Here is a 163915-nt window from a genome sequence, read left to right as displayed (position 1 = left end):
AAATCAATGCGATTCCAGAGCCGGTGCATGGTACCCTCCTGCGTCCTCGTCTCTGACAATCTGGCCGCCCTCGATCGCCACCACCCGGCGTCGCATGACATCGACGATCTCTCGGTTGTGGGTCGCCATCATGACCGTGGTGCCGCGGGCGTTGATCTGCAGCAGCAGCTGAATAATCTCCCACGAGGTGGCCGGGTCCAGGTTTCCAGTGGGCTCATCGGCGAGAAAGATCCGCGGGTCATGAACGAGGGCCCGGGCAATCGCGACCCGCTGTTGCTCGCCACCCGAAAGCTGGTCCGGGTACTTGTTCTCTTTCCCTTCCAGCCCCACGATGCTGAGGACTTCCTCGACCTTCGGCTTGAGATGACGCAAGGCGCCCTCCGTCACGCGCAACGCGAAGGCAACGTTCTGAAACACGGTCAGGTTGGGCAGCAGCTTGAAATCCTGGAAGACCATGCCGATCTTCCGCCGCAGGTACGGGAGATGGCGCCGCTTGAGGCGGCTTAGATCCTGGCCCTCGATCTGGATGGTGCCGGCGGTGGCCTTCTCCTCGCGAATCAAGAGGCGAACCAGCGTCGACTTGCCGGCGCCGCTGGGACCAACGAGAAAGACGAAGTCCTGCTTAGGAATTTCCAGCGTCACGTCGCGGAGGGCGACAGTGCCGTTGGGATAGGTTTTTTGCACGCCCTGCAGGCTGATCTGCGGGACAGCCGGGGCTACCGAGGCCACGCGTGCCTTCGCTGGCAGCAGCGTCGTCCGTGTCGGCTGGGTCGTGATTGTTGCTGGCACGTGAACAAATCCATTCCGAAAGCCGGGGCCACGGCAGACTGGGCCCTCGCGGGCCGTATGACTCGCGCAGTATAGGGCATCTCGTCGCGCATTGCTGCGTCCCTTCACCCTGCGTCCAAAGCGAATCGGGCTACCCTCTTTATACTCAGCCGAATGCCTAGCCCGGCCGCGCCACTGGTCCGCGTAGAGCGTGGCGGAGTCGAGGAAGGCATCCATCTCGGCCACGTGGCGGTCGTCGATGCCGACGGCCGGATCCATGCCAGCCTCGGCGACCCGCAGCACGTCACGTACTTTCGATCGTGCGCCAAGCCCTTCCAGGGCATCGGTAGCCTCGGGTCCGGGATCGCGGCGCGCTATGAGCTCGGCACCGAGCACGTCGCCATCATGGCCGCCTCGCACAATGGTGAGCCCCGTCATGTCGAGATCGTCCGCGACCTGCTGCGACGCGCGGGGATCGACGAATCGGCCCTGCAATGCGGCGCGCACTGGCCGTACTACGAACCGGCCGCGACCGCGGCGCGGCACGAGATGGACGAGCCGCTGGCGGTTTTCAACAACTGCTCCGGCAAGCACGCGGGGATGCTGGCGGCCGCGCGCGCGCTCGACGCGCCGCTGCAAACCTACCTCGACCCCGCGCATCCCGTCCAGCAGCGCATCCGCGAGGTGATCGAGGCGTTCACCAGATGCCCGGCGGCGAACATCCACTACGGCATCGACGGCTGCAGCGCACCCAACGCCGCCGTGCCGCTCGCCGCCATGGCGCGAAGCTTCGCCAACCTGGTTGCCTCCACCGATGAAATCCCGACGACGGTTGTCGCGGCGATGGTGCAACAACCGTTTCTCATCGGGGGCACCGACCGGTTCGACACCCGGCTGATGGAGGTCACCGGTGGGCGGCTGCTGGCCAAGGGCGGCGCCGCCGGCGCGCACTGCACCGCCGACCGGCGTTCGACGCGGGGCGTGGCGGTGAAGCTCGACAGCGGTGATGGCACCTGGACCGCGGTGGCGGTGGTGGCGGCGCTCGAGCGCCTGGGTTGGCTCGACGAGGGCGAACGCGAGGCGCTGCGCAACTTTGCCCGGCCGACGCTGCGCAACCACAAGCGGCTGGCGGTGGGAACCGTGCGCCCGGTTTTCCGGGAACTTGTGACGGCCGTGTAACGGCACGCGTGACCCGACCGTGTCGGCGTGTTATACGCGCGTGCGTCGATTGCTGGGCTGGCCTGATCCGCGCCAGGTTGCCCTCAGCGCCCTGATCGGGATCCTGCTGGCGTTCTACGCCTGGCGCTTCCTGCTGCCCGTGCTAGGCTCGCACGCGCCCCGCGCCGACGACTTCCAGGATTACCTGTTCGCGGCTCAGCAGATCACGAGCGGAGGTGACCCCTACGCCAATTTCGTCCGCAACCACGTTCCCTGGGATTGGTCGCTGAGCAGCGGCTACCTCTATCCACCGGCCTTCGCCGTGACCCTCATTCCCCTCACCTGGATCTCGAACGACCTCGCCGTCCGGATCTGGTTGTTCCTCATCCAGGCCGCGGTCCTGGCCAGCGTGCTGATCGTCTACCGAATGATCGGACGGCCCCGGCGAGCCGAGCTGTTTGTCATCGTGGCGGTGCTCACGACGTTCTTCCCGCTGGCGAACAGCGTTCTCGCCGGGACCATGAACTCGCTGCTGCTGCTGTTATTGACGGGCGCCTGGGCGTGCTGGCAGCGGCGGCGCGACGTCACCAGCGGCATGATGATCGGGGCCGCTGCGATCTTCAAGCTCTTCCCCGCCGCCCTCTTTCCCTACCTCATCTGGCGCCGGCACTGGAAGCTCCTGGCGGCCGCGGTCCTGACCGTCCTGGGCGGGCTCGCGCTCGGGCTGGCCGTCACCTCGTTGGATCACAACGTCTATTTCTTCCGCGACATGTTGCCGCACCTGGCGGCGGGCACCGGTTATCGAGAAAACCAGTCGCTGGCGGGCGTCGCCACCCGGCTGTGCGATCCCAACACGGCAAACGTCGGAGGCAGCGCCGGCTGGTGCGGCCGGCTGATCGACTGGCCGGCGATCCTTGTGGTGCTCGCCGTCGTGCTGCGCATCACCTCGCGCGCGTCGCGGTCCGGGCTCGAGTTCGCCCCCGCGATCACCGCCCTGCCGTTGATCAGCACCGTCACCTGGAGCTTTCCACTGGTGATCCTCATCCTGCCGATCGTCCTGCTAGTGCGGCAGGCCCTCTCCGGCCTGATGTCACGCGGGCAAATCCGCGCGTTGCTGGTCGCCTGGATCTGCTTCTCGGCGGCGCCCGCCATCCACTACCTGCTGATCGTCTACCCCCTCCCCCACTGGACCGGCCTGCTCGATCTGATCCCGCAGGGCATCACTCGCTTGTTCGGCGAGGCCTATTTCATCGGGACGCTGATCGTCTTCGCCAGCGTCTGCGTCGCCCTACGAAACGAGCATCGAGCCCAGGCAACCGTGCCCGCGCCCGCGATCGCCGCCTGACCCGGGGCTCTTAGGCGGCCTTGCCTTCGCGGCCGGCGTCGAAGCGCAGGAAGGTTTCCATGAAGTTGTCGAGGTCGCCGTCGAGCACCGCCTGGACGTTGCCGGTCTCAAAACCCGTCCGGTGGTCCTTCACCAGCGTGTAGGGGTGCAGGACATAGCTACGGATCTGGCTGCCCCATTCGTTGGACTGGTGCTCGCCCTTCAGCTCCTGGCGCTGCTCCGATCGCTGTTGCTCGCGCAACGCCACCAGCCGCGAGCGCAACACCTTGAGCGCCATGTCGCGGTTCTTCATCTGCGAGCGCTCGTTCTGGCAGGTGACGATGATGCCGGTCGGGAGGTGCGTCATGCGCACCGCCGACGACGTCTTGTTGACGTGCTGGCCGCCCGCGCCGCTCGACCGGTAGACGTCGACCTTCAGGTCCTCCGGACGGATCTCGATGTCGCCGTCATCCTCGATCTCGGGGATCACCTCGACGAGCGCGAAGGACGTATGCCGCCGGTGCGCCTGGTCGAACGGCGAAAGGCGGACCAGCCGGTGCACCCCACGCTCCGCGCGCAACCAGCCAAAGGCGCGTTTGCCGGTGATGCGGACCGTCACGCTCTTGTAGCCGGCCTCTTCACCGGGCGCCTCATCGAGGATCTCGGCGTGCATCTTCCGCCGTTCCGCCCAGCGCAGGTACATGCGCAGCAGCATGTCGGTCCAGTCCTGGGAGTCGGTCCCGCCGGCGCCGGCATGGATGCTGACCAGCGCCGGGTGCTCGGCGTAGGGGTTGGCGAAGAGCAGGTCGACCTCCTGCCGGCTGACGTCCTTGTCGAGGGTCTCCAGGTCCTGCCGCAGCGCGGCTTCGATATGCCCATCGCCCTCGGCGATCGCCATCTCGGCGAGGCCGATCACGTCCCGGGCGCGCACCTCGAGCTTGTGCCAGACGGAAACCTCGTCGCGAAGGCCCTTGGCATCCTGGGCCAGCCGCTGCGCGCGCGGCGGATCCTGCCAGAGGTCGGGGTCGTTTAGGTCTTTCTGAAGCGCCTCGAGACGAGCATCCTTCTCCGCAACGTCAAAGATGCTCCTGGAGCTGGAGAATCTTCTTCAGCAGCTCGTTGGCGTTCTCGAGGATCTCGTCCATGGTTAATGTCCGTGACAGTTCTTGAAGCGCTTGCCGCTGCCGCACGGGCAGATGTCATTCCGTCCCACCCCGGCGAAGTTGAGGCTTTGCGGCCTGCGGAAGGCTGCGCGGGTGGGCGCGGCTGAGCTCGCCGCGCCAGCCTTCGGCGGCTTCGGCGCCTGCGCCACGTCTTCCGATCGCACCGGGTTGGCGACGGTGGCGGCCTTCACGCGGGCGGTTTTGCCCGACGGGGCCTTCTTCTTGGTCATCGCCGGAAATCCTACCCGAATGCGGGAAATCCTGAACCTGACTCGACCGGGCGTATGATTCCACGCGAGAGAACGGGTCGATGATCGACAAATCAAAGCTGCCAGCCGGTCTCTGGGTCCGGACGGTCTGGGCTCCCGAACCGAGCACCGACCCCGATGACCGCCCGATCGCCCTCGTGACCGACCGCAGACGGTTCTGGATTTCCGCGATCCCCATGCTGCTGGCGTTCCTGGTCGGCACGGCCCTTGCTCTTTTCAACGCCCCGCGCCTGCTGCTGTTCCCGGCGCTGCTGGTCTTTGGCCTTTCCTACCAGTACGGGCTCCGGGGGAGGACCGGCTTCTACGAGGTCTCCGAGGACGGCAGCCTGGGTGACTTCCTGGGAAGGCGGGTTCCGCCGGGCCTCACTGCACTGCGCCGATCTAAGCCCTAGCGCTCGCTCGCGCCGGCCCGATCAGCGGCCGTGGCACTTCTTGAATTTCTTGCCGCTGCCACACCAGCAGGGGTCGTTTCGTCCCAGCTTGCCGGCCGGAACCGGGGCGGCGCTCCGGTCTCCACCGTTGGGACTGCCCGCGCTGGCGGTGGCGGTGGCGGTCCCCGCCTGCCGGCCGTGCGCGGTTGCCAACGCGGCGGGCGGCGTGGGCGTGGGCGGCTCTTTGACTAGCTGCACCCGAAACACGGTGGTGGCGATGTCGAACTGGATCCCGTTGAGGAGTTCCTGGAACGCCTGGAAGGCCTCGTTCTTGTACTCGACCAGCGGATCCTTCTGCCCGAAGGCGCGCAGCCCGATCCCTTCCTTGAAATGCTCCATCTCGGTCAGGTAGCTGATCCACTTCGAGTCGATGGTCTTGAGCACGACGAACTGCTCGATCTTCCGCATCATCGGCTCGGTCATCTCCGCTTCCTTCGCCTTGTAGGCGGCGTCGGCATACTCCATCAGGCGCTCGACGGCGGCTTCCTTGGTTTCGCCGAACTCATCGGCGGCCAGCTCGCTGAAGGGCGGTAAGGGAAAGACAGCGCCCAGCTGTGTGATCAATCCCTCGAGGTCCCAGTTGTCCGGGTGGCGTGATTCGCAGTGTTCGTTGACGGCCTCTTCGACCGCCTTGCGGATCCATCCCTGGACCTGCTCCCGGAGATCGGCACCCTCCAGGACTTTGCGGCGTTCGCCGTAGATGATCTCGCGCTGCTTGTTCATGACGTCGTCGTACTCGACCAGGTAACGCCGGGCGTCGAAGTTGTGGCCCTCCACCTTGGTCTGGGCCCCCTCGATCTGTCGCGAGACCAGCCGTGATTCGATCGGTTCGTCGTCCGCGACGCGAAGCATGTTCATCATGCCCTTGATGCGTTCGCCGCCAAAGATCCGCATCAGGTCGTCGTCCAGCGCCAGGAAGAACCGCGACGAACCGGGGTCACCCTGGCGGCCGGAGCGGCCGCGGAGCTGATTGTCGATGCGACGGCTCTCATGCCGCTCGGTGCCGACGATGTGGAGGCCACCACCGTCCGCCACGCCGGGCCCGAGCACGATGTCGGTGCCACGGCCGGCCATGTTGGTTGCAATCGTCACCGCGCCGGGCTGACCAGCGTTGGCGACGATCAGGGCCTCCCGCTCGTGCTGCTTGGCGTTGAGCACCTCGTGCGGCACCCCACGCTTTTCCAGCAGCCGGGCAAGGCGCTCGGACTTTTCGACCGAAACCGTACCCACTAGGACCGGGCGCCCCTTGCTGGCGACGTCCTGAATCTCGTTGGCCACGGCATTGAACTTCGCATCCTCAGTCTTGTAGATGAGGTCGGGATGATCCTCCCGGATCATGGGCTTGTGGGTGGGAATCACGACCACCTGCAACTTGTAGATCTTGTCGAACTCCTCCGCCTCGGTCACGGCGGTACCCGTCATCCCGGCCAGCTTCTTGTAGAGGCGGAAGTAGTTCTGGTAGGTGATGGTGGCCAGCGTCTGGGTCTCCTGCTGGACCTTGACGCCCTCTTTCGCCTCGATCGCCTGGTGCAGGCCGTCCGACCAGCGGCGACCCGGCTGCTGACGGCCGGTGAACTCGTCGACGATGATGACCTCGCCGTCCTTGACCAGGTAGTCGCGGTCGCGGTGGAAGAGCGTGGCGGCCTTGAGCGCCTGGTTGATCTGGTGGGCCTCGTCGACATGTTCGAGCTCGTAGACGTTCTTGATGCCGGTCCAGCGCTCGATCTTCGCGATCCCCTCCTCGGTCAGTGCCGCCGACTTCGTCTTCTCGTCGACCGTGTAGTCGTCCGCTGCGAGACGGGGGATCAGGCGGGCGTATTGGTAGTACTTCTCCGTCGACTCCTGGCCCTGCCCCGAGATGATCAGCGGGGTGCGTGCCTCGTCGATGAGAATGCTGTCGACCTCGTCAACGATGGCGAAGTTCAAGCCGCGCTGCACGCATTGGGTGAGGTCGACCGCCATGTTGTCGCGCAGGAAGTCAAAGCCAAATTCACTGTTGGTCCCGTAGGTGATGTCCGCCTGGTAGGCCTCGCCCCGGGTGATCGGGCGCAGATGCTGCAGCCGGGGGTCAGGGTGCGTTTCGTCGAGGAAGTCGGGATCGTAGAGCAACGACATCTCGTGGCCGATGACCGCCACGCTCATTCCCAGCGCGTGGTAGATGGGTGCATTCCATCCTGCGTCGCGCCGGGCCAGGTAGTCGTTGACGGTGATCAGGTGCGCGCCCTTGCCTTCGAGCGCATTCAGGTACAGCGGCAGCACCGCCACCAGGGTCTTGCCTTCGCCGGTCTTCATCTCGGCGATCTTCCCCTGGTGCAGCACGATGCCGCCGACATGCTGGACGTCGAACGGTCGTAGCCCGATGGTCCGGCGGGCTGCCTCGCGGGCGACGGCAAAGGCCTCGACGTGAACATCGTCGAGGGTTTCGCCTTTCGCCAGGCGCTCGCGGAACTCGGCCGTCTTGGCGTGCAGCTCCTCATCGCTGAGTTTCTGGAGCAGCGGCTCGAGCTCGCTGATGTCGGCAACCCGCTCGAGGTGCCGCTTGACCTCCCGCGCGTTGGGATCGCCTAAGACCTTGGTAAGAACGCTCATGGTGTCACGCTATTCCGCAACCAGTAAGCATACCCGCCCCTCGGAGGCCCAAACGGCGCCTCGAGGTTAGTCCAGATCGGCTTCCAGCAGACCGAGCGACCCATCGTGCCGCCGGTAAAGGAGGTTGAGCTCCTGGCTGTCCTCGTTGAGGAAGAGGAAGAAGGTGTGGCCCAACTCCTCCATTTGCTCGCGCGCCTGCTCCTCGGACATCGGTCGCATCTTGAAGCGCTTGATCTTCGCCACCCCGTTCGACCGCACCGCGCTGCTGGCAACCTCGGACGTCTGACCGGCGGCTGCGGCGGATTTGGACCGGCGATGGTCCTTGAGCTTCTCCTTGTGCTGACGAATCTGCCGGTCCATCTTGTCGACGACGAGATCGACGGCCTCGTTCATATGTTCGGCCGCCTGGACGGCCTTGAGGATGTTGCCCGTGCGACCGGTGACATGCACGGTGAGCTCGGCGACCTTCATGGTCTCGAGGCTCTTCTTCTTCTCGGTGCCCAGCTCCATGCGAGCTTCCAGGATGTGGTCGAAATGCCGCGTCAGTTTCTCGAGCTTGGCCTGTGCATAGGCCTTCATCTGGGGATCGGCCGCGGACTTCTTGGCCTGGATCAAGATCTCCATGGTGGCCTCCTGCGAGATCTCGAGATGCCTTGAGTATAGCGAGCCTGCAGGGCGAGCCGGGCTGCCGCGCGCACGTCCCGAGCGCTATTACTTGGTCGGCCGCTCGTTGGCTCGGCGATCGGGGAAGACCCGCGCCAGCTCCGCCGGAATCGGCACGCCGGCGGCAAACAGCTTATCCATGATGTGCGGACGAATCCCGGTTGGCCGGAAGACGCCGGTCATGACACCATTCTTGTCCGCGCCGTGCGACTCGTAGAGGAAGATCTCCTGCATCGTGATGGTGTCGCCTTCCATCCCGGTGATCTCCGTGATGCTGGTGACCTTGCGCTGACCGTCGCGCATGCGGGAGAGCTGCACGACCAGGTCGATGGCGGAGGCGGTCTGCTGGCGGATGGCTTTGGTCGGCAGGTCGATGCCCGCCATCAGCACCATCGTTTCCAGACGGGACAACGCGTCGCGGGTGGTGTTGGCGTGAAGAGTGGTCAGCGAGCCGTCGTGACCGGTGTTCATCGCCTGGAGCATGTCCAGCGCCTCGCCGGCACGGCACTCACCGACCACGATGCGGTCGGGGCGCATACGAAGGGCGTTGATGACGAGCTCACGGATGCCGACCTTGTTCTCACCGTTGAGGTCGGGTGGACGGGATTCCATGCGGCAGACGTGCTCCTGGTGAAGCTGCAACTCGGCGGCATCCTCGATGGTGACGATGCGCTCGTCGGGAGGGATGAACGAGGAGCAGACGTTGAGGAGCGTCGTCTTCCCGGTGCCGGTTCCACCCGAGATCAGGAGGTTCGCTCGCGCCATGACGCAGGCCTTGAGGAAGCCGACGGCCTCGTTGGTGATCGTGCCGAAGCCGACAAGGTCCTCGGCCTGGAAGGGATCGCGGGAGAACTTTCGGATGGTCAGCATCGGCCCGTCGAGCGCGATCGGCGAGATGACGGCGTTGACGCGCGAGCCGTCGAGCAGCCGGGCGTCGACCATCGGGGTGCGGAAGTCGATGCGGCGACCGACCGCGGAGACGATGAAGTCGATCACCCGCAGCAGGTGGTTCTCGTCGTCGAACTTGCGGTCGGTGAGGAGGATCTTCCCGTTGCGCTCGACGTAGACGTTTTCATGGCCGTTGACCATGACTTCGGTCAGGCTGTCGTCGAGCACCAGGTCCCGGATTGGTCCCAGCGCCTCGTAATAACGGGCGAGCTCGTCCTGCGAAACCTCGGACGCGTTGACCATCTGAGTCACAATCCCCCAAGAAAGAGAATCCGCAGACAGGCAGACTGTCCCGGGCTATGTAACGGCGACCGCCGGCAAAGTTTGCGCGACCGCCAGGACCAGGAAGGCTCCGATCGAGCCCCCCGCTTCCGCCACCGCCTCGGCCGCAGCCGTCAGGGTGGCGCCGGTAGTGCAGACGTCGTCCACCAGCCCCAGGCCGTGCGGGGGCGGCTGGGTGGCGGTCCACTGGAAGGCGCCCGCCAGGTTGGCCCGCCGCTCAGCCTGGCTCAGCCCTACCTGTGCCGGCGTGGCCCGGACGCGTGTCAGCCCGCTCAGCAGCGGGACGCCCAGCACGCGGGAGAGCTCGGCGGCCAGCCGCTCGGCCTGGTTGAAGCCGCGCTCGCGGCGGCGCCGGGGATGCAAGGGCACGAAGGTCACGGCCGGCAGCGACAAGTCGGCCGTGATGATGGCGCGGCGCAGGGGTTGCGCCAGGACGGACGCGAGCTGCGGTCGGGGCCGGTACTTGTAGGCGTGGATCGCGTGTTGCAGCGGACCCTCGAGCCGCCCGGCCGCCAGCAGGGGAATGCCGGCCAAGGTGCTGGCCGAAGCCGGCCGCAGGCCGTCCGCGCAGGCAGGGCACCAGGCCGCCCCATAACGTCCGCAGCCGCCGCAGCGCGGCGGAAACACGAGGTCGAGCAGGCTCACCTCAGGCGACCAGTAACTGGTCGCCGGGCTTGATGACGTGGCGCCGGATGGTGCCGACGGGCAGCTCGGCGACTTTGTCGGCGCGCCAGACGAAGGGCACCATGCCGATCCAGGGCAGCAGGCGCTCGTAGGTCTTGACCACGACGCCTTTCTTGTCGACGAAGACGGCGTCGATCGGGAACCGCATGAACATCATGTGGATCCCATTGCAGCCGTAAATCAGCAGCCCGCCCTTCTCCGGTAGCCTCGCCCGTCCCATTAATCCCAGCCCCGACGAGATGAAATTGCTGGCGATCTCGAGCGGCTCCGCGACGACCGTTCCGTCCTGTTTAGTTAACCGCAAAACTCTTTTCCCGTGTACATTGTACTGTCTTTAGCAGACTCGCGAGGCCGCAGGCCGAGCCGCGCTTAGCGGCCCTCGGGCCGCCGCGCTGAGCGCGCTTCTGCGCGCCTTTAGCGTCGGGCGAGCGGCGACCGCGCGGAAAAGTGCGCAGCGAGCCGTGCCCTCCTGTGGCCGGCGAGCTGCACGCTGAAGCGCACCGGGTCGACGCAATCGCCCGCTAATGATGTTGAAACGTATGGATAATGATGATTACCGCGGGGCCCATCAGGACAATGAACAGGGTCGGGAAGATGCAGCCGATCATCGGGAAGAGCATTTTCAGGGGCGCCTGCGCGGCCTGCTCCTCCGCCCGCTGACGGCGGCGGCGGCGCATCTCTTCCGACTGGATGCGGAGCACTTTCGCGATACCGACGCCGAGCTGTTCCGACTGGATCAGCGCCTGGATGAAGGTATGCAGCTCCTCGACGCCGGAGCGGCGGCCCATGTCGTCGAGCGCTTCCAACCGCGGCCGGCCGAGCCGGATCTCGTTGAGGACCTGCGCGAACTCGTCGGAGAGCGCGTTCTTGAACTTTTCCGTGAGCCGGCCGATGGCGGCGTCGAAACCGAGGCCCGCCTCCACCGAGATGGTCAGCAGGTCGAGCGCGTTGGGGAGCGCCAGGCGCAACTCTTTCTGCCGCCCCTTGATCTTGTTGTTGAGCCAAACGTCGGGCAGGAAGCGCCCAAGGATGAAGCCGATGCCGGCGACGCCGACAGTGAGGAGGAACGTGGTCGGAAACACGAGGCCGCCGATCCAGAAGGCGATCAGCGCCACGACGATGCCGACGATCACCTTGACGACCTCCAGGCCGTTGACGCTCAACCCATAGGGCCGGCCGGCGAGGTTGATCTTGTTCTGCACGACGACCTGGCGGTTCTTCGCCATGCGGGATGTGAGCAAGCTGCCGATCCGCTCCAGCACCGGCTTGATGAAGCGCTCGCTGAAGGGCAGCGAGAGCTCGATTTCGTCGAGGGTCAGGTTGTGGTCGCGGTACTGCGCCAGCCGTTCAGCGATCAGGTCCTGTCGGGGTTTGGCCGTGACGGCCTGCATCGCGATGATGATGCCGGCGAAGGCCAGGAAGGCGAAGACGATAGTGAAAATACTCATTCGCTACACCTGGATGTTCGTGATTTTCGAGATGATGCCGTAGCCGATCGCGATCGAGACCAGGCCCATCCCGATGAGGACATAGCCCAGCCATTCGTGGAAGAGTGGCGTGATATAGGTCGGCGAGATAAAGGTCAGGATCAGCGCCAGCGCGAAGGGCAGGCCGGTGATGATGTAGCCGGAGGCGCGGGCCTGCGCGGTCAGGGTACGGATCTCGCCCTGGATCCGGATACGTTCGCGGATCGTGAAGGCGATGGTGTCCAGAATCTCGGCCAGGTTGCCACCGACCACGCGGTGGATTTGCACGGCGGTGACCATCAGGTCAAAGTCTTCGGATTCGATGCGCTTGACCATGTGTTGCAAGGCGTCATCGACCGAGACACCGAGGTTCATTTCGCGGACTGCCCGACTGAACTCGTCCGCCATGGGCGGTGAGGAGCTCTTGGCGATCGTCGCCATGGCCTGGGCGAACGAGTAGCCGGCCTTGAGCGCGTTGGAGAGCAGGACGACCGTGTCGCCCAGCTGGTTATTGAAGGCCTTGAGCCGGCGGCGTTGCCGGAACTTGAGGAAGAATCCGGGCGCGAAGTACCCGACCGGGATCCCGATGAGCGCCAGGATCGGGCTGTGGAAGCGGAGGAACAGGACGGCGCAGAGGAGGACGATCAGGCCGATGATCACCATCACGTACTCCGAGACGCGGAGCTTGAGGTCAGCCTTGGCCAGCTCGTCGGTGAGGCGCGAGCTGCGCCCACCCTTGTTGCGGGTCAGGCTCTTGTTGAAACTCTCCATGAACCCATCGAAGACGCCACCTTTCTTGGCGCCGGCCTCGGGGTTGTAGCTGTCCATGTGCAGCTCGGACTCTGCGCCGGGCTGCCGGGTGTTGGACATAAGCGCCATGACCACGATCAGCGCCGCGATGGCTGCCATGGCCGCGAAGACCAGCTGGATTGACACTTAGTTGCCTCCTTGTCCGGCAGGATCCGGCGACGGCGTGAAGATGTCCTTCCCCACGCCCTCTCCTGACGACTGCAGGTGGTCGAAATATTTCGGAATGATGCCCGTGGCCGTGAAGTAGCCCTGCACTTTGCCGTCTTCGCTGACGCCTGTCTGCTTGAACACGAAAATGTCCTGCACCTTTACCTGGTCGCCGTGCAGTCCGAGCACCTCGCTGACGGCGATGATCTTCCGCGACCCGTCCCGCAAGCGGCTCTGCTGCACGATGACGTTTATGGCGGACGAGATCTGTTCCCGGATGGCCCGGGAGGGCAGTTCTGCACCCGCCATCAACACCAACGTTTCCAGACGGTTCAAACTGTCACGCGGCGAGTTCGCGTGGATAGTCGTCAACGATCCGTCATGGCCTGTATTCATTGCCTGGAGCATGTCCAAGGCCTCGCCACCGCGACACTCGCCGACCACGATCCGATCGGGGCGCATCCGGAGGGCGTTGACGACCAGGTCGCGAATGGCAATCCGGCCGCGGCCTTCCACGGTCGCCGGTCGTGACTCAAGTGTTACAACGTGCTCCTGGTTGAGCTGCAGCTCGGCGGCGTCCTCGACCGTCACCACCCGCTCCTCCTCCGGGATGAAGCTTGAGAGCACGTTGAGGGTTGTGGTCTTGCCCGAGCCGGTGCCGCCGGAGACCAGCATGTTCAGGCGCGAGCGGACACAGGCCCGCACGAACTGCGCCATCGGATCCGTGATGGTGCCGAACTTGATCAGATCGGTGATCTTGTAGGGGTCTTTGGAGAACTTTCGGATGGTCAGGATGGGCCCGTTCAGGGAGAGCGGCGGGATGATGACGTTGACACGGGACCCGTCCTTGAGGCGGGCATCCACCATCGGGGAGCCCTCGTCGATGCGCCGGCCGATGGTCGAGACGATACGGTCGATCACCCGCCGAAGCTGGTCCTCGCTCTCGAACTGAACGCTGGAGAGCGTCAGCTTGCCCTTATGCTCGACGAAAATCTGGTCAGGTCCGTTGACCATGATCTCGGTGATCGTCGGATCGCTGATCAGCGCCTCGATCGGGCCGAGCCCGAGGAAGTCGTTGAGGACCGAGTCGAGCAGCCGCTGCTTCTCCGGCTTGGTCAGGTTCACGCCCATTTCCGCGATCACCGCGTTCAGGGTCTCGGTGATGTGGGCGGCCCGCTGGTCGCGGTTCTCGTCCCCAGAGTCGTCAGCCGACTCCTCGATCAGCCGCGACTGGAGCCGGTTCTTGATCCGTTCGGCCATCAACTCGGACGGCGTCCGGGTGCGGGTCGCGGCGGCCAGGGTCTGGCGGCTGGGGGCCTGGCCCGCCTGCGGGACGTAGGCGCCGTCGGGGGGCGCGTTCGGATCAGGGGCCTGCTGCTTTTGGACGCGATCCAGGAGCGACATGGCTCAGGCCGTCCTGGCGACACATGGGCGCAACCCGGTCACGGACCGTGGCACGGCAAGATAGGCCGAAGCCCGAGAGGTCATCTCAACCCTTCTAACGGCGGGCGAACAGACCCTTGCGGGGTTTCTTCTCGGAAGTCTCCGGCGCCGCCACCGGCACCGCCGGCAGCAGCTTGGCTACGAGCTCGCGGATGCGCTGGCTGATCTCGGATTCCGGATGGGTGGTGACGAAGGGATTTCCCCGGTTGATCGAGTTGATGACCAGTTTGGGGTCGTTGGGGATCTGGCCCGCGATCGGGAAGCGCAGGTTCGCCTCCACGCTCTCCTTGTTGAATTCCGAGTGGGCGTCGGACTTGTTGAGCAGCAGGACGACGCGCTCCGGGGGGATGGAGAGCGAGTCGAAGATCTTCAAGGCCAGCTTGGTGTTCTTGATCGCCGGGATGCTCAATGAGGTGACCACCACCACCCGGTCGGCGTGGTCGAGCACCTCGAGGTTGATCTCGCCGAGATGGGCGCTGCTGTCGACGATGATGTAGTCGAACATCTTGCGGAGCTCGCTGAAGATTCGCCGGACGTGGTCGACCGTGACCAGGTCGGCGAGCTCCGGGCTGATCGGTGGCAGCAGAACCTTGATCCCGAACGGGCCGTCCACCATGATCTCGCGAATGAAGTCGGGATCCATGTGGTCGATGTTCTCGATCAGATCGGTGATCCCCTGCGAGTGATCCAGGTTGAGGAGCACACCGATGTCGCCGAACTGCAGGTCGAGGTCGACCAGCGCGACCTTGCCCTTGGTTTCGTTCGCCATCGACACGGCGAGGTTGGCGGCGATCAAGGACTTCCCCACGCCGCCCTTGCCTGAGTAGAAGAAGAAGACCTGGCCGTGTTCGCCCCGTGGCCGACTTTCGCCGCCCGGCGGCGCGGCGGGCGCCTTTTCCGTCCCGGCGGTGGTCTTCGCCAGGAACGACTCCTTCTTCTGCTCCAGCTGATAGACACGCCGGATGCTGGCAATGAGCTCGTCCCCGCTGAAGGGCTTGATCAGGAACTCGCGGGCCCCCGACTGCATCGCCCGCCGCAGGTAGTCGCGCTCGCCCTGGACGGACATGATGATGACCGGCGAGCCGGGCACCTCCTGGGCCAGCGTCTCCGTGGCCTGGATGCCATCCATGATCGGCATGTTGACGTCCATCAGGACGATGTCCGGTGCCAGCTTCTGGGCTTGCTGGATGCCTTCCTTGCCGTTCATAGCCGTGCCGACGACCTGGATGTCCGGCTCGAAAGAAAGCAGCTTCTGGAGGTTGTCCAGGGTGCTGGCGATGTCATCCACGATCAGGACCTTGATTGGCTCGCTCATCTGATCATCCCGTTAATGAAGGCACCCCGCGAAATCTTCCGATTTCGCGGGGAGCCTGTCAACGTTTTTTCGTTTTCGGTCCTAGCGGACGCGGTACGTGCTGCTGAAGCTGTCCATCGAGGTCGCGCTGGTGTCGGGGTCGGGCACATCGTAGTCCTTGACGGACTTGAGGACGAACTTGTAGTTGGTGCTGTCCAACGCCCACTTGAGGTCCTCAGCCTGCTTGAGCGTCACGATGACGGTCAGGCTCGAGGTGATTCCACGGGTGTTGGCGCCGCCGGCCGGGCCAACGCGGATCACATGGAGGTTGGTAAAGCTGGTTTTCGTCAGTGGCTGTAGCGCGCCCTTCGGCTGGTAGCTGACGATAACATCGATCCGGTCGTCCGGCTGGATGTAACCGCCTACGCCGACGAGCTCACCGGTCGGAATCTGCATTCCGACCATGCCGGCTGGAATCGGCAGGAACGCCTGCTTCGCCGGCTGGACGCCACTGACATCGCTGACAACGTCATAGTCGATGATCGCGGAACCTGTATGGATCGGGATCGCCGCGAACTTGCCGACGACCAGGTCCTTGGCCCGGAACGCGTAGGGCGGTGCCTGGTCCGACGAGAACTGCTGGACGGTAACCATGTCCGCAGTGATCTGGGTCGATGCCGGGATGTCTTTCGTCGCGACCACAGCCGGCACGTTCTTCGACCCTCCAACCGATACAGAGCCGCCCGAGGTTCTGCCAACGAGCAAGGCCCCTCCAAACGCCACAATGGCAAGGAAAACACCGAAGATCAAGAGGATGCGGTTGCTCTTCGGCTTAACCTCCGTCGCCAATCGACTCACCTCCTGATACTCGGCGTCAGCGCTCCAAGGCGTGACGCTCCTTCGGGTCATGTATCTATCGGTGAGCGCTCTTCCTTGCGCAAGCCGGAAAAAGAAAGAGAGCCCGCTTGCGCAGGCTCTCTCTTGTTGCTCCCAAGAACGAAATGGGCTACTGGCCCAGGCCGCCCGAGATGTTGCAGAAAACGTTCTTGACCTGGTTGCCGAGGATGATCAGGACTACGATCACGACCACCGCGATCAAGACGAGGATAAGGGCGTACTCGACCATACCCTGCCCTTCCTCACGGTTGAGCAGAGCGCGAAGCTTGAGATAAAGGTTGGTCAACATGCAGATTCACCTCCTTGTGGAGCAGTTCGAACAGGACCCAGTTTCACACTGGCTCGCGTTCAAATCAACGAATGCCGGGCGGAGGAACGGCTAAGAACTTTTGACGACTCGGTAACAAGAATCGCGCACCTTACAAACGGGGTTACAACGAGGCCGCAGGCCGAGTCGCGCTTTCGCGCGTAAAGCGCCGGCGCCGAATGCCGGCCTGTACCGCGCACACGAGCACAGTTATTAGCGCGAGTGCGCGATGGGCCGGCTGGACGGCGCACCGGCGCGGTTAAGTCGCCGTGTAACTAGCGCTTGCCGGTTGAAATCTCGACTTTTACTTCGGTCCCGCGACCGGGTTGCGAACGGATCTCGAGGGTTCCCTTCTCCAACTCCGCGCGTTCACGCATGGAGAGCAGCCCCAGGTTCTTGTTCTTGTGCAGGTTGGCCTCGGTGCGGGCCACGTCGAATCCCTGGCCGTCGTCCTTGATCGTGACCGTGACGCGGTTGGGCTGGAGGTTCATCGTCACCTCCGCCATCTTCGCCCGGGCGTGCTTGTGGACGTTGGTCAGCGCCTCCTGGATGATTCGGAAGAGCACTCCCTCGGTGTTGCCCGGCAGCCGGCGCTCCTGGCCGACCACGTTGAAGCGGGTCGCCAGGCCATAGCGGTCGCCATATTCCTTGATGAACTTTCGCAGCGTCGGGACCAGGCCGAGGTCGTCGAGGGTCATCGGCCGCAGGTCGAAGATCAGCTGGCGAGTCTCCTCCAGCGCGTTGCGAACACTGTTCTTGAATTCCGCCAGCTCCGTCACCAGCTGCTTGGGATTGCGGTCGAGCAGCCGCTCCAGGATCTCGGCCTGGAGCACGAGGTTGGCCATCGATTGCGCCGGGCCATCGTGCATGTCGCGCGCGATCCGCATCCGTTCCTCTTCGATGATCTGGAACACCTGGCGTGAGGCGTCGCGGAACTGCTTGTCACCTTCGGCCGCGGTCGGAGGCGCGCCGTTCTCGCCGTACATCCGCTGCAGGTCGGCCAGGATCTGGCTGGCGGACCGGAGGAACTGGCCCTGGTCCTTCAGCTCGGCACGGCGCGCGGTGAGGAACTCGTACTCGAGCTGCACCCGCTCCACGCTGAGCTGCGTCTCCCGGATGTTGGCGAACGTCTCCTGGACCTCGGCCGGGGAGAACTGTTTGAGGTTGTTGAGCAGGTGCTTTTCAACCACCCGCGATTCCTCGGCCTGGTCCCGGACCTGCTCCAGGGACGCCTCCAGCTCCCTCGATTTCGACTCAGCCGTCTCCAGCTCCGCCTCGACGATCTGCAGGCGGGCCGTGACCGACTGGTGAATCAACACGAATGGATCGAAGATCTCATCCGTGGCCTGGATCGCACTCATATAGGACTACTAGGACTACGGAAAACGGTATCGCTTTCTGGCTGGAGCCCCGTTTGGCGGCCCCATGATAGCAGGAAAATCGACGAATTCACGCTGAATCTCCATACCAGATGAATGACAGGGCGTCCTTCATCGTCGGACGGGCGCTACCCATCGGCGTCTTTGGCTTCCTGGTGGCCATTCAAGCGGAGCTGGCCGCTGCGGGCGTCCAGCACGCGTTCCACGGCGACCTGGACCGGACGCAGGCGATGTACCTGCTCAACCGACTCCTCACGTTCGCCTTCTTCGGCTTCCTGGTCGTGATTTATGCAGTGCGCAGCAAGGCCATCGCCCGGGATCACAACCCGGTGGCGGTCGCGGCGGCGCTGGTCGGCAGCTTCGTCCTCTACGGGCTCTTCCTCGTTCCCGGCCAGGCCCGCAGCAGCGACATCTCGGTGCTGGCCGAGAGCGATATCTGCCTCGCGTGCGGCATCACCTGGGCCCTGTACTCGCTGAGCTACCTGGGGAGGCGCTTCAGCATCGTGCCCGAGGCCCGCGGGTTGGTGACCACCGGTCCCTACCGGTTCAGCCGCCATCCCATCTACCTGGGAGAGATCATCGCGGGCTTCGGGTTGGTGTTGCCCACCCTGTTCAGCCTGCACGCGGTCGTGTTCGCCATCTTCCTCGGCGCCCAGGTGGTCCGTACCTATTTCGAGGAACGGATGCTCCGCAGCACCTACCCGCAGTACGAGGCCTACGCCCGGCACACCCGCCGGCTCATCCCCTTCGTCCTGTAGATTGGCAACCCTGGCCCGTTCCCCCGCTCCGTCCCCGTTCCAGCCAGGTCCTGATCGGTGGCTGAGCCGAGCCGTCCGCTGGCTCGACCTCCCACACCTCTTCACGATCGCCATCCTCCTGACGATGCTGATCGCCGCCATCCAGCCGGTCACCGACCCGGACTTCTGGTGGCACGTCACGACCGGCAACTGGATCCTGAGCCACCACGCGGTGCCCCATCGGGATCTCTTCACCTTCACCGTCCCCAGTCACCGCTGGATCACGCACGAATGGCTGAGTGAGGTGCTGCTGTCGGCGCTCTACGCGGCGGGCCACCTGCCGCTGGTGAGCCTCGTGTTGGGGGCCATCACTGCCGCGGGCTTTCTCCTCGTCTACCGGGCGATCGACCGGCGGGTGAACTTCGTGATCGCCGGCTTGACGCTCGCCCTCGGGGTGGCGGCAGCCAATCCCATCTGGGGCCCGCGCATCCAGATGATCACCTTCGCCTTGACCGCCCTGACCTACCTCTGGGTCAAGCGCTATTGCGAAGGCAGCAGCCGTGCCCTGTATTTCCTGCCGGCCGTCATGCTCGTCTGGGTCAACCTCCACGCCGGGTTCGTGCTCGGCTACGCGATCCTCGGCATCGCGCTCTTCGTCGAGGGCGGGCGATACCTCCTCCGCCGTCCGGGGGCCAAGGCGTTTCCCCGCCTGCGGGCGATGGCGGCCGTCCTCGCCGCGTCGATCGCCGTCGCCATCATCAACCCGAACGGCTGGGACATCTATCTGTACCCCTTCCAAACCGGCGGCAGCCCGGAGCAGCAGCGCTTGATCGTCGAGTGGTTCTCACCAAACTTCCAGATGTCGCAAATCTGGGCCTTCGAGGCGATGATCTTCCTGATCATCGGCGGCCTGGCCCTGGCGCGCCGCATCGAACCGCGCCAATTCCTCCTCCTGCTGCTCGGCCTGGGGCTCACCTTGCACTCGGTGCGCAACCTCTCCTTGTTCATGCTGGTCGCCGTCCCGGCGCTGGCGGACTATGCCCAGCAGGCCCGGGAGCGTCTGTCGCTTCGCTGGCCGCGCCGCGTGCCGAAGACGACGCCCCTCACCTTCGCGTTCAACGTCGTCATGATCCTGCTCGTCGCGGCCATCGTGGCCGTTGCCGGCCTGCCGAGCCTGCTGCAGCGCGTCGATGGCAAAGTGGTGGCGCGCGACTTTCCAATCAAGGCCGGGGACTTCCTCCAGCAACACCCGCCGCCCGGACATATGCTCAACGTCTACGGCTGGGGTGGCTACCTGATCTTCCGTCTCGACGCGCAAAGCACCACCCAGCCGGTTTTCATCTTCGGCGACGCGGCCCTCGACGGCGATCAGTTGCTGCGCGATTACGACCATCTGCAGTCGCTCGGCACGGACCAGGCGCAACTCTTCGAGCGCTACCAGATCAACTGGGTCATCTTCCACTCGAGCGATCCGATCATCACCGAACTGCGGCAGATCCACAATGCTCCCGGGTCCACCGGGTGGTTCGAGCTCAAGACCTTCGACAAGGCGACGATCATGATGCGCGACACGCCTGAGAACCGCGCTTACGCCGCCCAGGCCCAGGGATGACTCGGGCGGCGGCCCGCGGCCGATTCCGCCAGCGCCTGCTGGTCCTTTTCCTGCTCGCGATGCTCATTCCCTATGCGCGCCAGGTGGTCTCCTCGCCGACCCTCGGTCAGGACTTCCGCGCTTTCTTCGCCGCCGCGACCGTCGTGGCGCAGCAGGGCGATCCCTACCACTGGCCGACGCTGGGCGCCACGGAGTATCGACTCTACGACGCCTCGGGCGGCATCAAGCCGGGCGACCCAACCTACTACGAATTCCTCGCGTACCCCGAAGGGCCGTGGCTCGCCTTTGCCCTGGTGCCGCTCACCAGTCTGCCCTGGACGGTCGCCTATGCCCTCTTCGCGGTGCTCCTCGGTCTCATCATGCTGGCGGCGGCATTCGGCACCTTCACCCTGCTCGGTTGGCCCCGGCGCCGGGCTACGCTCGGCGCGGGGTGCGCGCTCCTCTCCGCCGTCGGCTTCATCAACCTCTTCATGGGGCAGGTCTCGGTCATCGTCTTTGGCGCCTTTGTCGCCGCCTGGCTGCTCGCCGCTCGCGGGCGACCCTCGCTGGCCGGGGCCGTGCTCGCGCTCGTCTGGATGAAACCGAACATCGGCCTCCCGCTGCCCCTCGTGCTCGCGCTGCTCGAACCGGCCGTGGCCCGCCGGATGATCGGCGGCTTCATGATGGCGTCGGCCGCGTTCTTCGGCGTGGCCTTCGCGGTCCTGGGCACAGGCTTCTTCGAGTGGCCGCTGCAGGTGCCGCGGATGTGGCAGGCGGTCCAGGGTCTGCAGCCCGACATGGCCTCGGTCGAGAGCTTCTTTTATCCCGGGCTCGGCGGCTGGATCAAGACGGCGGCGCTGATGGTCACGCTGGTGGCGGCAACCGGCTACGGCAGTTGGGCGATTCGTCGAGCACCCGACGCGCAGAGCCGCGGAATCACCGTGTTGATCCTCTGGCTCTTCGCCCTCCCCTTCGTGCAGTCCTACGACCTGATCCTGCTGCTCCCGGCCGTCGCACTCCTCCTCGGACCGCGGCTCGAGGGCTGGGATGACCTGACCGTCGAGCTCACCATCTGGGGCTTTGCCGCGATCCCGCTCCTCTATTTCCTGGGCGCACGCGTCGGCTACTTCAACGGCTTCACCGTGATCCCCTTGTCCGTGCTGGTCATTGCCTGGCATCGGCGGATGCTGGCCAGGCCGGCCGTGCCGGCGCAGGCCAGGGCGGCATGAACGTTCGACACTGGTACGGGATCCGGCGACTGTACGAGGCCTCCTTCCGAGACCGCCTGCTGCTGCTGCTGGTGGTCGTCATCGGCGCCTATTACGTCACGTGGTCGGTCGTGCAATGGGTGACCCTGACACCCGCGGCGCTCCAATTCGACTTCGTCAACTACTTCGGTGGCGCTCAGGCCGCGGCGCATGGCACCGATATCTATGCCGACTTCAAGCATTCCTGGGGAAGCGAAGCGTGGGTCGTCGCCTACATCTATCCGCCTTTCTTCGCCCTGGTTCTCGCTCCGCTGACCTCGCTTGGGCTCCTGGCCGCGGCGCGCATCTGGTTGCTGGCCGTGCACGTGGCGTTTTTCGGCTCGCTGGCGCTGATCCTGCGGATTCACCCCGAGCTATCACGCGGCGGCCGTCGCCTGCTGCTGCTCGCCAGCTTCGGGTTCATGCCGGTCTACCTCAACCTGAAGTTCCAGCAGGTGGCGACCGTCTGGTTACTGCTGATGACCGCCGCGTTGTGGGCGGCGCTTCAACGCCGAGCCGGATTGGCCGGCGCCTTCATCGCGGCCGCGGCATCCCTGAAGGTCTCGCCCATCTTCCTGATTCCGCTCTTCGCCCGCGTGGGCCGCTGGCGCATCGTTGTCCTGGCCAGCGTGACGCTGGTCGGTCTCACGGTGGTCACGATGCTGGCCGCGCCCGGCAGCTGGCAATTTTTCACGGTCGTCCTGCCGCGCATCGGGCTGGGGACGGCAAACTGGGACAACGGATCGATCGACGGATTGGTGAGTCGCATCGCGCAGCTGGCGCCGGGCCTTTTTGGTGGCGCAACCCAGACGGTGGCGAAAGTGGTGATCGTGGCCGCCGCCGTCATCGTCATCGGCATCACGCTCTGGCGTGCCGGAAATCGCGGCGAGCAGGTCTGGACGCTCCGGCTCAGCGTCGCGGCCCTCATAACCGCGCTACTGATCGTCAGCAGCGTGACCTGGCAGCACCACCTGGTGACCCTGCTGCTTCCGATGGCAACGGGGATCGCCTGGATCACGGTGCGCCGGCCGGGCGCGCGCTATGGCTGGTGGCTGTTCGCCGCCTACACGATGTGCTGGATGGACCGGCGCGCCTTCCCCCTGCCGGCCGACCTGACGGTGCACTCCTCGACCCAGGCGGCGCTGGTGCTCGCCGGCACATCGGTCAAGCTGGTCGGGTTGCTCCTGCTCTGGGCCTTGCTGCTGCAGATGCTCCGGGTCGAACCACACCTGGCGGCGGTCAGGCGGCCCGACCAATCGGTGGCCGGCGCCGCTGCGCGGCCCGCTGCCTGAACTGCCAGCCGTACCAGGCGACGACCGCGGTCATGACGAGGGGGCCCAGCGGCAGATCGACGCCGCGCAGGTCGACGAGGAGCGCGACATCCACGGCCAGCAATCCGGGTAATGGGTTCGGCAGCGCGCCCTCGCGATAGAGCACGATGGCGAGCCACGCCGGGACCGCCAGGATCAGGAGATCGTGAGGCAGCGCGTGGGGCGAGGCGAGCACCGTGAGCGCCCCCCCGAACAGGGCGAACCCCATCACCGACGCGGGCCGCCGCCAGGCGAGCACGAGGAGCGCGGCGAGCACCCCCAGATAAAGGATGATCGCAACCGCCGTCACGAATCTCGCCGGAAGCGCGGGCCCGATCACGCCGATCCAGGATTCGTTGAGCCGAACCGCGACGACCTGGTTCGCGCTGAGCGCGTTGTGGACCATCGCGATCAGACCCGCGCCGCCGCCAACCAGCGGACTCAGCAAGAGCAGGCCGGCGCCTCCAATAGCGGCCGCGAGTGACCGCCAGCGGCGGGCGGCGAAGAGGATGACGAGGTAGGCCGGCAGGTACTGGGGCTTGACGGCGAGCAGCAGCCCGGCGCCCGCCGCCAGCGCCGGAGAATCCCAGCGAAGCACCGACACCACCATCGCGCCTCCGAGGAAGAGCCAGGCCGTGGGTTGCCCCTCGGTCAAGGTGGCCCATGTCGGGATCGCGGCCAGCAGGCCAACAATCGCCAGGGCCGGCAAGGCGATTTTCCCTCCCCCTCCGGGGGAGGGTAGGGCGGGGGCGGCGCGCTGCAGGAGGAGAACCGCGACCACGATGAGGGCGATGGTGATCAGCTGCCAGAGGCGAAAGGCCAGCTCGATCGGCAGCAGCGAGAGCAGCACGTATGGCACCGCCGCGCCCAGGGGCAAGCTGAAAGGCAGTCGAGCATCGATCGCCCCGCCCGGTGCCACCCGGCGCATCATGTCACCCAGCTCGGCCTGCTGGTAGGGCGCGGCGAAATGGCCCTGACGCACGAGCATCCCGGCGCTGTAGTTGATCGTGAAGTCGGAGCTCAGGCGCGAGGCCGGTGACTGCGTGAGGACAACCATCAGCCCCGCGGCAGCCAGCGCCAGGACCAGCGCGAGCAGGGCACGCGTCAGGCGCCGGCTCATGGCCGCACCCGGAAGAGCGCGGCCGTATCCTCGAGGTCGATCATTTCCAGGGCCGGATCAGGCGCGAGCCGCGCGGCGAAGGCCGGGTCGGTGGTCAGCACATAGTCGATCCCGTCCGCCTGGAGGAAGGCCGCGCGGCGGGATGCGCTCAACGTGGTGAAGAAGGCGAGCGCTTCGTCCGACTTGCGCCGAGCGTCGATCGTCATCTCCGGGTGGCCGTTGAAGGCGCGCGCGCTCGTCTGCGCGGGGACGAAGATCCCATCGAGGTAGGTGGTCAGCACCACGTCGCGCGCGGACACATACGGCGCGAGGCGAGCCAGAACGGCCGCCTCGCCGTGGCTCTCGTACTCGGCACGGGGATCGAGACGGAAGGCCGCGATCCAGTACGGCTGTGCCAGGCTGAAGATGCCGTAAAAGCTCGACGCAACCAGGGTGATGGCGAGCACCCGGCGGCGCCACCGGACGGTGCGCAGCCGGCGAAGCACAACGAGCAGGCCGGGCGCCGCACAAAGACCAAATGGCACCGAGCTGGCCATGAAACTGCGACCGAGCGTGCCGTTGATCCCCGGCGCAAACATGAAGAGCGTCATTCCCGCGATCCAGAATGCTGGGAGCAGCAGATCACCACGCAACCGCCGGCTGAGCAGAGCGATCAGGATCAGTCCGCTCGCCACCAGGTGCGATAGGACGAGGAAGCCAAACAGGTCGCCGACCTCGAGCGACGACCTGATGACGCGCAACGCGTTGGGCGATGTTTGCCAGACCCAGAGCAGGTAGCCAAGGTAGGGCAGCTGGATCAGCGCCGACCCCGCCGTAAACCAGATGGCGCGGCGCTGACGCCGCAGGAGCGACCAGCCGCCGACGGCGGCCAGCATCAGCAGCGCGAGCTGGGGATAGATCAGCTGCAGCCCGAGCACCGCCAGCAGGCCGCTCGCCACCAGCGCGCGACCGCCAGCCCGGCGCAGCCGCAGCGCGACCACCATCGTCCAGCACAGCAAGGCCAACGCCCAGGGCAGGTGTGGCGCCATGGAGATCAGGTCGGCGACGCTGCTGCCCGGAGAGCTCATCTCCGTCGCGTGGCTCGTCAGCGGGCCGATCCGGACGTCGTGCGGTAGCAAGGTGCCGATGCCCCCGCCCAACGCACACAGCACGAAGGCCCAGCGCCGCAGCACCCGCGGCCGGAAGAGCTCCCTGGTGAGCAGGGAAATGGCCATCAGCAACGCCGCCGCGCCCAGCAACCGCGCCAGGTGATAGAGCCAGGGCCCCGCGGCCCAGCCGATCAGATGGGCGGGCCACAGGTACCAGGGATAGAGCAGGATCCCCGGGAGCGACTCGGCGGTGTAGGCCGGATGGAAGAGCCACGCCCCGTGCCATCCGGCGCGCCACATCGATTGGTACACGTAGGCATCACGCGCGATGACCACGTAGCCGGGAAACACGCTGCCCGCGGGCGCCCGAAGCGCGGCGATCAGGATCGGCGGCAGGGTCAGCAGACACATGACCGCGGTGAACACGGCTGGCCAGCGCCACCCGGACGGAACCCGCGTCGGTCGGTCAGCGGGCTCTGCCGCCCACTGGCGGCGCGCCACGGCCATCAGGCGGCGATCCGCCCGGCCTGGGCGGCTCGCGTGGGCGCGAGGCTCAGATCGCCGAGTGGCAGGACACAGAGGAAGAGCGTGACGACGACGGCCGCGTAGTTGTCATTGAAGAAGCGGGCGAAGAAGGTGACGGCGAGCAGGACGCAGGCATAGCCGGACATCCAGCGCGCCAGCGTCGGGCGGCGGAGGAAGGCGCGGGCGGTCAACCAGAGGACCGGCACCGATGCGGCAAGCTCGAAGATCGCAAACGGAAAGCTGTCGGTGCGCCGGGCGATGACGTGAAGCGTGTAGAGCAGGTCCCCGAAGCCGTAGCCGGCGATCGGATAGGCATCGGAAACGCCGCCGCTCGTGTAGAGGACGACGTCGGTCCAGAACGCCCTGGGATTCGCGACGAAAAACGGAAGGATCGTCACGGCCGGCACCACCGCCAGCGCGGCGAGCCCGGCGACGAGGTCGCGGCGCGAATGGTCGGCGCGCCATCGGATGAGGAGCACCAGCAGGAGAAACGGCACCGCCACCCAGGCGAACGGTTTCAAGGCGACGGCCACGCCCAACGCGCCGGCCGCAAGCGTGGGATGGCCGCGCGAGAGCAGGGCGAGCGTCAGCAGCACCAGCGAGAGGAACTGGATGTCGGTGCGGCCCGACCACAAGTAGAGCGTGATCAGCGGGCTCGCATAGACGGCCGTGATGACCAGGAACCGGCGCTCGAGGCTGATGGGGAGCGCGATGATCGCGATCATCCCGAGGACGGCAAAGGCGATGAGGACGGTGCGGTAGTCGAAGGGCAGCCCGAGCGCGCCCGTGACCAGGCGGAACGGGATCCCGACCAGGACCGTGAGCGGGTAATACGCCAGGTGATGAAGCGCTGGATTGGCGCCTGGGGTCAGGTCCCAGCCGATGGCCGCCATCGGGGTGTGGGACCAGTCGGCGCCATAGATTGGCTGCCCGTTGAGGAGGCGGTCGACCGCGGATTCGAGCTGGAGCAGGCCGTCGTGCTCGGTCGTCAAGCCGACGCGCGGGCGCTGCACCGTGCCGATGAGCGTGGGGCCGACAGCGGTCAACGCGCCGAGCAGGCAGACGCCCCAGAGCTTCTCGCGCCACCGGCCCTTCGTTGCGAGCAGTGCCAGCAGCCCAATGAGGACCACGGTCGCGAGCAGGGCGAGCCCGATCCCGTAGCGCTCGTGCAGCACCCAGAGCAGCAAGACCTGCAGCCCGCCGAGGACGCCAAGGTATCCGACGGGGGTGGTCAGCCGGGCGGCGGCACGGGTCAGCGACGCCCGAAGTCCACCGGCCGGCGGGGGGGCGCCAGCCATGACGACGGTGTAACGCCGAGTGTGAGGAACCCCTTCTCCCACTCGTTATAGCTGGGCAGTGTCGACGCCTCCCCTCGCGGCTCCGGCAGGCGCGGCCGCCCGGGCCGTCCGGAAGGTGCGGCCGGCCTTTGTCGCCCAGGCCGCGCTGGTGGGCTCGGCGCTCGCCATCTATGTCCTGGTGCTGATCCAGGGCGCCACGCATCACCAGGACCTGGACGCCTATCTGACGGCGGGCCGCGCGATCTGGCAGGGGCAGCCCCTGTATGCCACGTTTCTCCACCATCCCTTCCCGGACCCGGCCTTGCGCCCGGCCTACATCTATCCACCGGCCTTTGCCCTTTTGGTGGCGCTTCTAGCGGCCCTGCCGGATGCCGCCGCCAACGTGGTCTGGCTCCTGATCGGACAGGCCGCGCTGGCGGCGACCATGGTCCTCATGCTTCGCTGGCTTCGGCCGCCGGCGTTGGCCGTCACCGCGATCCTCTGTGCGACCCTCACCTTCTATCCCCTCTGGATCGATTCGGTCCAGGGTCAGGCCAACCTACTGGTCCTGCTACTCGTCACCGTCGGCGTCGCCGGCATCGTGCAGGGCAAACCGAGGTTCGGCATCACGCTGGGCGCGGCGGTGGCGCTGAAGCTGACTCCCATCATCCTGCTGGTCTGGCTGCTCCTTGACCGGCGTTTTCGTGCGGCCGCCTGGATGATCGGCGCCCTCGCCGCCCTGACGGCGGCGGCTGCGCTCGTTCGATTTGACGACACGCTCGTCTTCTTCCGCCAGGTGCTCCCGGCGCTCTCGAAGGGGACCGCGTTCTACGCGAACCAGTCGCTCGCCGGCGTGGTCTTGCGCTTCTTCAGCGCGAATCCCTACACGACACCGTGGATCGCGCTCTCCTGGGCGCTCCTGCTGCCGGCCATCGGGGGGATCCTGCTGATCGCGTTCTGGTTCTGGCGGGCGGCCGGCCAGCCGGCGCTGGCGCGCGCCGCCGCCTTCCTCCCCTTGCTTCCGCTGCTGTCCTCCGTCACCTGGCCTCATCACCTGGTCATCCTGCTGCCTGTTATCTGGATCGGCGCGATCGCGCTCGCCGAGCGCCACTGGCCACCGGTGCCCACAGCCGGCCTGGCGGGGCTGCTGGTGATCTTCAGCGTGGTCGCCCGTTGGTCAGTGGGTCCCGTCTTCGGTCAGGCCGGCTTCCGTTCCGCGCAGACGGGTGACGCGATGGTCATCGTCGGCGCGAATGTCTTCTTTCTCGCAATGTTGATCCTGTTCCTATTCGGCCCATGGCTGCTGCGCTCCCGCTAAAGCGACTGGCGACCGCGCCTCGGCCGAGGGCACGGCAATGGCCGCGCTTCGCGCTCGTGTTCTCGGCGATCGTGGCGCTCGCGTCTCTCCTCCCCTATCTCCTCGCCTACATCTGGACGCCGCCGGGCCATCACTTCGCCGGCTTCTTTTTCATCGCCGACGATGCCACAACCTACCTCGCGAAGATGCGCCAAGGGGCGGACGGCTCATGGCTCTGGAACGACCCCTATACCAGCGAGCCGCACGGCGGAGTCTTCCTCTTCTCCTTCTACATCCTGTTCGGTCACCTGGCCGCGCTCCTCCATCTGCCGCTGATCGCCGCCTATCACGTCGCCCGCATCTCGGGCGCGGTCGCGTTGATCATCGCCGCCGACCAGCTTTGCCGGCGGTTGCTGCAGCCCGACCTTCGCCGGCTCGGCCTGGTGCTCGTGATCCTCGGCTCCGGGGCGGGGTTTCTGGCGCAGGCGTTGGGCAACCCTTCCGTTTTTGGCAGCCAGCTCGAGGCCCTCGACCTCCACCTTCCGGAGATCAGTGGCTGGTACTCGATCCTCGCGATCCCCCACTTCGCCTGGGCGACCGCGCTGATCATCGCAGCCCTGCTGGGCCTGCTCCGCATCGCCGAGGCGCCCGCCTGGCGCCCGCTGGCGCTGACGTCCGCGGCACTGATCGCCCTCACCGCGATCCATCCGCAGATGATCCCGGTCCTCGGTGTCATCTGGGTCGCCTATCAAGCGGTGCTTAACGCCTGGGGGGCCCGGCCCTCGATGCGCTCGGCCGCGGCGCAGGCGGTCCCGTTCCTGGCGACCATCCCGCTGCTCGGCTACAACGCCTGGATCCTCTTCCGCGATCCGACGATCGCCGAGTGGGCACGCCAGTGGCGACACCAGGCACCCGGCCCTCTCAGCCTCGCGCTCAGCCTGGGCCTGCCGTTGCTGGCCGCCATTCTCGGAATGGTGATCGCCTGGCGGTGCCGCGACCGGGGCCTCGCGCTCCTGTCCGTATGGCCACCGCTGGTGATCGCGCTGCTCTACCTGCCCAACATCGCGAACATCCAGCGCCGGCTGCTCGACGCGCTCTATGTCCCGATCGGGGTGCTGGCCGCGGTCGGCATCAGGACGCTGACCTCGCGCCTGCGGCGCGCCCGCGGCCGCCGGATCGAGGCCATGCTGGTGATGGCCTGCTGCCTCTCATCGGCGCTGGTGCTGGCGATCGCGCTGCGATTCGCGTCGGGCGCCTTCACGGAAGCCTACATCGGCGGCGACGCCTGGCAGGCGATGCAGTGGCTGTCGTCGCATCATCAGCAAAGCGACCGGGCGCTCTCCTCACCGGGGGCCGGCCAGCTGCTCCCCGCCTGGGCCGGCGTCCAGGTGTACGTGGGCCACTACAGCGAGACGCTCGATTACTTCCAGAAAATCCGCAAGGTAGGCGCGGTCTTGAAATCGGGACAGCCCGAGTCGACGGTGCGAGCCTTCCTACACGACAACGGCATCACGCTGCTCTACTGGGGGCCAGATGAGGTGCTGACCGGTTATCAACCAGCAAACCAGCCCTACCTCCAACTTGTGCATCAGGATGGGACAGTGGCGATCTACCGAGTTGAGTTAGCTAAGTAAGCAAGGTCTGTGATGCGTGACGCGGCTTCGTCGGAATTGCTGGAGCGGCTGCGGTCGACTGATACCGCGATCCAAGCGCCGGCGATCGTCGAGGCTGAGAAATCCCGAGTCTATGAGGCAGCGCCGCTCCTCGCCGAGCTGCTGCGCTCGGCCGACTCTGCCATCCGCTCCAGCGCCGCTGAAGCTCTCGGGTACTTGGGCATCAAAGCGCCCAGCCGATACGGCGAGGCGCTTCTCCCTTTGCTTACCGATCGCGAGGCCTTCGTCCGCTCGTGCGCGGCCGAGTCTCTCGGCGCCCTTCGATACGAACCAGCCATAAACAGTCTCGGGCGTCTTCTCACCAGCGACTCGGACGAGCTAGTTCGGATCTGCGCGGCGGAGGCGCTTGCCGCGTTCGACGACAGTCGAGTCCTGTCCTTTGCCCAGCGGGCCATCGATGATTCCGATCCGACGGTGCGCGCCAACGTTGCCCGTGTCATCGCCTTGAGGGGTGATGGAAGGTCGCTGCCGATGCTGAATGAGCGACTCAACAAAGAGACGGCGTTTCAGCCCCGAGCAGCATTGCTCGGTGCAGCGTGGTTGTTGGGCTCGCGGGAAGCGTTACCCCGCTTGCTGGAATTGCTTGAGGCGGCAGACATCGTGCAGTCGACGATTGTGCTCAATGTGGTCTGGGACGTTATCAGCGAAGCCAGCGCTTCATCGATCGTTCGCGACGCGGCTGTTATTCGGGATGCGCTGGCCCGGTGCAAGCAGCGAGATGAACTGGTCGGCCGACATGCCGATGGTGTCCTGGATGAGCTGGCGAAGCGGCTTGGCGCCACCCCAAATTGAGGATTGATTCAGGCTGAAGCGCGCCGCTGGTCGTCTTTGGCCGCCGGGGTCGGATGCTTGCGCACGCGCCCCGGGATCGCGAGCAGCTCGAGAAACATCATGGCCGAGTGCCGGATCGGATGCACCCGGCTCTGCGGTGAGTTGATCCAGCGGGTGGGGACTTCGACGATCTGGTACCCGGCCTGTTTCGCCCGGTAGAGCACCTCGACGTCGAAGCCGAATCCGCGCGTTTGTAGCTGCGGGAAGACGCGGTCCGCCGCCTCAGCCGTGAACGCTTTGAAGCCGCATTGGGTGTCGTTGACGCCACCGAGCACGAAGATCCGCACCAGCCGGTTGAAGATCTTTCCCATCGTCTCCCGATACCACGGCTGATGAAGCTCCACCTGTGATTCCCGCAAGCCGCGCGAGGCGATCGCGACCCCGGCACCCGCGCGGAGCGGTCGCAGCAGCTTCTCCATGTCGTCGATCGGGACACTGAGGTCCGCGTCGCTGAAGATCCGGTAGCGGCCGCGTGCTGCGGCCATCCCGAGGCGGACAGCGCCCCCCTTGCCGCCATTGCGCTCCGCCACGACCACTGAGAGCTGCGGCCAGCGGGCGGCGCGCTCTCGCACGACCTGAACGGTGTTGTCACGGCTGCCATCGTCCACCACGATCACCTCGGCGGGAATGTTGATCGTGCCGAGGTGGCGTTCAACCCGATCGAGCGTCGCCGGTAGCCGGAGCGCCTCGTTGAAGGCAGGGATGACGATCGAGATCTCGGGAGTCATGCCGCGCGCTCCACCTTCCGCATCTCCGCGCGGAAAGCCAACAGCTCGGCAAACGCGCGGAACACGACCCGGATGTTGGCCCCGGTCTGTTTGCCCGCCTTTCTGGGGTAGTGGTGCACCGGGACCTCGACCACCCGCGCATGCAGCTGGCGAGCGAGCACGAGCATCTCGGTATTGATCAGCGCCCCCTCCGAGTGAAGGTCCATGTGGGCGACGAGCTCCTTGCGGGTGAGCCGGAAGGCGCAATTCACGTCGCGCACCAGCCGGCCGAACAGGAAGCGGACCAGCGTGAAGAACGCCCAGGCATTGAGCCGCCGAAGCAGCGGATCGCGCCGGTGCCTGCGGTAGCCGGCCACGATGTCGGCATCCGCGGCGTGGGCGAGCAGCAGCTCGACTTCCGCCGGATCGAACTGGTTGTCGGCATCCATCAAGAAGATCCAGCCGAAGCGCGCCGCATCGAAGCCCGACCGCAGCGCGGCGCCGTAGCCGCGGTTGACCTGGTGGCGGATGACCCGGAGGTTTCTGTGCGCCGCCTTGAGTTGTTCGAGCAGTGCCGCGGTACCGTCCTGGCTGCCGTCGTCAACGACGATGATCTCGAATCCGCGGGCGAAGGTCTGCAGCGCGGTCGCCATCCGCCCCACCGACTGCTCGAGGTTGGCTTCCTCGTTGTAGGCGGGCATCACCGCGCTGATCTCCACCGCCGGTGCGACCGGGCTCATTGAGCGAAGCCTACTCGGATGAACACGGTGGCTACCTCGTCCCGGCTCAACACCCTCCACGCCGGGTCCTGCCCCAGGATGCCGGTCAGTGGATGCGCGGTGGGAAGCACGATCGCGTCCGGGTGTGCCTGCGCGAGCACGTCCTGCCAGCCGGAGGCCAGGTAGCTCACGCGGAGGTACTGGCTGAAGACCTGGGCGCCGTAGACCTCGACGCGACCGTCGATGAAGACCCGGCCGCCGTCTGGATAGAGTCGCCAGACGAGGTATCCGCCGAAGTCGTAGTAGTTGAAGACGCGCAGCGGCCGGCCGGTCCGCTGTAGCGTGTCCGCCCCCTGCACCGGAAGCACGGCCCTGATCGCGGTGGCCTCCGCGGCCGGCCGCAGGTTGGGCACCGCCCGATAGGCGATCATGCCGGCGCCAACCACGATCAGGAGCGCCAGGTTGACCGCGCCCAGCGTCAGGTTGGTGCCTCGAGCGGGCGTGCGGCCGAAGCCTACCTGCGCGACCGCGCGCCGGTCGGCCGGCGGGAACAGGCTTGCGGCGAGGCTCAGCAACGCCTGGGCGCAGCGTCCAATGAGCGGCGCCGCGCCGAGGACGAAGAGCGGCACATGCCGCTGCGAGGAGAGCGCGAGGTAGAGAAGGGCAAATGCCAGCAACCACTCGCTGCTGCGGGCGTTGACGCGTCGAGTGGCGAGGCCGCCGAGCAGCAGGAAGATGATCCCTTCGACGAGCAGCCCGGGCAGTGAGTGGAAGTCCGGGGAGGCCCATTCCTGGATGTTGTTCTGGATCAGCGGCGAGGTCAGCGTGCCGAGCGAAAAGAGGACGGTCTGGATGCCGAACGGGTTGATCACCGATAGCAGGCTGCCCGCCGCGATCGCCGCAGCCAGCGCCGTCAGCCGGCGACGCGGCATGGCGCCCTCCCGCGATCGCCAGGCGTCGATCGCTTCGCCCGCGAGGAAGAGCCCGCTGATGATGACACCCACCAGGAACGCCGAGTGCAGGTTGGCCCAGAGCCAGATGAAGGGCGGCAACATCCACGCGTGCAGCCGGCCCGCTCGGTACTCGATCAGCCCGAGCAGAAGAATGCCGCAGAAGAGGACGTTGAGCAGCTGAGGCCGGGCTCCCCAGGCGGTCGACCCGGCCAGCGCGCCGACCAGCGTCAGGACGGACGCCGCAGAGGCCGGGAGTCCAGTGCGCCGAAGGAGCAGGTAGAGGCAGAGCGCCGATGCCGTCACCACCCCGGCGAAGACACCGACCAGCCACGGCAGGCCGCCGGCCTGATAGAGGAGATACATCCCGAGATCGGCGAGCCATTCGTGCATCACCCATGCGTGGCCGGCCGCGCTGAACGAATAAACGTCGACGTGCGGGATCGAGCTCGTCGCCAGCATCAATCGTCCGTTTGCCAGGTGCCACCAGAGGTCGGGATCGAGGGGAGGCACCGCCGCGAGGCTGAAGATGGCCGTGAACAGGAGTCCGCGGAGCGCGACCGTGCTGGTGACGCGGCGAAGCAGAGCCCCCACGCCACCCTCCCCCACAGGAGTAGGGACCCTGGAGGCTTCTGCCCCCTGCAGCGGGAGGGACATTGGAACCCCCACCCTACCCACCCCCAGAGAGGGAGGGTGATTTGCCCTCGCGCATCACCCGAATGACGAAGCGGGGCAGAGCGATCATGCGGCGCCAGCGCCACGGCTGGCGGCTCAATCGGTGCAGCCACTCCAGCCCCCGCTTCCGCATCCAGAGGGGCGCCCGCCTCGCCCGGCCTGAGATGAAGTCGAAGGCCCCGCCCACGCCCATACCGACGCTGGCGCCGGAAGCGCCCAGGTTCCGGCCGAGCCAGGCCTCCTCGGCGCCGGCGCCGTAGGCCAGCAGCAGCAGCTGGGCGCCGCTCGACCGGACGGCCTCGATCGTCGCGGCGTCACTCGCCGGGTGGGGGGAGCCGGCGTGTGTGCCCGCGAGCATAAAGCCGGGGTACGCTTCCTGCAGGACCCGGCCGGCTTCCTCCGCCACTCCGGGACTCCCGCCGAGGAAGAAGAACCGCCAGCCCTCGGCGGCGCCGCGGGCCGCCAGCGCTTTGAGGAAGTCGACGCCGGCCACCCGCTCGGGCAGCCGATGACCCAAGCGGCGGGCCGCCCACACCACCCCCGCGCCGTCGGCCAGCGCCAGGTCGGCGCCGCGAAGCACGGCCGCGAAGGCCGGGTCCCGCCCCGCGTGCATGATTCGCTCGGGGTTGACACTGATCACCAGCCGGGGACGCCGCTCGATGATGGCGCGGGCGACCCAGTCCACCGCCTCGGCCTCGGTCAGCGGGTCGATGGGCACCCCCAGCAGGGTGAAGCGGGTCACGCCGCGAGCGCCTGTCGGTAGACCTCCGCCGTCTCACGCCCGAGGCGGGTGATGCTGAACGCTTTCGAACGCAACAGTCCGCCCTCGCGCAGCCGCTCCTGCTCGTCGTCGAACCGAAGTAGCCGTTCCATGGCCTGGGTCAGCTCCTCGATGCTGTCCGTCTTCAGCACGACGCCGGCGTCCGCGACGAGCTCGGCCAGCGCCTCGTCTGATGAGACGATCACGGGCGCGCCGCAGGACATCGCTTCCAGCACGGGGAGACCGAAGCCTTCGTAGCGCGAGGGATAGACGAACACCGATGCGCCGGTGTAGATCGCGGGCAGCACATCGCGTGGGACATAGTCGAGCCCGATGATATGCGCACGCGGTCCGGGCTTCCGCAGCTCTTTCGCCAACCGCTCGGCGCCGCGGTTGGTCCGGCCGACGTAGACGAGCGCGGAATCGTCGACAAGGTCGGATGGAAGCAGCTCGTAGGCGGCGCGCAACCGGGCGAGGTCTTTCCGCGGATCGATGGTGCCCACGTAGAGGATGTAGCGGTCGGGCAGCCCGAACTGCCTTCGCACACTCGCAACCTCGTCGGCGGGCCGCGGCGTGAACATCGGATCCGCGCAGAGGGGCACGTAGGCGACGTGCTCCGGCGCGATATGGTACAGGTCGATGAGCTGCCGGCAGATCGCTTGCGAGGAAACCATTACCCGCCGCGCGCGGCGGATACTCTTCGGCCCAAGCGTTCCGAAGTACCAGCGGGCACGCGGGTGCATGTCCGCGGGACGGATGCGATAGGCCAGGTCGGGCACGGTCAGCACGAGAGGAACGCCGCTGAGCATCGGCGCGACGCCGAGCACGGAGTGCAGCAGCGGAAGGGCGCGCGGGAAGGCGCCGAAGCGCCAGGGGACCGACCATTGTTCCCGACCCAAGCGCAGGCCCCGGGGCACTCGCGGAAATGGGACGAGGCGATGCCCCTCGGCCGCATCACCCAGGTCGGGGATCACATCGCTCGGCACCAGCACATCAACCGATGCACCGACGGCGTGCAGGCCTCGAAGGATGTGCAGTGCGTGATGCTCGAGACCAGTAAACGGCCGAGCCGCGAACAGCAAGTCAACCGCGATGCCCTCGGGCAACGCAGTACTGGTGGACATTTCCGCGATGCTAGCGGAACCGCGACGGCGCAGGCCGAGGCCGCGGTGTGCGTGGTGATGACGTGATCGTCGGCATCGATGGCACCCCCGCCGCACGCACGCAGCTCACAGGGACGGAGGTTTACGCCCGGAGCATCATCAGTGCCCTCGCCGCGATACGGGGCGCACGAACCATGCGCGTCTATGCCAATGCGGTCGACGCGCCGCCATGGCTGCCGGCGGGAGTTGAATGGCGCGGCATCCCGTTTCCGCGACTCTGGACGCACTGGCGGCTGCGCCAGGCGCTGCGCCGGGAGCGCCCGGACGTCACCTTCATTCCGAGCCACGTGCTGCCGCTGGCGCTCGGGCTCAAATCGGTGGTCACCATCCACGATGTCGGTCACCGGCACGACCCACGCTCCTACTCGCGCGCCGGGCGCTGGTACCTGGAGGCGACGACCCGCTACGCGGCGCGGCGCGCCAATCGGCTGATCGCCGTCTCGCAGTCGACGGCCGATGATCTCACTCGGTTCTACGGCGTGCCGGGCGGCCGCATCGCCGTCGTGCACTCAGGGATCGACGCGCGGATGCGACCACAGGACCCGTCCAGGGTAGCCGAGCTGCTGCGGCGACTCGAGATCGGCGGCGCGTACTTTCTCTATGTCGGCCGCAACCACCCACGCAAGAACCTGACGATGTTGCGCCGCGCCTTCGACGAAGCGCGCCGGCGCGGCCTCGAGGCGGAGCTGATCCTGGCGGGACCGGGCCATGACGCCCCATCGAGAGGCAGCGCCAGAGTCCTGCCGTACGTGCCCGCCGATGACCTGCCGGCTCTGTACGCCGGCGCCATCGCGCTGACGCTACCCTCGCGCTTCGAGGGCTTCGGCTTTCCCGCCCTGGAGGCGATGGCGTGCGGCACCGCCGTCATTGCGTCGACCGCCGGTGCGCTCCCCGAGATCGTCGGCACGGCCGGCATCCTGCTCAGCCCCGACGACGCCGGGGCCTGGAGCCAGGCGATGCTCGAGCTGGCGAGTGACGGTGCGTTGCAGCGGCGCCTGATCGCGGCCGGGAGCGCGCGCAGCGCCGAATTCAGCTGGAACACCGCGGCCGGCAAGACCTGGCGTGTCCTCGACGCGGTCGCAGGCAAACCGTAGTGCGCAAAGACTCGAGGATTGCCGCGCTGCTCTCCCGCGCCGGGTTCATCGCCGCGGAAGAGGAAGCCGACGAGCTTCTCGCGAGCGCGGCCGGGAATGCCGAGCTCCTCGACTCGTTACTCGCGCGCCGTCTGACGGGCGAGCCGCTCGCGTGGATCACGGGAAGGGTCTCGTTCTGCGGCCTGGAGATCCGCGTCGATCCGGGTGTCTATGTTCCGCGATGGCAAAGTGAACCGCTAGCGCATCGCGCCGCGGCGCGGCTGCCGGGAAACGGAACGGCGATCGATCTCTGCACCGGGTCCGGAGCGATCGCGCGGACCATGATGAGCAAGCAACCTGGAGCGCGCGTCGTCGCGTCCGATCTCGATGAGCGGGCGGTTGCCTGCGCGACGGCGAACGGCGTCGAAGTCTACGCCGGGGACCTGTTCGCGCCGCTTCCCCGCACGCTCGAGGGGCGCGTCGATGTCGTCGTGGGCGTGGTGCCGTACGTGCCGACTCCCGGCCTGCCCCTCCTGCAGCGCGACACCTTCGCGTTCGAATCGACCCTTGCCTACGACGGCGGACCCGACGGTACCGAGATCCTCCGACGCGTGCTCAGCGACGCTCCCCGGTTCCTGCGGCGAGGCGGTGCGCTGCTGCTCGAGCTCGGCGGTGAGCAGGCCGGCGCGCTCCGCGACGAGCTCGCGCGCCTCGGCTATGTCGACGTCAGCGTTCTCGTCGACGAAGAGGGTGACGTCCGCGGCATCGAGGCGACGCTCGGGCCGCCGCGCGAATCGCGATATTGAAGGCTACGGCGAGATGACCGACTGGTAGACCTCGCGATGCGCGGCGGCGCTCGCGGACCAGGTGTAGAGCGCGGCACGCGCGCGTCCGGCGGCGACCTGCCGTTCGCGGAGCTGCGAATCCGTCAGCAATGACAAGATGTTGTCGGCGAGTGTCTGGGCATCCTCGGGCGCACTGAGCAGGGCGGCATCACCCGCGACTTCTGGGATCGCCCCCGCGTTGGAGGCGACCACCGGCGTGCCCGCGGCGAACGCCTCGAGCACGGGCAATCCGAAGCCCTCGTCGAGCGAGGGGAAGAGGACGGTGTGCGCCATCTGGTAAAGCGCGGGCAGATCCGGCATGCCGGCATAGCCGACGAAGCGCACCCAATCCCGCAGGTCGAGCTCGCGAACCGTATCGACCACCGCGTCGTACTTCCATCCAAAGCCGCCAGCGATGATCAGCGGTAGCCGCTGCCTTATCGGGATCCGCGCCAGCGCGCGCAGCGAGGTGACGTAGTTCTTGCGCGGCTGCACCGTACCCAGCTGTAGCAGGTAGCGATCCGGGAGCCCGTACCGGGCTCTGACGTCGGCCTTGAGCGACGGCGACACCGGTAGGGCAAACTCGGTCTCCACGCCGTGGGGGATCACGCGGCAACGCCCGGGCTCGACGCCGAAGAGGCGTACCGCGGCGCGTTTGGTTGCTTCCGATGGGCAGATGATCATGCGGGCGCGTCGGGCCGACTGCGGGACCACGACGCTGGTGGCAAACCACTGGCCGGATGGAAACCATTCCGGGTGGTCGTAGATGGCCAGGTCATGGATCGTGACCACCCCCGGAAGACCAGGGTGGAGTAACGGCAAGGAATTCGCCGGCCCGTGAATGAGCTGGGCGCCGTCGCGGTGCATGCGCAGCGGCAGCTCGAGCTGCGGCCCGAGAATGCGCAGCCCCGCATCCCGGTAGGGCCTGAGGTCCACGCCGTGGCTGTTGTGGAAGGCGGTGATCAGCGCCCCGATGTAGCGGCCCACGCCGGTCGCATCGTCGCTGAGGGCGCGAGCGTCGAGGGCGACACGAAGCGGGCTGGACGTTTCCAGCTCAGGCGTAGCTATCGATCCGGGCTTGCTTCGAGAGTGCCTCGACGACCTGCCGGGCGGGGAATCGGTCGAAGTCGGTGGTCGAGAACGTGACCACCCGGTCGCCCTGCGGGGGGATGTCGGGCCCGCGAAGGACGGCGATCACCAGGGCGCCAGCCGCCGCCGCGACATGGAGCGCATCACCGTCGTGGCCGATCACGCCGAGGCTGAGTTCGCTGAGAACCGCAACCTCGTCGACGGTGATCTGCGCGAGATTGATAACCATCGTCGGCTTGGCGATGCTGCCTTGTGTCTCGCGGATGATCTGCGCGTCACCGGCGCCACTCAGGAGCACGATGCGCTCGGCGATCGATTGGTTCGCCACGACGGCGAAGCGTTCGGCCGGCCAGCGTGGGCCCGAACGACGCGATGACCAGCCGCCGCCACCTGGAATCAAGACCAGTGGTCGCCGGCCACTCCCGATGAACGCCGGCCAGCGCGCCATCGCCTGGGTGCGTACCGCATCCGGCGGTCGCAGGGACGGTGCCTCGCCCGGTGTGAGGACCGGCCGGTTGCTCGCGACGGCCGCCAGGCGCCAATTCGCTTCCGCCGGGTGCATCCCCGTGACCGCTGGAACGCGCTCCGTCGCCGCCCAGCGACTCGGTCCCGCCGCGACGAGCCGGCGCGGCACCCCGGCGAAATACGCCAGCGCGACGTGAAGGAAGCTCGCGGGAAACGGGACGACCACCGTTTCCACCGATCCCGCGCGCAAGCGCCGAAAGACCCGGAGCAATTCGCGGGGCGAATCATCGAAGACGAAGGCGCGGCCGACCGAGGACAGCCCGAGCAAGGTGCCAACCGCGTCGGCCGAGGCGAAGACCGTAGCGCCGTCGCAGGCGCGGAGCACCGGCTGCGCCATCAGCGCCTCGCGCACACCGCCACCGAGAACGATGGCGACGCGGGAGGAGGGTCGCGGCTCGGTACTCACGTGATGTAGTGCTGCCCCCGGCGGATGACCTGCATGTTGTCGAGCGCCATTCCGGTTCCGATCGCCACGCAGCTCTGTGGGTCGGACGCCACCCGGGTTGGAAGTCCAGAACGCAACCCGAGAAACTCCGCGATCCCACGCAGCTGGGCCCCGCCACCGGTCAGGACAACCCCGTTGCGCATGATCGAAGCACGCCGTGCTTCCGGCACCTGAGCCACCACCCGCTGCAGGCTGGCGGCGATCGCCTCGAGCGGCACCTGGAGCGCTGCTTGCACCTCGCTCGCCGACACGCGGAGCGCGGTGCGGATACCCGCCTCATTGACGGCGCTCACCTCGAGATCTGCCTCGACGGCCGGGGCACTCGACGAACCCAGTTCCATTTTCAGGCGCTCGGCCTCGCCGGGCATCAACCGTAAGCCGTGCTGCGTCACGATCGCGGCATCGATAGCCCGGTCGAACGCCTCCCCGCCAATCCGTAGGGACTCCGTTGCCACGATTTCGCCCTGCGCGATCGCCGCCAGCTCGGTCGATCCAGCGCCCAGGTTGATGATGGCGATCCCTTCGGTCGTGGAGACCGAGACGCGGGCGCCGATCGCGGCGGCCATCGGCTTGTCGATCAGGTACGCCGTCTTGGCGCCCGCCTGAATGGTGGCGGCCAGTACCGCGCGGCGCTCCACGCCGGTCACTATCGCCGCCACCGAGAGCATCACGTCCGGGCGGAAGAGCCGCTGCCGGCCGACGATACGGCCGATCAGATGCTGGAGCATCGCACCCGCGACGTCGTAATCGACGCCGTTCCCGTCGCGGACCAGCCGGACGGCGCGGGCTTTCCGGCCGCGACCGACCATCTCGGAGGCGGCACGCCCGACCGCCAGCACGCGAGCGCCCTTTTCGTCCGTCGCCATCACCGCCGGCTCGTTCACGACCACACCCTCGCCCTTGACGTAGACGAGCACGGTTGAGGTGCCCAGGTCGATGCCGATTTTCTTTGAGAGCACGGCCGCCTCAATCCCCGACGACCCTGGAGAGATCCTGGTCGGCCGCCTCGCCGTCGACCCGCGTGATGTGCGCACCGAGGGCCTCGAGTTTGCGCACGATGTCCTGGTAGCCCCGATCCAGGTGATAGATGTTGTCGAGCACCGTGGTCCCCCTGGCACAGAGGGCGGCAACCACGAGCGCCGCACCGGAGCGGATGTCGGGCACCGTGACCGAGCCGCCATGCAGCGCGCTGGGCCCCGAGACGATCGCGCTGCGACCCTCGACATAGATGTCGGCCCCGAGCTTGCGCAGTTCCGGCACGTGCTGGAAGCGGTTTTCGAAGACAGCCTCGGAGATATGGCACCGTCCGTGCGCCTGCGTCATCAAGCTGACAAAGGGAGCCTGCAGGTCGGTTGGGAATCCGGGATGCGGCCAAGTCGTGACGTCGACCGGCTGCAGGTCCCCGTTGCCCTGCACCCAGAGGCTGTGGGTCCGGTCCTCGACCTCGACGCCGGCCGCCCGAAGCTTGAGCATCATGGCGCGAAGATCGGCCGTCTCGACGTCTTCGAGCACTCCCTCACCGCCAGTGGCGGCGATGGCGAATGCATAGGTCCCCGCCTCGATGTTGTCCGGGATCACGCGATGGGTGGCGCCGCTCAACTCCGCAACGCCTTCGATGACCAACACGTCGGTGCCGATCCCGTGGATCCGGGCTCCCATCTTGCCGAGAAACATCGCCAGGTCGACGACGTGCGGCTCACGGGCCGCGTTGTGGATGGTCGTGATGCCGTCGGCCGTCGCGGCGGCCATCATCAGATTCTCGGTCCCGGTCACGGTCGGCATATCGAGATGGATGGTGGCGCCTTTCAGGCGGTCGGCACGCGCCACGTACTCACCGCCCTCGAGCTCGACACTGGCGCCCATCAGGCGCAGTCCGACAAGGTGTTGCTCCACGCGGCGCATCCCGATGTCGTCCCCGCCCGGCTTCGCCACGCGAGCCTCACCGCGGCGCGCCAGCAACGGACCCATCAGGAGGAAGGAGGCACGCATCCGGTTGGCCATCGCCGCCAGCACCTCGCTGCGGGCGAGTCGCTCGGCGTTGATCTGAAGCTGCTGCGGATCCAGCCAGCGGATCTGGACGCCCATACCTTCCAGCAGGCGGATCATGGTCGAGACGTCCTCGATCCGCGGCACGTTCTTGAGGCGGACTTCCTCCTCGGTGAGCAGACAGGCCGCGAGGATAGGAAGGACCGCGTTCTTGGAGCCACTGATCGGGACCCGCCCGACCAAACGAGTTCCCCCCTCGATCAGGAGTTGGGCCACTGACCCCCTAGGGTATCAGCCGAGCGACGCCGTTGGCTCGATTTGGCCTCTCCGTAACTTAGGTTCTGCGGCGGCGGCGCAACTCGGCCAGTCGCAGCCTGGCCTCGGCTCGTGCCAGGGCGACCGAGGCGGCGGCCTGATCCGTGTCGGACAGCTTCTGTTGCAGGAGGTCCGCCGCCCGGCGACGGGCTTCTTCGGCGCGGGATTCGTCGATGTCCTCCGCCCGTTCGGCCGAATCGGCGAGTACCGTCACTTCATCGGGGCGCACTTCCAGGAAGCCGCCGGAGACGAAGAAGAACTGCTCGTCGCCGTCATTGCGCACCTTCACCGTCCCTGGTCTGAGCGGCGTCAACAGCGGGATGTGCTGCGGCAGGATCCCCAGCTCCCCCTCCGATCCCGGTGCCACGACGAAGTCGGCATCGCCCTTGAAGCGCCGGCCTTCGACGGTGACGATGTCGACATGCAGCTTCTTACTGTCGGCCACGATTACTTCGACCGCTTGTCGCTACCGGCCTCGCCGTCCTTGCTGGCTTTTTCTTCGCCCTTCGGCCGCTGATCATCCGCGGCGCCGGCTTTGGGCTTCTCCTCTTTGGGCTTCCCCGCATCGCCAGTGGCAGCTTCGCCCTTCGCCGCCTCGACCGCGGCGCCGGCTTTTGGCTTCTCCTCTTTGGGCTTCCCCTCATCGCCAGTGGCAGCTTCGCCCTTCGCCGCCTCGACCGCCTCGTCGATGGTGCCCACCATGTAGAACGCCTGCTCCGGCAGGTCGTCATGCTTCCCCTCGAGGATCTCGCTGAAGCCGCGGATCGTCTCCTTTAACGGCACGTACTTCCCGGGCCGGTTGGTGAAGATCTCGGCCACGAAGAACGGTTGCGACAGGAAGCGCTCGATCTTACGGGCCCGTGCTACCAGGATCTTGTCATCCTCGGACAGCTCGTCCGGGCCGAGGATGGCGATGATATCCTGCAGCTCCTTGTTGCGCTGCAGCACCTGCTGCACCCCGCGCGCCACGCGATAGTGCTCCTCACCGACGATGTCGGGGGTTAGGAATCGGGAGAAGGAATCGAGCGGGTCCACCGCCGGATAGATGCCGCGCTCGACGATCGCGCGGGAGAGACTGACGGTGGCGCCTAGATGGGCAAACGTCGTCGCGATCGCCGGGTCGGTGTAGTCGTCCGCCGGCACGAAGACCGCCTGCACCGATGTGATCGACCCCTTCTTGGTGGAGGTGATGCGTTCCTCGAGGTCGCCCATCTCGGTGGCGAGCGTGGGCTGGTAGCCGACCGCCGAGGGCAGCCGGCCGAGGAGGGCCGACACTTCGCTACCCGCCAGCATGTAGCGGAAGACGTTGTCGATGAAGAGCAGCACGTCCTGGCCGAACTCGTCGCGGAAATACTCCGCCAGTGTCAGACCGGTCAGGCCGACCCGGGCGCGTGCACCCGGCGGTTCGTTCATCTGCCCGAACACGAGGGCCGTCTTGTCGATGACCCCCGATTCGTTCATCTCGAGCCAGAGCGAGTTGCCCTCGCGGGTGCGCTCGCCGACGCCAGCGAAGACCGAGAACCCCTTGTGCTCGGTGGCGATGTTGCGGATCAGCTCCATGACGATGACCGTCTTGCCGACGCCGGCGCCACCGAACAGGCCGATCTTGCTGCCCTTGGCGAAGGTGGTCACGAGGTCGATGACCTTGATTCCGGTTTCCAGGACCTCGGTGTCCGTCGCCTGCTCGCTGACCGGCGGCGCAGGACGGTGGATCGGGAGGCGGACCTCCGACTCGATCTTGCCCTTGCCGTCGATCGGGTCGCCGATGACGTTCATCATCCGGCCCAGCGTCCCCTTGCCCACCGGCACCGTGATCGGGCCGCCCGTATCCTTGACCTCGGTGCCGCGGACCAGCCCGTCGGTCGAGTCCATTGCGATGGTGCGCACCACGTCGTTCCCGCGATGTTGCTGGACTTCCAGCACGAGGCGGCCCTGCTTGCCGCGATCGATTTCGAGCGCGTGGTAGATCTCCGGCAGGTCTTGCCCCTCGAAGACGACGTCGACGACCGGACCGATGATCTGGTCGACGCGCCCGGTCCGTTCCTTCTTTGGTTTCCCTTGCTTTTTCTCGGCCTTCTCTGCGATTGCCATTGATGCCTCCTAGCCGGCGGTGAGCGCCTCGGCGCCACCCACGATTTCACTCAACTCCTTCGTGATCGTCGCCTGCCGCACCTTGTTGCGCAGCAGGGTCAGGTCGTCGATCAGCTCGCCGGCGTTGTCGGTCGCGTTCCGCATCGCCACCATCTGGGCCGCGTAGAAGCTGGCCAGGTTGTCGAGCACCGCGGCGTAGACCTGGGCCTCGACGTACCGAGGGAGCAACTGCGAGAGCACGTCCTCGGCCTCCGGTTCGTACAGGTAGTCGATGCGGATTCCCTCCTTCCGCTCCGGGACGCGCACCGGAATCAGAACCTTGACCGTGGGCTCCAATCGACTGACCGAGGCAAAGTGGGTGTAGACCAGCGCCACCTCGTCGACGTTACCCTCGAGATACTCGTCGCGAGCGACGGTGATCGCCGGCAGGATGTCCTTTAGCTGGGGACGGTCGCCGATCCCCGATACCTCGGCCAGGATCGGCACGCCGAGTCTCCGGAAGTAGTCCCGTCCCTTGCGGCCAATGGTGTCGAGCACGATGTCGCCCTGCCGAATGTAGCCGAGCGCCACCCGAAAGGCATTGACATTCAGGCCTCCCGCCAGCCCACGGTCGGAGGAGACCAGGATCAGCAAGCGCTTCTTGACCGGCCGCTCGATCAGGAAGGGATGCTGATAGGAGGTCACCCGGCTGGCCACTTCGACAAGGACATCGGCCATCCGGTCGGCATAGGGGCGCGCCGCCTCCGCCCGTGCCTGCACGCGCCGCAGCTTGGAGGCGGCGACCGCCTGCATCGCGCGCGTGATCTGCTGCGTGTTCTTCACGCTGGCGATCCGGCGGCGGATGTCGGCGAGGGTGGCCATCTGGCGCTAGCGCTGCTTCGTGGTCTCGCGCTCGGTCGCGCGGCGGGCCGACTGCAACGGACCCTTTTCCCTGGCCGGCTCCTCAGCTTTTGCGGCAGGCTTCTCTTCCACCTTCTGAACCAGCGGGCTCGACTTCTTGAACTCGTCGATCGCGCCACGCAGAAGCTTTTCCGTGTCCGGCGACAACGCCTTCTCTTTGGCGATCGCCTGCTCGATGCCCGGGTGCGAGCTGCTCAGGAAGCGGAGCAGCTCTTTTTCGAATTGCCCCACCTTGTCGACCGGAACGTCGTCGAGGAGGCCGTTCCCGCCGGCAAAGAGGACGATCACCTGCTGGGCGACGGGCATCGGTTCGAACTGGCCCTGCTTGAGCAGCTCTTCCATGCGCTTGCCACGCTCCAGCTGGTCACGCGTCCGCTTGTCGAGGTCGGAGGCGAACTGGGCGAAGGCCGCGAGGTCGCGATACTGCGAGAGGTCGAGGCGAAGACGGCCGGCGACCTGCCGCATGGCTTTGATCTGGGCGGCGCCTCCGACGCGGGAGACGGAGAGGCCAGTCGAGATCGCGGGCCGGATGCCCGCGTAGAAGAGATCGGCCAACAGGTAGATCTGGCCGTCGGTGATCGAGATGACATTGGTAGGGATATAGGCGGAAATGTCGCCCGCCAGCGTCTCGATGATCGGCAGCGCGGTCAGCGAGCCACCACCGTTCTCCTTGTTCATGCGCGCCGAGCGCTCCAGCAGCCGGGAGTGCAAATAGAAGACATCGCCAGGATAGGCCTCGCGCCCTGGCGGCCGGCGCAGCAGGAGCGAGATCTGCCGGTAGGCCCAGGCGTGCTTGGAGAGGTCGTCGTAGACGACCAGCACATCCTTGCCCTTGTTCATGAAGTACTCGCCCATCGAGGTGGCCGCGTAGGGCGCGATATACCAGAGCGGCGCCGGCTCGCTGGCGGTCGCAGAGACGATGATCGTGTACTCCAAGGCGCCGTGCTCCTCGAGCACGGCAGCCACCTGGGCGACTGTTGCGGCGCGTTGCCCGATCGCGACATAGATGCAGATGACGTCCTGCCCTTTCTGGTTGATGATGGTGTCGAGCCCAATCGCGGTTTTGCCGGTCTGGCGGTCACCGATGATCAGCTCCCGCTGGCCGCGGCCGATGGCAGTCATCGCATCGACCGCCTTCAGCCCGGTCTGCAACGGCGTATCGACGGGTTGGCGTGTGATGACACCGGGGGCGACCTTCTCGACAGGGGCAGTTTCTTTTGTCTGGATGGGTCCTTTTCCGTCGATCGGCTCGCCGAGGGCGTTGACGACGCGGCCGATCAGCGCATCACCAACCGGCACCTGGACTACGCTGCCGGTCGTGCGAACCTCATCGCCCTCGCGGATTTCCTCGTAGGGCCCGAGGACGACAGCGCCGACCGAATCCTCCTCGAGGTTGAGCGCCATGCCTTTGACCCCACCCTTGAACTCGAGCAGCTCGAGGGACTGCGCGTTCCTCAGGCCATAGATCTGTGCGATGCCGTCACCGATCTCGGTGACGATGCCAACGTCCGCCGACAGAACGGGGACGTCAAAATCCTTGATGCGCTGTTTGATCAGATTGCTGATCTCGTCTGACTTGATGCCCAATGCTCTCCCTCGCCCTTTAGCTCAATAATTCCTGCCGGAGCCGCTTGAGTTGCGTCCGCACGGTACCGTCCACCAGGTGATCGCCGATCTGGATCGCCGCTCCACCGACAATTGCTGGATCGCTGAGGAACTTGACGTTGACCTTGCGGCCCAGTTTGCGCGCCAGTTCCTGCTCGTAGTGCCGTCGGTCATCTTCCTCCAACTCCAGCGCCGTCGTCACGGTCGCGTGCACGATACCGGATGCCTCGTCGGCGAGCCGCTCGAACTCTTCCCGGATGCGATGGATCTCGCGCGTCCGATAGTGCTCGACCAGCAAGCGAAGCAGGTTCTCCGTTTCGGGGCGGAGCTCCGGCTTGAGAAGCTGGGCCAGATCCATCCGGCGCCTGACACCCACCGCGGGGTTCTTGAAGGCGGCAACGAGGACGTCGTCCTGGAGCAACTCGTCCAACTTGGCCAGCTCAGCCCGCCAGGTGTCGATCCCGTTCTCCTCCTGGGCCAGCTGAAAGATGCCCGCGGCGTAGCGGCGCGCCACGTTGCTGCTTTCAGGCACGGATCTCCGCCTCCTCGATGGTGCGCTGGATCAGCGCGCGGTGCTTCTTGGCGTCAAGGCTCTCGCCGATGATCCGCTCGGCGGCCATCACGGCCAGGTCTGCCACCTGCTCCCGCAGATCTTCCACCGCTTTGGCGCGCTCCTGCTGGATCTCGGCCCGGGCTTTCGCGACCAAGCCCTCCGCCTGCTCGCGCGCCTTGACTTCCAGTTCCTTGCGCAGGTCCTCCGCCTGCTTGGCGATCCGGTCGAGCATCGCCTGCGCTTCGCGCCGCGTCTCCTCGAGCTTTACTTGACGTTCTCGCTCCGCCTCCTCCAGCTCGCGCTTGGCGCGCTCGGTCGCCTCTACGCCTTGCTGGATCCGCTCCCGGCGCTCGTTCAGGATCCGCAAGAGTGGGTCCCAGGCGAAGCGGTACAGGACGCCCAACATGACCAGAAAGATCAGCAACTCAGCGATCAGCGTGCCATTGAGCGTGAGTAGCCCGGCGTCGAGGCGGGTCATTTCCCGGTGATCTGGCTCAACAGCGGGTTGGCAAAGATCAGAAACAGGCCGAGGCCCAGGCCGATGATCGGCAGCGCCTCGATGAACCCGATGCCGATGATCATCAGGAAGAAGAGCCGGCCCTGTAGCTCGGGCTGGCGCGCCGTCCCTTCGACCGTGCGGCTCGACACCAACCCATCACCGATTCCCGCGCCCAAGGCGCTCAGCCCGAGCAGAAAACCGAAGGCGATGACCGTGGCCCCTAAAACGATTGCGCGTTCCAAAACAGACCCTCCTTAGTGGTGTTATGCATGTGCGGTTTCAACTTCAGTGGCGATCGCGACATACGAGACGGTCAAGACGGTAAAGATAAAGGCCTGCACCGTTCCGATGAAGAGGCTGAAAAGCGTCCACACCGCGCCCGGCAACCAGGAAATCCAGGTCGGAACCAGCGTGATGATCAGTGACAGCAGCAGCTCCCCGACGAAGATGTTGAAGTACAACCGGAAGGACAGCGTGATCGGCTTGGCGAGCTCGTCGATGACGCTCAGCGGAAAGTAAGGCGGGACCACCAGGAGATGTTTGAGGTAGCCGCCGAAGCCGCGGCGGCTGATGCTGAAGAACGTGAACAGCACGAACGTGAGGAGGGCCAGCGCCAGCGTCGTATTCCAGTCATTGGTCGGCGACTTGAATCCGGGGATGAGTCCCAGCCAGTTGGAGACCAGCAGAAAGACGAACAGCGTGATGGCAAGCGGCCCCAGGTTGAGATTTCGACCCTGGAGCGACTCCGCGGTCAACCCTCCGATGTACTCGACGATCAGCTCGACGATGTTCTGCAGCTGTGTCGGTTTTCCGACGCGCAGCTGGCTGCGCAGGACGAAGGCGCCGACGAGCAGGAGGGCGCACACGATCAGGGTGTTACGGATGGTGTCGGCGTTGAAGTCGATCCCGCCAATGTTGATGGTGGGGTGCGTGACGTCCGCCTGAAGCAGCACCAGGAGCCTCATACCGGCAAGCCCGGTCGGGTCCGCATCATCCGCCAGCCCGCGACCGCGCCGGCGATCGGGAAACAGAAGTAACCGATCGCCGCGCCGACCGGATCGACGCGGCTCACGATGAGGACGACGCCCAGCAGGACGGCGATCGTGAGGAACCGGATCGCGGCTGCCAACTGCAGCATTCGCACCGTCGGGGCGTGTCCGAGGAACCGCCGCGCGGTTCCAACCATCCAGACCATGTTGGCGAGGCCGAGCAGCCCACCGGCAATCAGACCGGCGATCGCGCGAGGGTGACCGGTGGCCACCATCGCGGCGCCGACGACGCAGAGGAAGGCGAGCAAAACCACGGACGTCGTCAGCTCGAACCGCCGCAGCTCACCCACTCCGACGTATCTCCTTCATGAGCCTCCGCACGACACTGTAACCGCCCCCCAGAATCCCGAGCAGCAACCCCACCAGGAGGAACCAGGGTGACGTGTGCAGGGCCCGGTCAGCGAGGTAGCCAAGACCCAACCCAACCAACACCGTGACGGCTAGCTGGAGGCCGACGCCCGACGCGAGACTAAAGGCCGCCAGCATGCTGGGGTCCTTGCGCTTATCCGTCGGGGCCATCACTGCCTCCAGAAATTAGGCCTCAACCGTTCCAAGCTTATCAGGGGTGAATTCGCAACGGTATCGGGCGCGGGCCCGAACCGGGCTCAACCTCGTCGGATTCGGCGGAAGCGGCGCACAACGATGATGCCGATCCCGAGCAGCATCAGCAAGATGGCGCCGAGCAGGACTTTCTTGTGTCCGTAAATGGCCAGCCCGACCGCGGCAAAGATGGCGGTTCCGAAGTAGAAGACGAGCGCCGTCTCGCGCGGACTGAGGCCGAAGTCGAGCAGCCGGTGGTGCAGGTGTTCGGTGTCGGGGGTGGCGATCGACCGACCGCGCAGCCGTCGGCGGACGATGGCCCAGATGGTGTCGACGATCGGGATCGCTAGCGCCGCAAGAGGCACAACCAAGGCCAGCACGATCGCACCCTTGGCGACCGAAAGCACCGACAGCGCGGCCAGCGTGAAGCCGAGGAAGTTGCTGCCGCTGTCGCCCATGTGGACACGGGCCGGATGCCAGTTGAAGAAGAGGAACCCGATGCAGGCGCCGATCAGCGCTCCGGCCAGGATGACGATGTCACCCTCGCCGCGATTGATCGCCGCCAGCAACAGGGTCGCGGCGACAATCGCCACCACACCGGCAGCCAACCCATCGACGCCGTCGATCAGATTGATGGTGTTTTGCAGACCGACGAACCAGAGCAGCGTGACCGGGACCGATACCGCGAACGACAAGATGATGAGGTGGCCAGGAAGGCCGATGAACTTGATCGAAATCCCGAAAACGAGGATGGCGAGAAGGGAGGCGGCGACCTGGAAGACCAGTTTGAAGAGGGGTCGAACCCCACCGAGGTCGTCGAAAACCATCAGCGTCGTGATGACTGCCGCTGACAGGAGCAAGCCCAGGGTTGCCGGGTTCGTCGAAAAGAGGGCGGCGGATAGGCCGAATCCCAGGTACATCGCCAGTCCGCCCAGCCGGGCCGTGGGCTCACTGTGGATGCGGCGTTCTCCCGGCTGGGCAACGGCCCCCAGCCGGAAGGCCAGCCATCGCGCCGGAAGGACCGCGATCGTGGTTCCGACCAGCGCCGCGAGAAAAGGCACCACCGCCGGGCCGAAGCGCGCGGGTGAGAAGTCAGACCAGAAGGTCGGGTCGCTGAAGAGGCCCGCGCCCGCTAGTAGGGCAGCGGAAATCGTTCGCACAACGCCCGGCTACGGGCGCGTACCTGTTCATGGACCGTCCGGTCCTCGAGGTTGAAGAGCAACTCGGAAACCATGTCGGCGATCTGCTCCATTTCTTTTGTGCCCATTCCTCGCGTCGTGACCGACGGCGATCCCAACCGGATCCCACTCGGGTTGAACTTGCTCGCGGCATCGAACGGGATCGAGTTGCGGTTCACGGTGATGCCGACGGTATCGAACGTATCCTGGACTTTCTTTCCCGTGAGGTTGAGCGGCCGCAGGTCGATCAGCATCAGGTGGTTGTCTGTTCCCCCACTGACCAGCCGGAGCTTGCGACGGCCGAGCCCCTCGGCGAGCGCATGTGCGTTGTTGACTACCGCCTGCGCGTAGGACCTGAACTCCGGGGTCTTCCACTGGGCCAGCATCACCGCCTTGCCGGCGATCGCGTGGTTGTGGGGGCCGCCCTGGCTGCCGGGAAACACGCTCTTGTCCACCTCGGCGGCGTACTTCGCCTTGCAGAGGATCATCGCGCCCCAGGGACCACGCATCGTCTTGTGGGTGGTGAAGCTGACGAAGTCGGCGTGGGGCACCGGGCTCGGGTGCGCACCACCGGCGACCAGGCCGGCGAAATGCGCCATGTCGACGAAGAAATAGGCATCGACCGCCTTGGCGATCGCCGCCAACCGCTCGAAGTCGAGGGTGCGCGGGTAGGCACTATAGCCGGCGAGCAGCATCCTCGGCCGCACATCTTTCGCCTGCTTCTCGAGCACGTCGTAATCAATGCGCTCCGTCGTAGGATCGACCCCGTACGGCACGAAGTGGTAGAGCTTGCCGGAAAAATTCACGGGGCTCCCGTGGCTCAGGTGGCCGCCTTGGCTGAGATCCATCCCCATGACGGTGTCGCCAACCTTGAGGACGCTCGCGTAGACGGCATAGTTGGCGGTCGTACCGCAATGGGATTGCACGTTGGCGTGCTCAGCGCCAAAGAGCGCCTTGGCGCGCTCGATCGCGAGCGTCTCGATCCGGTCGACGTTTTCGCAGCCGCCGTAGTAGCGCTTGCCCGGGTACCCCTCGGCGTACTTGTTGTTGAGCAGTGAGCCGAGCGCCTGCAGCACCGCCGGACTGGCGATGTTCTCCGATGGAATGAGCTCCAGCGTGTACTGCTGACGCTCGTATTCGTCGCGGATCGCGGCACCGACCTCGGGATCGACGAGGTCGATCCGGCTGGTCAGGTCGGTGCGGGCCTGCAACATCCCGCCCATTATCCCCGAATCAGTTCCGAAGACGGGATCGCCCCCTGGCGCAGGATGCGAGGCGTCGCACCACTCAGGTCAAGAATGGTCGAGGGCTGACCGATTCGGCAGTGCCCTCCGTCGAGCACGAGATCAAGCTCGTCGTCTAGCCCGGCAAGGACCTGGTCGGCATCGACAGGCGGCGGCTGTCCGGCGGCATTGGCGCTGCTGCTCGCGATCGGCTCCCCCAGCGCCCTCAGCAGCGCGAAAGCGACGTCGTGGTCCGGCGCGCGCATTGCGATGGTCGAACGGTCGGTCGGGATACGGGCGGGCAGCACCAGGGTCAGCGGACCCGGCCAGTAGCGGTCCATCAACTCAGTGGCGGTCGCGGAGACGACCGCGAACCGCTCGACCTGCGCCCGGTCGGTGACCAGCCACACCATCGGCTGTCCGGATGGACGGCGCTTTACCTGGTAGAGGCGAGCGACCGCTGCCGGGTCTGCGGCGCGCGCGCCGATGCCATAGAGCGTGTCGGTTGGGAAAGCGATGACGGCGCCAGAGCGAAGCCGCTCGGCCGCCTGCGCGATGTGCGACGGGTCGGCCGGCCACCGCAGGGTCACGTTTGGATCCGGACCACGCGGTCCTGCCCGGCCAGGTCCTTGTGCACGGTCACCAGCGCCGCGGGCCAGTGCCCCTGGGCGAGGCGCACGACGCGGCGGATTTGCGCCGGGTCGCATTCGAAGAGGACGAGGCCGCCCGGTTTCAGTACCGCAGGCGCTTGCGCCAGCGCGACCCGAATCAGCAACAGCCCGTCCTTGCCGCCGTCGAGCGCGAGCGCCGGCTCGTAGTCGAGCTCCTTCGGCCGAATGCGCCGCAGCGCCTCCGGGATGTAGGGAAGGTTGGCGAGGATCAGGTCCGCTGGGGACGCGCGGCGCAGTAAGTCGCCCTTCAACGTGATGATCCGCCGGCGCAGGCGGTAGTGCGCGATATTTTCGTCAGCCACCTTTAACGCGCGAGCGCTGACATCCCGTGCCTCGATGTGAATCTGTGGCACGGCTTTCGCGACGGAAATCGCGACCGCGCCGCTGCCGGTACCCAGGTCGATCATCCGCCGCGCCCGTGGGTGTGCCGTCAACCAATCGATCGCCAGCTCGACGAGCAGCTCGCTCGACGGGCGCGGAATCAGCACGGCAGGGGTAACGCGAAACATGTACCCATAGAACTCGCGCTCGCCGACCAGGTAGGGCAGCGGAACGCGGGCCACTCGGCGACTGGTCAACCGCCGCAGCTGAGCCCGCTGCGCGACGGTTAGCTCGCGCTCGGGGTGGCTGTGGAGCCGCTCGCGCGAACTCTGGAGGACGTGTGCCACCAGGATCTCGGCGTCGAGCCAAGGTAATGGAATGCCGGCCGTGTCCAGGGTGGCCCGTGCCTTGGCGAGCTGCGCCTTGACCCGGCCGCCGTCAGTTGCGCGCGGCGCCATTCGGCGGTTCGCTCAACCGGTTCCCGCGGTCCCAGGCGATCAAACGATCGATCACCGGGTCGAGGTCGCCGGCCTCGACGAACTGGGGCAGCTTGTAGTACTTGAAGTCGATCCGGTGGTCGGTGATCCGGCCTTCCGGATAGTTATAGGTACGGACTTTTTCGCTGCGATCGCCCGAGCCGACGGCTGAACGACGGACCTCGGTCAGGGCCTCCTGCTGCTGCGCCATCTGGCGGTCGAGCAGGCGGGTCATCAGCACCTTTTCCGCCTTGGCCTTGTTCTTGAGCTGAGAGCGCTCGTCCTGGCAGGTGACAACGATAGGCGCACCGCCGTCCTCGGGCGTGTAGGTGAGGCGGACCGCCGAGTCCGTGGTGTTGACGCTCTGCCCGCCGTGCCCGCCGGAGCGGTAGACGTCGACCTTGAGCCGCTCTGGATTGATGACAACATCGACGTCCTCAGCCTCGGGCATCACCACGACGGTGGCTGTCGAGGTGTGGATGCGTCCTTGCGCCTCGGTCTCCGGCACCCGCTGCACGCGGTGCACGCCGTTCTCGAATTTCAGGCGCGAGTAGGCGCCTCGACCGCGAACCTCGAAGACCACCTCTTTGAAGCCGCCGCGCTCGGTCACGTTCTCCGAGAGCAGGTCGACCTTCCAGCGATGCGACTCAGCATAGCGGCTGTACATGCGGAAGAGGTCGGCGGCAAACAATCCCGCCTCATCACCGCCGGTCCCCTGCCGGATCTCGACGATCACGTCCTTGTCGTCGGTGGGATCCTTGGGCACGAGGGCGACGTTGAGCTCGCCTTCGAGGCGGTCGCGTTCCGCCTGCTGCTTCTCCAATTCCTGGCGTGCGTAGGCCTGCATCTCGGGATCTCGCTCCTGTTCGGCCAGTTCGCGGGCTTCGGCCATGCCGCGCTCGGCACGGCGGTAGGCTTCATAGAGGTGCACCAGGTCGCGGAGCTGGGCCTGCTCTTTGCTCAGCCGCTGGAGTTCCTTGAGGTCGGCATGAACCGCGGGGTCCGCCAGCCGCTCGGTGATCGCGTAGTACCGGGCCCGAACGGCTTCGAGCTGTTCGAACATCAGGCCGCGGCCTCTTTCTCCTCTTGCCGGGCTCCCTCGAATGCCGCCAGTGCCACCTCGATCTGACGGTCGTCCGGTTCCCGCGTGGTGAGCTTCTGGGTCAGGAGGAACGGGAGGATCAGCACCTTCACGATCGGGTTGTTCCGATGTCGGCCGGCAAAGCGAATGAACTCATAGGCCAGCATGGCAATCACCGGGATGAGCACGACGCGCGACAGCAGCAAAAGGGGCAGGGCCGGACGGCCGACCAATCCAAAGACAAAGGCGCTGACGACCATCACGGCGAGCAGGAAGCCGGTGCCGCAGCGCGGATGGAGCGTGCTCTGCGTCCGCACGTTGGGCACGTCGAGCGGAAGCCCCGCTTCGTAGGCATTGATCGTCTTGTGCTCGGCACCGTGGTAGGCGAAGAGTCGCGCGATCTCCGCCTTGAAGGAGATGGCATAGAGGTAGAGCAAGAGCAGCGCGATCCGGACCGCCCCGTCGACCACCCCGAAGAAGAGATTGCTGTGACCGCGGCTCAGGAAGCCCGCCGCCAGCAGGGGGACGCCAAGGAAAAAGAGCAACGCGCCGGCCACCGCGATCGCCATCGTCACGCGGATGGTGGTCGCGCTCAGTTCCACCTGCTCGGCGGCGGCCTGGATGTTCGCCGACCACATCAGCGCCTTCATGCCGAGGTGGAGCTGCTCCCAGAGCCCGGCCAGACCGCGGAGCAGCGGCAGCTTCCAGACCGGGTGGGTGTAGATGATGGACCGCAGGCGCTCGCGCAAGACCTGGATCTCGCCGTCGGGCTTGCGGACGGCGACCGCGTAGGTGGTGCGGCCGCGCATCATGACGCCCTCGAGCACGGCCTGGCCGCCGTAGAAGAACTTGTCCTGGCTCACAGCCGCGCTCATCCTAGTCCCTGCGCAACGCCGCTGGCCACAGAGGGCTCAACGGGGTAGCGGCTTATCTCTTCCGCTGCTGGCGCTGCTGGAACCGGTCGACGCGGCCCTGCGTATCGACGATTCGCTGCTGGCCGCTGAAGAAGGGATGGCAGACCGAACAGACCTCGGTCTTGAGCTCTTTCTGAGTCGAGCCGGTGGTGAACTTGTTGCCGCACAGGCAGACGACCACGGCATCGTGGTAGTAGGTCGGATGGATGGTGGCTTTCATGGGGGTCCCAATTCTATCTCAAGATGGCGGACGTCTGAAGCATGCCAACGCCCAGTGCGAAGAGCAGCCCGAGGTAAACGGCTCCGACGATGACCTTCGTCTGGGCGTCAACGGCGTAGTAGGCCGGATTGAGGACCGTCGACCGAAACCGCTGGTAGGTGGAGAAGGCCCCGAAGATCAAGACCAGGAAGAGGACCGGGCTCACCCTCGTTCCGGACTGCAACTCGAAGAGGAGCAGCCCGGCCGCAATCGCCAGCCCAGCGACGTTGAACCACTTGGAGAGCAACGACGTCACGCGGCCACCGTCAAGCGGCGTGAGCGGAATCAGATTGAAGAGGTTGATCAGAAAGCCGAAGTAGGCAAGCGCCCGCAACAGCTGACCGGTGCTCGAGTCGGGCGTGGCGAGGTAGCCGAGGTAGCACAGGCCGGCAGCGATCGACCCCAGCACCGGACCCCCGATCGCCATGATGGATTCCTGGGCGACGGTACGCGGCTGTTGCTTCATGCTGACGAAGGCGCCGAGGAACGGGATCATGACGGGAAGGCTGACCGGCAGGCCGATAATTCGGGCCACCACGACGTGGCCGCTCTCATGGATCAGGATGAGGAGCACGATGCCGACGCCGAAGGCCCAACCGAAGATCTGTGCGTAGATCAAGGCCGTCAGCCCGGTCGAGACGATGGTGAACCACAGCCCTTTGAACTTGAGCAGTAGCAGCCCAACGTAGGAGAGCTTGCCGAAAACGAAGGCGAGGAAGGCGAGAATTCCCGCTGCCAGCCCGCCGTTCCGCCTTCCGCGGTTGTCAGGCTGTGCGGGGATATCGGCCTGGACTGGCCGGTCGGTCCGGTAGCCGTAATCGGCCCCGCCCGCAGTTGGCTCCTGGTTCTGCGAATACAGATCAGCCATCACATTGAGCTTGCCCACGGCCTGGGCCTTTCAATCACTTCAAACGGGCCCCGGGCGTTACGCCGAGATCGGCGCCGGTACGCTCCACGCCCGCGTGAAGTTGCCCAGCTGGAGCCCCGGGCAGCGCGCCCCCAGCTCGCGAACGAACGCCCGCATGCCAATGCCCCGTGTGGGATCCGGGATCCGAGCCAGCAGCCAGAGCGGATCGACGTTCAGGCTGCGCAGCTGCACCTGGTGGACCCGGTGCTCCCGGACGAACGCGACCAACGCATCGAGTTCTGCTGGCGCGTCGCTGATGCCGGGGAAGGTCAACAGGTTGATCGTGACCTGTCCGCCGGCGGCGGCCATCAGCTCCGCGCACTGGGCGACCTGCTCCAGCCCATAACCAATCGGCCGGTAGTAGGCGCGGAACCGCTCATCGTGGAGGCTGAAGATGCTGATACGGATCGAATTCAATCCGGCATCGATCAGCCGGCGGAGGACGTCCGGACGTGAGGCATTGGTGTTGATGTGGATGGTCGCGGCCGGCCAGGCCGACCGGATGCGGCGAGTCGCCTCGACCAGCACGGCACCGCGAGTCAGCGCCTCGCCCTCGCAGCCCTGACCAAAGCTAACGAAGTTCGCCGGGCTGGCGCTCAGGTGCCACGCTGCGAGCTCGGCAATCTCCGCCGCGGTGGGAGCGAAGGCGAGGCGGGTCTGCGGCGAGGCGACGTCGCCCCACTGCTCCGAGATGCAGCCCAGACAGGCCGCGTTGCACGCGGGCGAAACGGGGATCGCGCCTTCGCCGCGGCGGAGGAAGACATTCTGCGCCGTCAGGCATCGGTAGTCGGTGGCACAGGTCTCGAGGTGGCGGAGCAGCCGGCTGTCGGGCATTGGACGTCGCGCCGCGCGGATCCCGCGGTCGATGTGCTGCCGATCGACCGCCTGTGGGTCCCAGGCACTCCAGCGGTCGGTTCGCATCGCGGCCACGTACGGCTCGCCGTCGACGGCGGCCACCGCGGCGTACCCATACAGCGGCAGGACCGGCGCATCGTCGCCGGCCAGGTAGGCTGGCAGCAGGGTCCGTAGGTACCCCGGCGGCAGCACGGCGGCCACGGCGACCGCATCGGGGTCTTCGACTGGGGCGGTGGCGCCACCGGCCGAGCCGAGCTGCACCCGACCGGGGAGATGCATCAGGGTTGTCCCCGGCGGGAGCGGGATCAGCCGATCGGGAGCAATGACATCCCACCCACTTTGTGCCACTGCTTGCAGGGTCGGGTGAACACGCAATTCCCCGCGCCGGCTGGCATAAAGCACGCGTCGCACACTATCTACGTTAGCGGCCTTTATAGCCCGACGGTCGGACCGACGTCAACCTTGGCGGTCGGTTCATCCAGGTCGATTAGGTTCGCACGAGTGACTCAACTGCGAGTCAAATACGTGTCCAGAGCCTTCGAGTCCGGCTTTGCACGTCAAACTGCTTCCAGCATCCAGATCTGCCCGCATCCGCGCTACATCGGATAGATCTTGGCTCCGCGACGATAGACCATCGGGGTCACTCATCTTCTCCGCGCTGGCGAAGGATTTGCCCCGCCTCCATGGCAGCGCTAGATCCCCATAGGGCACAGCCTCCTCTGCGTCGCCCGTCTCATCAAGATATGAGTCAATCGTCCGAAAGGCCTCGGCGTCCACTCGGCGGACGAGATCCTTCAAGGCATCGGATGGAGCGCCGGCAAGTAAGCGCGATCGATCCCTATCGTCGGAGGGAGCGAACTGTCTCACCAGGGGCCAGAGATCTCGCAGCTCTTGTGGAGCGGATGCAGGTGGGTCAACCGGTAGTGCGGTCACAGTTTGCTTCTAGGCGCCAAAGACGCGGAGGGTCCATCTCGGCCACCTTAGCAGGGGCGCTCAACCTCGTAGCCAGCCCCCGACGCGGCGCGTTTCAGCGCTTCAGTAGAGCCCGGGCTTCCTTTCCAAACAGCGGATCGTCCTGCAGTGACGTGAGCACGTCGAGTCCGCGCTTGCCACCGACTCGCTTGATCGGGCGCAGGAAGTGGATGCGGGTGCTGCTGCGACTACTCTCGTCCAGCAGGGCGATCAGCTGGTCAAGGTGATCGGGGGTGGCCGACGCAGCGAGGGCGACGGCCAGGCCCTCCTCCTCCCCGCGCCCTGAGCGGCCAGGTAGAGCTGTCGCAGCGTGTTCCATACGGAAGCTGACGGTCGCACTGCCAGCGCCCGTCCGAGGCTCTCAATGACCCTGTCCGGATATCCGCCACGCTGCAGGTGTCTGAGCAGGATCGGCAGGGCCCTCGGATAGGGATCGGCGGTGTTGACCAGATCCCAGACTGAGCTCACCTCGACCCCGACGTTCCTGAGGTCTTCCACGATGGGTTGCTCTGCGCGGCGGAGCTCCGTCACGCGAGCCTGACGCTCCGCTTCCACGGCCTCCGTTTGGGCTCGGTACACCGGGTCGGTGCGCAATCTCTCCGCCTTGAGCGCCATCAGCTCAGCCGCCGTCATCTTCGACCGGCCAGCGTCCTTAGTACCACTCACGGAATGTACCTAATGTTCAAGGGGTTCAGTGGATCAAGGTCGGCCGCCGTCAGGGGCAGCGTAACCCGACTGACGGCCGATTACGACAACAGGTCGATCGGGTTCTGCGGAGTGCCCTCGAAGCGGATCTCGAAATGCAGGTGAGGCCCGCTGGCGCGACCGGTCGCGCCCATCAGCCCGATTTCCTGGCCCTGCGTGACTACCTGGCCGGTTTTGACCATTACCGCCGACATGTGCCCGTAGATCGTATGGAACCCGTTGCCGTGGTCGATCTCGACGTAAATCCCATACGATCCCCAGCCCGCAAAGACGACATGCCCCCCGTCGGCGGCAACCTCCGGCGTTCCCACGTCGTTGGCGATGTCGATCCCTGGGTGGTACTCGAAGAACGTCTGGGTGATGGTGCCATGAGTTGGCCAGACAAACCGGACCAGATGTTCACGAGTGGCGACGAGCTCGGCGATTGCCGCCGGCGGTGCCAGGTCATCGACCGGCACGGCAGGCGCGCGCTGTGCGCGGATGCGGGTCTCGCCGCCGGGCCCGAGCGGAGCCTCACTCACGCTGCTCCTGGCCGCGACCGTAACGCTCCCGCTGGTGGCGTGGACCTCGGCGATGGGATGCCGGAATGCGAGCGGCCCCGCAGCCAGCACGATCAAAGCCCACGCGAGCGCCCACCCGTGGGCGGCAAGCCTTGGGATTCCCCTCGCCAAAACCCGGGCAGTCTAGACCAGTTTTGGTCCCCGCGTCAAACGACGCACCACCGCTTGCACAATTTGTGCCCCAGGCTAGCGAACTTTCCGGTGCGCGCCTTCGACCGACTTGAGGGCGTAGTGGTGCTTGGTGTTCAGGTGGCGGACCGTCCCGCTCTTGCTGCGGAAGACCATCGATTCGGTCTCCGCCCAGAAGTGGTGATAGATCACGCCGCGCAGGAACTCGCCGTCGGTCACGCCGGTGGCCGCGAACGCGACGTCCTCGCCTCGTACCAGGTCGTCGACCGAGAAAACACCGCGCAAATCCTCGAAGCCGCCGGCGCGTGCCTTCTCCTCGTCGTCACGGGAGCGCAACCAGAGGCGGCATTGTAGGTCGCCGCCCAGGCATTTCAGCGCGCAGGCGGCCAGCACCGCTTCCGGCAAGCCGCCAATGCCGAGCATCACGTCGATGCCAGTTCCCTCGAGGGTGGCCATGATGGCGGCGGCGATGTCGCCGTCGCTGAGCAGCGTGATGCGGGCGCCGACCTGGCGCACCTGGTCCATCAGGGGTTCGTGGCGTGGGCGGTCGAGCATCACCACCGTGAGATCCGAGACCTGGACTTTCTTGGCGAACGCCACCCGCTGCAGGTTGTTCTCGACCGAATCCGTGACGTCGATCGACCCCCGCGCTTCGGGGCCGACCGCGATCTTTTCGGCGTACATACCAACCGGCGCCCGCACCAGCGAACCGCGATCGACGGTGGCCACGACGGAGACCGCGTTCGGGAGACCCTTGGCGACCAGCGTGGAGCCGTCGAGCGGCTTGAGCGCCACGTCGCAGGCGTCGCCGCTTCCGTCGCCCACGAGTTGTCCGAGCCCGAGGGGCGCAGACGCCGACTCTTCGCCGATGACGATCGTGCCGCTCATGTGCACCCCGGTGAGCGCTTCGCGCATGGCGTTGGCCGCCGTCCCCCGAATCCCCTCGCGATCGAGGTTCCCCATCCAGCGCCCGGCCGAGAGCGCGGCGGCTTCGGTCGCGCGCACCAGCTCGAGGCCGAGATTCGGTTGGACCGTCCGCGGCGTGGTCGCACCGCCCGAGGCGGGCGTGGAGACGTCAGACTTCACGCGCTTTGCGCGGTCTTGTCCGGAGAAATCGCGGGCGTCTGCAGCGGCTGGGCGTCGGCCGGAAGAACGCCCGCTCTCACGGCTGCCGCCTTGACGAAGTCGCGGAAGAGCGGATGCGGACGGTTCGGCCGGGAGCGGAATTCCGGGTGGAATTGCGACGCAACGAACCAGGGGTGGTCGCGCAACTCGATGATCTCCACCAACCGGTCATTGGGCGAGGTTCCGCTGAAGATCATGCCCGCCTCCCACATCGCCTCCCGATAGGCGTTGTTGAACTCGAAACGATGCCGGTGCCGCTCATAGACAATCGGCTCGCCGTAGGCCTGGGCCGCGAGCGTGCCCGGCTGGAGTTTGCAGGGATAGAGACCGAGCCGCATGGTGCCGCCCTTGTCGGCGACGTCGCGCTGCTCCGGCAAGAGGTCGATCACCGGATGGCTGGTGAATGCGTTGAACTCGGTGCTGTTGGCGTCGGGCTGACCCAGCAGATCGCGTCCGAACTCGATGACGGCGCATTGCATCCCCAGACAGAGCCCGAGATAAGGGGTGAGCGAGGTCCGGGCGAATCGGGCCGCGGCAATCTTCCCCTCAATGCCGCGATGACCGAATCCGCCCGGGACCACGACGCCGTCGACTTCGTCGAGCGCGCGCAAATCACCCGACTCCAGCGTTTCGGAGGCGATCCACTTGATGTCGACCCGCAGGTTGTGGTGAACGCCGGCGTGTCGGAGCGCTTCCGTCACGCTGATATAGGCATCGGGCGCCGGTAAGTACTTCCCCACCACCCCGATGCGCACACTGCCGGCGGGGTGCTGGATGCGATGGACCAGCTCCTTCCAATCGCTCAGGTCCGGCGCTTGGGCCGGCGCCTCCAACGCCTCGACGATGACGTTGCCCAGGCCGGAGTCTTCCAGCATCAACGGCACTTCGTAGATGGAGGCGGCGTCGGGGACGGAGATCACGGCCCGCCGGTCGACGTCGCAGAACAACGCGATCTTGTCCTTGAGGGCGACGCTGATCGCGCGCTCCGAGCGGCAGACGATGGCATCGGGCTGGATGCCGATGCTGCGCAGCGCGGCGACGCTGTGCTGGGTCGGCTTGCTCTTGAACTCCTCCGAGGCTTCGATGAACGGCACCAGCGTGAGGTGCACGTAAAAGACGTTTTTGCGGCCGAGGTCGTTCTTCAGCTGGCGGATCGCCTCCAGAAAGGGGAGCGATTCGATGTCGCCGACCGTCCCACCGACTTCGACGATCACGACGTCCGGGTTGTCTTCCCAGGTCACCCGGGTGATGCGTTCCTTGATCTCATTGGTCACGTGCGGGATCACCTGCACCGTGCCGCCCAGGTAATCGCCGCGCCGCTCCTTGGCGATGACCTCGGCATAGATCTTTCCGGTGGTCACGTTGCTGGCCTTGCTCAGATTGGCGTCGATGAACCGCTCGTAATGGCCCAGGTCGAGGTCGGTCTCGGCACCGTCGTCGGTGACGAACACCTCCCCATGCTGATAGGGGGACATCGTGCCAGGGTCGATGTTGATATAGGGATCCAGCTTTTGGAGGGAGACGCTCAGGCCGCGGGCCTTCAGGATGGTCCCTATGGACGCCGCCGTGATCCCCTTGCCGATCGAGGAAACCACGCCACCGGTTACGAAGACGTACTTCGGCACCGGGACTCTATTCTACGCGGGTGCGTCGCCCTCCGCGCGTCGAGTTATGAATCCTGCCGCGTTTGAGGGCGTTAGTCCATTGTCAATATGACGTTGTAAGGTCAAGCAGTGTATCCCTACGGACTGATCGGCAATTGCGAAACCGCGGCCCTGGTCTCGACCGGGGGGGCCGTCGACTGGTTCTGCTACCCACGGTTCGACTCGCCCTCCATCTTCGCGGCGATCCTCGACAAGCAACGTGGGGGCAGCTTCCGCATCGCGCCGGTCAACCCGGTGCCCACGGGCGAGCAAGCCTACATCCACGACACCAACATCCTGACCACGACCTTCCACCGGGCAGGAGGGACCCTCGTCGTGACCGACTTCATGCCCTGCTTCAACGAGGGCGAGCGCTTCCTGTCGCTCAAGCGCATCTGCCGCGGCCTCGAGGCCCGGGGTGGCCCGGTTGAGGTCGAGTGCGTGCTCGACCCCGCGCCTGCCTACGGCCGCGCGCGCACCAGCTTCGCCGAGCGCGAGGGCATCGTCATCGCCTCGGGCGGCGCGCAGGAGGTGATCCTTTCCTCGACCGTCCCGCTTCATGGGACGGTGGAGGAAGTCGACGGCCGGCCCCGCTACGTCTTCCGCTTCACGGTCGAGCCCGGGCCGCAGGTCTGGATCACGCTGGGCTTCGGCGAGCGCTACTTCGCCCTCGGCCGAAAGTTCCCCAGCAGCAGCGACGCCACCGAGCTCGCCGAGCGCACGCGGGCCTTCTGGGTCGGCTGGCTCGAGCAGTGTCTTTATCAAGGTCCCTTCCAGGACGCCGTCCGTCGCTCCTCACTGGTGATCAAGCTCCTGACCTACGCGCCGACCGGTGCGCTCTGCGCCGCCCCGACTACGTCCATCCCGGAAGACCCGGGCGGCGATCGCAACTGGGATTACCGCTACTGCTGGCTGCGTGACGCGTCGTACGGCATCGCGGCACTCTTTCGCGCGGGTTTCGAGCAGGAAGCCGTCGACTTCATCAACTGGATCCGCGACCGCGCCTACGACCACGACTTTGCCATGCAGATCCTCTATCGGGTAGACGGCGACCCGCACCTTCCCGAATCGTTCCTCGAGCATCTGGCGGGCTACGAAGGCGCCCGGCCGGTTCGCATCGGCAACCGTGCTGCCGGGCAGCGACAGACCGATGTCTTCGGGGCGGTGATCGACTGCATGGCGGTCTATCAGCGCAAGGGCGGTTTCATCTCGACCAAGCTCTGGCACGTGATCGAGCGCCTCGCCGACGGTGTCTGGGAGCTGAGTCGCGAACCCGACAACGGCATCTGGGAATTCCAGGGCGCGCGCAAGCATCACACCCACAGCAAGCTGTGGTGCTGGGTCGCGTTGGATCGGGCGATCACGCTGGCGAAGGGGACCGGCAACACGTCGCGCCTGGAGGTCTGGGAGCAACAGGCGGCGGCGCTGCGAGCGGAGATCGAACTACGTGCCTGGAATCCCAAGATTGGCGCCTTTACGCAGGCTTACGACGACGAGTGCCTGGATGCCGCGGTGCTGCAGATGCCGGTGCTGGGGTTTCTGCCGGCGACCGATCCCAGGATGCGCGCCACCATCGAGACCCTCAGCCAGCGGCTGCTGAACGGCCCCTATGTTCGCCGCTACGACTGCGCGGATGACCAGGGCTACCTGAGCGCGGCGTTTCTCCTCTGCAGCTTCTGGTACGTGGACGGCCTCATTGGGATGAACCGGCTCGACGCCGCCGAGCGCCAGCTGACCGAGCTGATCGCGCTATCCTCGCCGCTGGGACTCCTCGCGGAAGGCAATGACCCGGTTTCCGGAGCACCGCGTGGCAACTTCCCGCAGGCCTACAGCCACCTGGGCGTGATCGACAGCGCGGTGCGCTTGGAGCGGGCTCGCGCCGCCGAGCGGGCGGCCGCCCAGACTCGCGAGCCCCAGAAAGCCGCGGGCTAGTCCACAGCAGCGGAGGCCGTTGCGCCGCGCGGCTCGAGGATCAGGAGCTTCGTCTCTTCGACGGTGGGCGACACCGAGAGTTGCAGCTTCGGCTGCGGCGTGAGATCGGTCGCGCCCATCTCTTTGGCGAACTTCTCCACGCCTTCCAGGTTCTGCGCCAGCAGCGTCAGGCCCGGGAGCTTGTATGAGATCGGAACCACCAGCTTTGGCTCGATCTGGTTGACGATCTCGGTTGCCTGCGCGGAGTTGATGTGGCTGCCGCCACCGATCGGCACGAACAGCACATCGATCTTGCTCCCGATCCCCTCCAGCTGGTCTTCGCTCAACCCGTGCCCGAGGTGACCAAGATGGCAGATGCGAAGGTCGTCGATTTCCACCGTATAGATGAAGTTCTTTCCCCGCTCCGCGCCCTTCTTGGCGTCGTGGTACGTCTGCGTGCCGGTCATGGCGACCGCCTTGATCTCGAACTCGCCGGCACCGGTCACGACGTGCGGATCCCCCGCCAGTCCCTGCATGCTGAAATGGGTCGGATCTTCGTGGGTGAAGATGACGATCTGCACGTTCAGCCGAACCGGCGCGAGACCGAGCTTCGGCTCGTAGGGATCGATCATCACGGTCGCCTCGCGGCCGCGAAGGCGAACGGCGTTCAGGCCGAAGTACGTTATTTCCATCGGCCCGTAGTCTACATTCGGTCGGGCGCGGCGACGCCCATCAGTCCGAGGGCGTTGGCAATCGTGGTACGGGCCGCGCCGGATAACAGAAGCCGCGCGGCGGTCAGCGGTGCGTCCACGGTGACCACGCGGCAGTTCTTGTAGAAGCGATGGATGGCCGCGGCGAGCTCGTCGGTGAAGAACGCCAGCCGGTGGGGCTCGTGGGCCTCCGCGGCCTCGCGCACGACGTCGGGCCAGCGCAGCATCACCCGCATCAGCTCGAGCTCCCATTCGGAGTCGAGCCGGGCGAGTGCCGGCTCCGCCGTCGCCCTAACTCCGAACGTCAGCACATTGGCCAGCCGAGCGTGCGCGTACTGCGCGTAGTAGACGGGATTCTCGCTGGACTGACGCCGCGCCAGTTGGACATCGAACTCCATCTGCGCATCCGCCGAGCGCTGCAGGAAAAAGTAGCGGACGGCGTCGGGACCAACCTCGTCGATCATCTCCTTCAGGAAGATGCCCACACCGGCGCGTCGTGACATCCGCACGGTTTCTTCTCCGCGTTTCACGGAGACCAACTGGACGAGCAGCACCGCCAGCCGGGCCGGGTCGATCCCGAGAACGCCAAGCGCCTCCTTCACCCGGCCGACCTGTCCCTGGTGATCCGCGCCCCAAACGTCGACGACCCGGGCGAAGCCGCGCTTCTCGAACTTGTCCCGGTGATAGAGGATGTCGGACCAGAAATAGGTGGGGTACCCATCCCGTTTGATGAGAACCTCATCCTTTCCGCTGTCGGACTTGAACCAGGTGGCCCCGTCGTACTCAGCGATCCGCCCCAGCGAGGCCAGGTTCGTCATTGTGTCCCGGTCCCATCCGTCGTACAGACCGCTTTCGAGAAACATCTCGTCATGGCGGATATCCAGCCGGGCCAGGTCCTCCTTGATGCGGGCCTGCACCCACTCGATGCCGAACTCCGACAGGGTCTCGGGCTCTGGAGAGAGGGCCTTCGCCGTGGCTTCCGTGGCGATCTCGGCGATGTAGTCGCCGTTGTATCCACCCTCGGGCACCGGTCGATCGAGGATGCGGGCCTGGATGGATTCGCCAAGGAGCCGAATCTGCCTGCCCTTGTCATTCAGGTAGTACTCGCGCTGGACGTCGAACCCCGAGGCCTCCAGGATTCGCGCCGTCACATCGCCAACGACCGCCCCGCGGGCGTGGCTGAAGAGCAGCGGTCCGGTGGGATTCGCGCTGACGAACTCGACCTGGACGCGTAAGCCGCGCCCGACCCCACTTCTCCCCCACCGTTCGCCGGCATCCGCGATGGATGCAAGCTGTGCCTGCAGCCAGGCGGGCTCGAGGCTGACGTTGATGAATCCCGGCGCCGCGACCGCGGTCCGACCGAACGAGGGCGAAAGGGCCATGGCGGTCGCGAGTTCGTTGGCAATGGTGATCGGCAGCCGGCGAAGGGTCTTGGCGAGCTTGAGCGGCAGCGTCACCGAGTAGTCGCCGTGGGCCGGGTTCTGGGTGCGCTCCACCAGCACCACCGGTAGCTCCGGCGCGTCCGGCGGCCACCCGCCGATGGAGCTGACCGCCTGCCGGACCGACTGGTCGATGATGGACGACGGCGATTTCGGAGGCGCCGCGATCAGGGGTGCGTTCCGAGCGTGACCTGGAGCGTCTGGTTCTTGCCGCTGCGCGAGATGGTGATGCTGACCTTGGTGCCGGGCGCGTACTGGCGCAGCACGTCCGCCAGCGGATGGGAATCATCGATGGACTGGTCGTTCACCTTCGTGATCACGTCGTGGATCTTGATCCCCGCATGGTCCGCAGGCGACCCGGGCGTGATCGCGGTGACCACGGCACCGACCACCAGCCCATTGGCGGCCGCGGTGGTCTCGTCGACCTGGTTGTAGGTCACGCCGAGGAACGGCCGGTTGACGTGCCCGGTCTGGATCAGCTGGTTCGCGATGTCTCGGGCGGCGTTGCCGTCGAGGGCGAAGCCAAGGCCGGGGCCGGCCTGGGCCTGCTCGATCGCAAAGTTCACACCGACAACCTGGCCGGCGGAGTTCAGTAGCGGACCTCCGCTATTGCCCGGGTTGATCTGGGCGTCTGTCTGGATGGCGTTCAGGATGTTTTCCACCTGCCCCGTCGTCGCGTTCGGGATCGAGATGAAGCGGTGGAGAGCGCTGATGACGCCCTTCGTGACGCTGTTTTGCTGGCCGAGTGGGCTGCCGATCGCGATCGCGAGCTGCCCAACCTTGAGCGCGTTGGAGTCGCCCCAGCTCAGCGCCGGCAGGTTCTGGGCGTCCACCTTGATGACCGCGATGTCGTCCTCCGGGCTGGTGCCGATGACCCGCGCATCGAATTTCTTCGCCCCATCACGCAGGATGACCTGGAGCTGTCGGGCGTTTTCGACGACATGGTTATTGGTCACGATGTAGCCGTCGGAGCGGACGATGAAGCCGGAGCCGATCCCATGCCGTTCCGTTTGAACGAAGAGATCCGGCGACGAGATCGTGGTCTTGATCTCCACGACCGCCTTCCCATCCTGGTCGGCGACGTTGATGACCGCCGACTCTTCGGTGAGATTGTTCGTAATGGGGGCCAGTGGCCCGCCAGTGACGACACCGGAGGGCGCCACCTTGATGAACCGCGGGGCTACAAGAATCGTTGCGGCGGAACCCGCAAGGGCACCGACCAGCGCGCTGATCACGACGATCCCGAGGATGCCAACCCGGCGACGTGGCGCGACGGGCTTCTCCACCGGCAGGGGCGACAGGGGTGCCGGTTCGGGTGAGGGTGGGAGGTATTGAGGTTCGCTCGCCATCGAACTCAGCCCAATTCTACGCTCGCCTGTTTCAGCGACCGGGCAGCGGAAGCCACGTAAGGACCAACTGCTCGGTCCGCCGGAATCCTGCCTCCTCGTAGACCCGCACGGCCTGGGGATTGTTCTCGCGCGTCCAGACCGCGGCGAAGGTGACGTTCCGCCGACGAAAGAGTTCCACGGCCTGCTGGAGCAGCTTCCGGCCGACTCCCTGTGACCGGAAGCCGGGATCGACGTAGACTTCGGCGACTTCCGCCTCGAGGCCGGTACCGGGATTGAAGAACACGCACCAGCAAAGACCCACCACCATGCCTGCGGCGCGGGCCGCCAGGATGACGTTCTCGCCGGTGAATCGGGCAGCGGGCGCGTTCGCCACGTCGTGCTCGATCTCCTTCTCAGTCAGCTGCGGATGCTCGTAGTGACGTTGCTCGCCCAGCATTAGCTCGCGTAGCAACGGCCGGACCAGGTCGTGCTCGGCCGGATCGAGCACCGCGATCGAGATCTCGGTCGCGCTGGGTCGCTCTATGACTTTGCGGCCGTTGGTACGGCGTCGAGCACGCTGCGCAGGGCCTGGGCTGCGCCAAGCAAGCCGGCGGTCTCGACCGGCACGACGATCTTGGTGTTCTCGCTCGCGGCGAATTTCGAGAGCGTGTCGAGTTGCAGGATGGAGACCAACGTGGGATCCGGGGCGGCGGACTTGATCGCCTGGTAGACCGTCGCGATCGCCTGCGCCCGGCCCTGCGCCTCCAGGATGGTCGCCTGCCTGAGGCCCTCCGCCCGCAGGATGGCCGACTGCTGGTCGCCTTCCGCGGTCTTGATCTGCGCCTGCTTCTGGCCGTCGGCAATGTTGATCTGGGATTGCTGCTGACCTTCCGATTTGAGGATGAAGGCGCGCTTCTCCTGGTCGGCCGTCTTCTGCAGGGCCAGGGCGTTGAGGATCATCTGCGGCGGTGTGATGTCGACGATCTCGATCCGGTTGATCCGGATCCCCCACTTGTCGGTCACCGACTCCATCTGGGCTTGCAGCTGGGCGTTGATCCGTTCCCGCTGGCTCAGGGCGTCGTCTAGGCTCATGCCGCCGAAGATGGCGCGCAGCGTCGTGCGCGACAGCTGGTCGATGGCGATGAAGTAATTGCTGACGCTGAACAAGGCGAGCTTCGCGTCGACGACCTGACTGAAGATGGTGGCATTGACGCTGACCGTGACGTTGTCGCGCGTGATGACGTCTTGCTTGTCGCCGGTCCGTGGCGTTTCCCGGATGTCGACCAGGACCATCGAATCGACCAGCGGGATGAGGAAGGTCAGACCGGGCTGCCGGATTGAGTGAAACTCGCCGACGCGCTTGACGATGCCGACGTATCCCTGCTGGATGATGTTGACGGTGCGGGCGATGATGACGATGGCGAGGAGCACGATGATGGCTCCGACGATCAAGGATGCAGACATGAACTCCACCTCTTCTCAGACGGTCGCGGTTGATGGGGACGACACTGGGCGAACGATCAGCGTAGTGCTGCGGAGCGCGGTGACCACGACCATGGTGTTGGCCGGCACAGGGCTGCCGTCCTCGGTGAGGGCCGGCCAGAGCTCACCGGCGATCTTGAGGTGGCCCGGCTGCCCAACGCCGAGAATGGGCTCCAGCAGGATGGCCTGCTGACCGACCATGCTATCGGCCCCCGAGCGAAGGGTCGGACGGCCGATGTGGAGCCGCTCGACAAGGAACGGCCGCGCGATCAGGATGCCGGCGACGCCGATCACCCCCAGCACGATGGCCTGAACGAGAAGGTTGAAGTGGAGCAGGGCGGCCACAGCGGCGCCCAACGCGCCGACCGTGATGAAAACGGCGAAGAACGCGACCGTCATAACCTCGACGACCGCGAAGGCAATGGCGACGATCACCCAGAACCAGAACGCCGTCATTCGCGGCCATTCTAAGGCCTAACGGGCGCGCGTGCCGAGTGATCAGGCCGCTTCGGCTTGCAGATGACCTCGTGCGCGTCGCTCAACCGCGATCGGCACGATCCCGGCGCCCTGGATGACCTCGAGTACCTGGCTCAGACCGACTTGCTCGCGCCCGGCCGGGAAGTCGATGCCGATCACCGACATCGAGGCGTCGCAGTCGGGGCAGATCGTGGCGCTGACCGCCTCGGTGGGGTCCCAGGTGCGCTGTGCGCAGGCGCCGCAGCCCCGGCAGATGAGATCGAACATCATCCCCTTCTGGACACGCATAGGCGTGGATTCCCCACCTCGCTCCACATCCCTACAACGGCTGCGGCCAGAGGCACCTTGCTCTGCCGGTCAGGCGCTGAGGGTACGTCGCCAGCGAGACGGTACGTCGCCGTCATAATCGATCGCGCCGGCTCCCAGGAAGGTCGCGAGCCCCGCTATCGCCTCTCGAGCAGCCAGGGCCACCTGCGGATCGCCGCAACCCGCCTCGACGCTGACCCTGCGGATCGAGAGCCGTCTCGTTTCGCGGTTCATGGCGGGGTCGACCCGTGCGACGAGCCGGTCGCCATGGAGGACGGGCATTGCGTAGTACCCGTAGCGCCGCTTTGCCGCGGGGACGTAAATCTCCATCGTGTAGTCGAACCCAAACATCCGGCGCGTCCGCTTGCGGTCGATGATCAGGTTGTCAAATGGGGACAGCAGGGTGGTTCGCGGACTCCACGTGCCGACCTCGATCCGGTCGAGAAGCGCGAGGTCATCCGCGTGCACGTACCAGGTTCCCGGCCACGACGCGTCGCCGTCTCTGACGCTGACGGGCACAATGCGTCCCTGCTTTTCCAAAGAGCCCAGCGCCGCAGGCAGGTTCACATACTTCCACCGGATGAAGTGATCGCGGATATCCGTGGGCGATGCAACACCAAGCGCCCGCAGCGAGATTTCCGCCGCCCAGCGGACGATCGCCGGCTCCCCCAGCCTGGTCTTTGGAGTCCACGGGGGCAGACACCGGTCCGAAAGATCCCACAGTTTTTGACCACCGCGTCGCCCCGCGACCATCAGCTGTCCCATCATCTGCAGGTAGAAGAGCATCATGCCGACGTTGCGGCCGTTGTTCCACCCGCTGCTCCGCCAGGCGCCGCTCGACTGATCCTCGAAGGCGCGCGATGGCAGCGGGCCACGTTCACGAATCTGGCGAAGGATGCTGCGCCGCAGCGAGTCATTTGCCTTCATCCATGCGAGGACGCGCTGCGACTGGCGCTCGCCTGAAGCGGTGAACCCGTGCCAAAAGCCCTTGCCGGTGGCCACTCGGTGCATGATCCAGCGGTAGATCGGATAGTGCTCGGTCAGCACGATCGAGGCGGCATGCGCCCAGGACTCGAACAGGCGCCGTTCTTCCCAGAGTAATTTCTCGAGGTGCTGTGGCTGGTACGGTCCAACGCGGCTGAAGACCACCAGCTGGTGACTCGACGCGACGACGTTGGTCGGGTCGAGTTGAAGGAACCCGAGATCCTTGACGACAGCGAAGATGCCGTCAGCGTTCGGTCTGCTCTTTTTACCGGCCAATCGCTGGCGGGTGATCGCCAGCCGCCGGGCCGTCGCCGCCGAGATGGTCCGCACCGGCGAAGTCTAGTGAAGATGTTGGAGCCGCCTCGGGGATTCGAACCCCGGACCGATGGTTTACGAAACCATTGCTCTACCGCTGAGCTAAGGCGGCTCGCGAACGCTGCGCTATTCTACGGCTCCAACGCCGGGAGCGGTCTTAGCTGGCGGCGACGCCCGCGTGCTCCTTGGCGCCGGCCTTGCGCAGAACGAGCTCGCCCTTCTCGGCATCGACCAGGACGGTGTCGCCCTCGCGGAACTTGGCGTCGAGCACGGCCATGGCCAGCGGGTCCTGGATGCGGCGCTGAATGACTCGCTTGAGCGGGCGCGCGCCGTAGACCGGATCGTAGCCCTCGTTTGCGATCAAGTCGAGAGCGGCGGGCGTCAGCTGCAGCGTGATCCGGCGCTCGGCCAGACGCTGGCGCAGGCGCTCCAGCTGGATGTTGACGATGTGCTTGATCTGCTCGCGGGAGAGCGGCTTGAAGATGATGATTTCGTCCACGCGGTTGAGGAACTCCGGACGGAAATTGTGCCGCACCGCCTCGAGGACCGCCTTCTCCTTGTCCTCCTCGGTCAGGTTCGGATCCTGCAGGATGTGGCTGCCGAGGTTGGACGTCATGATGACCACGGTGTTGCGGAAGTCGACCGTGCGACCCTGGCCGTCGGTGAGACGCCCATCCTCGAGGAGCTGGAGCAGGATGTTGAACACGTCCGGGTGTGCCTTCTCGATCTCGTCGAAGAGGATGACGGCGTAGGGCCGGCGACGCACCGCCTCGGTGAGCTGCCCGCCTTCCTCGTAACCGACGTAGCCAGGCGGGGCGCCGACCAGTCGCGCCACGGTGTGCTTCTCCATGTATTCCGACATGTCGATGCGGGTCATGGCCTGCTCGTTGTCGAAGAGGAATTCCGCCAGGGCGCGAGCCAGCTCCGTCTTCCCTACGCCGGTGGGCCCGAGGAAGATGAACGATCCGATCGGCCGGTTGGGATCGCTGAGTCCGGCGCGGCCGCGACGAACAGCGTTGGCGACCGCCCTGACGGCCTCATCCTGACCGACCACGCGGGCGTGGAGGCGATCCTCCATCTGGACCAGCTTCTGAACCTCGCCCTCGAGCATCTTCTGCACCGGGATCCCGGTCCAGCGGGACACGACCTTGGCGATGTCCTCCTCATCGACCTCCTCCTTCAGCAGGCGGTGCTCCTTCTGGAGCGCGATCAGCTCAGCATTCCTGGCCTCCAGCTCCTGCTGGGCCTTGGGCATCTCGCCGTACTTGAGGCGGGCGGCGGCTTCGAAATCCGCCATCCGCTCGGCGCGTTCGGCTTCGAGGCGCAGCTGCTCCTGGCGCGCCTTGAGCTCGCGGATCTGCTGGATCAGCGCCTTCTCTTGCTGCCACTGCGACCGCATGACCTTGCTCTTTTCCTGTAGGTTGGCCAGCTCCCTCTCGATCGCGTTGAGGCGATCCTTGGAGGCGCGGTCCTGTTCTTTCTTGAGCGCCTGCCGCTCGATCTCGAGCTGCCGGATCTGGCGCTCGATCTCATCGAGCTCCTGGGGCAGACTGTCGATCTCCATGCGCAGGCTGGAGGCGGCTTCATCGATCAGGTCGATCGCCTTATCCGGAAGGAATCGGTCCGTGATATAGCGTTGCGAGAGTACCGCGGCCGCCACGATGGCGGAGTCGGTGATCCGCACGCCATGATGGACCTCGTACTTTTCCTTCAGGCCGCGCAGGATCGAGATCGTGTCCTCGACCGACGGCTCGGCGACGAAGATGGGCTGGAAGCGCCGTTCCAGCGCCGCATCCTTCTCGATGTGCTTGCGGTACTCGTCGAGCGTCGTCGCGCCGACGCAACGGAGCTGGCCGCGGGCGAGCGCAGGCTTCAGCAGGTTGGAGGCGTCCATCGCCCCCTCCGCCGCCCCGGCGCCAACCAGGGTGTGAAGCTCGTCGATGAAAAGGATCACCTTGCCGTTCGAGGACTCGATCTCTTTCAGAAGGGCCTTCAGCCGGTCCTCGAACTCGCCGCGGTACTTGGTGCCGGCGATCAATGAACCGAGATCCAGCGAATGGACACGCTTGTCTTTGAGCGACTCGGGCACGTCACCCTGCGCGATCCGCTGAGCGAGCCCTTCGGCGATGGCCGTCTTGCCTACGCCCGCCTCGCCGATCAAGACCGGGTTGTTCTTCGTCCGGCGCGAGAGGACCTGAATGACGCGGCGAATCTCCTGCTCGCGTCCGATGACCGGGTCGAGCCTGCCCTCGCGTGCCAGGGCGGTGAGATCCCGCGTGTACTTGTCCACCGCCTGGAACTTGGACTCCGGCGTGACGTCGGTCACCCTGGTCGAGCCGCGAACCTGGGTGAGCGCCTGGAGCAGCTTCTCGCGGGTGACGCCGTGCCGTTGGAGAACTTTTGCCCCTTCGCTGTTCGACTCCTCGACGATGGCGAGCAGCAGGTGCTCGGTGGAGAGGTACTCGTCCTTGAGCCGCTCCATTTCCGTGGAGGCCGCATCGAGCAGCCGGCGAAGGCGAGAACCAAGATAGGTTTCCGCCCCGTAGATCTTGGGCAAGCGATCGAGCTGCGACTTGACGTCGGACGCGACCCGAGCCGAATCGACCCCGATCTGCTGCAGGATTGGCGGTACCGTGCCGTCCTGCTGCTGCAGCAGCGCGAGAAGCAGGTGTTCGGGCGTGATCTCCTGGTGCTGGGCTTCCTGAGCAAGCGTCTGCGCTTGCTGGATGGCCTCCTGGGTCTTCTCCGTTAAGCGGTCAGGACGAAACGGCATAGTAGTTGGGCTTGGTTTAGACCTCTTTGAAGTCGGCGTCGACGACGTCGCCATCGCTCGGCTTGCCCGACTTGGGGCCGTCCGTGCCGGTGGCCGACTGGGCCCCCGTGCCGGCGCCCTGCGCCTGCTGGTAGACGGCTTCGCCGATCTTTTGCATCGCGGTCGCCAGCTCCTGGCTGGTGGACCGCATGCGCTCGACGTCGTTGTCTTTGATCGCTTGCTTCACCGGCTCGATCTTGCTTTCGACCTCGGAGCGGACCGACGCGTCGATCTTGGCGGCATTCTCCTGCAGCTGTTTCTCGGCCTGGTAGACAAGGCTGTCCGCCTGGTTGCGAGCCTCGACTTCCTCACGATGCTTGCGATCTTCTTCGGCATGCGCCTCGGCGTCGCGCACCATCTTCGAGACCTCATCCTTGTTCAGGGTTGTGGAGGCGGTGATCGTCACCTTCTGTTCCTTTCCGGTCCCAAGGTCCTTGGCCCGCACGTTGAGGATGCCGTTGGCGTCGATGTCGAAAGTCACCTCCACCTGCGGGACCCCTCGAGGTGCCGGCGCGATGCCGTCGAGGTGGAACTTGCCGAGCGTCTTGTTGGCCGACGCCATCTCGCGCTCGCCTTGCAGGACGTGGATCTCGACCGAGGGCTGGTTATCAGACGCGGTCGAGAACACCTGGCTCTTCGAGGTCGGGATCGTCGTGTTGCGCTCGATCAACTTGGTGTTGACGCCACCGAGGGTCTCCAGGCCAAGCGACAGCGGCGTGACGTCGAGCAGGAGCACATCCTTGACCTCGCCCTTGAGCACGCCCGCCTGGATGGCGGCGCCCACGGCGACGACCTCGTCCGGATTGATGCCACGGTGTGGCTCCTTGCCGTTCGTGAGCTTCTTGACCAGCTCCTGGATGGCCGGCATCCTGGTCGCGCCACCTACGAGGATCACCTCGTTCAGATCGGCCGGGGTCAGCCCGGCATCCTTGAGCGCCGCGTTGAACGGCGCGATCGTCTTTTCCGTGAGGTCCGCTGTCAGCTGCTCGAATTTCGCGCGGGTGATCTTGATCTCGAGGTGCTTGGGGCCGTTCTGGTCGGCGGTGATGAACGGCAGGTTGACCTCGGTTTCCATCCGGCTGGAGAGCTCGATCTTGGCCTTCTCCGCGGCCTCGGTCAGACGCTGCAGGGCCTGCCGGTCCTGGCGCAGGTCGATGCCCTGTTGCTTCTTGAACTCGTCGGCGATGTAGTCCACGAGCCGGCGGTCGTAGTCGTCCCCACCGAGGTGGGTATCGCCGTTGGTCGCCTTGACCTCGAAGACACCCTCGCCGATCTCCAGGACGGACACGTCATAGGTGCCGCCACCGAGGTCGAACACGAGGATCTTTTCGTTTTCCTTCTTGTCAAGGCCGTAGGCGAGCGCGGCCGCGGTCGGCTCGTTGATGATGCGGACGACATTGAGGCCGGCGATCTCGCCGGCGTTCTTGGTGGCCTGCCGCTGCGAGTCGTTGAAGTACGCCGGCACGGTGATGACCGCGTCCGTGACCTTCTCGCCGAGGTAGGCTTCCGCGTCCGTCTTGAGTTTCTGCAGGATCATGGCCGAGATCTGTTCCGGGGTGTAGCGCTGCCCCTGGATCTCGACCTCCACCCGCCCGTCCTTCCCGGCGATAACCTTGTAGGGCACCATCTTGCGTTCGGTCTCGACCTCATCGTATTTGCGGCCCATGAAGCGCTTGATCGAGTAGACGGTGTTCTCCGGATTGACGGCCGCCTGCCGTCGGGCCAGCTGTCCCACGAGACGCTCCCCTGACTTGGTGAAGGCGACGACCGACGGCGTCGTCCGCCCGCCTTCGGCGTTCGGAATGACGACCGGCTCGCCAGCTTCCATGACGGCGATTACCGAGTTCGTGGTCCCAAGATCGATGCCTACCGTCTTTGCCATCTTTCGACTCCTTGAGTATGTGCGGCCCCGGCGCAACGCGCGGGGGCAAGCTGGGCGGTATATACCCTCGCCTATTGGGCACTAAACGATACGATCCCTAGACTATTCTTCAGGCTTACATGCGTACGGTGATCGTGGGCTGCGGGCGGGTTGGCTCCAGCCTGGCCCGGCAGCTGAGTCAAGAGGGTGACGACGTTACTGTCGTGGACTCCAGTGAGGCAGCCTTCAACCGGCTGGGCGAGGATTTTGCCGGCGAGATGGTCTTTGGCTCGGCGGTCGATGAGGACATCCTCCGGCGCGCCGGGACCGACCGGGCCGAAGCGTTCGTGGCCGTTACCAACGCCGATACCACCAACATCATGGCCGCCCAGCTGGCGCAGCACGAGTTCGGTGTCAAGAAGGTGATCTGCCGCATCTACGACCCGGCTCGGGCTGACCTCTACGCCGAGCTGGGGATCGAGACCATCTGCCCGACGACGGTTGGCGCGGAAAAGGTCAAGCGCTTCTTCGAGAAGGGGTGAGCGCCCCGGAGCAGACGCCCGCGGGCGCCATCGGCAGCAGTGAACTTCGCCGCGACGTCAGCGTCTGGGGCTCCTACATGTGGGGCTATGCGGACGTGGGCGCCGACATCTATGTGGCGCTTGGCATCGTCGCCCTCGCGGCGCTCGGCTTCACGCCGCTTGCGTTCCTCGCCGCCGGGCTGGTCTATGCGATGGTCGGCCTCTGTTATGCGGAGCTCGCCTCCGCCTACCCGGTGGCCGGGGGCGGCCAGTACTTCGCGTTGCGCGGACTCGGCGATCTCTGGGGATTCGTGGCGGGGTCGGCCCTTCTGCTCGACTACACGATCGACATCGCCCTCTTCACCGTTATCTCGTTCGGATACTTCAACTATTTTCTGCCCTTCGCCAAGACGCTCGCGATCCAGGTCGGCCCGAGTCACGTCTACTGGTTCTGGCTCCTGGAAACGGTGCTCGGCATCCTGCTGTTGATCTGGATGAACGTACGCGGCATCAAGGTCTCCTCGACGTTCAACAACTTCCTCGGGGTCGTGGCGATCATTGGCCAGGCGATCATCGTCATCGCCGGATTCAGCCTTGTCTGGGACCCGAACCTGGTGGTCGCGAATTTCACCCACTACCCGGCGACGCTCGGCGATTTCGCCCTCGGCTCGTCGCTCGCCATCATCTCCTTCGTCGGGCTCGAGTCCATTTCGCAGGTGGCCCAGGAGACCCGGCGGCCGGCGACCATCATTCCCAGAACCTCGATCGGGCTGATCCTCTCAGTCCTCCTCTTCGCGCTCGCCTTCTCGGTGCTGGCGGCGGGCATGTTGCCGCTCGGACCCGGGCCGCACAACGGCTTCTTCGGCCACAGCGGCGACCCGGTGGCGCTGATCGCCGGCCGCATCCCCGTGATCGGCATCGTCGCCGCCCCGCTGACGGCGCTGATCGGTGGCGTCATCGTCTTCATCTCCGCGAACTCCGGGGTGGTGAGCGCTTCGCGGCTCACCTACTCGATGAGCCTGTTCAAGCTGGTGCCGCGCTGGTTCAACAAGGTCAGCAAGCGCTTCGCGACGCCCACGCGGACCATCGTGGTCTTCAGCGGGGTCGCGATCGTGCAGACGCTGGTCGCGTTCTTTACGCCGGGCGGGTCCGGCGCAACCGATAACGCGGCCATCGAGCTGCTCACCGACCTCTACGCCTTTGGGGCGACCACTGGCTACCTGATCGTCTTCGTTTCCCTGATTACGCTGCGGTTCAAGGATCCCTACACGCCGCGGCCCTACCGGATGCCGCTCAACATCCCCATCAAGGTTCGAGGTCGCGTCGTCTCCTTCCCGGTGCTCGGCGTCCTCGGCATGATCGGCGTGGCCATCACCCTCTTTGAGGTGGTCCTGACCCACCCGCTGGGCCGCATCGCTGGCCCCCTCTGGGTCCTGATCGCCGCATCCCTGTACTTCGCCTACCGCAAGCACCAGGGGTTGCCGGCCTTCGGCAACGTCCAGCGCAACTGGGAAGACGCCCAGAAGCGCGTCCTTCGGGAAGCCGAAGAATTCGAATCCCTGGAGGAGTATGAAGCGGTGCTCGCCGAGCGCGACGCCGCTACGAACGCGAAGTCATGACGCCGTATCGCTTCACTCGGATCGTCGGCTTCATCTCCCTCGTGATCGGCGTGCTCATCCTGGCGCGTGACGTGATCGAGGTGCACTCGGTGCCCTATGGCATCGCCGGCGTCGGCCTGCTGGCCTTCGGTGCCTGGCGCCTGCAAGCGGCCGACCGGCTGCGCCCTTGAACCTCGTCCTCAGCCCGCTCGGGATCACCCTGGCGGTCGCCTTCACGGTCGGGCTGGCCGGGACGCTCGGCTGGATGCTGCGCGTGCCACCGCCGGCCCCCCGAGGCGCAACCAGCAGCGTGCGGTCGGTCGAGGCCATTCGCAAAGTCTTGGTGCCGATCCTCGACCTCGGCGCCTCGGTTCGTGCCGTGGAGCTTGCAGCCCGGCTCAACCAGGGACACAAGGCGGAGATGGTGATCGTCTACGTGCACGAGATCCCGCTCCAGGCGCCGCTGGTCATGCCGGAGAAGGACGCGCGCATTCAGCGTGCCCTCGACGCGGCCGCCTTCATCGCTACGCAGCATGCCATCACGCCCCGCACCAAGGTCAACGTCGCCCGCCAGGCCGGCCACCGAATCGTCGAGATCGCGCGGGAGGAAAGCGCCGACCTGATCGTGATGGGCATCAGCCACCAGAACCGGCCGAATGAGAGCCCGCTCGGACGGATCGCCGAGCACGTCGTCCGCAACGCCCATTGCGAGGTTGTCGTCGACCGGGTCCCGCGTCAGAAGGTTTCCCTGATCCCCACCGAGCTCAACTGACTTAGCGGATCGCCTGGTAATAGACGGCGGCGGTCGCGATCGCGTTGCTCGCGGCGTGCAACAGAATGTTGTTGGTCAGCCAGCCGGTCCTGACGTAGACCACGGCCAGCACGATGCCCATGTACGTGAAGGTTGGCAAGAGGGCGGCACTCACCGCGGGGCTGGCATGCGCGAGGCCGAATGCCATCGCACTGAGGAGCACCGCCGCCCACAGCGGGACTCGGGTCCGCAGCAGCCGAAAGAGCATGCCGCGGAAGAACACCTCCTCGCAGATGGGAGCGGCGACGGCCGTGACCAGCAGCGCGAGGAGCAGCAGCCCGACCCCGCCGGGGCGCTGCACGAAGATCAGTCGGCTGTTGCTGGGTACCACTCGGCCGCCATTGAAGATGAGCGCCGACACGGTGGAAACGAAGATGATGCCCAGGTACCAGGGGATCAGCAGGAAGATCGTCGCGATGACGTCAGGCAGCGTCGGCCAGCGCAACCCGAGGAACGCCAGGGGTGTCGGTAGTCGCCGGAGCGCAACGGCGATCCCCGCGCCGAAGGCAAGATAGATGGCGAGCGTGGCGCTGAGCGAGATCGTCTCCAGGTTGGCGCGGTAGAAAGCACGATTGCTGCGAGCGAGGCCCACCAGCAGGGCGAATACGAGGATGATGCCGAGCAGCGTGAAGGCGATCACCGGAAGGAGGTCCAGCCAGCGCAGCCGGTTCGCCGCGTGAGGTGGTGCGGCCGGGGCCAGCCCTTCCATCGACCTCATTATCGGCAGGCTGTGGAGTTCAGCCGGCGAGGCGGTGGCTGACGCGATCGCCGTAGGGTAGGCCCAACGTGGCACGGATCTCCAGGCTCAGCCGCGAAAGGACGACCTTGGACTTCAGAAAGTAGCGCTGCACATTGGGGGCGGTGTGCCACCAGAGGTTGTCCTCCGGCGTGATGTTGCTCACGATCCAGATCGGGATCGCGCCGGAGACCGAATCATCGGCCCAGCGCTCGATCAGCTCACGGCCGTCGAGGTCCGGCAACGTGAGATCGACCAGGATCAGGGCCGGGACGCGGTTGCGCACGAAGGTATCCGCTTCCTGACCGGTGCGCGCGTGCTCAAGGGGGATGCCATCGCGGCGAAGGTGCTTCAGATAAAGGTCGGCGAGATCCTGATCGTCGTCGATGAGGAGTACCCTTCGCTCCCTCGTCACACCAGCGACGATAGGAGAGCAAGCTTGCGGGGGGCGTTGCGTCAGTTTGCTGAGCGCGTGTTCCCGGGTTGCGACTCAGGCGGCGGGCGCATACGGTTCTTTGCGGTGCGGTAGGCATCGTAGGCGCAGAAGGCCCACAGCCCGAGTCCACCGAGGTCCAGTGGAATCCCTAGCGGGGCGGCCACCACCGTCAGGTCGAGCTCCGTGCCGATCACGATCGGACCGACGATGGCGGCAAAGAAGGCCAGCCCTTTGACCGGTGCCCCCGCGTACCAGTGACCGAGGCCGGGAATGAGCGACAATCGCGCGGCCCGACCTGGGTTCACGGCGCGGTTCTTTTTGAATCGGTCGGTTCCATCGATGATCTCGCCCTGGACCGGCTGAACCTTGAGCTGGGCGCCGCAGTAGGGACAGAACGCCGCCTCGGCGGCCACCGATCGTTCGCAACGCGGACACCTCTGCATGGATCCCAGCGTACTAAGTTTTTTCCCCGGCGGGGGGATTGCCCGCATGTAGCATTACCGACGGTGCCGGCACCCGAGTCGCCATCGGTTCCAGTCAGGGTCGGGGTACAGGATGGAATCGCTCGCATCACCCTGGATCGCCCACCGCTGAATGTGCTGGACATCGACACCCTACGCCAGCTCAATGACGCGCTGCGGCAGTGTGATCGACCCTCGATCCGCGTCGTCCTAATTGCCAGTGCCCTGCCACGAGCGTTTTCCGCCGGGGTCGACGTGGCGGACCACGCCGCGGGCCGCCTGGACGCCATGTTGACGGAGGTGCGGGAGAATGCCCGACTGCTCCTCAACCTCGGGCCGGTCACGCTCGCCGCCATCCACGGATTAACGCTCGGCGGCGGTGCGGAGATCGCGCTGCTCTGCGACCTGGTCATCGCGGCCGACGACACGACGTTCGGCTTTCCCGAAATCACGCTGGCCGCCTTTCCGCCGGTGGCGGCCGCCGCCCTGCCGGAGCGAGGCCCGGGGCCCCGGGCCATGTGCCTGCTCCTCGGCGAATTGGTCGACGCCAACGCGGCCCACGACCTCGGTCTGGTAAGCCAGGTGGTGCCGGCCAACCGGCTGATGGAGACCGCCGATCGGCGAGCCCGTGACGTTGCCGCCTTGAGCACTGTCGCGCTCCGCGCACTCACGGCGGCGACACGGCGGCAGCGAGCTGCAACGGTGCTGCAACGCCTCGATGCCGCGATCGAAATTTATCGGACGGCAGTGGCACCGTCGCAGGACGCCCAAGAAGGTATTCGCGCCTTCATGGAAAAGCGGGCGCCGCTCTGGAGCCACCGCTGAGCGACAAGCGGCGGTCGCTGCGCGAGGCGATCGCCGAGCAGGTGCATGACGGCGACACGATCGCGCTCGGGCTGGCCCTGGAGTCCGGCATCCCGTTCGCCGCGGTGCACGAGATCATCCGCCAGCAGCGCCGTGATCTGACGCTGGTTGGTCCCATTTCCGACATGGCGTTCGACCAGATGATCGGGGCCGGCACGGTGGCGAAGGTGATCGCGGCATGGGTGGGGAACGTCGCCGGGGGGTCCGGATACGGCTTTCGCCGGGCCTACGAACAGGGGCAACCGCGACGCATCGTCATGGAGGATCACTCCAACTTCACCGTCGGATTGGCACTGAAGGCCGCGGCGATGGGTCTCCCCTTCCTGCCGACCTTCAGCGGCCTGGGCGGCGATATCGTGCGGGGCCATCCCCGCATCCGGCCAGTGGACGATCCCTTCGGCGGCCCCAACCTGCTCGCGGTCGGCGCGCTGCGGCCGGACGTCGCAATTATCCACGTCCAGCGCGCGGACCAACAAGGCAACGCCCACCTGTGGGGAAACCTCGGCCTCACCGTTGAAGCGGCGTACGCCGCACACCGCACGATCGTGATCTGCGAGGAGGTCGTGCCGGAATCGGTGATCCGCAGCGATCCCAACCGCACCGTGATCCCTGGCTTTCTCGTGACCGCCCTCGTCGAGGAGCCGGGTGGCGCGCTCCCCTCGTCGGTGCAGGGCTACTGGCGGCGTGACTTCGCGCCGTTTCTCGCCTATCACCAGCTCTCACGGACCCCCGACGGCTTTCAGTCGTGGTTGCGCGAGTGGGTCCTCGACCTCCCCGACCGGCCGGCGTACCTGCGCCACATGGGTGAGGCAGCGGTCGAGCGTCTTCGGGTCACCGATCGGCGGCTTGCGGCCGAGGCGAACTTCGCGCCATGACGTCGCGCTATACCCGGCGGGAGCTGATGGTGGTCGCGGCGGCGCGCGAAATCCGTGACCACGAGCTCGTCTTCGTCGGCATGCGCCTTCCCCTGCTCGGCTTCGGGCTGGCCAAGGCGACGCACGCCCCGAACGCGGTTGGGTTGTTCGAGAACGGCGTGATTCGCGACCGACCCGCGGAGGCGTTCATCTACACCATGGGCGATCCACCCAACATCGTCGGCGCGGTCGCGTGCCTGGGCCTTGTGGACGTCATGAGCCTGCTGCAGCAAGGGCGCGTCGACGTGGGCTTCATCGGTGGGGCGGAAGTCGATCCGCTTGGCAACCTCAATACCACCCGGACCAGCGGCAGCGGCACGCTGGTCCGCCTTCCCGGCAGTGGCGGGGCCGGCGACATCGCATCGCTGGCGGGGCGGACGGTGTTGATCATGGAGCACGAGCCGCGCCGCTTTCGCGAGCGCGTCGACTACATCACGTCCCCGGGCCACTTCCCCGGCCGGCGCCGCGGCGGTCCCGCCACCCTGATCACCACGCTGGGAGTCTTCGATCTCTCGACAGGCCGCGTTCGAGCCGCCAGCTTGCACCCGGGTGTCACGCCGCAGCAGGTGCGCGAAGCCACCGGCTTCCAGATCGAGATCGCCGACCACATACCCGCCACGGCGACGCCCTCCGCCGACGAGCTGGCCTACATCCGTCATGCGGATCCGGAAGGGTTCTGGACGGGGCGATAGCATGAAGACCGCATGAGCGCGGTCGCCCCGGCGTGGTCACCGACCAGGGAGCAGGTGCAGGCGTGCCGGCTCTGGCGCTTCCTGCAGCAGCACCACATCGCGAGCTATCCCGAGCTCTGCGAACGAGCGGCGCGCGATCCTGACTGGTTCTGGGACGCACTCGTCAAGGAGCTGGGCATCGTGTGGTCGGCGCCCTATCACGCGGTGATGGATACCGCCGCCGGCGCTCCCTTCACGCGCTGGTTTCCTGGGGGTCTCCTCAATGCGTATGACTCCGCCGTCGTTCGCCATCGCCGCTCCGATCCGGAGCGCGTCGCGCTCATTGGCGAGACCGAAGCGGGACAGGTCCGGCAGCTGACCTACGCGCAGCTGGAGGACGCGGTCGAGCAGACCGCCGCCGGGCTGCGCGCCATCGGCGTGGGACGCGGCGTGGCGGTCGGCCTCTATCTCCCGCTGGTGATCGAAAACGCGGTGGCCCTGCTGGCCTGCGCCAAGCTGGGCGCCGTGGCCGTGCCCTTGTTCTCGGGCTTTGGCGGGGAAGCGATCCGGCAGCGGCTAGCCGATGCGGACGCGCGAGTGCTGATTACCGCGGACGGCGCGATACGTCGAGGGCGCCCGGTCGCCATGAAGCCCATCGCGGACCAAGCGGCGGCCGGCCTGCCGCAGCTGCAGCGGCTCGTGGTTGTTCGCTGCGCTGGCATGGATGTCCCCATGCAGAATGGTCGCGACCTCGCCTGGGAAGACCTGGCCGGGTCGGCGCCGGTCCCGACCGAGGCGATGCGCCCCGATGAGCCCTTGCTCCTGCTCTATACGTCGGGCACGACCGGACGGCCCAAGGGCACGGTGCATGGCCACGCCGGCTTGCCGATCAAAGCCGCGCAGGATTGGGCGTTCGGTATGGACGTCCGGCCGGCCGAGCGGGTCATGTGGGTGACCGACATGGGCTGGGTGATGGGGCCGCTCCTTGTTTTCGGCAGCCTGATGCTCGGGGGCGCCGCCGTCTTCTACGACGGGGCACCCGACTACCCGGAACCGCGCCGTGTGTGGGCGGTGGCGGAACGCCACGGGGTCACCCACCTTGGAATCTCTCCGACGCTGACCCGGGTGCTGATGGCGTCGGGCGCCCAGGCCCTGCCGGCGCAGCCCCTCACCCGGCTTCGGGTGCTGGCCTCGACCGGCGAACCCTGGACCCCCGAAGCCTGGAACTGGCTCTTCGAGGTCGTCGGCCGCGGCGAGGTGCCGATCATGAACTACTCTGGGGGGACGGAGTGCGGTGGTGGCCTGGTCAGCGGAAACTTCCTGACGCCCGCGAAAGCCGGCAGCTTCGCCGGCCCCATTCCCGGCATCGACGCCGCGGTCTTCAACGAGCAGGGCCAACCCGTACGCGGCGAGGTCGGCGAGCTCGTGATCCGCCAGCCTTACCTCGGGATGACGCTCGGATTGTGGAAGGATCCCCAGCGTTACCTGGAAACGTACTGGTCGCGCTGGCCCAACGTCTGGGTGCATGGTGACTGGGCGATGATCGATGAGGACGGGCTCTGGTACATCCTGGGTCGCTCCGACGACACGATCAAGGTCGCGGGCAAGCGGGTGGGCCCGGCCGAGGTGGAGGCCGCGGCTCTCGACGGCACCAACGCGATCGAGGCGGCCGCCGTCGGGATTCCAGACCCGCTCAAGGGCCAGTCAGTGGTGGTCTTCGTGGTGCCGCGCCCGAATGCCGAACCGGGGCCCATCCCCGCGGCGGTGTCGCGTGGCATCGAACGCTCGTTGGGCAAGCCCTTCAAGCCGGCAGCGGTTCACGTGCTGGCGCGCCTGCCCAAGACCCGCAACGGCAAGATTCTCCGCCGGGTGATCCGCAACGTCTTCCTCGGTGACCCACCGGGGGACCTGTCGGGGATCGACGACATGGCCACGCTTGACCCGATTCGCGCGCTCGGGCGCAAGACCTAGCGGAAGTACTCGCGCAGGGGGACGTTGCTCGACCAACCGGCCGCGCCGAGATGGGCGAGACTGAAGCCATCCTCAATCGTCCGCAGCAGGCTGTAATGATTCTCCGCAATTTTCGAATGGAAGCCGCTGATCGACTTCGGCGAGATGACCAGCGTGGCGACATGTCCGCCCCAGGCATCACCACAGCAACCCGCGTTGCTCGACCCTTCGTCCCAGGTGATGAAGAGGACGCCGCCGTTGCGGAACGCCGCCGATCCGGTGATCGTTGGAACGACGCTGTGCAACCACGCGTCACCGGTGGAGACCGGGCAGTCGTGGGTGTCGTTGCACATGTTGGGCGTGATCCACACGAAGTTCGGGACCTGGCCGCTGCTCATGTCGACGCCGAACTGCGTGAAGGGCACGACGTGCGCGGCGCAGCGCGCCGCGTTGTTGCGGATGTCGGTGTAGTAGACGAACGGATCATGCTTCATCGCGTAGTTGCCGGACGAGGTCCCCAGGTAGCACGGTGTGGGCATATCGTCCATGTACGCCTTCCAGGAGCGACCGCTCGCTTCCACCTGGTCGGCGATGTTGGTCGCGCTCACATAGCAGGTGGTGCAGTCGCTCGCGACCCCAAAGGTGCTGCCGGCGGTAAGAGCAAAGTAATTGGGCAGGCTGGGATGGGAGGCCCCGTAGTAGTTGGTGGCCAGGCCGTACGTGGCAGCCAGGCTGTTGATGTAGGGCGCCTCTGCGCTGCCGATCACGGCACCGTACTCATGGTTCTCCATGACGATGACAAAGACGTGTGAGAAGGCCGGAACCGCGGCCGGCGGGACCGCGGCCGGCGGGACCGCGGCCGTGGTTGGGGCTGGCGTGTTCGGGGCCGCCGCCTGTGTGGCGGTGGGAGTGGGCGTGGGACTAGGGGTGGGTGTGGGCGTGGGCGTCGCCTGGGCGACCGGGCTGGCACTATCGGCGGCATGGTCGTCGCCGGCCCGGCCGGAGCCGGTCGCCGACGGGGAGGTCGCGCTCGTGGATTTGGCCGGCGTGTGCCCCAGCACCATCGCGGTCGGGACGGCGATCACCGCGGCCGCGCCGATGCCGATGAGGGCCGTTCGCGTGCCGAGGAATCTCATGACCCGATTGACGCGATCGGGTTCCCCCTCTTGCGGATTGCACGTTGCGTGACACAACGTGCAGGTGAATCTATTTGCCCACTCCACACGTTGTATACGGGTAGGAGAGCCATGATGAAACCGCTCAATGCCGAACTGGCCGCCCGAGCCTGGGAATTCGCCCAGGGCTTGGACCTCGAGGAATATCGCCGGCTCCAAAATGAGGTTCGCAGCACCTGGCCGGCCACCGCAAAACTCAACGGTCTGGACTTCGACCGGGCCTTCCTCGCGTTCATCGCGGAGCGCTGGCTCGACAAAGCCGCGTAAGTTCGCGCCAGGTACGTCGTTACTCGCGCAGGCCCGGACATGTCCATCAACGATGGCCTGGCGCTCATCCGCCGGCATGACTTCGAAGGCGCGCTGCCGCTACTGGCTGCCGAAGTGCGCAAGCGTCCCGATGACGCCTACGCCGCCTATTACCTCGCCTACGCCTTCGTCGGCGCGCAGGACCCGCAGCCGGCGGTGACCCTGCTCTCGAAGATCATCGAGGTCCATCCGGATTTCACCGACGCCCACACCCTGCTCGGCCTGGCCCGGATCCGGACGTCTGACTTCGCCGGTGCCGCCACGGAGTATGAGGCGGTGCTCGGACGCGAGCCGAAGAATGCCGCCGCCCTACTCGGTCTGGGGATGATCGCCTACTGGAAGCGCGAGACCGCGATGGCGGAGGACTACCTCGATCGGGCGTTGCGCGGTGATCCGGCGGCGCGCGATGCCCTGGTCTTCAAGGCCGACCTGCGTTACGCGGCGGGGGACATCACCGGCGCCGTCATGCTCCTGCGCGACGCGAAACGGCTGCGCAAGCCCTCATTGCCTGAAGTCGCCGATGCCGAGATCGCCGACCGCCTGCTTCGCTACGAAGCGGCGCTACAGCCGCTCCGCAAAGCGCGCGGCGGCCTGCCCGACATGCCGGGCTGGGTGTTGTGCGTGGTCGGCGTCACCCTGGCGCTCACCTTCCTGGCCGCGGCCGGCCTGCCCGGCGCCTGGAACGGGCTGCGCCATTACCAGGACGGCAAGGCGCGGCTGGTGACCCTGGATTATTCGGGCTGCGCCAGCGAGATGGAAATGGCGGTTGAAGCCGCACCGACGTCGCCCAAGGCCTGGGCGTACGAAGCCTACTGCTACATGCTCGACAAGGACACCAAGGCCGGGCTCTCCGCCTGGTACACAGCTCGCAGCTACGATCCCGCGATTACGCTCGATACCAATGCGGACCAGCAGGTACTGCTCAGCAGGATCAAGCAGGCCACCGCGAAGCCAGTGACCCCGAAATGAGCGGCGCCCTCGACCCGATTCAAGAAGACCTGCCGCTGGACCTGACACCATCACCGGCGAAAGTCCCCACGCCACCGCCATCGGCGGGGCCGCCCGCTGGCGAGCTTCCGCCGTCGCTCTTTGAGCAGATCCTCACGCGCGTGCGCGCCTTACCCTGGGCCCGCTGGCGCGCCCAGGCCGCACCAGTCATTCGCACCGGGGCCGAGCAGCTCGGGACGGCCGCGAAAGCCGCCGTGACGCGGAGCAGCACGGTGGCTCGGGTGGCGGTAAAGCGCGGGACACCGTATACCCTCCAGCTCGCCAAAGCGACGGCCCGCATCAGCCTGATCCGCGCCTTCCCGCTGCTGGTCGCCCGCACCATCCACTTGTTCGGCTTCCCGGCAGTCGTGATGCGAACCTCCATCCAGTTCACCATTGCCCACCGCGCTGGCCTGGCGATCGACGAGGTCGTGTACTTTCGCGTCGACGATCCTGCGGGGTACACCGTGTATGAGGCGCCACCGCAACTGGGCACGGCGATCGCGATCACCTATGTGCCGACCCTGGTGCTCGCCATCCTCTCCGTGCTCTGCCTCGCTCCCGCGCTCACCCCCCGGGCAGTCCTTCATTTGCCGATGACGTGGGTCACCTGGGTGCAGCTTTGGCTCGGACTGTCGTTCGCGGCCCACATGCTGCCCTCCTATGAAGAGGCTGGTCCGGTGGCGGAACAGGCGCGGGTCGGTGTTGCCAAGGCCGATCCCATCTCGGTCTTCTGGGTGATTCCCGCCCAGGTCGTCGCCCTCCTGACCCGGCTGGGTGGCATCATGCCCGCGGTCGTCGGTGTGGCCGCCTGCTGGTGGCTGGCCAGCGCGATCTTCCGCTAAACGCGGCGTTCTCGGCCCCAGCCGTTCCTGTACGCTTCCCCGGTGGCCAGCGCCCACTTCCGGGGGGTACTGTTCAGCCTGCTTGCAGCGATCGTCGTCTCGGGATGCAGCGGCGAAGCGAGTTCACCTCCTCCCCTGCAAGCGACCGCGCCGTCTTCGGTTGGCTGCAAGAGCGGCGAGGCCTACCAGCACACCACGCTTGCCTACCACCTCTGCTTCCCGAGCGGATGGATCTCCCGCGACTACACGGCCGAGCCCGGGGCTGGCGGTGCGGTCAGCGTGGTGGCATTCGGGCCGCCGGCCGCGGTGCCGTCCCACGTGCCGGCGTCAGGTTCCTTCATGCCTCCGATCGAGGTCCGCGTTGTCGGTGGACCGAAGGGTCAGGTGGAGACCAGTCTCGCCCAGGGCAACCAGCTGAGCCAGACCACGATCGCCGGCGTCTCCGCCGACAAGATCGTGGTCACCACCTCCGGCCCGGCCAGTGGCGCGGTGATCATCGTCTTCGACCACCAGGCAAATACCTACGAGATCGAGGAAGCTCCCAACGGCAACGACGCCGCGTTCAAGTTGGTGCTGGACAGCTTCTCCTTTCCGGCGAGCTAATTGCGGAAAAGCGACCGGCGCTCCGGCCGGCTGGTGGAGGCGGCGAGAATCGAACTCGCGTCCGAAGCAGCGTCCCGCAAGACATCTACGAGCGTACTCCCGGTTTTGCATCTCACCTGGCCGGCTCCCCTGGGAGCGGATCCGGTCAAGCCAGTCGCGGTGTTGAGTCCCCCCGACGGCCGCGACGCCCGCCGGGAGCGAGTCAGCGGAGTTTACGCCGGACGCCGCTCCTGCTGACCGAGAGCGGGCCGGCGCCGGGGATAAATCCCCGGATGACTTTCGCTACTTACGCAGCGTAAGCCAGTTCGCGATTGGCGTTTATAGCCTTGCCGCTTTTACGTGCTCGGCGACACGGCCCGCCATCTTGCAGACCACTACCCCGTCGAGACCTGGCGCCCCCGCCAGCCTGTCGGAGCAACTTCAATTCTACCCCCTCGTTTCGGCCTAAAAACCCCTACGGCCTTCTCCGTAGCACGATGCGCCGCCTGGACGGAGCGGGCACTAGGCCGTAAGTCGGCTCATTAGGCGCCGGACTCAGGCTAATCGCATGACGACGCTTTGGCGTGTTCCCAAGACGGCTGACGAGAAGGCGGGTCAGTCGCTCGTGGAGTACTCGCTGATCCTCTGCCTCGTCGTCGTCGTGCTCATCGTCATCATGATGATCATGGGCAACCAGGTCCTGAACCTCTACTGCAACATCTCCGGCGGCGTGGGCGCCTAGGCTCGGGTCCGCACGGCGCGGTCCATCTCGCGTTTCGCATCTCGTGCCGAAATCGCCTCCCGCTTGTCGTAAAGCCGCTTGCCCTTGGCCAGGCCGATTTCGACCTTGACGCGGTTTCCCTTCCAGTAGAGGCGCAGGGGCACGAGGGTCAGCCCCTTCTGCTTGACCGTGATGCCCAGGCGGATGATCTCGGCACGGTGGAGCAGCAGCTTGCGCTCCCGCTTCGCCTCGTGGTTGCTGCTGTGCCCGCGCTCGTAGGGACTGATGTGCACGTTGACCAGGAACGACTCGCCTTCCCCGATGCGGACATAGCCCTCGCGCAGGTTCGCCCCGCCCTCGCGCAGCGACTTGATCTCGGTGCCGAGCAACTGGATCCCGGCCTCGACCGATTCCAGGATGAAGTAGTTGTGATAGGCGGCGCGGTTGCTGGCGATCGTCGGGTCGGCGTCGCGCTTCTTCTTCCCCACTAGCGCCGCCCCCGCGCCCAAGCGACCGCCGACATCCGACGCCCACCCGCCGGCTGGACCTCATCGAGAACGTATCGTCCGTCGGTCGTGGGAACCTCGATACCGTCCCGCGCGACGCCATCGAGATGGCCGCGGATCACCTTCACCTCGGTGCCCTTGAGCGTGATCCAGCAGCCCAGCCGCTCGCTCAAGGCGCGCACGCGCCGGTCGATTTCCTCGGCGGACATGGTCGCAGGGTCAAGCTTGCCATCCTCCGACCGCAGACGCGGGGCATGCGTCGCCCCCTCCGCGGGCTGCGCTACCGGCATGATGCGCCCGTGGGCGAGACCGTCGAGGGTCTGCACCATGAGCCGCGCACCGAGATTGGCCAGCTCGCCTTCGAGCGGGCCCGCCGTCGCCTCTGGCGCGAGCGGCAGCCGGGCCTGCGCCAGGATCGGCCCGGTGTCGACGCCGGCATCCATCTGCATGATGGTGACGCCGGTCTCGTGATCGCCGCTGAGAATGGACCATTCGATTGGCGCCGGGCCACGATGGCGCGGTAACAACGAGGCATGGACGTTGAGCGTCCCCAGGCGCGCCGCGTTGAGCAGGCTGGCCGGAAGGATTTGCCCGTAGGCCACCACGACCATGACATCCGCGGCCAGATCTCGAATCCGGGCCTGCGCGGCCTCGTCCCTGATGCGCTCGGGCTGAAAGACCTCGAGACCGACTTCCTGGGCGAGCTGTTTGATGCCCGACGGCATGACCTGGAGTCCGCGCCCCGCGACCCGGTCGGGTTGCGTCACCACCAAGGTGATCTCGTGACCGGCCTCTCGCAGCGCGGTCAAGGTCGGCTGGCCGAAGGTGGCTGTCCCGGCGAACACGATGCGCAACGCAGCGTCAGGCGCCGACGAGTTCCGCTTCCTTCTCCTGCTCTTCGGGTTCCACTTTGCGCAGCGTATCCAGGCTCGTCAGCCGGTCGGTGAAGAGGATGCCGTCGAGGTGGTCGATCTCGTGCTGGATCGCGCGGGCGAGCAGCGCATCGCCCTTGATCTTCACCGGCTTGCCCTGGCGGTTGAGCCCGCGCGCCACCACCTGCATGTAGCGTTTGACCTCGCCGACGTAGCCCGGTACCGAGAGACAGCCTTCGAGGCCGATCTGCTCGCCCTCCCACTTCACCATCTCGGGGTTGACGAGCGTGTGCAGGTTGGTGTCGGTCTTGATCACGACGACCCGGAGCCCGACACCGACCTGGGGCGCTGCCAGCCCGACACCGGGGGCGGCGACCATGGTATCCACCATGTCGTCGATCAGCTGGCGGATGCTGCTGTCGACACGCGCCACCCGCTTCGCCTTCTGGCGAAGGATCGGCGCTTCCTGGGTCAGGATCGGAAGGACGGCCATTGCTTTCTCACTTACATCGGGTCGACGTCGAGGACCCAGCCCCGGCCGCGCGGTAAGCCGTCCGCCACCCGGTGCAGGTCGCTCCCCTTGAGGGTCACCTCGAAGCGGAACTCGTCCTTGAGGCGGTAGACAAACGCGGGAGACGGTCCGAGGACCTCGATGTCGCCCAAATTGAGCAGCGCGATTGTAGCAGACAAATGTTCGCCAGCCGCCTTCGCCTCTCGCTCCGCGCGGGCCTCGTCTCGGTGTCCATAGGTCGCCACGATCAGCTCGGCATACGGAGGGAATCGATACTGCGCCCGGATTGCACGCTCCTCACGAAAGAAGCCGCGGTAATCGTGGTAGCGGGCGTGGCGGATCGCGGGATGATCGGGCGTGTAGGTCTGGATGAACACCTGTGACGCCGCGCTGCCACGACCGGCTCTGCCCGCCACCTGGGTCAGCAGGCTGAAGGTCCGCTCCGACGAACGGTAGTCGGGAAAATGCAGGCTGGTATCGGCGTTGACGACCCCGACGGTGGTCACGTTCGGCAGGTCCAGCCCCTTCGCCACGAGCTGGGTGCCCACCAGCACGTCCGCCCCACCCGAGCGCATCTGGTCGAAAACGAGGTCGGCCGCGTCCGGCGTCTTCATCACATCCCGGTCGAGCCGGATCACGCGCGCACTGGGAAACAGCGCGCGGACCTCTTGCTCGATACGTTCCGTGCCCACGCCGAAGCTCTTGATGTAGCGGCTGCCGCAGGCGGGGCAGCGTCTCGGGAGCGGTTCGGTGCTGCCGCAATAGTGGCACTGGAGGCGGCCCAGCGAGGCGTGATAGACGAGCGCCACGCTGCAATGCGGACATTCGCGCGCCTGGCCGCAATCGCGGCAGAGGACGAACGTCGCCAGTCCGCGCCGGTTCAGGAAGAGGATCGATTGCTCCCGTCGGTCGAGCGAGGCAACCATCGCCGCCTGCAGCTCCCTGCTCAGCGGGCTGAAGTGTTGCGCGCCGATCTCCCCTCGCATGTCGACCACGGTCACGGGGGGCAGGGGCCGTCCCTGGGCACGATGGGGGAGCTCCAGGAGATGCTCACGGCCCGCAAGCGCGTCGGCGTAGGTCACCACACTGGGCGTGGCGCTGCCCAGGACCAGCACGGACCGGGTCCGATCAGCCAGCCAGCGCGCCACCGTGGGCGCGTGGTAGCGGGGGATGCGGTCCTGCTTGAAGGCGGACGATTCCTCTTCGTCGATCGCGATCAGGCGAAGCCGTGGCAGCGGCGCGAAGACGGCGGCGCGCGGCCCGATGACGATGTCGGCCTCACCACGCCGGATCCGCCACCACTCGGCGGCCCGCTCCGCCTCGGTCAGGGCGCTGTGCAGCACGGCCAGCCGGCCTGGGAAGCGCGCGGCAAAGCGCCCCACGGTCTGCGGCGTGAGCGCGATCTCGGGCACCAGCACCAGCCCCTGCCCTCCGCTGGCCAGCACCTGGTCGAGCAGGGCCAGGTAGACCTCGGTCTTGCCGCTGCCCGTGACGCCGTGCAGCAGGAATACCTCCGACTCCTGGCGGGCGAGGGCGATCGCGATCCGCGCCCGAGCCGCTTCCTGCGCCGGTTCGAGCACGACGGTTGCAGGCACGCTGACTTCGGCGGCCTGGCGCAGGATGCGACTCTGCCGGCGACGCTTCACTGTCCTGCGGACGACGGCGCGGACCCGAGGCGGCACGATGGCCCGGATCACCTCATCGAGCGGCACCAGGTAATGGGCGGCGACGAAGCCGGCCAGCTCCACCAGCGGCGACGGGAGCACCGGTTCGGCATCGAGCAACGCCTCGATCGGTTTGAGCGTAAGGACCGTTGGTCCCCGATCGAGTGCGTAGACGAAACCGGTCACCGTGCGCTTCCCGAAGGGGACTCGGACCCGGTGTCCGACCTCGATCAGCCCGATCAGCGCCTCGGGGACGGCGTAATCGAAGAGCCCGGTCTGACTCCCGACGCGCGCCTCGACAGCAACTTGCGCGATCGGGCGCAGCGCCTCAGGCGCCGCGGTTCCGACCGGCATCGATCGCATCCCAGATGCGCCCGGCCACCTCTGGCTTTGGCAGTCGTGGCACCTCCGCGACGACGCCCGCGGGCGTCACGATGGTGACGGCGTTGAAGTCGCTGGCGAGGCCCTGCCCATCGACGCCGACCTGGTTGGCGACAATCATGTCCAGCTGCTTGGCGCGGAGCTTCTGTTGCGCCTGGGCGCGCAGGTCTTCCGTTTCCGCCGCGAAGCCCACGCGATAGAGCCCAGGACGAGGCCCGAGTGTCTTCAGGATGTCGACGGTCGGTCGCAGTCGCAGCTCCATGGGACGATCGGTGCGCCGCAGCTTCGAGGCGGCGACCTGCTCGGGAACGTAGTCGGCGACCGCCGCCGCCATGACCAGGATGTCGGCATCGGCGCAGGCCTGCTCCAGGGCCTTCAGCATTTCGGTCGCGCTGCCGACCACGACCTCCGCCATCCCTTCGGGGCTGGACGGCACGGTCGTCACCAGGGTCACGTCTGCGCCCCGCGCCGCCGCCACCTCGGCGAGCGCGCGGCCCATCTTTCCGCTGGAGAAATTCCCGACATAGCGCACGGGATCGACCGCTTCCCGAGTGCCACCCGCGCTGACGACCACGCGCAGGCCGTCGAGGGTGCGACGCCCCGCCAGCACCGCCTCGATGACGGCGACGATCCGCTCAGCTGACGCTAACCGCCCCACCCCGGGCTGGCCCGAGGCCAGGCGCCCGCTCGCCGGCTCGACGATGACCGCGCGTCGCGCCCGTAGCGCGTTCAGATGATCCTGGGTTGGCTGCTGGGTCAGCATCACGTCGTTCATCGCGGGGGCGATCACCAGCGGGGCGCGACTCGCCAGCACCGTCCCCGATACGATCTCATCGGCGAATCCCAGGGCCAGCTTCGCCATCGTGTTGGCGGTCGCCGGAACGATGGCGATCACGTCGGCCCACGCCGCCAGGCTGATGTGGGTCTCTCCCCCACCCTGCGGCGCGAGCCAATCCGCGGCAACGGGGTTGTAGGAGAGGGCCTCGAGCGTCAGGGGCGTCACGAACCGGGTCGCCTCCGGCGTCATCAGCACCCGAACCTCGGCACCGGCCCCGGTGAGCAGCCGGACGCACTCGATCGCCTTGTAGGCCGCGATGCCGCCGCTGATGCCGAGCGCGACCCGGCGTCCCTTCAGCCCGCTCTCACTCATACCGGCGCCTGGCGGCGGTCGTGCTCGGCCGCGATCATCGCCAGGATCTCTCGCGCGGTCTCGTCGACATCCCGGTTGCAGACCACGTGTTCGTAGTCTTTGGCCAGCCCGAGCTCGATTAGGGCCTCCTTCTGCCGGATCGCGAGCGCCTCCGGTGACTCCGTGTTCCGGCCGGTCAGGCGGCTGAGCAGTTCCTCCGTCGACGGCGGCGTGATAAAGATGAAGAGCCCCTCCGGCATCCGCTTGCGGACGAAGGTCGCGCCCTGCACATCGATCTTGAGGATGATGTCTTCACCGCGGTTGATGGCGGCCTCGACGCGCCGGCGGGAGGTCCCGTAATAGTGGTCATAGACCTTCGCCCATTCCAGGAATTCCTTCTGCTCGATCAGGCGCAGAAATTCCGGCTCGCTGACGAAGGTGTAGCTGTGGCCGTCGACTTCCCCCGGCCGGGGCGGCCGGGTCGTGTATGAGACCGAGTATTTGAGCTCGGGCGCCATCTCGAAAAGGCGCCGCAGGACGGTATCCTTCCCCACTCCGCTTGGTCCGGAGATCACGATCAAAAGCCCGATCTTGGGCTGGGTCATCTGATCACCGCATTTTAGGGTGTGCCAGAGCGCCGCCCAGCGAATTCCACGCCAATGCGAAGTCCTCGGGCGGAGGTGTCTGCCAGGTCATCGACTTGCCCGTCCTGGGATGTTTGAGCGTGAGCGCCTCGGCATGGAGGGCCGGCCGCGCAATCAGCGGTGACCGGCGGCCGTAGACGGGGTCACCGAGAACCGGGTGATGGATATAAGCAAGGTGGACTCGGATCTGATGCGTGCGGCCGGTGCCCAGCGTTACCTCCAGCAGCGAGTGACCACCAGCAACGCCCAGCCGCCGGAATTCGGTGACGGCCTCCCGTCCGTCCCCAATCACCGTCATGCGTTGCCGGTTCTTGGGGTCACGGCCGATGGGCGCGTCGATCCGTGCCGCGGGATCGGCCACTTCTCCCACCACGATCGCGCGGTATTTGCGCGTCATGATCCGCCGCTGCAGCTGGCGAGCCAGCTCGCGGTGGGCTTCGTCATTCCGCGCCACCACCATCAATCCCGAGGTGTCCCGGTCCAGCCGGTGGACGATTCCCGGCCGCTCGGTGCCTCCGATCGTGGACCAGCCCGGCCCGCGGCCGAGCAAGCCGTGCACCAGGGTGCCGGTCGAATGCCCCGGCCCGGGATGCACGACAAGGCCGGCCGGTTTGTCGATGACGACCAGGTCGTCGTCCTCGTAGAGCACCGGAAGATTCATTGCTTCCGGTTGCAGCCGGGTCGGAACCGGCGCCGGTAATTCCCAGCTGAGACGATCGCCCGACCGCAGGCGGCTGCCCGCGCGCGCCGGCCCGTCGTTGAGGCGGACGTGCCCCTCCGCGATCAATCGCTGAACCTGGCTGCGGCTCTGCCCGGCGAGCAGGCCGGCCAGGTACTGGTCGAGTCGGGGGGCGCTGATCGGGACGGTGTGCTGGATCGCCTCGGTCAAGCGCGCTGGGACCGGCGGCTCCGCCAGAGCGTGCCCAGCAGAAGCACCACGACGCCAACGGTAATCGCCGAGTCGGCGACGTTGAAGATCGGGTAGTGCGGCACCTGGATGAAGTCGATAACCGATCCCTTGACGCCCCGATCGTAGGCGTTGGCGATGGCGCCACCGAAGACGAGCGCCAGGCCCAGCCGCGCCGACCAGTCGTCAGCCGGAAGGCGCCAGTAATAGATAAGGATGCCGACCATGACCACGGCCGAGATCAGGAGGAAGCCGGCCGTGAAGTTCTGAAATAGCCCGAAGGCGGCTCCCCGGTTCCGGGTGACGGTCAGGAAAAGGAGATGGTCGACGACCTCGCGCGGACCGTAGGGAACCCCGAACCGCCGTTCGACGAAGATCTTCGTGACGCGGTCGACGATGACGACCACGGCGGCGATCACCGCCAGCAGGCCGTAGCTGCGGACCCGATTCAGCGTGCGGCCACCTTCAGCACACTCAACTGGAGCTCCTCCCCCTCCGCCTTCATCGAATCGGAGCAGGCGCCCTCCGGCGGAGCGCCGCGCTCAACCTGAACCGCCAGCGTCTCGGCCGCGATGTAGTCGCGCCCACGCTCGAGAGCACGAGCCAGCACACCATCGCCCTGGTAGTAGAGGCGGATGCGATCTTCGACCGCGAACCCGCAGCGCTTGCGAAGCTCCTGAATCGTTCGGACGATATCGCGACCCAAGCCCTCAAACCTCAATTCCTCGGTGATCTCGGTATCGAGGATCAGGCCGCCCCCTTGACCCTGGTACTGGGCGCACTTGATGTTGAGTTCTTCGAGCAGGATGGCCTCGAGCCCCGGGTCGAGCGGCCGCTCGGCGATCGTGACGGCGCGCAGCGGCTGGCGCACCTTGATGCCGGCGGTATTCCGTGCGGCGAGCCCGGTCGCGACCAGCCGCCGAACGACGGCCATCTGCTGGCGGAGCTCATCGTCTCGCCAATCGGAGGCGGCCACCGGCCAGTCGCACAGGTGTACGCTCTCGGGTTGGCCCCGCCGGCCGGCCGCAAGGTTCTGATACATGCTCTCGGAGACAAATGGCATGAAGGGGGCCAGCAACTGGGCCACGCTGACCAGCACCTGGTAGAGCGTCTGGTAAGCGCTCCGTTTGTCGGCATCGGACTCCGATTTCCAGAACCGGCGGCGTGAGCGCCGCACGTACCAGGTCGAGAGATCCAGCACGAAGCCCTCCAGACGCCGCGCCGCCGTTGGCGGGTCGTACGCCTCCATTGCCTTGTCGACGTCGGCGATCGTGACCGCCAGCTCCGCGAGCAGCCAGCGGTCGAGGAGCGCCCGCTCGCGCACCGGAACCGCCGCCGCGCCGGGATCAAATCCGTCGAGCCTCGCGTAGTTGGCGAAGAAGCCGTAGGTGTTCCAGAGGATGAGCAGGAAGCGGCGGACGACATCCTGGACCGCAGCCAGGTCGAAGCGATAGTCGTTGCCGATGGCAACCGCCGAGTAGAAGTACCAACGGGTCGCGTCCGCCCCGAACTTGGACATGACCTCCATCGGGTCTACTGAGTTCTTGAGCGACTTGCTCATCTTCCGGCCCTGCTTGTCCAGCACGGTGCCGTTGACGATCACGTTCTTGAATGCCGGCTGCTTGAACAACATGGTCCCGATGGCCAGCAGACTGAAGAACCAGCCGCGCGTCTGGTCGACGCCTTCGGCGATGAAATCGGCCGGGAATCGCTCCTTGAAGAGCTCCTGGTTTTCGAAGGGATAGTGATACTGCGCGACCGGCATCGAGCCCGAGTCGAACCACACATCGATCAAGTCGGTGACCCGGCGCATCACGCCACCGCATTTCTCGCAGGGCAGCGTCACGCGGTCGATATACGGCCGGTGCAGATCGTCCTGCAGCGTCAGGCCGAGCTCGGCCACGGAACCCACGCAGCGCCGTTCGTCGCATTGTTCACAGACCCAGATCGGCAGCGGGGTGCCCCAATAGCGCCAGCGCGACAGTGACCAGTCGACGAGCGTTTCGAGCCAGTTCGCCATCCGTCCCGTGCCCACATAGGGCGGGATCCAGTTGACCAGGTTGTTGTTTCGGATCAACTCATCTTTGACGGCGGTCGTCTTGATGAACCACGAGGTGAGCGCGTAGTACAGCAGCGGCGTTCCGCATCGCCAGCAAAATGGATAGGTGTGCCGGATCGTCTCCGCCCGGTACATCAGGCCGCGATGGGTGAGGTCCTCGATGATCTTTGGGTCGGCCTTCTTGACGAAGAGCCCGGCGAAGGGCTCGACCTCGGACCGGAATCGACCAGCCAGGTCGACCACGTGGCGAACCGGGATGCCTTTCTTCAGGCAGAGCTCGAGGTCGTCGACGCCGTAGGCGGCGGCCGTGTGCACGATCCCGGTCCCGTCCTCGACCGAGACGAAATCCGCGTCGACGACGAAGAAGGCCGGCTTGTCTGGGATCAGGTAGGCGTAGAGCGGCTTGTAGCGCTTCCCGAGCAGGCTTTTTGCGTCGACGTCCGCCTCGACCTGGTACTCGCCCTGGAGGACTGAGAGGCGTGCCCGGGCCAGGATGTACCGCTCGTCGCCCTGCCGGACGCGCACGTACGGGATATCCAGTCCCACGGCAAGCGCGACATTGCCGGGAAGGGTCCAGGGCGTCGTCGTCCAGGCGAGGAAGTATGTCTTGCGCTCATCCTCGAGCTCGAACTTCACGTAGACGGACGGGTCTTCGATGCCGTCCTGATAGCCCAGTGCGAGCTCGTGGCTGGAGAGCGGCGTCTGGTCACGTGGACAATAGGGCACGACCTTGAAGCCCTGGTAGAGGAGTTCTTTGTCCCAGATCTGCTTGAGGATCCACCAGACACTCTCCATGTAGGTGGAGTCGAGCGTCCGGTAGGCCTTGTCGAAATCCACCCAGTAGCCCATCCGCTCCGTCACCTGGGCGAACTGGTCGATGTACTTGAAGACGCTTTCACGGCAGAGCTTGTTGAAGGCCTCGATACCGAACTTCTCGATGTCCTGCTTGCCCGTGAATTTCAGCTGCTTCTCGACCTCGATCTCGACCGGCAGGCCGTGCGTGTCCCATCCGGCCTTGCGCTCGACATAGAAGCCACGCATCGTTTTGTAGCGGGGGAACAGGTCCTTGAGGGCCCGTGCCAGCACGTGATGGATGCCCGGAAGGTTGTTGGCGGTCGGCGGCCCCTCGTAAAAGACGAACGGCGGTTTCCCCTCGCGCTGCTTGATGCTCTTGTGGAAGATATCGCGCTCTTTCCAGAAGGCAAGCACCTCGACTTCCATTTCGACGAAGCCGGCGCGCGTCGAAACTTCCTGGAACATGGACGCCAATTCTAGTGGCTCTGGTTCAGCCGAGGAACTGGCCGACCACATAGAGGACCGCGATCGCGATCATCGGCGAGAAATCCACGCCCAGCCCGGTGGGGATCACGCGCCGCAGCGGCCCGAGGATGGGCTCCGTGACGTCGACCAGGAATCCCATGATGAGCCCGTGATAGTCGCGGATGAACCAGGAGGCCGCGGCCCGCACGACGATGGCAAAGATGCAGAGATAAATGAGGACCTGGGCAAACGTGTGCAGGAAATTGATGGCGTTCTGCACTGCGGGATTCAACGCGGTCCGAAGAGCGCGCGGCCCAATCGTAGCATGGTCGCGCCTTCCTCCACGGCGATCGCGTAGTCGTCCGTCATCCCCATCGACAGCACGGGCAGCACTACGCCGAGCTGCTGACTCATCGTGTCGCGCAGCGAGCGCAACTGCCGGAAGACCGGCCGGATCGCTTCCGGATCGGGGACCATGGGTGCCACCGTCATCAACCCACGGAGACGCAAATGCTGGGCCCCGCTCACGGCGTGCACCACCGCTCCCAGGTCCGCCGGCAGCACTCCCGTCTTTTGTGGCTCTTCCGCCACATTGACCTCGACCAGCACATCGAGTGGTGACTGGATGCGGCGGTCGAGCGCCTCCACCAGGCCGACCGCGTCCAGGGATTGGACCATGCGGAAGCGACCGTCGATGAACTTCACCTTGTTCGTTTGCAGGTGCCCGATCAAGTGCCAGTCGACATTGGCGGGTCCGATCTCCTCGATCTTCGGCAGCGCCTCCTGGACCCGGTTCTCACCGAGGATGCGGAGCCCGTGGGCCAGGGCCTCACGGATGCGTTCCACCGGAAAGGTCTTGGTGACCGCCACCAGCACGACCTCCGTGGGATCACGGCCGGCCCGCTCAGCGCTGCGGGCGATCGTCTCGCGGACCGCCTCGAGGTTTTCGCCGATCGAACCGGGCATCGCTCAGGGCGCAACGACGACGGAGAGGAAGCGTCCGGGACGACCGCCGCGATGGGAAAACCAGCGGTCCTCTTCGCGCGTGCACCAACCGGCCGACAGGATTCGGCTCGGCGCGACGCCCTCGTCTTCGAGTTGGAGCCGCACCACGCCCTCCAGGTTGAGCCGGACATCGTCGCCTTCCGTCTGGAGGTAGCGATCCTCGCGGCCGTAGCGCGCCGCGAACTGCGCCGCGACCTCGCTTCCGACCTGGTAGCAACGCGCACAAATGCCGGGTCCGATCAGGACGTCGAGTGCGTCGGGCTCGCTGCCGTACGCCAGGTGCAGCGCCTGCACCGTCTGGGTCGCGACACCCGCCAGCGTGCCGCGCCATCCGGCGTGCGCCCCGGCGACGACCCCACGGCGCGCGTCGAAGAAAAGCAGCGGAAAGCAATCGGCGTGGTAGGTGACGATCGCCTGTCCGGGGACGTCCGTGGCCAGGGCGTCGGTGTCAAAGACGCACTGTCCACCTTCCGGCCGCCGCCGATGGAAGGTCACGACATTGGCCCCGTGCTCCTGTACCGTCATCAGGGCGCGGTCGAGATCGAAGCCCAGCTGGTCGGCGAGCCGCCCGCGCCGCCGCATCACCAGCTCGGGGTCGGTCGATGCGGTGAGCCCCATCGAGCCGAGCGCCCGGGTGCTGAACCCGTGCCGCGCCGGAAATCCGGCGACGCCAACGACGGAGGCGAGCTCTAGCGCGGCGACGGGTTCAGCCTCGCTTTTCGCGGGTGAGAAGCTGGTCGATCTCGTGTTTGACTTCCTGGAGATCCATGAACGAGCGGTACACAGAGGCGAAGCGAATGTACGCCACCTCATCGAGACCCCGCAGCTTGTCCATCACCAGCTCGCCGACTTCACGCGAGGGAATCTCGACCTTGCCGCGGGTTCGCAGTTCGGCCTCGATCTCGTCCACGACGCGTTCCACCGTGCTCGGGGAGATCTCCCGCTTGGCGGTGGCCTTCATCAGGCCGGAGAACAGCTTCTGGCGGTCGAAGTCCTCGCGCCGGCCGTCCTTCTTCATGACGTAGAGCGGCACCGCCTCGATCCGCTCGTAGGTGGTGAAGCGCTTCGAGCACTGCAGGCACTCGCGGCGACGGCGGATCGACTCCCCTGTATCGGAGTCACGCGAGTCGACCACCTTGAGGTCGATGTGACCACAATAGGGGCACTTCATCTCACGCCAGTATCCCAGATATTGTGGTTAGCCATTCGAAGAGTGAAGGGCGAGAGGGGTGGGAAGGGGGCACCCCTCTCGCAGGTTAACGGCGACCGCGCAGAAACGCGGGGATATCGAGGTTCGACGGGTCGAAGCCTTTGTAGACCGGGACGTCCTCGACCGGCGCCGGCCGGCTGTATTGCTCCTCGATCTCGCGGCTGGGCTCGGCCCCGACGACGAAGCCAGTCGCCACTACCGTGATCTTGACCTCACCGGACATCTTCTCGTCGATGACAGTCCCGAAGATGATGTTGGCGTCCTTGTCAGCGGAAGCACGGACGATCTCCGCCGCCTCGTTGACCTCGTGCAAGGTGAGGTCGGTGCCGCCTGTGATGTTGAAGAGGATGCCTCGCGCCCCGTCGATCGAGGTCTCCAGCAGCGGGCTGGCGACGGCATCGCGGGCGGCGTCGGCGGCGCGCGTGTCGCCGCTGCCGAAGCCGATCCCCATCAGCGCCGCGCCCTGCCCGGACATAACGGCCTTGACGTCGGCAAAGTCCAGGTTGATCAAGCCGGGCTGGACGATCAAGTCCGAGATGCCCTGCACGCCCTGGCGCAGCACGTCATCGGCGATCTTCAGCGCTTCCGTGAAGGGCACCTTCTTATCGGTGACATCCAGCAGCCGCTGGTTCGGAATGATGATCAGGGTGTCGACCTTCTCTCGGAGGGTGGTCGCCGACTCTTCGGCGATCGCGCGGCGGCGGGAGCCCTCGAAGGTAAACGGTTTGGTTACGACGCCAATGGTGAGCGCGCCGTTGTTGCGGGCGATCTCTGCGACGACCGGCGCCGCGCCGGACCCGGTGCCACCGCCCATGCCGGCGGTCAGGAACACCATGTCGGCGCCTTGCAACAACTCTGACAGTTCTTGCTGGCTTTCCTCGGCCGCCTCGCGACCGATCGTCGGGTTGCCGCCCGCGCCCAGGCCACGGGTGAGCTTCTTGCCAATGTTCATCTTGGTCTGGGCTTCGGAATGGGCGAGCGCCTGCAGGTCGGTGTTGATCGCGATGAACTCGACGCCGCGCAACTTCGACCGGATCATCCGGTTCACGGCGTTGCTGCCGCCGCCACCAATGCCGACCACTTTGATGCGTGCGTTCCCCTCGAGCGTCCGGTCGACATCGCGCATGGCTTCCTCCTTATCGCGCTCGAGGCGCGCCCTTACGAACCGTTCCGCCGACACCCGCGGCCCCTGGCCTCCGCCGTAATCGCCAGGAATCACGGGCCGCGAGGCGAGGCCCTTCATTCGAAGCTGATCGTCGATGTTCATATCGGCCTCCTTCCTCTAGAAGAAATCCTTGATCCAACGAACGGTCCGCGCGTACACCGCCGAAGCGCCCGCGCCAACGGGCGCGTGGCCGTTGCCGTGGTGCCGAAGTTTGGTTCCCCAGCGCAGCAGCCCAACGGCGGTCGCGTAAGCGGGCCCGTTCACCTGGTCGCTCATCCCGATGGTTTGCGCCGGCGCCCCGATCCTGACCGGGAGGTCGAGCAGCGACTGCGCGGCATCGGTGAAACCCAGCAGGCGGCAGCCGCCGCCGGTGAAGACGACGCCGCCGGGTAAGAAGCCGTCGTGGCCACCGCGACGCATCTCGAGGCGCACCATTTCGAGGATCTCGCGCGCCCGTGGGGCGATGATCTCCGCCAGGTGCCGGCGCGGCACAACCTGGACCCGGTCCTGCCCGATCTGGTGCAACTCGACCATCTCCTCGCGCGGGATACAGGCGGGGATCGCGTGTCCGTAGTTGACCTTCAACATCTCGGCCTCGGTGAGCGTGGTGCGAAGCCCGATGGCGATGTCGTTTGTGACGTGCGTCGCACCCACGGGCAGGACCGCGGTGTGCACGACGCTGCCGTCGGTGAAGAGCGCGACATCCGTCGTCCCGCCGCCGACATCCACGAGCGCCACGCCGAGGTCCAGCTCATTGTCATTGAGGACGGCCTCGGCCGAGGCCAGCACTTGCACCACCAGGTCCTCGACGCTCATGCCCGCCTGGTGGACGCACTTGACGACGTTTTGCACCGCGGTCAGCGACCCGGTGATGATGTGGGTTTCGACTTCGAGCCGGGCGCCCGACATGCCGACCGCGTCCCGGACCCCTTCCTGACCGTCGACGATATAGCCGCGTGGGACGACGTGGATGATCTCGCGATCGTTGGGTACGGAGACCGCGCGCGCTGCGTCGATCACGCGGCTGACGTCCTCCTGACCAATCTCACGGTCCGACCGGGCCACTGCGATGACGCCGCGACTGTTCTGGCTGAGGACATGCGTGCCGGCCATGCCGACGAAGGCCGACTCGACCTTGTGGCCACACATCCGCTGCGCGGCATCGACCGCGCGGCTGATGCCCCGTACGGTCTTCTCCATGTTGACGACCACGCCGCGACGCAGACCTTCGGAGGTTGCCTCGCCGAATCCGACGATGTTGAGACCGCGGTCCGTCGGCTCGCCGACGACGCAGCAGATCTTGGTTGTGCCGATATCTAATGCTGTGACGTATTTAGAACGTGGCAAAGACCTTTCCTGGAACGCTGGCTGGGACGGTTGCGCCACATTATAGAGGGCTTTTGGGGCCGGCACAACACAAGCTGGCCAGTTATCCACAGCTTGCCAGCGCGCTGGGCATTCGAATCGTCTCGCGCCGATCGAACCGCGCTGAACGGCCTTGTCGGTTACTCCGGCCCGCTGGACGCAGGCGCCATCGACGATTCGAAATCCTGAGTTGCTTGGCCGCGCCCTGAGACCGTGTTTAGAGCCAGCTGTAGGGCGTCCTCGTAGTCCATGCGCCGGCCCGTTTCCCAGGCGGCTCCAGCAGCATGCTCGCCGAGCGCCTCGCGGGCGGGTTGGAGGAATGCCGACATCAGATCGCCCCAGACCTGCGGTGGCGTGTTGCCACTACCTTCGTGCATCGCGGAGCCGGCGCCCGCCAGTACTACCGCACGCTTCATGTTTCCGTCGAAGCCGGTAAGGCAGGCCAGCACATCAAGTGAGAATGCCGATCTGCGATCGCGCATCGCCCGTCCGAGCTCCAAACTCTCGCCGACACAGCGCCTCGCGGTGGCGAGGTCCCCTTGTAGGAGGGCGACCCCGGCGAGATAGGTTAGCGACATGGACGCCTCATCAGTCCTGCCCTGGGCTCGGCGAAGGGCGATGCTCTCGTCGAAGAGCGTGCGGGATTCTTCGAGATCATTCCGCCGGCCGGCCAGGAGCGCAAGTTGATGGAGGATTCCGGCTTCTTCCTCACGCTCGCCAGATTCGCGAGCCAGCGTCAGGGCTTCCTCGAGGGCTGCCTTGGAGGCCGCCAGGTCGCCGATGGCCGTACCGACTAGTCCAAGGACGGCGAGCGTTCGCAAGACGGTCAATCGATCCCCGATCGCGCGGGCCTCTTCCAGTCCGGTCGCAAGGAGCTGACGAGCAGCATCGAAGTCGGCCTGCAGGTAGGCGAACGTACCGGCGAGCTGGAGCCCAGCCGCGTGCGTACGGAAACCGGCTGGCGCGTATCTCAGTAGGTCGTCCATGAACTGACGCGGCTCCGAAGCGTGACCGCGAAGCTGCCAGAAGATCGTGAGTGCCACGGCCAGCCGGACGCCGAGATCGGGGTCGGCCTTGACCGTCCACCGGAGCGTGTTGCGGATATCGTCGTGGGCGGCCTCAAGCCGGTCGAGCCAGGCAGCCAACTGACCTGGCGGTCGAGTCTCGGCCAGGCTCAGAACATAAGCGCCGAGTCGGGCTTGCATCGCATCGGTCTCGCCCGCCACGAGCAATCGCTCCTGACCATACGTACGCACGGTCTCGAGGAGCCGATACCGTCCACCCTCCAGAATGGCCAGCGACTTGTCCACCATGACCAATGACTTGTCGACCAATCGAACCAGCAGGTCGAGCGTTGACTCCTGTGGCACGGCAGCGTCGGCGCAGACGTCCTCCGCTGCCTCTAGCCCGAAGCGGCCGGCAAAGACTGATAACCGTCGAAAGAAAATTCTTTCCGGATCAGCCAGGAGGTCATAGCTCCAGTCCATCGCCGCCCTCAAGGTGCGGAGCCGGCTGGAAGCCGTACGATCGCCGCCAGTCAGCAGCGCGAAGCGGCTCTCCAGGTGGGCAAGGATTTCGTGAACCGGCATCGCCGTCACCCTGGCCGCGGCCAGCTCGATGGCCAGTGGAATGAAGTCCAGCCGGTCGCAGATCTGAGCCACGACCTGGATGTTCTCGTCAGTGAGACGGAACCGGGGGTCATGGGACAGCGCCCGGTCGGCAAAGAGGCGCACCGCCTCATCGCGGGTCAGCGGGGGAACCCGCCACGTCAGCTCGCCCGGTACGTTTAGCGGCTCCCGGCTGGTGGCCAGCACGGTCAGGCCCTCACATCCTTTGAGCAGTTCCGCCGCGAGGGTCGCTGTGGGTTCGACAAGGTGCTCGCAGTTATCGAGGACCAGCAAAAGGCGCCGCTGACGTGCGTGGTGCACCAGCGTCTCCGCCATGCGGCGCCCCGGTTGCTCCTTCAGGCCGAGACCGCTGGCCACCGCCTGGGGGACGAGCAGCGGATCAGAGAGTGGTGCAAGCTCGACCAACCAAACGCCATCCGCCTCCTCGCCCACAAGCTGCGCGGCGAGCTCAAGGGCAAGTCTTGTCTTTCCCGCGCCGCCGGGCCCAGTCAACGTAAGCAGCCGGGTCTGGCGATGCATTTCCTGAAGCTCTTTCAGCTGCTCCTCACGGCCGATAAACGGGGTTAGCTGCGCCGGCAGATTGGTAAGCTGCCGCGCGAGAGACAGGATGGGAGGGAACTCCGCCGGACGGTTGAGGTCGACCAGCTGGAAGACCCGCTCGGGCCGCGTCAAATCCTTCAAGCGGTGCAGGCCAAGGTCCCAGAGAGCCGTTCCGACCGGCAACTCGTCAACCAGTAGCTGCTCCGTGGCCTGGGTGAGCAGGACCTGGCCGCCGTGGCAGGTCGCTAGCAGCCGGGCGCAGCGATTCAGCGCAACGCCGTGGTAGCGGCCCTCCCGGAGTTCCGTCTCTCCCGTGTGAATCGCGATGCGGGCCTCAACGTGCATGTCAGCCGGCCACGGCTCGGCATCGAATTCGCGTTGGAGTGCCAGCGCGCAGGCCGCGGCGTCGCCGGCGCGGCGGAAGACCGCGAGCACACTGTCCCCTGCGCGCCCGACGTCCGCTCCCTGATGCCGCCGCAGGCAACCAGCCACGATCCTGTCGTGCCGGGCCATGGACTCGCGCATGCCAGCCGGGGAGGACTCCCACGACCTGGTCGAGGCCACGAGATCCGTGAGCAGGAACGTGAGCGTACCCTCCGGCAGCTCTGCGGTTCCCATAGCAATGTCCCCACGCAGATGATAGATTCAGAGCATGACCCCGCTTGTGGCGCTGAGCCTGCCGAGGACTCTCCGGGACATGGCCAAGAATCTGGATGAGCTGCTCCGGAAGATTGCGAGAAGCGGCGAGGACGTACGGAAAGACTACCCAGCGATCCGCCAGGTCTCGGTCGCGTTTGAGCAGATCGACGCCGTCTTCCAGGCCGCGGCAAAGAAAGGCACGATTACGCCGCAGCAGCAGCAGAGCATTGCGCGCCACCTCCGGGCAAGCGCCGACGCTATCGAAAAGGGCGTTCGGCCGAGCGGTAAGTCGACGAAGGGCTAATCGCCCGGGGCTCGCTAGAGAAGATGCCTCCGAATAACGGCCAGGTTGTCGAAGATGCGGACCCCAAAGGCCACGATGGCGGCGAAATACAGCTCGACGCCGAGCTTGTCGCCCAGGTAGGTCAGCGCGCCCGCGGCCAGTGAGTTGACGAGCAACCCCGAGATGAAGACTTTGTTCTCGAAGTTTCCATTGAGCCAGGCCTTGACCGCCCCGAGCACGGAGTCGAGTGCGGCAAGGATCATGACCGCGGTGTAGCGCGCGTAGCCCGCCGGGATCTGCACCGGGGCATTGAGCCCGATGACGATGCCGACCGTGCCGAAGACGAACACGGCGGCCACCAGCCATAACGCTTCTCGCGATCCGCTGGCGGGGAGCCTCACTTGTGCGCTCGCATCTGCACCGCGGGCGCGTGCGGATTCTCGAGGTTGATGTATTGAATCGGCCCCGAGATGAGATCGATCCGGCTGCTCAGCGCTCGCAGCGCGGCGAGCTTGGGCTCGAGGCTGGCGCGATCGTCGGCGGTGACCATCTGGCCGAAGATGATCGTCCATCCGCGATCGGTTTGCGCGGTGAGCACCTCGCGACGATCCAGCTGGAACGACGTGACGGAGATCTTAAAGGCGGCGGAAAAACCGGCGCGCAGCTGAACCAGCATGGGCAGCAGCTCACTGCCGAGTGCGTGCTGGCCGTCGTTCGCCGGTCCGAAGCCGGGCCGGTTGATGACCGTCAGGCTGCCGGCCTCGGCGGCCGGATCGAGCACCTCACCAAGGTCGTTCAGGTAATAGGTCGTCTCGCCGACCTGGAGAACCGCGGACGGCATCCACTCGGTGACCCTGACCGAGACCCGGTCCGGAAGGGTCAGGTTGACGCTGGCCGACCGCACCCATGGCAGCGCCTGTAGACGCCTGGCGAGATCGGTCTGGTTGAGCAGGAAGATGCTGCGGTCGGCCGGCAGATTCAGTGCGCCCGTGACCTGCGCGGCCGTCAGATGTTTCGTGCCCACCACCTCCACGTGCCGCGGGCGAAAGGCGGGCTGAGCCAGCAGGAAGAGCAGCGCGAAGACCTCGCCACCGAGCACGGCGATCTGCACCGCGGCCCAGATCCACCCGCGCCCCGTCGCCACCGGCCTGGCTGGTGCCGGCGCCGTTCGGCGGCGGCGCTTTTCGATCGTCCCGACGGTCATTTTATCCGCCCGCTTTTCCACGCCGGAGTGGGCTCACATCCGCCCGCTTTTCCACGCCGGAGCGGGCTCATTCGGTTGCTCCGGGCTGCAAGAGCCGGCTATCGATCGCGGTCTGCGAGCGCTGCTTGTCGTTGAAGCGTTCGATCGCGAGGTCCACGAGCCGCCCGATCAATTTTGGATACGACAGTCCCGATGCCTCCCAGAGCTTCGGGTACATGCTGATGCGGGTGAAGCCCGGGATCGTGTTCAGCTCGTTCACCAGCACACGGCCGGTCTTGCGCTCCATGAAGAAGTCCACGCGCGCCATTCCCGCCGCGTCGACGGCCTGGAAGGCTCGCAACGCCATCGCGCGAACGTTCTCGGCAACGTCGCCCTCGATCGCCGCCGGGATCACCAGTCGCGATCCCTCGTCCAGGTATTTCGCGTCGTAGTCATAGAACTCGTGGGCCGGGACGATTTCGCCGACGACGGAGGCCTGCGGCTCATCATTGCCGAGGACGCTGACCTCCAACTCACGCGCATCGACCGCCCGCTCGACCAGCAACTTACGATCGAAGCTGGCGGCGAGTTGCAGACCGGCGAGGAGCTCGGCGCGGTCGTGGGCCTTCGTCGTGCCCACGCTCGACCCGGAGTTCGCGAACTTCGAGAAGCACGGATAGCCCAAGCGCTCCTCGACCAGGGCGATGAAGGCGTTCGGGTCCTGCTCGTACTGCCGTCGGGTGATGGGAAGATAGTCGACGATCGGCAGGCCGACGGCGGCGAAGGCGCGCTTCATGTAGATCTTGTCGAGCCCGAGCGCCGAACCGAGCACACCGGCGCCCACGTACGGGATGTTGGCCAGCTCCAGCACGCCCTGGATGGTCCCGTCCTCGCCGTTCAGCCCGTGAAACACCGGGAAGACCGCGTCGAGCGCCGGCAGGGTGGGTGGCGCCCCAGCCCCGTCTCGCGCGGGCACGAGGGATCGTTGTGTCGGGTCCGGCGGAAGGTAGACGTACTTGCTGGCGGCGTCCTCGCTCACGAGGCGCTTGAGCGACCCACCCACCAGCCAGCGCCCGTTCTTGTCGATGTAGACCGGTACCGCCTCGAACCGTTGCGGATCCATCGCGGCGATGATCGACCGGGCGGACAGGATGGAGACCTCGTGCTCGGTCGACCGTCCACCGAAGAGGACCCCGATCCGCAGCCGGCTCATCGGCTCGGTGTCCGGCCGATGACGCGGACCTCCGGTTCGAGCTCGATGCCGAACCGTTCGAAGACGCGATTCCGCATCTCGGCCATTAAGGCTAGCACGTCATCCGCGCTGGCTCCCCCCAGGTTGACGATGAAGTTCGCGTGCTTTTCTGAGATCTGCGCGCCGCCGACGCGACGCCCCTTGAGACCGCAGGCATCGATGAGGCGGCCGGCGGCGTCGCCTGGCGGATTCTTGAAGGTGCTCCCCAGGCTACGCTTCTCGATCGGCTGCGACTGGCGTCGGTGCTCTTGCACCTCCTTGATTCGCTCGCGGATGCGCGACGGATCGCCCTCCCCGGTCTCGAACGTCGCCGAACGGACGGTCCATCCCGGCTTCTCCGATTTCAAGATCGAGTCGCGATAGGCGAAGCGGCAGTCGGCCGCCGAGAGCGTGTGCAGCCGGCCCTCCGGATCGATGACATCGGTGCTGATGAGTCCATCTTTCAATTCGCGTCCGAAGGCGCCCGCGTTCCCCACCACCGATCCGCCGACGGTGCCCGGGACACCCGCGCCGAACTCGAGGCCGGTCCGTCCGGCCTTCGCGGTTTCCGAGGCCAGCTTCGGCATCAGGTACCCGGCGGATGCCGTAACCCGGCTTCCCTCGAACGTCAGGCGCGACGTGCCGAGCTTGATCGTCAATCCCGGCAGCTCGTCGGCGGCGAAGAGCGTGTTGGTGGCCGCCCCGATCACCAGGTAGGGCACGCGCTCTTTGGTCAGACCGCCGATCAAGTCGGGAAGCGTGGCATCGTCGTCGAGCCCCAGGAAATAGCGGGCGCGGCCGCCGATTCCATACCAGCTGTGCGGGCTGAGCGGCTCGTGCTCGCGCACGCCCGGGACCGCCGCCAACCAGGCGTCAGGCAACCGGTGAGCGCTCCAGCACCTCGGCGGTTTTCGCGATGACCTCGTCGAAACCGCGCACCGACATATAGACGATGACGTCCCCGGGGCGCGCGGCCGACGCCAGCTTGTAGGCGGCCGAGCGGGCCGAATCCGCCGTGGCGACTTCGTCGACCCCCCGGATCACCCTGGCCAGGTCTTGCGAGCTAACGGTGTGCGCGAGGTGGCGCTCGCGGGCGGGCTCGATCGGTCCGATCACGACAAGGGCGCACCCCTGGAAGGCGTCGGCGTAGGCGTCCAACAGGCTCCTGGTGCGTGAGTAGGTATGCGGCACGAAGCAAGCCAGCACCCGTCCTGGGTGAAAGCGCTCCTGCGCCGCCTTCAGGGTAGCGCGCACCTTCGCGGGGTTGTGCGCATAGTCATCGACCAGCGTGACGCCCCGCACCTGGCCGCGGACTTCGAAGCGGCGGCTGACGCCCTGGAACTTTCCGATCGCCTCCACCGCCGCGGCGACGGGCACGCCGATCCGGACGGCAGCGGCGAGGGCGGCCAGCGCGTTCGCTGCGTTGTGCTCTCCCGGCAGCCTGGTGGTGACGACGGCCACGACCTTTGCCTGGTGCCAGGCGGTGAAGCGCATCCCCTCCCCTTCGATCTGCACATCGCGGCCATGCCAGTCGGCCCCACCCCGGAGACCGTAGGTCTCGACGTTGGCGCGCGTCCGGCTGAGCAGCCGGCGAACAGTCGGATCGTCCGAGTTGGCGATCAGCCGGTCCTCCGGTCCGAGATATTCGAGCAGCTGGCGAAAGATCGCTTCGTAGGACCCCGGATCCGGGAAGACGTCGGGGTGGTCCCAATCGATGTTGGTGAGGACCGCCAGCTGGGGGGCGAAGTGCAGGAACTTGGGGCGCGGATCGAAGACCGCCGAGGTGTACTCGTCGCCCTCGAAAACGAACTCCCGCCCGCTGCCCCAGGCCGCCGCCGAGCCGAGGTCGCGGGCAGTCATGCCGAGGCGGAACCCGGGATTGCGCCCCGCGCTGCGAAGAATCCAGGCGATCAGACTCGCCGTGGTCGTCTTCCCGGCCGAGCCCGCCACCACGATGCGAAAACGGTCAGCAGTCAGCTCGCCCCAGTACTCGGCCTCGCTGATGAGGCGGATCTGGTGCCGCTTGGCCGCCTCGGTTTCCGGATTGCCGTCGCGCACCTGGTTGCCCTGGACGACGAGATCCGGCTTCCCCCAGCGCGTGATATTGGCGGCAGCATGCCCATCGACCCACTTGATCCCGGCTTGCGTAAGGATGTCGGTTGTCGGCGGATAGGCATCTTCGTCGGACCCGGTGACCTCGTTACCGAGCTGTTTGGCGACGAGCGCCAGCCCCGAGACCGCGTAGCCGCAGATGCCGATGAAATGGATCCGCATCAGTGGTGCCGCGCCACCTCTTCGAGGAGCCTGACAACCTCTTCGGCGGCGTACGGCCGCCCCAATCCTCGCATGGCCTCGACCATCTTGCGATATCGGGCCGGATCGTCGATGAGGGAGGTGACCACCCCGCGGAGACGCTCTTCCGCCTCTTCGTCGGGAATCACGATCGCCGCGCCCGCCGACTCGTAGGGTTTGACGTTCATTCGCTGGTGGCCCCCGGCGTACGGATAGGGGATCAGGATCATCGGAACGCCGATCGCGCTCACCTCGCTCAGGGTGCTGGCGCCGGCCCGGCTGATGACGAGGTCCGCGCCTCGGATCCGGTCGGCCAGGTCGTTGGCAAAGGCGAAGGGCTCGTAGCGTCCCGCAAGCGGCGGGGGCAGCTTGGCCTTGACCGCCTGCATGGCACCGATCTCGCGTGCGCCCGTCTGGTGCGCGATCCGCAGGTCAGGGCGATCCAGCAGCCAGGGGACCGCGTCCGCGACCGCCTGGTTGAGCCGATGGGCACCCTGGCTGCCACCCAACACAAGGAGGGTCTGCGGCTGGTGCGGGAAATTCTCTTTGCGACGCCAGAATTCCGTCCGGACCGGCGTGCCGGTGACGACCGTCTTGGCCGCGGGGAGGAAGCGCGAGGATTCCGGATAGGCAGTGGCGACCTTCCCGGCGAAACGGGCGAGCGCCCGCGTGGCGCGCCCGGGCATCAGGTTTTGTTCCTGGAGGACGATCGGGACGCGGGCCAGGCCGGCCGCCATGATGAGCGGGACACTGACGTACCCGCCGGTGCCGAGCACGACGTCGGGCTTGAACCGGTCGAGGAGCCGCCAGGATTGCCAGAGCGCGGCCCCCAGCACCGGCGGCAGTTTCCAGTTACGCCATACCTGCTCAGTGTAGAGCGGCGCGGCCGGGATGGCCGTAAAGGGCATGCCATAACTCGCGACCGTTTTCGCTTCGATCCCCTCGCGGCGCCCCGCGAACAGGATGGTGGCGTCAGGATCTTTCCGCGACAGCGCCTGCGCGACGGCGATCGCCGGGAACAAGTGTCCGCCCGTGCCGCCGCCCGAGATCAATACTCGCATGCCGTATCCATCCCACCTTCTCGCTCTGGGTCGAAACGTTCATCAGTATGCCGACCGCCAGCAGGGTGATCGCGAGCGAGGAGCCCCCGTAGCTGATGAAGGGTAACGGAATCCCGGTCGTGGGCAAGGTCACCGTGACGGCCGCGATGTTGATCAGCGCCTGGAAGGCGATCCAGGTGGTCACCCCACAGGCGAGTAAGGAGCCGAAGGCATCCGGAGCCTTGAGCGCCACGCGGTAGCCGCGATAGGTGAAGAGCCCGAACAGCGCGAGCACGATCGTGGTCCCGATCAGGCCGGTCTCCTCGCCCACGATGGCGAAGATGAAGTCGGTGTGCGCGAACGGCAGCCATTGATATTTCTGAATGCTGTGCCCGAGCCCGAGCCCGGTCACGCCCCCGGAGCCGAGCGCGACCACCGACTGGATCGCCTGAAAGCCGGTGTTGAGCGGATCGGACCAGGGGTCAACAAAGGCCAGGATGCGATGCAGCCGGTAAGGCTCCATGCGAATGAAGACATAGAGGCAGAGGCCAACGATCAGCAGCAGCAAGAGGACGTGACGCTTTTTCCCGCCCGCGACCAGGAACTGGGAGAGCAGGATGCCGGCGACGATCATGGTGGTGCCCAGGTCTCGTTCGAGAATGACGAGCAGGGTCACGAGTGCCAGCAGCGCGAGGAAGGGGACGACGCCGTCTTCGAGCGACCCGATCCGCTCCCGATGGCGCTCCAACCAGAGGGCCATGAAGACGATGCTGGCGACCTTCGCCAGCTCCGCCGGCTGCATCTGCATCGGCCCCAACCGCAGCCAGCGCCGGGCGCCGTTGACCTCGATCCCGAAATGCGGCAGCAGCACGACCACCATCAGGACGACGGTCACGCCCGCCAGCGGCCAGGCGAGCGGTCGCAGCCGGTGGTAGTCGATGTGGGCCGCAGCCCACAGCAGAATGACGCCCAGTGCGAGCCAGAGCAGCTGCCGCTCGAAGTAGTACGCCGCGTTGTGGAACCAGAGCCAACCCTGTACCTCGGAGGCGGAGAAGACCATCACCAGCCCGAAGGCCGTCAGTGCCAGGACGGTGAGCACGAGCGTGCGGTCACCGCGACGCCAGAGACGGGTGGAGGCCAGCGTCCGGCGCGCGGCCGGCAGCTCGAGCGCGGCCCGCGCCCTCACCGGCTCAGCTCCGCGAGCACGGTCGCCTTGAAGCGCCGCCCCCGGTCCTCGTAGTCGCGGAACATGTCGTAGCTGGTGAAGGCTGGTGACAGCAGGACCACCGACCCGCGCGGCGCCAGCGCGGCGGCCTTGCGCACCGCATCGGCCAGGTCCTCCGCGCGTTCGACCTTTTTCAGGCCGGCGTCACGCGCCCGGCGGGCCAGCTCCTCGCCCGTCTCCCCCATCGTCACCAGCGCGGCGACCCGGCCCGCGATCGCTCGGGCCAGCGGCTCGATCTCGATCCCTTTGTTGCGGCCACCGGCGATCAGGATGATGGGCTCGCTGAAGGCCGCGAGTGCCTTGTAGGTCGAGTCCGGGTTGGTCGCCTTCGAGTCGTTGTACCAGCGGACGCCATTGAAGGTGCCGATCGGCTCCAGCCGATGCTCGACGGCTTTAAACTGCCGCACGGCATCGGCCACCGGCTCAGGCGCGATGCCGGCCGCGTCGCCGGCGGCGACAGCGGCCATCACATTACTGAGGTTGTGGTCGCCGGGGAGCGGGACCTCGGCGGCCGGCAGCACCCGGCGCTTGACTCCCGCATGCGCGATGGTGACCCAGCCATCCACCAGGGTGACGCCCCGGTCAACGGGTTGATGAAGACCGAACGCCAGCACCTGGCCCCTCGTCTGTGTCCGCATTCCGGCACAGGCTGGGTCATCGACGTTGAGCACCGCGTGGTCCTCAGGCTCCATGAAGGCAATCGCGCGTGCCTTGATCTCGACGTAGCGCGCGAACGACTTGTGGCGGTCGAGGTGATCGGGCGTCACGTTCAGCACCACGCCAATGTGCAACCGCGGCGTCGTGATCGACTCCAGCTGAAAGCTGCTCAGCTCCAGCACAACCCAATCGTCCGGGCGGAGCTGGTCGATGCGGTCGAGTACGGGCTCGCCGATGTTGCCGCCCCGCATCACCCGCAGCCCGCCGGCACGGAGGACCTCCGCGGTGAGCGCCGTGGTGGTCGTCTTGCCGTTGGTACCCGTGATCCCGACGATGCGGGCGGGACATGAGCCGAAGAAGAGGTCGATCTCGCTGGTCACTTCAATGCCGCGCCGGCGGGCGGTCTCGACCAGGGGCTCATCCCACGGCACACCGGGGCTCACCACCAGGAGGTCGGTGCCGTTGAGGTCCTCCGCGCCGTAACCGCCGAGGCGGGCCTGGATCCCTGCCCGCTCGAGCTCTGCGCGCAGCTCCGGGGTGTCGGCGCGATCGACCACCCGTACCGACCCTCCGCGACCGGTGATAAAGGTTGCGGCCGCCCGTCCGCTGCGGCCGTAGCCAAGGACCAGCGCGTGCCGACCCTTCACGCCGAAGCCCCGGGCCGCGCCAGCGCCAGCGCGAGCACGGCGGCGACCAGCGACCCGGTCCAGAACCAGACGGCGATCGGCATCTCGCGCCAGCCCGAGACGATGAAATGGTTGTGCAGCGGCGACATCTTGATGATTCGCTTGCCGGTCATCTTGAAGCTCGCGACCTGCGCGATCACGGAGACGGTCTCGACGACGAAGACGAGGGCCAGCAGCGGCAGATACCAGAGGAAGCCGGTGGCGATCGCCGCCGCGACCATGGCCGTCCCCAGCGCCAGGCTCCCCGTGTCACCCATGAAGACGCGCGCGGGAAACAAGTTGTAGAACAGGAAACCGGTAAGGACGCCCGCCAGGATGGCCGGCATCAGACCCGCACTGGGTCGATGTTGCAGGACGGCGATGATCGCCAGCGCGCCGAAGGTGATGGCGCCCGCTCCCGCGGCCAGGCCATCGCTGCCATCCGTCAGGTTGAAGGCGTTGGAGCCGGCGGCCACCGCCACCGCCGTGACGACGACGATGATCCAGCCGCTGATCGGGTGGCGTCCATCGAAGGGGACGAGCTGGCTGGTCAGCCCCCAGCGCAGCGCGAGATAGCCGAGCAGCGCGCCCGTCGCCAGCTGGATCACGATCTTCTGCCGGGCCTTCAGCCCGAGGTTGCGCCCGCCGCGGATGGCGGCAAAGTCATCGATGAAGCCGAGGGCCGCGCCCAACACCAGCGCGGTCAGCACGAAGCCACCGGCCACCGAACGGTCGGCAACCAGATAGAGGACGAGCGCCACCAGCACGAACACCAGGCCGCCCGCGGTCGGCGTGCCGGCCTTGCCGTGGTGGGCGGCCGGGCCTTCTTCGCGGATTTGCTGGCCCATCCGTGCCCGGGCCAACTGGCCGATCGCCGCTGGGAAAACGAGGGCGCTCACGACGAGGGCCGCGACAAAGACGATCAGTGGCCTCATGGCGCCTCACGAATTTGCTCGACGACGCGCTCCAGACGCATGCCACGGGAGCCCTTGACGAGCACCTGCGTTTGCGCGGTCAGCAGGGGGGTCAATGATGCCACCGCCTGCTCGGCGCTCTCGACGACGAAGGCACGATCCGTTGGCAAGCCGGCTCGGCGCGCGGCCTGCACCACGCGGGGGGCATATTCCCCGACCGCGATCAGGACGTCGGCGGTCTTGCCGGCAAGCGAACCAATTTCCTCGTGGGCCCGTTCCGCATGGTCGCCCAACTCCAGCATGTCCCCCAGCACCGCCACTTTCAGGCAGCCCTTGGGCGCGAGGCTCAGTACCTCGAGCGCCGCGAGCATCGATCCGGGGCTGGCGTTGTAGGAGTCGTCGATCACGGTGGCGCCGTTGCGTCCGGACACAATGTTCATCCGCCGCGCCGGTGGCGCGAAGCCGTGCAGCGCCGACGCGATGGCCGGCGCATCGAAATCGAATTCCAGCGCGACGGCGGCGGCGGCGAGCGCATTCGAGATGCTGTGGTGGCCGGGCAGGCGGAGATAGACCTCCACTTTGCCGCGCGGCGTGAGCAGCATGAACGTGCTGCCCTCGAGGCCGTGGAGCCGGATCTTCTCGGCGCGGACGGCGGCGTCGTTCGACATGCCGAAGAGCGTGAAGCGGCGCGCGACCGCCGACATAGCGCGAACCCGCAGGTCGTCGGCGTTGAGGACCGCCAGGCCGCCGGGAGCGAGTCCTTCGACAAGCTCCCGCTTGGCCGCCGCCACACCCTCGATCGAACCCAGGAAACCAACGTGCGCCAGGCCGACGTTGAGGACAACGCCGATCGTCGGCGGAGCCACGCGGGTCAACTCGCGGATCTCGCCGGCCCGCGACATCGCGTACTCGACCACCAGCGCTCGGTCGCGCGGATCCATCTGGAAGATCGTCATCGGGATGCCGGTATAGGTATTCAGGTTGCCCTCGCTCTTGTGCACCCGGAGCCGTCGCCCGAGCAGATGCGCGATCAGGTCTTTGGTCGTCGTCTTGCCGGCACTGCCGGTGATGGCGACGATCGGGTGTGGCTGGCGGGCGAGCCGGTCGGCCGTGATGTCGAAGAGCGATTGCCGGGTGTCCTCCACCTGGATCACCGCCGCGCTTTCCACACCCTGCGGTGGCCGCTCGCAGAGGATCCCGGCCGCACCACGTTCGATCGCTTGTGGGATGAAGACGTGTCCGTCGTGCTGCTCGCCGCGCAAGGCAACGAACAGGCCGCCCGGTTTCACCTCCCTCGAATCGACAAAGAGCTGGGTGAAGGTGACATCGTGCGGACCGCTGAGCAGCCGGCCGCGTGTCGCGTTCACCACGTCCTTCACAGACATGCCCACAGCATCACTATTCTCGCTGTCGCCTCCACCGCCGCCTCACGGGGCGATCTGCCACTGGGTGATCAGCGCGCTGGCGACGGTTTTCCAGATGGGGGCGGCGACGTACGCACCCTCGAAGAGAACCTTCGGCTTGCGGGTGATCACCAGCATGATGAACTGCGGGTGATCGACGGGCACGAAGCCGACGAAGGAGCCGATGGTCGCGTCCGCAAGATATTTCCCGTTTTCCGGGATGCTCGCGGTGCCGGTCTTGCCGGCGATCCGGTTCTTGAAGCCGTCGATCCGCGCGGCAAAACCGGAGCCCTTCTCGACAACGCCGACCATCATCTGCTGCATCTCCTGCGCGGTCTTCGCGCTGATGACCTGGCGGACGATGCGCGGCTGAACCGGGTGGCGCGTTCCGTTCGCGTCGATCACCTGGTCCACGACGTGCGGCCAGACGAGGTTGCCGCCGGTGGCGACCACGTTGACGGCGGCCAGCATCTCGATGGGCGTGGTGTCGACCCCCTGGCCGAAGGAGGCGGTCGCGAGCTCGACTGGCTTCCACTTTGCGAGATCACGAAGCGGCTCGGCCGTCTCCGCCGCGACGTCAACGCCGGTGGGGGCGCCGATGCCGAAGCGTTGCATGTACTGGTAGAAGGGGGCGGCCCCCTCCATCTGCTGGGCCTTGATGGCGCCGACGTTGAGCGAGTTTTGGAGGACCTGAGTCATTGTGACATTCCCGTGGGCCCGGTTGTCCCAGTTGCGGATCGCGACTCCGCCCACCACCGCGACGCCGGTCTCGTTGAACCGCGTGTCGGGGGTGATGGCGTGATCATCGAGCGCGCCTGACAATGTCACGACCTTCATCACCGACCCCGGCTCATAAAGATTCGAAACGATCGGGTCGATGAACTGCGCGGTGGGCGTCGTCGCAAACTGGTTCGCGTTGTAGCTGGGCACATCGGCCCAGGCGACGATGCGACCGGTGGCCGGCTCCATGATGATCAGCGAGCCGCTTTCGGCCTGATATTTCTGTACGCCGTCGGCCAGCGCTCGCTCGGCGACCACCTGGATCGTGCTGTCGAGCGATAACTGTAACGTCATGCCGTTCACCGGCTCGCGGCGCTGGCGATCGCTCAGGACGATCGGCCGGTTCGCCAGGTCGCGCACCGTCGCCTCGAATCCCGCCTGGCCGGCGAGGGTCTTGTCGTAATAGCCCTCGATGCCGTAGTTGCCGGTTCCCGCGTCGTTGGCGAAACCCAGCAGGTTGGCGGCGAGGCTTGTCCCGGCGACGCCGCCGTCGACATAGGACCGCTGGGTCTCGGCGACCTTCCCGATTCCGGGGAGGCGCATCGCGTCAAGCTGCCGGGCGACCGAGGCCTGAACGCGCCGCGCCAGGTAGACGAACTGCCGCGCCGAGGCGAGCCTGACCTCGATATCGGCAGGGGTGAGCTGGAGCACCGGTGCCAGCTTGGCGGCGATACCGTTGCGCTCGGCGCCCGTGATCTGGTCCGGCGACGCGAAGATCGAATAGACCGGCGTGTTGGTCACCAGCAGGGCACCGTTCCGGTCGAGGATGTTGCCCCGCGCGGCGGCCAGGGTGATCGTGTCGTCGTGGTAGGTGGCTGCCAGTCGAGCCATGTCCGAGTGGCGCAAGACCTGCCAGTACGCGAGCCGGCCCAGCAGGACCAGATAGGCGCAGAGCACCAGCGCCATCAATGTAAGGATGCGGCTCCGCGGCTCGAGTTCCTGGGGGCCCCTCACGATCGCCGTCCGGTTAGTGCGCTGGTTCGGAAGTCAGCGGGCGGCCGATCACCGCACCCAACACGGCCAGCACGCCGTCCCAAACGCCGGGACGCCCCGAGTTCGCCGGACGCGGGCCGAGCGCGATCGGCGAGCCGGTCCCGTGAACGTATTGCCAGCGGCTCGGATGGGAGAGGCCGAGTTGCTGCGCCGCGGTAGCGACGCGGTTGGCGGCGCGGTCGCCGGCGAGCTGGGCCAGGAGCTGGTCGTGCTCGCCGCTGAGGCGCGCCTGTTCCTGCTTCAGCGTCGCGATTTGGTAGCTCGCCTGGGTGGCGGCGGCCGACTGCGCCACCAGCAGCAGGGCGGCCGCGATCAGTGACACCGCGCCGACCAGGGGCGAGATGGAAGGCCGGCCGCGACTCCGGCGCGCGCGCGAAGGGGGAAACGCGCGCGCCGGAGGGGTCGGATCGGGCCGGCGGGGCCGCAATACTAGTAGATGCCCAGGAGGGAGGGATTCCACCATGCGGCCGCTCAGGTATTGACTTGTGGAATGACATGGACGGGGTTCATAGTTTCTCCGCGATTCGTAATTTCGCCGACCGGGCGCGGGGATTTTCCTGCACCTCGGCTTCCGAAGGAGTGATGGGCTTGCGTGTTATGACGCGCACCGAACGACGGTGCCCGCAGATACAAACGGGCGCTTGGGGCGGACAAATACAGTCTGTTGCTTCGACGTTGAATAGGTTCTTTGCAATCTTGTCCTCGAGGGAGTGGAAAGAGACGACCCCTACGCGCCCACCGCTTGCAAGCACTTCAATGGCTGCCTTCAACCCTTTTTCGACCGCGTCCAGCTCGCGGTTGACCGCGATCCGGAATGCCATGAAGGTGCGGGTCGCGACGTGAATGTCGCGTGGCCAGGCACCGCGTGGGATGGCCCCGGCCACCACGTCGACCAGGTCCTTCGTCGTCTTGAACGGCACCTGGCGCCGCCGCTCCACGATTCGTTGCGCGATCCGGGATCCCCACCGCTCCTGGCCGTAGTCCCGCAGGATGCGCCGTAGGTCACTTTCCGACTCGCGGTTGAGCAGGTCGGCGGCGGTCCACGATTCGCTACGGTCCAATCGCATGTCGAGCGGTCCGTCTGACTGAAAGCTGAAACCCCGCTCCGGGTCGTCCAGCTGGAGTGAGGAAAGACCGAGGTCGAAGATGATCCCGTTTGGTGGGCGGCCGATCCGCTCGGCCGCCCGGTCGAGCTGCGCGAAGTTGGTGTGCTCCAGCATCACCGTGACGTCCGGAGGCACCGCTTCCCGGGCGAACCGCTCGAGGGCGGAGGCGTCGCGATCGATGCCGAGCAGCACGCCGCCCGGCCGCAGGCGCCCGATCAGCGCCCGCGCATATCCCCCACCCCCTAGCGTGGCGTCGACAAACGCCTGCCCGGGGGCTGGTTGAAGGCTCGTTATGACTTCTTGTAAAAGTACGGGTCGATGTCCGGACATCCCGGACGGTGGCTCGAGTCGAGGGCGGCCGCGTCGGTCACGTGCGCTGGGCACGTCGCCCCTCGGCCACCTGGTCCTGAATGCGCGTGTATTCCTCTGGTGTCGCTTCGCCGATGTGGCGCCACCCCTCGTCGTTCCAGATCTCGATCAAGTTGTTGACGCCAACGATCCAGGCAATGCCCGTGATGCCGGCGTACTGCCGCTGATCGGCGGACAGGACGATGCGTCCCTGGGCGTCGAATTCGCACTCGCGGGCGGCGCCGAACATCATGCGGGCGAGGCGCCGCTCCTCCGCCGGCGTCGCCGAGCCCAGCCGCAAGCCCTGCTCCTGCGCCCATTCCTGGGGCGGATAGACCTGCAGACAACCCTCGGCGCCCTTGGAGATGACGGTCCCACCTGGGAGTTGCTCCCGAAAACGGGCGGGAATCGCGACCCGACCCTTGGTGTCCACCGAGTGTCGGTAGGTGCCGAGGAACATCAGGAATCGTCACCGGCTGTCTCACTCTCCCCACTTTTCCCCACTTTGTGCCACCAGCACGCCGAACGCTACCACCGCGACAGGTGCCTGTCAACAAATTGGGACTAAATCTTGTGGGCTTGTGGGCGCACAGAAAAACAGGCCCTACATGTTGTGTCGTGGGATCGGTGCCCTAGGCCGGCGGAGGCGGGGCGACTGGCCCGGGCACGGCGCGCCGACGCCAATTTGCACCGTTCGCTCCGTCTGCCCCGCCCTGACGACGAGCGACACACAAGATGCCTGCGGTACCGAGTAGCCGCCAGGATATACCAGCCAGTCATCGCTCAGGACCCAGCGGCTCGAGGACGGCATTCTTTGCGTGGGTCCGCAGCCTGGAACGCGCAGGTGGCTCGTTGGTTTCGAGGGGCTGCCCCAGCCGACCGCAAGACGACCGCGCCACGCCTCAGGCACCACGAGGTCGAAGGATGCCGCGCGGCGGATGAGCAACGCATCCTTTGCGAACAGCTTTTCGTTCGGGTTGGAGTCTCCAGATGGACTTGCTTGCAGAGCTCGGCCGGTCGGGAGGGCGACGCTATCGAGAATGATGGACGACCCTGATGGAGGTGTCGGCTCGGAGGCGATCACGTCCTGGCAGCCAAGCACCGAAACACTATCTGTTGGTGTGGGAGATACCGTCGACGTGGACACACAGCCCGCGGCGGTCATGGCCAGCACGCTGAGAGCCAACGAGGCGAGACGCGCAAACACCCGCGGGGCGACGGCCATCGGCACAAGGATAAGACCGTGTGTCCTCCGGTAAGCCGCCGTTACGGCGTGAGCTGCATCGTCCAAGTCCCGCCGCCGTCCGAGGTCTTGATCAGCGTGATGCCGCCCGGCTCGCTGCCCAGCGCCCATCCAATCTCGGTCGTGACGAACTGGAAGCCCATGACACCCTGCGTCGATGGGATCGGCCCGACAGTCGACCAGTGCTGCCCGCCGTCCGAGGTGTAGAGGAGGCTATTGTTGGCTTTTAGGTTGACCGTCCAGCCGCGGCTCTTGTCGATGAAGAACACCTCGTACGCTTGCGCCGGCAGCGATGGCCCGGGCCGCCAGGAACCCCCTCCGTCGGTGGTCGAATAGACCACGCTCTCCGGCAGGCCACCCGACGAATAGGAGGTCAGCACGAAGACCCCGTTTCGAGCGTCGGAAAATCGCAGGCTGGTCATTTCGCACATGCAGGTTGCCCCCCATCCGGCCGGTGACGCGAGGGCGACGTTGCGCCAGCTTCGTCCCCCGTCATGCGTGACGTAGAAGAATGGACCACCCCCGGCACTGCAGGCACCCGGCAGCCAGCCCGTCGAGCTGTTCAGAAAGACCGGCACGCCCTTGCTGCAGGCGAGCGGAAGGTGGCCGGCGCTGCCACTGGTATCGGCCTCGGAGAGCTTGGTCCACGTTGTTCCACCATCGACCGTGCCGTAGAAGGCGACGCCCTGGGAACCCGCGGCACCGCCCAGGTTCATGAAGAGCCATCCGTGGCTACGGTCGACAAAGGAGAGGGAGGCCGGCCACCCCTGGTCCGCGGCGACTACACCAGCGTTGTGCCAGCTCTGACCGCCATCCGTGGTCCGGTAGACGTGCACACTGAAGTCGTTCGAGTCCGAGCCTGGCTGGAGGGACGACGCGACCCAGGCGTTGTTGCCATCGAGAAAGAAGGTGGTCCAGTTGCCGGGTGGCGCGCCACGCGGGCCGGCGTCATCCCAGTGGGACCCGCCGTCCACCGTCCGAAGAATCCGGTCGGTGCCTGAGCCGGCCGCCCAACCCGTGCTGGCGTTGATCATCCGCAGCGACACGGGCGGCAGCAGCGGATACGGCGCACCGCTTCTTGTCGGCGTCGGATAGGGAGTTGGCTTGGTGATCGGCGACGCGAACGGGGTAGCCGTCGGCGCAACGCCCACCGACTGGCGAGCGCGTTGGACGACGATCCCCAGCCCGATGGCGAGCACGAGGACGGCGGCCGCCGCGACGACCTGGAGCGCCCAGCCGGTTTTCTGTCGGGATGCGTCGCCGATGATGCGCGCGTCCATGCCCGCGGGCGGCGGCGTGCTGGCTCCTCGATGCAGATAGGCCTTGAGGCGCGGATCAAACTCGTCTGGCTTACCCATAGTTGAGCTCCTTTCGAAGGCTGGCCAGCGCTCGGGCAAGGTGGCTACGGGCGGTCCCCGGCTGGCATCCGATCAGCGCGGCGCATTCGTCGAGCGAGTAGCCGTATTCGTAGTGGAGCGTCACCACGGCGCGCTGTTGGTGGGTGAGGCGGCGATAGGATCGATCGAGGTCCAGATCGGGTTCATCGAGTTGCTGCGAAGGGACCGTGTGGCTGTCGGCGAGCCAGAGTCGGGGAAGCAAACGCCTGCGCGTCCGAATCGCGCGGCGTACGCAGATCTGGCGCAGCCAGGCGCTCCGCTTCGATGGATCGCGCAGCGCGTCCCAGGACCGCCAGGCCAGTTCCATCGTCTCCTGTACGGCATCCTCGGCTTCCTGCGCGTCCCGCAGGATGGAATAGGCAATGGCGAAAAGCCGGCCGCTCTCTGCATGGACGGCGGCTTCAAACCCTGGCGCAAGGCGCACCGGCTGCTCGTCAGCCATGATCACGAAACCCTAGAGCCGGCATCAGGACGTTTGGTTTACGTCCGGTGCAACGAAGTCGTTACGAAGAGTGAGTCCGCCGGTAAGCCGAGTTCTGTTCCCCGCTTCAGCCGGCAAAGCCGGCGCGCCGTAGGGCGGCAGTCATCCGTCTCGGTCGCCGGTTACCCGGCGACTCTAGCGACCTTACCCGAGGACCGGCCGAGCCAGCCGTATCGTCCTCCTATTCGGTCTTGCTCCGGGTGGGGTTTACCGAGCCAGCCGGTCTCCCGGCTGCTGGTGGGCTCTTACCCGCACCTTTTCACCTTCGCCGCCGCTCGCGCGACGGCTGTGTATTTTCTGTGGCACTCTCCTTCGGGTCACCCCGACCGGGCGTTACCCGGCACCCTGCTCTGTGGAGCTCGGACTTTCCTCGACGGGACGATCCCGGCGCGACTGCCTGGCGGACTCACCGGAAATGTTATACCCAGCCGTTTTCGGAATCAGCAGCGGCGTCAGCCCGGCGGCGAGCAGCAGGAACCCCGCGGCCACGCCGATCGCCAGCGTGAGCCCGACATGGATCAGGGGACCCGACATCGCCGACCCAAGTGGCGTCCCGGCAAAGTTCAGCGACATCGAGACGGCGAAGGCTCGCCCGTACCAGGCGGGATCGGTGCGACGCTGCCGCATCGAAAACAATGCGATGTCGGCGGGACCGTTGGCCAGCCCCAGGAACGTCATAGTGGCGGCCGCCACAAGGACATTGCCCGTTAATGCGAGGACGCCCATGCCGAGCCCGCTCGCGAGGGTGGCGACGCCGAGCATGAAGCGTTCTCGGCCCTCGCTACTGTAGCGGCCGAAAAAGAAGACAGAGACAGCCGATCCAAGCCCAAGCAACGCCCACAGCTCGCCGACGAGCGCCGCGTCGCCCTGCACCCGCTCAAAGATCATGACGGGCAGCGCCACGATCAAGATGCCAAAGCCGACATTGATCAGTGACACCACGATGGCCAAACCGCGCAACGATGCGTTTCGGACCACAACGTAGAGCAGCCCATCGCGCGCGTCGGCCAGCACCGAGGTTGTCCCTCCGCGGGTCAGCGGTTCCGCAAGCCCGGATAGCGAAAGCGCAGCAGCGATGTAGAACGCGGCCGCGGTGAGCAAGGCGACCCGTGGTCCGAATCCGGCGGTGAGCCCGCCGGCCAGCGCCGGACCCGCGGCGCCGGTCACCGCGTAGGCCATGCTGTCCAGCGCGTTCGCGCGATCCCAGAGCCGGTTGGGGACGATCAGCGGCAGCAACGAGCGCGCCCCGCTAGTGCTGAGCGGGTACGTGAGGGCGGCGACCGCGACGATCGGCAGGAGCACCACGGGGGTCAGCCGTCCGGCCGCGTCGAGGCCGGCAATCAGGAAGAGGCCGAGCGCGCCGATGGTGTAGTCGAGGATGATCAGCCGCACCCGGCCATGCCGATCGAGCAGGGCGCCGGCAATCGGGCTGACGGCAATCCCTGGTGCGATGGCGAGGAAGACGGTCAGGCCGGCCAGCGTCGGGGAGTGGAAGCGCTGGAGGACGAAGAGTACGAGCGCCAACTGCATCATCGCGTTGGCCGTCCGCGCGAGGACGACACTACTCGCCAACCTGGGGAAGGTCGGGATTCGAAAGAGCTCGGGATAGGTCGTGCGCGTGTCGGATGGCACGACTGTCTAGCTTACGGACTAGGACGTTGTTCCAGCCAGAACCTTTTCCATTGTCTTGAAGGAGACTTTCGCGTAGTTCTTCAAACCTTCGGCGCCCATGCGGCTGACCAGCAGTTTGCCGGTGTCGATCACTTTCGGCGACGCCCCTTTCGGCACGGTCAGCCCGAGTGTTTTTCCGGCCTGGTCGAGCCAGTGCAGGAACGCGTCGCGGGCGAGGATCGACGCCGCAGCGACCGCCACGTCAGCTTCGGCGCGATGCATCTGGAGCACGGGAACGCCGCTAAGACGCGTATCGACCATCAAGCGGCTCTCGATGTATCGCTTGTCTCCGAACTGGTCGCTGAGGATGAACGTCGGCTGGAGCCCGTGACCGATCAGGTCTTCGATCACCCGGGTGTGGGCCCAGGCCAGCAGCGTGTTGAGGTTTTTCCCTTCGCTGCGCATCTGCTTGTAGAGCTCGTTGTAGCGTTTGGGGGCCAGCATAATCACGGCACGTTTGTCGGCCTCGACGACGGCGCGGATGTCGGTCGCGAGTCCGCGCAGTTCCCGATCGCCGACGAGCTTGCTGTCGCGGACGCCAAGGGTCCGCAGCAGCTTGGCCGTCCGCTCATCGACGTAGACCCCGGCCGTCACCAGCGGACCAAAGAAGTCGCCTTTTCCCGCTTCGTCCGTGCCGATGTGCGGCTCGGTCTCCGGCGGCGCTTCGGCCGGCGCCGACGTGGGTGGGCTTGCGTGAGCCCGCTTTGGGGCGACCGGCTTCGCGACCGACCTCGCGATGGCGACCGCGTGGTCGAAGGCCGGCGCGTGGCCAGCGATGACCAGCTTGCCCGATTGGTACATGATCGCCGTCGCTTGGCTCGTCCCCTCGGACAGCTTCACCCGCCAGGATTCGTACGGACCGGGCGGGAGCTCGGCTCCTTGCCGGCCGCGAAACTGTTCCAGGAGCTTGGGCTGATCAGCCTTCGCAACGGCATAGGTGGCGGTAGGCCGAGCTTCCCGTTGCGCCAACGCGATTATTTGGTGGTGGACGTGGTGGTGGTTGCCGTGGTGCGCGATCGCGCGCGAAAAAGCCGGCCCTCTTCGCTGCTGACGAATTTGATCGCCCCCTGCACCTCAGTGACGACCTTATTCCAGAACCGGTCCGCCGCATAGTAGAGCCCCAGCACGGCGGCGATGAGGATGGCGAGGTCGATACTGCTCCGGCCGGCGGGCAGCCAGTACACGTCTTGCAGGTTGAGCCAGAGGGCGTACTCGTCGATGACGAGCGCGGCGCCGATGCCAAAGGCAAGCCCCAGCCACGCGTGCAGCCGTTGCGACCAGAACATGATTCCGAGGAAGCCGATGATCAACAGGATCACGATTCCCCAGACAAAGTGATGGATGTGGAGCCCGCTGCTGGTCACGACGTTCTTGACGGGCAGGATGTGATAACGGATGCCAAACGTCAGCAGGCGCAGAAAGACGAATGTGCCGATGAACGCCACCCACATGCGCAGCGCCGCCTCGCGGCGGTAGTCGACGTGCCGCTGGTAGGCGGCGACGATCTTCCTGCGAAGGTGGAAGCCCCGGAAGATGTTCAGCTTCGCGATGTTCATGTGGACCGTCAGAGGCGTCGCCAATATAACTCCGGTATAGGATATTCCCGGCAATGGCGGACGTGGTTCGAGTCGTCGCGGCGGACGACCCGGTGCGCGCCCTTTTCTCACCGGCCGGCGAGCTGACCGCTGAAGGAAGGAGCCGCCTGGGGCTGGACGCCGCGGCGCTCCGCGAGCTGTACCGAAACATGGTGCTGATCCGTCGTGCGGACCAGGAGGCGCTGAACCTACAGCGGCAGGGTGAGCTCGGCCTGTGGGGTCAGTTCCTCGGGCAGGAGGCAATCCACGTCGGCGCCATGACGGCCCTTCGAAGTGAGGATTGGGTCTTCCCCAGCTACCGCGAGTTTGGTATGGCGATGATCCGGGGCATCGACCCCGCCGACATGCTGACACTGTTCCGTGGCCTCTCCCACGGACCGTGGGATCCGCGCAAGTACCACTTCGCACCGCTCGCCATTCCGGTCGCGACCCAGGTCCCCCATGCCGTCGGGTTCGCGATGGGCTGCCGGCTGAAGCACAGCGACGAGGTTGTGCTCTCCACTTTCGGGGATGGCGCCACCTCAGAGGGCGACTGGCACGAGGCCATGAACTTCGCTGGCGTCTTCAAAGCGCCGGTGGTCTTCCTCTGCCAGAACAACTACTGGGCGATCTCCGTCCCGCTGTCGAAGCAGACCGCGGGGTCCATCGCCGAGCGCGCCCAGGGCTATGGGTTTCCCGGCATCCGCATCGACGGCAATGACGTCCTCGGCGTCTACGCGGCCGTGCGGGCCGCCGCCGCCCGCGCGCGCCAGGGTGAGGGCCCGTACCTGATCGAGGCGGTGACCTACCGCATGGGCGCGCACACCAGCTCCGACGATCCAGCGCGATATCGAACGGACGCCGAGCTGCAGGCCTGGAACGCCAAAGATCCCATCGCCCGCTATCAGGCCTGGCTCGTGCAGCAGGGCATCATCGAAGAGGGGACCGTCAAGGCGATCGCGGACGCGGCCGAGTCGGCCGCCCAGGCGATGCGCTCGCGGCTGCTCGCGCTGCCCACGCCGCCGCCCGGCCAGGCGATCTTTGGCCGTGTCTATTCGAACCCGCCGGAGTCCTTCCTTCGGGAACGCGAAGAATTCGAATCCTCCCTGGAGGGCCCGTAATGGAAGCGGTGACGATGGCGAAGGCCATCAACCTCTCGCTGCGTGATGCGCTGAGCCGCGACGACAACGTCCTCATCTTTGGCGAGGACGTGGGCGCGCTCGGCGGCGTCTTTCGGATCACCGACGGGTTGCAGAAGGCCTTCGGTGAAGAGCGGGTGTTCGACACCCCGCTCGCCGAGTCGGCCATCATCGGGGTCGCGGTCGGCCTGGCACTGCGCGGCTTCCGGCCCGTACCGGAGATCCAGTTCGACGGCTTTATTTACCCAGCGTTCGAGCAGATCGTCAGCCACGTCGCCAAGTACCGAAATCGTTCCGGGGTCTCGCTGCCGATCACGATTCGCGTCCCCTTCGGTGGCAACATCGGCGCGGTCGAGCATCACTCGGAGAGTCCTGAGGCGTACTTCGCGCACACCGCCGGCCTGAAGGTCGTCACGCCGTCGACGCCCGGCGATGCCTTTGCCCTCCTCCAGGCGGCGATCGACGACCCGGACCCGGTGATCTTTTTCGAGCCGAAGGCGCGCTACTACCTCAAAGAAGAGATCGACCCCGCCGCTCGCGTGCCCATCGGCAAGGCGCGGGTGGCGCACGAGGGCTCCGGCGTTACGGTGATTGCCTACGGGCCCACCGTGAGTATTGCGCTTCAGGCGGCGAAAACGGCGGCGGCCGAACAGATATCGATCGAGGTCATCGACCTTCGCAGCCTGTCGCCGCTCGACATGGACACGGTCATGGCCTCGGTGCGCAAGACGCATCGCGCCGTGGTCGTGCACGAGGCCCCCGTCTTTTGCGGGTTCGGAGCCGAGGTCGCTGCCCGCATCAGTCATGACGCCTTCGACTTTCTGGAGGCGCCGGTGGCGCGCATCGGCGGGTTGAACGTCCCCTATCCCCCAGCCCGCTACGAGAAGCTCTATCTGCCGGACGTCGACCGCATCCTCCAGGCGGCCGACGCGGCGCTGGCTTATGGCTGATCAGACGTTCCGATTGCCCGACCTGGGCGAGGGTCTCACCGAGGCCCAGCTGGTGACATGGCGCGTCGAGGAAGGCGCGCAGGTCGAGGTCAACGCGCCGCTCTGCGAAGTCGAAACGGCAAAGGCCGTGGTCGTGATCCCGTCGCCCTGGGCCGGGACGATTCAAAAACTGCATGCGCGGCCCGGTGAGTCGGTTGCGGTGGGTGAGGCGCTCGTGACGATCACGTCCGCCGAGGTGACCCCGGCTGAGGCTACGCCGGGGACACTCGTCGGTTACGGACCCGGGGCGCCCGAATCTGGCATTCGGCGCAAGGCGCGAACCGCGGTGGCGTCAGTCCCGGAGAGCAGCAGCGATACGCGAGCGGCGCCTTTCGTCCGCCAGCTCGCGAAAGAGAAGGGCGTCGACCTGGCGCAGGTTACGGGAAGCGGCCCGGGCGGCCGCATCACGCGAGCCGATGTCGAAGCGGCGGCATCGTCACCGGCCGCGGTCTCATCGACATCGACGGCCGCACCACCGACGGATGGCGAGCGGCGCATCAGCGTAGTCGGGATCCGCAAGGCGATCGCCAAGCAGATGCTGCGGTCGGTTTCCACGATTCCACAGTTCACCGAGTTCGCGATCTTTGACGCCACCAACTTGATGGCGGCCCGCGAGCAGCGAAAAGCGAGCGGCCGCTCGATGACCCCTCTCCCCTATTTCATCGCGGCCGTGGTGAAGGCGGTTCACGCCTTTCCCTTGATGAACAGCTCATGGGATGAGAGCCGCGACGAGATCATCGTGAAGCAGCCGGTCAACGTCGGGATCGCGGTCAATACCGGCCAGGGGTTGCTGGTGCCGGTCCTCCGAGGCGCAGACCAACTCGAGCTCAGCGCGATCGCGGAAAAAAGCGCCCAGCTGATCGAGGGCGCGCGCGCCGGAACGCTGCCACCCGGCCAGATGAGCGGCGGAACCATCACCGTGACGAACGTCGGCGCCAGCGGCCCGGTCGAGACCGGCACGCCGATCATCAATCCGCCGGAGTGCTGCGTCGTCGCCTTCGGCGCCATCAAGCCGCGGCCGATGGTGGTCGACGGCAACGTTGTCGCCCGCAGCGGCGCCTGGATTTCGATCTCGGTCGATCACCGGATCGTTGACGGGGCGCTGGCGACCGAGTTTCTCACCGCGCTGGTCGCTGAGCTCGAGACGATCAGTGCCTGACGAAGCGCAGCTGATTTACGACTGGAACACGGTCGACGCGCCGCCGAAGCCGGCCCACCCCGTGGCGATTCACGATGAGACGCTGCGCGATGGCATCCAGGGTCCGTCCGTGCGCGACCCCGATATCGAACACAAACTGCGGTTCCTGCACCTTGCCGATGAGCTCGGTGTCGGATCGATCGACCTCGGTCTTCCAGGTTCTGGCCCACGCGCGGTCGCGGACGTGGAACGGCTGGCCGAGGAGATTCGCGACCAACGCCTGCGCATCAGGCCGCTCTGCGCGGCACGCACGCTCGAGGTCGACATCCGGCCGGTGGTCGAGATCTCGCAGCGCGTCGGCATCCCGATCGAGGTCGCGGCCTTCATCGGCTCCAGTCCGATTCGCCAGTACGCCGAAGGCTGGACGATCGACCAGATGGTCGACAACACGCGCAAGGCCGTCCGTTTCGCCCGGCAGAACGAACTGCCCGTGCTCTATGTCACCGAGGACACGACTCGGGCTCAGCCCGAGACGCTTCGCCGACTATTTGGCACCGCGATCGAGGAGGGCGCGGCGCGCGTCGCCGTCTGCGATACGGTCGGCCACTCGACGCCGGAGGGCGCCCGGGCCGTCGTCCGCTACGTCCGACGGATGCTGGACGAAATGAAACCCACCGTTGGCCTTGACTGGCACGGCCACAGCGACCGCGGTCTCGGCGTCATCAATGCCATCGAGGCGGCCATTGCGGGCGCCGACCGCATTCATGGCTGCGCGCTCGGTCTTGGCGAGCGCGTCGGCAACACGCATTTGGATCTGCTGCTCGTGAACTTTCGCCTGATGGGCTGGATCGACACGGATCTGACCAAGCTTCGCGAGATGGGCGACGTTATCGCCGAGGGCACCGGGATGGCGATCCCGGCGAATTATCCGGTGCTCGGTAAAGACGCCTTTCGCACAGCAACCGGCGTCCACGCCGCTGCTGTTATCAAGGCCATGCGCAAGGGCGACGACTGGCTCGCGAACCGCGTCTATTCGGGTGTCCCCGCCGAGCTGTTCGGCTGCGAGCAGGTGATCGAGATCGGGCCGATGAGTGGGGAATCGAACGTCGTCTTCTGGCTGGAGCAGCACGGCATCCAGCCGCGGCCCGACCTGGTTGGCGCGATCATCGAGCGCGCCAAGCAGGGCAATCACCTGCTCGACGAGGTCGAGATCTACGCGGTGGTCAACCAGCGATCGGCGAAAACCGCGTCTTGACTGGACAGGCCACTGAATACGGTCCGTCAGGTGAGGTCATGGCAGGTGCCTGAGATGCCTCTCGTTCTCTTTAGCCTCACGTACCAAGGCAGGGAACCTGTTGCGTTCCTTCCCCGATAGGAACGGCTCGCCAAATCGTTCGAGATCGGAACGCAAATGACGAAAGCCATCAAGAGGATCGTCGGAGAACCCCGGGTATGCGGTTTGGTCGGCCACGCCGAGGAGACCCATGTACTGCTTATGGTCGAGTGAGTCGTCAGCGATTCGGTACTTCACGATACCGAGCGCCCATCTGAAGTGGAGCTCAACCGACTGTTCGCCCTTTCGGTAATAGCCGATAGCAAATTCGCCACCGGATCCTTGTTGCGGTTCCTCGAGTTCAAACCGGTAACCACGAGGCACAAAGACAGGATCGAGGATTTCTTGACCCTGTCGCAGCCAGTCGAGTGGGCTAGCACTCATGGTGCGAAACGGTACAGCGACTCAACGGGCGGGACCGCCGCGACTCCTACGTTGCTGGCAGCCTGAATAGTGTTCACTGAGTGTGTGCCGACTCTTCGCTGCGAGCTAACCCGCTGGGTGGCCGATGAGCCACAGCCTGGATGGGTCGAAGCTCGGATCACTGATGCCCTGGGCCGACCTTGGATGTTCGTAGACAAGCCGCCCATTTTCACGAGCCAGGCAATTACGCAGACAACTGTATTTCCCATCGATTCGGGCATTCGGTGCGAAATCCTTGCGCGCCACCAGAGGGACGATGGGCAGGTAGTCGTCGAAATCAGCACAGCTGACGTCGACTCGACTGACGGAGAGCATCGCTTCGAGGTCAAGGCCGACCAAGTCTTCGAGTAGCCTCAGGCTACGCATTGTGATCTCTTGGCTCAGGACACGGACGTTCGTGATTGCGCCGCGACGTCGAATGACCTTCTCAAGGAGTGGCGATGACCACTCCGAAATGGTCCGATCGCGGCATCGCCGGCAACTGGATGCGAAACGTCGCGTTATTTTCCGAAACAGCGCTGGTTTTTGCTTGACAGAACCCGCGTTCGGTGTTACGTGTCGTTGGCCAATCCTTCGACGATCGCTCAGGAGGCATTTCGTTTCGGGGGTAAGCGGTGGGTCAACCGCGCGTTGAGTCGTTTTCGTTCACGCCGAGCGCACACCTTGACGCAGCGCTCCGCGAACTGAGAGTCCACGCGGCATGGCGGCGGCCGCTCCGACAACAGATCATCGTCCCCTTCTTGCTGCTGCTCGTCTTTGTCGCCGTCGTGGGTGTAGCGGCGCTGACGTACCAGGCCACCAGCGCCGGCATGGCGGGCTTCGACCAGAGCCTCGTTCGCGCCAGCGTGCAAGCAAACGACAGGCTCGCCACCCTCGAGGCAGGCCGGCTCAACGACCTCCGGGCCGTGGCCGCCAGGCCGGGCCTCGCGGTCGCACTCGCAGCCGGCGACGGACCCCGCTTGTCGGGCTTGTATGCCGCTGACGTCGCGACGGCACGCGCCGGTCGAGTGCTGATCCGCATCCTTGACGCGCAGGGGAAACGCGTGCTGTCAATCCCAGACGACTGAGCCCCAGCGCCGGACCTGCCAGCTATCAGACAAGTACTGACGGGGACGAACGACGGGCGCGGTGATAAATACCTGGCCGTTCTGCGTGAGAGCGCAGGGCCGGTTGTGTACTGGGCCGCCCCCATCAGGGACCCACACGGCGACGTCGTGGGCGCGGTTCTCCTGGGTGAGTCGATCGCCGACATCGCGGCGGAAATCCACGGGACTGACGCCGGCCGGCTATTTTTCTACGGCCTCAACGGCCAGCCGCTGGAGGGGTCGCTGCCAGTGCTCAGCCGTGATGTTCGCCAGTCCGTGACATCGGACCACTTGATGCGGGTGAGCGCCACCGCCAACGGACACACCTACGCAGTCGCGGTCGCCGACTGGACGATGCGCGGCGAGCGCTTCGGATACCTCGGAGTCGGACTGCCCGCGGATGGCGTGGCCGACAGCGCCCTCAGGTTGCGCATCATTCTCCTTTTCGTCTTTGTCGGGACAGCTCTGGTGGTCCTTGCGGTCGGTGGGCTGCTCGCGAGGCGGATCTCGCAACCATTGGAGCGGCTCGTCAGAACGGTGGCCGCCGGCGACCTCAGCGACCGAGCTCCGACTGGCGCCGCCGATGAGGTCGGCTACTTGACCTCTTCGTTCAACGTAATGACGGCCAGCCTCGAAGAGAAGACGAAGGCACTGGAGACCACAGCATTCGCCAGCATCGAGGCGCTGGCGCGCGCCATCGACGCGCGCGACCCGTATACGTACGGTCATTCCGCTCGGGTAGCGAGGTTGAGCTTCGAGCTCGCCGACGAAATGGGACTACCAGCGGATGAGCTCATCGCCCTGGGCCGCGCCGCGCTTCTCCATGACATCGGGAAAATCGGCGTCGAGGATCGCGTCCTTCGTAAGCCAGGGCCACTGGATAAACGGGAGACGGCGGCAATGCGCGAGCACCCAGTCATCGGGTACGAGATGCTCAAGGGCCTGCATTTCCTGGAGTCGAGCCTCGAGGGAGTGCGCCATCACCACGAGCATTGGGACGGTAGTGGATACCCGGACGGTGTCAAGGGGGAGAACATCCCGCTGGCCGTCCGCATCCTAGCGGTCGCGGATGCGCTCGACGCTCTCACCTCGGACCGACCCTATCGCGTCGCCATGAGCTTTCCGGCCGCCCTGCGCACCATCGAGGCCGGAATCGGTTATCAGTTCGATCCGGCCGTGGTCCGCGCCCTGCGATCGCGCAGCGCGTCGATCGCGGCGCTTCTGACGGTGATGGGCAAGCCCCGTGCCATGTCGCTGGAAGTCATCAAGGAGCCAGCTGGATGAGTCAGTTGCGGTCGCGCCTGCAGGTCCTCGGCGCAACGGTCATCGCGGCCGGACTTGTTTGGGTCAGCGGCACACTTGCGTCCGCCCTGCCGCAGTCCGAACGCGTGCATGCCGACGTGCACTCGGCCCGCGTCGTCGACTACGCGACGGACGTGGTGGCGCCGGGGTCGCGCTTCATCCACACCCGGCCGACGTACGACCAATAACTGGGCTAGATCGAGGCGTCGAAGCGCTCCGGGTTCCATTCGATCCCGAGCGCGGTTGGTCCGGCCATGTAACCGAGGAGGGCCGACGAGGCGACGACCGCGGGGCTCGCGAGGTAGCCGAGGCCACCAACGCCCATTCGGTTCTGCCAGTTGCGGTTGAACGACGTGATCGCAACCTCACCTTTCTTCAGGGCATCCGGCCCCTGGCCGAAGCACGGGCCGCACCACGACTCGCGGATTTCCCCGCCGACGGATCGCAGCACCGACGCGATCGACTCGCCGCCGAGGCGTGGCTCGGGGTTTTCGATATCGCGCTTGACGCCGCCCGACCCCGGAAAGATCACGAAAGTCTTAGGCGCCTTTTCGAAGCCGTGCTCGCGCCCGGCGCGGAGCACCAGCGCCGCTTCGAGCAAGTCGTCGTATCCGCCGTTCGTGCAGGAACCGATGAAGGCCTTATCGAACGCCAGCTTTTCCCGAGCGACTTCGTCCGCCGGAAAGGCATTGCCCGGTGCGAACGGCTTGGCGATAAAGGGCACCAGCTCAGAGAGGTCCAGCGTCTCGTCGATATCCCAGGCCACCTGGTCGCCGGGCTCGAAACGCGGATAGGGCAAGTTGCCGATGCCCTTGCGCCGGTACCAGTCGAGCGTGACCTCGTCCGGCGCGAAGATGCCGTTCTGCGCCTCGGCCTCGGCCATCATGTTCGCGACGGTATTGCGATACGGAATGGGCAGCTGGCGTTCGGCGTCGACGAACTCGACGCTCATGCCTTGCGCCTGGGCTTTCCCCCAACGGCGCAGCAGCGCCAACACGACGTCCTTACCGCTGACCCATGGACGCAACCGGCCCGTAAAGACCACGCGACGGCGCTTGGCCGGCGTGAAATAGATGTAGCCGGTCGACCAGCCGAAGCCGAGCTGCGTGCTGCCCACGCCGGTGCCGACGGCGCCGTACGCGCCGTAGGCGCGACTGTGCGAGTCGGCGCCAGGGATGAACGACCCGGGCACGACCAGGCCCTGCTCAGGAAAGTAGAAGTGGAAGATCCCATCGCCAGGCGTGGCGTAGTAGGGCTTGGTGATCTCGTGCAGCTTCGCGAAATCGCGCCCAATCGAGGTCTGCTTGTCGTCGGCGTTACGGCCGGAAAACACGAAGTGATCGTTCGCGATGGCGGCCTGCCGAGGATAGATCGTGTCGCCGCCGGTGATCTGGTTGAACGTATGGATCGTAAAGGGCGCGGTGCCGTCCGAGGCGGGCAACAGGTCGCACCAGACGCGCAACGTGCTACCCGGCCGCACCTCAGCATCTTTGTCGACACGATGGGCCCAGACGACCTGCTCCGTACTGGACAAACCGCGGGCTGTTTGACGATCCGGCCACTCCACGCGGGGCACGCGTTCGATGGATTCGGCGAACTCGCGCCGTCCGACCGCGATGATCCCACCGGACCGACGGATGTTCTCTTCGACGGGCGTCAGCGGCACCGGCTCGTAACTCTTGCCACGCGTCTCGTTCGTCAGCCGGCGGGTCTTCGAATCGAAGGTCAGCACGTCGCCCTCCTGCGCATCTTCCGAAGCCGCGCGGCTCTGGACGACGTGCAGGCCGAGATTGAGCGCGTTGCGCCGGAAGATGTCGCCCACGCCGTCGCCGCAGACGATCACGATCTCGAGTCCGGCTTCTTCGGCGATCGCTTTGAGTCCCGCCGGGCTCATCTCGCGCGACGACCCGATGCCGAAGCGTTCGCCGGCGATCACGAACGTCTCGCCTCGATGCACCCGTCGCCGAAAGTCGGGCATCAGGTAACGGAAGGTGCCGACCTTCCAGCGCTCGTCGAGTCGGTCGAGGCTCTCCGAAACGCAGTCGTCGGCTGGTGTGATCTGGTCGGTGTCGATGGCGTCGAGCTTCTTCCCCGGAATCTTCGGGTCCCAGAAGATGAGCGCGCGACCTCGGACCAGGTGACCGCTGTCCTGCGACCGGTCGACCGGCTTGGTGGCCGGGCTCACCGGTGATGCGGCGCCCGGCTTACGGCGAGGGGGCTGGATCGTGTTCAGGAGGGACGCGATGACCCAATTCTCTCAAGTCGCTCGAGCACGGCATCGGCGGCGGCCGTCGTGCTCAGCGCACCGCCCAGGTCCTTCGTGGTGCGCCGGTCACCCGCCGCCGCCATCACGGCGTTTTCGATCTGGCTGGCTCCGGCCTCATCGCCGAGGTGGCGCAGCATCATCGCGCCGGCGAGGATGGCCCCCACCGGATTGGCGATGCCTTTGCCGGCATGCTTCGGTGCCGACCCGTGCACGGGTTCGAAGAGGCCGCGGCGGTTGTCTGGATTGATGTTCGCCGAGGGCGCCTGGCCGAGTCCGCCAACAAGTTCGGAGGCCAGGTCGCTCAGAATGTCGCCGAACATATTGGACGTCACGATGACGTCGAAGCGGGATGGATCCTTCACGAGTTGCATCGCCGCCGCGTCAACGAAGAGATGCTCCGCCTCGATCTCGGACGCGCCCTGCCGCTCCAGCGCGAAGACGCGTTGCCAGAGGTCGTGCGCGTGATAGAGCGCATTGCTTTTGTCGACCATCGTGACGCGGCCTCGATGGCCGGCCGCCCGGCGCCGCCGCGCCAGCTCGAATGCGTAATGAATGATGCGTTCGACACCCTTGCGGGTGTTCACGTCCTCCTGGATCGCGATCTCGTCCGGGGTCCCCCGCTTGAACTGCCCGCCGATGCCGACGTAGGCACCCTCGGTGTTCTCGCGGACGACGACCAGGTCGATCGACCCGGCATCGCGTAACGGCGTCAGACCGAGCGCGAGCAGCCGAGAGGGCCGCAGGTTGACCCAGAGATCCAGCTCGAATCGCAGGCGCAGGAGCAGCCCGGCCGCATACTGCGGGTTTAGCACCCGCGGATCGCCGACGGCGCCCAGATAGATGGCATCGGCCGCCTGGAGCTCGGCAAAGACCGCGTCAGGGATGATCTCCCCCGTTTGCAGGTAGCGCTCGGCCCCCAGGTCATAGCTCACAAAATCCAATTGGGTACCGGTGACGGCGGTGACGGCTTCCAGGACCCGCAGACCCTGGGCGATGACCTCGGGACCAATGCCGTCGCCCGGGATGACGGCGATCCGAAACGGCATCGGCTACAGCATAATCGGCCGCGATTTGGAGAAGGTTTTCACGCCTTTGGCCGATACCCTACATAGTGCTGACGGAAGAAAAGGCCCTGAGCGCGGCGCTGGGCAAGATGCGCCGCCTTCGCCGGGTTCGGCGGCTTTCGGGGCTTACCTACTGGGCGGCCTGGGGATTCGTCGGCCTGGTCTGTCTCCTATTGCTGGCCGGCGGCATCGCCGGGCTCGCTTCCAGCTAGAAGCCCCCGCCTAGCCTCGCCCAGAGGGGAAGGAACTCGTTGTGGTCTTTGAGGTCTCGACCAGGCGGTCGAGAACCTGCCGGGCGCGACCGCTATCGAGTGATTCCCGCGCCACCGTCAACGCCTGGGGCCAGTCGTCCGCCCGCCCGGAGGCCAGCACCGCCGCCGCCGCATTGAGCAGGACGACATCGCGGCGCGGGCCGCTCTCCCCTTCGAGAACGTGCCGCAACAAGTTGGCGTTTTCGGGCGGCGTGCCGCCGCGGAGGTCCTCGGGCCGCGAGCGGCTGAGCCCGAGGTCCGCAGGGTCGAGTTCGTACTCGCTGATCTGGCCGTCCTTCAACTGAAAGACCCGTGAGCGGCCGGTGGTCGTCAGCTCGTCGAGACCATCTTCGCCGTAGAACACCAGGGCCCGTTCGTGGCCGAGGTCCTTCAGCACGCGGACCATCAGCGGTGCCAGTGAGGCGGCGCCAACGCCCAGGGCCTGTCGGCGCACCCGGCCGGGATTCGCCAGCGGGCCCAGGACATTGAAGACGGTCCGGACTCCGAGCTCCTTGCGGGCCGGGCCGGCGTGACGCATCGCTGGATGGAACGTTGGCGCGAAGCAGAAGCCCATGCCCGCGACGTCGATGCATCGCCGCACGCCGCCGGCGTCGAGGGTGATGTCGACACCGAGGGCCTCGAGCACATCGGCGCTGCCGCACCGGCTGGACGCCGCCCGGTTTCCGTGCTTCGCCACGGGGATACCCGCTCCCGCCGCGACCAGCGCCGCCGCCGTCGAGATATTGAACGTCCCGGCGCGGTCTCCGCCGGTCCCACATGTGTCGATCGCCCCGGGTGGCAGGTCGAGTGGCGTGGCATGCGCGCGCATCGAGTCGACGAAGCCGGTCATCTCCTCGACCGTCTCGCCCTTCGCTCGGATGGCGATCAGCAGGCCGGCGAGCTGTCCCGTCGTCACTTCGCCCGCCATCACCTGGTCCATGACGTCGCGCGCCTGGTCGCGCGTGAGCGCTTTCCCCTGCAGCAGTTGTTCGATCGCCTCGGGCAGCGTCATGGGCGTGGATACTGGTAGGCCGCGGGCGTGGCCATGACGAGGAGCGCCAGCAGCATCCGATAGCACGTCTGGAAATCGGGTGTTCGATAACGGACCGTCCGCCCACCAGCGCGCTCGACCTCGGGGAGCTGGACACAAAGGTCAGCCATGTTGGCGTTCATCCAGTCGATTTCGAGCGTGAAAGGTCCCTTCGGTTGATAGAGGGGCCGCCCGGCCTGTTCGGAGTAGGCGCGATAGGCACCGGCCTCGATGCGCCGGCGGGCCTCGGCCGGGTGCAGCGAACGCGCAGCCTGGCGGCCGAGCGCCTCCTTGACGACGACGCCTTCGATGCCGGGTAGCTCCACGGCGGCTTCCTCGATGGTGGCCTGATCCCCCGTGATCAGGCCGGTGCGGACCCCGAAGGTACCGGCGAGCGCCGCGTTGAGGGTCGCCTCGCTCTGGGCCCGACCATTGATGCGCAGTGCGTAGACGGTGCGACCGCCGTAGGTGTGATCCATGATGGCGCGCTCGCGTCCAACCGAGGCGTGATAGCCGACGAAAAAGGCGACCTCGAACGTCGGATCGAGCCCCGCCCCCATCGAGTAGGGCTTGTCCGCCCCGCTGATGACGTCCACGCCCTCATCGAGCTCGTCGAGGACGAAATTGCGCATATCACCATGCGAGTCATTGACCACAAAGCGGGTGGCGCCGGCGCGCCGCGCCCCGGCGACCGCGGCGTTTGTCTCCGCCGTCATCAATCTGCATGACCGCTCGTATTCCGGCATGCCACGGATGACCTGTTGCAGGTGCACGATGCCGGCCATTCCCTCCATGTCGACGGAGATAAACACGCCGTTGCGCTCCGACACGGAACTTCGCTGCCTGGTAGCCAAGGCGCTCCCATTCTAGGGACGGTCGCTCAAGGCCACTGCAGGAGCAAACGTTTGGCAGATCCGGAGGCTGACCAGTGGCTTCGGCCTGAGGAGGGGTAAAGTGGGGTCCTGGTTCCGGGGGGCTTGGAACAAGAACCCCACCGGAGAGTATAGGAGACAGCCGCCCGGTTTTGCATCGGTTTTTTCTCACCGGGATTTCATCTCGAACCGCGTTCAGTAGCGGGCGAGGCGCCGCAATCCGTCCGCCACCTTGTCCGGATTGAGCATGAACGCGTGTTCGAGACTGGGGCTGAAGGGCATTGCCGGGACGTCCGGACTGGCGATCCGGCTGACCGGGGCATCCAGGCTGGCAAAACAGCGCTCAGCGAGCTCAGCCGCAATCTCGGCGCCGAATCCGCCGGTGCGATTGGCCTCGTAGACCACCGCCACCCGACCGGTTTGCTCGATGGAGCGCACGCATGTCTCGACATCCCAGGGACGGAGTGTGCGCAGATCAATGATCTCGACCTCGATGCCGTCGGGACTCAGCCTGGCGGCGGCCTGCATTGTGACGGCCCGCATGTAGCCATACGTCACGGCGGTCAGGTGCGCCCCCTGGCGGACGACCGCGGCCGCCCCCAGGGGCTGGAGCGCGGCCTCACCCTGGGCCAGATCTTGCCGCTCGGCGCGGTAGAGCTTCTTCGGCTCGAGGAAAATGATCGGGTCGGGGTCCCGGATCGCCGCCTTCAGCAAACCTTTGGCGTCGGCCGGCGTCGATGGCAGGACGACCTTCAGTCCGGGCACATGGCAATAAAAGGCCTCGGGAGATTGCGAGTGATAGAGCGCGCCACGGACGCCACCGCCGGTCGGGGCGCGGATGACCAGCGGACATGAAAAGTCGCCATTTGACCGATAACGAACCTTGGCGATTTCGTTGACGATCTGATTGAACGCGGGATAGCTGTAGTCGGCGAACTGCATCTCGGCCACCGGAACGAAGCCCTCGAGCGCGAGGCCCTGGGCGACCGCCGCGATGCTCGACTCCGCCAGCGGCATGTCCATCACGCGCTGGGCGCCGAAGCGCTGCTGGAGGCCCTCGGTCGCTTTGAAGACGCCGCCCTTGAGGCCGACGTCCTGGCCGAGCACGCAGACCCGGTCGTCACGTTCCATCTCTTCGTAGAGCGCGTCGCGCACGGCCTGGACGAGGGTCCGCTCAAGCATCCGCATAGACGTGATGGCCGAGCGAGCCCGGCTCGGGCTCCGGCGCCGCCTCGGCCACCTCGGTCGCCCTCTCGACCTCGCGATTGACGTCATCACGCATGGTCTGATCGATCTCTGGCGAAAGCCAACCGCGTTGAAGCAGTGCGTCCCGCAGGCGCGGTATGGGATCTTTCAAGGCCTCCGCGGCGAGTTCTACCGGGTCGCGGTAGGCGCGCTGGTCGTCATCGGTCGAGTGCGACTGCAACCGGAGCACCTCGGCTTCGATCAGCGTCGGGCCACCGCCGGACCTCGCCCGCTCCGCCGCCTTGGCCACGGTCGCGTGGACCGCGAAGAAGTCATCACCGGGAACCCTGGTGCCAGGAATGCCATAGGCGGCGGCTCGTTCGGCCACCCCCGGGCCCGCGACTTGGAGCGATTGCGGCACGGAGATGGCCCAGTGGTTGTTCTCACAGAAGAAGATCACCGGGCAGCGATGGAGCGCGGCGAAGTTCAAGCCTTCGTGAAAGTCGCCCTGGCTGGTGGCCCCCTCGCCAAAACTCACGTAACAGAGCGCCCCCTCCCCTTTCCATTTCAGCGCCAGGCCTATCCCCGCCGCCTTGGGGATTTGCGGGCCGACGGTGCTCGAGCCGATCACGATGCCCCGCCGGCGACTGCCGAAGTTGCCCGGCGTCTGGCGCCCGCCGCTCGAGGGATCGGCCGCACGGGCGAACGCCGCGAGCATTAGCTCCTCGGGGGTAAAGCCGCACGCCAGCGCAGCGGCAAAATTTCGATAGTAAAGGCAGAAACGATCGCGGCCCGGTTGGAGCGCCGTGATGGCCGCGACCTGGGCGACCTCGTGGCCACGAGGCGAAATAATAAAAGCCAGCTTGCCCGCGCGATTCAAGACGAAGCGGCGGTCATCTAGCGCGCGGGCCCGAAGCACCGTGCGATAGGCCTCGAGCACGCGCTCCGGCGTCAGCGGTTTAGCTTCGGGCAACCCGCAAACTTTAGCGCGCCGCAGGCTCAGGCAGGCCGGCGAACGACGCCGATGCCGAAGCCGTCGCCGACCGGGAGGACCGTCGCCTCGAGCTGCTCGTGGTGCAGGAACTTTTCGTTGAAGGCGCGGAGCGCGTCGGTGTTCTCATCGTGCTCACCGGCCGCGATCCGGCCGCTCCAGAGCACGTTGTCGACGGTGATCATCCCGCCGGGCGCCATCTTCGGCAGCAAGGCGTCAAGATAAGCTCCGTACTCCGGCTTGACGGCGTCGATGAAGACGAAGTCGATGCCGGGCGCGAGCCGCGGCAGGACCCGCAAGGCCGGCTCGTTGATGACGCGAACACGGTCGGTCACGCCGGCGCGCAGCCAGTAGCGGCGCGCCCGGTCGGTGCGGGCTCGGTCCGGATCGATCGTGTCGATGCGCCCGCCTGGAGGCAGCGCGCTCGCCATCCACAGCGTCGAGAAGCCGATCGCCGTGCCGATCTCGACCACACGCTTGGGTGCGAGCGCTGTCACCAACACCCGTAGCAGGCGGCCGGCTGCCGGGTTGACGATCGGCACGCCCTCGCCCCGACCCGTCTTGAGCATCTCCTCGAGCACCGGCCCGAGCGGCGGATGCACGCCCTCCAGGTACTCGAGGTCTCGGTCAGTGGTGAGCATGCGCCACCTGGGGCGATGGAAAGTGATTCAGTGGTCCGTGGCCGTGCCCCAGCCCAGGGGCCGACGAGAGCGCGCGCGAGACATAGCTGCGAGCCTCGGCGACGGCAGCGGGCAGATCGAGCCCGGTCGCCAGCCCGGCGGTGATCGCCGCCGAGAAGGTGCAGCCGGTGCCATGCGTACTGGTCGTCACGATCCTGGCGGCACGATACTCATGCACGCCCTGGCGGTCGACCAGCAGGTCAACGATCGGGTCGTCCTCCGAGTGGCCACCTTTGATCACGACGGCATGTGCGCCCAACTCCATGATGGCGCGCGCCGCGGCCAGCCGGTCGTCTCGAGTCCGGATCGATCGCCCGGCGAGCACCTCGGCCTCGGGAATGTTCGGTGTCACAAGGGCGGCCAGCGGAAGCAATCTCCGGCGCAGCGCGTCGACCGCGTCTTCCGCAAGCAGGCGGTCGCCGCTCTTGGCGATCATCACCGGGTCGACGACAAGCGGGCCGAGCTTGTGGCGCTGGATGCCGGCAACCACGGTCTCGGTGATGGCCGCGCTCGACAGCATGCCGGTCTTCATTGCCGCGATCGCGAAATCGTCTGCGACGGCGGCGAGCTGAGCGCGGATGACCTCGGCATCGACCTCCTGGACGGCGCGGACACCGAGCGTGTTCTGGGCGGTAATCGCCGTGATGACTGTCACGCCATAGACGCCGAGGGCGGCGAACGTTTTCAGGTCGGCCTGGATGCCGGCGCCGGCGCCGGAGTCAGAGCCGGCGATCGAGAGGGCGACCGGCAGCGTCATGTCATGACCTTCCGTAGACCAATATATGATCCCGCCGCAACCAGGACGCTCGCGATGCCCGATACGTCCGAGCCGTGCAGCGCATCGATGAGCGGCTGGTTCGGAAAGTGGGCGCCTGGAAAAGCCGCCGAGAACAGGTTGGGGTAGTTGACGAAGACCAGGCTGACGGCCGTGCCGATCAGCCAGGCCAGCACCGCGGGCCGGGCCTTGCCTTTACCAAAAACAAAGAAGCTGAGTAGAACGACCGCTGCCCAGGCCGGTGCCCATAGGTAAGTCAGAATCAGGAAGTCCTGATAGAACAAATGGAAGTCCCAGATGACCACGGCCACGGTCGCGATCGCCGCACCCAGGATGCCGGCTGCGAGCGCCGTCTGCCAGCGCTTGAGTCGAATGCCGAGCGTCTGCGTGACCAGCCCGGCCGTATAGACGTCCAGATAGTTCGCCCAGATTTCGCCCAGGATGACGAAGGCGAAGAACGGGACGGCGACCGCGGCCGGCGCGTGGCGCGTGATCACCGCCAGGACACCGGAATCGCTGGCCAGCTTCGGGTCGATTGTCGGCAGGAGCAGACCAAACAGTCCCAGTAACAGCATGGGGAGCGTGACGCCGACGATCGGCCACCAGGTCACCGCGCGGACCGAGCTGCGCGCGGGCAGGTAGCGCGAGTAGTCGCTGGCGAACGGATACCAGGAGGCGACGAGCGCGAAGCAGCTCATCACACCGAGCACGAATGCCCCAGGGTAATCAGCCCCAGACGCTGTTGCTCCGGCGGTCCAGTGCATCTGGCCGGCCAACAGCGCAAACAACAAAAGAGACAACGCGGCGAATGCCACCGCGCCGAATGTCTCGACGATTTTGATCGTTCGATGTCCGTAGACGGCCACGACGACGCTCACGGCGGCAATCACCAGGACCCAGGGAAACAAGAACTTGCCAGCGACGTCGGGGCGCACGCCCGCGACCTGCAGCAGCTGGACACCCGCGAGCGCGGCGATCACGGTGTCCACCGCAAACCATCCGACGCCCAGGAAGAGCGTGAGCACGGCACCCGGAAATGCGCCCCGTGTGCCGAAGATGCGCCGGGTGAAGACGATCTGCGGCTGGCCGCTTTTCGGTCCGGTGTTGCTCAGAAGGCCCAGGATCACCGCGCCGGCGAGTGTGCCGATCAGGACCGCAATCAGGCCGTCCCAAACGCCCAAGCCGTAGTACGTCGTCAGCAGGCTCGCGGTCAGCAGGCTGGCGTAGTTGACGAAGGCACCCGCCCAGAGAAAGCCCAGTTCACTCGGACGGCCGTGGCGCTCGGCATCCGGAATGGCCTCGATGCCGTGCGTTTCCACTTTAAGAAACGCGTCAGACGGAACTTGGACTTGTGCCGTCGTGTATCCCTCCGCTGGCATTACCCAGATCAGGTTCGAAGGGTTGGTGGAGCGTTCCACCTCTCAGCGTTCCAAACGCACCCCGTTCCTCGAGTATATCTACCAGTACCGCTCTTCTTTCCAGGGATCGGCGGCGTTGTTATAGCCGTTGCGCTCCCAGAATCCGAGCCGGTCGTGCTCGACCCATTCGAGGCCTTCCAGCCACTTCGCGCTCTTCCACGCGTAGCGCTTGGGGACGACCAGCCGCAGCGGCCCGCCATGATCGGGGGTCAGCTCGGCGCCGTCGTGGCGGTAGGCAATCATGACGTCGTCGTCGGCCAGGAGCTCGACAGGCAGGCTCGTGGCGTAGTCGGCCGCGCAGTGGGCGATCACGTAGTGCGCTGTGCTGCGCGGCTTGACCAGCGCTACCAGGTCCTTGAAGGCGACGCCCTCCCAATTGTTGTCGAGCCGGCTCCAGGTCGTCACGCAATGCATGTCAGCCGTGATTGCCGTCGTCGGCAGTTTGCGGACCTCGCCCCAGGTCAGGGTCGCCGGCGCGTCGAGTTCCCCGTATAGCCGCAGGCGCCAGCGGGCCATGTCATACGGCGGCGGGCTCCCATACGACAGCACGGGCCATTTCAGCGTCAGCACCTGGCCCGGGGGGAGGCGATGCGGATCTTTGAGTACGCGCGGGTCCTGCTCGCGGTCGCGGCGAAAGATCATCGCTGCTTGAGCTCTTTGCGGAACTGGTCGAAGGCGTCGACGACGACGTCGCTCACCCCGTAAACGCTCAGCACCCGCTCGAGCGCCCCCTGGACGTCAGCCTCCGGGACCAGGTCCGTCTGGACTTCGTACCAGGGAACGACCTCGCCCTCAGCCGTTGTCCAGTGGCCATCTTTGAAGCTCACCGCGACGAAGCCATGCGGGTTGCCCGGTTGGGGACCAGTCACTTGCCTAATCTATATCGGCGCGTATGCCTCTGCTGGATTCCGTTCCTGTCACCAGCTGCCACGAGTGTGTGGCGATGCTGACCCTGCCACTCGCGCTCTTTCTGCTGCTCGCGGAAACGGCCGTGGGCGGTTTTGCCACGGTGGCCTACCTGCGGCTGACGGGCGGCCTGACCCATGGATTCCTGAAGTTCATCGCCGTCACCTACGCCATCCTTGGCGGCCTGGCGTTCCTCGTCGTCCTGACGGGCCCGCCCGGCGCCTACCACCGCCTGCTCTCGATCAACCAGCCGGCGGCCGGCGCGCTGATTTTCCTGCAAGGCTTGCTTGTCGTCGCCCTGGTGGCTCACGCCGTGATCATCTGGCGCCAGGATGGCTCGCGCCTCAGCTGGCTCTTGACGCTATCGGCGTCTTTGCTGCTGCTGGCGGGGATCGCCGCCGCGCTCTGGCCCCTGGCCGGATCGCTCCTCGACGGCGCGGCGATCGCGCTGGTGGTGGCGCTCTCTGCCGCTGTGCTGGGTGCGGCGACCACCGGGATGCTGCTCGGGCATTGGTACCTGGTGACGCCGGCGCTCACCAACCGTCCCTTGCTCCGAGCGATCGGCGTCCTCCTGGTGAGCCTAGTCCTCCAGGCGATCCTGTTTCCACTGACGCTTCGCGGCCTCGCCCATGGCTCAGGGTCACTGACACATCCGTTGACGCTGAGCCCCGTCCTCTCCGTGCTCTGGGCGCTCGGCGCCGTTTTTCTGCCGCTGATCGCGGCGGGGCTGGCCTTACCAACCTGCCGGTTACGGTCGTTCATGTCCACTACGGGCCTGCTCTACCTGGCGATGATCGCCATCCTGCCCGGCCAGCTGCTCGGACAGCTGCTCTTCTTCGTTGCCGCCGCTGGTTGATAGCGAGACTACCGGTTAGGGGATAGCCGGGGCAGCCGGTTTCTCGGGCGCCCGACGGCTTGGCCAATCCCCTCTTGCCCCTTAAAATCCCCCAAACTCGACCACAAGGGGGATCTAGATTGTCACGCTCCGTTACGAGAGTCGTCCTGATCGCCGGCGCCCCCCTTCTGGCGATCGCCACCATCAGTATTCTCGGTAACCCACCCTCGCGCCCCCTCGCGTCTCGCACGCTCGCGGTGAGCCACCTGGTCCGCCCCCCCGGAGCGCTCCAGGTGGGAGTGAACCGCCTCGGCCAGCTCGCCCTCCGGTTGCCCCCTCCAACGCCAGCCCCGACGCCGCCACCGGCAGCGCCTGCCGCGGCACCCGTCGCCGCCCAGCCGGCCCCGGTCTACCATCCGGCTCCCCCCCGACCCCCGGCGCCACCGGTTTCGGGCGTAGGCGGCGCGGCGGGGGTCCAGATGAGCCTCGTCAACCAGGACCGAGCCGCCAATGGTGTGGCCCCCCTGGCCTACAGTGCCTCCCTGGCGCGAGTCGCCCAGTACCGGGCCCAGGACATGCTCAATCGGAACTACTTTTCGCATTACGACCCGTCCACGGGCCAGCTGGCCTTCGTCCAGCTGATGCATCTGTGGGGCATCCCCTACAGCGCCACCGGGGAGAACATCGCCTGGTCGACCGACCCGTCGATGGCCGCAATCAACACGATGTTCATGAACTCGCCCGACCACCGGGCGAACATCCTCAAGGCTGCCTACCATCGGATCGGCATCGGCGTCGCCAGCAACGGCGCGAAAATCATGGTCGTCGAGGTCTTTTCGAACTAAGGGGCGGGACAGCCTCCGCGGCCGGGAACGTTACGCTGGGGGAATTTCCGAGGCCGAATCTGAGTTACTCTTGATGCAATTCGTCCAAGAAAGGGAGAGTCATGAGTAAAGCAGTTCAAGTAACGACCGCTACGTTCGAAGAGCAGGTCATCCTCTCGGAGCAGCCCGTAATCGTGGACTTTTACGCCGATTGGTGCGGTCCGTGCAAGATGCTGTCGCCGGTCCTGGAGCAGCTTGCCCTCGAGCACACGGACGTCAAGATCGCCAAAGTCAACGTCGACGAGGAGCCGGCGCTAGCTGAGCGGTATCGCGTGCGCGGCATTCCGTACGTCGCAATGTTCCGTAACGGCAAGCTCGCCGAGCAGGTGGTGGGCTACAAGCCCAAGGCAGCGCTCGAGGCCGATCTAGGCCTCAACGGCGCCGCGAAGCCCGTAACCCCGGCCTGACATTTAGCGGGCGGCTCGCGCCGCGGCGCACTCGTCGCAGGGGCAGATGGCCCGGAGGAAGCTGAGCCCGTAGATCCCGGTATTGTGGCCATCCTTCCAATATGGCCGTACGCCGAAGAGACCAACGGGCTCCATCTGATCGAGGTCGATCTGGTCGTCGTGGAGGTCCTTGGTGCTGGCCAGCTTCCCGGGCATGCCCATTTCTCCCGCGCATTCGGCGCACGGACAGTTCCAGCGAAGGAGCTCGAACTCATACGCGGACTGGTGGCCGTCGGCCCACTGAATCGTCAGCAGCCGTCGCGCGCGGTCGGCCAGGATGTCGAGCGGCCGCTCGCGATCGGCGGCGTCGACCGGGTTCGCGCTAGGCGGCTTCGTCGTCGCCCGGCGCGAGGGTCAGGTCGAGATCCTGCCAGTTGGGCACCCGGCGCAGCTGGGCGAGCTCGAGCATGACGCGACCCTGCGCCTCGAAGACGGCGTCGTGGACGGCGTTGAGGTCGTCCGGATTGATCCGCTGGACCCGATCCGCCAGCTCCGCGTCGTGACGCGCGGCGTAGGCGACCACGAGATCACGGATGTCTTCCGGGAGGGCGCGCTCGCCCGCCAGCCGAAGCTCCTCCAGCCGGTCGAGCAGGGTGTCCATCGCAGCGATCCGCCAGTAGGCGAGCCGAACGGGCGCATGCGTCAGCTCCGCCTCGGCGGCGGCCTGCGTCATGTCGCGGACGGCCGATTCGTAGGCCGTCGCCTGGGTCGACATTGTCATTTCCTGAATCACTGGCAACTCCTGTGAACGCCCACCGTCGGGCCCGCCACTTCCTACCCTGTCCCAGACGCCAATAAACACAACGAGGGCGGAAATTCCGCCCTCCATTTGCCGGAATCCAGACTACGTCAGTATAAGTTCTCGCCAAAAGTCCGTCAATCGGGTCTTCGCCCTAGTCGGATTTGGACTCTCGGGAAAACCCCGGCGTCTGTCCGCGACGCTTCTCCCGGCGCAGGTAGAGACGGTCCGCGCCGCCGCTGGGCCCCGGCGGCAGGATGGTAAAGAGCTCGAAACCGTCGTCGGACAGCTGGTTGGCTTCCTCGACGGTGTTGACGACCTTGTATTCGAACGGCATCTCAGCGACTAAGCATAGGGCAAGCTCAGGGCAGCTCGCCGAGAATTCGGATCCCCGTCCCCGACCCGATGATGGCGGCGCGGGCCATGCCAAAGAAGAGCCCGTGTTCGATGACGCCGGGGATCTCGTGGAGGGCAACGCCAAGTGCGGCGTCGACGGCCCCGAAGCCGGTATCGAGAACCAGGTTGCCGTTGTCGGTCTTGAAGGGCCCGCCGGCCGCCATCCGGAGCTCGGGCCTCCCGCCAAGGGACTCGATCGAGCGGCTGGTCGCCTCCCACAGGAAGGGCAGCACCTCGATCGGGACCGGACCACGCCCCAGCCGGCCGACCAGCTTGCCCTCGTCGGCGATCAGGACGAAGCGCCGGCTGGCGTGGGCGACGACCTTCTCTCGAAGCAAGGCCCCGCCTCGCCCCTTGACGCAGTTGACCGCCGGGTCGATCTCGTCGGCACCGTCAATGGCAAGGTCGAGCGACCCGTCGAATCTATCGGTGATCGGGATCCCGCCGGCCTCGGCCAGGGCCCGGCTCTCTGCCGACGTCGCGACCGCCCGGACCTTGAGGCCGCTTCGCACGTTCCGGGCCAGTTCCGCGATGAAGTAGCGAGCCGTGCTCCCGGTCCCCAACCCAACGATCGTGCCCGGCTTGACCAGCTCGAGGGCGCGCTCGGCGGCGGCTTGCTTCTGAGCCTCGACTTCGGCCGGCGCGGTTGCCATTTAGTTGATAGAACCGATGTCAGGTAGAATCGACGGCATGGGGCGGCTGATGGACAGCGTGCCGGGGCGCGTCATCCGCAAGTTCCTCGAGGACCAGGCGCCAAACTGGGCGGCGCTGATCGCCTGGAATGCGCTCTTTGCCATGTTCCCGATCGTGGTATTCGCCTCATCCCTTCTCGGCATTGCTCTTCGGCTCTTTGGTGAGGCGAACAATGCCGTTTACAAGACGATCTTTACGGCGATTCCGGGCGACACGACCGAGCTGCTGAAGGCCGTCAGCGGCGTGAAGAGCCAGAGTGGCGTCTTGTTCATCATCGGCCTGGTCGGTTTGCTCTGGGGCGGCTCGGCGTTGTTCGGCGCCATGGAACAGGCCTTCGCCGTGATCTACCACACCAAGCCTCGGGATTTCATTCCACAGCGGCTGATTGCCTTTGGCATGGTTTTCCTGTTCACGGTCCTCGTGGGCATTGCCGTAGCGACCTCCGCCCTTCTGCCGGCCCTCAAGCACATCCCCGGCCTCCCAGAATTCCTGTACTCGGGGGCGGCAGCCTTCATCCTACAGGTGCTGGTTGGGATCACCGCGGGCTTTCTCCTGTTCGGCAGCATGTATTACGTCATTCCGAACCGCAAGCTAGAGTTCCGCAAAATCATCCCCGGCGCGCTGGTCGCCGGCGTCCTGTTTGAGCTGATCACGTTGCTGTTCCCGCTCTACATCTCGTTGAACAACCGCATCAACCAGTACGGCAAGACGTTCGGCCTGTTCTTCGTCTTGATGACATTCTTTTTCCTTCTTGGATTGATCACGATGATCGGGGTCGAAGTCAACAGCGTCATTTACCCGGTGCCGATCGACCTGCCCGGCAAAGATGCCCATGCCGTCGCCGCACCCGAGTCGGGGCCTGAAGGCGAGCGCAAGACGTGGGCCGGCGGCAAGCCGGACGTGGAGCGAGATGGCGTGGCGCGCAACGGCGGGGCTCCCAATGGCCGGCGTGGCATTCCGGCTCGGGCGGCGCTCGGACTGGCTGTCGTCGCCTCCGTCGTGGGCGTCCTGCTCGGGCGGCGCAGCGCGAACTCTGACTGACGCCCCAGGCCGCGATCTGACCGAACACTAAAATTGTGGCGTGGCCGTTGAAGCTGTCGTTCCTCCGCGGCCGGCATCGGCCAAGGAGGCATCACCGGGCCGGGCCTGGTGGATCGAGCCGGCTCTCACGGTCGTCTGCTATAGCGCCTTCGTCATCTACGCCACCTGGTCCGTCTTCTCCGGGACGGTTGTTTCCTACGATCCGTATCTTTCACCGTTCTTTTCGACCTGGCTCGGCTTCGGTCTGATCAAAGTCCCGATCATCGGCATCCTGATCCCGTTCCTGGCCGTGATCCCGCTGGGCCTGCGGGGCAGCTGCTATTACTATCGAAAGGCGTACTTCCGGTCCTTTTTCTGGGATCCACCCGCCTGCGCCATCCAGGAGTTGAAGCGCGGCCGCTACCACGGTGAGACGCGATTTCCGTGGGTTCTCAACAACTATCACCGGTACTTTCTGCTCCTCAGCCTCATCGTGCTGTTCTTTCTGTGGATCGACGTCGTCCGCGCGTTTACGTTCCGCGGCCACTTCTTCTTGGGCCTGGGCTCCGTCGTGATGCTGGTCAACGTCATCCTGCTGAGCCTGTACAGCCTGACCTGCCATTCGTTTCGATATATGATGGGCGGCCGCATCGATCGCTTCTCGCGAGCGCGCGCCGGACGGCTCTGGCATCGGCTCGTGATGCTGCTCAACCGCGCGAACCCGCAACACGGGGCGTGGGCCTGGTACAGCATGTTCTCTGTCGCACTGACGGACGTCTATATCCGGCTTTTGATGGCCGGGGTGATCCACGAACCAAGGGTGATCTTCTGAGCGAGCCCTACCAGACGCTGACGACGGACGTCTTGGTGATTGGCGCCGGTGGCGCCGGGATGCGCGCCGCGATCGAGGCAGCGGCCACGGGTGCTCGCGTCGACGTGGTCTGCAAGTCGCTGCTCGGCAAGGCACACACCGTCATGGCTGAGGGCGGCATCGCCGCGGCCCTGGGCAACGTCGACCCGGAAGACAACTGGGAGGTCCATTTCCAGGACACCATGCGGGGCGGCCAGATGATCAACAACTGGCGGATGGCGGAGCTTCATGCCCGCGAGTCGCCGGACCGCGTCTACGAGCTCGAGACCTACGGCGCGATCTTCGACCGGACTCCCGACGGCCGCATCCTGCAGCGCGCCTTCGGCGCCCATACGTATCGGCGGCTGTGCCATGTCGGCGATCGTACCGGCCTGGAAATGATCCGCAGTCTCCAGGACCGCATCGTCCAGCTCGGCATCGAGGTACACATGGAGGTCACGCTGACCAGGTTGCTCAAAGACGGCGATCGCGTGATCGGCGCCTTCGGCTACAACCGGATCGACGGCACCTTCGTCGCCTTCCGCGCCAAGGCCGTGATCATCGCCACGGGCGGCTGGGGCCGACTCTACAAGGTCACGTCGAATTCCTGGGAGGGCACCGGCGACGGCGTCGGCATGGGCTTCGACGCCGGCGCTGAGGTCCTCGATCCCGAGATGGTCCAGTTCCATCCCACCGGCATGGTCTGGCCGCCCGGGGTGCGCGGCATCCTGGTCACCGAGGCCGTTCGCGGCGAGGGTGGCTATTTGACGAACCGCGAGGGCAAGCGCTTCATGCTGGAGGTGGACCCCAAGAAGAAAGAGCTCTCCTCGCGCGACGTGGTGGCGCGGGCCATTTACAAAGAGGTCCAGGCGGGCCGCGGCACGGAACACGGTGGCGCGTACCTGGATGTCCGCCACCTCGGCCCGGAAAAGATCAAGAAAAAGCTGCCGTCGATGTACGAGCAGTTTCTTCGGCTGGCCGATGTCGATATCACGAAAGCGCCGATGGAAGTCGCGCCGACCATCCACTACGCGATGGGCGGGCTGCGCGTCGACGCCGAGACCGGGGCGTCCACGCTTCCCGGGCTCTATGCGGCTGGTGAGGCTGCCGCCGGGTTGCACGGCGCGAACCGACTGGGCGGGAACTCCCTGTCTGATCTGCTCGTCTTCGGACGCCGCGCCGGCGCCGCGTCGGCCGCCTACCAGCGCGACGTCCGGCTCGGCACGATCGACGAGCGCCAGGTCTTAGACGAGCAGCAACTTTTGCTGTTGCCGCTGGTCGGCGCCGGCAAAGAGAATCCCTACCTCCTGCAACAGGAGCTTCAGCAGGCAATGCAGGAGGGCGCCGGCCTGGCCCGTGAAGAGAAATCCCTCAAGACCTGCCTTGACCAGATCCTGGAGTTGCGCCAGCGGGCGGCCCGCATCCACGTTCCTGGGTCGCGCAAATACAACCCTGGTTGGCACACGGCCCGGGATCTGCGATTCATGCTGACGATCGCCGAGGCGATCGTGCGCGCGGCGATCGAGCGCCGGGAGAGCCGCGGTGCGCACTGGAGGCTCGACTACCTGGAGAAAGATCCGGCGCTGGGTCGCCTGAACTTTGTTGCCTACAGCGACGGCGGGCGGGTCAAGCTCAAGACGCGGCCGGTGCCCGGGATGCCGCCCGAGCTGGCCCGGCTGTTCGCCGACAGTACGTCTGCGTCACAGCCGCCCGCGCCACGGCCACCCAAGCCGCAACCAGTCCGCAAATGAGTAGCGCCACGTCGGCTAGAGAGAGCGGGGCCAACGGCTCGATTGTCCTCCAGGTCTTCCGCGGGGACACCGAGGGCGGCCAGGAACAGCGCTTCGAGGTTCCATCGCTCGAAGGCATGGTTGTGCTCGACGCGGTGCATTACATACAGGCCCATTTTGCGAACGACCTCGCCTGCCGGTGGAACTGCAAGGCTGCCAAGTGCGGCTCGTGCAGTGCCGAGATCAACGGACGTCCGCGCCTGATGTGCAAGACGCGGGTCGACGAGTTTGTCGGTCAGGAAATCCACGTCGGGCCGATGCGGGCGTTCCCGTTGATCAAAGACCTGGTCACCGACGTGTCGTGGAACTACGAGGTCAACAAACAGATCCCGGGGTTCACGCCGCCGCCGAGCGAGCCGGTCCCCTACCACATGCTGCCCGAGGACACGGAGCGCGTCTACGAGTACCGCAAGTGCATCGAGTGCTTCCTCTGCCAGGACGTATGCCACGTGTTGCGCAACCACGACGATAAGTCGGCGTACTACGGGCCGCGCTACATGGTGCGCATCGCCGCGCTCGAGATGCATCCGCTGGACACGCGCAAGCGCACCGGCCTGCTCCATGGCAAGGCGGGTATTGGCATGTGCAACATCACCAAGTGCTGCCAGGAGGTCTGCCCCGAACACATCAAGATCACGGATAACGCCATCATTCCGCTGAAAGAGCGCACCGCAACCGACGTGTACGATCCGCTGGTGCGGATCGCGCGCAAGATCAACCCCTTTTCGGGTGCGCCGTCGACAGCTGACCTGGTGGAGGCAAAAGACGGTTCGTCGACCGGGCCGCAGCGGTTCAGCGTCAAGGACGTTGTGCGGCTCAAAACCCGCGGTCACCGGCTGGCACGCGTTGGCAGCGTCCTACCTGACGGCAAGCTCGATGTCTGGGTGCTCCACATGACTGGGAAGGTCCAGCACTGGGACGGGCCCAAGGTCGTGCGGCTGTCCGACGTCTCGAACAACTACGGGCCGCTTGACGACGTCGGGATCGGCGCCAAGCTCGTCGAGCAGTACATCACCGAGGACCACGCGGCGCAGCACGGCGGCTAAATATCAGAAATAGACCCGGCTGGGATCGGCGGTTGGCTTGGCAGGCCGAACGAACGGATGATGGCCCGGGCGATCTTTTCACCGCCCTGGACCGATGGCTCGATGGTGTTGGCGTAGTCCGCCGGCCCGGTGCAGACCAGTCGCAGCTCGATTACCCGAAGCTTTGCCTCCAACGCTACCCTGAGGATGACGTCATTGAAGGTTGTTAGCATGACGAGCGCCGCGGCGGCGTCCTCGGTGCTCAATCCCAGGGCCTCCGCCCCTGCGTCCGTATCAAGGCTGGCGTTGTAGATCGTGCAGACCGCCATTTCCTTGCCGAGGCTCAGAACGCGATTGATCGCCACTCGATAGGCGCTTTCGAAGACCGCGACCCGGTAGCCAAGCGTCATCAGCGCCTCGGGCTCTGAGCGAACACGGAGCCTCAAGATATCGAAGTTCATAGCGACGTTGTTTCCGCCGATGGAGACAACGACGTGAGTGGTGTCGGGAGGCACGTCGGAGAGCTGGTCCTCCAGGTCCCCAATGAGGCTTCCGTCCAGTGCCAGGAGCGTTGCCCGCCATGCGGCCGGCAGCATGGCGCGCAGATGGGTAACGACGTCCGGGCCGCCCTCCGTGTAGGCGCCGTTGTCCAGGATCGAGTCGCCGAGCAGCGCGATATGGCCATTCATTGCCGACTTTTTCGAATCATGACGGATTACGACAGACAGCTGTCGCAACCAGGGTTCAGGCTTAGAGCATGGCGGTCGTGGATCTCCACACAAGCCCCCGAGGTCGTCATTTCGAAGCCGCCCTGGAGAAGCTGCGGGCCGGTGTCCAGGCGATGGCGGCCTGCGTCCGGGAGGCGGATGGCGAGGGGCTCGGCCAGGCGCTGATCCAAATTCGGGAAACCGGTATCGATCCCCTGGAGGCCGTGTTCGCCAATGGCGTGCGCCGCTTCGACAAGTCGGGCGAGTACAAGGCGGACGGCTCGCTTTCACTGACGGACTGGCTCCGCTGGAAGTGCAAGCTCTCAGGCGGCGCCGCTGCCGAGCGGCTGGAGGTCGCGCGCCAGCTCGACAAGCTGCCCACGACCGAGGCGGCGTTCGCGAATGGCAACCTCGGCTACGAGCACGTCGTCGTCATGGCTCGCGCCGCCGAGCACGTGGGCGCCGCCGCGGTGCGCAAAGAAGAGGCCAGCCTGCTGCAGGCGGCCCAGACCATGGATCCGGGGAAGTTCACCGGCGTGGCGAAGAATTTCGAGCACCGCGTGGACGCGGCAGGGGCATTGGCCGAGGCGAACCACGCGTACCAGCGGCGCTACCTGCACATCGGCGAGCCGGTCGACGGCCTGGTCCGGCTTGACGGCGTGCTCGACGCGGAAGGTGGCGCGACGCTGCGGACGGCGTTGCAGCCCTTCATGAAGCCGGTCAAAGATGACGCGCGCAGCTACGGGCAGCGCCGCGTCGATGCGCTGATGGAACTCTGCCGGCACGGAACGGGCCGCAAGCGCGACAGCGCGGGCCCGCGTCCGCAATTGATCATCCGCGCCAGCCTCGACACGCTGGGCGGAATGCCGGGCGCACCAGCGGGCGAGCTCGAGGGCGGCGGCACCGTGCCGGCCGAGACCGTCCAGCGCCACGCCTGCGACAGCGCGATCATCCGGATCACCGGCCAGGGCGAGCTGGACCACGAGCTCAACCACGCCAGCCGGACGATCCCGGCGTCGACCCGGCGGGCGCTCGAATCACGGGACCAGCATTGTGTGTTCCCCGGCTGCGGCCGGCCGACGATCTGGTGCGATGGGCACCACCTGCTCTGGTGGATCAAAGGCGGCGCGACGACGCTTCCCAACCTGGCGCTCTTGTGCCGGCCGCATCACCGGATGGTCCACGAAGAGGGCTGGCGGCTGGTCCGCCACAAAGACGGACGGTTCACCGCGATCCCGCCGCTCCGCAGCGTCCTTCCAAACTCGCGGTCAGCCTGAGTCTCGGCGATCACGATCCGCCTGAGCCGCGGCGATCGCGCCGGCTCGCCGGTGCCACCGGATTCGGGAAGGATTTCGGACCATCGCCGTTCTATATGCGACGGTTCGGCCTGATGTCGTTTCCTAGGGCTCTCGGCGAACCTCATGACCCCGCGCAATTGCCGCGGGGTTTTTTCTTTGTCCAGACGAGCGCATGGGCGTAGCCGTACTGGCGCTCGAACGCCTGGCGCGAGAGATAGCGATCGCTCGCCAGATGATCCAGCCAGGATGCGCCGGTCCTGAATTGCATTAACCATCTAGCCTGTCGCCAGCCGAGACGCCGGACGTCGCTAGGACTATTGCGCACGGCCCCAAGGATATGAACCCAACGTGACGGTGTCGGCCGCGAGGCAACGTTATCAATCAGGATTGCAATGCCGCCCGCCCTCACAAGGCCTCGCAAATGCAACAGGGCAGCGTTCAGGTCTGGCAGGTGATGTAGCGTCGTCGAGCTGAAGACCAGATCAAACCCATCGGCGTCTGCGAAAGACATCATGTCGGTGGCGAGATAACCAACGTTCGCGGCTGACCGTTGCCGGCGAGCGATGTCGATCAGTGGCTCGCTGATGTCGACGCCGACGACTTCGTCAAAACGCTCGGCGAGCACGTGCGTGTAGCGGCCCGCCCCACAGCCGGCATCGAGAGCCCGGCCACCGTGAGCAGGCAACTGCGTAAGCAACCAGCGCAGAATTCCCTTAGGCTCCAGACCGGTGAATCGATCGTAGTCAGCCGCGAACCGATCGAATGACTGCCAGTCCGGCACCTGCCGACCCTAGCAGTTGCCGCAGGCAGACGCCAAGCCAGATAATCGCGACTTGAGCCTCTCAATCACGTCTGAACCATTTGACTCCAGCGATGCGAAACGATTGATCGCCGCTCTGGACGCCGGCCTGGCCGAGCTGTATCCGCCCGAGCAGCGTTTCGGGCCCAACCTCAAGGCCCATCATCTCGATGGCGGCCGGGGGACCTTCCTCGTGGCGCGCGACGGGGGCCGCGCCGTCGCCTGCGGCGCCATCCGGCTCATCGACGCGCAAACGGCAGAAGTCAAGCGCATGTACGTCGAGCCCGACCAGCGCGGCCGTGGTATCGGCCGGGCCGTCCTCGCCAGCCTCGAGGCAGCTGCCGGACGGCTGCGTGCGCGGCGCCTCGTGCTCGAGACCGGCACAAACTCGCCCGAGGCGCTGGGACTCTACCGGCGCGCCGGTTTCACGCAGATCGACTGCTGGGGAGAGTACGCGACCTCGCCCACGAGCGTTTGCCTCGAAAAAAAGCTCCCAGGGGGTCCTGAATCGTCTTCGAGAGAGTCTGGGCCGTGAAGGACTCGAACCTTCGACCAACCGGTTATGAGCCGGCCGCTCTAACCACCTGAGCTAACGGCCCCTGGATGTCTTGATTTTCGCTAACGGCCTCGCAGGCAGGTCGAACGGGGCGACAGTCGGCTTGAAAATATCTTCTGGCATTCCCGCCAGCGGCTCCTGGACTCGGACAGGGAAAGGCATCTGATCCAGGACGTCTTTGATCTCGAGGCCAGGTGCAATCTCGATCATTACAAGGCCCTGCGGCTCGAGCCGGAACACGGCGCGCTCCGTGACATACATGACGACTTGTTGATTTCTTCGCGCTTGCTCGGCACTGAACGTCAGATGCTCGACCTGTTTGACAAACTTTTCGTTCCGGCCCTCGAGCGTAAAGCAGAAACACACGAGTCTGGCGCTTTGGGTGATGTCGATGAAGCCGCCGGCGCCGATGACGCGCCCGCCCAGCCGGCTCACGTTCACGTTGCCTTCACGGTCTATTTGGCCAGCGCCCATGAACGTCGCATCGAGTCCCCCTCCGTTGTAAAAATCGAACTGGCTGGCATGCGGAATGATCGCAGTGGGGTATCTCGTGATGCCGAAGTCGACGCCACCGGCCGGCACGCCGCCGTAGACGCCTGATTCGACCGTCAGCGTGATCGCGTCGGACAGCCCGGCTTCAGCCAGCGCCGGGCCGACGCTATCGCCCGGAATGCCGGTGCCGATGTTCACGATATCGCCCCGGTATAAAAATCTAATGGCCCGGCGGCCAATGGCTAGGCGTGTCGAGTACGCCGCGCGGGGCAGCTCAGCACCCGAAGACGCCAAGATATAGCTCTCGTCGTAGAACACGCTGTCTGATTGCCGATGCTGGCGTTCCGGATCGGGCGCCTGGACAACCAGATCGACGAGACAGCCAGGAACCGTGACCAGCCTTGGCGCGATGGCCCCGCGGGCGACGAGATTCTTTGCCTGGCAGATGACGAGGCCATTCGCGTTATGCGCCGCCTGGGCAATCGCCAGCGCATCGAGGGTAACCGCCTCTTCTTCCATGGAACAATTGCCGTCGGGGTCAACGGCGCTGGCGCGAAAAATCCCGACGTCGATCGTGAAGCTGCGATAGAACATGAAGTCCTGATCGTCAATGCGTTGAATCGCGACGTAGTCCGGCGCGCGGTCCCGGGCGGGTTGGTTGACTTTGCCTCCCTCGATTCGCGGATCGACAAACGTCCCGAGGCCGATCCGCGTCAGGTTTCCCGGGCGGCCGGCGGCAATGGCTCGATATAGCGTCGAAATCTGCCCCTGGGGCAAGCAGACGGCCTCGGCGAGGCCCTGGCCGAGGAACGCCGACATCCGGGGCATCAAGCCCCAGTGCGGGCCGACGATCCGTCTCGCGAGCCCCTCGACGGCGAAGTGCTCGAAGCCAATCTTGCGATTCGACTGGCCGGCGGCATGAACGATGACGAGGTCCCGCGGATGGCCCGTCTTGCGAAAGATATCTTCGATGCCCTCGTATAGGGCTTCGGCCACGCCCATTAGCGTGAAGCCGTCGACAGCGACCGTCGCACCGTCCGGGATCGCTGCGACGGCCTCCTGGACCGAGGCGAGCCTCACAACACGTAGCCGCCGCCGACGTTGATCACTTCGCCCGTGATGTAACCCGCTTCGTCGGATGCGAGGAATGCCGCCAGGGCGGCGACGTCGGCGGGCTGGCCTGCGCGGCCGAGCGGGATCTTCTCGACCTGCTTTTCGCGAATCGTGTCCGGAATGCTCCTGGTCATCACCGTGTCGATGAAGCCGGGGCAGATGGCATTGACGGTGACCTGGGAACGCGCGAGCTCTTTGGCAGCCGTCCGGCTCAGGCCGACGACGCCGGCCTTGGCCGCCGCGTAGTTCGCCTGGCCGATATTGCCCATCCAGCTGGCCGAAGAGATATTCACGATCCGGCCTGCGCCGGCGGCGCGCATGATGCGGCTCGCCGCCCTGGTCATAAAAAATACGCCAGAGAGATCTACGGCAATCACCTGGTGCCACTGTTCGTCTGTCATCTTGTGCAGCATGGCGTCACGATTGATGCCCGCGTTGTTCACCAGGATGTCCAGACGGCCGTAGCGCGCGTTGACGTTCTCGACGACGGCATCGCACTCAGGGGCCTTCGATACGTCAAGTCTCACGCCGAGGCCGGCCGGACTCAGACCCGATGCAACGGTCTGTGCGTCGCTTTCGTTTACATCGGCGCACACCACGGTCGCCCCATCTTGGGCGAGTTTGCGGGCGATCCCCTCGCCGATGCCGCGGCCCGCTCCTGTAACAATCGCGACTTTGCCTGTCAGCAAGTCTCCAGATAGTAACGCCACGAGGCCCAGGCGAAACGCCGGCGTCACGGCTCGAAGACGGCTACGGGCTCGCTATCGGTATCGCAATGGAGCGCCGTTAGGTTGAGCGCAATACACGGAACGTTCCATGAAGATCAGCACATTCGCGTCCATCACCATCCTGGGCAGCACCATGGCCGGCAGCCTGATGCTGAGCCCGGTTCGCCCACAGCCTGCTCGATCCGCGCCCGTCGCACAGACGCTGCCGTCCACCGGAACTCAGGTCGCGATCTCACGCATCAAGCATGGGATCGAACTGGAGGCGCCGCTGACGCCGACGGAGATCTACGGACAGTACGTCCCGCCGCCGGACCCACCGGCACCCGTGGTCGTGGTCGCGGCCGCCGCCGCGCCGCGGGCCTGGGCGCCGACACCGGGCTATGTGACGATCCCCGTGCCTGTTTATCGACAGACCCGGAACTTGAATTGCGAAACCGCCGCCATGCAAATGGGGCTGGCCTACTACGGCCACTATTACTCACAAGACTCGCTGTTCGCCTACGAGAATGCCGACCTTCGGCGGGCCCAATGGATCAACGGCACACTGCATTGGGGCGACCCGTACACGAACTTCGTAGGCGACGTCAACGGAAGTGAATCAGCGCTGACCGGCTACGGCGTTTACTACCCGGTGATTCTCGCGATTGCCCGCTCACATGGTGTGCCCAATGCCTACGGCGGCGAGGGATTCTCGCCCGCGACGGTCTACGCCGAGCTGGCGGCGGGACATCCCGTGCAGATCTGGATAGAAGCTAGGTGGTCGAGGCCCGCGGTGCGGACCTGGACCGCATGGGACGGCCGCAGCATTAGATATTCGCTGGCCGAGCACTCGGTGATACTCACCGGGGTTTCACCCACCATGGTCCGAGTCAACGACGACCAATTTGGAAGTCAATACTGGGTCAGCAAGTGGACGTTTGAAACCAGCTGGCGCGACTTCAACAATATGGCCGTTATCTATCGCTAGGCGCGAGGTATCGCAACGCGAGCCGGACGGGCCCATGCCGGCTCTGATGCAGTAGCGGCACCTCACCCTCGGAAAGTAAGCCGAACCGTCTGACCAGATATCCCCAGGCGACCGTCGTCAGCGCGGTCGCCAGAGCACCGGCCGGCACAAGCACGCGCGTCGGCAAGTGCGTAAACGCCAATGGCAATAAAAGCAAATAGGGCGACGCGGCGATTAGACAGCGCGTCGCGTAGCCCCAGGGAATCACCAGCGTGGCTGGATCGAACGCCCGCCAGGCGACGAACGTCAAAGCGAGTGTCAAGGCTGTGGTCAGCCCGACGGCGACGACGGCGCCCCAGAGGCCAAAATTCTTTATTAGCCAGAAATCTGCGAGTGCGGCGAAACCGAGCTGGGCAATTGTGATCAAGGCGTTCAACCAGGCCAGTTCTCGAACGCGGACCACCAGGCCCCAGGGGGTCGCCAGCAAGGCCGCAACGAGAAAGAGCAGCATGACCGGGGCGATCCGTTCGGCCGGTGGCAGGCGGCCGGACGTATAGAGTCGGATCACTGGCGCGAGCAGGGCGCCGCCCGCGAAGGCCAGCGGGAACGCCACCAGGAAGATGCCCTTGTAGAAGGCCATCACGGCGGCACGGACCCGGTCCGATTCGCGACGCCAGCCCTCGAGCGTCCCCACAACCCAGGCGCCCGTCAGCAAGCTGGGAATCAACGAGACGAGCCGCTGTGGGATGTTATATCCAGTGTCGTAGTAGGCCACGGCCTTTGAGCCGACGAATCGCAAGAGAAAAATATTCTCGAACTGCAGACCGACGGCCGACGCGATCAATAAACTGGGCAGCCAGCCGCTGGCGTAGACGAGCAATCTCCGCCACCCCACACGGTCGCCCGAAAGGCCCTGGGCCCGTTCGATGCGTCGCAGCAAGATAAAAAAATACGCGGCTGCCAGCACCGACTGGCCGATCGCGCCCGCGACCAGGACACTGCCCAGGTGGCCGCCGCGATGGAGAAAGATCACGGCCAGTGCCAGGGTGAGCGCACCGGCAATCGGCGTCGCGATCGCCTGGCTGCGCATGTCGTAAACCGCCACCAGCGCGAACGAGAGGACGCCGGTGGCAATGCCGCCGAGGAGCAAGACGGTTCCAAGGGCCAGCAGGTCGGCGACGTGGGCATGCAGGACGCTGTCGATCACCGGCCGTAAGGCGAAGACCGTGGCGCTCGTCAGCACCCAGACGGCCACGACGGCAACGGCGCTCTTGCGCACAAGATCCTGGGCGGCAGCCCGGTCGCCGCGGCCGAGGACCTCCGGCAGGTAGCGAAGTAATCCCTGGTCCTGGCCGAACGTGGCCAACAGGCCGACATACACCAGGACGCTCAGGACAAACGTATAGCGGCCATACTCGTCGGCGGAAAGTTGGCGGATCAGGAACGCCCCCAGCGCGAGCGTCGTGACGGCACTGGCAGCCCGCCAGGCGATCGTCCAGCCGACCAGGCCTGTGGTCCGGTCCGCCAGCCCTGCGCTCGTGGCGTCGCGAGATGGTTTCGCCATGGACTCGCGGGATTATAGGTGGCTTCCGGCTACAATGCCCGGCGATGTTCCTGTTGGCGGACCTGGTCGAGCTGGTCCGTCATCCATTCTCGGCCCTCAGGCTCATCAATGCCCGCCGCCGACTGGCCGACGGCTTGATCGCGCTGGGGCTTTCCATCACGCTGCCCGCGGCCGCCGCTGAACTTGCCGCCCCGGGGCCGTATCGGCCCCCGACGAACCTGGGGTCGCTGCCCTCGCTCACGGCGCAGGGGGCTGATCTCTATGCCCGTTGGATCTACATGCATCGCTTCGTGCTACCCGTGTATGGCATTGCGATCAGTGCGATTCTTTGGGGCGCGGCGGCCGGCTTGATCCACGTGATCGCCCGAGCACTGGGCGGACGCGGCGACTTCGCCGGCCTGCTGAAACTGGTCGGCTACGCCGCGCTCGTCGGCCTTGTCGCCCTGCCGGTGGCGCTCGTGGACGCGCTGCTCAAGCTGCAGGGCGCGGCTGGAGCCGAGTTGGCGTTCGGCCAGCTCGCGACCCTCGTCGCCGTGGCCGTCTTTCTCTGGCAGAACGCTTTGCTGGTGATCGCGACGCGAGATCACTACGCGATCTCAACAGAGCGTGCCGTGGCCGCCGTCATCGGCCCCCTCGGCGTGGTTGCCGTCCTGGTGATCGCCCTGATTATTCTCGGCATCGTGTTGGCGATCGTCGCGCAGCAGCCATGATCGCCGGCCGCTTTCCGGAGCACTTTCTCTGGGGCACCGCCACGGCGTCGCACCAAGTCGAAGGCGGCAACCATGGCAACGACTGGTGGGCGTGGGAA

166 protein-coding genes, 2 tRNA genes, 2 other RNA genes, 1 pseudogene and 1 riboswitch are annotated in these 163915 nt (G+C 66.1%); of the genes and pseudogenes, 47 read left to right on the top strand and 124 right to left on the bottom strand.

What is annotated here, in order from left to right:
- Positions 1 to 3: 3 nt before the first annotated feature.
- A complete protein-coding gene (ftsE, locus tag VHK65_16850; GenBank protein HVS07817.1) occupies positions 4 to 699 on the bottom strand; it encodes a cell division ATP-binding protein FtsE in 696 nt (231 codons plus the stop codon).
- 243 nt (positions 700 to 942) lie between these two features.
- On the opposite strand from ftsE, the gene VHK65_16845 reads away from it, so the two are divergent.
- Together VHK65_16845 and VHK65_16840 are read left to right on the top strand one after the other, a co-directional pair.
- A complete protein-coding gene (locus VHK65_16845) occupies positions 943 to 1947 on the top strand; it encodes an asparaginase (GenBank protein ID HVS07816.1) in 1005 nt (334 codons plus the stop codon).
- Between the two features lie 40 nt (positions 1948 to 1987).
- Positions 1988 to 3271: a glycosyltransferase family 87 protein gene (locus tag VHK65_16840; GenBank protein HVS07815.1), complete on the top strand. Its 1284-nt coding sequence runs from the start codon at positions 1988 to 1990 to the stop codon at positions 3269 to 3271.
- Positions 3272 to 3281: 10 nt separating this feature from the next.
- Here the strand turns inward: VHK65_16840 and prfB are convergent.
- Positions 3282 to 4395, bottom strand: a protein-coding gene (gene prfB / locus VHK65_16835; protein HVS07814.1) for a peptide chain release factor 2 whose coding sequence is annotated in 2 segments (ribosomal slippage) — positions 3282 to 4328 and positions 4330 to 4395 — 1113 coding nt in all. Because the reading frame shifts where the segments join, the coding sequence is not laid out codon by codon here.
- A gap of 2 nt (positions 4396 to 4397) precedes the next feature.
- On the bottom strand, positions 4398 to 4643 hold the full coding sequence (locus VHK65_16830; GenBank protein HVS07813.1) for an SEC-C metal-binding domain-containing protein: 246 nt from the start codon (positions 4641 to 4643) through the stop codon (positions 4398 to 4400).
- Positions 4644 to 4723: 80 nt separating this feature from the next.
- Between VHK65_16830 and VHK65_16825 the strand changes: the two genes are divergently transcribed.
- Positions 4724 to 5074: a hypothetical protein gene (locus VHK65_16825; GenBank protein ID HVS07812.1), complete on the top strand. Its 351-nt coding sequence runs from the start codon at positions 4724 to 4726 to the stop codon at positions 5072 to 5074.
- Between the two features lie 21 nt (positions 5075 to 5095).
- On the opposite strand, the gene secA is transcribed toward VHK65_16825, so the two are convergent.
- The 12 genes from secA to VHK65_16765 form a co-directional block, all read right to left on the bottom strand.
- Positions 5096 to 7702 (bottom strand): preprotein translocase subunit SecA, encoded by a 2607-nt coding sequence (gene secA / locus VHK65_16820; GenBank protein ID HVS07811.1) that lies wholly within the window; start codon positions 7700 to 7702, stop codon positions 5096 to 5098.
- Between the two features lie 66 nt (positions 7703 to 7768).
- Complete coding sequence (raiA, locus tag VHK65_16815) at positions 7769 to 8326, bottom strand: ribosome-associated translation inhibitor RaiA (protein ID HVS07810.1); 558 nt, start codon at positions 8324 to 8326, stop codon at positions 7769 to 7771.
- Between the two features lie 87 nt (positions 8327 to 8413).
- On the bottom strand, positions 8414 to 9556 hold the full coding sequence (locus VHK65_16810; GenBank protein ID HVS07809.1) for a CpaF family protein: 1143 nt from the start codon (positions 9554 to 9556) through the stop codon (positions 8414 to 8416).
- A 54-nt stretch (positions 9557 to 9610) separates the two neighbouring features.
- Entirely contained in the window at positions 9611 to 10222 is a 612-nt protein-coding gene (locus VHK65_16805) for a ComF family protein (protein HVS07808.1), read from the bottom strand.
- A gap of 19 nt (positions 10223 to 10241) precedes the next feature.
- The gene (locus VHK65_16800) at positions 10242 to 10583 is read right to left on the bottom strand and encodes a DUF192 domain-containing protein (protein HVS07807.1); all 342 of its coding nucleotides are present in this window, start codon (positions 10581 to 10583) and stop codon (positions 10242 to 10244) included.
- A 217-nt stretch (positions 10584 to 10800) separates the two neighbouring features.
- Positions 10801 to 11727: a type II secretion system F family protein gene (locus tag VHK65_16795; GenBank protein HVS07806.1), complete on the bottom strand. Its 927-nt coding sequence runs from the start codon at positions 11725 to 11727 to the stop codon at positions 10801 to 10803.
- Positions 11728 to 11730: 3 nt separating this feature from the next.
- Complete coding sequence (locus VHK65_16790) at positions 11731 to 12681, bottom strand: type II secretion system F family protein (GenBank protein ID HVS07805.1); 951 nt, start codon at positions 12679 to 12681, stop codon at positions 11731 to 11733.
- Positions 12682 to 14106 (bottom strand): CpaF family protein, encoded by a 1425-nt coding sequence (locus VHK65_16785; GenBank protein HVS07804.1) that lies wholly within the window; start codon positions 14104 to 14106, stop codon positions 12682 to 12684.
- A 94-nt stretch (positions 14107 to 14200) separates the two neighbouring features.
- Positions 14201 to 15460 (bottom strand): response regulator, encoded by a 1260-nt coding sequence (locus VHK65_16780; protein ID HVS07803.1) that lies wholly within the window; start codon positions 15458 to 15460, stop codon positions 14201 to 14203.
- 81 nt (positions 15461 to 15541) lie between these two features.
- Positions 15542 to 16288: a Flp pilus assembly protein CpaB gene (gene cpaB / locus VHK65_16775; protein HVS07802.1), complete on the bottom strand. Its 747-nt coding sequence runs from the start codon at positions 16286 to 16288 to the stop codon at positions 15542 to 15544.
- Between the two features lie 157 nt (positions 16289 to 16445).
- Positions 16446 to 16625: a Flp family type IVb pilin gene (locus VHK65_16770; GenBank protein HVS07801.1), complete on the bottom strand. Its 180-nt coding sequence runs from the start codon at positions 16623 to 16625 to the stop codon at positions 16446 to 16448.
- A 293-nt stretch (positions 16626 to 16918) separates the two neighbouring features.
- Positions 16919 to 18004 carry a histidine kinase gene (locus VHK65_16765; GenBank protein ID HVS07800.1) on the bottom strand — a complete coding sequence of 362 codons (1086 nt, stop codon included), beginning with the start codon at positions 18002 to 18004 and terminating at the stop codon, positions 16919 to 16921.
- 110 nt (positions 18005 to 18114) lie between these two features.
- On the opposite strand from VHK65_16765, the gene VHK65_16760 reads away from it, so the two are divergent.
- The 4 genes from VHK65_16760 to VHK65_16745 are packed head-to-tail and all read left to right on the top strand — an operon-like array spanning position 18115 to position 22889.
- Positions 18115 to 18780, top strand: a complete 666-nt coding sequence (locus tag VHK65_16760) for an isoprenylcysteine carboxylmethyltransferase family protein (GenBank protein ID HVS07799.1) — start codon at positions 18115 to 18117, stop codon at positions 18778 to 18780.
- Position 18781: 1 nt separating this feature from the next.
- On the top strand, positions 18782 to 20371 hold the full coding sequence (locus tag VHK65_16755; protein HVS07798.1) for a hypothetical protein: 1590 nt from the start codon (positions 18782 to 18784) through the stop codon (positions 20369 to 20371).
- A complete protein-coding gene (locus tag VHK65_16750) occupies positions 20368 to 21579 on the top strand; it encodes a glycosyltransferase family 87 protein (protein ID HVS07797.1) in 1212 nt (403 codons plus the stop codon). Before VHK65_16755 ends, VHK65_16750 begins: the two co-directional genes overlap by 4 nt.
- Entirely contained in the window at positions 21576 to 22889 is a 1314-nt protein-coding gene (locus tag VHK65_16745) for a glycosyltransferase family 87 protein (protein HVS07796.1), read from the top strand. Before VHK65_16750 ends, VHK65_16745 begins: the two co-directional genes overlap by 4 nt.
- Here VHK65_16745 and VHK65_16740 read toward each other — a convergent pair.
- From VHK65_16740 to VHK65_16730, 3 genes are read right to left on the bottom strand one after another with little or no spacing between them, the layout of a single operon-like run.
- Positions 22837 to 24027, bottom strand: coding sequence for a glycosyltransferase family 87 protein (locus VHK65_16740; GenBank protein ID HVS07795.1), 1191 nt, complete (start codon positions 24025 to 24027; stop codon positions 22837 to 22839). The two genes, VHK65_16745 and VHK65_16740, sit on opposite strands and share 53 nt — an antisense overlap.
- Entirely contained in the window at positions 24024 to 25622 is a 1599-nt protein-coding gene (locus VHK65_16735; GenBank protein ID HVS07794.1) for a hypothetical protein, read from the bottom strand. The genes VHK65_16740 and VHK65_16735 overlap by 4 nt, the downstream gene beginning before the upstream one ends.
- Positions 25622 to 26938: a glycosyltransferase 87 family protein gene (locus VHK65_16730; protein ID HVS07793.1), complete on the bottom strand. Its 1317-nt coding sequence runs from the start codon at positions 26936 to 26938 to the stop codon at positions 25622 to 25624. The genes VHK65_16735 and VHK65_16730 overlap by 1 nt, the downstream gene beginning before the upstream one ends.
- Positions 26939 to 26996: 58 nt before the next feature.
- Here VHK65_16730 and VHK65_16725 point away from each other — a divergent pair, with 58 nt between their 5' ends.
- The 3 genes from VHK65_16725 to VHK65_16715 are packed head-to-tail and all read left to right on the top strand — an operon-like array spanning position 26997 to position 30679.
- Complete coding sequence (locus tag VHK65_16725; protein ID HVS07792.1) at positions 26997 to 28235, top strand: glycosyltransferase family 87 protein; 1239 nt, start codon at positions 26997 to 26999, stop codon at positions 28233 to 28235.
- Positions 28214 to 29848 carry a hypothetical protein gene (locus VHK65_16720; GenBank protein ID HVS07791.1) on the top strand — a complete coding sequence of 545 codons (1635 nt, stop codon included), beginning with the start codon at positions 28214 to 28216 and terminating at the stop codon, positions 29846 to 29848. The genes VHK65_16725 and VHK65_16720 overlap by 22 nt, the downstream gene beginning before the upstream one ends.
- 12 nt (positions 29849 to 29860) lie before the next feature.
- Positions 29861 to 30679, top strand: a complete 819-nt coding sequence (locus VHK65_16715; protein ID HVS07790.1) for a HEAT repeat domain-containing protein — start codon at positions 29861 to 29863, stop codon at positions 30677 to 30679.
- Between the two features lie 8 nt (positions 30680 to 30687).
- Here VHK65_16715 and VHK65_16710 read toward each other — a convergent pair whose 3' ends face one another.
- The 5 genes from VHK65_16710 to VHK65_16690 form a co-directional block, all read right to left on the bottom strand.
- Positions 30688 to 31446 (bottom strand): dolichyl-phosphate beta-glucosyltransferase, encoded by a 759-nt coding sequence (locus VHK65_16710; protein ID HVS07789.1) that lies wholly within the window; start codon positions 31444 to 31446, stop codon positions 30688 to 30690.
- Positions 31443 to 32165 carry a glycosyltransferase family 2 protein gene (locus tag VHK65_16705; protein HVS07788.1) on the bottom strand — a complete coding sequence of 241 codons (723 nt, stop codon included), beginning with the start codon at positions 32163 to 32165 and terminating at the stop codon, positions 31443 to 31445. The genes VHK65_16710 and VHK65_16705 overlap by 4 nt, the downstream gene beginning before the upstream one ends.
- Positions 32162 to 33688 carry a hypothetical protein gene (locus VHK65_16700; protein ID HVS07787.1) on the bottom strand — a complete coding sequence of 509 codons (1527 nt, stop codon included), beginning with the start codon at positions 33686 to 33688 and terminating at the stop codon, positions 32162 to 32164. Before VHK65_16700 ends, VHK65_16705 begins: the two co-directional genes overlap by 4 nt.
- A gap of 76 nt (positions 33689 to 33764) precedes the next feature.
- Complete coding sequence (locus tag VHK65_16695; protein HVS07786.1) at positions 33765 to 34511, bottom strand: WecB/TagA/CpsF family glycosyltransferase; 747 nt, start codon at positions 34509 to 34511, stop codon at positions 33765 to 33767.
- Entirely contained in the window at positions 34508 to 35653 is a 1146-nt protein-coding gene (locus tag VHK65_16690) for a glycosyltransferase family 1 protein (protein HVS07785.1), read from the bottom strand. The genes VHK65_16695 and VHK65_16690 overlap by 4 nt, the downstream gene beginning before the upstream one ends.
- Positions 35654 to 35715: 62 nt before the next feature.
- On the opposite strand from VHK65_16690, the gene VHK65_16685 reads away from it, so the two are divergent.
- A complete protein-coding gene (locus VHK65_16685) occupies positions 35716 to 36786 on the top strand; it encodes a glycosyltransferase family 1 protein (GenBank protein HVS07784.1) in 1071 nt (356 codons plus the stop codon).
- Positions 36786 to 37571, top strand: a complete 786-nt coding sequence (locus VHK65_16680; protein HVS07783.1) for a HemK family protein methyltransferase — start codon at positions 36786 to 36788, stop codon at positions 37569 to 37571. Before VHK65_16685 ends, VHK65_16680 begins: the two co-directional genes overlap by 1 nt.
- 3 nt (positions 37572 to 37574) lie before the next feature.
- On the opposite strand, the gene VHK65_16675 is transcribed toward VHK65_16680, so the two are convergent.
- The 27 genes from VHK65_16675 to VHK65_16545 all read right to left on the bottom strand — a co-directional run bounded on the left by VHK65_16675 (position 37575) and on the right by VHK65_16545 (position 62187).
- Positions 37575 to 38576 (bottom strand): glycosyltransferase family 1 protein, encoded by a 1002-nt coding sequence (locus tag VHK65_16675; GenBank protein HVS07782.1) that lies wholly within the window; start codon positions 38574 to 38576, stop codon positions 37575 to 37577.
- Positions 38577 to 38643: 67 nt separating this feature from the next.
- Positions 38644 to 39609, bottom strand: coding sequence for a glycosyltransferase family 9 protein (locus VHK65_16670; GenBank protein HVS07781.1), 966 nt, complete (start codon positions 39607 to 39609; stop codon positions 38644 to 38646).
- A complete protein-coding gene (locus VHK65_16665; GenBank protein ID HVS07780.1) occupies positions 39606 to 40607 on the bottom strand; it encodes a rod shape-determining protein in 1002 nt (333 codons plus the stop codon). Before VHK65_16665 ends, VHK65_16670 begins: the two co-directional genes overlap by 4 nt.
- Before the next feature lie 7 nt (positions 40608 to 40614).
- The gene (gene murA, locus VHK65_16660) at positions 40615 to 41910 is read right to left on the bottom strand and encodes a UDP-N-acetylglucosamine 1-carboxyvinyltransferase (GenBank protein HVS07779.1); all 1296 of its coding nucleotides are present in this window, start codon (positions 41908 to 41910) and stop codon (positions 40615 to 40617) included.
- Between the two features lie 58 nt (positions 41911 to 41968).
- Positions 41969 to 42394 carry a F0F1 ATP synthase subunit epsilon gene (locus VHK65_16655; GenBank protein HVS07778.1) on the bottom strand — a complete coding sequence of 142 codons (426 nt, stop codon included), beginning with the start codon at positions 42392 to 42394 and terminating at the stop codon, positions 41969 to 41971.
- 2 nt (positions 42395 to 42396) lie between these two features.
- The gene (atpD, locus tag VHK65_16650; protein ID HVS07777.1) at positions 42397 to 44040 is read right to left on the bottom strand and encodes a F0F1 ATP synthase subunit beta; all 1644 of its coding nucleotides are present in this window, start codon (positions 44038 to 44040) and stop codon (positions 42397 to 42399) included.
- A gap of 9 nt (positions 44041 to 44049) precedes the next feature.
- A complete protein-coding gene (atpG, locus tag VHK65_16645) occupies positions 44050 to 44901 on the bottom strand; it encodes an ATP synthase F1 subunit gamma (GenBank protein ID HVS07776.1) in 852 nt (283 codons plus the stop codon).
- A 6-nt stretch (positions 44902 to 44907) separates the two neighbouring features.
- Positions 44908 to 46527 carry a F0F1 ATP synthase subunit alpha gene (atpA, locus tag VHK65_16640; protein ID HVS07775.1) on the bottom strand — a complete coding sequence of 540 codons (1620 nt, stop codon included), beginning with the start codon at positions 46525 to 46527 and terminating at the stop codon, positions 44908 to 44910.
- Positions 46528 to 46543: 16 nt separating this feature from the next.
- Positions 46544 to 47077, bottom strand: a complete 534-nt coding sequence (locus tag VHK65_16635) for a F0F1 ATP synthase subunit delta (GenBank protein HVS07774.1) — start codon at positions 47075 to 47077, stop codon at positions 46544 to 46546.
- Complete coding sequence (atpF, locus tag VHK65_16630; GenBank protein HVS07773.1) at positions 47070 to 47576, bottom strand: F0F1 ATP synthase subunit B; 507 nt, start codon at positions 47574 to 47576, stop codon at positions 47070 to 47072. The genes VHK65_16635 and atpF overlap by 8 nt, the downstream gene beginning before the upstream one ends.
- Complete coding sequence (gene atpE / locus VHK65_16625) at positions 47573 to 47839, bottom strand: F0F1 ATP synthase subunit C (GenBank protein HVS07772.1); 267 nt, start codon at positions 47837 to 47839, stop codon at positions 47573 to 47575. Before atpE ends, atpF begins: the two co-directional genes overlap by 4 nt.
- Before the next feature lie 21 nt (positions 47840 to 47860).
- A complete protein-coding gene (atpB, locus tag VHK65_16620; protein ID HVS07771.1) occupies positions 47861 to 48550 on the bottom strand; it encodes a F0F1 ATP synthase subunit A in 690 nt (229 codons plus the stop codon).
- Between the two features lie 8 nt (positions 48551 to 48558).
- On the bottom strand, positions 48559 to 48936 hold the full coding sequence (locus tag VHK65_16615) for an ATP synthase subunit I (protein HVS07770.1): 378 nt from the start codon (positions 48934 to 48936) through the stop codon (positions 48559 to 48561).
- Positions 48929 to 49165, bottom strand: coding sequence for an AtpZ/AtpI family protein (locus VHK65_16610; protein HVS07769.1), 237 nt, complete (start codon positions 49163 to 49165; stop codon positions 48929 to 48931). The genes VHK65_16615 and VHK65_16610 overlap by 8 nt, the downstream gene beginning before the upstream one ends.
- Positions 49166 to 49251: 86 nt before the next feature.
- Entirely contained in the window at positions 49252 to 50346 is a 1095-nt protein-coding gene (locus VHK65_16605) for an MraY family glycosyltransferase (GenBank protein ID HVS07768.1), read from the bottom strand.
- On the bottom strand, positions 50319 to 51578 hold the full coding sequence (gene glyA, locus VHK65_16600; GenBank protein ID HVS07767.1) for a serine hydroxymethyltransferase: 1260 nt from the start codon (positions 51576 to 51578) through the stop codon (positions 50319 to 50321). Before glyA ends, VHK65_16605 begins: the two co-directional genes overlap by 28 nt.
- A gap of 8 nt (positions 51579 to 51586) precedes the next feature.
- Positions 51587 to 52177 (bottom strand): L-threonylcarbamoyladenylate synthase, encoded by a 591-nt coding sequence (locus VHK65_16595; GenBank protein HVS07766.1) that lies wholly within the window; start codon positions 52175 to 52177, stop codon positions 51587 to 51589.
- Entirely contained in the window at positions 52174 to 53037 is an 864-nt protein-coding gene (gene prmC, locus VHK65_16590; GenBank protein ID HVS07765.1) for a peptide chain release factor N(5)-glutamine methyltransferase, read from the bottom strand. The genes VHK65_16595 and prmC overlap by 4 nt, the downstream gene beginning before the upstream one ends.
- Positions 53018 to 54118 (bottom strand): peptide chain release factor 1, encoded by a 1101-nt coding sequence (gene prfA / locus VHK65_16585; protein ID HVS07764.1) that lies wholly within the window; start codon positions 54116 to 54118, stop codon positions 53018 to 53020. Before prfA ends, prmC begins: the two co-directional genes overlap by 20 nt.
- A complete protein-coding gene (locus VHK65_16580) occupies positions 54118 to 55011 on the bottom strand; it encodes a DUF1385 domain-containing protein (protein HVS07763.1) in 894 nt (297 codons plus the stop codon). The genes prfA and VHK65_16580 overlap by 1 nt, the downstream gene beginning before the upstream one ends.
- 52 nt (positions 55012 to 55063) lie before the next feature.
- Positions 55064 to 55270, bottom strand: coding sequence for a 50S ribosomal protein L31 (gene rpmE / locus VHK65_16575; protein HVS07762.1), 207 nt, complete (start codon positions 55268 to 55270; stop codon positions 55064 to 55066).
- Between the two features lie 13 nt (positions 55271 to 55283).
- Positions 55284 to 56195 (bottom strand): site-2 protease family protein, encoded by a 912-nt coding sequence (locus tag VHK65_16570; GenBank protein ID HVS07761.1) that lies wholly within the window; start codon positions 56193 to 56195, stop codon positions 55284 to 55286.
- A 39-nt stretch (positions 56196 to 56234) separates the two neighbouring features.
- Entirely contained in the window at positions 56235 to 57419 is a 1185-nt protein-coding gene (locus VHK65_16565; GenBank protein ID HVS07760.1) for a radical SAM protein, read from the bottom strand.
- A gap of 834 nt (positions 57420 to 58253) precedes the next feature.
- Positions 58254 to 58709, bottom strand: a complete 456-nt coding sequence (locus VHK65_16560; GenBank protein ID HVS07759.1) for a hypothetical protein — start codon at positions 58707 to 58709, stop codon at positions 58254 to 58256.
- Between the two features lie 80 nt (positions 58710 to 58789).
- Entirely contained in the window at positions 58790 to 59359 is a 570-nt protein-coding gene (locus VHK65_16555) for a M23 family metallopeptidase (GenBank protein HVS07758.1), read from the bottom strand.
- Between the two features lie 135 nt (positions 59360 to 59494).
- Entirely contained in the window at positions 59495 to 60523 is a 1029-nt protein-coding gene (glpX, locus tag VHK65_16550) for a class II fructose-bisphosphatase (GenBank protein ID HVS07757.1), read from the bottom strand.
- Positions 60520 to 62187 carry a CTP synthase gene (locus tag VHK65_16545; GenBank protein ID HVS07756.1) on the bottom strand — a complete coding sequence of 556 codons (1668 nt, stop codon included), beginning with the start codon at positions 62185 to 62187 and terminating at the stop codon, positions 60520 to 60522. Before VHK65_16545 ends, glpX begins: the two co-directional genes overlap by 4 nt.
- Positions 62188 to 62295: 108 nt before the next feature.
- Here VHK65_16545 and VHK65_16540 point away from each other — a divergent pair, with 108 nt between their 5' ends.
- The gene (locus tag VHK65_16540) at positions 62296 to 64137 is read left to right on the top strand and encodes a glycoside hydrolase family 15 protein (GenBank protein ID HVS07755.1); all 1842 of its coding nucleotides are present in this window, start codon (positions 62296 to 62298) and stop codon (positions 64135 to 64137) included.
- Here the strand turns inward: VHK65_16540 and VHK65_16535 are convergent.
- The 11 genes from VHK65_16535 to dnaK form a co-directional block, all read right to left on the bottom strand.
- Positions 64134 to 64808, bottom strand: a complete 675-nt coding sequence (locus VHK65_16535) for an MBL fold metallo-hydrolase (GenBank protein ID HVS07754.1) — start codon at positions 64806 to 64808, stop codon at positions 64134 to 64136. The two genes, VHK65_16540 and VHK65_16535, sit on opposite strands and share 4 nt — an antisense overlap.
- Before the next feature lie 11 nt (positions 64809 to 64819).
- Positions 64820 to 66400 (bottom strand): arginine--tRNA ligase, encoded by a 1581-nt coding sequence (gene argS, locus VHK65_16530; protein HVS07753.1) that lies wholly within the window; start codon positions 66398 to 66400, stop codon positions 64820 to 64822.
- A gap of 32 nt (positions 66401 to 66432) precedes the next feature.
- Positions 66433 to 67614 carry a trypsin-like peptidase domain-containing protein gene (locus tag VHK65_16525; GenBank protein HVS07752.1) on the bottom strand — a complete coding sequence of 394 codons (1182 nt, stop codon included), beginning with the start codon at positions 67612 to 67614 and terminating at the stop codon, positions 66433 to 66435.
- Between the two features lie 31 nt (positions 67615 to 67645).
- Positions 67646 to 68101 carry a GNAT family N-acetyltransferase gene (locus tag VHK65_16520; protein ID HVS07751.1) on the bottom strand — a complete coding sequence of 152 codons (456 nt, stop codon included), beginning with the start codon at positions 68099 to 68101 and terminating at the stop codon, positions 67646 to 67648.
- Positions 68102 to 68133: 32 nt separating this feature from the next.
- Positions 68134 to 69057, bottom strand: coding sequence for an SPFH domain-containing protein (locus VHK65_16515; GenBank protein ID HVS07750.1), 924 nt, complete (start codon positions 69055 to 69057; stop codon positions 68134 to 68136).
- A gap of 15 nt (positions 69058 to 69072) precedes the next feature.
- Complete coding sequence (locus tag VHK65_16510; GenBank protein HVS07749.1) at positions 69073 to 69531, bottom strand: NfeD family protein; 459 nt, start codon at positions 69529 to 69531, stop codon at positions 69073 to 69075.
- Between the two features lie 42 nt (positions 69532 to 69573).
- On the bottom strand, positions 69574 to 69840 hold the full coding sequence (locus VHK65_16505; GenBank protein ID HVS07748.1) for a hypothetical protein: 267 nt from the start codon (positions 69838 to 69840) through the stop codon (positions 69574 to 69576).
- A gap of 69 nt (positions 69841 to 69909) precedes the next feature.
- Positions 69910 to 71172, bottom strand: coding sequence for a crosslink repair DNA glycosylase YcaQ family protein (locus tag VHK65_16500; GenBank protein ID HVS07747.1), 1263 nt, complete (start codon positions 71170 to 71172; stop codon positions 69910 to 69912).
- Between the two features lie 22 nt (positions 71173 to 71194).
- Positions 71195 to 71269, bottom strand: a tRNA-Thr gene (locus VHK65_16495).
- Between the two features lie 45 nt (positions 71270 to 71314).
- Positions 71315 to 73930: an ATP-dependent chaperone ClpB gene (gene clpB, locus VHK65_16490; protein HVS07746.1), complete on the bottom strand. Its 2616-nt coding sequence runs from the start codon at positions 73928 to 73930 to the stop codon at positions 71315 to 71317.
- A 16-nt stretch (positions 73931 to 73946) separates the two neighbouring features.
- A complete protein-coding gene (gene dnaK, locus VHK65_16485) occupies positions 73947 to 75851 on the bottom strand; it encodes a molecular chaperone DnaK (protein ID HVS07745.1) in 1905 nt (634 codons plus the stop codon).
- 119 nt (positions 75852 to 75970) lie between these two features.
- Here dnaK and VHK65_16480 point away from each other — a divergent pair, with 119 nt between their 5' ends.
- Genes VHK65_16480 through VHK65_16465 form a run of 4 tightly spaced genes read left to right on the top strand, consistent with a single transcriptional unit; the run spans position 75971 to position 78721 of the window.
- Positions 75971 to 76372: a TrkA family potassium uptake protein gene (locus tag VHK65_16480; GenBank protein HVS07744.1), complete on the top strand. Its 402-nt coding sequence runs from the start codon at positions 75971 to 75973 to the stop codon at positions 76370 to 76372.
- The gene (locus VHK65_16475) at positions 76369 to 77970 is read left to right on the top strand and encodes an APC family permease (protein ID HVS07743.1); all 1602 of its coding nucleotides are present in this window, start codon (positions 76369 to 76371) and stop codon (positions 77968 to 77970) included. Before VHK65_16480 ends, VHK65_16475 begins: the two co-directional genes overlap by 4 nt.
- Positions 77967 to 78140 (top strand): hypothetical protein, encoded by a 174-nt coding sequence (locus tag VHK65_16470; protein HVS07742.1) that lies wholly within the window; start codon positions 77967 to 77969, stop codon positions 78138 to 78140. Before VHK65_16475 ends, VHK65_16470 begins: the two co-directional genes overlap by 4 nt.
- Positions 78137 to 78721 (top strand): universal stress protein, encoded by a 585-nt coding sequence (locus VHK65_16465; protein ID HVS07741.1) that lies wholly within the window; start codon positions 78137 to 78139, stop codon positions 78719 to 78721. Before VHK65_16470 ends, VHK65_16465 begins: the two co-directional genes overlap by 4 nt.
- 1 nt (position 78722) lies before the next feature.
- On the opposite strand, the gene VHK65_16460 is transcribed toward VHK65_16465, so the two are convergent.
- From VHK65_16460 to VHK65_16450, 3 genes are read right to left on the bottom strand one after another with little or no spacing between them, the layout of a single operon-like run.
- Positions 78723 to 79469, bottom strand: coding sequence for a type II CAAX endopeptidase family protein (locus tag VHK65_16460; GenBank protein HVS07740.1), 747 nt, complete (start codon positions 79467 to 79469; stop codon positions 78723 to 78725).
- 28 nt (positions 79470 to 79497) lie between these two features.
- On the bottom strand, positions 79498 to 79911 hold the full coding sequence (locus VHK65_16455) for a response regulator (protein ID HVS07739.1): 414 nt from the start codon (positions 79909 to 79911) through the stop codon (positions 79498 to 79500).
- 41 nt (positions 79912 to 79952) lie between these two features.
- A complete protein-coding gene (locus tag VHK65_16450; GenBank protein ID HVS07738.1) occupies positions 79953 to 80423 on the bottom strand; it encodes a zinc ribbon domain-containing protein in 471 nt (156 codons plus the stop codon).
- 15 nt (positions 80424 to 80438) lie between these two features.
- Here VHK65_16450 and VHK65_16445 point away from each other — a divergent pair, with 15 nt between their 5' ends.
- From VHK65_16445 to VHK65_16430, 4 genes are read left to right on the top strand one after another with little or no spacing between them, the layout of a single operon-like run.
- Positions 80439 to 81218, top strand: coding sequence for an enoyl-CoA hydratase-related protein (locus tag VHK65_16445; protein ID HVS07737.1), 780 nt, complete (start codon positions 80439 to 80441; stop codon positions 81216 to 81218).
- Positions 81203 to 82132 (top strand): CoA-transferase, encoded by a 930-nt coding sequence (locus VHK65_16440; protein HVS07736.1) that lies wholly within the window; start codon positions 81203 to 81205, stop codon positions 82130 to 82132. Before VHK65_16445 ends, VHK65_16440 begins: the two co-directional genes overlap by 16 nt.
- Positions 82129 to 82863, top strand: a complete 735-nt coding sequence (locus VHK65_16435) for a CoA-transferase (protein ID HVS07735.1) — start codon at positions 82129 to 82131, stop codon at positions 82861 to 82863. The genes VHK65_16440 and VHK65_16435 overlap by 4 nt, the downstream gene beginning before the upstream one ends.
- Before the next feature lie 12 nt (positions 82864 to 82875).
- A complete protein-coding gene (locus VHK65_16430; GenBank protein ID HVS07734.1) occupies positions 82876 to 84813 on the top strand; it encodes an AMP-binding protein in 1938 nt (645 codons plus the stop codon).
- Here VHK65_16430 and VHK65_16425 read toward each other — a convergent pair.
- Positions 84810 to 85928, bottom strand: a complete 1119-nt coding sequence (locus VHK65_16425) for an alkaline phosphatase family protein (GenBank protein ID HVS07733.1) — start codon at positions 85926 to 85928, stop codon at positions 84810 to 84812. The two genes, VHK65_16430 and VHK65_16425, sit on opposite strands and share 4 nt — an antisense overlap.
- A gap of 111 nt (positions 85929 to 86039) precedes the next feature.
- On the opposite strand from VHK65_16425, the gene VHK65_16420 reads away from it, so the two are divergent.
- The 4 genes from VHK65_16420 to VHK65_16405 are packed head-to-tail and all read left to right on the top strand — an operon-like array spanning position 86040 to position 88708.
- Positions 86040 to 86234, top strand: coding sequence for a hypothetical protein (locus VHK65_16420; protein HVS07732.1), 195 nt, complete (start codon positions 86040 to 86042; stop codon positions 86232 to 86234).
- Positions 86235 to 86273: 39 nt separating this feature from the next.
- Positions 86274 to 87242 (top strand): tetratricopeptide repeat protein, encoded by a 969-nt coding sequence (locus VHK65_16415; GenBank protein ID HVS07731.1) that lies wholly within the window; start codon positions 86274 to 86276, stop codon positions 87240 to 87242.
- Positions 87239 to 88105, top strand: coding sequence for a hypothetical protein (locus VHK65_16410; GenBank protein HVS07730.1), 867 nt, complete (start codon positions 87239 to 87241; stop codon positions 88103 to 88105). Before VHK65_16415 ends, VHK65_16410 begins: the two co-directional genes overlap by 4 nt.
- A gap of 42 nt (positions 88106 to 88147) precedes the next feature.
- Positions 88148 to 88708, top strand: a complete 561-nt coding sequence (locus VHK65_16405; GenBank protein HVS07729.1) for a hypothetical protein — start codon at positions 88148 to 88150, stop codon at positions 88706 to 88708.
- Positions 88709 to 88739: 31 nt separating this feature from the next.
- Here the strand turns inward: VHK65_16405 and ssrA are convergent.
- Positions 88740 to 89108: a transfer-messenger RNA gene (gene ssrA / locus VHK65_16400) on the bottom strand.
- Positions 89109 to 89255: 147 nt separating this feature from the next.
- Between ssrA and VHK65_16395 the strand changes: the two genes are divergently transcribed.
- Positions 89256 to 89429, top strand: coding sequence for a Flp family type IVb pilin (locus VHK65_16395; protein ID HVS07728.1), 174 nt, complete (start codon positions 89256 to 89258; stop codon positions 89427 to 89429).
- Here VHK65_16395 and smpB read toward each other — a convergent pair.
- The 16 genes from smpB to VHK65_16315 form a co-directional block, all read right to left on the bottom strand.
- On the bottom strand, positions 89426 to 89896 hold the full coding sequence (gene smpB / locus VHK65_16390) for an SsrA-binding protein SmpB (GenBank protein ID HVS07727.1): 471 nt from the start codon (positions 89894 to 89896) through the stop codon (positions 89426 to 89428). The two genes, VHK65_16395 and smpB, sit on opposite strands and share 4 nt — an antisense overlap.
- The gene (gene fmt, locus VHK65_16385; protein ID HVS07726.1) at positions 89896 to 90759 is read right to left on the bottom strand and encodes a methionyl-tRNA formyltransferase; all 864 of its coding nucleotides are present in this window, start codon (positions 90757 to 90759) and stop codon (positions 89896 to 89898) included. The genes smpB and fmt overlap by 1 nt, the downstream gene beginning before the upstream one ends.
- Before the next feature lie 16 nt (positions 90760 to 90775).
- Positions 90776 to 91279 carry a peptide deformylase gene (def, locus tag VHK65_16380; GenBank protein ID HVS07725.1) on the bottom strand — a complete coding sequence of 168 codons (504 nt, stop codon included), beginning with the start codon at positions 91277 to 91279 and terminating at the stop codon, positions 90776 to 90778.
- Between the two features lie 11 nt (positions 91280 to 91290).
- Entirely contained in the window at positions 91291 to 93315 is a 2025-nt protein-coding gene (gene priA, locus VHK65_16375; GenBank protein HVS07724.1) for a primosomal protein N', read from the bottom strand.
- Positions 93290 to 94492 (bottom strand): bifunctional phosphopantothenoylcysteine decarboxylase/phosphopantothenate--cysteine ligase CoaBC, encoded by a 1203-nt coding sequence (coaBC, locus tag VHK65_16370; GenBank protein HVS07723.1) that lies wholly within the window; start codon positions 94490 to 94492, stop codon positions 93290 to 93292. Before coaBC ends, priA begins: the two co-directional genes overlap by 26 nt.
- Entirely contained in the window at positions 94489 to 95076 is a 588-nt protein-coding gene (gmk, locus tag VHK65_16365; protein ID HVS07722.1) for a guanylate kinase, read from the bottom strand. The genes coaBC and gmk overlap by 4 nt, the downstream gene beginning before the upstream one ends.
- A 4-nt stretch (positions 95077 to 95080) precedes the next feature.
- Positions 95081 to 96004 (bottom strand): RluA family pseudouridine synthase, encoded by a 924-nt coding sequence (locus VHK65_16360; protein ID HVS07721.1) that lies wholly within the window; start codon positions 96002 to 96004, stop codon positions 95081 to 95083.
- Entirely contained in the window at positions 96001 to 96447 is a 447-nt protein-coding gene (gene lspA / locus VHK65_16355) for a signal peptidase II (protein HVS07720.1), read from the bottom strand. Before lspA ends, VHK65_16360 begins: the two co-directional genes overlap by 4 nt.
- A 23-nt stretch (positions 96448 to 96470) precedes the next feature.
- Positions 96471 to 99341, bottom strand: coding sequence for an isoleucine--tRNA ligase (gene ileS, locus VHK65_16350; protein ID HVS07719.1), 2871 nt, complete (start codon positions 99339 to 99341; stop codon positions 96471 to 96473).
- A 25-nt stretch (positions 99342 to 99366) separates the two neighbouring features.
- Positions 99367 to 99621: a YggT family protein gene (locus VHK65_16345; protein ID HVS07718.1), complete on the bottom strand. Its 255-nt coding sequence runs from the start codon at positions 99619 to 99621 to the stop codon at positions 99367 to 99369.
- Between the two features lie 8 nt (positions 99622 to 99629).
- A complete protein-coding gene (locus VHK65_16340) occupies positions 99630 to 100307 on the bottom strand; it encodes a YggS family pyridoxal phosphate-dependent enzyme (GenBank protein ID HVS07717.1) in 678 nt (225 codons plus the stop codon).
- A 3-nt stretch (positions 100308 to 100310) separates the two neighbouring features.
- Positions 100311 to 101159 (bottom strand): peptidoglycan editing factor PgeF, encoded by an 849-nt coding sequence (pgeF, locus tag VHK65_16335; GenBank protein HVS07716.1) that lies wholly within the window; start codon positions 101157 to 101159, stop codon positions 100311 to 100313.
- Positions 101053 to 101517: a transcriptional regulator NrdR gene (nrdR, locus tag VHK65_16330; GenBank protein HVS07715.1), complete on the bottom strand. Its 465-nt coding sequence runs from the start codon at positions 101515 to 101517 to the stop codon at positions 101053 to 101055. Before nrdR ends, pgeF begins: the two co-directional genes overlap by 107 nt.
- A gap of 85 nt (positions 101518 to 101602) precedes the next feature.
- Positions 101603 to 102682, bottom strand: coding sequence for a cell division protein FtsZ (ftsZ, locus tag VHK65_16325; GenBank protein ID HVS07714.1), 1080 nt, complete (start codon positions 102680 to 102682; stop codon positions 101603 to 101605).
- A gap of 156 nt (positions 102683 to 102838) precedes the next feature.
- Positions 102839 to 104068 carry a cell division protein FtsA gene (gene ftsA / locus VHK65_16320; GenBank protein ID HVS07713.1) on the bottom strand — a complete coding sequence of 410 codons (1230 nt, stop codon included), beginning with the start codon at positions 104066 to 104068 and terminating at the stop codon, positions 102839 to 102841.
- A 158-nt stretch (positions 104069 to 104226) separates the two neighbouring features.
- Positions 104227 to 106872, bottom strand: a complete 2646-nt coding sequence (locus VHK65_16315; GenBank protein ID HVS07712.1) for an AAA family ATPase — start codon at positions 106870 to 106872, stop codon at positions 104227 to 104229.
- A 34-nt stretch (positions 106873 to 106906) separates the two neighbouring features.
- Between VHK65_16315 and VHK65_16310 the strand changes: the two genes are divergently transcribed.
- Positions 106907 to 107197: a hypothetical protein gene (locus VHK65_16310; GenBank protein HVS07711.1), complete on the top strand. Its 291-nt coding sequence runs from the start codon at positions 106907 to 106909 to the stop codon at positions 107195 to 107197.
- 14 nt (positions 107198 to 107211) lie between these two features.
- Here VHK65_16310 and VHK65_16305 read toward each other — a convergent pair whose 3' ends face one another.
- From VHK65_16305 to VHK65_16215, 19 genes are all read right to left on the bottom strand, one after another.
- Positions 107212 to 107577, bottom strand: coding sequence for a small basic family protein (locus VHK65_16305; GenBank protein HVS07710.1), 366 nt, complete (start codon positions 107575 to 107577; stop codon positions 107212 to 107214).
- Positions 107574 to 108380, bottom strand: coding sequence for an FtsQ-type POTRA domain-containing protein (locus tag VHK65_16300; GenBank protein ID HVS07709.1), 807 nt, complete (start codon positions 108378 to 108380; stop codon positions 107574 to 107576). The genes VHK65_16305 and VHK65_16300 overlap by 4 nt, the downstream gene beginning before the upstream one ends.
- 67 nt (positions 108381 to 108447) lie before the next feature.
- The gene (locus VHK65_16295) at positions 108448 to 109572 is read right to left on the bottom strand and encodes a D-alanine--D-alanine ligase family protein (GenBank protein HVS07708.1); all 1125 of its coding nucleotides are present in this window, start codon (positions 109570 to 109572) and stop codon (positions 108448 to 108450) included.
- On the bottom strand, positions 109569 to 110471 hold the full coding sequence (gene murB, locus VHK65_16290) for a UDP-N-acetylmuramate dehydrogenase (protein HVS07707.1): 903 nt from the start codon (positions 110469 to 110471) through the stop codon (positions 109569 to 109571). The genes VHK65_16295 and murB overlap by 4 nt, the downstream gene beginning before the upstream one ends.
- Positions 110464 to 111864, bottom strand: a complete 1401-nt coding sequence (gene murC, locus VHK65_16285; protein ID HVS07706.1) for a UDP-N-acetylmuramate--L-alanine ligase — start codon at positions 111862 to 111864, stop codon at positions 110464 to 110466. The genes murB and murC overlap by 8 nt, the downstream gene beginning before the upstream one ends.
- Positions 111864 to 112943: an undecaprenyldiphospho-muramoylpentapeptide beta-N-acetylglucosaminyltransferase gene (gene murG, locus VHK65_16280; protein ID HVS07705.1), complete on the bottom strand. Its 1080-nt coding sequence runs from the start codon at positions 112941 to 112943 to the stop codon at positions 111864 to 111866. The genes murC and murG overlap by 1 nt, the downstream gene beginning before the upstream one ends.
- Positions 112855 to 114108, bottom strand: a complete 1254-nt coding sequence (gene ftsW / locus VHK65_16275) for a putative lipid II flippase FtsW (protein ID HVS07704.1) — start codon at positions 114106 to 114108, stop codon at positions 112855 to 112857. Before ftsW ends, murG begins: the two co-directional genes overlap by 89 nt.
- Positions 114105 to 115451, bottom strand: a complete 1347-nt coding sequence (gene murD, locus VHK65_16270; protein HVS07703.1) for a UDP-N-acetylmuramoyl-L-alanine--D-glutamate ligase — start codon at positions 115449 to 115451, stop codon at positions 114105 to 114107. The genes ftsW and murD overlap by 4 nt, the downstream gene beginning before the upstream one ends.
- A complete protein-coding gene (gene mraY, locus VHK65_16265) occupies positions 115448 to 116404 on the bottom strand; it encodes a phospho-N-acetylmuramoyl-pentapeptide-transferase (GenBank protein HVS07702.1) in 957 nt (318 codons plus the stop codon). The genes murD and mraY overlap by 4 nt, the downstream gene beginning before the upstream one ends.
- Entirely contained in the window at positions 116401 to 117768 is a 1368-nt protein-coding gene (murF, locus tag VHK65_16260; GenBank protein ID HVS07701.1) for a UDP-N-acetylmuramoyl-tripeptide--D-alanyl-D-alanine ligase, read from the bottom strand. The genes mraY and murF overlap by 4 nt, the downstream gene beginning before the upstream one ends.
- A 42-nt stretch (positions 117769 to 117810) precedes the next feature.
- Positions 117811 to 119520 (bottom strand): penicillin-binding protein 2, encoded by a 1710-nt coding sequence (locus VHK65_16255; protein ID HVS07700.1) that lies wholly within the window; start codon positions 119518 to 119520, stop codon positions 117811 to 117813.
- 13 nt (positions 119521 to 119533) lie between these two features.
- The gene (locus VHK65_16250; protein ID HVS07699.1) at positions 119534 to 119881 is read right to left on the bottom strand and encodes a hypothetical protein; all 348 of its coding nucleotides are present in this window, start codon (positions 119879 to 119881) and stop codon (positions 119534 to 119536) included.
- A gap of 184 nt (positions 119882 to 120065) precedes the next feature.
- On the bottom strand, positions 120066 to 120995 hold the full coding sequence (rsmH, locus tag VHK65_16245) for a 16S rRNA (cytosine(1402)-N(4))-methyltransferase RsmH (GenBank protein HVS07698.1): 930 nt from the start codon (positions 120993 to 120995) through the stop codon (positions 120066 to 120068).
- A gap of 37 nt (positions 120996 to 121032) precedes the next feature.
- Positions 121033 to 121473, bottom strand: coding sequence for a division/cell wall cluster transcriptional repressor MraZ (mraZ, locus tag VHK65_16240; GenBank protein ID HVS07697.1), 441 nt, complete (start codon positions 121471 to 121473; stop codon positions 121033 to 121035).
- 806 nt (positions 121474 to 122279) lie between these two features.
- Positions 122280 to 123614: a hypothetical protein gene (locus VHK65_16235; GenBank protein HVS07696.1), complete on the bottom strand. Its 1335-nt coding sequence runs from the start codon at positions 123612 to 123614 to the stop codon at positions 122280 to 122282.
- Positions 123607 to 124095, bottom strand: a complete 489-nt coding sequence (locus VHK65_16230) for an RNA polymerase sigma factor (protein HVS07695.1) — start codon at positions 124093 to 124095, stop codon at positions 123607 to 123609. Before VHK65_16230 ends, VHK65_16235 begins: the two co-directional genes overlap by 8 nt.
- Before the next feature lie 67 nt (positions 124096 to 124162).
- An RNA gene (rnpB, locus tag VHK65_16225) (RNase P RNA component class A) lies at positions 124163 to 124543 on the bottom strand.
- 1241 nt (positions 124544 to 125784) lie between these two features.
- Positions 125785 to 126645, bottom strand: coding sequence for a ribonuclease HIII (gene rnhC / locus VHK65_16220; protein HVS07694.1), 861 nt, complete (start codon positions 126643 to 126645; stop codon positions 125785 to 125787).
- Between the two features lie 134 nt (positions 126646 to 126779).
- Complete coding sequence (locus VHK65_16215) at positions 126780 to 127361, bottom strand: hypothetical protein (GenBank protein ID HVS07693.1); 582 nt, start codon at positions 127359 to 127361, stop codon at positions 126780 to 126782.
- A gap of 53 nt (positions 127362 to 127414) precedes the next feature.
- Between VHK65_16215 and pdhA the strand changes: the two genes are divergently transcribed.
- Genes pdhA through VHK65_16195 form a run of 4 tightly spaced genes read left to right on the top strand, consistent with a single transcriptional unit; the run spans position 127415 to position 131900 of the window.
- Complete coding sequence (pdhA, locus tag VHK65_16210) at positions 127415 to 128500, top strand: pyruvate dehydrogenase (acetyl-transferring) E1 component subunit alpha (GenBank protein HVS07692.1); 1086 nt, start codon at positions 127415 to 127417, stop codon at positions 128498 to 128500.
- Positions 128500 to 129468 carry an alpha-ketoacid dehydrogenase subunit beta gene (locus VHK65_16205; protein ID HVS07691.1) on the top strand — a complete coding sequence of 323 codons (969 nt, stop codon included), beginning with the start codon at positions 128500 to 128502 and terminating at the stop codon, positions 129466 to 129468. The genes pdhA and VHK65_16205 overlap by 1 nt, the downstream gene beginning before the upstream one ends.
- Complete coding sequence (locus VHK65_16200) at positions 129461 to 130666, top strand: dihydrolipoamide acetyltransferase family protein (GenBank protein ID HVS07690.1); 1206 nt, start codon at positions 129461 to 129463, stop codon at positions 130664 to 130666. Before VHK65_16205 ends, VHK65_16200 begins: the two co-directional genes overlap by 8 nt.
- Positions 130659 to 131900 (top strand): LeuA family protein, encoded by a 1242-nt coding sequence (locus tag VHK65_16195; protein ID HVS07689.1) that lies wholly within the window; start codon positions 130659 to 130661, stop codon positions 131898 to 131900. Before VHK65_16200 ends, VHK65_16195 begins: the two co-directional genes overlap by 8 nt.
- Before the next feature lie 36 nt (positions 131901 to 131936).
- Here the strand turns inward: VHK65_16195 and VHK65_16190 are convergent, their stop codons facing one another.
- Both VHK65_16190 and VHK65_16185 read right to left on the bottom strand, forming a co-directional pair.
- Positions 131937 to 132362, bottom strand: coding sequence for a hypothetical protein (locus tag VHK65_16190; protein HVS07688.1), 426 nt, complete (start codon positions 132360 to 132362; stop codon positions 131937 to 131939).
- 105 nt (positions 132363 to 132467) lie between these two features.
- Complete coding sequence (locus VHK65_16185) at positions 132468 to 132767, bottom strand: hypothetical protein (protein ID HVS07687.1); 300 nt, start codon at positions 132765 to 132767, stop codon at positions 132468 to 132470.
- Positions 132768 to 133015: 248 nt separating this feature from the next.
- On the opposite strand from VHK65_16185, the gene VHK65_16180 reads away from it, so the two are divergent.
- The 3 genes from VHK65_16180 (at position 133016) to VHK65_16170 (ending at position 134976) form a co-directional block, all read left to right on the top strand.
- Entirely contained in the window at positions 133016 to 133468 is a 453-nt protein-coding gene (locus VHK65_16180; protein ID HVS07686.1) for a hypothetical protein, read from the top strand.
- A 105-nt stretch (positions 133469 to 133573) separates the two neighbouring features.
- Positions 133574 to 134770: an HD domain-containing phosphohydrolase gene (locus tag VHK65_16175; protein HVS07685.1), complete on the top strand. Its 1197-nt coding sequence runs from the start codon at positions 133574 to 133576 to the stop codon at positions 134768 to 134770.
- On the top strand, positions 134767 to 134976 hold the full coding sequence (locus VHK65_16170; protein ID HVS07684.1) for a hypothetical protein: 210 nt from the start codon (positions 134767 to 134769) through the stop codon (positions 134974 to 134976). The genes VHK65_16175 and VHK65_16170 overlap by 4 nt, the downstream gene beginning before the upstream one ends.
- A 5-nt stretch (positions 134977 to 134981) precedes the next feature.
- Here VHK65_16170 and VHK65_16165 read toward each other — a convergent pair whose 3' ends face one another.
- Both VHK65_16165 and VHK65_16160 read right to left on the bottom strand, forming a co-directional pair.
- Entirely contained in the window at positions 134982 to 136973 is a 1992-nt protein-coding gene (locus tag VHK65_16165; protein HVS07683.1) for an aconitase family protein, read from the bottom strand.
- A gap of 44 nt (positions 136974 to 137017) precedes the next feature.
- Positions 137018 to 138100 carry a 3-isopropylmalate dehydrogenase gene (locus tag VHK65_16160; GenBank protein ID HVS07682.1) on the bottom strand — a complete coding sequence of 361 codons (1083 nt, stop codon included), beginning with the start codon at positions 138098 to 138100 and terminating at the stop codon, positions 137018 to 137020.
- A gap of 65 nt (positions 138101 to 138165) precedes the next feature.
- Between VHK65_16160 and VHK65_16155 the strand changes: the two genes are divergently transcribed.
- Positions 138166 to 138330, top strand: a complete 165-nt coding sequence (locus VHK65_16155; GenBank protein ID HVS07681.1) for a hypothetical protein — start codon at positions 138166 to 138168, stop codon at positions 138328 to 138330.
- Between the two features lie 10 nt (positions 138331 to 138340).
- On the opposite strand, the gene trpD is transcribed toward VHK65_16155, so the two are convergent.
- From trpD to VHK65_16110, 9 genes are all read right to left on the bottom strand, one after another.
- Positions 138341 to 139381 (bottom strand): anthranilate phosphoribosyltransferase, encoded by a 1041-nt coding sequence (gene trpD / locus VHK65_16150; protein ID HVS07680.1) that lies wholly within the window; start codon positions 139379 to 139381, stop codon positions 138341 to 138343.
- The gene (locus VHK65_16145) at positions 139378 to 140253 is read right to left on the bottom strand and encodes a M55 family metallopeptidase (protein ID HVS07679.1); all 876 of its coding nucleotides are present in this window, start codon (positions 140251 to 140253) and stop codon (positions 139378 to 139380) included. Before VHK65_16145 ends, trpD begins: the two co-directional genes overlap by 4 nt.
- 213 nt (positions 140254 to 140466) lie before the next feature.
- The gene (locus VHK65_16140; protein ID HVS07678.1) at positions 140467 to 141453 is read right to left on the bottom strand and encodes an alpha-ketoacid dehydrogenase subunit beta; all 987 of its coding nucleotides are present in this window, start codon (positions 141451 to 141453) and stop codon (positions 140467 to 140469) included.
- Positions 141446 to 142429 carry a thiamine pyrophosphate-dependent dehydrogenase E1 component subunit alpha gene (locus VHK65_16135; GenBank protein HVS07677.1) on the bottom strand — a complete coding sequence of 328 codons (984 nt, stop codon included), beginning with the start codon at positions 142427 to 142429 and terminating at the stop codon, positions 141446 to 141448. The genes VHK65_16140 and VHK65_16135 overlap by 8 nt, the downstream gene beginning before the upstream one ends.
- Before the next feature lie 26 nt (positions 142430 to 142455).
- A complete protein-coding gene (locus VHK65_16130) occupies positions 142456 to 143088 on the bottom strand; it encodes an O-methyltransferase (protein HVS07676.1) in 633 nt (210 codons plus the stop codon).
- Positions 143075 to 143878, bottom strand: a complete 804-nt coding sequence (thiD, locus tag VHK65_16125) for a bifunctional hydroxymethylpyrimidine kinase/phosphomethylpyrimidine kinase (GenBank protein HVS07675.1) — start codon at positions 143876 to 143878, stop codon at positions 143075 to 143077. Before thiD ends, VHK65_16130 begins: the two co-directional genes overlap by 14 nt.
- A gap of 2 nt (positions 143879 to 143880) precedes the next feature.
- The gene (locus tag VHK65_16120) at positions 143881 to 145221 is read right to left on the bottom strand and encodes a cytosine permease (protein HVS07674.1); all 1341 of its coding nucleotides are present in this window, start codon (positions 145219 to 145221) and stop codon (positions 143881 to 143883) included.
- Positions 145222 to 145249: 28 nt separating this feature from the next.
- Positions 145250 to 145355: riboswitch (TPP riboswitch) on the bottom strand.
- Positions 145356 to 145359: 4 nt separating this feature from the next.
- A complete protein-coding gene (locus VHK65_16115; protein HVS07673.1) occupies positions 145360 to 145962 on the bottom strand; it encodes a sulfite oxidase-like oxidoreductase in 603 nt (200 codons plus the stop codon).
- A complete protein-coding gene (locus VHK65_16110) occupies positions 145959 to 146189 on the bottom strand; it encodes a hypothetical protein (protein HVS07672.1) in 231 nt (76 codons plus the stop codon). The genes VHK65_16115 and VHK65_16110 overlap by 4 nt, the downstream gene beginning before the upstream one ends.
- 74 nt (positions 146190 to 146263) lie before the next feature.
- Between VHK65_16110 and VHK65_16105 the strand changes: the two genes are divergently transcribed.
- The 3 genes from VHK65_16105 (at position 146264) to trxA (ending at position 148352) form a co-directional block, all read left to right on the top strand.
- Positions 146264 to 147082 (top strand): hypothetical protein, encoded by an 819-nt coding sequence (locus VHK65_16105; GenBank protein ID HVS07671.1) that lies wholly within the window; start codon positions 146264 to 146266, stop codon positions 147080 to 147082.
- Positions 147083 to 147201: 119 nt separating this feature from the next.
- Entirely contained in the window at positions 147202 to 147906 is a 705-nt protein-coding gene (locus VHK65_16100) for a CAP domain-containing protein (protein ID HVS07670.1), read from the top strand.
- Between the two features lie 101 nt (positions 147907 to 148007).
- Positions 148008 to 148352 carry a thioredoxin gene (gene trxA, locus VHK65_16095; protein ID HVS07669.1) on the top strand — a complete coding sequence of 115 codons (345 nt, stop codon included), beginning with the start codon at positions 148008 to 148010 and terminating at the stop codon, positions 148350 to 148352.
- 3 nt (positions 148353 to 148355) lie between these two features.
- Here the strand turns inward: trxA and VHK65_16090 are convergent, their stop codons facing one another.
- From VHK65_16090 to rpiA, 4 genes are all read right to left on the bottom strand, one after another.
- The gene (locus VHK65_16090) at positions 148356 to 148667 is read right to left on the bottom strand and encodes a DUF971 domain-containing protein (protein ID HVS07668.1); all 312 of its coding nucleotides are present in this window, start codon (positions 148665 to 148667) and stop codon (positions 148356 to 148358) included.
- Between the two features lie 46 nt (positions 148668 to 148713).
- Positions 148714 to 149106 (bottom strand): hypothetical protein, encoded by a 393-nt coding sequence (locus VHK65_16085; protein HVS07667.1) that lies wholly within the window; start codon positions 149104 to 149106, stop codon positions 148714 to 148716.
- Positions 149107 to 149284: 178 nt separating this feature from the next.
- Positions 149285 to 149467 (bottom strand): hypothetical protein, encoded by a 183-nt coding sequence (locus VHK65_16080; protein HVS07666.1) that lies wholly within the window; start codon positions 149465 to 149467, stop codon positions 149285 to 149287.
- Positions 149468 to 149492: 25 nt separating this feature from the next.
- On the bottom strand, positions 149493 to 150179 hold the full coding sequence (gene rpiA / locus VHK65_16075) for a ribose-5-phosphate isomerase RpiA (GenBank protein HVS07665.1): 687 nt from the start codon (positions 150177 to 150179) through the stop codon (positions 149493 to 149495).
- Between the two features lie 16 nt (positions 150180 to 150195).
- Here rpiA and VHK65_16070 point away from each other — a divergent pair, with 16 nt between their 5' ends.
- The 4 genes and pseudogenes from VHK65_16070 to VHK65_16055 all read left to right on the top strand — a co-directional run bounded on the left by VHK65_16070 (position 150196) and on the right by VHK65_16055 (position 154595).
- Positions 150196 to 151260, top strand: a complete 1065-nt coding sequence (locus tag VHK65_16070; GenBank protein ID HVS07664.1) for a YihY/virulence factor BrkB family protein — start codon at positions 150196 to 150198, stop codon at positions 151258 to 151260.
- A gap of 40 nt (positions 151261 to 151300) precedes the next feature.
- Positions 151301 to 152071 (top strand): succinate dehydrogenase, encoded by a 771-nt coding sequence (locus VHK65_16065; GenBank protein ID HVS07663.1) that lies wholly within the window; start codon positions 151301 to 151303, stop codon positions 152069 to 152071.
- Between the two features lie 35 nt (positions 152072 to 152106).
- A complete protein-coding gene (locus VHK65_16060; GenBank protein HVS07662.1) occupies positions 152107 to 153840 on the top strand; it encodes an FAD-binding protein in 1734 nt (577 codons plus the stop codon).
- A pseudogene (locus VHK65_16055) lies at positions 153837 to 154595 on the top strand (succinate dehydrogenase/fumarate reductase iron-sulfur subunit). Before VHK65_16060 ends, VHK65_16055 begins: the two are co-directional and overlap by 4 nt.
- 326 nt (positions 154596 to 154921) lie before the next feature.
- Here the strand turns inward: VHK65_16055 and VHK65_16050 are convergent.
- The gene (locus VHK65_16050; GenBank protein HVS07661.1) at positions 154922 to 155593 is read right to left on the bottom strand and encodes an SGNH/GDSL hydrolase family protein; all 672 of its coding nucleotides are present in this window, start codon (positions 155591 to 155593) and stop codon (positions 154922 to 154924) included.
- A gap of 68 nt (positions 155594 to 155661) precedes the next feature.
- Between VHK65_16050 and VHK65_16045 the strand changes: the two genes are divergently transcribed.
- Positions 155662 to 156888: a DUF222 domain-containing protein gene (locus tag VHK65_16045; GenBank protein HVS07660.1), complete on the top strand. Its 1227-nt coding sequence runs from the start codon at positions 155662 to 155664 to the stop codon at positions 156886 to 156888.
- Between the two features lie 142 nt (positions 156889 to 157030).
- On the opposite strand, the gene VHK65_16040 is transcribed toward VHK65_16045, so the two are convergent.
- Positions 157031 to 157690: a class I SAM-dependent methyltransferase gene (locus tag VHK65_16040; GenBank protein ID HVS07659.1), complete on the bottom strand. Its 660-nt coding sequence runs from the start codon at positions 157688 to 157690 to the stop codon at positions 157031 to 157033.
- Positions 157691 to 157793: 103 nt separating this feature from the next.
- On the opposite strand from VHK65_16040, the gene VHK65_16035 reads away from it, so the two are divergent.
- Positions 157794 to 158243, top strand: a complete 450-nt coding sequence (locus tag VHK65_16035; protein ID HVS07658.1) for a GNAT family N-acetyltransferase — start codon at positions 157794 to 157796, stop codon at positions 158241 to 158243.
- On the opposite strand, the gene VHK65_16030 is transcribed toward VHK65_16035, so the two are convergent.
- From VHK65_16030 to fabG, 3 genes are all read right to left on the bottom strand, one after another.
- A tRNA-Ile gene (locus tag VHK65_16030) sits at positions 158234 to 158307 on the bottom strand. The genes VHK65_16035 and VHK65_16030 overlap by 10 nt on opposite strands.
- On the bottom strand, positions 158298 to 159836 hold the full coding sequence (locus VHK65_16025; GenBank protein ID HVS07657.1) for a CoA-transferase: 1539 nt from the start codon (positions 159834 to 159836) through the stop codon (positions 158298 to 158300). Before VHK65_16025 ends, VHK65_16030 begins: the two co-directional genes overlap by 10 nt.
- Entirely contained in the window at positions 159833 to 160606 is a 774-nt protein-coding gene (gene fabG, locus VHK65_16020; protein ID HVS07656.1) for a 3-oxoacyl-ACP reductase FabG, read from the bottom strand. Before fabG ends, VHK65_16025 begins: the two co-directional genes overlap by 4 nt.
- A gap of 79 nt (positions 160607 to 160685) precedes the next feature.
- Between fabG and VHK65_16015 the strand changes: the two genes are divergently transcribed.
- Positions 160686 to 161564 carry a C39 family peptidase gene (locus VHK65_16015; protein ID HVS07655.1) on the top strand — a complete coding sequence of 293 codons (879 nt, stop codon included), beginning with the start codon at positions 160686 to 160688 and terminating at the stop codon, positions 161562 to 161564.
- On the opposite strand, the gene VHK65_16010 is transcribed toward VHK65_16015, so the two are convergent.
- Complete coding sequence (locus tag VHK65_16010) at positions 161551 to 163107, bottom strand: oligosaccharide flippase family protein (GenBank protein HVS07654.1); 1557 nt, start codon at positions 163105 to 163107, stop codon at positions 161551 to 161553. The genes VHK65_16015 and VHK65_16010 overlap by 14 nt on opposite strands.
- A gap of 44 nt (positions 163108 to 163151) precedes the next feature.
- Between VHK65_16010 and VHK65_16005 the strand changes: the two genes are divergently transcribed.
- Positions 163152 to 163817, top strand: coding sequence for a YIP1 family protein (locus VHK65_16005; GenBank protein ID HVS07653.1), 666 nt, complete (start codon positions 163152 to 163154; stop codon positions 163815 to 163817).
- The coding region (locus VHK65_16000; GenBank protein HVS07652.1) for a family 1 glycosylhydrolase at positions 163814 to 163915 on the top strand (102 nt) is incomplete at its 3' end. The genes VHK65_16005 and VHK65_16000, both read left to right, overlap by 4 nt.

Source organism: Candidatus Dormiibacterota bacterium, assembly GCA_035544955.1.
In the GTDB taxonomy this organism is placed as follows: domain Bacteria; phylum Chloroflexota; class Dormibacteria; order CF-121; family CF-121; genus CF-13.
Note: the sequence above shows the minus strand (reverse complement) of the source record. Positions and strands in the feature narration are given on the sequence as shown.

What these genes read in the sequence shown, in the direction of transcription:
- VHK65_16845 (HVS07816.1), top strand. Translation starts at nt 943, where the DNA reads ATGCCTAGCCCGGCCGCGCCACTGGTCCGCGTAGAGCGTGGCGGAGTC.
- VHK65_16830 (HVS07813.1), bottom strand. Translation starts at nt 4,643, where the DNA reads ATGACCAAGAAGAAGGCCCCGTCGGGCAAAACCGCCCGCGTGAAGGCC.
- VHK65_16825 (HVS07812.1), top strand. Translation starts at nt 4,724, where the DNA reads ATGATCGACAAATCAAAGCTGCCAGCCGGTCTCTGGGTCCGGACGGTC.
- secA (HVS07811.1), bottom strand. Translation starts at nt 7,702, where the DNA reads ATGAGCGTTCTTACCAAGGTCTTAGGCGATCCCAACGCGCGGGAGGTC.
- raiA (HVS07810.1), bottom strand. Translation starts at nt 8,326, where the DNA reads ATGGAGATCTTGATCCAGGCCAAGAAGTCCGCGGCCGATCCCCAGATG.
- VHK65_16810 (HVS07809.1), bottom strand. Translation starts at nt 9,556, where the DNA reads ATGGTCAACGCGTCCGAGGTTTCGCAGGACGAGCTCGCCCGTTATTAC.
- VHK65_16795 (HVS07806.1), bottom strand. Translation starts at nt 11,727, where the DNA reads ATGAGTATTTTCACTATCGTCTTCGCCTTCCTGGCCTTCGCCGGCATC.
- VHK65_16785 (HVS07804.1), bottom strand. Translation starts at nt 14,106, where the DNA reads ATGTCGCTCCTGGATCGCGTCCAAAAGCAGCAGGCCCCTGATCCGAAC.
- VHK65_16780 (HVS07803.1), bottom strand. Translation starts at nt 15,460, where the DNA reads ATGAGCGAGCCAATCAAGGTCCTGATCGTGGATGACATCGCCAGCACC.
- VHK65_16770 (HVS07801.1), bottom strand. Translation starts at nt 16,625, where the DNA reads ATGTTGACCAACCTTTATCTCAAGCTTCGCGCTCTGCTCAACCGTGAG.
- VHK65_16765 (HVS07800.1), bottom strand. Translation starts at nt 18,004, where the DNA reads ATGAGTGCGATCCAGGCCACGGATGAGATCTTCGATCCATTCGTGTTG.
- VHK65_16760 (HVS07799.1), top strand. Translation starts at nt 18,115, where the DNA reads ATGAATGACAGGGCGTCCTTCATCGTCGGACGGGCGCTACCCATCGGC.
- VHK65_16750 (HVS07797.1), top strand. Translation starts at nt 20,368, where the DNA reads ATGACTCGGGCGGCGGCCCGCGGCCGATTCCGCCAGCGCCTGCTGGTC.
- VHK65_16745 (HVS07796.1), top strand. Translation starts at nt 21,576, where the DNA reads ATGAACGTTCGACACTGGTACGGGATCCGGCGACTGTACGAGGCCTCC.
- VHK65_16740 (HVS07795.1), bottom strand. Translation starts at nt 24,027, where the DNA reads ATGAGCCGGCGCCTGACGCGTGCCCTGCTCGCGCTGGTCCTGGCGCTG.
- VHK65_16735 (HVS07794.1), bottom strand. Translation starts at nt 25,622, where the DNA reads ATGGCCGTGGCGCGCCGCCAGTGGGCGGCAGAGCCCGCTGACCGACCG.
- VHK65_16730 (HVS07793.1), bottom strand. Translation starts at nt 26,938, where the DNA reads ATGGCTGGCGCCCCCCCGCCGGCCGGTGGACTTCGGGCGTCGCTGACC.
- VHK65_16720 (HVS07791.1), top strand. Translation starts at nt 28,214, where the DNA reads ATGGCTGCTGCGCTCCCGCTAAAGCGACTGGCGACCGCGCCTCGGCCG.
- VHK65_16715 (HVS07790.1), top strand. Translation starts at nt 29,861, where the DNA reads ATGCGTGACGCGGCTTCGTCGGAATTGCTGGAGCGGCTGCGGTCGACT.
- VHK65_16710 (HVS07789.1), bottom strand. Translation starts at nt 31,446, where the DNA reads ATGACTCCCGAGATCTCGATCGTCATCCCTGCCTTCAACGAGGCGCTC.
- VHK65_16705 (HVS07788.1), bottom strand. Translation starts at nt 32,165, where the DNA reads ATGAGCCCGGTCGCACCGGCGGTGGAGATCAGCGCGGTGATGCCCGCC.
- VHK65_16690 (HVS07785.1), bottom strand. Translation starts at nt 35,653, where the DNA reads ATGTCCACCAGTACTGCGTTGCCCGAGGGCATCGCGGTTGACTTGCTG.
- atpD (HVS07777.1), bottom strand. Translation starts at nt 44,040, where the DNA reads ATGGCAATCGCAGAGAAGGCCGAGAAAAAGCAAGGGAAACCAAAGAAG.
- atpG (HVS07776.1), bottom strand. Translation starts at nt 44,901, where the DNA reads ATGGCCACCCTCGCCGACATCCGCCGCCGGATCGCCAGCGTGAAGAAC.
- atpF (HVS07773.1), bottom strand. Translation starts at nt 47,576, where the DNA reads ATGACCCGCCTCGACGCCGGGCTACTCACGCTCAATGGCACGCTGATC.
- VHK65_16610 (HVS07769.1), bottom strand. Translation starts at nt 49,165, where the DNA reads ATGGCCCCGACGGATAAGCGCAAGGACCCCAGCATGCTGGCGGCCTTT.
- glyA (HVS07767.1), bottom strand. Translation starts at nt 51,578, where the DNA reads ATGTTGCAGGCCCGCACCGACCTGACCAGCCGGATCGACCTCGTCGAT.
- prmC (HVS07765.1), bottom strand. Translation starts at nt 53,037, where the DNA reads ATGGCGCCGCGCGCAACTGACGGCGGCCGGGTCAAGGCGCAGCTCGCC.
- prfA (HVS07764.1), bottom strand. Translation starts at nt 54,118, where the DNA reads ATGTTCGAACAGCTCGAAGCCGTTCGGGCCCGGTACTACGCGATCACC.
- VHK65_16580 (HVS07763.1), bottom strand. Translation starts at nt 55,011, where the DNA reads ATGAGCGCGGCTGTGAGCCAGGACAAGTTCTTCTACGGCGGCCAGGCC.
- rpmE (HVS07762.1), bottom strand. Translation starts at nt 55,270, where the DNA reads ATGAAAGCCACCATCCATCCGACCTACTACCACGATGCCGTGGTCGTC.
- VHK65_16535 (HVS07754.1), bottom strand. Translation starts at nt 64,808, where the DNA reads ATGGAAATAACGTACTTCGGCCTGAACGCCGTTCGCCTTCGCGGCCGC.
- VHK65_16525 (HVS07752.1), bottom strand. Translation starts at nt 67,614, where the DNA reads ATGGCGAGCGAACCTCAATACCTCCCACCCTCACCCGAACCGGCACCC.
- VHK65_16515 (HVS07750.1), bottom strand. Translation starts at nt 69,057, where the DNA reads ATGTCTGCATCCTTGATCGTCGGAGCCATCATCGTGCTCCTCGCCATC.
- VHK65_16510 (HVS07749.1), bottom strand. Translation starts at nt 69,531, where the DNA reads ATGACGGCGTTCTGGTTCTGGGTGATCGTCGCCATTGCCTTCGCGGTC.
- VHK65_16505 (HVS07748.1), bottom strand. Translation starts at nt 69,840, where the DNA reads ATGCGTGTCCAGAAGGGGATGATGTTCGATCTCATCTGCCGGGGCTGC.
- clpB (HVS07746.1), bottom strand. Translation starts at nt 73,930, where the DNA reads ATGCCGTTTCGTCCTGACCGCTTAACGGAGAAGACCCAGGAGGCCATC.
- dnaK (HVS07745.1), bottom strand. Translation starts at nt 75,851, where the DNA reads ATGGCAAAGACGGTAGGCATCGATCTTGGGACCACGAACTCGGTAATC.
- VHK65_16480 (HVS07744.1), top strand. Translation starts at nt 75,971, where the DNA reads ATGCGTACGGTGATCGTGGGCTGCGGGCGGGTTGGCTCCAGCCTGGCC.
- VHK65_16470 (HVS07742.1), top strand. Translation starts at nt 77,967, where the DNA reads ATGACGCCGTATCGCTTCACTCGGATCGTCGGCTTCATCTCCCTCGTG.
- VHK65_16460 (HVS07740.1), bottom strand. Translation starts at nt 79,469, where the DNA reads ATGGAAGGGCTGGCCCCGGCCGCACCACCTCACGCGGCGAACCGGCTG.
- VHK65_16450 (HVS07738.1), bottom strand. Translation starts at nt 80,423, where the DNA reads ATGCGGGCAATCCCCCCGCCGGGGAAAAAACTTAGTACGCTGGGATCC.
- VHK65_16435 (HVS07735.1), top strand. Translation starts at nt 82,129, where the DNA reads ATGACGTCGCGCTATACCCGGCGGGAGCTGATGGTGGTCGCGGCGGCG.
- VHK65_16430 (HVS07734.1), top strand. Translation starts at nt 82,876, where the DNA reads ATGAGCGCGGTCGCCCCGGCGTGGTCACCGACCAGGGAGCAGGTGCAG.
- VHK65_16425 (HVS07733.1), bottom strand. Translation starts at nt 85,928, where the DNA reads ATGAGATTCCTCGGCACGCGAACGGCCCTCATCGGCATCGGCGCGGCC.
- VHK65_16420 (HVS07732.1), top strand. Translation starts at nt 86,040, where the DNA reads ATGATGAAACCGCTCAATGCCGAACTGGCCGCCCGAGCCTGGGAATTC.
- VHK65_16415 (HVS07731.1), top strand. Translation starts at nt 86,274, where the DNA reads ATGTCCATCAACGATGGCCTGGCGCTCATCCGCCGGCATGACTTCGAA.
- VHK65_16410 (HVS07730.1), top strand. Translation starts at nt 87,239, where the DNA reads ATGAGCGGCGCCCTCGACCCGATTCAAGAAGACCTGCCGCTGGACCTG.
- VHK65_16395 (HVS07728.1), top strand. Translation starts at nt 89,256, where the DNA reads ATGACGACGCTTTGGCGTGTTCCCAAGACGGCTGACGAGAAGGCGGGT.
- def (HVS07725.1), bottom strand. Translation starts at nt 91,279, where the DNA reads ATGGCCGTCCTTCCGATCCTGACCCAGGAAGCGCCGATCCTTCGCCAG.
- priA (HVS07724.1), bottom strand. Translation starts at nt 93,315, where the DNA reads ATGCCGGTCGGAACCGCGGCGCCTGAGGCGCTGCGCCCGATCGCGCAA.
- coaBC (HVS07723.1), bottom strand. Translation starts at nt 94,492, where the DNA reads ATGAGTGAGAGCGGGCTGAAGGGACGCCGGGTCGCGCTCGGCATCAGC.
- gmk (HVS07722.1), bottom strand. Translation starts at nt 95,076, where the DNA reads ATGACCCAGCCCAAGATCGGGCTTTTGATCGTGATCTCCGGACCAAGC.
- ileS (HVS07719.1), bottom strand. Translation starts at nt 99,341, where the DNA reads ATGTTCCAGGAAGTTTCGACGCGCGCCGGCTTCGTCGAAATGGAAGTC.
- VHK65_16340 (HVS07717.1), bottom strand. Translation starts at nt 100,307, where the DNA reads ATGCCCGGTTCGATCGGCGAAAACCTCGAGGCGGTCCGCGAGACGATC.
- pgeF (HVS07716.1), bottom strand. Translation starts at nt 101,159, where the DNA reads ATGAGGTGGCGTACATTCGCTTCGCCTCTGTGTACCGCTCGTTCATGG.
- nrdR (HVS07715.1), bottom strand. Translation starts at nt 101,517, where the DNA reads ATGAAGTGCCCCTATTGTGGTCACATCGACCTCAAGGTGGTCGACTCG.
- ftsZ (HVS07714.1), bottom strand. Translation starts at nt 102,682, where the DNA reads ATGCGCGATGTCGACCGGACGCTCGAGGGGAACGCACGCATCAAAGTG.
- VHK65_16315 (HVS07712.1), bottom strand. Translation starts at nt 106,872, where the DNA reads ATGGGAACCGCAGAGCTGCCGGAGGGTACGCTCACGTTCCTGCTCACG.
- VHK65_16310 (HVS07711.1), top strand. Translation starts at nt 106,907, where the DNA reads ATGACCCCGCTTGTGGCGCTGAGCCTGCCGAGGACTCTCCGGGACATG.
- VHK65_16300 (HVS07709.1), bottom strand. Translation starts at nt 108,380, where the DNA reads ATGACCGTCGGGACGATCGAAAAGCGCCGCCGCCGAACGGCGCCGGCA.
- VHK65_16295 (HVS07708.1), bottom strand. Translation starts at nt 109,572, where the DNA reads ATGAGCCGGCTGCGGATCGGGGTCCTCTTCGGTGGACGGTCGACCGAG.
- murC (HVS07706.1), bottom strand. Translation starts at nt 111,864, where the DNA reads ATGCGGATCCATTTCATCGGCATCTGCGGCTACGCGGTCTCGGGGCTG.
- murG (HVS07705.1), bottom strand. Translation starts at nt 112,943, where the DNA reads ATGCGAGTATTGATCTCGGGCGGCGGCACGGGCGGACACTTGTTCCCG.
- mraY (HVS07702.1), bottom strand. Translation starts at nt 116,404, where the DNA reads ATGAGGCCACTGATCGTCTTTGTCGCGGCCCTCGTCGTGAGCGCCCTC.
- murF (HVS07701.1), bottom strand. Translation starts at nt 117,768, where the DNA reads ATGTCTGTGAAGGACGTGGTGAACGCGACACGCGGCCGGCTGCTCAGC.
- rsmH (HVS07698.1), bottom strand. Translation starts at nt 120,995, where the DNA reads ATGTCCGGACATCGACCCGTACTTTTACAAGAAGTCATAACGAGCCTT.
- mraZ (HVS07697.1), bottom strand. Translation starts at nt 121,473, where the DNA reads ATGTTCCTCGGCACCTACCGACACTCGGTGGACACCAAGGGTCGGGTC.
- VHK65_16235 (HVS07696.1), bottom strand. Translation starts at nt 123,614, where the DNA reads ATGGGTAAGCCAGACGAGTTTGATCCGCGCCTCAAGGCCTATCTGCAT.
- VHK65_16230 (HVS07695.1), bottom strand. Translation starts at nt 124,095, where the DNA reads ATGGCTGACGAGCAGCCGGTGCGCCTTGCGCCAGGGTTTGAAGCCGCC.
- VHK65_16215 (HVS07693.1), bottom strand. Translation starts at nt 127,361, where the DNA reads ATGAACATCGCGAAGCTGAACATCTTCCGGGGCTTCCACCTTCGCAGG.
- pdhA (HVS07692.1), top strand. Translation starts at nt 127,415, where the DNA reads ATGGCGGACGTGGTTCGAGTCGTCGCGGCGGACGACCCGGTGCGCGCC.
- VHK65_16205 (HVS07691.1), top strand. Translation starts at nt 128,500, where the DNA reads ATGGAAGCGGTGACGATGGCGAAGGCCATCAACCTCTCGCTGCGTGAT.
- VHK65_16200 (HVS07690.1), top strand. Translation starts at nt 129,461, where the DNA reads ATGGCTGATCAGACGTTCCGATTGCCCGACCTGGGCGAGGGTCTCACC.
- VHK65_16190 (HVS07688.1), bottom strand. Translation starts at nt 132,362, where the DNA reads ATGAGTGCTAGCCCACTCGACTGGCTGCGACAGGGTCAAGAAATCCTC.
- VHK65_16185 (HVS07687.1), bottom strand. Translation starts at nt 132,767, where the DNA reads ATGCGTAGCCTGAGGCTACTCGAAGACTTGGTCGGCCTTGACCTCGAA.
- VHK65_16170 (HVS07684.1), top strand. Translation starts at nt 134,767, where the DNA reads ATGAGTCAGTTGCGGTCGCGCCTGCAGGTCCTCGGCGCAACGGTCATC.
- VHK65_16160 (HVS07682.1), bottom strand. Translation starts at nt 138,100, where the DNA reads ATGCCGTTTCGGATCGCCGTCATCCCGGGCGACGGCATTGGTCCCGAG.
- trpD (HVS07680.1), bottom strand. Translation starts at nt 139,381, where the DNA reads ATGACGCTGCCCGAGGCGATCGAACAACTGCTGCAGGGGAAAGCGCTC.
- VHK65_16140 (HVS07678.1), bottom strand. Translation starts at nt 141,453, where the DNA reads ATGCTTGAGCGGACCCTCGTCCAGGCCGTGCGCGACGCGCTCTACGAA.
- VHK65_16130 (HVS07676.1), bottom strand. Translation starts at nt 143,088, where the DNA reads ATGCTCACCACTGACCGAGACCTCGAGTACCTGGAGGGCGTGCATCCG.
- VHK65_16115 (HVS07673.1), bottom strand. Translation starts at nt 145,962, where the DNA reads ATGATCTTTCGCCGCGACCGCGAGCAGGACCCGCGCGTACTCAAAGAT.
- VHK65_16105 (HVS07671.1), top strand. Translation starts at nt 146,264, where the DNA reads ATGCTGACCCTGCCACTCGCGCTCTTTCTGCTGCTCGCGGAAACGGCC.
- trxA (HVS07669.1), top strand. Translation starts at nt 148,008, where the DNA reads ATGAGTAAAGCAGTTCAAGTAACGACCGCTACGTTCGAAGAGCAGGTC.
- VHK65_16085 (HVS07667.1), bottom strand. Translation starts at nt 149,106, where the DNA reads ATGTCGACCCAGGCGACGGCCTACGAATCGGCCGTCCGCGACATGACG.
- VHK65_16080 (HVS07666.1), bottom strand. Translation starts at nt 149,467, where the DNA reads ATGCCGTTCGAATACAAGGTCGTCAACACCGTCGAGGAAGCCAACCAG.
- rpiA (HVS07665.1), bottom strand. Translation starts at nt 150,179, where the DNA reads ATGGCAACCGCGCCGGCCGAAGTCGAGGCTCAGAAGCAAGCCGCCGCC.
- VHK65_16070 (HVS07664.1), top strand. Translation starts at nt 150,196, where the DNA reads ATGTCAGGTAGAATCGACGGCATGGGGCGGCTGATGGACAGCGTGCCG.
- VHK65_16050 (HVS07661.1), bottom strand. Translation starts at nt 155,593, where the DNA reads ATGAATGGCCATATCGCGCTGCTCGGCGACTCGATCCTGGACAACGGC.
- VHK65_16045 (HVS07660.1), top strand. Translation starts at nt 155,662, where the DNA reads ATGGCGGTCGTGGATCTCCACACAAGCCCCCGAGGTCGTCATTTCGAA.
- VHK65_16015 (HVS07655.1), top strand. Translation starts at nt 160,686, where the DNA reads ATGAAGATCAGCACATTCGCGTCCATCACCATCCTGGGCAGCACCATG.
- VHK65_16010 (HVS07654.1), bottom strand. Translation starts at nt 163,107, where the DNA reads ATGGCGAAACCATCTCGCGACGCCACGAGCGCAGGGCTGGCGGACCGG.
- VHK65_16005 (HVS07653.1), top strand. Translation starts at nt 163,152, where the DNA reads ATGTTCCTGTTGGCGGACCTGGTCGAGCTGGTCCGTCATCCATTCTCG.